Below are 230,686 nucleotides of genomic sequence, written 5' to 3' on the forward strand. Positions count from 1 at the left end.
ACGCGTAATTATTTCCTTTAATCAGAAATACGACGGTTTCTGAAATAGTTTGCCCGCTTGACGTAAAAAAGCCGTGTCGGCCACGGCAGCTGTCGCTGTATCGCTACGTCGCTTTAAGGACGGGCGCAGATTGTAACACCTCCACCCCTGCCCCACAAACGCACGCTGGTTAGCGTGCGGTTGGAAAACGCGACAAACAGGTTTTCGCCGTAGCGCGCGCGCGCCTGTCGATATCCAGTACCGCCTCCACGCTCTCCGGCTCGCGGCAGGAAAGCGTTTCCAGAACGCTCATATTCACTCGCGCAATATCGGTAAATCGGATTTGCGCATCCAGAAAAGCGGCAACGGCGATCTCATTAGCGGCGTTCAGCGCGGTAGTCGCGGCCTGCCCGGTTTTACAGGCGTCGATAGCCAGCTTAAGGCAGGGATAACGCGCGTAGTCCGGCTCGGCGAACGTCAGGGCGCTCATGCGGGCAAAATCCAACGGTTTTGCGCCGGACTGCACTCGCTGCGGCCAGGCCATTACGTGAGCGATAGGCGTACGCATATCCGGCGACCCCATTTGCGCCAGCACGCTGCCGTCACGGTAGCGCACCATGGAATGGATCACCGATTGCGGATGCAGCACCACTTCCATCTGCGCGTCGGTCGCGTTAAAAAGCCAGCGGGCTTCAATATATTCCAAACCTTTATTCATCATGGTGGCCGAATCAACGGAGATTTTTCGCCCCATCGTCCAGTTCGGATGCGCGCAGGCCTGATCCGGCGTCATCTGCGCCAGGTCCGCCAGCGGCGTTTCACGGAAAGGGCCACCCGACCCCGTAAGAATAATGCTGTCAATGCCATTATCTTGTAGAGAAGCGTATCCTAACTGGCGCTGGAGGGAAGCGGGCAAACTCTGAAAAATGGCATTATGCTCGCTATCGACCGGCAGCAGCTGCGCTTTAAATTCGCTTACCGCCTCCAGAAACAGCTGGCCGCAGGTGACCAGCGACTCTTTATTGGCCAACAGCACGGCCTTACCGGCGCGTATGGCCGCCAGCGTCGGCAGCAGGCCTGCCGCGCCAACGATCGCCGCCATAACCTGATCCACGTCGTCCAGCGCGGCCAGATCGCAGGCAGCCTGTTCGCCGCTCAGCACCTCGGTCGCCACGTTCAGCTCTTTCAACCGCAGCCGTAACGCGCTGGCGGACTTCTCGTCAGCCATGGCCGCATAAGCCGGCCGGAAAGCGAGACACTGTTCCGCCATCAGCCCGACGTTATGCCCGGCCACCAGCGCCTTAACGGCGAACAGCTCGGGATTCGCTTTAATGACGGCCAGCGTGCTGGTACCGATTGAACCGGTGGAACCGAGAATGGTCAGTTGCTTCATGAAGGTGCTCTGTGTAATGACCTGCGACGATAAGTCGCCAGCCAGGGGATTAAATGCAAAACGCCGTAAGACTACCCTCCGAAAAAGGCACCCTGTACGGCGTTAAGTCACGGCGCGGATCGACTCAGAAGTCCATCAGCTCCGCTTCTTTTTCTGCCAGCGCGGCATCGACTTTCTTGATGAACACGTCGGTCATTTTCTGGATATCATCCTGAGAACGACGCTCTTCATCTTCGCTGATTTCTTTATCTTTCAGCAGCGCTTTAACCTTATCGTTGGCGTCGCGACGCACGTTACGTACGGAAACGCGACCCTGCTCGGCTTCGCCGCGCACGATTTTAATCAGGTCTTTACGACGCTCTTCCGTCAGCGCCGGAAGCGGCACGCGAATGTCGCTGCCCGCTGAGCTTGGGTTCAGGCCCAGGTCAGAAGCCATGATCGCTTTTTCAACGGCCGCGCTGATCGAGCGGTCAAATACGTTGATTTTCAGCGTACGGGAATCCTCCACGGTTACGCTTGCCAGCTGACGCAGCGGCGTGGCGGAGCCGTAATAATCGACCATGATGCCGTCAAGAATGCTTGGCGACGCGCGGCCGGTGCGGATTTTGCTGATGTGGTTTTTAAATGCTTCCAGGCACTTGTCCATGCGCGTTTCAGCATCTTTTCTGATTTCGTTAATCACGTTGTAACCCTTGAATTCTGGTTAACCTGACAGGCTCAGAAGAGCCTGTTAGCTATCTGTTAGCGTGCGTAACGCACTACAAAGGCAGAATATACCTTATTTTATGTGCTAACGGACATTATTGCGTAATCAGGGTGCCTTCTTTTTCACCCATCACTACGCGGCGCAGCGCGCCCGGCTTGTTCATATTGAAGACGCGGATCGGCAGTTTATGGTCGCGGGCCAGCGTAAAGGCGGCCAGATCCATCACTTTCAATTCACGTTCCAACACTTCGGTGTAGCTCAGCTGATCGTACATCGTGGCGTCCGGATTTTTTACCGGATCGTCAGAGTAAACGCCGTCAACCTTGGTCGCTTTCAGCACGACGTCCGCTTCGATTTCGATACCGCGCAGGCAGGCCGCCGAATCCGTAGTAAAGAACGGGTTGCCGGTGCCGGCGGAGAAGATCACCACGCGGTTGTTGCGCAGCAGGCTGATCGCTTCTGCCCAGCTGTAGTTGTCACAAACGCCGTTCAGCGGAATAGCCGACATCAGACGAGCATTAACGTAGGCGCGGTGCAGCGCGTCACGCATCGCCAGACCGTTCATTACGGTTGCCAGCATACCCATGTGGTCGCCCACAACGCGATTCATGCCGGCCTGTGCCAGGCCCGCACCGCGGAACAGGTTGCCGCCACCGATAACCACACCTACCTGAATACCCAGCTCAACCAGTTCCTTCACTTCCTGAGCCATACGATCCAGCACGCTGGCGTCGATACCGAAGCCTTCCGCGCCTTGCAGAGCTTCGCCGCTCAGTTTCAGCAGGATACGTTGATAAACAGGTTTTGCATTGGTCGCCATGGTTTTTTTCCTGGAAGCAGTATTGAGGAGTTAAATCTGCGCTATCATCCCGCGAGTAGTGAGAAAATGCTATTGGGATGAGACTGAAAATTGCCGGATACGGCAGATAAAAAAGAACCGCCGGATGGCGGTTCTGGTCAAACGATTAAGACTGCTTAGACATCGCCGCAACTTCTGCTGCGAAATCGGTTTCAGCTTTCTCAATCCCTTCGCCCACTTCAAAGCGGATGAAGTTAACCACGTCAGCGTTCTGCTCTTTCAGCAGCTGGCCAACGGTTTTAGACGGGTCGATCACGAAAGGCTGACCGGTCAGAGAAACTTCGCCGGTGAATTTCTTCATGCGGCCTTCAACCATTTTCTCTGCGATTTCTTTCGGCTTACCGGACTGCATCGCGATATCCAGCTGAACCTGGTATTCTTTCTCTACCACGTCTGCAGACACGTCTTCTGGCTTAACGAATTCTGGCTTGCTTGCCGCAACGTGCATGGCCAGCTGCTTAACCAGCTCTTCGTCAGCGTTGGTTGCAGAGATCAGTACGCCGATACGTGCGCCGTGCAGGTAGCTGCCCAGCACGTCGCCTTCCAGGGTCGCGACGCGACGAATGTTGATGTTTTCGCCGATTTTAGCAACCAGCGCAACGCGCTCTTCTTCGAACTGCGCTTTCAGCACTTCAACATCGGTGATTTTGCCGGCAACAGCCGCATCCAGCACCTTGTCAGCGAACGCCTGGAAACCGCCGTCTTTAGCAACGAAGTCGGTCTGGCAGTTAACTTCCAGGATCACGCCGTAGTTGCCGTCGATTTTGGTTTTGATCACGCCGTCAGCAGCCACGTTGCCTGCTTTTTTCGCCGCTTTGATCGCGCCAGATTTACGCATGTTCTCGATCGCCAGCTCGATGTCGCCGCTAGCTTCGGTCAGCGCTTTTTTACAATCCATCATGCCAGCGCCAGTGCGCTCGCGCAGTTCTTTTACCAGAGCAGCAGTAATTTCAGCCATTCTCGAATCCTCGGTTAGCTCAGCACCTGCCCGGTTCGCCTGATGGCGCCACAACAGATGCCTGTTTCTCGGGAGAAATATTGCCCCGCCGATGGGTCACCAGCGGCAAAGCGAATTCAAAATAAAGGGGCCAATTAAGGCCCCTTACAGATTAACATCTGATTTTACCCTGACGGGTATAAGGGCTCTCTGTGGAGCAAACCTTATTACTCAGCTTCAGCGAAGCTTTCTTCTGCCTGCTGAGCCAGGTCCTGAGAGCGACCTTCACGTACGGTGGTAGCCACAGCGGTCAGGTACAGGCTTACAGCACGGATTGCATCGTCGTTGCCTGGGATGATGTAGTCAACGCCGTCTGGATCAGAGTTGGTATCAACGATAGCGAAAACCGGGATGCCCAGGTTGTTTGCTTCTTTGATAGCGATGTGTTCGTGGTCAGCATCGACAACGAACAGCGCGTCTGGCAGGCCGCCCATGTCTTTGATCCCGCCCAGGCTGTTTTCCAGCTTGGCCAGTTCACGAGCACGCATCAGCGCTTCTTTTTTGGTCAGTTTGTCAAAGGTGCCATCCTGAGACTGAGTTTCCAGATCTTTCAGACGCTTGATGGACTGACGAACGGTTTTCCAGTTGGTCAGCATACCGCCTAACCAGCGATGGTTTACGAAGAACTGGTCGCAGCTCAGCGCAGACTCTTTTACCGCTTCGCTTGCAGCGCGCTTGGTACCAACGATCAGAATCTTGCCTTTACGGGCAGCGATCTTGTTCAGTTCAGCCAGCGCTTCGTTGAACATTGGTACAGTTTTTTCAAGGTTGATGATGTGAACTTTGTTACGAGCGCCGAAAATGAATGGCTTCATTTTTGGGTTCCAGTAACGGGTCTGGTGACCGAAGTGTACACCAGCCTTGAGCATGTCGCGCATGGAAACAGTTGCCATGATTACCTCTGTAAATTGATTGGGGTTAAGCCTCCATGTATCCCATACGACCGACCTCTCGGGCCGCTTGCGCAGCGCTTTAAGGCACCCCGGCGTACGTGTCGATACATGTGTGTTATTTACACATAGTGAGAGTTATGCGTTTCTCTGCAATCTTGCCCACAGAGAATCGTCGGCGCGCTTTATACCATAAAGACGCAGGTGAAGCCAATGATTGTTCGCTTTACCTGCCGCGCCGTAAACGGGAATTGGCAGCGGCCAGGTGGGCTGCTAACATTGCTGCACTTCCTTTATTATTGTCGAAAATAGCGACAGCTGCGGACTAAATTAATGGCAATTACAATCAAAACCCCTGAAGAAATCGCGAAAATGCGCGTAGCCGGTCGCCTGGCGGCAGAAGTGCTGGAAATGATCGAAGAGCACGTCAAGCCCGGCGTCAGCACCGGCGAACTCGATCGCCTGTGCCATGACTATATCGTTAACACCCAGCAAGCCGTTTCGGCCAGCCTGGGCTATCACGGCTTCCCTAAATCCGTTTGCATCTCGGTCAACGAAGTGGTGTGCCACGGTATTCCAAGCGATGATAAAATCCTGAAGGATGGCGATATCGTCAATATCGACGTAACCGTCATTAAAGACGAATATCACGGCGATACCTCTAAAATGTATATCGTCGGCAAACCGACTATCCAGGGCGAACGCCTTTGCCGCGTAACTCAGGAGAGCCTCTATCTGGCGCTGCGTATGGTGAAGCCAGGGATTCGCCTGCGCACTATCGGTCGCGAAATCCAGAAATTTGTTGAAGCACAGGATTTTTCCGTAGTACGCGAATATTGCGGTCACGGCATCGGCAAAGGCTTTCATGAAGAACCGCAGGTGCTGCACTATGACGCGGACGACGGCGGCGTGGTGCTGCAGGCCGGTATGGCCTTTACCATCGAGCCGATGGTTAACGCAGGCGATTATCGCATTCGCAGCATGAAAGACGGCTGGACGGTGAAAACCAAAGACCGCAGTCTTTCCGCCCAGTATGAACACACCATCGTGGTGACGGAAACAGGCTGCGAGATTATGACGCTGCGTAAAGACGATACCATCCCGGCAATCCTGACCGCCGACGCGTAATCTTTGTCAAATAACCCGGCAGGCAGCTTTGCTGCCGGGTCAAAAGCATTGCTCTCTCACCCCGGATCTTTCTTTACCGCTCTCGCTGCCTTCCATCCAGCCTGACGGGCTTTCTATTCAGCCCAGGGTTTACGAACACTTTTTTTCATTGGACCTGATTAACCTTGTGGTTGTAAATTGCTCAAGGCATGAAAAGTGTAGGGGCATTACCCGTAGCCTTTCTGCAGGAAGCAGCTAATTTACACAGGGAGATCAAGCAAATGGAAAAGCCATTCCTTTTAGCGCAAACAATTAATAACGAGTTGGGACGCCGTGCCGATTGTGGAGGCCTGTGCCTCTGCTCTGTGGCCGCACGCTGGCCAGAGGAGGAAACGAATCAAGGAGGCAGCTATGGGTTACGCGCTCAGGGATGCACCTTTGAATGACGCCGATCATAAACCCGGACTGCCTGCGCTGCGCTCTTCAGGCGGCGATGGAGGAGGAGGCATGACAGAGAATATCGAACCGCGAGTAAGGAAGCTTGAAAACGATGTCGCCGTAATCAGCCACAATCTGGCTGTGCTTACCGTGCGCTCCGAGAGTTTCGCCACCCACGCCGATGTCGCGAATGTTCGCACTGAAACGGCGACAATGCGCGGCGAGCTTACAGAGCGAATGACATTTATGGGCGGCGAATTTAAAGGCGAATTCATTTCGTTACGAGGCGAGATGGCGCTTATGCGCGGCGAGCTCAAGGAGGAAATGGCCTCGTTAAGGGGCGAGCTGAAAGAGGATATGGCCTTGTTAAGAGGCGAGCTGAAAGAGGATATGGCCGCTTTAAAAGGCGAGCTGAAAGGCGACATTGTCTCCTTGCGGGGCGAAATTCATGAGACGTTACAGAAAGCTATCAACAAGCAAACCGTTCTGTTGCTGACGATTATTCCCGCCACGCTTGCCGCTATTGCCGCCGTCGCGGCCTGGTTTAAATAGCGCTCTGTTCGTTCTCTGACCGCCGACAGTGAGGCAGGCCACTCCCCCATTTAGCCCTCACTCTTTTTATTACCGCTCTGCCAGCCAGCACGGCGGTAAAAATCCCATCTGCTATCTGCCAGTTTCTTTTGATCTCTGGTGCCGGTAAACGCTATTGTCACTGCTTGTCTTTGTGCGGCAGAGAATGCGGGAGCGCTGGCGTGAACACGATAATTAGAGATTACGGGCAGGCATATTCTCCTGCTGAATGGACAGATGCGGAGCTGACGCGCGATACGCTGAAGCAGCACCTTGATGACTTCCAGCAGCGGCTGGGCCAGGCCTTTGACGCCGGAGAAGCCGTTGAGCAGCTTATCGCCGCCCGCACGCTGTTTATCGATCGCCTGCTGCGCCGCCTGTGGCGCTTTTACGGTTTCCCGGAGCAGGAGGATATTGCGCTGGTTGCCGTGGGCGGCTACGGGCGGGCCGAGCTGCATCCTCTATCCGATATTGATGTGTTGATTCTGAGCCGACGGCCGCTTTCCGAAGAGGATGCACAGCGTACCAGCGAGCTGCTGACGCTGATGTGGGATTTGAAGCTGGAAGTGGGCCACAGCGTGAGAACGCTGGAAGAGTGCCTGTTGGAAGGCCTGTCAGATCTTACCGTCGCGACCAACCTGATTGAATCACGCCTGCTGGTCGGCGACGTCGCGCTGTTTCTCGAACTGCAGAAAAACGTTTTCAGCGAAGGTTTCTGGCCTTCCGATCGCTTTTTCGCCGCCAAAATTGCCGAGCAGCAGGAGCGCCACCAGCGCTATCACGGTACCAGTTATAACCTGGAGCCGGATATCAAAAGCAGTCCCGGCGGCCTGCGCGATATCCATACGCTGCTGTGGGTGGCGCGCCGCCACTTTGGCGCCACGTCCCTGGATGAAATGGTCGGTTTTGGCTTTCTGACGCAGGCCGAGCGCAACGAGCTGAACGAGTGTCAGTCCCTGCTGTGGCGTATACGTTTCGCCCTGCATCTGACGCTCAGCCGCTACGATAACCGGCTGCTGTTCGATCGCCAGCTGAACGTGGCGCAGCGTCTGAACTATCAGGGCGAAGGCAACGAGCCGGTCGAGCGCATGATGAAAGATTTTTATCGCGTTACCGGCCGTATCGGCGAGCTGAACCAGATGCTGCTACAGCTGTTCGACGAGGCTATCCTGGCGCTGGGCGAGGATGAAAAACCGCGCGCCATTGACGATGAATTTCAGCTGCGCGGCACCTTAATCGATTTGATTGACGAAACGCTGTTCGCTCGCGACCCGGTTGCTATCATGCGCATGTTTTACACGATGGTGCGCACGCCGAATATTACCGGCATCTATTCCACCACGCTGCGCCAGCTGCGCTTTGCCCGTCGTCAGCTTCAGCAGCCGCTGTGCACGCTTCCCAAAGCGCGGGAGCTGTTTCTGTCCATCCTGCGGCATCCGGGCGCGGTAAGCCGGGCGCTGGTACCTATGCATCGTCACAGCGTGCTGTGGGCCTATATGCCGCAGTGGGGCAATATTGTCGGCCAGATGCAGTTTGACCTGTTTCACGCCTATACCGTGGATGAGCATACTATTCGCGTCCTGCAAAAGCTGGAAAGCTTCGCCAATGAAGCGACTCGTCCACGCCATCCGCTCTGCGTAGAGATTTGGCCGCGTCTGCCGCAGCCGGAGCTGCTGCTGATGGCCGGACTGTTTCACGATATCGCCAAAGGCCGCGGCGGCGATCACTCCGTGCTGGGCGCGCAGGACGCGCTGGAGTTTGCCGAGCTGCATGGGCTGAACTCGCGGGAAACGCAGCTGGTCGCCTGGCTGGTACGTCACCATCTGCTGATGTCGGTGACGGCGCAGCGGCGCGATATTCAGGATCCCACCGAGATCCAGCATTTCGCGGAGGTGATGCAGAACGAAAACCGGCTGCGCTATCTGGTTTGTCTGACCGTAGCGGATATCTGCGCCACCAACGAAACGCTGTGGAACAGTTGGAAGCAGAGCCTGCTGCGCGAGCTGTTTTTCGCTACCGAGAAACAGCTGCGGCGCGGAATGGAACACAGCCCTGATCTGCGAGAACGCGTCCGCCATCACCGTTTGCAGGCGTTGGCGCTGCTGCGTATGGACAATCTGGATGAGCAGGCGCTGCGCGATATCTGGGCGCGTTGCAGAGCGGACTATTTCCTGCGCCACACGCCGAACCAGCTGGCCTGGCACGCTCGTCATTTGATGGAACACGATCTGTCGAAGCCGCTGGTGCTGCTCAGCCCTCAGGCGACACGCGGCGGCACGGAAATTTTTATCTGGAGCCCGGACCGTCCTTATCTGTTCGCCACCGTGGCGGGCGAGCTGGACAGACGCAACCTTAGCGTGCACGACGCGCAGATCTTTACCAGCCGCGACGGCATGGCGATGGATACCTTTATCGTGCTGGAGCCGGACGGCAGCCCGCTGGCACCGGATCGACACGAGGCCATCCGCCAGGCGCTGGATCAGGCTATCGGGCAAACCAGCTTCCAGCCAGCGAGAGTCCGGCGCCAGTCGGCCAGGCTAAAACATTTTAGCGTGGATACCGAAGTGAAATTCTTACCGAGCCATACCGACAGACGCACCTATATGGAACTGATCGCCCTGGATCAGCCGGGTCTGCTGGCGCGCGTTGGGGAGATCTTCGCCGATCTGAACGTGTCGCTGCACGGCGCGCGCATCAGCACCATCGGCGAGCGCGTCGAGGATCTGTTTATCCTGGCCAACAGCGATCGCCGCGCGCTCAGCCGCGAATTACGCCACGAGTTGCGACAACGGTTGACAGAGGCCCTTAATCCAAACGATAAAGTGTGACCAGGATTTACTTTTACCCCGCTTTCGGGCGCGCGGCCGATTAGCTGCAGGCGCGTCCCGAAACATGATTTGACACAGGAAAGCTTAATTAATGCAACAGTTACAGAGTGTTATTGAGAGCGCCTTTGAGCGCCGCGCCGAGATTACCCCAGCCAATGCCGATACCGTTACGCGAGAAGCGGTTAACCAGGTTATCGCGCTACTGGACAGCGGCGCGCTGCGCGTAGCTGAGAAGATCGACGGCCAGTGGGTGACGCATCAGTGGCTGAAAAAGGCCGTGCTGCTCTCTTTCCGCATCAATGACAATCAGGTGATTGATGGCGCAGAAAGCCGTTATTACGACAAAGTTCCGATGAAATTTGCCGATTACGACGACGCTCGCTTTAAGAAAGAAGGTTTCCGCGTGGTGCCGCCGGCTGCCGTTCGTCAGGGCGCTTTTATCGCACGCAATACCGTGCTGATGCCTTCTTATGTCAATATTGGCGCTTATGTTGATGAAGGCTCAATGGTGGACACCTGGGCGACCGTTGGCTCCTGTGCGCAGATTGGTAAAAACGTGCACCTGTCCGGCGGCGTCGGTATCGGCGGCGTGCTGGAACCGCTGCAGGCTAACCCGACCATCATCGAAGACAATTGCTTTATCGGCGCGCGCTCTGAAATCGTGGAAGGCGTGATCGTTGAAGAAGGCGCGGTGATTTCTATGGGCGTCTACATTGGCCAGAGCACCAAAATCTACGACCGCGAAACCGGCGAAGTGCACTACGGCCGCGTGCCTGCCGGCTCCGTAGTGGTTTCCGGAAACCTGCCTTCCAAAGACGGCAGCTACAGCCTGTACTGCGCGGTTATCGTGAAAAAAGTAGATGCGAAAACCCGCGGCAAAGTCGGCATCAACGAACTGCTGCGTACCATCGACTAATTCTCCTTCGGGCCGCGCTTTGCGGCCCGTCAGTTTTTCTTTACACGCCCGCCTTAAAAAGATGTTTTCCATAAAAAAATAAGTAATGCTATTGCGCAATAACCAGGCGATAATCCGCGCTAACAAGCGTACAGGTTACCCGCCCCTTTTCAGATTTTCACATATACTCAGCTGAGCACGGGACGAGCAGGCCTGGCAAAAACAGGGAGCAACGTGCCGCCGCAGCGCGGCCGGTAAAAACCGCACCTTGCACCACAGAGTATTTGTAAAGCGCAGCCGAATGACTATTCTCCCGCACAGGAAAAAATCTTATGTATGACAATCTGAAAGGTTTAGGTATCGCCAATCCCGACGACATCGATCGCTACAGCCTGCGTCAGGAAGCCAGCAACGACATTCTGAAAATCTACTTTCGCAAAGACAAGGGTGAGTTTTTCGCTAAAAGCGTGAAGTTTAAATATCCGCGCCAGCGCAAAACCGTGGTGGCCGATAACGTCAGCCAGGGATTCAAAGAGATCCAGGAGATCAGCCCTAACCTGCGTTACGTGATTGACGAGCTGGATCAGATCTGCCAGCGCGATCAGGTGGAAGTCGATCTGAAACGCAAAATCCTGGACGATCTGCGTCATCTGGAAGGCGTGGTAACCAACAAGATCGCCGAAATTGAGGCCGATCTGGAAAAACTGACGCGCAATAGCCGCTAAGCGCGCCGTTACTCCCTGCTCTGTTTCCGTTCTTCAATGCGTCAGGGCCTGGCGCATTGGTCACTCTTTTCTAAGCTTCTGCGGCCAACGCTTTAAGGCTCATCATCCAGCTGCAACGCTACGTAAAGCAGCAGCCTGTCGTCAAAACTACTCAGATTCAGCCCTGTCAGCTCGGAAATGCGGTTAAGCCGGTATTCCAGCGTATTACGATGAATATAAAGCGCTTTCGCGGTAGCTGAAGGCTGCACGTTGTGGCTGAACCAGGCGATTAGCGTTCTTCTCAGCAGGCCATTATTGTCCATGGCCTTCAGCTTTGCCAGCGGTCGGGACAGCTCTCCGGCCTGCCAGCCGCCGCGCAGGCTGTCCAGCAGCACGGGCAACACCAGATCCTGATAGAAATAGCTGCGTTCTTCCGGCATGCGCTGTTTGCCTACCAGCATGGTAGTGCGCGCGGTGCGATAAGAGCGGGCGATGCTGCCCGGCCCGGTAAAAAAGTTGCCCAAGGCAATACGCATTCGCAGATGGCCGTTTTCTTTCATTCTGGACTGCAAAAGCGCCACCCGTTTACGGTGGTCTTCCGCGTCAAAGCGACCATGTGAGTTAAAAGCAGGTTTCAATACCACCATCTCGGTCAGCGACACGATGGCGATTAAATTATCCCGCTCCGGCGTGGTAAGCAGCGTTTGCAGCTGCTGCAGTTCCGACATGGCGCTGTCCACGCCAAGCTGGCCGCTGTCGACCTCGACCACTGCTACCACGCGCGGCTGGTTAAGATCGATGCGTAACCGCTGCGCCCATTCGTTCAGCGCCGGAGAAAGCGTGTCGCTGCGAATAAGATTCAGCACCAGCTCTTCGCGCAGACGGCTGTCCTGCGCCAGCATATGTAGCAGTCGCGCCTGTTCCAGCATCATTTCTGCCGTCATGCAAACCAGCTCGCCATAGTGCCGCAGCGATTCCGGCTCGCCGGTCAGGCCGATAACGCCGACGATCTCGCCATCGATACGCATAGGCAGATTGATGCCGGGCCGCACGCCGTGCAGATGTCTTGCTACCGCTTCATCAATATCCACGATCCGTGCCTGAGACAGCGCCAACAGCGCGCCTTCGTGCATTTCTCCAATACGTTCCCGGTCGCCGCTGCCGATGATCCGGCCACGTGCGTCCATCACGTTGACATTGCTGTCAATTATTTTCATGGTGCGGGCAACGATTTCCTGCGCAAGGCGGGCATCAAGATGATAGGTGGCCATCCGTCACTCCTGAAATGTCTCGTCAGGCCAGCATACCTGCAGGCTGGCGTCGCGACATCATGCAAATGCACCAGGCGTGATCCAGAGTGTAAAAATAAGCGGAAAGATGAAAAGGCGTTGTTAAGGGGGATGCTGGCCTTATGGGCCAGCATCCGGCAGGAAGTTACTGCATTAACAAATAAATAGAGGCGTCGCCGCGCAGAATGTTCAGCGCCAGCACGGAAGGTTTGCCGTCGAGGATTTTGCGCAGCTCGCCCAGGTTAGCGACCGCCTGCTGGTTAACGCCCAAAATCACGTCGTCTTTCTTCAGGCCAATACGCGCCGCGGCGGAGCCCGCCTTAACGTCATCGACCTTCACGCCCTTCATGCCTTTTGCATCGTAGTTGCTGAGATCGGCGCCCTCAATACCGACATAGATATTGCCGGAATCGACTTTCGCCTGCGAGCTTTGCTGCAGCTCAACGTTGACCGTCATCGGTTTGCCGTCGCGGATCAGCCCTAACGCCATTTTAGTGCCGACCGGCAGCGATCCGACCTGCGCGCGCAGCGCTGCAAAGCTGGAAATCTGCTTGCCGTTGATGGAAATCACCACGTCGCCCGCTTTTACGCCCGCCTTCGCCGCCGAAGAATTCGGCAGTACCTGGCTGACAAAAGCGCCGCGCTGCGCGTCCACCTTCATTGCTTTCGCCAGCTCGGAGTTCAGCTCGGTGCCCATGATCCCCAGCTCGCCGCGTTTCACCTGGCCATATTCCACCATTTGTGCCGTCAGGTTTTTCACCATATCGCTTGGGATGGCGAAGCCGATGCCGATATTGCCGCCGTCCGGTGCCAGAATGGCGGTGTTAATGCCGATCAGCTCGCCGTTGAGGTTCACCAGCGCGCCGCCGGAGTTGCCCCGGTTGATAGCCGCATCCGTCTGAATAAAGTTTTCATAGTTTTCCACGTTCAGGCCGCTGCGGCCCAGCGCGGAAACAATGCCGGAGGTAACCGTTTCGCCCAGCCCATAGGGGTTGCCAATCGCCACGGTGTAGTCGCCGACGCGAAGGTTATCGGAATCCGCAATCTTAATCGCCGTAAGGTTCTTCGCATCTTTAAGCTGGATCAGCGCAATATCGGAGCGCGGATCTTTGCCGATCACCTTAGCTTCGTATTTGCGGCCATCGCTCAGCTGCACCTGAATTTTCGTCGCGTTATCGACTACGTGATTATTGGTAACGACATAGCCTTTCTCTGCGTTGATGACTACGCCTGAACCCAGCGCGCGGAATTTCTCCTGTTGGGTATCGGCTCCGCCCTGCGGCCCGCCGCCCTGACACATTGGCGAGCCCTGGAAAGGCGAACCATCCTGACAGAAAGGCGAGTTGCCGCCGAAGAACTGCTGGAACTGCTGAGGTAAACGCGGCGTGCGTACCGTTGTGCTTCCTTCAACGTTGATACTCACTACTGAAGGCATCACTTTTTCTAACATTGGCGCCAGGCTTGGCAGCTGCTGGCTGGAAGAAGAAGCCGTTTCTGCGGCCGTAGCGGTCAGCGGGCCCATGGCCATTCCCAGGCTCAGGGCCAGCGCGCTGGCTAAAAGTGTTTTTTTCATGCGTCTGATTCTCTTCTGTTCTGATAGGCGAAACGTGCAGCGGACGTGCTGGTAAGAGTCATTTTTTAACGCTAAGTTCATGTATAAGTTTCAGCGAAAAGTAAAAAAATATTCTCTGCCTTTACAAACCCGCCGGAAAAAACGCTTATTCCACTGCCATCAAACGACGATATTCGTCCCAAGCATAAAGATCGGTCATGCCGCTGACATAATCCTGCAGCAAACGCGCCCGATAATAACGCTCCCAGAGCAGACGTTCAAATCGCTGTTCGATCTTCAGGTTTTTCATATGCACCGAATAAGCCTTCCGGTGCTTGCCGGATAATTTATGAAACAGACGTGTTTCAATTGGGTAGTCCGGATGGAAATCCTCATTTATCAGCATGTTAAAATCCTGATAAGAAAGCTGTAATAATGGCTTATAAATATCCAGCAGGCCTTTTATAACCCGATAACCCTGTAGCTCCAGCTGTTCGACTTCCGGATGATTAAATACGTGCTTTCTGGCGACTTTTTTAAACAGATTCAGCAGCTGGTTTTCATCGCCGTCATCTTCAAGCAGCGAATGATTAAAACTTCCCTGCCAGATTGGCCCGATATTATCGACAAAGCGTTTAACGGCGTGCTCGACCAATGCGGACTGTACTTTAACGCGAAGCTTCATAAAAAAGGTATCGCTCCGGCTGCGATAACGCTCTTTACTTTGCGCCTCGGTGTAAGCAAAGCCGACAATCTTTACAAAGAGTTCGTCAGAGGTGACCTTTTTGTTTTTTCGCAGCAGCGTCCACTCATCTTCTAAAAACTGATAAAGCTGGTCGACGCTGAAAATCGCTTTTTCTACGGCGTCGTCCAGGTCGGCAATACAATAAGAGATATCGTCGGCGGCTTCCATAATATAGGTCAGCGGAAAACGATGATATTGCTGTGTGTTGGTTGCCCTGAGCAGATCGGCCACGTACTTCTCTTCGGAAAGATAATAGCCTGGCTTTTTCATCAGCGTACTAAACTGCGGCGGTTTTTCGCCCTGAAACCAGGCCGGCGCCGTGTATTTTAAAATGCAGGCAACCTGTACATAGGAAAGATTAAGCTGAAGCAGCGTATGCACCAGGCGAATAGCCTGCGCGTTGCCCTCAAAATGGCAAAGATCCTGACGAAGACGGGCATTCATGGCGAGAAATTTTTCATTCTGCTCGCTGTCATCAACCCCGGCCTCCTGCGGCTCGGTCAGCAGCCCGGGCAAATTCACGCGGAACCAGTCGTTGATCGCCGCCTCGCCAAAATGGCCGAACGGCGGATTACCGACGTCATGCAGCAGGCAGGCCATTTCCACCAGGCTTTCAAAGGCGCCGGTTAAATCGGCCAGGCCGTACTTTTCCAGCCCGCCAGGCTGCTTTCGCAATGCCTGAAGCACCTCTTTCACGATATAGCGGCCGGTCTGTTGCACCTCCAGCGAATGCGTCAGCCGCGAGCGCACGGCGGCGTTTCGCTCCAGAGGAAAGACCTGCGTTTTTTGCTGAAGTCGCCGAATAGCCGCCGAATTAATAATACGTCCGCGATCGCTTTCAAAATGGCGGGTAATATAATATTCGCCTTCGGGCTTTTCGCGGTTATTAAAGGGCCGCTCGAAACTGAATTTCGTCCTGAAATCTGTCGCTGTCATACTAGCCCGCCCTGATGAGTTAAACCTGCTAATCATGATAAACTATGCACTACATTGAACAACTTCCACAACAATAGCGAGCATTCCTATGAAAGCAGGCATTATTGGCGCGATGGAGCAGGAAGTAACCCTGCTGCGCGATAAAATTGAAAACCGTCAGACTATCGCGCTGGCCGGTTGCGAGATCTATACCGGCACGCTGAACGGCGTTGAGGTTGCCCTGCTGAAATCGGGTATCGGCAAAGTTTCTGCGGCGATGGGCACCACGCTGCTGCTGGAGCTGTGCAAACCGGATTTTGTGATTAATACCGGTTCCGCAGGCGGTTTGGCCTCCACGCTGAAGGTCGGCGATATCGTGGTATCCGACGAGGTGCGCTATCACGATGCCGACGTCACCGCTTTCGGCTACGAGCCAGGCCAGATGGCAGGCTGTCCGGCAGCCTTTACGGCCGATGATAAACTGATTGCCGCGGCGGAAAGCTGCATCGCTAAGCTTGGCCTGAACGCCGTACGCGGCCTGGTCGTGAGCGGCGATGCCTTTATTAACGGTGCCGAACCGCTGGCGCGCATTCGTACGACTTTCCCGCAGGCCGTAGGCGTAGAGATGGAAGCGACCGCTATCGCTCACGTTTGCCACCAGTTCGGCACGCCGTTTGTAGTGGTGCGAGCCATTTCCGACGTGGCCGACCAGGAGTCGCATCTGAGCTTTGACGAGTTCCTGACCGTTGCCGCTAAGCAGTCCTCACTGCTGGTGGAAACGCTGCTGACCCACCTTCGTGGCTAAGCTTTTCGCCCTGTTGCTGCTGCTCTGTTACGGAGCGGCAGCCGCCACGCCCCGCGTTATCACCCTTGCGCCAAACCTGACCGAACTGGCTTTTGCCGCAGGCATCACGCCTGTCGCCGTCAGCGCTTATTCCGACTATCCCCCCGCTGCCGCCGCTATCGAACAGGTGGCGAACTGGCAGGGAATTAACGTTGAACGCATCATCAACCTGAAACCGGACGTGGTGCTTGCCTGGCGCGAGGGAAATCCGCAGCGACAGGTCGATCAGCTGGCAGCCTTCGGCATTAAGGTGGTGTGGCTGGCGCCAGCCACGATTGGCGAGATGATTGCCGCCGTGCGCGATCTTAAAGCCTTCAGTCCACACCCGGAACAGGCTGACAGGCAGGCGGCGGCGCTACAGCAGCAGTGGGATGATCTGCAGAGGCGCTATCAGCACGCACGCAAAGTGTCGGTGTTTTTACAGTTTGGTCAGCGGCCGCTTTTCACTGCCTCGCGTAATACGCTGCAAAACGAAATCGTACAGCTGTGCGGCGGCGAAAACATCTTTGCCGACAGCCGCGTCGCCTGGCCTCAGGTCAGCCGCGAGCAGGTTTTAATGCGGCATCCGCAGGCCATCGTGACGGGAGGTGACGCCGCCGCCGTCAGCGCCTTCTGGCGGCCACAGCTCAACGCGCAGGTAATTGTAATAAATGATGACTGGCTCAGCCGGCCCGGCCCGCGCATTCTTCAGGCAGCACGGGCATTGTGCAGTCAGTTGCAGCCCTGAGACGGCAGACACTGTACTAAAGTCGGTTAAAGTTTCAACGAAGATGGTCGTTAACCTAATTACGAGGCGGCAAGGCTGTTATAAGCGCCGCCCGGCATTTCAGGGCTTTTGCCCTTTTACACCAGGAAACTACAGCAATGAAAGCCGTTTATATGGCCTTAGGCCTGATGATGGCAGGTCAGGCGGCTGCTGCTTCCATTACCGGCAGCATTGGCGTCAGGCTGACCATTTACTCCCAATGTCACATTGACGGGCAGAGTACTATCACAGCAAGAACACCTGCAGTGGACTGCGGCCAACAAAGAGCCGCACAGCCGAAAGTCACGCAGACGGCGATTTCGTCTAACCGCGAAACGCGCCAGACGTCGAAACTGGTCACTGTAGAATGGTAAGCGAAAACCCCGGCGGCAACGTCGGGGTTTTTTATTCAGATACTGAAAGAAGAACCGCAGCCGCAGGTAGTTTTGGCGTTCGGGTTAGTCACGATAAAACGCGAGCCTTCCAGCCCTTCGGTATAGTCCACCGAGCCGCCAACCAGATATTGCAGGCTCATAGGATCCACCACCAGCGCCACGCCCGATTTTTCAATCGTCATATCGCCATCGTTGACCTTATCGTCAAAGGTGAAACCGTACTGGAAACCGCTGCAACCGCCGCCGGTAATATAGACACGCAGTTTCAGATCGGGATTCTCTTCATCTGAGATCAGGTTTTTAACTTTACTGGCCGCTGCTTCGGTAAACTGCAGGGGCAGAGCTACATCTTCACTCATTTCATACTCCATCAGGCACTCGGGCCGGTCAGAATTCGACCATTAATCGCACCATTATCTTACACACCAGTATAGCAATCAAGTATGCGCCTGTTTGTCGGTTGTGGTGTTAGCAGCCGCTGCTACCGCGTCATCGGCCTGCTGCTGTTTTTCCAGCGTGCGCGCCAGCAGCGAGGAGTAAAGCGGTTTGCCGCCGAGAAACTGCGCCAGTAAGGTTGCCCCAAGGCAGGTGATAATCATCGGCAGAATAAGCTGATAATTATCGGTCATTTCCAGTACCAGCACGATGCCGGTGAGCGGCGCCCTGACCGAAGCGGCGAACAGCGCGCCCATGCCCGCAATGGCAAAAGTACCGACTTCCAGCTGATAAGCAGGAAACAGCGAGGCGCTGGCCATGCCGAACGCGGTGCCCAGCAGCGTGCCCAGCGCCAGCATCGGCGCGAAAATACCGCCCGGCGCGCCGGAGCCAAAACAGAGCAGCGTTGTCGCCATGCGGGCGATAAAAATAAACAGCAGCGTGCCCACGGTATAATGACCGGCCGCCGCAATGGGGATCAGCTCAAAGCCGCCGCCTGCAGCCTCCGGCTCGATGACGCCCAGCACGCCGCAAACGCCCCCCAGCACGGCGCCGATAATCAGAATTTTTTTCAGGTTGCCGCCGTGGAGGCGCTGAAACATATCCTGCGTTTTAAAAATCAGCGCGTTAAACGCTACGCCAACGATGCCGAAAATCATGCCCAGCAGCAGATAGAGCCAGAGCGTGTTGACCGGCGAGTTGGAAAGTTTACCGACGGCGATCACCGCGTGTTCGCCGTTGAAAATGCGGAACACGATGCTGGACATAATGACGCCGATAAACACGGCCTTGATAGAGATAACGCTGTAGCGAAACTGCAAACGCATCTCTTCGATGATAAACAGAATGCCCGCCAGCGGCGCGTTAAACGCGGCTGAAAGCCCGGCAGCCGCACCGGTAGCCAGCAAAGAGTGGCGGGCCTCGGCGCTTTTCAGGCGGAAAATATCCAGCACCATGCGGCCAATGTTGCCGCCCAGCTGCACCGTCGGCCCTTCGCGTCCCAGCACCATGCCCGCGCCCAGCGTTCCCATGCCGCCGATAAATTTAACGGGGATTACCCGCCACCAGCGCACCGGCCGCAGCTCTTCCAGCGCGCCTTCGATTTCCGGAATACCGGAGCCTGAGGCTTCCGGCGCAAAGCGGCGCACCAGATAGTACCCCACGACGGCCAGCAGTGCGGAAAGGATAAACGCCAGCGGAAACAGCAGGATCCAGTGTTGTTCAACGTCTGCCAGCATTGCCAACCGCCAGTGGCTGACGCTATGCACCGCTTTTTCGAAGGCGACGCCTACCAGTCCGGCCAGCAGGCCGACAATGCCTGCCATAATTAACACCACGACCGGCGTTTTATCGCGTCTTAATAGCAGGCGGAGAAAGTCGCCGCGTCGGGCTGGCACCACGTGTAACTGGTCGGACGAAGAGGTTGTCTGCTGCATAGTCCATTCGTATCAGTTCAGGCGAAGCTGATATTTTACTCATCCCGTCGCGGCTGTCGCCAGGAAAAGCTGATCCTTTCGTGTCAAAAGCGCCAGCGGCCTTTCAACCCGACCGTCTGTTCCCTTAGAATGGCGGGGTTTTTCTTAATGCATCCTCAGGAGCGGAACCATGAGTAAGTCTGAAAATCTGTATGCTCAGGCACAGCAAGTTATTCCCGGCGGCGTCAACTCGCCGGTACGCGCCTTCACCGGCGTTGGCGGCGTACCGCTCTTTATTGAACGCGCTAACGGCGCTTATCTTTACGACGCCGACGGCAAAGCCTATATCGATTACGTCGGCTCCTGGGGACCGATGGTGTTGGGCCATAACCATCCTGCCATCCGTAACGCGGTTATCGAAGCCGTAGAGCGCGGCCTGAGCTTTGGCGCGCCGACCGAGATGGAAGTCAAAATGGCCGAGCTGGTGACCGAACTGGTACCGACGATGGACATGGTGCGGATGGTGAACTCCGGCACCGAAGCAACAATGAGCGCCATTCGCCTGGCTCGCGGTTTTACCCATCGCGACAAAATTATCAAATTTGAAGGCTGCTACCACGGCCACGCCGATCACCTGCTGGTGAAAGCCGGTTCAGGCGCGCTGACCCTCGGCCAGCCGAATTCACCGGGCGTTCCGGCCGATTTTGCTAAGCACACGCTGACCTGCACCTATAACGATCTGGATTCCGTGCGCGCCGCTTTTGAGCAGTATCCGCATGAAATCGCGTGCATCATCGTCGAGCCGGTCGCGGGCAATATGAACTGCATCCCGCCGCTGCCGGCGTTTTTGCCAGGCCTGCGCGCGCTCTGCGACGAATTTGGCGCGCTGCTGATTATCGATGAAGTGATGACCGGCTTCCGCGTGGCGCTGGCTGGCGCGCAGGCGCATTACGGCGTGGTGCCGGATTTAACCTGCCTGGGCAAAATCATCGGCGGTGGAATGCCGGTCGGCGCGTTTGGCGGCCGTCGCGAAGTAATGGAAGCGCTGGCGCCGACGGGGCCGGTTTATCAGGCGGGTACCCTTTCCGGCAACCCGATTGCGATGGCAGCCGGTTTTGCCTGCCTGAGCGAGATCGCGAAGCCCGGCACGCACGCCACGCTGACCGACCTCACCACCCGCCTGGCGGAAGGCCTGCTGCAGGCGGCAGAAGAAACCAACATTCCGCTGGTGGTTAACCACGTTGGCGGCATGTTCGGGCTGTTCTTTACCGCAGCCGACCAGGTCACCAGCTATCAGGACGTGACCCAGTGCGACGTGGAGCGCTTTAAGAAGTTCTTCCACCTGATGCTGGAAGAAGGCGTTTACCTCGCCCCTTCCGCTTTTGAAGCGGGCTTTATGTCGCTGGCGCACAGCCAGGAAGATATTCAGCGCACGGTGGACGCCGCACGCCGCAGCTTCGCTAAGCTGGCGTAACGGTAGTCGGGCAGCGCACCAGGCGCTGCCCTTTCCTTCACACCTTCCGCAGCAGATAAACGAAGTAAGGCGCGCCGATAAAGGTCGCCAGCAGTCCCGCCGGCACCTGCGCCGGAAAGGCCACCATCCGTCCGCACCAGTCCGCTATCATCATCAGACCGCCGCCAAGCAGACTGGCGATAAGCAGCTGCGGCAGCGCCCGCCGGAAACCCAGCATCCTTGCGATATGCGGCGCCATCAGCCCGACAAAGCTCAGCGGCCCGATGGTCAGCGTGGCCGCCGCCGTCAGCGCGGCCGCCAGCAGCAGCAGCGCCATCCGCGAGGTTTTCAGCGCCACGCCCAGCGAGCGGGCCGTTTCGCCGCCTAACGGCAACAGCGTCAGCCAGCGACGGCACAGCGGCGTCAGCGCCAGCAGCACGGCCGCCACGATTATCGTCCTGATCGCCTGCTCGCCGCTCACGCTATAGGTCGAGCCGGAGATCCACGTCATCAGCCCGGCCATACGCGGATCGCCGCTGGCCATCAGCAGCAGCAGCAGGGTGGCAAAGGCGGTACTCAGCGCCATGCCCGCCAGCAGCATACGTTCGGGCGAAAAGCCGCCGCGCCCGCCCACAAAGGTAATAATCAGCAGCGTGATTGCCGCGCCCAGGCTGCCCGCAGGCAGCAGCCAGCCGAAGGCGTCGCCGGGCACCAGAAACAACATAATCACCACGCCAAAGGCGGCGCCGGAGCTGATGCCCAGCACTTCCGGGCTGGCCATCGGATTGCCGGTCAGGCGCTGCACCAGGCAGCCAGCCGCGCCCAGCATCATGCCCGTCGCCAGCGCCGCCGCCAGTCTTGGCATTCGCCAGGGCAACAATTGCTGCCACAGTTCGCCGCTTGCCCACGTCCAGCCGTCAGCGCCGCGCCCGAAGCTGAGCGCCACGGCGCCCAGCGCCAACAGCAGCGCCACGCCGCCCAGACACCACAACAGCAGGCCGTGGCGCTCGACCGGCACGCGATCGCCCCGATCCAGCGCGGGCGGCGCGGAAGCGGTACGCAGGCGCGGCAGTAACCACAGCAGCAGCGGTGCGCCAATAATCGCGGTTGCCGTACCGGTCGAAATTTCCTGCCAGCGATCGGTCAGCCAGATCACGCTCTGATCGGCCAGCCACAGCAGCAACATGCCGATAAACGGCGCCAGCAGCATCCGGCTGAGCAGCCGTCTTGCACCCAGCATTTTTGCCAGCAGCGGCGCAAAAAGGCCGATAAAGCCGATCACGCCCGCCGCGTTTACCAGCTGCGCGCTGAGCACGATAGCCAGCGCCAGCACGCTTAAGCGGGCCAGCGACAGCCCCAGCCCCAGATTCTTCGCCACGCCGTCGTCCAGCCCCATCAGCGTCATCGGCCTGCGCAACAGCAGCGCCAGCACAAAGCCCGTCAGCAGCTTCGGCCACAGGAATTCGACGTTGCCCCAGTCCATCTGGTTCAGCGAGCCGGTTCCCCATAAAAAGATATTCTGCAGCCTGTCGTGATTAAACAGGCCGATAAGCTGATTGACCGCGCCACAATAGAGCGACATCACCAGGCCGGCCAGGATCAGCGTCACCGGAGAAAGCCGCTTCCCCCAGGCGATGCCAAACACAATCAGCCCGATGGCCAGCGCGCCGAGCATAGCGGCAAACTGCTGGCCAAATAGCGGCAGGCTCCAGAGCGCAGCAATGGTCAGGCCAAGCTGCGCGCCGGTGGCGACCCCAAGCGTGGTTGGCTCTGCTAATGGATTGCGCAGCACCTGCTGGAAGAGCAGGCCCACCAGCCCCAGCCCGGCGCCCACCAGCAGCGACAGCGCCAGCCTCGGCAGCAGGCTGTAGTGAAACACCATCTGGCTGACGCTTTCGGGACCGGCGGCTTTTATCGCGCTGAACCACAGCGACGGCGCAAGATGCTGGCTGAAGTTATAGCCGGTCAGGCCCAGCGCCAGCGCGAACAGCAGCGTTAATAAGAACACGGGAAAACGCACGGAATTTTTCATAGCGGCTCCAGCGCCCGATCCAGCGACTGGCAAAAACGCATCGCAGAAAGCGTTGCGCCATAGAACCAGACCTGCGGCACGCGGCGAAAGCGCTGCTGCCGGACAAAATCCATCGCCTGCCAGAGCGGCGTCGCGCTGACCTGCTGCATTAAATTATCGTCTCCGTGCGCAAAACAGATCGCCTCGACGTCTTTTAGCGTCGCCAGTCTTTCCAGCCCGATCACCGCGCTTCCCCAGAAATTGGTTTCGCCCTGCCAGGCGTTTTCCAGCCCCAGCTCGTTCATCACTTCCAGAAACAGGCTGCCCTTGCCAAAAACCAGCGCATGACGCGCATCCAGCAGCGACATCAGCAGCACCGGACGCCGCTTTCGACCGGCAACGCGCTTTCTGGCGGCGGCGATAAAGGTGTCGAACTGTGCCAGATGGCGCTGCGCCTGCGGCACGCGATCGAGACGGTCGGCCAGCTGCATCAACGACTGCCGCGCCACGGTCAGCGGTTTGCCGCTGGCGTCGTTGAAGGCGAAGCCCATCGCGGGCGCGATTTTCTCAAATTTGTCGTTGGATGGCCCATAGCCGGAAGAGTAAAGAATGAGCGAAGGCCGCATCTGCATCATCAGCTCAAGATTGGGTTCGGTGCGCAGGCCCAGATCCACCGTTGAGGCAGGCAGCTTTGGCTCGCCGACCCAAAGCTGGTAGTTATACATTTCGGCTACGCCCATCGGCGCGACGCCAAGCGCCAGCAGCAGTTCTGTCGGCAGCCACTCCAGCGACACAATGCGCGCTGCGTCAATGCCCGACGCGGCACGGCTGCCGAAGGCGGGCAGCAAAGGCGCAAGCGCCATCGCCATCAGCAGGCGGCGGCGATAAAAATCCGGCATGGAGATTCCTTTAGTAAACAAAACTTACCGGCGTGCCGCCGTCCGGGTGCGGCAGAATGCCCATTGGGATACCGTAAATGGCCTGGAGCACCTCCGGCTGCATGATCGCGCCGGCATCACCCTGCGCAATCATCCCGCCGTTGCGTAAGGCGACCAGGTGGTCACAGTAGCGGGCGGCCATATTGATATCGTGCAGCACGGCGATCACGGTCAGCCCCCGCTCATGGCTGAGCCGCTGGATAAGCGCCAGCACCTCGACCTGATGAGCGATATCCAGCGCGGAAGTCGGTTCATCCAGCAGCAGGCAGCGGCTGTTCTGCGCCACCAGCATCGCAATCCAGGCGCGCTGGCGCTCGCCGCCGGAGAGGCTGTCCACCAGACGCGAGGCGAAAGGTTTCAGGCCCACCAGCGCAATGGCTTCATCGACGCGATCGCGATCTTCGCTGCCGAAGCGGCCCAGCGCGCCGTGCCAGGGATAGCGCCCCATCGAGACCAGCTCCCGCACCGTCATGCCCTCGGCGGCGGGAAGCTGCTGCGGCAGATAGGCGACCTCACGGGCAAAGCGCTTAGCGGGCCACTGCGCCAGCGCTTTATCATTGAGCCGCACTTCGCCGCCGGTCGCGGCGTGATGGCGCCCCAACAGCTTTAACAGCGTGGATTTGCCGGAGCCATTATGCCCAATCAGCCCGCAGACTTTTCCGGCGGGAAAGGTCAGCGACAGCGGCTGGAGCAGGATGCGGCCCGGAACGGCAAATGAAGTTTGATGCAGCGAGAAGGTGCTGTCGGTCAGGTGCGGAGAATGCATAACAATTTTCTGCCTGACGGGCGCGGCGAACCGCGCCCGGTTTGGTTAGAAACGGAAAGTGGCGGTGCCGACGATCTGACGTTCGGCGCCCCAGTAGCAGGCGTAGTCGCGATAGCAGCTGGCGACATAATCCCGATCGAAGAGGTTGTTGACGTTGACGCCAATCGACGAGCCTGGCAGGCCAAAACGGCCTAGGTCGTACTTCACCACGGCATCGACGGTGGTGTACGCCGCCACGTTGAAGTTCTGATTAGTATCAGGGCCGGTGCTGTACAGGCCTTTGCTCTCACCGACATAGCGTACGCCGCTTCCCACGGTCAGGCCGGAAAGCGCCGTTTCGTGGAAGGTATAATCGGCCCACAGCGACGCCATATGTTTCGGCACCTGCACCGGCGTTCTGCCTTTCAGCTGCGTATCGTGCGTGTATTCCGCGTCGGTATAGGTGTAAGAGGCGATAACGTTAACGTTGGCATTGACCGCCGCCTTCGCTTCCAGCTCGACGCCGCGCGAACGGATTTCGCCGCTTTGCACGCTGAAATTGGCGAACTCAGAATCGGGATTCGCCGTCAGATTTTTCGTTTTAGTCAGCTGATAGAGCGCGCCGGTGATCACAATCGGGCGGTCTTTCGGCACGTATTTTACGCCAGCCTCGTACTGCTTAGCGCGTGACGGATCGAACGGCTGTCCTTCAGCGGAGGTTCCGGCAGTCGGAATAAAGGATTCGCTGTAGCTGAAATAAGGCGCCACGCCGTTATCAAACACGTAGTTCAGGCCGCCGCGCCAGGTAAAGGCCTGGTCGTGGTTTTTCGCCAGCGCATTAGCGTCGCGGTTAAACGCCGAGGTCATCGCGTAATCGTAGCGCGCGCCCAGCGTCATGACCCAGCGGTCCCACTCCATCTGATCCTGCGCGTACAGGCCGGTCTGCTCCTGCTTGTTCAGATAGTGATACGGGAAGGTGATCGTGGTGCTGTCGTTGCCGTACTGCGGATCCAGCGCGCTCAGCGGGGAAGCGGTACCGAATCCGGCGTTGATATCGTTGCGGGTACGTTGATAGTCGACGCCCAGCAGCAGCGTATGATCCAGCGCGCCCGTAGCGAATTTCGCCTGCGCCTGGCTATCGACGGCAAACTGGTTCAGCTCTTCTTCAGAACCGGCGTAAGCGCGGGTAATGGCACTGCTGGCGCTGTCGAAACCGTTGCCGTAAATGCTGCGATAGTCGGTGCGCAGATCGGCGTAGCGCAGGTTTTGCCGCACGGTCCAGGTATCGTTAAAGCTGTGCGAGAAGTTATAGCCCACCATTTTGGTGTTGCGGGAGATCTTGTTGCTCGCCTCGCCTTCGTCAAAATCGGTGCCCAACTTGTGCTGCCGGCCGTTGGCATCGACGATCGGCACCACGGTGCCCTGACGCGGCAGCCAGCCGTAGTAGCCCGTTTCCGGCTCGTTCTGGAAATAGGTTAACAGCGTGAAGTTGGTGTTGGCGTCGGGCTGCCAGCTGAAGGACGGCGCCACGGTATAGCGCTTCTCTTTCTGCATATCCTGCTGCGCGTCCTGACTGCGCGCCAGGCCGGTCAGGCGCCAGGAGTAAACGCCGCCGTCATCCAGCGCGCCGCCGAAATCAAAGCCGGTGGAAAACAGGTTATCCGAGCCCATCTGGAACTGCACTTCGCGCAGCGTTTCCGTGGTCGGACGCTTGCTGACCAGCGCCACTACGCCGCCCGGGTTGCTCTTGCCGTAAAGCACGGATGCCGGCCCGCGCAGCAGCTCCGCGCGCTCCAGAAAATAAGGATCGATAGCGAATTCGGAGTAGTTATCGCCCTGGAGCTTCAGGCCGTCCAGATACTGATTGGTGTTGGTTTCGCTGAAGCCGCGGATGGACAGCGCGTCGATAACCTGCGAGCTGCCGCGGTTGCCGGTCATTACGCCGGGCGCATAGTTAAAGGCTTCCTTAACCGTGCTGACGTTGCGCATCTCGATTTCGTCGCTGGTCACCACCGAAACGGACTGCGGATTTTTTTCAATCGGCGTATCGGTTTTGGTACCGGTGGCGCTGCGTTTAGCGGCGATGGTCGGTGCCGGGCCCCAGGCGTTTTCGCTGGCGGCATCGGCGTTGGCGCTGACGGTAATAGTCTGTTCGCTGGCGGCGAAAGCAGAGGAGGAAAGCGCGACGGCAACAAGGCAGGCCAGTCGGCTTACCGGCAAAGCGGATGATTTCAAAGATGAAATAGCCATTTAGCGTTCTCTGATGAAAAGTAGAATGTAAACGAGAATTATTATTATAACGACAGGATAATAGGCGAATTACCGGCGCTTTCGCAAGAAAAAATCGGGCGCTTTTAGCGCGAATCCGGCGGAGTTCAGGCCAGCATAAAGCAGGGAAAATAAAGCCGTTGTCATGCCGTCGCGCTGAAAAGCCTCTTTTTGCCGGTTTAGTTTTTCTGCTGCCGCCGCCAAAAAGGCAAAAAAAAGCCGGCTCGTTAAGAACCGGCTTTACACCTGTTTTCAGTTATTTACCGAACATATCCTTGATCCAACCCGCCACGCCATCCGCATCCTTCTGCTCGTTTTGCGGCTGTTGAGCAGGCTGCTGCTCCTGCTGCATTTGCTGCTGTTGCATTTGCTGCTGCTGGATTTGCTGCTGCTGCTGCTGACAGAGTGCGTCGGCATCGGTGGTCCAGACCGGCAGCGTCCGCCAGCTGCTGCTGCCCGTGCCGCAGACAAAGTTACCGGCTGAATCCACGTTCATCGGCGCGATATCTTCCGGCGGCGTCGGCATCAGCGGCATCGGCGCCTGGTTGTCCAGATAGCGACGGTAGATCTGCATCGCGCCGCTGGCACCGTACAGTTTGGTACTCTGGTTATTGTCGCGGCCAATCCAGGTGATCGCCACTTCTTTGCCGTCCACGCCCGCGAACCAGCTGTCGATCAGGTTGTTGGTGGTGCCGGTTTTCGCCGCCAGGTGCGCCTTCGGATAGCGCGAACCTAACGCACGGGCCGTACCCTCTTGCGCGACCTGCTGCATCGCGTAAAGCGTCAGGTAGGCGGCCTGGGCCGGAATGGTGCGCTCCGCCTGCGGGAAGCTCTGATAAAGCACGGTGCCGTCTTCGGCAATGACCGAACGCAGCGCGGAAAGCTGCGCGCGATCGCCGCCGCTGGCGATAGTCTGGAACGCCTGCGCCACTTCGACCGGCGTCAGGTTCAGCGCGCCCAGCAGCATAGCCGGCACCGGCTGGAGTTCAGCCTTCGGCACGCCGAGTTTGCTCCAGGTATCCACCACCTGCGGCAGGCCCAGCGTCATGCCCAGGTTCACCGTTGGCACGTTCATGGAGTGCGCCAGCGCATCTACCAGCATCACCTGACCGCTGAAGCGGCGGTCATCATTCTGCGGCTTCCAGACCTGACCGTTTGGTTGCTTCAGCGCGATCGGATTATCGGCAATCCAGGTATTCAGGCGATAGCTATCCGGCTGGCTCAGCGCGGTCAGATAGGTGGCTGGCTTAGCCAGAGAACCAATCGACCGGCGCGCCTGTAGCGCACGGTTATAGCCCGCAAACTGGGGATCGGCACCGCCAACCATGGCGCGAACTTCACCGCTGAAGCGATCGACGATCACCATCGCGGTTTCCAGATCCTTCAGGTTGCGCTGTTTACGCAGCGTCGGCATCCCTTCTTCCACGGCTTTTTCTGCCGCATCCTGCGAAACAGAATCCAGCGTGGTGAAAATTTTCACGCCGGAAAGATCTTTGATCTTATCGCCCAGCTTCGCCTGTAGCTCGTTGCGCACCATCTGCATAAACGCAGGCTGTGGCGTGATCACGCCGCCTTTCGGCTGTACGCCAAGCGGACGGGCGCTGAGCATGTCGTACAGCTCCTGGTCGATCACTTTCTGCTGCTGCAGCAGACGCAGCACCAGGTTGCGGCGCTCCAGCGCCAGCTTCGGATTGCGCCACGGGTTATAGAGCGACGCGCCCTTCACCATGCCCACCAGCAGCGCCTGCTGATCCAGGCTCAGCTCGTCCACCGGACGGCCAAAGTAGTAGAGGCTCGCCAGCGGGAAGCCGCGGATCTGATCGTTGCCCGCCTGGCCCAGATAAACCTCATTCAGGTAAAGCTCCAGAATGCGATCTTTGCTGTAGCGCGCGTCCATAATCAGCGCCATATAGGCTTCGTTAGCCTTGCGCCACAGCGAACGTTTGTTGGTCAGGAAAAGGTTTTTCACCAGCTGCTGGGTCAGCGTACTGCCGCCCTGCACCGCTTTTCCTGCCGTGATATTCGCCAGGAAGGCGCGGCCGATAGAGTACAGGCTGATGCCGTCGTGCTCGTAGAAATGGCGGTCTTCGGTAGCCACCAGCGTATCGACCAGCAGATCCGGGAAGCCCGCACGCGGCACAAACAGGCGCTGCTCGCCGTTTGGTGATTGCAGCATAGTGATCAAACGAGGGTCGAGACGGAAGAAGCCGAAGTCGCGGCCGCTGTCGAGGTTTTTGATCTCGGTCAGCGAGTCGTTGTCAAAGCTCAGCCGCGCGCGGATTTGCCCTTCCTTGCTGTCCGGGAAGTCAAACGGGCGGCGGATCATCTCAATGCTGTTGCCCTGCACGGTAAACTCGCCAGGCCGCGTCATGCGCGTCACCTCGCGGTACTGCGTGCCTTCGAGCAGCGCGATCATCTCTTTTTTATTGTAGGCCATGCCCGGCTCAAGATTGACCATGCGGCCATACACCGTGGCGGGCAGCTGCCAGACTTTGCCGTCGATACGGCTGCGGATCTGCGAATCCAGGTACACCCCGTAGACCGCCATCAGTACAATAAATACCAGCAGCAGCTTAATCATTAAGCTCAGCCAGCCTCTTTTACGCGGCGGCCGTCCTTTTCCTTTACGTGGCACGGGTACTTTCTCCTCGTTATTATGGTCATCATCCTGAAAATCAATATTATCGACTTCCCTGCGGCGACCCCGGCCCGCCTTTTTGCGCGGGGGGTTGGGCTGTTTACCTTTACGCCCAATAGGTTCGCGATCGTCTGACATTCGTTTCTTTTCTCCAGAGCCGCCGTCGGCGGGCCGACTATGCACTGACATCAACTACGGTGGAACGGGAACCTTCTGAAACCCGATCAGGAAGGTGCGGAATACTTTTTGGTGCGCCGCGTCGGCAGCGCGCTGGCCGGATCGTCGGGCCAGAGATGTTTGGGATAGCGCCCTTTCATCTCTTTTTGCACTTCACGCCAGGCTCCCTGCCAGAAGCCCGCCAGATCGCGCGTGATCTGCAGCGGCCTTTGCGCGGGCGAGAGCAGCTCCAGCACCAGCGGAATGCGCCCTTCGGCCACGCTGGGATTTTGCGCTTCGCCGAACATCTCCTGTAGCCGCACGGCCAGCGCGGGCGGCTTCTCTTCATCGTAGCGGATCGGCAGCCGGCTTCCGGTGGGCACAGTGTAATGAGTTGGCAGCACAGTATCCAGCTGCTGGCGCTGTGACCATGTGAGCAATTGTAATAGCGCGTTGACGCAGTCGATCTGTTTTAACCCTTTTGCATCGCGCACGCCGCTCATCATCGGCAGCAGCCACTTTTCCAGCGTGGCGAGCAGATCGGCCTCGCTGGCGGCGGGCCATGCCTGTTCCGGCAGCCACTGCGCGGCGCAGACCAGCCGCACACGCAGCTGCTCGGCGGCGGGCGTCCAGTTCAGCACCGACAGCCCTTTGCTGCGGATCCAGCGCAGCATCGCCGGGTGCAGCACCGCTTCGTCAGGCTTGCTCAGCGGCTGGGATTTCAGCACCAGCTCGCCAATCTGTTCGCGACGCCAGGCGGAAAGCGTGCCGCGCTCGTCGTGCCATTCAACCTCTACCCGCTGCCCGACAAGCTGCGGCCGCTCGGCGATCAGCGTTTCTATCGTCAGCGGCAGCGCCTGGAGAATGCGCGCGTCCGGCTGCGCGCTGCCCTGTAATAGCGCGGGCGCAAGCAGCCATTCATAGCGGATTAACGCCTCTTCGCGATCGAGCATCGCGCCCATGCCGTTAGCCAGCTGATAGCGCCCTTCCATGCCGCGACGGCGAGCGATACGATCGGGAAAAGCGCTCGCCAGCAGCGGCGCGGCCAACGCCGCATCGATCGCGCCGCCGGTCAGGCGCAGCCGCTGCTGCAGCTGTTTCGCTCGTTTCTGCCAGTGGGGCTGGGGACGATGCAGCGCGTCCCGCAGATCGACGCTGCCGCGCGGCGGCTCCTCCAGGATCGCCGCCAGCATCGCCGCCGTGGCGGCGCTGTCCGCATCGTTGCCCGCCTCGACCAGCATCGCGGCCAGGCGCGGCTCGCTGCCGAAGGCGGCCATACGTCGACCTTTGGCCGTCAGCTGTCCGGCATCGGTGGTGGCACCAAGCTGCGACAGCAGCCGCTGCGCCTGGGCCAGGCTGGCGGCGGGCGGTTTATCCAGCCAGGTGAGCTGCGCCGCGTCGTGGCAGCCCCACTGCAGCAGATCCAGCCACAGCGAGCTTAAATCGCTTTGCAGTATTTCCGCGTCGCTGTGGGCCGCCGCCCGTTCCGCCTGCTCTTTAGGGATCAGATGCAGGCATATCCCCGGTGCCAGACGACCCGCGCGTCCGGCGCGCTGGATCATCGAAGCCTGGCTGACGCGCTGCGTTTGCAGGCGAGTCAGGCCGGTGCGCGTATCGAACAGCGCCGTCCGCTCCAGCGCGCTGTCCACCACCAGCCGGATGCCTTCGATAGTCAGGCTGGTTTCCGCGATATTGGTCGCCAGCACCACTTTTCGGCGGCCGACAGGCGCAGGAAGGATAGCTTTACGCTGCTCCGCCAGCGGCAGCGCGCCATATAAAGGACAAAGATCGACATCGCTGGCGACCAGTGGCGCCAGCTGCGTCTGCACCCGCTGGATTTCGCCCACGCCGGGCAGAAACAGCAGCAGCGAGCCAGGCTCTTCGCGCAGCAGCTCGCTGACCTGCCGCGCCACCGCCTCTTCAAACCGCTGGCTGGTGGACAGGGATGCGTAGCGCCGCTCAACGGGAAAAGAGCGGCCTTCGGAGCGGACAGATGGCGCATCCGGCAGCAGCGCCTGCAGGCGAGCGTTGTCCAGCGTGGCCGACATCAGCAGAATTTTCAGATCTTCACGCAGCCCCTGCTGCACGTCCAGCAGCAGCGCCAGCGCCAGATCGGCCTGCAGGCTGCGCTCGTGAAACTCATCCAGGATCACCAGCGAAACGCCTTCCAGCATCGGATCCTGCTGTAGCATCCGCGTCAGGATGCCTTCCGTAATCACCTCCAGCCGCGTGGACGGCCCGCTGCGGCTTTCCGCCCGCATCCGGTAGCCCACGGTCTGTCCTGGCGCTTCGCCAAGCTGCTCCGCCAGCCGCTGCGCCACGTTGCGCGCCGCCAGCCTGCGCGGCTCCAGCAGCAAAATACGCCCGCTGACCTGCTGCAAAAGCTGCAGCGGCAGCCATGTCGATTTTCCCGCGCCGGTCGGCGCCGCCAGCAGCACCTGCGGCGCATCCCGCAGGGCCGCCAACAGCTCGGGTAATACAGCGCTGACTGGTAATGAACTCACGTCTCTGCTCCTGGCCTTAAGTTGCCGGGCATTGTAGCATTCCTGCTTCTGGAATACCGGAGGGCACCATGAACGAGCAAAAAAGACTGTTTTTCGGTATCGCGCTACCGGCCAGCAGCAGTCAGGAGGTTATTGCGTGGCGCGCCGCCACCTTTGCCGAAGAGACCGGCCGTCCGATAGCGGCGGCTAACCTGCATCTTACGCTGGCCTTTTTAGGCGATGTCGGCGCGGAAAAGCAGCGTGCGCTCCAACAAATGGCCGGACGTATCAGGCAGTCGCCGTTTACCCTGACGCTGGACGACGCCGGTCACTGGCCGCGTTCCGGCGTGGTCTGGCTGGGGCCGAAGCAGGCGCCGCGCGGACTGCTGCAGCTGGCCGGACTGTTACGCTCGCAGGCCGCGCGCAGCGGCTGTTATCAAAGTCCGCTGCCCTTTCATCCGCATGTCACATTATTCCGCAATGCTCTCCAGCCGGTCGCGCTGCCGCCGCGTAATTTCAGCTGGCAGTTTCGCGTGGAGCGTTTTGCGCTCTTCGAGTCGCTGTTCAGCCAGGGCCGCACGCGCTATCGGGAGCTGGCAAGCTGGGAACTGCAACAGGAAAGTTTATGAATTTTACGCCGCCGCTGCGCCAGGCCACGCTGGTCAAACGTTATAAGCGCTTTCTGGCCGATGTCATCACGCCAGACGGCACCGAACTGACGCTGCATTGCGCCAATACCGGCGCGATGACCGGCTGTGCGACGCCAGGTGATACGGTGTGGTACTCCACGTCGGACAGCCTGACCAGAAAGTATCCGCACAGCTGGGAACTGACACAAACCCAGCAGGGACACTGGATCTGCGTAAATACGCTGCGCGCCAATATGCTGGTAAAAGAAGCGCTGCTGGCCGGGCAGATTCCGGAATTATCCGGTTATGCGGATTTACAAAGTGAAGTGAAATATGGCGCTGAAAAAAGCCGTATTGATTTCCTGTTAAAGGCAGAGGATCGCGTCAACTGCTATATTGAAGTCAAATCCGTGACGCTCTTACAACAGGGTAAGGGTTACTTTCCGGATGCGGTTACCGAGCGTGGCCAGAAGCATCTGCGCGAACTGGCGAAGATTGCGGAAAACGGCGAGCGCGCGGTGCTTTTATTTGCCGTTCTGCATTCGGGGATTGAGGACGTCACCCCGGCGCGTCACATTGATGCACGCTACGCAGAACTCATGGTTCAGGCGCGCGCAAGCGGGGTCGAGGTGCTTGCCTGTAAAGCGAGCCTCTCGCCTGAAGGTCTGGTCGTAGAGAGGAAACTGATTGTGAATGCGTAATTCAGACGCAATTAACTGTTATATGAAGGGTCTTATGTCGCGTCAGATACGCTTTTCCTCACAGCCTTGTCAAGGGATGTTCAGGAATAATTGCCAACCTTGATCGCTTCTGCTATTTATAGCGACCTGTTTTTATCCCCTCTGGGGATCGATAGTGCGTGTTATCCAGGAGAAACAACATGCAAGAAGGGCAAACCCGTAAAACCTCGTCCCTGAGTATTCTCGCCATCGCTGGTGTGGAACCCTATCAGGAGAAGCCGGGCGAAGAGTACATGAATGAAGCCCAGCTGGCGCATTTCAAGAAGATCCTTGAAGCCTGGCGTAACCAGCTTCGGGATGAAGTTGATCGCACCGTCACGCATATGCAAGATGAAGCCGCCAACTTCCCCGATCCGGTTGACCGGGCAGCACAGGAAGAAGAATTCAGTCTTGAACTGCGTAACCGTGACCGCGAGCGCAAACTGATCAAAAAGATCGAGAAGACGCTGAAGAAAGTAGAAGATGACGATTTCGGCTACTGCGATTCCTGCGGCGTTGAAATCGGTATCCGTCGCCTTGAAGCACGTCCTACCGCCGATCTTTGCATCGACTGTAAAACGCTGGCGGAAATCCGCGAAAAACAAATGGCCGGTTAATGGCTAATGGATTGTGCAGTGAGGCATCTGCTTCACTGCCTGTCTCTTCTCCGATGTCATCCTGTATCGGGCGCTTCGCCCCATCCCCTTCCGGTGAACTCCACTTCGGCTCGCTGATAGCCGCGCTTGGCAGCTATTTGCAGGCACGCGCGCAGCAGGGCAAATGGCTGGTGCGCATTGAGGATATCGATCCGCCTCGTGAAGTGCCCGGCGCGGCGCGGCGCATTCTTCAGCAGCTGGAGCAGTATGGCCTGCACTGGGATGGCGAGGTGCTCTGGCAGTCGCAGCGCCATGAAGCTTATCGGGAAGCGCTGGCCTGGCTGAACCAGCAGGGCCACAGCTATTACTGTACCTGCACGCGCAGCCGCATTCGGCAAATCGGCGGCCTTTACGACGGCTACTGCCGCACGCGACAACGCGGCCCGGATAATGCGGCACTGCGTCTGCGCGTCGATCGCCCCGTAGCGCAGTTTACCGATACGCTGCGCGGCGAGGTGATGGCCGACGCCGCGCTGGCGCAGGAAGATTTTATTATTCACCGCCGCGACGGGCTGTTTGCCTATAATCTTGCGGTAGTGGTGGACGATCATTTTCAGGGCGTGACGGAAGTGGTCAGAGGCGCCGACCTGATCGAGCCGACGGTACGGCAGATAACGCTGTACCAGCGCTTCGGCTGGCCGGTGCCGGGCTACCTGCATTTGCCGCTGGCGGTTAACGCCGATGGCAACAAGCTTTCCAAGCAGAATCATGCGCCGCCGCTGCCGGCAGGCGATCCGCGGCCCGTGCTGGTGCAGGCGCTGCGTTTTTTAGGCCAGTCGGTCAGCGAAGGATGGCGCGACGAAATGCCGTCTGTTTTACTGGAAAAAGCGGTCGCCGCATGGGATCTGACCCGCGTGCCGCGCCAGAATATACTGTTGCAGAATGGTTAGTAGAAAGTGAATACGCGCGCCCGCTCTGGCCTGAAAACGAGAGCGAAGCGAGATGAGCATTCTCAAACGCGCCACACTGAGCTATGATTAGCCGCTGTTTTTTATCGCCCAGCTTTAACGTCACTATCGAGGTGTCCCATTTTTACCCGAGTTGCTAATTTTTGCCGAAAAGTTTTGAACCGCGAAGGCGAGGCGCCAGCCGAGGTGCAGGTTGCGCCTAAGATAACCGTGATCCCGCGTGACGGGCACGCTATCTCGCGTAAAGACATCAGTGAAAATGCCCTCAAGGTATTGTACCGACTGAATAAAGCGGGCTATGAGGCTTACCTTGTCGGTGGCGGCGTCCGCGATTTACTGCTGGGCAAAAAACCGAAAGATTTCGACGTGACTACCAACGCCACGCCGGAGCAGATGCGTAAGCTGTTCCGCAACTGCCGTCTGGTCGGCCGCCGTTTTCGCCTCGCTCACGTTATGTTCGGGCCGGAAATCATTGAGGTCGCCACCTTCCGTGGCCATCACGAAGCGGAACAGCCGGAGTCCGATCGCAACAGCTCGCAGCGCGGCCAGAACGGTATGCTGCTGCGCGACAACATTTTCGGCACCATTGAAGATGACGCTCAGCGCCGCGATCTGACTATCAACAGCCTGTATTACAGCGTGGCCGACTTCAGCGTACGCGACTATGTCGGCGGCCTGAACGACCTGCATCAGGGCATTATCCGCCTGATTGGCGATCCGGAAACGCGCTACCGTGAAGATCCCGTGCGAATGCTGCGCGTGATCCGCTTCGCCGCCAAACTGGATATGAGCATCGCCGCCGAAACGGCAGAGCCGATCCCTCGACTGGCAACGCTGCTGCACGATATTCCGCCCGCGCGCCTGTTTGAAGAGACGCTGAAGCTGTTGCAGGCCGGTTATGGCTACACGACCTATTTGCAGCTGCGTGAATATCAGCTGTTCCAGCCGCTTTTCCCGCTGATCACCCGCTACTTTACGGATCAGGGCGACAGCAATATGGAACGCATGGTGGTGCAGGTGCTGAAAAACACCGATAACCGCATTCATAACGATATGCGCGTTAACCCGGCGTTCCTGTTCTCGGCGATGTTCTGGTATCCGCAGCTGGAAGCGGCGCAGAAAATCGCGCAGGAAAGCGGCCTGGCCTACTATGACGCTTTCGCGCTGGCGATGAACGACGTGCTGGATGAAGCGTGCCGCTCGCTGGCTATTCCGAAACGCATTACCACGCTGGTGCGCGATATCTGGCAGCTGCAGCTGCGCCTTTCCCGCCGCCACGGCAAGCGCGCCTGGAAGCTGATGGAGCATCCTAAGTTCCGCGCCGCTTACGACCTGCTGGCGCTGCGCGCCGAAGTAGAGAATAACCAGGAGCTGCTGCGCCTCTCCGCCTGGTGGGGCGAGTTCCAGGTTGCCGCGCCGCCGCAGCAGAAAACGATGCTGAATACGCTTGGCGACGATCCGGTGCCGCGTCGCCGCACCCGCCGTCCGCGCAAGCGCGTGCCTGGCCCTCGTCGCGACGGTAACAGCAGCAACGTATGAGGGCGTATCTCGCCTTAGGCAGCAATCTGACCGATCCTTTGCATCAGGTGCAGTCCGCGCTTGATGCACTGGCCGGGCTGCCGCAAACCACCCTGCTGGCCACCTCCCCCTTCTACCGCACGCCGCCTTACGGCCCGCCGGATCAGCCAGACTATCTTAATGCCGCCGTGCTGCTGGAAACGGCGCTGCCGCCGGAAACGTTGCTTGATCATACCCAGCGTATTGAGCTGGAACAGGGACGCGTACGTAAGGATGAACGCTGGGGCCCGCGCACGCTGGATCTGGACATCATGCTGTTCGGCGATCTGACGATTAACACGCCGCGTCTGACCGTACCGCACTACGATATGCACAACCGCGCGTTTATGCTGGTGCCGCTGCTCGCCATCGCGCCGGAACTGATTTTGCCGGACGGTACACCGCTTAAAAAGCTGGTCGCCACGCTGGACTGCCGGGCCATTAAGTCCTGGTAGCCAGGCTACCGCCCTTCCATTAAGATACGCCCACCAGAACACTTTCTCAGAGGTTGTGATGAAACCGACAACGGTCTCCACCCTTCGCCAATGGAAAAAAAGCGGCCGCAAATTCGCTTCTGTTACCGCTTATGACTACAGCTTCGCTCGCCTGTTTGCCGACGAAGGCATCCAGGTCATGCTGGTCGGCGATTCGCTTGGTATGGTCGTTCAGGGCCATGATTCCACGCTGCCCGTCACGCTGGCGGATATCGCCTATCATACCCGTGCGGTGCGCCGCGGCGCGCCTGCCGCGCTGCTGATGGCCGATCTGCCTTTTATGACCTTCGCCACGCCGGAACAGGCTTTTGCCAGCTCGGCGGAGCTGATGCGCGCGGGCGCGAACATGGTGAAAATCGAAGGCGGCGCCTGGCTGAGCGACACCGTGCGCCAGCTGGCCGAACGCGCCGTGCCGGTCTGTGGGCATCTGGGCTTAACGCCGCAGTCGGTCAATATTTTCGGCGGTTATAAAGTGCAGGGTCGCGATAGCGAGGCGGCGGAGACGCTGCTGGCCGACGCGCTGGCGCTGGAAGCGGCCGGCGCGCAAATGCTGGTGCTGGAGTGCGTGCCCGTCGCGCTGGCGCAGCGCGTAACCGAGGCGCTGGCTATTCCGGTGATCGGCATCGGCGCGGGCAACGTGACCGACGGTCAGATCCTGGTGATGCACGACGCCTTCGGCATCACCGGCGGGCATATTCCTAAATTCGTCAAAAATTTCCTGTTGGAAACAGGCGAGATGCGCGCTGCCGTCAGGCAGTATGTAGCGGAAGTCGAAGCGGGAACGTATCCTGCTGAAGAACACAGTTTTTACTGAGACGGGAGCGGCAAGTGCTGATTATTGAAACCTTACCCATGCTGCGGCGTGAGATCCGCCGCTGGCGGCAAGAAGGCAAGCGTATCGCGCTGGTGCCCACGATGGGCAATCTGCACGACGGCCATATGACGCTGGTCGACGAAGCCCGCGCGCGCGCCGATATTGTGGTTACCACTATTTTCGTTAACCCGATGCAGTTTGAGCGCGCTGACGACCTGGCGCGCTATCCGCGCACGCTCCAGGAAGACTGTGAGAAGCTGAACCGCCGCAAGGTGGATCTGGTTTTTGCGCCCGCGCCCGATGATATCTATCCAAAAGGGCTTGGCGAGCAGACATTTGTCGAGGTGCCGGGCCTCTCTTCGCTGCTGGAAGGCGCCAGCCGTCCGGGGCATTTTCGCGGCGTATCGACCATCGTCAGCAAACTGTTTAACCTCGTGCAGCCCGATTTGGCCTGCTTTGGCGAGAAAGATTTCCAGCAGCTGGCGCTGATCCGCAAGATGGTCGCGGACATGGGCTACGATATCGAGATTGTCGGCGTGCCGACGGTGCGCGCGAAAGACGGCCTGGCGCTCAGCTCGCGTAACGGTTATCTGACGCCCGACGAGCGAAAAATCGCGCCCGCGCTGAGCCGCGTCATGAACAGCATGGCGGAAAGGTTGTCCAATGGAGAGCGTCATGTCGATGTGATTATTGCCGATGCGGACGCCGCGCTGGCCATCCACGGCCTGCGCGCCGACGGACTGGCGATAGTCGATGCTGAAACGCTGCTGCCGCTAACGGTAGAAAGCAAAAGCGCGGTCATCTTGATGGCGGCCTGGCTGGGCAAGGCGCGTCTGATTGATAATCAGCAGGTCGATTTAACGGCATAGCGTGCCGATTATTGCTTATTCACCAGAGGTAAATGATGAACCGTACCATGCTGCAGGGCAAACTCCACCGCGTCAAAGTCACGCAGGCAGATCTGAACTATGAAGGCTCCTGCGCCATTGACCAGGACTTTCTGGATGCTTCCGGCATCCTGCAATATGAAGCGATCGATATCTATAACGTGACTAACGGTCAGCGCTTCTCTACCTATGCTATCGCGGCCGAACGCGGCTCGAAAATCATCTCCGTCAACGGCGCGGCCGCCCGCTGCGCTTGCGAAGGCGATATTCTGATTATTTGCTCTTACGTGACGATGTCGGATGCCGAAGCCCGCGAATGGCAGCCGAAAGTCGCCTACTTTGAAGGCGATAATGTAATGAAGCGTTTGGCGAAAGCGGTGCCGGTGCAGGTCGCTTAATCTACTGGCGGGGGATGACTCCCCCGCTCTTCTTACCGCCATAGTTCAGACCCCGCCCTTTCCTTTTACTCCCGTTTTCCGGCCCGGCTCTGCTTACTGTTACCCGGCGGCTGCATCTCTGTCTCCCCGGCTGCGGGGCTAGAGGAGGCTGGCGCAGCTGGAGACACCGCCGTTTACCTGGCAGGGTTTGACGCTTCCAGCCCCAGGCCCCCCTCAGGCTACGCCTGCTTACTTTTGCCCAACGGCTGCATCTCAATTTCTTCGCTCGCTGGCTGCGCGGCGGGCCGGGATCCGCCAGGCGCGGCTGAAGGCGGCGTCGTCTGAGCGGCAGGCTTTGAGGTCGAAGCCTGTGGCGCCGTTTGCGCGGCAGGTCGGGTCGGTGCCGTAGTTTGTGACGTCGAGACCTGCGGTGCCGTCGGAGCGACAGGTCGTGCCGGTGGCGGCGCAGTTTGTGGCGCGGTGGTCTGTCCTGACGTCTGCGCGGCGGGCCGTGACGACGAAGCCTGAGGGGCTGACGACGGCATCGCCTGCGCGGCTGGCTGTGGCGGAGAAGCAAACTGCTTTTTGATTTGTTCGCCCGCCCACTGATGGGCATTGCTCATGGCGTCAGAAACGTTATTTTTCGCCGTTTTCAGACCGCTGCCAACCGCGTTGCCCGTTTTGACCGCTCCATCGGCTAATGAGATGGCGCCTTCCTTGACCGAGTTTTTGGTTTTCACCGCGGCATCGACGGTCATCTGTCCCACATCCCTTGCCCCTTGCTGTACCACCTCAATAGCCTTATCCCGCACTTCACCGGTTTTCTCCCCAATTACGCTGTTCACGACTTTATCCGCCAAAAAATCTACGGCTTCGTCATTGCGGGTTGGCGCCGGCCCGGCTAACGCGCCTGCGACGCCCTGAAAAGCATAGGCCAGCGCGGCGCCGACAAGGTTAATCGCCTGATCTTTAGCAATCTCTGATGGCGAGGTCAGCTGGCCTGCGCCGAGGCGTCCAAGCGCGTCATCAATCGCGGCGGAGGGGGCAGAACTCACGGCTTCGCTCACGCCTTTATTACGCACAACATTGCGTAAGGCATTGTTTCCGGCCAGCGCCACGGCTAAGGCGCCAATTTCCGACACCATATTTCCTGAAGTAATATTCAGCGTTCCCTTAGCATAATTACGGGGCGTTAGTAAGCTAAGCAGCAGCGTTTTCAGCCTTTCCGCGCCTCCGGACGCCATCTGCTGCTTGACGCTGGTAGACTTTAACGCGGTGTATTGCGCTTTCCAGTCGGTGCGTCCCAGCAGGAATTCAGGGCCGTGGGAAGCGCTGAACTTGTTGGTGAGGACGCCGCCCGCCGCGCCTGCTGCCAGACTCAGCACGTTGCTGGTATGCGACACCGCCTGAGGATTATTATGCGTCGCCGCGGCTACAGCGCCGACCACGGCATTACGGCCATTGAATCCCTGGCCGCCCAGCGGAGCCAGCTTCAGGCTTTCTCCCAGGCCCTGGCGCTTTTTCAGCACCTCCTGCATTTCCGGCTCCAGCTTTGCGGAATCGGCTGCCAGCCACAGCGTATCCTTTACCGTATCAGCAAATACCTTATCGCCTACGGATTTCATTACCATCGCCGTAGCCCCATCAATCGCCCCCGCCAGCGCTTCCGAACCCGGCGTGGAACCGGCCACGCCTGCGCCTAATTTGAGGGCGCCTGAGGCGTAGCCCGAGATGGCAAAAGGAAACGCTTTTACCGCGTTGCCTGCGGCCTCGCTGATGTAATCCATTTTCTGCGCTTTGGCCATATTTTCGGCAACGCTTTGAGGCGTCTCCCCCATATCATGAAGCTCAGCGGCACGATCCTGCACCAGCGTGTGCAATGCGGTACTGCCGGGAAAATAGTGATTAAGCTGGGTAACTATGTTGTTAATGGCCCGATCGCGCGCAGCGTCTGCCGGTGTGGTAACCGCCGTAGAAGGGCCTGCTCCCCCGGTGCCCCGGGCGCGAGCCTCCTGACTGGAGGTTGCCTGGCCTGAAGAGTGAGTGGCGGTAGTTAAGGTAGAAGGTAATGCATTTACGCCTGCCATAAGTTTGATCCAGAGTTGAGTCAAAGATAACAGGCTTGTGGCCTGCTGATTTATCGTGACAACACCGGCCATACTCAATACCAGTACAACGTGCTCGCGATAGGACTGAGTGGCAACAGGGAGGAAAAAGTTTGCAGCTAAATAAGGTTTTCTTATATTCAGTGATGGACGTCAAATAATGCGGGGATAGAGATCGTGCTATTTGCGGTTACGCTTTCTTTATGAGCCAGCTTCGTTCAGCAACCTTCTCCATGCAGAGAGAAGGCGGTTCAGCCTCCCTTCCCCTTGCGGGAAGAGAGGCTTTTAAGCGTTTAGGTACGCAGCCCTCTTCCGCGCTGGATCAGCCACCAGACCAGAATGTAAAACACCGCGATAAAGCCTACCAGCACCGCCAGCGTAAACACCAGCGGCACGTCGGAGATGCCCAAAAAGCCGAAGCGGAAACCGCTGATCATATAGACGATCGGGTTCAGCTTCGACACCATCTGCCAGAACGGCGGCAGCAGCGTCAGCGAATAGAACACGCCGCCCAGGTAGGTTAACGGCGTCAGCACAAAGGTCGGGATCAGGCTGATGTCATCAAAGGTTTTAGCGAAGACCGCGTTCAGCAGGCCCGCCAGCGAAAACAGGATCGCCGTCAGCAGCAGCGTTACCGCCACCATCAGCCAGGAGTGCACGTGAAACGGCACAAAGAACAGCGACACCGCGGTCACCAGGATCCCGACGCAGACGCCGCGCGCCACGCCGCCGCCGACATAGCCAGCGATAATGACGTGCGTCGGCACCGGCGCCACCAGCAGCTCTTCAATGTTGCGCTGGAATTTAGAGCTGAAAAAAGAGGACGCTACGTTGGCATAGGCATTGGTGATCACCGCCATCATAATCAGCCCCGGCACGATAAACTGCATATAGCTGAAGCCATGCATATCGCCAATGCGGGAGCCAATCAGGTTGCCGAAGATAATAAAATAGAGCGTCATGGTGATAACCGGCGGCACCAGCGTCTGGATCCAGATGCGGGCAAAACGGTTAATCTCTTTTCCCCAGAGACTTTTCAGGGCAACCCAGTACAGATGTGTCATGCTTTCTCTCCTTTGCGACCGTTTACCAGGTCTACAAACAGCTCCTCAAGGCGGTTAGCCTTGTTGCGCATACTCAATACCTTGACGCCCTGCTGGCTGAGCTGGCTGAAGACGCTGTTCAGCCCCTGCTCGCGCATGACTTCTACCTCCAGCGTTGAGGTATCCACCAGCCGGTACTGGAAGCCTTCCAGCGCCGGCAGCGGGCTTTTTGCCGCCAGATCGAAGATAAAGGTTTCCGATTTCAGCTTCGCCAGCAGCCCTTTCATGGTGGTGTTTTCCACCAGTCGGCCGTGCTGAATAATGCCGATATTGCGGCAAAGCATCTCGGCTTCTTCCAGATAGTGGGTGGTCAGGATGATGGTGGTGCCTTTGGCGTTCAGATCCTGCAAAAAGCTCCACATCGAGCGGCGCAGCTCAATATCCACGCCTGCGGTCGGCTCATCCAGGATCAGCAGCTTTGGCTCGTGCATCAGCGCGCGGGCGATCATCAAGCGGCGTTTCATGCCGCCGGAAAGCATCCGCGCCCGCTCGTTGCGCTTGTCCCACAGATCGAGCTGCTTTAAGTATTTTTCCGCCCTTTGCAGCGCTTCTTTTTTCTCTACGCCGTAAAGGCCCGCCTGGCTGACCACGATTTGCAGCACGGTTTCAAACTGGTTGAAGTTAAACTCCTGCGGCACCAGGCCCAGCTGGCGCTTGGCGTTGACCACATCCTGCTGCAGGTCATAGCCAAACACCCGCACCTTGCCGGCAGTTTTATTCACCAGCGAGCTGATAATACCGATAGTGGTGGATTTGCCCGCGCCGTTGGGGCCAAGCAGCGCATAAAAGTCGCCCGCTTCCACGTTAAGATCGATTCCTTTCAAGGCCTGAACGCCACCCGCATAGGTTTTGGTCAGCTTTTCGAGTTCCAGTGCATAAGTCATAGGTAAAGGATTGCCCTGTTTTGTATGGTTTTCTTGTTTAGCGTTTTCAATCACAGTTTGATGGCCTATATTACTGCCACGCATATCAAGTTATGGCGCTATAAAAATGAAAGATATTGATACTCTCATTAGTAACAACCGCGAGTGGTCTCGCCTGCTGAAAGAAGAGAACCCGGCTTTTTTTGAACGCCTGTCGCTGGCGCAGAAGCCTCGTTTTCTCTGGATTGGCTGTTCCGACAGCCGTGTACCAGCCGAACGTCTGACCGGCCTGGAGCCGGGCGAACTGTTCGTTCATCGCAACGTAGCTAACCTGGTTATTCACACCGATCTGAACTGCCTTTCCGTTGTGCAGTACGCGGTGGAGGTTCTGCAGGTGGAGCACATCATTATCTGCGGCCACTACGGCTGCGGCGGCGTGCAGGCGGCGGTCGAGAACCCGGAACTGGGTCTGATCAACAACTGGCTGCTGCACATCCGCGATCTGTGGTACAAGCATAGTTCGTCATTGAAACAGCTGCCGACGCCGGAGCAGCGTTTTAACAAACTTTGTGAAATCAACGTGATCGAGCAGGTTTATAACCTGGGCCACTCCACCATCATGCAGTCGGCATGGAAACGCGGTCAGAATGTCAAAATTCACGGCTGGGTTTACGGTATTCAGGATGGCCACCTGCACGACCTGGAAGTCGGCGCTTCCAGCATGGACGTGCTTGAAGAGCGTCACCATAAAGGTATCGCTAACGCGCTGAAAGGCTTGCAAAACCCGAGCTGATCTCCGGCCGGATCATATATCAGGCCGGGAAATCCGGCCTTAGTCGATCGTGCGGTGAGCGTTACTCTTCCAGCATTACCACGTGGCCTACGTAAGGCAGATGGCGATAGCGCTGGGCGTAGTCGATGCCGTAGCCCACCACGAATTTATCAGGAATAGTGAAGCCCACGTATTCCACCGGCACTTCCACTTCCCGCCGTTCAGGCTTATCCAGCAGCGTACAGATTGCCAGCGACTTTGGCTCGCGCAGGCGCAGGATTTCCCGCACTTTGCTCAGCGTATTGCCGGAGTCGATAATGTCTTCCACGATCAGCACATCCTTGCCACGGATATCTTCATCCAGATCCTTAAGGATTTTCACATCGCGCGTGGTGGACGTACCGCTGCCGTAGCTGGAAGCCGTCATAAAATCGACCTCGTGCGATACCTCAATCCTGCGGCAGAGATCCGCCATAAACATAAAGGAACCGCGCAGCAGGCCGACCAGCACCATTTCGCTACCGCTGTCGCGGTAGTTTTCGGTGATCTGCTGGCCCAGTTCAGCGATGCGTTTGGCGATCTCTTGCTCGGAGATCATGACTTCTACAGTGTGTTTCATAAATTAGCTTATCTCACTGATTTTATTCAGTTAAACATCATGTAAAGCGTGTATGAAAAGTCGATATTGACACACCGATTGCTGTACGGAGTACCACACAATCCAATACAACGGCGATAGCATGAGAACCTCTTAAGGAGGGGGATTATATCAGGGATGGTTGCCGGATGAACTGAAAGCATGCGAACAAATCGCCGCTTTTGGCCGGCGGCAAAAGCTCAGGGGTTAGATTACCCCTTGTCTTGCATTGCCGATCTCCGAAAAAGGGGGCAATAACTTCCCTGAAGGCCGGTGATGAATGTTTTTAGCTGTGTCCGTTATCAGCGTATCTCAGTACCCGGCTGAAACATGATAAGAAATCAGCAGGGGAAGGAAGATTTTCCCCTGGGCACTACGCAATAAATAAAGCTTTAATTATGGTCAATTTTTATTACTTCCCCATTTTCTTCCAGTCGGTAGTCATCGCCATCATACACAACGAAAATAGTCCCCTTATTCTTGCTCTTATCTATTGAAAACACTCTGTTTTTATCAATGCAGTTCTTATCAGTTTGCATATCCTTAAAACATAACCTGTCATACTTGCCCTCTTCTTTATAGCCATCACCAAATAACCAAAAGCTAATGGTGTAATTTCCATATAATGCTGGTTTAGGGATGCCGTAACGGTTTTTTAGCTTATCTTTATTTTTAAGCCACCAGGCTATTTTACCCCGTTCGGTAAACGGAACATTTTTTACTATGACATCACTGAAGTTCCCGTCCTCGTGAACGGCAACTATTACCACAGGGCGAAAAAACAACCAAAAAACATAGACCAGTGACGCGCTACCAACCAGTAACAACGTACTCAATAATTTTTTATTAGTTTTCATCACGTCTCCCGGTAATTTCCACAGTGGTTTCCATATCGGTCATAAAGGGTTTAAAGCCAAACAGGTTGTATCGTTGAAGCAAAAACCAGATGCGAAAAAAACGGAACTGATTAAATTTTAACGCTGAAATATCTTCACTATCCAGGCCAAAATGATCCTGTATTTTGTAATTCACAAGCGCGCGGTACCGCTCATTTTCAATATGCAGTGATTTTATAGCGATATGTGTAGCCCATACATCATGTACTGTAATCCCCATTCCGTTAAAACTATCCTGCAACCGATCAAACTTAGGTAACTTCCCTCTAAGGATCGCTTTTGTTAACTCTTTTTTTTGCGCTAAAGGAAAGTAACCCTTTCCCCAGTCTATGTTTTTACCAACGACTTTAGTTAACAAAAGACGCGTATTGTTTTTAGAATTATCATTTAGAATATGCTTTTTTAACGCACTATCCAAAGACGTATCCTGAAAAGGCATGCCGTTGCCTTTCTGCATATGGGTTATCATTTTTTCAATCAGATGGCTGTAAGGTCCGTAAATGGAAAATGTCCGCGAAAGGTGTCGGAATTCATCAAAGAGGATTTTGGCACATTCTTGCCGGGAAATTTTCTCACCTTCGCTACGGGAGCCATACAATCTCGATTGAGGTTGATTAAATGGGGTGATTTTGGTCAATGTGTAAGGATTGACTCTGGTGGATACATCGACCAGATGAAACGCTCTTTTCAGCTGGAATTCTGATAAATCGCCACAATGCATATCACTGGCGCTGTAATCTTCCATCTTTTTTTGTGTTTTGAAAATTGTACAGGGGAATTGTAATGCAGACATGGTATCGCTTCCTTGTGGGTTACTCCTGAAAATTTTCAGCTAGATGTAAATCTAGCGCCGCTCAAATCGCCTGTAAACGCCCGACATTTAAATGAAAAAAAATTAAGAATTTTGCCCGCTTGAGCGGAGTGTATCCGTTTCATACCTTTCCAGCCCGCAAAATCGGAAAAGCAAGATAGCCAAAGATCTGGGGAATATAGCGCTAATGGAAAGGTCAGCGGCATAGCCAACAGCGTTCCGTTAATTAAAACCAATGAATAGCTTTTCCATTGCTTAATGGACGCTGTCAAAAAAATTTTTTTTGTAAAACCTTTTGCTGGAAAAAATCCTGTCGTCGTTATATTTCATCCCGATCAATCCGTTCATCACGCCGCTTTTTTTGCTGCTTTTCCTTCAGCGAAGAATAACAGCAACTGAATTTCATGCTAACAGACATATAGCCTTCCGGAAGGCCTGAATATTTTCAGTAAAAGCTTAACGATAGTCCAATAAATTATTTAATAACGTTAAGGCGGTAAGGCTAAGATGCGATCGCTTATTTACCCTCGCTGGTCAGGAGAACCCATGGCGACGCAACACGCAAAAAAAACGCATCTCGGCAATCGTGAACTACAGCCTGAAACGCAAATGCTTAACTACGGTTACGATCCTGCGCTGTCCGAAGGCGCAGTGAAACCGCCCGTGTTCCTGACTTCGACCTTTATTTTTACCAGCGCCGAAGAAGGCCGTGACTTTTTCGATTACGTTTCCGGTCGTCGCGAGCCGCCGGAAGGCGAAGGCAACGGCCTGGTTTACTCACGCTTTAATCATCCCAACAGCGAAATCGTCGAGGATCGGCTGGCGATTTATGAGCGCACCGAAAGCGCGGCGCTGTTCTCTTCGGGCATGTCGGCTATTTCTACCGCCCTGCTGGCCTTTGTCGAGCCAGGCGACGCCATTCTGCATTCGCAGCCTTTATATGGCGGCACCGAAACGCTGCTGACCAAAACTTTTCGTCGGCTGGGCGTGGCGTCGGTCGGGTTTGCCGACGGCGTGGATGAGGCCTCCGTACGGGCAGCGGCAAAAGAGGCAATGAAACAGGGACGCGTATCAATGATCCTCATTGAATCGCCCGCTAACCCTACCAACAGCCTGGTGGATATCGCGCTGATTAAACGCGTGGCTGATGAAATAGCACAGCAGCAGCAGCATCGTCCGATTATTGCCTGTGATAACACGCTGCTCGGGCCGGTCTTTCAGCGTCCAACCGAACACGGCGCGGATCTGTCGCTGTATTCGCTGACTAAATATGTCGGCGGCCATTCCGATTTGATTGCCGGTGCGGTGATGGGCAGCAAGGCGCTGATTAAACAGATTAAAGCGCTGCGCAGCGCGATTGGTACCCAGCTCGATCCGCACTCCTGCTGGATGATCGGCCGCTCGCTGGAAACGCTGTCGCTGCGTATGGAGCGCGCCAATGACAATGCCGCCGCCGTCGCCGCGTTTCTGCAATCGCATCAAAAAATTGAAAAACTGCACTATCTGCCATTTCTGGAAGCCGGTTCGCCAGCCGCAGAGGTTTATCAACAACAGTGTAGCGGCGCGGGATCGACGTTCTCGTTCGACGTGGTCGGCGGCCAGGCGGCTGCCTTTAAGCTGCTGAATGCGCTCCAGCTGTTTAAGCTGGCGGTAAGTCTTGGCGGCACCGAATCACTCGCCAGCCATCCTGCCAGCACCACGCATTCCGGCGTCCCGGCGGAGGTGCGCACGCGTATCGGCATCAATGAGGCTACCGTTCGCGTCTCTATCGGCATCGAAAACAAAGACGATCTGATTGAGGATCTACGCCTGGCGCTGGAAAAGGTGTGACCGTTTTCTTGTAGCAGGTTGTACGCGGCCCCGGCAAAACCGTCAGCCGGGGCCATATATCAGACTGGACTCAGCACTTATGTGCGGCTTTCAGCAATGCGTTGCACGAGGCAGAACCCGCTGCCGTTGGCAGAGAAGAGCCATCCGTCGGAGAGCAAATAGCATCGCTGCTGATGCCAGCCGTAGAGTAATAGCACTGGAAGACTTTGCCCTGAGTAGAGGCATGGAATCTGACCGAGTCGATATCGCTGGTACGTTGCGTGATGATGACTTTATCCGCCGTAGTGCCCAGCGCGAAAGCTGCTTTTTCTTTAATGCTTTCGTCGGTGCGTACCGCATTATCAACCATGCCACAGCCGCTGAGCAGCAGGCTTCCCGCCAATACCGCGCCTAATAATGCTTTCATTTTCATCTTTTTATCCTGGCTTTTTTTAAGAGCGGGGATTGTAACAGGAAATGTTTTTACGTCCAGACCGGGCACCACGCCGTCCGCTCCAATAAAATTTTCTGAAGGAATAACGGACAAATCGCGAAGCAACGACATCTTCCGGCTGGTTTTACCTGCGGTCAGGAGTCCAGGAAAACGCCTACACTTATTGATTCCGCTATGAACCGATCCTGCTGGAGGAGAATCCGTGAAGGTTATTCATCTTAACTGTGGCTGTATGTGTCCCGTTGGCGGCGCGCTTTATGACGGTTTCAGCAAAGGCATCCGGGCGCATCTTGCCTGCCATTGCCTGCTTATCGAAACGGAAAACAGCGGGCTGGTGCTGGTTGATACCGGATTCGGTACGGAAGATATGCGCGCGCCCGGCAGCCGCTTAGCCACTTTTTTCCGCGTGATGAACAATATTCAGCGCAAACCCTCTCTGACAGCGCTGTCGCAAATCCTGGCGCTGGGCTACCAGGCCTCGGACGTTCGCCATATCGTGCTGACCCATCTGGACTTTGACCATGCCGGTGGGCTGACCGATTTTCCGCAGGCGCAAATTCATCTGATGCAGCGGGAAATCGATACTTCCCGGCAGCGCGACAGCTGGCTGGCCCGTTCCCGTTATCGGCCTGGCCAGTGGAGCGGCGTTTCAGGCTGGACGGGTTATCACGCATCCGGTGAAAAGTGGTTTGGCTTTGATGCCGTCACCGGTTTAAAAGGCCTGCCGCCGGAAATATTGCTGATCCCTTTGCCTGGTCATACGCAAGGCCATGCGGGAATAGCGGTGCAGACCGATAGCGGCTGGCTGCTGCACGGCGGCGATGCGTGGTTTTATCAGCGCGAGCTTGAGCATCCGCGCCACTGTACGCCGGGATTGCGGTTTTATCAGTGGTTTATGGCCGCCGATAATGACGTCAGGCGCGTTAATCAGCAGCGCCTGCGCGAGCTGGCCCGCCATCACTCTGCGGAAATCAGTTTGTTTTGCAGCCATGATTTCCGCGAGCTGGAGCGGATGATCGCCGGAGGCTCGCCGCCTGACCAAAACCGATAAGCTTTCCGGGCTTTCCCCTGCAAGGGGCTACCTTATGCACTTTTCACCAGGCCAGCGCTGATGGAAGCCGTTATTTTCCTGTAATCCCCATTTTTTTCATTCTGGAAAGCAAGGTAGTCCGTTTCAGCCCCAGACGAACCGCCGCACCGCGCGGCCCGGCGACGACGCCGTTGGTTTCTTTTAATACCTGAATAATGCGCTCGCGTTCATCCTCCCCGCTTAGCGGTGGGGCCGAGGCTTCCGCCGCCAGGCTGGGCACATCGGCGATCGGCAGCGGATAATTCAGCTCAGGAAGCTGTAAATCCAGCACGCTGCCGCGCGTCAGCAGCACCGCACGCTCAATCACGTTTTCCAGCTCACGCACGTTGCCCGGCCACGGCATACGGCTGAGCAACCTCAACGTTTCTGCCGGAATGCTGTCGATAGTCCGCTTCATACGGCGGGAAATTTTATAGGTCAGGAACTTCACCAGCTGCGGAATATCCTCCGGACGTTCGCGCAGCGGCGGGATCACAATGGGGAAGACGTTTAACCGATAATAGAGATCGCTACGGAAAGCCTTGTCGGCCACCATCTGGCTCAGATCGCGGTTAGTCGCCGCGATTATCCGCACGTTTACGGAAATTTGCTTGCTTCCGCCGACCCGTTCAAATTCCTGCTCCTGGAGGATCCGCAACAGCTTGGGCTGCAGTTCTAAAGGGATTTCACCCACCTCGTCCAGAAACAGCGTCCCCTGGTCGGCCAGCTCAAAACGGCCCATACGCTGAGCCGTCGCGCCGGTGAACGCGCCTTTCTCATGGCCAAACAGCTCGCTTTCCATCAGGCCGGCGGGCATTGCCGCACAGTTCATCTTTACCATGCGTTTATCACGCCGATCGCCCAGGTTATGTATCGCCCTGGCAATCAGCTCTTTGCCCGTGCCGGTTTCACCAAGGATCAATACCGAACAGTCACTTTTCGCCACAATTTCAACTTGTTTCAGCACTTTTGACATACTGGCGCTTCGCCCAACGATATCGCTGAAATCGGGATTGTGGCTGTTGATCTGCTCGGTCAGATAAAGATTTTCATGCTGTAGCTTCTCCTTCAGGCTCTTGATCTCCTGATAGGCCAGCGCGTTATCTACCGCGATGCCGATGCGCTCGGCAATCTGCTGCAACACCCTCAGGTTGGCGGGCGTAAAGTTGTCGGGCTGCGTCTTGGCCAGTTTCAGCACGCCCAGCGTTTTGTCTTTAAAACGCAGCGGCAGAATACATAACGTTTTGACCTGATTAGGCCACAGCTGCTGAAACAGGGCGTTTTGCACCTTCTCCTGCCCTTTGGCGGGCGGCACGTTGATCAGCAGGCTTTCACCGCTTTTCATCACCTGCTCTTCCAGCGTGCCGACCAGCGTGATGCGGGACTGTTCACGCTCCGCGACGTGCGCCTCTATATAGTGAGTGGTGTAAACATTTGCCTGCTCGCTCGTTTTATCCACGTCGCACAGTACGATGCTGATGGCGTTGATATGAAAAAAGTGGTGGATCGTTTTGGCAATTTCACCGGTCAGTTCATCCAGATCCAGGCGGGAAATGACTGCGTTAGTAATATCGACCAAAAGACGAAAATCATCCCGTTCATGACGCAACAGCGACTGCTGTAGCTGGGCATTCTCATGCAGCTGGATCTGTTCAACCGCCACGGCAGCCAGCAGGCACAGCTCATTCAGCGCCTTTTTATCTTCAACAGTAAACGCCTGGCCGTTCTGACGCATAAATTCGCAGCCGCCCAGCACGCCGGACGGCCCTGTTAGCGGCACCAGGCAGTAGTCGGTAAACGGCGGATAAAGATCCAGCGCGGCCAGCTGCGGATAATGCCGATGCAGCGCTTCACCACGCCAGACCTGCGTGCTTGCCGTTTTACGCAGTGAATGCACCGGGCCGCTTGCCAGCAGCGTCTCATCCTCATACACAATCGGCTGATGCATCGCATCGGTGCCGTAAAAATGGACGCGGGCATTGTTGCCGAACAGCAGCAGCGTGACGGCTTCTGCCATATTCACGCGCTGTACCACCTGCGTCAGGGCTTGCAACAGCGAGCTCATGGTTTGCTGCCGCAGCAGGGTTCGCGTCAGCGTCAACAATCCTTCTTGTTTGGTGTTGCTTAGAGTGGCAGTTTGCATAGCTTTACCCTGGATAACCTCTGATAAGAAAGAGAATTGCGCAAAGAAAGTCAGATCCGATACGCTTTTATTAAGGTCAACAAATGCGCGGCAAAGGCTCTGCATGGGGTAACATCAGCTGGCGCGAAACCCCCAGCGCGCCGCGTAAGCAGACCTGCGGATTTGCCGTCATCTCGCCGATAGTGACCGCATCCGCGCCCAGCGGATGATTGCGCAACACGCTTAACACCTGCTGCTCTGCCCGGGCGGAAACCGCCAGCACCAGCTTGCCTTCGTTAGCGAAATTCAGCGCCTCCAGCCCCAGCAGTTCACAAATCCCTCTTACCGCAGGCTTTACCGGCAGGGCATTTTCCTCTATTGAGATACCCAACCCGCTGGCCCCGGCGAACTCGTGCAGGACAGCATTGACGCCGCCGCGCGTGGCGTCGCGCAGCGCGTGCACGCCGGGCAGCAAACGCAGCGGCGCAATCAGGGGAGCTAACACCGCACAGTCGCTCTGCACGTCCAAATCCATTCCCAACTGCTCGCGCAGATTCAGAATAGTGGCGCCATGGTCGCCAAGCGTACCGCTCACCAGGATCTTGTCTCCTGGCTGAACGGTGCTGGCCGCCCATTTCACCGCCGTTGGGATCGCACCGATCCCTGCCGTGTTAATAAAGATCTTATCGGCTGCGCCACGCTGAACTACCTTGGTATCACCGGTAACGATAGCGATGCCAGCCTGCTGCGCGGTCTGCGCCATGGCACTGACGATGCTCTGCAAATCGTCAAGCGGCAGGCCCTCTTCCAGGATAAAACCACAGGAGAGGTAAGTGGGTATGGCGCCGCAGACCGCCAGATCGTTCGCTGTACCGCAGACCGCCAGCTTGCCGATATTGCCGCCAGGAAAGAAAATGGGATCGATAACATAGCTGTCGGTGGAAAAAGCCAGCCGGTCGCCCTGACGGGTAAAATCGGCCAGCGACAGCCGGGCGCCGTCTTCCCGCTCGTTAAGCCAGGGATTATCAAACGCCTGCAGAAACATCCGTTCAATCATCTGCTGCATGGCGCGGCCGCCGCTGCCGTGCGCCATCGTTACGGTTTGTGCCGTCATTCGGTTACCCTCGTAGCTGCCCCTGGCGGAACTTCCGCCGGGGTTTCCTGGTGCCGATACTGGTACCAGGCGGCGCAGGCGCCTTCGGAAGAAACCATCAGCGCACCAAAGGCGTTATGCGGCGTGCAGGCGGTACCGAACAGCGGGCACTGGTGCGGTTTACAACGTCCTGTGAGCACATCGCCACAGCGCGCCTGGGGATGATCGGCGACGGCGTATGTGCCCGGTGTAAAGCGCCGTTCGGCGTCAAAACCGGCATAGGCTTCGGTCAGCGAAATTGCGGATGCCTCAATCAGCCCCAGTCCGCGCCACTCGCTGCTGCCGGCAAGCTGAAAGACTTCCCGTATCGCCCGCTGCGCCAGCAGGTTCCCCTCTTCCGGCACCACGCGTCGATATTGGTTTTCTGTTTTACAGCCTGACTCGCACACCTGCTCCACCAGCATCAGGACGCTTTGCAGTATATCCAGCGGCTCAAACCCACTGACCACCAGCGGCTTGCCAAATTGCTGATGGATAAACCGGTATGGTGCGGTTCCGGTGATCATGGTGACGTGGCCGGGCGCCAGAAACGCGTCAATTCGAACATCGTCCTGCTGCAGCAGGCTGCGTAAGGTGGGCATCAGGCTGATATGCTGACAAAACACGCTGAAATTGCCGAGCCGCTGCCGCTTTGCCTGTTGCAGCGTAACGGCAGTAACCGGCATGGTGGTTTCAAAGCCCAGCGCAAAAAAGACCACCTGCCGCCGGGGATTTTCCCGCGCCAGCTTAAGCGCATCGAGCGGCGAGTAAACCACGCGGACGTCCGCGCCACGCTCGCGGGCCTGTAACAGCGAGCCTTGCTTGCCCGGCACGCGCAGCGCATCGCCAAAGGTACAAAAAATGACGTCTGGCCGGGCGGCAATCTCACAGCAGGCATCGATTCTGCCCATAGGCAGCACGCAGACCGGACAGCCCGGCCCGTGGATAAACTCCAGCGGTGGCGGCAGCAGCTTATCCAGGCCGAATTTAAAAATGGCATGGGTATGCCCGCCGCACACCTCCATTATCCGCATCGGTTTTTCTGCGGTAAAAGGCAGCCGCGTCGCCTGCTGGTTAAGCCGTTCAAGCAGCTTCTTCGCCAGCGCCGGATCGCGAAACTCATCAACAAAACGCATATTTTACCTCTCACCCGCCAGGAACAGCGCCACGTCGGCTTCCAGCTCTTCCATGGCATGAAGGGCGGCCAGCGTCTCCTGCGCTTCCTGCTCGTTCAGCCGGGCCAGCGCAAAACCCACGTGGATCAGCACCCAGCTTCCGAGCAAGGCCTCGCGGCTGTCGCCACGGACCAGAGCGATATTGACTTCGCGACGCAGGCCGCAGACCTCAGCCCAGGCATGATCGCTGTGCTGTTCATGCAGCGCGACAATCTGCCCCGGAATGCCTATGCACATTGCTGTTGCTCCAGCCATGCCAGCCAGCGCGCCATGCCTTCTCCGGTGGTGGCCGACAGCTGAATGACGTCAATCTGTGGATTGACCAGCCGCGCGTTAGCGATACAGGCTTCAACGTCAAAATTCAGGTAAGGCAGCAGGTCGATTTTATTCAGGATCATCAGGCGCGACGCCGCGAACATATGGGGATATTTCAGCGGCTTGTCTTCCCCTTCCGTGACCGACAGTACCGCCACTTTGCAATGCTCCCCAAGATCAAAACTGGCCGGGCACACCAGATTGCCGACGTTTTCGATAAACAGCAGGCTGTGGTTTTCAGGAGCCAGCTGATGTACCGCCTGATGCACCATTTGCGCATCCAGGTGACAGCCTTTGCCGGTGTTGACCTGAATCGCCGGGACGCCGGTCGCGCGGATGCGCTCGGCATCGTTAGCGGTTTGCTGATCGCCCTCGATAACGGCGCACGCTTGCCGCGGCGCAAGGCGCAGCAGAGTGTTCGTCAGCAGGGTTGTTTTACCCGAACCGGGGCTGGAAACCAGATTCAGCGCCAGAATGGACGCGGCGGCAAAATGCTCGCGATTATGCGCGGCGATGTGGTTATTTTTTGCCAGGACTTCGGTTTCTATATCGACCAGACGGCGCGGCGCATAAGGCAGCCCATGGGCGCGCTCCTGGTGGCTGTGAGCATGGCCGCCGTGGTGATGGCAATGGCCGCCGCCATCGTGAGAATGCAAGGCGTCGCCGCTCACGCCTTCAATACGAAGCTCGCCGCTGGCACAGCCGCAGGTACTGCACATAATTTTCTCCCCGGGCGCTGGCCCGCTATTCAATTTCGATACGTTTAATTTTCATGCCGTCATCCGCAATCACCCGCAGACGACGTCCGCCACAGTCCGGGCAGAGCAGCACGCCCGCCATCAATAAGGTGATATCGCGCTGGCAGTCGTGACACCAGCTGACCGCCGCTGGCGTATCAAGATGCAGATCGCAGCCTTCCGCCAGCGTTTGCCGACAGGCCAGGTCGAAACAGAAGCGCAGCGCTTCGGGCTCGACACAGGAAAACGCGCCGACTTCCAACCATACGGAGGTAATACGTCGGGCATGATGACGCAGGGCAAACTGCTGCATTATTTCTACGGCGTTTTGACACAAAGTAATTTCGTGCATTGCCTTTCTCCTCGGATGCTGAGGAGTAATTTGCAATATCAATGCCAGCTTTTTTCGACACGGCGTTTATGCCTTATCGATATGGCCAGAGCCGGAAAGAAACGCGTATTTAACTGACCGTCAGATATGACGAAATGGCATGTCTTTGACATCGACAGCGCTAAATAATCGGGCAAAGAGATTACCGCCAATCGCCTTTAAATTGATGAACTACAAAGTGTTTTAGAATATTTTCATGACCTGGCACACTTTATGCCAATAGGTTCTCAGCAATCCTGTTTCGTCGGCGTAATAGCAATGTCGAAACGGTATCCTGTTCACCTTAACCCGTGGTAATGCTTATGAGCTCCCTTAGCGAACTGGCCGACCAGGCTGAGTATATCGCCAGTAAAAACAACCAGTTGAAAGCGCACTGGCGTACCTATCAGAACGCGCTGACGCAGGCCGTAGCCCTTTCCAGTCACAACATTAATCATGAATTCACCTGCAGCAACGAGCGCGGCATCCATTTTGTCTTATTTAACCATTTTATTATCAGCATCCATTTGCAGGCTGACTTTTACAGTCAGCAAATCGTCTACAGCCTTAATATGGCGCAGCCAGGCGAGCCGGAAGATTTTCAGGCCTTTTCCCGGGCGACATTAACCGAAGACGGCCGTATTGATAACGCTGTTGATATTCACGACAGGCAGGCCGTGCTTGATCACTACCTGAATAAAATAGCCGCTATTTATCAGTGTATTTATGACGCTATTCATAGCAGCACCCCAATCCATCCGCAGTTGGAAAAGTTAATTAAAGCCTTTTAACAGGCCAGCCATTATCCCCTGGAATAGATCTGATGGCCTGCACAGGGGCAGTAATGACGACATAAATGACGAAATTCTGTTTTCAACGTCAATTTCGTCACTTTTGACGAAATCCCAAGGAGATTTCATGAGCCGCCCGACCGCCATGAATCATTATGTGATAGCCGATGCCAGACGCTGTATCGGTTGTAATACCTGTGTAGCCAGCTGCTCACAGGAACATCAGCGTTATGGTCTGCAGTCCGCGCCGCGCCTGGAGGTAATGCGCAACCTTCAGGATTCCGCGCCGGTCATGTGTCGCCAGTGCGAGGATGCGCCCTGCGCCAAAGTTTGTCCGGTTAACGCTATTACATTGCGGGATCGCGCTGTTCAGCTAAATGAGAATCTGTGCGTCAGCTGCAAGCTATGCGGCATCGCCTGCCCGTTTGGCGCCATCACTTTTTCCGGCAGCACGCCGGTAGCAACGCCCCGCGACTGCAATACGCCGAAAGCCTTGCCCGCCCCACTGCCGCCGCGTCCGCTCAGCCCTTTCCTTGATTGTGTGCCGGGCGTGCGGGCGGTGGCCGTGAAATGTGATTTGTGCAGTTTCAGCGAGGATGGCCCCGCCTGCATCAGAACCTGTCCGACCCAGGCCATCAAGCTGGTTACCGTCGATCTGTCCCTACACGCCAGTCAACGGAAGCGCATGAATGCGGCCAGCTCGCTCCCTGTCGATCTGTTTATCTCTGGCAAGGAGAACCCATCATGACCTCCCTTTTTTCGCCCGCGCCGCTGTTGACGTTTGCGCTGCTGCTCCTGCTGCTGAGCGGCGGCATCGGCTGGCTGCTCGCCGGGGCTGCCCGTGTCAGCGCGGCTGTTTTTAGCAGCGGCGGCCTGGTGGCTTCTCTGGCGACGATAGCGGCAGCGATGCAAATCCTGCCCGGTGACGCGCTGACCGTCGCCCTGCCGCCGTTCTCTTTTCAGGCAGGCTTCAGCCCGCTGAACGCGCTGCTGCTGCTGGCTATTTGGCTACCCGCGCTATTTTGCAACCTGTACGCCTGGGTCTGGCTGCGCAGCGTCGGTGGGCCTGTTCGCGCGCGGGCTGGCCTGCTGTGCCATTTGCTGATGGCGACGCTGACGACAGCCGTGCTGGCCGTCAACGCGGTGCAACTGATCCTGTCGATGGAGCTGGCCGCGCTCTGCGCCGGACTGCTGATTGTGCAGAATGACGACGTGAAAAGCCGTCGCGCCGGCTTAAATCAGTTTTTGTCCGCGCGGCTTGGCACGCTCTGCCTGGCGCTGGCTTTTGGCCTGCTTTATCACACCAGCGGCAGCCTGAACTTTGACGTGCTGCGGCACAGCGAGCTTTCTGCGGGCGTCAGGTCGACGGCCTTTCTGCTGTCGCTGACCGGCTTCGGGCTTTACGCCGGGATTATTCCTCTGCATGGCTGGGTGCCGCAGTCGCACACCAGCGCCCCCGCTCATGCCGCCGCGCTGTTCTCTTCGGCGTTAATGAAAGTCGGCATTTTAGGGGTAATCAAAGTCGGGCTGGATCTACTGGGCGCACCGCCGCTGTGGTGGGGCGTGCTGGTCATCCTGCTGGCGATGCTAACCGCCTTTATCGGTGGGCTTTACGCGCTAATGGAACATGATATCCGCCGCCTGCTGGCTTACCACACGCTGGAAAATGTCGGGATCGTTCTGCTGGGCGTGGGCGGCGCGATGATTGGCGTCACGCTGCGTTTGCCGCTGCTGGCAGCGCTGGCGCTGCTGGCCGGTCTGTTCCATCTCTTTAACCACGGCCTGTTTAAAACCACGCTGTTTTTAGGCGCGGGCGAAATAGAGAGGCAGACCGGAACGAAAGATATTGAGCGGCTCGGCGGGCTGGCGCGTCTGATGCCGTGGACGGCGGGCGCAATGCTGATTGCGCTGATGGCGATGGCCGCTCTGCCGCCGCTAAACGGCTTTGCCAGCGAATGGCTGCTTTACCAGTCTTTTTTCCAGCTTGGCAGCAGCCCGTTCTGGCTGACTCGCCTGCTCGGCCCGCTGCTTGCCGTCGGGCTGGCGCTGACTGGCGCGCTGGCGCTGATGTGTATCGCCAAAGTTTTTGGCGTTGCCTTTCTGGGCAGCCCACGCGGCGGCACCGCCGGGGCCAGGCCTGCTCCTCTGGCGGTCACGCTCAGCGTGGTTATCCCGGCGCTGCTGTGCGTGGTGTCTGGCGTCGCGTCTCCCTGGATCATTCCCCTGTTTTCCCTCGTTACCGCCGACGTGCTGCATATGACGCCGCCTGTCGTTACGCAGCATGGTGCCGTCTTCTCGGCTACGTCGGCGGTTTCCGCTCCGATGGTGGCGATTTTACTGCTGGCGATGCCGCTGCTGCCCTGGCTTATTGCCGTTGCGCTGCGCGGCAGCCGTCTGCCGAACCGGCAACGCGGCGATGCCTGGGCCTGTGGCTACGGTCATTCCGCCGGGATGGTGGTGACCGCCACCGGTTTCGCTCAGCCGCTGCGCGTGATGTTTGCGCCGCTGTATCGTCTGCGCCAGCGTCTGCTGCCTGCCGCTCTGGCGACGGCCCTGCATCAGGGCAGGCTGGCTGCGCTGTGCCGCCGCCTGGCGTTTATTGAACTGGCCGTGCTGCTGGTCGCGGCGCTGGCCTGAGGAACTGACGATGACTTTTCCCTTTGTTCTTACCGGTTCGCTGTGGCCGCTGGCGCTTATCCAGGCGGCAGGGCTGCTGGCCATCGCGCCGCTGTTTACCGGCATCAGCCGCGTGCTGCGCGCCCGTATGCATAATCGCCAGGGGCCTGGCGTACTCCAGGAGTATCGCGATATCGCCAAACTGTTACAGCGGCAGAGCGTGGCGCCGGCGGCTTCTGGCCCGGCTTTTCGCACTATGCCCTGGCTCCTCACCGGCATCTTGCTGGTCATTGCCAGCGCGCTGCCCGTGGTAACGCTTGCTTCGCCAGCGGCTGGCGCAGGCGATCTCATCACCCTTATTTATCTGTTCGCCCTGGCGCGCTTTGTCTTTGTTATCGCCGGGTTGGATACCGGCAGCCCTTTTACCGGCATCGGAGCCAGCCGGGAAGCCGTGCTGGGCGTGCTGGTCGAACCCATCCTGCTGCTGGGCCTGTGGATAGCCGCGCTGGTTGCCGGTTCGACCGCGCTTAGCGCCATTAGCGCGCAGGTGCTGCACTGGCCGCTTTCGTCCTCGCTGACCCTGCTGCTGGCCGGGCTGGCCTGCGCCTTCGCCACCTATATCGAAATGGGCAAGCTGCCGTTCGATATGGCCGAAGCCGAGCAGGAGCTGCAGGAAGGCCCGTTGACCGAATATTCCGGCGCGACGCTGGGCGTGCTGAAACTCGGCCTCAGCCTGAAGCAGCTGGTGGTGCTTCAGCTGTTTCTCGGCCTGTTTCTCCCCTTTGGCCTGGCGGCGGAGCCAACGCCGTTCGGCCTGCTGATCGCCACCGCGCTCTGTCTGGCAAAACTGCTGGTTGCCGTGCTGCTGGTGGCGCTCATTGAAAACAGCGTGGCGCGTTTGCGCTTTTTAAACACTTCCCGCACCACCTGGGCGGGATTCGGCCTGGCGTTTCTGGCGCTGGTTTCCTGGCTGATAGCGGGCTGACATTTTTCTTGTTCCGCCACGGCGGGAAGAGGTTTGGTAATGAGTGAAGTCACAACGGCATTAAATCAACATCCGGTCGGCCTGCACTACCTGGCGGCGCTGGAAAAACAGTTTCCTGCAGCGCTGCTCTACAGCGAATGGCAGACCGATACGCAGGCCACCGTCACCGTCAGGCTGAACGCGCTACCGGAGGTCGTGGAGTGGCTCTATTATCAGCAGGGCGGCTGGCTTTCCGTGCTGTTTGGCAATGATGAGCGCACGCTGTGCGGCAATTACGCGCTGTATTATGTGCTGTCAATGGAGCAAGGCGTAAAGTGCTGGATCACCGTGCGCACCGAAGTGGATCCCGTCTCGCTGGAGTTCCCGTCGGTCACGCCGCGCGTCCCGGCGGCCGTCTGGGGCGAGCGCGAAGTGCGGGATATGTATGGCCTGCGCCCGGTCGGCCTGCCGGATGAACGCCGCCTGGTGCTGCCGGATGACTGGCCAGACGATTTGTATCCTCTGCGTAAAGACGCGATGGATTACCGCCAACGCCCGGCCCCAACGACCGATAACGAAACCTATCCCTTTATCTCTGAAACAAAGGAAGCGAGCACGATTGTGCCAATCGGCCCGCTTCACGTCACTTCTGACGAACCCGGACACTTTCGCCTTTTCGTCGACGGCGAAGACATTATTGACGCCGACTACCGGCTGTTTTACGTGCATCGCGGCATGGAAAAACTGGCCGAAACCCGCATGGGCTACAACGAAGTCACCTTTCTTTCCGATCGCGTCTGCGGCATCTGTGGCTTTACCCACAGCGTGGCGTATACCACCTCGGTTGAAAACGCGATGGGCATTGTGGTGCCGGCGCGCGCCCAGACTATCCGTTCCATTTTGCTGGAGGTTGAACGTCTGCACAGCCATCTGCTGAATCTGGGCCTGGCCTGCCACTTCGTCGGCTTCGATTCCGGCTTTATGCAGTTTTTCCGCGTGCGCGAGCAGTCGATGAAAATGGCGGAAATCCTGACCGGCGCCCGTAAAACCTACGGGATGAACCTGATTGGCGGCCTGCGTCGCGACATTCTGAAAGAGGACATGATCCAGACTATCGCGCTGTCAGCAGGGATGCGCGGCGAGCTGAACGACCTGGTGGATATTCTGCTCAGTACGCCGAATACCGAACAACGCAGCGTCGGCGTCGGCCTGTTAGACCCGCAGATAGCGCGCGATTTCAGTAACGTCGGCCCGATGATACGCGGCAGCGGCCACCGCCGCGATATGCGGGCGGATCATCCCTATGCCGGCTATGCCAGCCTGCCGTTTACGCTTTACAGTGAAACCGGCAACGACGTCTATTCCCGCCTGAAGGTGCGCATCCACGAAGTGTTTAACTCGCTGAATATGATCGAGTTCGGCCTGCAAAATCTGCCGCAGGGGCCGCTGATGAGCGAAGGCTTTACCTATATTCCCCACCGTTTCGCGCTGGGCTTTGCCGAAGCGCCGCGCGGCGATGACGTGCACTGGAGCATGACCGGCGACAACCAGAAGCTGTTTCGCTGGCGCTGCCGCGCGGCGACCTACGCCAACTGGCCAACGCTGCGCTACATGCTGCGGGGCAATACCGTTTCGGACGCGCCGCTGATTATCGGCAGCCTTGACCCCTGCTATTCCTGCACCGACAGGATGACGGTGGTCGACGTACGTAAGAAAACCACCGTCGTCGTGCCTTACAAAGAGATCGAACGTTACGGCATTGAACGCAAAAACTCGCCGCTTTAGGGAGGGACAACATGTTAAAGCTGATTAAAAAAGTGCTGAAAACCGGTACCGCAACGGTGGCCTATCCGGCAAAACCGCTGGAGATGGCGGCCAACTTTCGCGGCAAACCTCAGTACAACGCGCAGCAGTGTATCGGCTGCGGTGCCTGCGCCAATGCCTGTCCGTCCAACGCGCTGACCATGACGCCGCCAGAAGAAGGCGAGGCGATCCGCTGGTCGCTGTTTTTGGGCCGCTGTATTTTCTGCGCGCGCTGCGAGGAAGTCTGCCCGACGGCCGCCATCAGGCTGTCGCAAGAATTTGAACTGGCGGTATGGCGTAAAGAGGATCTGTTTGAAACCGCTGATTTCCCGGTTTGCCGCTGCCGGGAATGCGGCCATCCCTATGCCGTGCAGAAAGAGATCGACTTCGCGCTTTCTCTGTTACAGGAAAGCGCAGCGCTGAGTGAACGGCAGATTGCTGAACGTCGCGAGCAGTATGAAACCTGTCCGTCCTGCAAGAAAAAGCATCAGCTGCCCGCATCCAGCCGGATAGATATTGGCCGCCATCTGACCCCCGAGGCACAGCTATGAGCCAGATCCTGCACGGGCCACGCGACGAAAACGGGTTGCCGGTGCCCGTTACGCTCGACGAGAGCATCGCCAGCCTGAAAAGCACGCTGTTGAACAACATTCGCCGTTCCGCCTACGTTTATCGGGTTGACTGCGGCGGCTGCAACGGCTGCGAAATAGAGATTTTTGCCGCCATTTCACCGCTGTTCGACGCCGAACGCTTTGGCATCAAGGTAGTTCCTTCCCCGCGTCATGCCGATATTCTGCTGTTTACCGGTGCCGTCACCCGCGCCATGCGCGTGCCTGCGCTGCGGGCCTGGGACGCGGCGCCAGACCCGAAAATCTGTATCTCTTATGGCGCCTGCGGCAACAGCGGCGGCATTTTTCACGACCTTTATTGCGTCTGGGGCGGCACGGACAAGATTGTGCCGGTGGATGTTTATATTCCCGGCTGCCCGCCCACGCCCGCCGCCACTATTTATGGTTTTGCCATGGCGCTTGGCCTGCTCGATCAAAAAATTAAAGGTCAGCAGCACCCTGAGGCGGCTGAACCGGCGGCGTTGCTGCACCCTACGCTGCCGCAGCCGCTGCGGGTATTGCTGGATCGCGAAGCGCGACGCATGGCCGGCTATCGCTATGGTCGCCAGATTGCCGATCGCTTTATGCAGGCGCTGGCCGCGCCCGGCGTGCAGTCCGTAGAACAGCGCGTGGCGGACTGGCTGGATGAGCAGGGCGATCTCCGCCTGGCGGAGATCGTGGGGCATTTACAGCAAATTTATCAGCAGGTTCTGCGCGGGGAGGTTCGCCTGTGAGCACCGAGGTTAACCAACAGCGTTACGCCCGGCATCAGCCGTCGGCCCGCGTCCTGCACGACAAAGTGGTGTTTTACGCTTTGGGCAGCAAATTCGTCGATGAAAAATGCGCGCAGCAGCGTAGCTCGAAGAAAGCCCAAGAGGTGGTTTACTACAGCCTGGCGATTGGTCACCACGTTGGCGTTATCGACTGTCTGCAACCGCAGCTCACCTGCCCGCTTCAAGGCTATCTGCAATGGATTGCCTGCCTGGCGGAAAACAGCGAAGCCCAGCGGAAAATGGCAGGCGTGCGCCGCTTTGGCGAAATCACTATCGACAGCAGTCACACCCATCTGCTGGCCCTGGCGCTGCGCGACGCCCGTGAGCGGATGAGTGCAGAGCAGCAAGCGTGGAGCGATCGCCTGATCGCCCTGCTCCAGCAAATTGAAAACGACCCCGCCATGTACCTGATGGTCAGGAGATACGATGCTTAATTCCTCTTCCCGCTACGCGCTGTTATGCGTGGGCAACAGCATGATGGGCGACGACGGCGCCGGGCCACGCCTGGCCGAACTTTGCGCCGCCGCCCCTTTGCCCGGCTGGACGGTGGTGGATGGCGGAGCCGCGCCGGAAAACGATATTGGCTACCTGCGCGAGCAGCGGCCCGATCGTTTGGTGATTGTGGACGCCACCGACATGGGGCTGGCTCCCGGCGAAATGCGCCTTATCGACGAAAGCGATATCGCCGAAATGTTCGTGATGACCACCCACACGCTGCCGCTCAGCTTTTTAATTCAGCAGCTACGGGAAGCTATTCCGCAGATTACCTTTGTCGGCATCCAGCCCGATGTGGTGGCTTTTTACTATCCCCTTAGCCCAGCGGTCGAGCGGGCGGTTGGCGAGCTTTATCAGCGGCTTCCTCTGCTGGAGACGGGCCTGGGCATCGCGCCTTTTCGCCCACGGCCGACATGACATAAGTGTCGGGAAAATGACGATACGGCCGACAGACCACAGTCACCCCCTACGAACCCTTATTAACCCATTGAAAATAAATAAGAAAAAATAAACCCTCTGGCTGGAACGCTTTATGCATTACCTCCGCCATAAGGCCGGGATCCGTCGGCCGCTTATTTAATGGAATCAGGAGATTCAGATGAACCGGTTCATCATTGCCGATCCCCAAAAATGTATCGGCTGCCGTACCTGTGAAATCGCCTGCGTGATGGCTCACAGCTTGTCGCAGGATATCTCGCAGCTCAATACCACCACCTTCACGCCGCGTTTGCATGTGATCAAAAGCGTCAACCTCAGTACGCCGGTGCTGTGCCGCCAGTGTGAAGATGCCCCCTGCGCCAACGTCTGTCCGAACGGCGCAATCGTGCGCAGCGGCGACGCAATCCAGGTTATGCAGGAGCACTGCATTGGCTGCAAAACCTGCGTCGTCGCCTGCCCTTATGGCGCGATGGAGGTCGTGGTCAAACCCCTTTTTCGTCAGAACGCGGCGGCGATGACCGCCGTCGCAGATAAAGCCGAAGCGCATAAATGCGATCTGTGTCAGGGCCGTGCAGAAGGCCCAGCCTGTCAGGAAGTCTGTCCGACCAAGGCCTTGCTGACCGTTGACCGCGATCGGCTCAAGGAAATGAACGTAGAAAAACGCCGCCGTGCGGCGCTTGCCAGCACTTCCGGCCTGCTGTTTTAACCCCGGAAAGAGGAAAAATAAGATGAAAAAAGTCACCACCGTCTGTCCTTACTGTGGGGCCGGATGCAAGCTGAACCTGGTCGTGGAAAACAATAAAATTCTTCGTGCCGAAGCCGCCGATGGCGTAACCAATCAGGGCGAGCTGTGCCTGAAAGGCTACTATGGCTGGGATTTTCTCAACGACACTAAACTGCTGACGCCGCGCCTGACGCAGCCGATGATCCGCCGCCAGAAGGGCGGAAAATTCGAAGTAGTCAGCTGGGATGAAGCTATCCGCTATACCGCTAAGCGCCTGAAAGAAATCAAAGAGAAGCACGGCCCGCGCGCGATTATGCATACCGGCTCTTCTCGCGGTACCGGCAACGAAACCAACTATGTCATGCAGAAGTTTGCCCGCGCGGTGATCGGCACCAATAATGTCGACTGCTGCGCCCGCGTTTGTCATGGCCCGTCGGTGGCCGGTTTACAGGCCACGCTCGGCAACGGCGCGATGAGCAATTCCATCAACGATATTGAAAATTCCAAATGCCTGCTGGTGATCGGCTATAACTGTGCGGATTCCCACCCTATCGTGGCTCGCCGCGTAATAAAAGCCAAAGAAAAAGGCGCGCAGATCATTGTCTGCGATCCCCGCCGCATCGAAACCGCCCGTATCGCCGACCAGCATCTGCAAATCAAAAACGGCTGCAATATGGCGCTGGTTAACGCCTTTGCCTACGTGCTGATCGAAGAAGATCTCTACGATCGTGACTACGTGGCGAAATATACGGAAGGATTTGACGAGTACCGTCGCCAGCTGGCCGACTATTCGCCGGAGGCGGTTGCCGAACAGACCGGCGTGTCCGCTCAGCAAATCCGTCAGGCTATGCGTACCTTTGCTGCTGCGCCCTCCGCGACCATTATGTGGGGAATGGGCGTGACGCAGTTTGGTCAGGCTGTCGACGTGGTGAAAGGCCTCGCTGGCCTGCCGCTGCTGACCGGCAATCTGGGCCGGCCTGGCGTCGGCGTCGGCCCGGTACGCGGGCAAAACAACGTGCAGGGCGCCTGCGATATGGGCGTGCTGCCGAATGAGTTCCCCGGCTATCAGTCGGTGACCGATCCGCAGGTTCGGGCAAAATTTGCCGCAGCCTGGGGTATTGACGCCGAGCGGATGGATGCGGAAATCGGCCATCGCATTACCGAAATCCCGCATCTGGCGCTGGAAGGGCAAGTCAAAGCCTACTACATCATGGGTGAAGATCCGCTGCAGACCGAAGCCGATTTAAGCCTGGTGCGCAAGGGGTTTGAGGCGCTGGATTTTGTGGTGGTGCAGGATATCTTTATGACCAAAACCGCCGAGCAGGCTGACGTCATTTTACCCGCCACCTCCTGGGGCGAACACGGCGGCGTATTCTCCTGTGCCGATCGCGGCTTTCAGCGCTTTGAAAAAGCTATCGAACCCAAAGATAATGTTAAGCGTGACTGGGAAATTATCAGCCTGCTGGCAACGGAACTCGGCTATCCGATGCATTACAACGATAATCAAGAAATCTGGGATGAAATGCGCGAACTCTGTCCGCTGTTCTACGGCGCTACCTATGAAAAAATGGGCACGCTGGGACACGTGCAGTGGCCCTGCACCACGCTGGACAGCCCTGGTACGCCTTATCTCTATCAGGACAATCGTTTCACCACGCCAACCGGCAAAGGCCAGCTTTTTGCCGCGCCATGGCGCGCGCCGGCCGAGGTGCCGGACGCAGATTATCCGCTGGTGCTCTGTACCGTGCGCGAGGTCGGCCACTACTCCTGCCGCTCAATGACCGGCAACTGTTCCGCGCTGCAAACGCTGGCGGATGAGCCGGGTTTTGTGCAGATCAATCCGCAGGATGCGCAGGCGCTGGGCATACGCGATGGGCAACTGGTTTGGGTCGCCTCGCGCCGCGGTAAAGTGATTTCACGCGCTAATCACAACGAGCGTATTAACGTTGGCGCAGTCTATATGACCTATCAATGGTGGATTGGCGCCTGCAACGAACTGACTCAGGAGAACCTTGACCCCATTTCTAAAACGCCGGAAACCAAATACTGTGCGGTGAAGGTGGAGCGGATTGCCGATCAGTCGTGGGCGGAGAACTATGCGCGTCAAACCTACAGCGAGATGAAAGCGCGCCTGCGCAGCGCCGTGGACGATGCGATCCCGATTGCCGTAACCGCTTAAGTTCTGCGCCAGTGCGGAACGGGAAGCCAGGTGGATATGACATCCCGCATTCCTTCCGCAAGGGTTCAGGCTAATCCGATCCAGGACCGGGCAGCCCGGTCCTTCAGGAGCTGACTATGTCCGATTCAGGAGTGTCCGTGCGCGTCAGCGGCAAAGTGCAGGGCGTCGGCTTTCGGCCTTTTGTCTGGCAGTTAGCCAGGCGGCTACGGCTACGCGGCGAAGTCTGCAACGACAGCGCGGGCGTGGAAATACGCCTGCTTCAGTCTGCCGCCATTCCGCTCTTTATCGAACGGCTACGGCACGAGCCGCCGCCGCTGGCGCGTATCGACAGCCTCAGCGTCCAGCCTTATGCCTGGCCGTCTCCGCCGCAGGATTTTATCATTGCGGAAACCCGTCAGGGCCGGATGATGACCCAGGTTGCCCCCGATGCGGCAACCTGCCCCGATTGTCTGGAGGAGGTGCTGCACGCGGGCAACCGTCGTTCAGGCTATGCCTTTACTAACTGTACCCACTGCGGCCCGCGCTTTACGCTCATCCGCACCATGCCCTATGACCGGTCAGGCACCAGCATGGCGGCATTTCGCCTTTGTCCCGCCTGTCGCCGGGAGTATCAGGATCCGGCCGACCGCCGCTTTCATGCCCAGCCAGTCGCCTGCCCGCACTGTGGGCCGCAGCTCTTTGCCACCGGGCAGGATGGCACCACGCTGGCACGTGAAAGCGCCGTGATTGACTATGCCGCAGCAGCGCTACTTGCGGGCAAAATTGTGGCGATCAAAGGGCTGGGCGGCTTTCATCTTGCCTGCGATGCTACCCAGCAGCAGGCCGTTATGCGTCTGCGCCAGCGCAAACGGCGACCGGCCAAACCGCTGGCGGTGATGCTGCCAGGCATCGGCTGGCTGGCGCGCTGCGGCAAGAGCGATCGGGCGCGACAGGCGCTGATGCTGTCTGCCGCCGCGCCCATTGTGCTCACGGAAAAAAACGCGACGTCGCCGCTGTGCGCAGCCGTTGCGCCGGGGCTGGATGAAACGGGGTTGATGCTGCCGTTTACGCCGCTGCACCATCTGCTGATGCAGGCCTGCCGGGTGCCGCTGGTGATGACTTCCGGCAACGGCGCCGACCGCGCGCCGGCGCTGACCAACGAAGAGGCGCTGAGCCAGCTTGCTGGCATTGCCGATATCTGGCTGCTGCACGACCGCGATATCATCCAGCGCGCCGATGACTCTCTGGTTCGTCTGGGGCCGCAGGGATTGGAAATACTGCGCCGCGCCCGAGGCTATGTGCCGGATGCCGTCACGCTTCCTCCCGGCCTGACGGCCCGCTCGCCGCTGCTGGCGATGGGCGGCGACCTGAAAAACACCTTCTGCCTGGTACAGGGCGATCGGGCTATGCTCAGCACGCATTTCGGATCGCTGGCAAACAGCGATATTGCGTGCCAGCGGCAGCAGGCCGTTATCCATTTTCAGCAGCTGTATAACTGCACGCCCGCAACGATCGTGCAGGATGCGCATCCTGCTTACGTCGGCAGCCAGCAGAGCGAACGGCCGGTGCTGGAGGTGCTTCATCATCATGCGCATATCGCCGCCTGCCTGGCGGAACATCGCTGGCCGCTGGCGCACGGCCCGGTCATCGGCCTGGCGCTGGACGGGCTGGGCTACGGCGAAAACGGCGCGCTCTGGGGCGGTGAATGCCTGCTGGCAGACTATCACCGCTGTCAGCATCTGGGAGGGTTGCCCGCCGTCGCGCTGCCGGGCGGCGACCGTGCCGCGCGGGAACCCTGGTGCAACCTGTTGGCGCACTGGCTGGCCTTTGTCCCGGACTGGCAGCAGCGGCCAGAGTCTAAGGCGCTGCTGGGCAAGCCCTGGCAGCCGCTTGCGCGCGCGGTGGCCGCTGGCGTTAACTCCCCTTTGGCTTCTTCCTGCGGCCGGTTGTTTGACGCGATAGCCGCCGTGCTCGGCTGCGCGCCTGCCGTGCTTAGTTGGGAAGGAGAAGCCGCCTGCCGCCTGGAGGTTCTGGCCAGGCAGGCAGCAGACATAGCGCATCCCGTTACGCTGCCGCTGCGCCATACGGCAACGGGCACGCGGCTGGACCTGGCGGTGTTCTGGCAGCAATGGCTGGACTGGCAGGCAGCCCCTGCGGCGCGCGCGTTTGCCTTCCATGACGCGCTGGCGCGGGGATTTGCCGCCCTCGCCCATTATCATGCCGGACAAACGGGTCTGGATACCGTCGCGGCTGGCGGCGGCGTCCTGCAATCGCGCCTGCTGCGCCAGCTTTTACAACGCTATTTATCGCCTCTTCATGTGCTGATGCCGCAGCATATTCCCGCTGGCGACGGCGGGCTGGCGCTGGGCCAGGCCGTTATTGCCTGCGCCCGCTTGCACAACGCGGCTCCTCATACTGTTACCAGGGATTGTTATGACTAACTCTGCTTTTTTTCGTACTCATCGCCGGGCTTTCTGGCTGTTAAGCGCCCTGCTGATGGCCAATCTGCTGGCCTGGGGGTGGGCGCTGGTGCTTTTCCGCCACCATGCCACGCTGATTGCGGCGGCCGTGCTTGCCTATGGTTACGGCCTGCGCCATGCGGTAGACGCTGACCACATCGCCGCCATTGATAACGTCACCCGTAAACTGATGCAGCAAAATCAGCGGCCTGTGGCGGTCGGCGCGTTTTTCTCTCTCGGCCATTCCAGCATCGTGGTGTTGGCGTGCGTGGCGATTGCCGCCGCCGCTCTGCTCTCCGGCAGCGAAATCAGCTGGCTGCATCACTATGGCAGCGTTATCGGCACGCTGGTTTCCGCGCTGTTTTTGTTGCTGATGGCGCTGCTGAATACGCTGATCCTGCGTGATGTTTATCACCGTTTTCAGCAGGCGAAACAGAGAAAAACCTTCAGCGATCGGCCTCCCCTGCCGGGCGCTGTAATGAGCAGGCTGTTTGGCCGCGCCTTTACCCTGGTTAATAAAAGCTGGCAGATGTATCTGGTGGGTTTTTTGTTCGGTCTGGGCTTTGATACGGCTACGGAGATCGGCCTGCTGGGCCTCTCTGCGGCAGGCGCTTCCAGCGGGATGTCGGTCTGGAGCATTCTGGTGTTCCCGGCGCTGTTCGCCAGCGGCATGGCGCTGGTGGATTCCCTGGACAATTTTATGATGGTGGGCGCCTATGGCTGGGCGTTTAAGCAGCCGGTACGCAAGCTCTACTACAACATGATGATTACGGCGACCAGCGTGCTGATTGCCTTGCTGATCGGCGGACTGGAAGCGCTGGGATTACTGGCGGATAAGCTCGATTTACACGGCGGGATATGGACGATCGTCAACAATCTGAACGGCAATATGGGCAGCGTTGGCTACCTCTGCGTGGCAATTTTCGTCGCTGCCTGGGGCTTCTCGGTGCTGAACTATCGCCGTAAAAATTATGATGCGCTAAATATTACCCAGCCGTAACCGGGAGCGGCATTGCCGACAGCGGTCGAAAGGCTCGCGCGGTCGGCAATGCTGTGAAAACAACGGCCTCCGCCTCGCCGCTACGCGCTGACCGTAAAGCCAGGCATCATGCCGGTATCTTCATGCTCCAGCAGATGACAGTGCGCCATACAGGCCCGGTCCCTGTCCGCAAGATTTTCTAAGCTGCCTGTACGGCAGTGAACCAAACGTCGACGATGGCCACGTCGTTCTTTTTTTTCTAAGCTGCCTGTACGGCAGTGAACTCGTCCGCGAATACCTCGCCGACCGGCCGCACTTTCTAAGCTGCCTGTACGGCAGTGAACTTGCTGAAATCCTTCGAGCCTTACCGCGCATGTTTCTAAGCTGCCTATACGGCAGTGAACCCTACCACGATTTTATGCGTCGGGCGTTTGTCTTTCTAAGCTGCCTGTACGGCAGTGAACGAGAACCTGGCTCCTGAGTACTTCCGCACCCTTTCTAAGCTGCCTGTACGGCAGTGAACTTTCAAAACATGCCAACTCTGATACTGCATCTTTTCTAAGCTGCCTGTACGGCAGTGAACTCTAAGCTGCCTGTGCGGCAGTGAACGAACCGTTTCTAAGCTGCCTGTACGGCAGTGAACAGTTGCCTCTTTAGCTTAACCCAATATTTTTTCAGCGAAATTGACCTTAGCCCTGTAAAAACCCTTTTTTCAGCCACGTGATTCAGTGCATTAAAAATCAATCACTTAAGCAAGCTACCAAAAAAAGGGTGCCGTCCGTCAGCCGCTACGCGCTGACCGTAAAGCCAAGCATCATGCCGGTATCTTCATGCTCCAGCAGATGACAGTGCGCCATATAGGCCCGCTCTTTGTCCGCCAGATGGTCAAAGCGCACCAGCACTTCGCTGCGCCAGCCTTCCACCCGAACCGTGTCTTTCCAGCCGCTGCGGTGCGGCGCGGGCGGCTTGCCGTTTTCAGAGATAATACGAAACTGCGTGCCGTGAATATGGAATGGATGCAGCATCTCGTCGCCCTCGCCGGAAATCGTCCACTTTTCCGTCACGCCCTGCTTTACATCGAAAGCGGGTTTGGTCATATCGAAAGCGACCCCGTTGATCTTATTGCCGTTATGAAAATCGTACTGCTCAGGCTGCTGATGCGCCATCGAGTGGTCTGCGCCGCCGTCCATAGCGTGGCCCTGCATTCCCGGCATTGCCGCGTGGTCTCCGCCCATGTCCTGCATTGATTCGCCGTCGTGCGCATCGCCGCTCATACCGGCCATCGCCGCGTGGCCGTATCTTTGCATCAATGCCACCATGCCGCGACGATCCAGCTCGGGATCCATCGACAGCTGTAGCCAGCGAGTTTTCAGGTCGGCCTGGGCGGGCAGCGGCGGCACGTCCACCAGCTTATCCGGCAGCGACCCGCTGGCCATCACCCGGAGTGGCTGAATGCTCAGCAGCGGCAGCGGCTGGTTGAACGGCGCCAGCGACATGCCCATCTGCCGCACCGGCAGCGTCTGCAAATCAAACGGCTTGCCGTCCAGCGTGTCGACCAGCACCTCAAAGCGCTCGCCCGGCATCATCGACAGCTCGGTCACTTTTACCGGCTCGCTCAGCAGGCCGCCGTCGCCGCCAATCACATAAAGCGGGCGCCGATCGCTGGCGGCAATATTCAGCGAGCGGGCGTTACAGCCGTTGAGCAGCCGCAGCCGCAGCCAGCCGCGCGGCACGGCGTGTTGTGGATAAATCGCGCCGTTGGTCAGCATCGTATTGCCAAACCAGCCTACGGCAGCGCTCATCACGTCCAGCTCGTAGTCAATTTTGCTGCCGTCCACCGACAGTTTTTTATCCTGGAGGATCACCGGAATATCGTCGATGCCCCAGATTTTCGGCAGCAGCAGTTTCTCCGTTGCGTCGTCTTTCAGGATAACCAGACCGGCCAGGCCCTGGGCGACCTGATAGCCGGAGCGGCCATGCTGATGAGGATGGAACCAGCAGGTCGCGCCGGGCTGATCGGGGGTAAAGCTGACGGTGCGCGTGGCGCCGGGGGCAATCTGCGCCTGCGGGCCGCCGTCTACGCCGCCCGGCAGCTCCAGCCCGTGCCAGTGAACCGTGGTGGCTTCCGGCAGCTGATTGCGCAGGTTGATGGTGACCGGCTTGCCGCGCTCCAGCTGGATCGCCGGGCCGAGCAGGCTGCCGTTATAGCCCCAGGTCGGCACCGCTTTATCCAGCCAGCGGGTGCTGCCCTGCTGCGCCGTTACGGTCATCTCGCCACGCGCATCCGGCGTTAATAAGGCCGGAATGGGCAGCGCGGGACGTGGCTGCGCGGCCATCAGCGATCGGCTCCACAGGGGTAGTGCGCTGGCCGCGCCCAGCGCGGTGCTCAGCTTTATAAAATCACGACGTTGCATCAGTCTTCCTCGACCCGGCTCTTATTTATTGCCTGCAGCATAAACCCTTCCCCCAAGGGAAGGTCAAGTTTCGCCGCGCCCTGCTGGAAAATTGCGTTTTACGGACATTTCTCTGCTGAAATTGACTGTCGACCGACGGTAACTGTGCTAACGTCAGAGTATTGACACCCTTTGAGTACAGTTATGAAGAAAAGCATCAAGGCTCTGTTGTTACTGGGCCTGTTTGGCTTCTCATCGACAAGTTTTGCGCTGAGCGAGTCGGAAGCGGAAGATCTGGCGGATCTGACCGCTGTTTTTGTTTACCTGAAAAATGACTGCGGCTATCAGGATCTTCCGGATGGACAGATCCGTCGCGCGCTGGTCTTTTTCGCCCGGCAGAACCGCTGGGATCTGAGCAACTACAGCAGCTTTAATATGAAATCGCTGGGCGCGGACAGCTATCGCGATTTAAGCGGCATCGCCGTGCCCAACGACACCAAATGCAAATCACTGGCCCGCGATTCGCTCAGCCTGCTTGCCTACGTGAAGTAACCCCCGCCGTTTTCCGCCGCCAGTTTGACCGTGCAAGCACGGTCAGAGTTGGCTATCATATCGCGCCCATTTTTCGTGGCTGCTACAACCAGGAGAGCCGTACCATGGCCGAAAAAGAGATGTGGTATGAAACGCTTCATACCGGTTTTGGGCAGTATTTTGCTGTCGATAAAATTTTATACCGCGAACAAACCGGACATCAGGATCTGGTTATCTTTGAAAACGCCGAGCTGGGTCGGGTGATGGCGCTGGACGGCGTGGTGCAAACCACCGAGCGCGATGAATTTATCTATCACGAGATGATGACCCACGTGCCGCTGCTGGCGCACGGCGCGGCGAAGCGCGTGCTGATTATCGGCGGCGGCGACGGCGCGATGCTGCGTGAAGTCAGCCGTCATCAAAACATTGAACAGATTACGATGGTGGAAATCGACGCGGGCGTGGTGACGTTCTGCAAAGCGTATCTGCCTAATCATAATGCGGGCGCTTATGAAGATCCGCGCTTCAGGCTGGTAATCGATGACGGCGTCAATTTCGTGCGCCAGTGCAATGAAAAATTCGACGTCATTATTTCTGACTGCACCGATCCGATTGGACCGGGCGAAAGTCTGTTTACCTCGGAATTTTATGAAGGATGCCGGCGCTGCCTCAATGAAAACGGCATTTTTGTGGCGCAGAATGGCGTCTGCTTCCTGCAGCAGGACGAAGCGGTCAACAGCCATCGCAAGCTGAGCCACTATTTCCGCGACGTCAGCTTTTACCAGGCGGCCGTACCGACCTATTACGGCGGCATCATGACCTTTGCCTGGGCAAGCGACAACCCGGCGCTGCGCCAGCTGGATACGGCCACGCTTGCGGCGCGTTATCAGCAGGCCGGCCTGACCTGTCGCTATTACAATCCGGCGATCCACACCGGCAGCTTTGCCCTGCCGCAATATCTGTTGAATGCGCTGGCTGACTAGCCGGGCATTTTAAGGGGGTGAACGAAATTGCAAAAGCTTAAACTACATGGCTTCAACAACCTGACGAAAAGCCTGAGTTTTTGTATCTACGATATCTGTTACGCGAATACCGATGCGGAGCGTGACGGCTACATTGCGTACATTGATGAGCAGTACAATGCCAACCGTCTGACGGAGATCCTTAGCGAAACCTGCTCGATTATCGGCGCTAACGTGCTGAATATTGCACGCCAGGACTATGAGCCACAGGGCGCCAGCGTCACCATTCTGGTGAGCGAAGAGCCGATCGATCCGAAAGATATCGATAAGTCGGAGCATCCTGGCCCGCTGCCGGGTTCGGTGGTCGCGCATCTGGATAAAAGCCATATCTGCGTGCATACCTACCCGGAAAGCCACCCGGAAGGCGGACTCTGCACCTTCCGCGCGGATATTGAGGTGTCGACCTGCGGCGTGATTTCGCCACTGAAAGCGCTGAACTATCTGATCCACCAGCTGGAGTCGGATATCGTCACCATCGACTATCGCGTGCGCGGCTTTACCCGCGACGTGAACGGCGTGAAGCACTTTATCGATCACGAGATCAACTCGATTCAGAATTTTATGTCGGAAGATATGAAGTCGATGTACGACATGATGGACGTCAACGTCTATCAGGAGAACATCTTCCATACCAAGATGCTGCTGAAAGAGTTTGATTTAAAACATTATCTTTTCAATACCCGCCCGGAAGATCTGACACCGCAGGAGCACAAGCGCATTACCGACCTGCTATGGAAAGAGATGCGGGAAATTTACTACGGCCGCAATATTCCTTCTGTAGGCTTTAAAACGCTGTAAGAAGCTGGTCTCTACCACGGGCGGCCTGCGGGCGGCCCGTTTTGCTCAGGGTTTCGCCAGCGTCAGCGTAAACGGCTGCCCGCTCAGCGCCTTCACTTCCTGCTCGCCCAGCAGCTCGTCGGTAATGATATCGGTCAGGCTTTGCAGCGGCGTGGCGCAGAACAGCGACCAGGAACCATATTTGCTGCTGTCCGCTAACAGCACCCTGCGTCGCGCGTTGATCAGCAAATCCTCTTTCAGCCCCGCTTTTTCTTCGGTCGGCGTGGTAATGCCCTTCTCCAGGCTCCACGAGTTACAGCTGACAAACGCGACGTCCGGGTAGATATTCCGCAGCAGCCTGCGCCCGTGCTCGCCAATGCAGGACTGGCTGGAGTCGTCGATGCGCCCGCCGATAATCGTCACCTCAATCTGCCTGAACTCCGACAGAAACAGCGCGATATGCAGGTCGGCGGTGATCACCCGCAGCGGCAGATGCGTCAGCTGACGCGCCAGTTCCAGCATGGTCGTCCCGGCATCCAGCACCACCGCGTCGTTGGCTTTCACCAGGCTGGCCGCCGCCAGGGCGATAGCCTGTTTTTCCGTGAGATGACGCTGCATTTTTTCCAGCGTGGTGGGCTGAGCGGGAATAAAGCGGTTAAGGGTAACGCCGCCGTGCGTGCGGCTGATTACCCCTTCCCGATCCAGTTTGATCAGATCCCGTCGGATCGTAGCCGGCGACGCGGAAATCGCCGCCACCAGCTGATCGACAGTCACCAGATTATGGCTTTTCAGATAGTCCATGATCTGGTCCAGGCGACTTTGTCCCTTCATAGGTCCTTATGCAAGCTGCATCGCTAGCTGAATGGAAATCGCCATGCTCTCAGACTTCGCTTTACCTGTCCAGGCAATATCAAACGCCGTGCCGTGGTCGGCCGAGGTGCGGATAAACGGCAGGCCAGCGGTAATATTTACGCCGTCGTAAAAGCCCAGCAGCTTAAGCGGAATATGCCCCTGATCGTGGTACATCGCCACCACGATGTCGTACTGGCCTTCATAGCACTGCAAAAACACCGTATCCGGCGGGCACGGGCCGAAGGCGTTGACGCCCTGCGCTTTCATGGCTTCTATGGCCGGGCCGACGATGGCGATCTCTTCGTCGCCGAACAGCCCGTTTTCGCCCGCGTGCGGATTAACGCCCGCCACCGCGATGCGCGGCTTATCATAGCCGACGCGCCTGAGGAAGGTTTCCGCCATGCCGATCACCGTCTCCACCCGCTCGCGGTTGAGCGTATCCAGGAACTTACGCAGCGCGATATGCGTGGTGACGTGGATCACCTTCAGGCGATCGGTATAAAGCACCATCGCGTAGTTTTTGCTGTCGGTCAGCTTCGCCAGCAGCTCGGTATGGCCGGGATAGAGATGGCCCGCCGAATGCAGCGCCTCTTTGTTCAGCGGCGCGGTGGCGATAGCCTGCACTTCGCCCGCCAGCGCCAGCTCGGTTGCGCGCTTCACGCAGCGGTAGGCCAAATCGCCTGCGGCTACCTGCACCACGCCGGGCTTTAACGCATCAGGATCGGCCAGCGGCTCGTCGATAACGTTAATAATGCCCGGCGCAAAATGCGCCTCGGCCACGCTGTTTACGATCCGCAGCTCCGCCTGCGGCGTAATGCCCATCGCCATAATTCGCCGCAGCGTGCTGGCGCAGCCCACTACCACCGCAGGCGCGCCGGAAAGCTCGCCCTCCGCCAGGGATTTGATGATTATTTCCGGGCCAATACCCGCCGGATCGCCCATGGTAACCGCAATAATTTTACTCACTCGCCTTCTCCTCAATAAAACGAAAAACTTCTACCAGGGTGTTTTCATCACCAAAACCGCCAGCCTTGGTAAGCACCAGCAGGTTGTCGTTACCTTGCAGCAGATGGCCGTAAGGCACGCAGCCCGCCACCTGCCCTGAAATTTGAAAGCTCTGCGCGCCCAGCCCGCGCGCCACCGCTATCGCCACGTCGCCGCCGGAGAGATAAAGCGCTGAAGGCGTAACGTTGCGCAGCACGTCGGCGGTCAGTTCCGCCAGATAAGCGCAAATCTGTTCGCCAAGCTGCTGGCGGCTGAGATCGAGCCGTTCGCACAGCGAGGCGATAGCCTGACGCTGCTCCGCCTGCTGGCAGGTGCGGATCACGCAGTGTCGGCCCTGCTGTAGCGCCTCCGTCACCGCCTGTCGCCAGCGCTGTCCCGGCGCGCCGCCGCTAAAAAGCTGACTGATATCCACATCGATCAGCCGGATTGCCTTTTGCTGCATCAGCTGCGTTATCTGCCGCTGCGCGACTTCACTCATCGATCCTATAACCGCCAGCCCGGCCTTTACCGGAGCGCGCGAGCCTGCCGTCCCGCCCGGCGCCAGCCTCGTCAGCCGCCTGCCCAGCGCGTCGCTCAGCCCGGCGGCGCCCACCAGCAAAGGGCGCTCGTCCAGCTCGTCCGCCGCCTGCATGATGCGTTGCAGATCGGCGTCCGTTTGCGCATCCAGCACGATCAGCCGCTTGCCGTCAGCAATAGCCGCTTCGATCCGCTCTCGCAGATCCGCCTGCGCCGACAGCGGGATCAGGCCAACCGGCAGCGTGGTTTGCTCGCCAAGGCGCGCCGCTATGCTGACACTGCTTACCGGCGTTTTAGGATCGCTGGCATATTCCGTTTCCGTCAGCAGGCGGCCATCGATATAGCAGCAGCCTTCTACGGTGGTACGGCCCAGCGCGGGCACCGCTGGCGCTATCAGCGCCACGCGTTTATCGCCTGCCAGCAAAGCCGCTTCGATTTCCGCGCCGGGATTGCCGCGCAGCGTCGAGTCGATTTTTTTAAACAGCCAGCCGTCGCGGGCCACATCCCTTCTGCCCGCTATTGCCGCAGCGGTACGCCGGGCGGCCTGTTCCGCGCTGGTCGCCCGGCTGTCGGTATTGACGACCCAGGCATCGGCCTGTTCCACGGTGGGTGTGGCCGCATCAAACAGCACATGAACCCGCGCGCCGACGTTGGCAAGCCCGACCCCGGCATCGTTCGCGCCGGTAAAGTCATCCGCAATCACCAGCACAGGCATCTTCCATTTTGTGCGCATCTTCATCACTCCCTAAGTTCGACAAGCCGGTTTTCATTGGGATTGATTATATTCAATCACAATTGATTATATGTGAGCAAGTTCAAATTAATCAAAATCAATTTGGCCTATAAATTCCTCCTGCCTGCCGCGAATGAGCAGGTTAATGACCAAATGTAATCAATTCACCCTCAGCCAGGACAGGACTTATGACCATTAACAGCACCGTGATTGCTGGTTACCAGGCGCTTAGCGACATCGGCTATCTGTTGCAAAACCATCGGCACGTGCTGCTGGTGACGGATAAAAACATTGTCGGCATTCCGGCGGTGCAAACGCTGATCCAACAGATTGGCAGCAGAGCGACACTGAGCATTGTGGACAGCGTGCCGCCGGAGCCGAGCCAGCATGACGTGGCGGCGATAGTGGCGTCGCTGCCGGGGAAAAAGGTGGATATGGTGGCTGGCGTCGGCGGCGGCAGCGTGCTGGACGTCGCCAAACTGCTTTCCGTGCTCTGCGTTGAGGACGCGCCTTCGCTGGAAGCGCTGCTGGCCGGTGAAAAACCGCTGCGCCGCACGGCCTCGCTGCTGATCCCAACGACCGCAGGCACGGGTTCCGAAGCCACGCCAAACGCGATCCTCGCTATCCCGGAGAAAGAAACCAAGGTCGGCATTATCTCGCCGGTGATGCTGCCGGATTACGTGGTGCTGGCGCCCGAACTGACCACCAGTATGCCCGCGCATATCGCCTCTTCCACCGGCATCGATGCGCTTTGCCATCTGATTGAGTGCTTCACCGCCACCGTCGCCAATCCGGTCAGCGACAACTACGCGCTGATCGGCATGAAAAAGCTGTTCGCCAGCCTGGAAAAGACGATTGCGGAGCCGGATAACCTGGCGGCGCGTCTGGATATGCTCTGGGCATCGTATTACGGCGGCGCGGCCATCGCCCATGCCGGTACGCACCTGGTGCACGCCATGTCCTATCCGCTGGGAGGCAAATATCACCTGCCGCACGGCGTGGCGAACGCCATTTTGCTGGCACCGTGTATGCGTTTTGTCCGTCCTGCGGCGGTCAGTAAGTTCGCCCAGGCTTACGACCTGCTGCCTGACGCCGACGCCTCGCTGAGCGAAGAAGCGAAGTCCGTGGCGCTGGTTGACTATTTCGCCGCGCTGGTGAAGCGCCTGAAGCTGCCTGCCAGCCTGGACGAGCTGGGCATCAACGCTGAGCATCTGCCTTATCTGGTCGAGGCCGCGCTGGACGTGCAGCGCCTGATGAAAAACGTGCCGTGTGCGGTCAGCGCCGACGACGTCCGCGAGGTCTATCTGACCCTGTTTCCGACCCTGAATCACTAACCGAATAATGAGGCCATGATGAACACAATCACCGGCGTACTGACCGCCATCGTCACCCCTTTTACCGCTGACGGCGACTACTGCGAGCACGCGATGCGCCAGCAGATCCAGCGCCAGCTTGCCGCTGGCAACGGTATTTTTTGCGGCGGCACCAACGGCGAGTTTTTTGTGCTGAACGAGCAGGAAAAGCTGGCGGTCACCGCCACCTGCGTGGAGGAAGTCGCGGGCAAAGCGCCGCTGGTGGCGCACGTGGGCGAAATCTCCACCCGCGAAACCATTCGCCTGGGCAAGCAGGTCGCCAGACTGGGCGTGGATGCCGTTTCGGTTATCACGCCTTACTTCGTGCCGCTAAAACAGGAGGAGCTGATCGCCCATTACGAGGCGGTCGCCGACGCGCTGGAGGTGCCGGTCTTTCTGTATAACATTCCGGCCCGCACCGGCAACACGCTCCAGCCGCAGACGGTGCGCAAACTGGCCGCGCATCCCAATATCGTTGGCATCAAAGACAGCGCGGGCAGTTATGAGAGCCTGAGCGGCTTTTTGCAGGCGGCGCAGGGCACGGAAAATTTCAGCGTGCTGAACGGCCCGGACTCGCTGATCCATCAGGGCTTTGTTGACGGCTGCGCCGCCTGCATCTCCGGGCTGGCCAACGTCGCGCCGAAAGAGATCAACGCCATCTGGGCGCGTTTTAACGACGGCGATATCGAGGGGTCGCGCCGCGCGCAGGAAAACGTGACCGGTCTGCGCACCGACCTTTACAGCGTCGCCTTCTCGCCAGCGGCGGTGAAAAAAGCCGTGGCGCTGATGGGCTATGACGTAGGCGAAAGCCGCTATGCCGTGCGCTTCAGCGCCGAAGAAGAGCAGCGTATTCGCCAGATTGTTAATCAGTACACCCGGTAACCCGACCGTGGCGACGCGGCAAAAATGACCGCGCCCCGCTTCGTCGACCCTTTATTTTGCGGCGCGCCCGCTCTTCGACCAGGACAAGCAAAATGAAAGTGATCTGTACCTCGCCCTCGTTTGCCAAATATGACGCGCAGCCCATCGCCACGCTGAAGGCGCAGGGCTTTGAGCTGATAACGCTGCCCGCCGACGCGTCGCTGGACGCGCTGATGCCGCATCTGGCCAAGACGGTGGCGATGATCGTGGCCTTTACCGAGGTCGACGACGCGCTGCTGGCGCTGGCGCCGCAGCTGAAAATTGTCTGCAAGCACGGCGTCGGCGTGGACAACATCGATCTCGATGCGGCTAAGGCGCGCGGCGTGACCGTTACCAACGTGCCGGACGCCAACAAGCATGCCGTGGCGGACTTCGCCTTTGCGCTGATCCTCAACGCTGCCCGTCAGGTGACGCAGGCGGTGACGGAAACGCGCGCCGGGAACTGGCCGCGTATTTTCGCCACCGACGTCTATGGCAAAACGCTGGGCATTGTCGGCCTGGGCAATATCGGCAAGCAGGTCGCGCTGCGCGCCAGCGGCTTTAATATGCGCGTGCTGGCTTTTGACTACTATCCCGACGAGAAATTTGCCGCCGAACATAATATCCGGTTCGTCTCTCTGGATGAGCTGACCGAACAAAGCGACTTTATTACGCTGCACACGCCGCTGACCGCAGAGACGCACAGCCTGTTTGATGCCACGCGCATCCGCAGCATGAAGCAGTCCGCTTTTTTAATTAACGTCTCACGCGGCGGCGTGGTGAACGAAAACGATCTGTACCACGCGCTGGCCGACAACCTGATTGCTGGTGCCGCCGCAGACGTATTCGACCACGAGCCGCTGGAGCGCCATCCGCTGTTTTCACTGCCTAATTTTATGCCCACCTCGCATATTGCTGGCTATACCGACGGCGCTATCAGCGCCATCGGCGAGCGCTGCGTTCAGCAAATTATTCAGTGCGTTAAACAACAGCAGCGGCCGGTAAATGCCCTGTAGTCAAACGCGGGACGCCGTTTCCGTCCCGACTTAAAAAGCCGACCGTCGAGTCGGCCACTAACCTCTGACCGAGCCAGGACGATGAAAACTGCAAACCCAACCCGTATCCGCTGGTGGATCGCTGGCCTGATGTGGCTGGCTATCGCCATTAACTATATCGACCGCACCGTGCTGTCGGCCGCCGCGCCGCACCTGATCGACGAGCTGAAGCTCAGCCCCGAACTGATGGGCTTTATTATGGCGGCGTTCTTCTGGTCCTATTCGCTGTTGCAGATCCCGGCGGGCTGGTTTGCCGACCGCTTCGGACAGAAAAAAGGGCTGGGGCTGGCCGTTGCCTGGTGGTCCATCGCTACCTCCATGATGGGGCTGGCGACCGGCTTTAAATCGCTACTGGCGCTGCGCCTGGCGTTAGGCGTCGGCGAAGCGGCCGCCTATCCCAGCAATGCGGGCATTACGGCGCGCTGGTTCCCGGATAAAGAGCGCGCCACCGTCTCTGGTCTGTTCGACAGCGCCTCTAAATTCGGCGGCGCCGTGGCGATGCCGCTGATCGTCTGGATGATCTATCTGTTCGACTGGCGCCTGACCTTTCTGATTATCGGCGCGGTCGGGCTGCTGTGGGTGATCGCCTGGTATTTTATCTATGCGGAGAACCCGGAAGAGCACAAAGCTATCAGCGCTCAGGAAATCAGCCTGATCCGCGACGGCCAGGCCCGTAAGCACGGCGATAAAAACGTTCGCCCGATGAAGTGGTACAAGCTGCTGCGCTACCGCAACATCTGGGCCATGTGCATCGGTTTTTTCACCATCAACTACACCTCCTATTTCTTTATCACCTGGCTGCCCACTTATCTGGTGAAAGAGAAAGGCATGGATTTTATCAAGATGGGGATGATCGCCGCCCTGCCGCTGCTGTGCGGCATGATTATCGAAGTGGCAGCAGGCTGGGCTTCCGATCGGCTGGTGCATAAGAAGGTGCTGTCTCTGACCGCCACCCGCAAGCTTTTCCTGACTGTCGGCCTGCTGATGGCGCTCTGCATCGGCTTTGCGCCCTTTACCGATTCCGTGTTTATGACCGTGTTTCTGCTCTGCGTGGCGAAGTCCGGCACCACGGTAGCCGCCTCGCAGGTTTGGGCGCTGCCCGGCGACGTCGCGCCGAAAAACAGCGTCTCTATCGTGGCCGGCTTGCAGAACACCGTTTCCAATATGGGCGGCGCTATCGGGCCAATTGTGACCGGCGCTATCGTCGCCGCGACCGGATCTTTTACCTGGGCGCTGGTGTTCTCCGCCGCGCTGGTGATGATTGGCATCATTAACTACCTGTTTTTGATGGGTAAAGTTGAACCAATTAACGAAGAAGAGCACGCCTCGTCGCCCCAGGCGGTAGCGAGTCGGACATAATTTTCAGCCCGTGCGGCAGTATGCAGGCCGTACGGGGATCTACCTCCAGCGCTTTCGGCGCTTAACCCTACAAAGGCGTGAAAAGAGCCGCAAGGCCGCCGCGTCTGCTCATAGTGAGGCATCACAATGAAAGCGTTTTCTACTGAAGGCACGTTGATTATTATCTGTATGGTGGTCGCCTATATTTTATTTACCACCTGGCTGACTTACCGCTTAAGAAGTAAAAGCTCCGGCGACTTTATGGAAGGGTCGCGCGCCATGCCCGCTTTTATCGTGGGTATTATGCTGATGTCGGAATATATCGGCGCCAAATCCACCATCGGCACGGCGCAGGCCGCCTTTGAGGATGGTTTTGCCGCTTCCTGGTCGGTCATCGGCGCGGCAATTGGCTTTCCCATTTTCGGGCTGCTGCTGGTCAAGCGTATCTATAATACCGGCAAGATTACTATTTCCGGCGCGATAGCGGAAAAGTACGGCAGCACCACCAAGAATATTATCTCTATTATTATGATTTATGCGCTGCTGCTGGTGAACGTAGGGAATTACGTCAGCGGCGCGGCGGCTATTTCCACCGTATTAAAAGTTAATCTGCCCGTTGCGGCCTTTATTACCGCTATCGTCAGCACCTTCTATTTCGCCTTTGGCGGCATGAAAGGTATGGCGTGGGTCACCATGCTGCACAGCGCGCTGAAATATGTCGGCATCCTGATTATTCTTGGCGTGGCGCTGAAAATGACCGGCGGCATCACGCCGATGGTCGAGAAAATGCCGTCCTTTTACTGGACGTGGGACGGCCATGTCGGCGCCAGCACCATCGTCGCCTGGCTGATTGGCACCATTGGCTCCATCTTCTGCACCCAGTTTGTGATTCAGGCGATCTCTTCCACTAAAAGCCCGGCGGCGGCCAGACGCGCCACCTGGGTCGCCTTTTTCTTCTGCCTGCCTATCGGTATCGCTATCGCCATGATCGGCGTGGCGGCGAAATATCTGCACCCCGAGATCAACAGCCTCTATGCGCTGCCGGTGTTTTTGCAGGATATGAGCCCGTGGCTGGCCGGTATCGTCACCACGTCGCTGGTCGCGTCGATCTTCGTCAGCGTCGGCACCGTGGCGCTGGCTATCGCGTCGCTGATTGTAAAAGATTTCTATGTGCCGTACCGCAACCCCACGCCGGAGCGCGAATTCAAAATGACGCGCTGGCTGTCGCTGGCAATCGGCTTTGCGCCGCTGGTCTTTGTGCTGTTCGTGCCGGAAGTGCTTAAGCTTTCGTTCTTTACCCGCGCCATTCGCCTGTCGATTTCCGTGGTGGCGATCATCGCCTTCTATCTGCCGATGTTTAAAAGCGCGCGCGGCGCAAACTGGGGGCTGATTGGCGCCTGCGTAATGACCTCCGTCTGGTTTGTGCTGGGCGATCCTTTCGGCATCAACAACATGTATATCGCGCTGATTACGCCAGCGGTGATTATGGCTATCGACTATATGATCCCAAGCCGTCAGAGCGTGAAGAAAACCGACAACCGTATGCAAAAAAGTGGAGCCTGAGATGAGTGAAACCCTGACCGTAGAACGCAGCGGCCTTGTGCAGCCCGCGGATAACGCCACGCGACTGCGCAGCGCCATGCTGCCCTCGCCCTGCCCGCAAAATCACGCGGCTAATCTGCTGCCTTTGCCGGATGGCGATCTGCTTTGCGTCTGGTTTGGCGGCACTCAGGAAGGCATTGCCGATATCTCCATCTGGTGCTCGCGGCTGGCGAAAAACAGCGAGCGCTGGAGCGAACCGCAGAAACTTTCCGACGACAGCAGCCGCTCCGAGCAAAATCCGGTGCTGTTTTTAGCGCCCGACAACGTGCTGTGGCTGCTGTGGACGGCGCAGAAATCCGGCAATCAGGACACCGCCATCGTGCGTTTTCGTCAGTCGCAGGATTTCGGCAAAAGCTGGGGGCCGATCGCCACGCTGCTGGACAAGCCCGGCACCTTTATTCGTCAGCCGATTGTGGTGTTAGCCAACGGCAACTGGCTGCTGCCGGTGTTCTACTGCACCACGCGGTCCGGCGAAAAATGGGTCGGCAACGAGGATACCAGCGCGGTGAAAATCTCCGCTGACCACGGTAAAACCTGGCGCGACGTGGCGGTGCCGGAAAGCACCGGCTGCGTGCATATGAATATTACCCTGCTGAAAGATGGCTCGCTGCTGGCGCTGTTTCGCAGCCGCTGGGCGGATAATATTTACGCCAGCCGTTCCGTTGATAACGGCGAAAGCTGGTCGGCGCCGCAACCGACGGAACTGCCGAATAATAACTCGTCAATCCAGGTCACGACGCTGACCAACGGCGATCTGGCGCTGGTATTTAACGCCATGAGCGCCGAGGGCGCCAGCGAGCGGCGTCTTTCCCTCTACGATGAAATTGAGGATGAGGAAGGCGATACTGCCGTTACGCCCGCGACGCACGCCGGAAAAACGGCGTTCTGGGGGGCGCCGCGCGCGCCGATGACGCTGGCGATTTCAGCCGACGGCGGCCGCAGCTGGCCGTGGCAACGCAACCTGGATGAAGGCGACGGTTACTGCATGACCAATAACTCGCAGCAGAAGCTGAACCGCGAGTTCTCCTATCCCAGCATCAAACAGGGCATCAATGGCGAACTGCATATTGCCTACACCTATTTCCGCCAGGCGATTAAATACGTCTGCGTGGACGAGGCCTGGGCTAAGGAGGCCCCATGATTACCGGTAATCTGTCGACGCTGAAAATGGCAACGCTGCCGCCCGTGCTTACCGCGCTGCTTGCCAGGCCGGAACATCATCTGGCGGCGCTACAGGCGCGGGATGACGGCCGCATCCAGCCGGAAGGGGAAAGCTGGTTCTGCACGCTGAGTCCGACGCGCACCGCACCGGCGGCAACGCGGCATACCGAATTTCACCGGCAGTATCTGGATATTCAGATCCTGCTGGCGGGCGAAGAGATCGTCCATTTTTCCTGTGCCGATGCCCGTAACCAGCAGGCGGAAGAGCGCAAGCCGGATTTGTTTATCGTTGAGCGCCCCTGGCTACCGCATTCGGTGCGTTTGCAGCCCGGCGATTTCGTGATTTTCTATCCTGGCGAAGCGCATCAGGCGCTTTGCGCGGTCGGCGAACCGGCAGCGGTACGCAAGGCGGTATTTAAGATCCCGCTGGCGATGCTGGAGGCGCGCGCATGAGCCGTCACGCGTTGATCACGGGCGTCAGCTCCGGCATTGGCGCCGCCACCGCCGATAAGCTGTTGGAAGAAGGCTGGCGCGTAACCGGGCTGAGCCGCACGCTGGTTAAGCGCGACAGCGACGCTTTCGTCTCGCTTTCGGTGGATCTGTTTGACACCGCCGCGCTGAAGCGGGCGCTGGTTAGCTTGCCGCCGGTCGATGCGGTTATTCACGCCGCTGGCATGATGAAGGCCGCGCCGCTGGGCGATCTGGATGAGGAGACAAGCGAAAAGCTCTGGCAACTGCATATTCGGGTAGCAGAGGTGCTGGCGAATCAGCTGGCGCCGCAGCTACCCACGGGCGGGCGCATTGTACTGATCGGCAGCCGCACCTCAACCGGCGCGGCGGGACGCAGCCAGTATGTCAGTACCAAATCGGCGATGAAAGGCATGGTAAGAAGCTGGGCGGCGGAGCTGGCGCCGCGCGGCATTACCGCCAATATTGTCGCGCCGGGCGCAACGGCGACGCCGATGTTAAGCCAGCCCGGACGGGAAAGCTCGCCGCCGAAAATGCCGCCGATCGGGCGTTATATCCAGCCGGAAGAGGTCGCCGCGCTGGTCGGCTATCTGCTCTCCCCCGCCGCCGATGCTATCACCGGCCAGGAGCTGGTGATCTGCGGCGGCGGATCGCTGTAGCCGAGGTTTTAAGGGCAAGCAGCTGCCACCAACGGCAGCTCCTTTGATCTCAGGAAATATGGCAACGGTCAGAAATGCTATAGTGCCTGCCTGTTTTTTATTCAGCATGGAAAGGAAAAAGCATGGCGATCCTGAATATTCTGGATTTCGGTGCGGTACCTGATGGAACAACCTTATCAACCGGCGCGATACAAAGCGCCATCAACCAGGCGGCGGCGGGCGACCGCGTCCTTATCCCTGCCGGACGCTATCTTACCGGCTCGCTGTTTTTAAAAAGCGAGATGACGCTGGAACTGGCTGAAGGCACGGTTTTGCTCGGCAGCCAGCGCCTGGAGGATTACCCTAAAATCGCCACCCGCGTTGCCGGTATTGATATGCTCTGGCCGGCGGGGATCGTTAATATCAACCGGTGTCAGGCGGTGAAAATCACGGGCGCGGGCACGATTGACGGCCAGGGCGCGGTCTGGTGGCATAAATTCTGGGGCGAGGATGAAAACGGCGGCATGCTGGCGGAATACAGTCGGCAGGGCTTGCGCTGGGTAGTGGATTACGAATGCGAGCGCCCGCGCAACGTGGTGGTTTACCAGAGCGAAGCGGTAGAGCTGAACGGTTTTCATTCACGCGAATCCGGCTTCTGGAATATTCATCTTTGCTATTCGCATCGGGTCTTTTTACAGGATCTGCGGGTGAGTAACGCGACCGGTCCCAGTACCGACGGCATTGATATCGATTCGTGCGAGCATGTTCGCGTGGAACGATGCGTGGTTTCCTGCAATGACGATAATATCTGCGTCAAATCGGGACGCGGCGCGGAAGCGCAGCGACTGGCAAAAACGACGAGCGATATTGTTATTCGCGACTGTGAACTGCATAAAGGCTCCGGCATTACGCTGGGCAGCGAAACGTCCGGCGGGATCGAAAATGTGCTGATTGAACATAACCGCTTTTTTGGCACCGGCGTCGGTTTTCGCATCAAATCTGCGCGTAATCGCGGCGGCTGGATCAGGAATATTACCGTGCGCCATCTGCTGCTGGAAGACGTCAGCTATCCCTTTATGATGCAGCTTAACTGGTTTCCGCAGTACAGCTACGGCCAGCAAGTGGGTGAGGATAGCCCTCCGCACTGGCGCAAACTCAGCGAAGGCGTGGAAGGGACAGACGGCCTGACGCGGGTTGAAAATATCACTATTTCTCACGTTACCGGCCGCTTAACCGCGCCGCACCATTTCTCTCGCGCATTTTTTATCGAAGGCGCAGAGGAACGTCCGATCGAACGGCTGCACTTCAGCCATATTACCTTGCAGGCGCAGGAGTTCGGCAAAATCGCTGGCGTGAATAAGCTGAGCTTTGAACAGGTTAGCGTGGATGCCCCCGCCGTCACGCTGGAAAAAAACGACGCTTACGAACGGTAAACCTGATGGGGATGCACATCATCCCCGTATCTTATCCGGCCTGCTGCAATAATTCTCGGGCGCACCGGATTTGCGTTGCTGCCGCAAAAACTTAACGGCAAAACGTGCGCCTGCCCTGCATCCCTCAGGCTGTCTATTGCTCGACCTTTTGGGCGGCAACGCTTTGCCGGACGTTGCGCCTGGCTATCCATGAGGTAAATAACGGGGTAAGGATGGCCGTGGTGATCACAGAAGCGGCAATCAGCGGCGTAGCGGCGGAAGCCACGTGCAGAAGAGAAGGATCGGCTTGCGCAATCGCCAGCGGGGTGGCAACCGCGTTCCCCGCCGTACTGGAGGCCGCGGCGCCTGCTATTCCCGTTCCGCCAACGAGGCGATCGATACGAACGTTAAAAAAGCCGCCGAAAAAGGTGGTCAGCAGGCCCAGCGCGACCCCAGCCAGGCCCCCTTCAATCAGCATCGCCAGATCGATCCCCGTGCCCAGCGCAAAAGCGAAGAAGGGGATCAGCAGCGGCCCGCCAGCGGTAAGAAACTGCCGCATATCGGCATCAAGATTCCCCAGCATCATGCCGACCAGTAGCGGCACGATCACGGCAACCAGCGCCATCAGCGGGACGGAAGCCATACTGGCCGCGCCCAACGCAATCAGCGTGAAAAAGGGACCATCGCTCAACGTCATCAGCGGGATCGCGCCGATATCGCTTTCGCTGCCGAATTCCCCGACCAGCGCCGCATAGAGACCGCCGTTGGCATTGCTCATCGCGGCAATAATCGCTACGCTGCTCAGCCCCCAAACGCCTTCCGCCCCCATGAACTTATCGACAGCAAACCCAAGCGCCACCGCGACGAGCAGCTTAACCAACGTAATGCTGCCGCCCTGAAGAATGGCGCGAGGTGCCGCGCCGAAACCGATGCCGGCCCCCATGCAGATTAAAAAAGCGCCAATAAGCGGCGCGGCGCCCTGTTTAAACAAGGCCGTGGTGAAGCCGCCGATTTCCAGCAGCTGTGGCGCGAAGGTATTGAGGGTGGTTCCGGCAACCAGCGGCACGACCATCATGCCGCCGGGAATTTTCTCAATCATCCTTTTCAGTTTCATCAGCATCCTGCCTCGTTTTAAGGTTATCCCCCCCGTTTGATTCTAATGAATCAAAAGTGAATAAAAACGATCACGATCGCAGATAAAAGCATCCAGATTGATTAAAAAATGTCAAAGAAGACGGTTCAACGCCCCTGAAGAAAACCGCGATAGGCGAAAATCACCGCCAGAAAATCCTCGACGCCGCAGAAGCACAGGCTCTCTTCATCGTAGTAGCTCATGCCCTCTTCCATCTCGTCGCCTTCAATACTGAGCAGATTGGCGCGCACGATCACCTCTTCTTCATCCAGCCAGATCGTATATTCGCGGCCCACGCGCTGCCACTGGCGCTCGCTGCCTTTCACTTCGGCGACGGCGGCCTCTACCTCATCCAGCAGCGCTAAATTGTCCGCTGCCTCTTCATTAAACCAGTGGCCGATAGCTTCATGCCCCATCGACATGCGTACTTTTACCGTGCCGGTAACGTCGCGTAAAAATTCATATTCCATACTGCTTTCCTCTGACCTTACCGGGCTGCGGCCTCAATCTGCCGCCTGCGCCGGCCCGCTCCTGTGAACGGGTTAACCTTTCTATTATCGCAGCATAAGGGCCAAAGAAAAGGAAAGAGAGAAGAAATGAAACAACGATCTCGCAAAAACGGCAGACGTATGATCAACCGCTCGGGCGGCTCTGTCCGGGAACGTAAGATAAACTCGCTATAATGCATATACACTAAACTTCGGGCCGTTCGGCATACAGAAAAGGGCTAAAAACATTGGATTAATTAGCTTCAGTAAAGTAGATCGAGCTGCGAAGGTGGAGAAAGCATCACCAGCTTGCCTGAATTTTCTTTTCGGAAAACGATTTCATATCTGGCATGGCCTATTCCCATAACGTCATTATCCAGATCGGTATAGGCCACTCTGACGGCTTTGTTTTTAGCCCATGCGGGTAAAGCGGTTATCTGGTAGGTAAAATCAACGGTCACCGTGCCATCGTTATGATGATTGAGATCGGTTATCTTACTAACCTTAAAATTACCGTAGCAAAAGTCACCGGACTGGTTGAAAGCTTTTTGGCCGTATGTGGTCAGCCGCCAGTCTATTTTTCCGCCTGTAGTTTTTTTAGTAATCAGACCGGCCTCTTTTAACGCCTCCATTTTTGCATTTATCCAGCTATAGCCCTGCGTATTTGTAACGGCTGGCCAGGTTTTCTCGCCAAGACAAAGTGGCGGCTGGTTATCTAATGCCTGCTGTATCGCCGCTTTATAGTTATTATCATTCACGCCAGCGTTACTGGCATGACAAGATACAGTAAATAACGCTGCCGCCAGCATGATAATTGCTTTCATTTAAACTCATCCATATTAATATTTTTAAGCGCTTCGTCCACGTCGTTGAATTTTTCTTTGGTGATGTAGCTTCCCGCCAGGCTCCATTGAAACGCAGGGACGCCCGGATCGTTTTCCCCTTCCGTTATAACATAGCGATTTATCCTGACCAGGCCTGAGTTCAATACGTCGCTGCCATCATTATCAGTAGCGAATTTTTCAGCGCTAACTACAGAATATCCGTTGTGGTAAACGAGCAATCTGTAATCATATATTTTAACGCCAGAGGCGGAAAGCCTGATATCGGCCCATGTAAAACCGCTGGCCTGCGGGCAGGGAACGCTGTTGTAACCACCCTGCTTATTTTTTATAAAAACATTCATCGTCTGGCTGGGATGAGACGTGTTATTGTCATAATCCGCGATAAACAAAATATCCTTCAGACCATCGGCATTAATATCAATAACGTTCTGCCCGCTGTGTAAAGAAACGTATTCAGCCTGAGCGCTGGCGAATCCTGAAAAAAGCAGACCCATCAGTAAAAATTTATTTTTCACTCACGGCATTCCTGACCAGGCGAAAACCGATATCAGACATGACGAATTTTGCACTATGCGAGTCACAGCTTGCCAGGGAAGCAGAATGGGCAATATAGCTTCCTCCGCAAAAATAGTGCATGGCAACGCCTGCCGTCTCACTTTTGTCGTTTATCCATTCATAGACGTTACCGCTCATATCATAAATATCCGCATCATTTGGTTTTAACGAACTTACTTTGGCCGTGCCAAATTGCTGACTGTTAAACGGTGGATACCAGGCAACGCTGTCGGCTCTGTCACTGCCAGAAAAACGATTGCCATAGCGACCTTTGGCTACTGCTTTTTCTCCGCCTCGCGCGGCTACCTGCCATTCATTAATATCAGGTAAGCGATAACCGTCTGCGTGGCTGTCCTCATGCAGGTTGTCAGTCTCTTCAACATTATAGACAATAGCTCCTTTGTTCGTCAGATAGACGGGCTGCAAATGCTGTAACACGCTTAACGCATTGGCAAAGACAACGGCATCGCCCCATTCGATATTAGTTACCGGATGCTTTCCCTGTTCGTAATCAGGCTCGCGACAATCTTCATAAATAGCGCCATTGCAGCCGGGGTTAAACAAATAGTTATTATTCTGCCCCCACGCATAGATCTGTTGATAAAGCGCGTAGCTAACCTCGGTTTGCATGATGTAAAAGCTTTTTATTTTTGCATTGGCATGCTGTGCATAGTCGTGTTTGCCAAAAACGTCGCCTACGTAATAATCACCGCCCTTTATTAAAACTTCAGAGATATCGGGTTGAGCAAAAACCTTATAAGAAAAGAAGCATAGAAAGATGATGAGATTTCTTGCCAGGATGTTCATTGAGCCTCGACATATCAGAAGATAGTTACAGGATGTTTTTAAAATCAGTATAGGGACATTCCCACAATAACCGAACTGGTCTTTAAAAGGAAGGTTATGCGCTTACCTGCCCTTCCTGAAAAATAATGAGACGCTGTATCATTTTTTTTGCGTAGTGATTTATTATGCGCTAATTTATAAACAGGCAATGCGTGGTTTGTCGGCATAAGTCAGCTTTAGTTTTCAGCCCACATCTATATTATCTTTTCTTGTTGGACTGCGCTTTTATCCGACGTTATTTTTCCTGAGCGTTTGCCGCTACACTATTTTCCTTTTTAAATGGACGGCAAGGTAGCGGCTTATCTGAAGGGGCACAGAAATGTCTCTTGGCGTTCACTTTTGCCATAGGAGGGTAAGAGTGGTGCTTAGGGATAAAAATGGCGGATGCGTATCATTCCCTGATTTTAAACTGCCTGTACGGCAGTGAACACTGAGCGCTTTAAAAGCTGCGTAACCGAAATTTTCTAAGCTGCCTGTGCGGCATTGAACTGCGGCATCGCGCTGCACGACTGGCGCTACGTTTTCTAAGCTGCCTGTGCGGCAGTGAACTGTAACGCTTTCAGTTTAACATCATGTATTGCAGGGAAAATTGACCTATCTCGGGTAAAAACCCTTTTTTTAGCCCTTCATTAAAACCACTTAAAATCAATAGATTAAATAACCACCCTAAAAAGGGTTTCAAAGAACCTGCCTGATTCCTTCATACGATCCTCTGATTTGCGCCCATAAAAAATCCGGGACTGAAAACAGCCCCGGACTTTTATTTACCGCGAAAGCGCTATTCGGCTCTGAATAACGCTTATTGAGGATTTAAACCGCAGTCTGGAAAATCACGCCGTCGGCTTTCTCCGTATACTGGCTCAGCTGATCGAAGTTCAGATAGCGATAAGTATCCACCGCCGTCTTATCAACCTGCGCCATAAACTGCTGATATTCGTCCGGCGTTGGCAGTTTGCCCAACAGCGAAGCGACCGCAGCCAGCTCTGCTGAAGCCAGATAAACGTTCGCGCCGGTGCCCAGGCGGTTCGGGAAGTTACGGGTTGAGGTGGAAACCACCGTCGCACCGTCCGCCACGCGTGCCTGGTTACCCATGCACAGTGAACAGCCAGGGATTTCGATACGCGCGCCGCTCTTGCCAAAGACGCTGTAGTAACCCTCTTCCGTCAGCTGCGCCGCATCCATCTTGGTTGGCGGAGCCACCCACAGGCGCGTTGGCAGCTGGCCTTTATGACTGTCCAGCAGCTTACCGGCGGCACGGAAGTGACCGATGTTGGTCATACAGGAACCGATAAAGACCTCGTCAATCTTCTCGCCCTGCACGTCCGACAGCAGACGAGCATCATCCGGATCGTTTGGCGCGCACAGGATTGGCTCTTTGATTTCAGCCAGATCGATTTCGATAACCGCCGCGTATTCCGCATCCGCATCGCCTTCCAGCAGCTGCGGATCCGCCAGCCATTTTTCCATTCCCTGAATACGACGTTCCAGCGTGCGGCGATCGCCGTAGCCTTCCGCAATCATCCACTTCAGCAGCACGATATTGGAGTTGAGGTATTCAATAATAGGATCTTTGCCCAGCTTGATCGTACAGCCAGCCGCAGAACGCTCGGCGGACGCATCGGACAGCTCAAACGCCTGTTCGACTTTCAGATCCGGCAGGCCTTCGATTTCCAGGATGCGGCCGGAGAAGATGTTTTTCTTGCCCTTCTTCTCAACGGTCAGCAGGCCCTGCTTGATGGCATACAGCGGAATGGCGTGAACCAAATCGCGCAGCGTAATGCCCGGCTCCATTTTGCCCTTGAAGCGCACCAGCACGGACTCTGGCATATCCAGAGGCATCACGCCGGTTGCCGCCGCAAACGCCACCAGCCCGGAACCGGCCGGGAAAGAGATGCCGATTGGGAAACGGGTGTGCGAATCGCCGCCTGTTCCTACGGTATCCGGCAGCAGCATACGGTTCAGCCAGCTGTGGATAATGCCGTCGCCCGGACGCAGCGATACGCCGCCACGGTTCATAATAAAGTCCGGCAGCGTGTGGTGCGTAGAGACGTCAACCGGCTTAGGATAGGCTGCCGTGTGGCAGAAAGACTGCATCACCAGATCGGCAGAGAAGCCCAGGCAGGCCAGGTCTTTCAGCTCGTCACGGGTCATTGGGCCGGTGGTGTCCTGCGAACCCACGGAAGTCATTTTTGGTTCACAGTATGCGCCCGGACGCACGCCTTCCGTACCACAGGCGCGGCCAACCATTTTCTGCGCCAGCGAGTAGCCGCGCGTGCTTGCCGCCACGTCTTTCGCCTGACGGAACACGTCGCTTTGCGGCAGGCCCAGCGCTTCACGAGCTTTAGTCGTCAGACCGCGACCGATGATCAGCGGGATACGACCACCCGCACGAACTTCATCGAGTAGAACGTCAGTTTTCAGCGCAAAGTTAGCTAACACTTCGCCCGTCTCGTGGTTACGGACTTCGCCTTTATAAGGATAGATGTCGATAACATCGCCCATATGCAGGTTTTGCACATCCACTTCAATTGGCAGCGCGCCAGCATCTTCCATCGTGTTGAAGAAGATTGGCGCAATGTTGTTACCCAGCACCACGCCGCCGCCTTTTTTGTTCGGCACGTAAGGGATGTCGTCGCCCATAAACCACAGCACCGAGTTGGTGGCGGATTTACGGGAAGAACCGGTGCCGACTACGTCGCCGACATAAGCCAGCGGGAAGCCTTTGGCCTGAAGCGCCTCGATCTGTTTGATCGGGCCAACGGCACCAGGCTGATCCGGCTCGATGCCTTCGCGGGCATTCTTCAACATCGCCAGCGCGTGCAGAGGGATATCCGGGCGTGACCAAGCATCAGGTGCAGGAGAAAGATCGTCGGTATTGGTTTCGCCGGTGACCTTAAACACGGTGACGGTGATTTTTTCCGCCAGCTCCGGACGGGAAAGATACCATTCGGCATCCGCCCATGATTGCAGGATCTGTTTTGCGTGTGGGTTGCCGGCTTTGGCTTTCTCTTCTACATCGTAGAAGCTGTCGAACATCAGCAGCGTGTGGGACAAGGCTTTAGCGGCAATCGGCGCCAGCTTTTCGTCATCCAGCGCGTCAATCAGCGGATGGATGTTGTAGCCGCCCTGCATGGTGCCCAGCAGTTCAATCGCTTTTTCAGGAGTAACCAGAGGAGAGGTCGCTTCGCCTTTGGCGACAGCAGCCAGGAATCCGGCTTTTACATAGGCCGCTTCGTCAACGCCCGGCGGAACTCGATTAATCAACAGATCGGACAGGAATTCTTCTTCACCCGCTGGCGGGTTTTTCAGCAGTTCAACCAGCGCGGCCATTTGGGAAGCATCTAATGGTTTAGGAACGATCCCTTCGGCAGCACGCTCGGCAACGTGCTTACGGTATTCTTCTAGCACGACGTTCTCCTCGCTCACAGTGTAATGACCGGGCGCCTTCAGGCTTATCGCAAATGCTTTGCGCTCTTTTCTGTAGGGTAAGGTGCCCGGTTTCGCGAGGGCCAGCATAGCAGGATTTTGATGCGGTGTTAATCTGTTTACAAAAAAGCAACATCATTAACAGAGTGGATCAGGCACGGATTACGCGACCGGAAAGGCCTTTTAAGCGGCTTGCGGGGACGGCAACTGCACCGTGTTGCCTGGTTATCCGCACTTTTTGTATTGCGAGCGTGGCGGTGGATTAACTAGCCGTTATAGGGATAGCAGGACGGGATATTAATTGGGACGGCCGAGCTGCCTATACGGCAGTGAATAATAAAGGGAACGCCTGCGGCCCCTTGAGCCTACATTTCTGAGCTGTCTGTGCGGCAGTGAACCTGTTCGCACTCTCTCCAGATCGAATTCCAGCTTTCTAAGCTGCCTGTACGGCAGTGAACCCTCCCTAAACGGTCTCAAACGGTTTGTAGCGTTTCTAAGCTGCCTGTACGGCAGTGAACGCCAGACGGTGTATTTATATCCGCATATATGCTTTCTAAGCTGCCTGTACGGCAGTGAACAGTTGGCGATACAACATAACGCACTTATGTTAAAAGAATTTTGACCAAAACCCGATAAAAACCCTCTTTTTCATCCATTACTTAATCTCCTTATAAAACAGTCCGTTGAAATACCCCTCAAAAAAAGGGTTTCAGCGCCCTGCTTTAAACTCATCCGCGGCCTGCTACCCACTTTCGTGGCAAAAAACGCAGTTATAATCGGATAACCCTGCACACTATAAGTCTTGCATTTTTCATCAAAGGAATGGCGCTGCGCTGTTTTATTGAGTATTTGCAGGCGTTTAATCAGAAAAATGACGCGGAAATGAGATAAAAAAACGGCCCCTTTCGGAGCCGCTTCGAATGCTTTTAGCGCTTACTTCTTCTTCGCTTTCGCATTTGGCAGATCGGTGATGCTGCCTTCAAAGATTTCCGCCGCCAGGCCTACCGACTCGTGCAGCGTCGGGTGAGCATGGATAGTCAGCGCGATATCTTCGGCGTCGCAGCCCATTTCGATAGCCAGACCGATTTCGCCCAGCAGCTCGCCGCCGTTGGTGCCGACAACGGCCCCGCCGATCACGCGATGCGTCTCTTTATCAAAAATCAGCTTGGTCATGCCGTCTGCGCAGTCGGAAGCGATAGCACGGCCTGATGCCGCCCACGGGAAGGTCGCCGTCTCGTAGCTGATGCCCTTCTCTTTTGCTTCTTTCTCGGTCAGGCCAACCCAGGCAACTTCCGGCTCGGTATAGGCGATAGATGGGATCACTTTTGGATCGAAGTAGTGCTTCTTGCCGGAGATCACTTCCGCCGCTACGTGGCCTTCGTGCACGCCTTTATGCGCCAGCATTGGCTGACCAACGATGTCGCCGATAGCGAAAATGTGCGGCACGTTGGTACGCATCTGCTTATCGACACGGATAAAGCCGCGATCGTCCACTTCCACGCCCGCTTTACCGGCATCCAGACCTTTACCGTTCGGCACGCGGCCAATCGCCACCAGCACCGCGTCGTAACGCTGTGGTTCAGCAGGCGCTTTTTTGCCTTCCATCGTGACGTAGATACCATCTTCTTTGGCTTCTACCGCGGTCACTTTGGTTTCCAGCATCAGGTTGAACTGCTTCTCGATGCGCCTGGTGAAGACTTTCACCACGTCTTTATCGGCCGCAGGGATCACCTGATCGAACATCTCAACCACGTCAATCTGAGAACCCAGCGCGTGATAAACGGTACCCATTTCCAGGCCGATGATGCCGCCGCCCATGACCAGCATACGCTCAGGCACTTCTTTCAGCTCCAGCGCGGCGGTGGAATCCCACACACGTGGATCTTCATGCGGAATAAACGGCAGCTGAATAGGACGAGAACCGGCAGCGATAATCGCGTTATCGAAGTTGATAGTGGTGCCGCCGTTTTCGCCGTCAACGAACATAGTGTTCGCGCCGGTGAACTTAGCTTCGCCGGTGACCACTTTCACTTTACGGCCTTTCGCCATACCGGCCAGACCGCCGGTCAGCTGATTAATGACCTTCTCTTTCCAGGTACGGATTTTGTTGATGTCGGTTTGCGGCTTGCCGAACACCACGCCGTGTTCTTCCAGCGCTTTGGCTTCTTCAATGACTTTCGCCACGTGCAGCAGCGCTTTGGAAGGAATACAGCCCACGTTCAGGCAAACGCCGCCCAGGGTGCTGTAACGCTCAACAATCACGGTCTCCAGACCTAAATCAGCAGCGCGAAATGCCGCAGAGTAACCTGCCGGACCTGCCCCAAGTACCACGACCTGAGTTTTAATTTCTGTACTCATCATGACCTCTTAGTTAACTGGCGGATATCCATCCACCGGTTCGTATTCAGGGCAAGAGTTTACAGAATTGTTAACAGAGTGCAAACAACCTGCCCCAAACCATCACAACTTGTCGACTAAAACAGCGAGAGTCGGCTATAAGAAGGCCGGCATAAGCCGGCCAGAGTACTTTTACATCACCAGTCGGCGAATATCGGCTAACAGATTGCCGACGATGGTGATAAAGCGGGCACCGTCAGCCCCGTCGATAACGCGGTGGTCGAAGGAAAGAGAGATTGGCATCATCAGACGCGGCACAAACTCTTTACCGTTCCAGACCGGCTCCATCGCGGATTTAGAGACGCCCAGGATAGCTACTTCCGGCGCGTTGACGATCGGCGCAAAGTGCGTGGTGCCAAGACCGCCAAGGCTGGAGATAGTGAAGCAGCCGCCCTGCATGTCGCTGGCCGTCAGCTTGCCGTCGCGCGCTTTTTTCGAGGTTGCCATCAGCTCGCGGGAAAGCTCGGTGATGCCTTTTTTATTCACGTCCTTAAAGACCGGAACCACCAGGCCGTTAGGCGTATCGACCGCCACGCCGATGTTGATATATTTTTTCAACGTCAGCTTCTGCGCGTCTTCAGAAAGCGAGCTGTTAAAGCGCGGCATCTGCTCCAGCGCGGCGGCAACGGCTTTCATAATGAACACAACCGGCGTGTATTTCACGTCCAGCTTGCGCTTCTCGGCTTCGGCGTTCTGCTGTTTACGGAACGCTTCCAGATCGGTGATATCGGTTTTGTCGAAGTGCGTAACGTGCGGGATCATCACCCAGTTACGGCTCAGGTTCGCGCCAGAGATTTTCTGGATGCGGCCCAGCTCGACTTCTTCGATTTCGCCGAACTTGCTGAAGTCCACTTTCGGCCACGGCAGCATGCCTGGCAGACCACCGCCGCTGGCGGCAGCCGCTGGCGCGGTCTCGGCGCGTTTCACCGCGTCTTTCACGTACGCCTGCACGTCTTCTTTCAGAATACGGCCTTTACGTCCCGTACCTTTTACCTTCGCCAGGTTAACGCCGAACTCGCGCGCCAGACGACGGATAACCGGCGTGGCGTGGACGTAGGCGTCGTTCTCGGAGAAGTCGCCTTTTGCTTCCGCTTTCGCTGGAGCCGGTGCCGCAGCAGGCGCCGCTTTGGCTTCCTGCGGAGCCGGAGCCGCTTCCTGTTTCGCTGCCGGAGCAGGCGCCGCGCCTTCCACTTCAAAGATCATAATCAGCGAGCCGGTGCTCACTTTGTCGCCGGTCGCGATTTTGATCTCTTTTACCGTGCCGGCAAACGGCGCAGGCACTTCCATCGAGGCCTTGTCGCCTTCGACGGTGATCAGCGACTGCTCGGCTTCGACTTTATCGCCAACCTTAACCATCACTTCGGTGACTTCAACTTCGTCGCCGCCGATGTCCGGCACCTGCACTTCTTTCGCGCCGCTGGTCGCCGCAGGCGCCGCTGCCGCTTCTTCTTTCATCGCTGGCTTCGGCGCTTCGGCCGGTGCTGCGCCTTCCGCTTCAAAGATCATAATCAGCGAGCCGGTGCTGACTTTGTCGCCGGTAGCGATTTTGATCTCTTTTACCGTGCCGGCAAACGGCGCAGGCACTTCCATTGAGGCCTTGTCGCCTTCGACGGTAATCAGCGACTGCTCGGCTTCGACTTTATCGCCAACCTTGACCAGGATCTCGGTGACTTCAACTTCATCACCGCCGATGTCCGGTACGTTGACCTCTTTGCTTTCCGCTTTGGCAGCCGGCGCCGCTTCTTTCTTCTCTTCTTTTGCTTCCGCTTTGGCTGGCGCTGGCGCAGCCGCGTCGGCAGATTCAAAGATCATAATCAGCGAGCCGGTTTCCACTTTGTCGCCGGTAGAAATTTTAATTTCTTTGACCACGCCCGCTTCTGGCGAAGGCACTTCCATTGAGGCTTTGTCGCCTTCAACGACGATCAACGACTGCTCTGCTTCCACTTTGTCGCCGACCTTGACCAGGATCTCGGTGACTTCCACTTCGTCGGAACCGATGTCCGGTACTTTAATTTCGATAGCCATTACTCTTTACCTCTTATGCCAGACGCGGGTTGACTTTATCGGCATCGATATTGAATTTGGTGATGGCTTCCGCCACCACTTTCTTATCGATCTCGCCGCGTTTAGCCAGTTCGCCCAGCGCTGCAACCACCACGTAAGACGCGTCCACTTCGAAGTGGTGACGCAGATTTTCGCGGCTGTCGGAACGACCGAAACCATCCGTGCCCAGCACGCGATAGTCGCTGGCTGGAATATAGGTACGGATCTGCTCGGCGAACAGTTTCATATAGTCGGTTGAAGCCACGGCCGGTGCGTCGTGCATGATCTGCGCAACGTAAGGCACGCGAGGCGCTTCAGTTGGGTGCAGCATGTTCCAGCGCTCGCAGTCCTGACCGTCACGAGCCAGTTCGGTGAAGGAGGTCACGCTGTAAACATCGGAGCCAACGCCGTAGTCTTTCGCCAGGATCTGTGCCGCTTCACGAACGTGACGCAGGATAGAGCCTGAACCCAACAGCTGGACTTTACCTTTGCTGCCTTCTACCGTTTCCAGCTTGTAGATACCTTTACGGATACCTTCTTCTGCGCCCTGCGGCATCGCCGGCATGTGGTAGTTTTCGTTCAGCGTGGTGATGTAGTAGTAGATGTTTTCCTGCGCTTCGCCGTACATACGCACCAGACCGTCATGCATGATAACGGCGACTTCGTAAGCGTAAGCCGGATCGTAAGAGATGCAGTTAGGGATAGTCAGCGACTGAATGTGGCTGTGACCATCTTCATGCTGCAAGCCTTCGCCGTTCAGCGTGGTACGACCGGAGGTGCCGCCAACCAGGAAGCCGCGCGCCTGCTGGTCGCCCGCCGCCCAGCACAGATCGCCGATACGCTGGAAGCCAAACATCGAGTAGTAGATGTAGAACGGGATCATCGGCAGGTTGTTGGTGCTGTAGGACGTTGCCGCCGCCAGCCAGGATGCGCCTGCGCCCAGTTCGTTGATGCCTTCCTGCAGGATCTGACCTTTCTCATCTTCTTTGTAGTAGGCAACCTGCTCACGGTCCTGCGGCGTGTACTGCTGGCCGTTCGGGCTGTAGATGCCGATCTGACGGAACAGGCCTTCCATACCAAAGGTACGCGCTTCGTCGGCGATGATCGGCACCAGACGATCTTTGATCGACTTGTTCTTCAGCATCACGTTCAGGGCACGCACAAAGGCGATCGTGGTGGAAATCTCTTTGTTCTGCTCATCCAGCAGCTGACGGAAGTCTTCCAGCGCAGGCATCTCCAGCTTCTCGCTGAAGTTAGGCTGACGCGTCGGCAGATAGCCGCCCAGCTTCTCGCGCTGGCCATGCAGATATTTGTACTCTTCCGACTCTTTGTCGAAGGTGACGTACGGCAGGCTTTCGATTTTGTCATCTTCTACCGGCACGTTGAAACGATCGCGGATGTAGCGTACGCCATCCATGTTCATTTTCTTCACCTGGTGAGCGATGTTCTTGCCTTCTGCCGTGTCGCCCATACCATAGCCTTTAATGGTATGCGCCAGGATCACCACAGGTTTGCCTTTGGTGTCCTGCGCTTTTTTCAGCGCCGCGTAGATTTTCTTCGGATCGTGGCCGCCACGGTTCAGCGCCCAAATCTCGTCGTCGGTCATATCTTTGACCAGCTCGGCGGTCTCCGGATATTTACCAAAGAAGTGCTCGCGCACGTAGGCGCCATCGCGGGATTTAAAGGTCTGATAGTCGCCGTCAACGGTTTCATTCATCAGCTGGATCAGCTTGCCGCTGGTATCTTTGCGCAGCAGCTCGTCCCAGCGTCCGCCCCAGATAACCTTGATCACTTCCCAGCCTGCGCCGCCAAAGATGCCGCTCAGCTCGTTGATGATTTTGCCGTTGCCGGTTACCGGGCCGTCCAGGCGCTGCAGGTTACAGTTGATGATGAACACCAGGTTGTCCAGCTTCTCGCGGGTGGCGATGGTGATCGCGCCTTTGGATTCCGGCTCGTCCATCTCGCCATCGCCCAGGAAGGCGTAAACGGTCTGCTGTGAGGTATCTTTCAGGCCACGGTGCTCAAGATACTTGAGGAATTTCGCCTGGTAGATCGCGCCGATTGGGCCAAGACCCATCGAAACGGTCGGGAACTGCCAGAAATCCGGCATCAGTTTTGGATGCGGATAAGAAGAGAGGCCTTTGCCGTGCACTTCCTGACGGAAGTTGTTCATCTGCTCTTCGGTCAGGCGGCCTTCCAGGAAAGCACGCGCGTAAACGCCCGGCGAAATGTGGCCCTGGAAGTACACCAGGTCGCCGCCGTCTTTTTCGCTGCGCGCGCGGAAGAAGTGGTTAAAGCACACTTCATAAATGGTCGCCGAGGACTGGAAGGAAGACATATGGCCGCCCAGCTCCAGATCTTTCTTCGATGCACGCAGAACGGTCATGATGGCGTTCCAGCGGATGGCGGAACGGATACGACGTTCCAGCGAGGTATTACCCGGATAGTCAGGTTCGTCCTCAACGGCGATAGAGTTAATGTAGCTGCCGGCCCCAGTGCCCGCCGCTACCTTTACGCCGCCTTTGCGTGCTTCGCTCAATACCTGATCGATCAGGAACTGCGCGCGCTCCACGCCCTCTTCACGGATGACCGATTCGATCGCCTGTAGCCAGTCGCGAGTTTCAATCGGATCCACGTCATTGTGTAAACGTTCTGACATGGGGGTATTCCTTATCTGTGTCTAATACGTTGAATTGTCTGGAGCCTGTCTCTCTGTCCTCTGGCTCAGTGCAAAACACAGAGAGACAGGCCCTTCGTGGTTGTCGCGTTATGATTACGCGTTAATCCTTACGCTGCTGTAATCGGCGCAGGGAGCGCTCTCTTCGGCTCTGTTCCCGGCTTCTGTCCAGCAATATTTCCTCGATAAACGCCAGATGGCGGTGTGAGGCCTCGCGTGCCTTTTCGGGTTCGCGCGCCACAATCGCCTCGAAAATACTGGCGCGGTGACCGCTCACTTTTGCCAGCATTTCGCGGCGCGAGTAGAGCAATTCAAAATTCTGTCGGACGTTCTGTTGCAGCATCGGCCCCATTGAGCGTAGCAAATGCAGCAGCACCACATTATGCGCCGCCTCTGTGACAGCTATCTGATACTGCATGACCGCGTTGGCTTCGGCATCAAGGTCGCCGCTCTCCTGCGCGGTCTGGATTTGCAGATGGCAATCCCGGATACGTGCCAGATCTTCTTCCGTTCCTCGTAGCGCCGCATAGTAGGCCGCTATCCCTTCCAGCGCGTGGCGCGTTTCCAGCAGATCGAACTGCGATTCAGGGTGATCGGCCAGCAGTTCCACCAGCGGATCGCTCAGGCTTTGCCAGAGGTTAGTCTTTACAAAAGTGCCACCGCCCTGACGGCGCAGCAGCAGGCCTTTTGCTTCCAGACGCTGGATAGCTTCACGCAAAGAGGGACGGGAGACGTCGAACTGTTTAGCCAGCTCGCGTTCAGGGAGGAGCTTTTCACCGGGACGCAGCGTCCCTTCCATAATCAAGGACTCAAGCTGCTGCTCGATAGCATCGGATAGCTTTGGTTGGCGGATTTTGCTGTAGGCCATCATCCCTTCTTCGTGCCGTTTGCCCGAGTAAATTGGTCATACCAATTGCAAAAAGGAGCCCGTAAAGTAACAAAGTATTCACCTGATGTCTATATGGCAACGGCGCAAAACCAGACGCATGTCTCGTTTTACGGGCGCGAATTAACGCCTTATAACAGGTTAAACGCGTCAGAAAGAATGTTAAAAAAATTAACTTTTCTGAAGGAGACCAGGCAGTTAATGGCGCCCGATTAACGGCGTCATAAGTAAAATCGATTCGTCTTCAGGCATCCTTTATGACAAAAACAAACGTTGCCGAAACCTGTTTTTTTTGCAGCCGTCCCGGCTTAAACAGAAAGCGAGTGCATTACCCGGCGCTTATCATTATTCTTATCGCGAAAGTAGAGGCAGCCCCGCTTTTGCGGGGTTTCTTATGTAAACATTTAAGTACATCTATCGTAATAAAATGATGACAAAGGCTCGCCCTTAGTACAATAACGAGACCAAGAGGATCACTATGGAACAACAGCAGGGCGATATGCTGAAGCGCGGCCTGAAAAACCGCCATATTCAGCTAATTGCATTAGGCGGCGCCGTCGGCACCGGCCTTTTTCTGGGGATCGCACAAACCATTAAAATGGCGGGCCCGTCCGTCTTACTGGGCTACGCCATCGGCGGCTTTATTGCCTTTTTAATTATGCGCCAGCTGGGCGAAATGATCGTGGAAGAGCCGGTTGCCGGTTCTTTCAGCCATTTTGCCTATAAATACTGGGGCAACTTTGCCGGTTTCGCTTCCGGCTGGAACTACTGGGTGCTCTATATCCTGGTCGCGATGGCGGAACTGACCGCCGTCGGCCAGTATATTCAGGTCTGGTGGCCCGCGTTTCCTTCCTGGGCCGCCGCCGCCATCTTCTTTGTGCTGATTAACGCTATCAACCTGACCAGCGTAAAAATCTTTGGCGAAATGGAGTTCTGGCTGGCGATTGTGAAAGTGGTCGCCGTGGTGGCGATGATTGTGTTCGGCTGCTGGCTGCTGTTCAGCGGTCATGGCGGCCCGGATGCGAAGATCAGCAATATCTGGGCGATCGGCGGCTTTTTCCCGCACGGCGTGGGCGGACTGGTGATGGCGATGGCGATCATTATGTTCTCTTTTGGCGGCCTGGAGCTGGTAGGCATCACGGCGGCCGAAGCGGATGACCCGCAAAAAAGCATTCCGCAGGCCACCAACCAGGTGATCTGGCGTATCCTGATCTTTTATGTCGGCTCGATTATCGTGCTGCTTTCGCTTTATCCCTGGACAAAAGTTACCGCCAACAGCAGCCCGTTTGTGATGATTTTCCACGACCTGGGTGAAAGCCTGGCGGCGAACGTGCTGAACCTGGTGTTTTTAACGGCGGCGCTCTCCGTTTATAACAGCTGCGTCTATTCCAACAGCCGGATGCTTTACGGCCTGGCCCGTCAGGGCAACGGCCCGAAGGCGCTGCTGAAGGTTGACCGTCGTGGCGTGCCTTACGTGGCACTGGCGCTCTCAGCCGCTACCACGGCGATTTGCGTGCTGGTGAACTATCTGATGCCGGGCGAGGCGCTGGGCCTGTTTATGGCGCTGGTGGTCTCCGCGCTGGTGATCAACTGGGCGATGATCAGCTACGCCCATCTGAAGTTCCGCCAGGCGAAAGCGCGCGAAGGCGTGCAGACTCGCTTCAAGGCGCTGCTCTATCCCGCCGGCAACTGGATTTGCCTGCTGTTTATGATCGGCATTCTGGTCATTATGGCGATGACGCCGGGCATGGCGATTTCCGTATGGCTTATTCCGCCGTGGATTATCGTGCTGGCCATTGGCTACGCGGTAAAAAACCGGCTGCAAAAAGCCTGATGACCCGGGGCGCTTCGGCGCCCTTTTTACTGCGCGCTAATCCTCCAGCCTGCCTTACCTTTTATGGCCCTCACCGCGCGAATTGCCAGCTTACTCACACTTTTCCGGTTACAGCCGTTTTGTCCATCTCTGCAACCTTTTGCGCCAGCGCAAGACGCTATTAAGCCAGTGATAATCTCTGCTTCATCCTGTGGGAGAGATTATCCATGAAGAGCGCGGCGCTTTCGGTAAAAGAGAAGATTGGCTATGGCATGGGAGACGCGGGCTGCAATATGATCGGCGGCGCGATCATGCTTTTCCTTAACTATTTTTATACGGATGTCTTTGGCCTTGCGCCCGCGCTGGTCGGCGTCCTGCTGCTTTCCGTGCGCGTGCTGGATGCGATTACCGACCCCATTATGGGCGCGCTGGCCGACAGAACGCAGAGCCGCTGGGGACGTTTTCGTCCCTGGCTGCTATGGATTTCCCTGCCCTATGTGCTGTTCAGCGTGCTGATGTTTACCACGCCGGACTGGAGCTATGACAATAAGGTTATCTACGCGTTTGCCACCTACTTTCTGATGTCGTTAACCTATACCGCTATCAATATTCCTTACTGCTCGCTTGGCGGCGTGATTACCAACGATCCCGGCGAACGCGTCTCCTGCCAGTCTTACCGCTTTGTAATGGTCGGCATCGCCACGCTGATCCTGTCGCTCTCCCTGCTGCCGATGGCGGAATGGTTCGGAGGCGACGACAAAGCGCGCGGCTACCAGATGGCGATGAGCGTGCTGGCCTTTATCGGCCTCTGCATGTTCCTTTTTTGCTTCGCCACGGTGCGTGAACGCATTCATCCTGCCGTACCGAGCAACAGCGATCTGAAATCCGATTTACGGGACGTGTGGAAAAACGACCAGTGGGTGCGCATCCTGCTGCTGACCTTTTGTAACGTCTGTCCCGGCTTTATCCGCATGGCGGCCACCATGTACTACGTCACCTGGGTCATGGGGCAAACGACCCATTTCGCCACGCTGTTTATCAGCCTGGGCGTAATAGGCATGATGCTGGGCAGCACGTTGGCCAAAGTGTTGACCGATCGCTGGTGCAAACTGAAAGTCTTCTTCTGGACCAATATCGTGCTGGCGCTGTTCTCCTGCGGCTTCTATTTCCTGGATCCGCACGCTACGGTACTGATTGTGGTGATGTACTTCCTGCTGAATATTCTGCATCAGATCCCTTCGCCGCTGCACTGGTCGCTAATGGCGGACGTGGACGATTACGGCGAGTGGAAAACCGGCAAGCGCATTACCGGCATCAGCTTTTCAGGCAATCTGTTTTTCCTCAAAGTTGGCCTGGCCGTAGCGGGCGCGATGGTTGGCTTCCTGCTCTCTTTTTACGGCTACGACGCGGGCGCGAAAGCCCAGTCGCCGCTGGCCGTCAACGGCATCACGCTGCTGTTTACCATTATTCCGGGCGTCGGTTATCTGATTACCGCTGGCGTGGTCAGGCTGCTGAAGGTTGACCGACCAACGATGCAAAAAATCCAGCTGGATTTGGAACAGCGTCGCCATAATTTCCGCGAACTCAACGATTATCATCACGGCAAAGCGCCGGTTAAACCAGAAGGAACAGGAGCATGAGCAGTCACTGGCCCGTCCCCCTTATTGCACAGCGCGCCGATCCCTTTATTCTGCGCCATCGGCAGCATTACTATTTTATCGCCTCCGTACCTGAATACGATCGGCTTGAGCTGCGCCGCGCCGCGACCTTAGCCGATCTGGCGGCAGCCGAAGCCGTCGTGGTCTGGAAAAAACACGCCAGCGGCGAAATGAGCGAGCTGATTTGGGCGCCTGAACTGCATCTTATTGATAACGTCTGGGTCATCTATTTTGCCGCCGCGCCGTCCAGAGAAATCAAAGATGGGCTGTTCCAGCACCGCATGTTCGCTATCGCCTGTCATGACGACGATCCGCTTACCGGCGCCTGGCATGAATGCGGTCAGGTCGTGACGCCCATCGACAGTTTTGCGCTGGACGCGACCCACTTCGTGCATCAGGACAGAAACTGGTATCTGTGGGCGCAAAAAGATCCGGCGATCCCCGGCAACTCCAATCTCTATCTGGCCGAACTGGAAACGCCGTGGTCGCTGAAAAGCGCGCCGGTGATGCTGAGTCGGCCTGAGTTCGACTGGGAATGCGTGGGCTTCAGCGTCAACGAAGGGCCTGCGGTTATTCGTCACGGCAACCGCCTGTTCGTCAGCTATTCGGCCAGCGCGACGGATGAAAACTACTGTATGGGCCTGCTGTGGATCGACGTTGCTGCCGATCCGATGAAAGCGGAAAACTGGCAAAAATCCCCTCAGCCGGTCTTTAAAACCAGTTGGGAAAACCGCCAGTTCGGGCCGGGGCATAACAGCTTTACGGTAACGGAACAGGGTGAGGACGTACTGGTTTATCATGCGAGAGACTACACGGAAATCGAAGGCGATCCGCTTTACGATCCCAACCGGCACACCTGCATTAAAACCTTTACCTGGGATAGCGACGGCATGCCGGTCTTTGGCGAACCGCCGGCGGCCGTGGATTAACAAAGCCGTTAATTTGATGCCGGGCAGGCGAGTTTATTGGCGCTGCGATCGGCAACCTGACGACTATCCCGGTTATTTCCACTTTGGTATCCAAAGCAACCGGCTATATTGGAAAACGGATCGGTAGCTGGATTGGCAGCAGCGTGGGTAATCTTATCGAGGGAGGGTTTGGCACCGACGACAGCGCGGCTGCCTGAGCAATAACCTGACAGCCAATAATCCGGCCTGCGGGCCGGATTATTCCTGCTATACCAGCGCGCCGTAAATAGTCAGCAGCGCCACCACTACCACGATCACCAGCGACACTTTCTTGGCCAGCGCAACGGCAATTCGCGGCGTTTGCACCTTGTCCGTATGCAGATCGCGCGCCAGCGAAAACTGCGCCAGTCGGGTCAGCACCTGATATTGCGAGGTATGCCGGTCGCCCAATGAAGCAAACCAGGCCGGCAGCGCGCGTTCGCCATGTCCCAATAAGGCATAGGCAACTCCCGCCAGTCTTACCGGGATCCAGTCAACGCAGTGCAGAATAGCATCCACGCCGGATTGCGACCGTTCCAGTGGCGTATAACGACGCGCCAGCCAGCTCTGCCACGCGCGCAGAAAAGCATATCCCACCAGCAGAACCGGTCCCCATGGGCCGCCCACGACAAACCAGAACAGCGGTGCCAGATAAAAGCGGTAGTTAATCCACAGCAGCGCATTTTGCAGTTCGCAGAGATATTCGCGCTCGTTACACTCCATCGGCAGGCCGTGGATCAGCGTCAGCTCTTCTGCCATGGCGCTGTGCGCGTCCGTATCGTTATGGCTGGCCGCTTTCAGATAGGCATGATAATGCAGCCTTACCGACCCCGCACCGATGCACAACAGCCCAACGGCAATCCAGAACAGCAGCTGTAAAACGCCGAAAAAAAGGCCCTTCAGCGCCAGTAAACAGAGTGCGACCACCGCCATCGCCGCCAGCGTCATCGCCAGCGTGCGCAGCAGCGAAAAGCGCCGCTGACGACGGAACAACCGGGCCAGATGGTGATCCAACTGCCAGTGCTCGCCCATTTTAAACAAGCGTTCCCAACCCAGAACCAATAACAAACTAAAAAGCGTCATGCCTGTTACTCCTGCTGTACAGCGGAGGGATCGTGCTCCAGCCCGCTCCGAAATCTTTCCCAGTCAAACGCCGGTCCGGGATCGGTTTTTCTTTCCGGCGCGATATCACTATGCCCGGTAATATTTTCGACTATTTGCGGATAGTGCTTTGCCAGTAAACGGGTCACCGCCTGCAAAGCCTGGTATTGCGCATCGGTGTAGGGCAGCACATCGGTGCCTTCCAGCTCAATGCCAACAGAAAAATCATTGCAGGCCTCCCGTCCCTGATAGCAGGAAACGCCCGCGTGCCAGGCGCGTAAATCAAAAGGCACGTACTGGATGATTTCGCCATCGCGACGGATCAGGCAATGCGCGGAAACCCGCAGATGCGCGATATCCGCAAAGTAAGGATGGGCCCCGGCATCCAGCTGGCCGGTAAATAGCGCATCGATCCACGGGCCGCCGAACTCGCCCGGCGGCAGGCTGATATTATGAATAACCAGAAGCGTGGGCGTTTCGTTTTGCGGGCGCTGATTAAAATGCGGCGACGGCACCCGCTTCACGCCGGTCAGCCAGCCTGACTGCAACTGCATGGCCTGCTCTCCTTTTCTATAGATAACATCAGAGTAACATGAATCCCTGACGCGGGAAGCCCCGCCGCCGCAGAAACAGCTCGGGGGAAGTTTCGTCGCTTTTTGCCCTGTCAGGCGGCAAAAAATCGGCTGCCCTGGCGCAGTAACCGACTCGCCAGCCGCAGGTAAAAAAGCTAGCATGGTTCTCTCTTCAATCCGCCCTTTTGGAGTTTGACCATGACAACCCGTCGCTACGATGCGGACAGCCGCCGTGCCGCGCTGTTGGAACGTATTAAGGATGATATTCCTCCTGCCGTCGCCCTGGCGCTGCGAGAAGACCTGGGCGGCGAGATCGACGCCAGCCGGGATATTACCGCCAGCCTGTTACCAGAAGATGCCCGCTCTCATGCCGTAGTGATTACCCGTGAACCGGGTATTTTCTGCGGGAAACGCTGGGTCGAAGAAGTTTTTATCCAGCTTGGTAATAAGACGCAGATGATTTGGCACGTGGAGGATGGTGACGCGATCGTCGCCAACCAGCCGCTGTTTGAAGTAACCGGCCCTTCCTCGCTGATACTGACAGCGGAACGCACCGCGCTGAATTTTGTCCAGACGTTATCCGGCGTGGCGACCGAGGTCAGCCGCTATGTGGCTATGCTTGAAGGCACCAAAACGCAGCTGCTGGATACGAGAAAAACGCTGCCGGGACTGCGCACCGCGCTGAAGTATGCCGTGCTGTGCGGCGGCGGCGCTAACCACCGACTGGGCCTTTCCGACGCTTTCCTGATCAAGGAAAACCATATTATCGCCACCGGTTCAGTACGCCAGGCCGTGGAAAAGGCGTTTTGGCTGCATCCGGACGTGCCGGTGGAAGTTGAGGTTGAATCGCTGGACGAGCTTAGTCAGGCGATCGAGGCCGGGGCGGATATCATCATGCTGGATAACTTCAGCGTTGAGCAGATGCGGGAAGCGGTGCGCCTGACCAACGGCCGCGCGCTGCTGGAGGTTTCCGGCAACGTCACCGACGAGACGTTACGGACTTTCGCCGAAACGGGCGTGGATTACATCTCGGTCGGCGCGCTAACCAAGCACGTGCGGGCGTTGGATCTCTCCATGCGCTTTCGCCCCGCTGCCGCCCATTAATTTTACCTGTCATTTTAACGCCGTCTCCGGATGGCGTTTTCGCTCCCATCACTGAATTTTGCGAGCCGTCTTCCCGCCTTTTTGTCTGCTGATGTAATAGCGAAAGAATTCCTGCTGCCCTTCTTCGGAAACGTTTTTTTGCCGCTGGCCTGCGTTTTTTTTCAGCGGTACGTTGCTGACTCCTTAAACACATGGAAGTCAACATCATGAAAAATCAGCAGGGATTTACCCTGGTCGAACTAATGATAGTTATCGCTATCATCGCCATTCTCAGCGCTATCGGCCTGCCGGCTTACCAGAACTATCTGCAAAAAGCCGCGCTGACCGATATGCTGCAAACGGCGATGCCTTTTAAAACCGCCGTGGAACTGTGTGCCATCGAGCACGGCGGCGCGGAAAGCTGTAGCGCAGGCAGCAACGGCGTGCCGTCCGGGAAAGGGTCGCGCTATGTTGCCACTGTGGCCGTGCAGGGCGGCGCGCTGACGCTGACGGGCCAGGAGAGCCTGAATGGCCTGACGGTAACAATGAAACCGCAGTGGGACGGTGCCGAAGGCCAAATCGGCTGGCAGCGCACCTGCGCCACCCAGCAAACGGGACTGAAAGAAGCCTGTGAAAATATCTTCCGCTTTGACGATGACAGCGAGGTGGCGGAATGACAGCGTCTTCCTCTCTGCAGGCCGTCGAGGCCCTTTGTCAACGTCATCACGCCGTGGTGCTTTCGCTTACGCCGCAGCGGCTGCACATCGCGATGGCGACGCCGCCCTCGGCCGATATGATGGCGGCGCTGCGTTTTACCGCTCAGGGCGCGATTGAGATTGAGTACTGGCCACCGGCGCGACTGGAACAGTATCGGCAGGATCGTCCGGCCGCATCGGAACCTGCGGCGGCACATAGCGAAACCACCATCCAGCGTATCGACAATCTGTTGGCGCTGGCGATACAGCAGCGCGCGTCCGATATCCACATCGAACCTCAGGCCGACGCGTTACGCATCCGTTTTCGGGTGGATGGCGTGCTGCAAAACGTGCCGACTTCGCCAGCCGACAACGCCGCGGCGCTGCTGGCAAGGCTGAAAATAGTCGCTAACCTGGATATCGCCGAACGCCGGATCCCGCAGGATGGCCAGTTCACGCTGGCACTGTTGGGAAAACCCGCTTCCTTTCGCCTCTCGACGCTGCCCACGCGCTGCGGTGAAAAAGCGGTTATCCGACTGCTGCAAACTGACACCCAGTCCGTGTCGCTGGAGAATCTCGGCATGTCGCCAGCGGCGCTGCGCTGCTTTCGCGAGGCGCTGGCGAGGCCGCAGGGGCTGATTCTGGTTACCGGCCCTACCGGCAGCGGGAAAACCTTTACCCTTTACAGCGGGCTGAGCTCGCTTAACACGCCGGGCCGCAACCTGTGCAGCGTGGAAGATCCCGTGGAAATCCCGCTGCCGGGCGTTAATCAAACCCAGGTACATCCTAAAACCGGACTTGATTTCAACCGCGTGCTACGCGCTCTTCTGCGTCAGGATCCCGACGTAATTATGATTGGCGAAATCCGCGATGCGGAAACGGCGGAAATCGCCATCAAGGCGGCGCAGACCGGCCATCTGGTTCTGTCGACTTTGCATACCAACTCCACGGCGGAAACGCTGACCCGGCTAAGGCAAATCGGCATTCCCGGCTACCAGCTTGCCTCCGCGCTAAAGCTGGTTATCGCCCAGCGTCTGGTACGCCGTCTCTGCCCGCACTGTCGCGAACCCGCCGAAGCGCTGGCCCATTTCCCTCAGGATCTCTGGCCGGGTACGGTGCAAAACTGGCGCGCCGTCGGCTGCGAACGCTGCTATTCCGGCTTTTATGGCAGGCTGGCGCTGTTCGAGCTGCTTCCCGTTAATGCGCGGCTGCAAAATGCTATCGCGACCGACAGCGCTCAGGAGGCGCTGCTGAAAATTACCCGGCAGCAAAATATAAACTCGCTGTTTGTAGAAGGACTACATAGCGTGAATAAAGGCGAAACCACGCTGGCAGAGCTGAATCGAATTGTCGGTAATGACGATGACTGATCCGCTGTTAGTGGAATGGCAGGCCATGGACAAAGAAGGCGCTTTTCATCAGGGAGCCTGTTTTTGCCGTGGCCGCCAGGAAGCAACAGAACGGCTCATGGCGCTCGACCTGCTGCCGCTAAAGGTTAGCAAAGGACGCCGCTATCGCGCCGGCGACTGGAAATGGCAGCACAAGATTACCTTTTTCCGCGAGCTGGCTACGCTTTTGCAGGCAGGCATGACGCTTTCTGCCAGCCTGCGGCTGACGGCTGAAGGCCATGCCGATCCCGGCTGGCAGGCTTTACTCACGCAAATAGAGCAAAGCGTGTCGGAAGGCATACCCTTTTCACAGGCGCTGGCCGACTGGCCTGTAGTTTTCCCACCGCTCTACCCTGCCCTGATCGCGGTTGGCGAACTGACCGGCAGAATGGACGAATGCTGTCTGCGGCTGGCCGGTCAGCAGGAAAGAGAACAACAGCTGCAAAAGAAAGTAATGAAAGCGCTGCGCTACCCGCTGTTTGTGGTCGCCGTCGCGCTGCTGGTCAGCATCGGAATGCTGATGTTCGTTTTGCCGGAGTTTGTAGCTATCTATCATTCCTTTAACGCGCCGCTACCGGCCTTTACCGCAGCCATAATCGCCCTTTCAGAGGGGCTACAGCGTTATGGCATGCTTATTTTGCCGCTGGCCTTCGGCGGCCTCGCTTACTGGCGCTGGCAAAGCCGCCGCCTGCCCGTCTGGCAGCGTAACGAGCAGCGATGTCTGTTACAGCTGCCGCTTATCGGCAGGCTTTATCGCGGCGGCCAGCTCAGCCGTATCTTTCTGACCCTGACGCTGACGCAGCAGGCTGGTCTGACGCTGTTGCAGGGGCTGCAGGCGGTAGAGAAAACGCTCGATCATCTGCTGTGGCGGGAGGCGATAGTCGCCCTGCAGCAGCATATCGCCGCCGGTAACCCGCTGTATCGGGCGCTGGCACAGCACGAGCTTTTCACGCCGCTGTGCTACCAGCTGATAAAAGTGGGCGAAGAGGCTGGCGCGCTGGACAGCCTGCTGCTGCGGCTGGGGGAATGGCATGAGGCCAGCACGCATGAGCTGGCGGATAATCTGGCCGCCGCGCTGGAACCGTTAATGATGATCGTTACCGGCGTGCTGGTCGGCACGCTGGTAGTCGCGATGTACTTGCCCATCTTTAACCTGGGCGATGCTTTGGGATAGTGACCGTTTTGACCAGGCGATGTATTCACACAGAGGACGTATTAAGACAGACAACGCTTTGAGACAGGAGACGCCTTGAGACAGACAATGCTTTAAGGCAGACAATGCTTTGAAGCAGGCAACATTTTGGGACAGGCGACGCTTTAAGGCAGGCAAAGTGATGCCGTTCTACCAAGCAGGGTGTGAAAGCGACAGCGTAAAAACCTGCCGCTCAGCGCAAGCGGCAGGCCAGTTGCCGACTTTAACGGTTGAACACCCGGTTTTCCTGCTCCGCCACGCGGATAAAGGTCGTGCGCTTGGTCAGCTCTTTCAGCCGCTCAGCGCCAACGTAGGTACAGGCAGAGCGCAGGCCGCCAAGAATGTCTCGCGCCGTGTTGTCTACCGGGCCGCGAACGGGAAGCTTAACGGTTTTGCCTTCTGCCGCCCGATAGCCCGCCACGCCGCCAACGTGCCGGTTCATCGCAGATTCAGAACTCATGCCGTAAAACAGCATAAACTGCTCGCCGTCCTCTTCCACCAGCGTGCCTTCGCATTCATCATGCGCGGCCAGCATCCCGCCGAGCATCACAAAATCGGCGCCGCCGCCGAAGGCTTTCGCCACGTCGCCCGGTACCGAACAGCCGCCGTCGCTGACAATTTGACCGCCCAGCCCATGCGCCGCATCCGCACATTCAATTACGGCGGAAAGCTGCGGATAGCCTACGCCAGTTTTCACCCTTGTAGTACAGACGGATCCGGGGCCGATGCCCACCTTCACGATATCGGCACCGGAAAGGATAAGCTCCTCCACCATTTCGCCCGTCACTACGTTACCCGCACAGATAGTTTTATCCGGGCAGGCCTCGCGAGCGCGCTGTAAAAACTCGACAAAGTGTTCGGAGTAGCCGTTAGCAACGTCAATACAAATGAAATTTAACGCGGGCGACAGTGCGAGGATCTGCTGCATTTTAACGAAATCGGCATCGGAAGTGCCGGTAGAAACCATCACGTATTGCAGTACGCTTTCAGGTACGCGATCGATAAAGGCCTGCCATTGTGCCACGCTATAATGCTTGTGAACGGCGGTAAGGACCTGGAATGAGGCCAGCGCTTCCGTCATGCTGAAGGTGCCGACAGTATCCATATTGGCGGCAATGATCGGCACGCCTGACCAGGCGACGCCGGAGTGTTTGAAGGTGAACTGACGGTTCAGGTCAACCTGTGAACGACTCTTCAACGTGGAACGCTTGGGGCGGATCAGGACATCTTTAAAACCTAGCTTAATATCTTCTTCAATACGCATAAATCACTTCCTGGTTGATGGCGCAATCTGATGATTGGGTGCTGCTGCCAGCTCCAGTAGCCTTATCATACGCGCTAAAAACGCACGGACAAGACTGCGAAAACAGGTTTATTTAGGCTACAATCCCATAAATTTATCTGTGATTCTCTTATGTGATCTGCACCCCACTTTTAGCGGCCGCGTCAATGCTGGCCTGAGCGGATGCGGTCACATCGGAGCCGTGAGAATCGGGACTATGAGCTATACTGTTGCGCTGACCGGTGGTATCGGCAGCGGGAAAACCACTATCGCTAACGCCTTCGCGGCCAGAGGCGTGGATATCGTTGACGCCGATATTATTGCCCGTCAGGTCGTGGAGCCCGGTCAACCCGCGCTGAAAGCGATACAAGAGCGGTTCGGTGCGGCGGTCATTCGCCCGGACGGCTCGTTAGATCGCGCCTCGCTGCGTCATCGGATTTTCAGTTCCGCGCAGGAAAAAGCCTGGCTGAACGCCCTTCTGCATCCGCTGATCCATAGTGAGACCCGTCGCCAGCTGGCGTTAACCCGCTCCGTCTGGTGCCTGTGGGTCGTTCCTTTGCTGGTTGAAAACAATCTGCAACAGCTGGCCGATCGGGTGCTGGTTGTGGATGTCGATCGCGAAACGCAGCTGGCGCGTACCATGAGCAGAGACCACATCAGCCGTGAACAGGCTGAACATATTTTGGCTGCGCAGGCCACGCGTGAAGCGCGACTTGCCGTAGCCGACGACATTATCGATAACGGCGGCACACCTGATGATGTGGCCGCCAAAGTTGCCCGGCTGGATCAGCGCTATCGCCAGCTTGCCGGAGCAACAGATCAGGATTAAAGCATGAGCACAACGGTTTTATTTGAGTACCCATTAAATGAAAAAATGCGGACCTGGCTGCGCATTGAATTTTTGATGAATCAGCTGGACAGCAGCCGTACCATCGTCGATTCAGTCAGCGCGCTAACTTTTTTCCGCAATGCGGCCGAGCTGCTGGATGTATTTGAACGCGGCGAACTGCGTACCGAAATTGTCAAAGAGCTGGATAAGCAGCAGCAGAAGCTGCGCTCCTGGGCGGAAGTGCCGGGCGTGGATATGGATCTGGTGCATAAGCTGCACGACAGTCTGAAAACGCGTTCGACTGCGCTAATGGCCGCTCCGCGTATGGGACAGATGATGCGGGAGGATCGGTTGATCGGACTGGTGCGTCAGCGTTTAAGTATTCCCGGCGGCTGCTGCAGTTTCGACCTGCCTACGCTGCATATCTGGCTGCATATTGAACAGGAGAAACGGGACAGTCAGGTTGCGCTGTGGATGAACTCGCTGGCGCCTATCCGCGACGCGCTGACGCTGATTTTGGACTTAATTCGCCAGTCGGGCGCTTTTCGCCATCAGACCAGCCTGAACGGATTTTATCAGGACAATGCGGAAGGCGCCGATCTGCTGCGCCTGCAGCTGATGCTGGAAGACTCGCTTTATCCGCAGGTTTCCGGCCATAAAAGCCGCTATGCTATCCGCTTTCTGCCGCTCGACAGCGAGCACGGCGAGGTGCCGGCGCGCCTCGATTTTCAACTTGCCTGCTGCTGAGGTAACGATCAATGAATGAAGTCATCACCGTAAACTGTCCAACCTGTGATAAAGAGGTTATCTGGGATGAGCTGAGCCCCTGGCGGCCCTTCTGCAGCAAGCGCTGCCAGCTGATCGATTTGGGCGAATGGGCTAACGAAGAGAAACGTATTCCCAGCGAGGGCGACCTTTCCGACAGCGATGAATGGAGCGAAGAACCGAAAGATCGCTACTGACAGCCTACTACCAGGAAGATGACCGCTGGCTGAATATGGCCCTTTTCAGCCAGCAGCGAGGCAATATCGTCTACGTTGACCCGCTCTGAAGACGAACAATATCGCCTGTATCAGCCCCGGCCTGCACACGAGAAATATCGCTCAAATTAGCCCGGTTTGCAGGCAACGATATCGTCTGAATCAGCACGGCCTGCGAGCGATATCGCCTGAATCCACCCAAGCCTACGGGCAACGATCGCGTCTAAATCAGTCCGGCCTGCAGGCGAGCGATCAGTTCTGCATTGGCGGGAGGAAATTCTTCCGCCACCAGCGCCTGCTGCGCGACCCAACGTTGCGGCTGCCCTTCACGTCCCCACGGTTCGCCCTGCCAGGCCTCTACCAGAAAGAAATGCAGCGTGACCTGTAGCTCGCTGTCCGTATGGCTGGCCATACCGCAGGCCGATGCGCTCAGCGGAGTGATGCCCGTTTCTTCCTGTAGCTCGCGCTTCAGCGCCTGTTCCGGCGTTTCGCCTGCTTCGATTTTCCCGCCGGGAAATTCCCATCGGTTAGCCATATGGGATTTAGCGGAGCGCTGGGTTAGAAATATTCTTTTCTGCCCGTCACGAATGATGCCTACTGCCACCTGCAAATGCTTCATAACTGTTCTCTGGATTGCCTGAAGTATGCCGCCACTATTCCAGCGTTGCGGCACAATCGCAAGCCCGATTGTAAACTGCGAGCCGTTACGAAAATCAGCTATATAACAGCATGAAAATGGCCGAAGGCCGGTACGGCAGTAAAAACAAAGCGTAGAATTTCGTTCCAGGGAAGCCCGTCTTAAGCAAAGCAGACAGGCACGGCGACGTCTGCCGACTCACGGATAAGAGGAGAGAAATATGCGCCGCATCTTTAGCCTTCAGGTAAACATGTTCATGCTGCCAGCGCTACTGGCAGTGACAACAATCGTTATAGCGCAGCTGCCTCTGAGGCTGTGGCTGCCGGCGCTGCTGCTAAGCTGGACGTTATTAGCACTGGCAGTCGTGGATTATCGCCTGTTTCTGCTGCCGGATATGCTGACGCTGCCGCTGCTCTGGCTTGGACTGCTTGCCAGCACGATCGGATTGCTGCCGGGCCTGACGCCGGAGCAGGCCGTTTATGGCGCAGCGGCGGGTTACAGCACGCTTTGGCTGCTCTCGCGCGGCTATTGGCTGCTGAGAAAAAAAGAGGGGCTGGGGCTGGGCGATGCCAAATTACTGGCGGCGCTGGGCGCCTGGACGGGCCTGGAGCGGCTGCCCTGGATCGTGCTGCTGGCGACGCTTATCACCTCAGCCGCGCTTTTTGCCGCGTGGCTGATGTTCAGGCATCCGCTTAATGCGCCTTTCCCTTTTGGGCCTGCGCTGGCCTTTGCAGGCTGGACGATATTTCTCTGGCTCTATGGATAACGGCCAGGAGGCCGGCCCTGACGTGGCAAAGACTATAACTGGCATAACACGGCCTCGCTTTGGCAAAGACTATAACTGACGCAAGGTGAGCTGGCTTTAGTAAAAATTATGTGGCTGTGGCTGTGGCTGTGGCTGTGGCTGTGGCTGTGGCTGTGGCTGTGGCTGTGGCTGTGGCTGTGGCTGTGGCTGTGGCTGTGGCTGTGGCTGTGGCTGTGGCTGTGGCTGTGGCTGTGGCTGTGCAAGAGCGTACTGGTTTGCCCTGTCTCTCCGCCATAAAAAAACCGGGGAATTCCCCGGTTTTTTAAAGCGTGGTCAGCAATACCCGTCAGGCCAGGCGGCCGTGACACTGCTTATATTTTTTTCCTGAGCCGCAAGGGCAAGGATCGTTACGTCCGACTTTGCGCTCGCCGGTCTGCTCAGCCAGCGCCATTGCCGCTTCCGTTTCGGTATCCACATGGCTCAGCTGCTGCTGCTGCGCCAGACGCTCGGCTTCTTCACGACGCTGCTCTTCCATCGCTTCGACTTCTTCCGGCATCCGGACCTGCACCTTGCTCAGCGTGCTGATCACTTCATACTTCAGCGACTCCAGCATTGCGGCGAACATGGCGAAAGACTCGCGCTTGTACTCCTGCTTAGGATCCTTCTGCGCATAGCCACGCAGATGGATGCCCTGACGCAGATAGTCCATTGCAGCCAGATGCTCTTTCCACAGCGAATCCAGCGTTTGCAGCATCACGCCTTTTTCAAAGTTGCGCATCATCTCAATGCCGACCACTTCTTCTTTACGCTGATACTGCTCTTTGGCCTGCGTCATAATACGTTCGCGCAGCGTCTCTTCATGCAGGTCAGGCTCTTTGTCCAGCCACTCTGCAATCGGCAGCTCCAGGTCGAAATCGTTTTTCAGACGTTCCTGCAGGCCTGGCACATCCCACATCTCTTCCAGCGACTGCGGTGGAATGTAGGTATCGATCGTGGTTTTAAACACGTCTTCACGGATGCTGGTGATAGTTTCCGATACGTCGGAAACGTCCAGCAGCTCGTTACGCTGGGTGTAGATAGCGCGACGCTGATCGTTAGCCACGTCATCATATTCCAGCAGCTGCTTACGGATATCAAAGTTGCGGCTTTCCACTTTGCGCTGTGCATTGGCAATAGCTTTGGTCACCCACGGATGCTCAATCGCTTCGCCCGGCTTCATGCCCAGTTTACGCATCATATTAGAGACGCGATCGGAGGCAAAAATGCGCATCAGCGCATCTTCCATCGACAGATAGAAGCGTGAGGAGCCGTTATCGCCCTGACGACCGGAGCGGCCGCGCAGCTGGTTATCGATACGGCGTGATTCATGACGCTCGGTGCCGATGATATGCAGACCGCCGGAAGCCAGTACCGCATCGTGACGCACTTTCCAGGCGCTCTTGATCGCTTCGATCTGCTCAGGGGTTGGATCGGTCAGCGCGGCGATTTCCGCCTGCCAGCTGCCGCCCAGCACGATATCCGTACCGCGACCCGCCATGTTGGTTGCGATGGTAACCGCGCCCGGCTGACCAGCCTGCGCCACGATATCCGCTTCACGGGCGTGGAACTTGGCGTTCAGCACCTCGTGTTTGATCCCGGCGCGAGTCAGCTCGGCTGACACCACTTCCGATTTCTCAATAGAGATCGTTCCCACCAGCACCGGCTGGCCGTTAGCGGTACGCTCGCGGATATCTTCAATGATCGCGTCGATCTTCTCTTTCTCGGTCATATAGACCAGATCCGGCAGATCTTTACGCACCATTGGGCGGTTGGTAGGTACGACAATCGTTTCCAGCTTGTAGATAGAGCTGAATTCAAAAGCCTCGGTATCTGCCGTACCGGTCATACCGGCCAGCTTGTCGTAAAGGCGGAAATAGTTCTGGAAGGTAATAGAAGCCAGCGTCTGGTTTTCGTTCTGGATCTCCACGCCTTCTTTCGCTTCTACCGCCTGATGCAGACCATCCGACCAGCGACGGCCCTGCATGGTACGACCAGTATGTTCATCGACGATAATCACTTCGCCGTCTTTCACGATATAGTCCACGTCGCGGGTAAAGAGCGCATGGGCGCGCAGCGCCGCCGTGACGTGGTGCATCATCATGATGTTGCCCGGCGAATAAAGCGACTCGCCCTCTTCCATGATGCCTTCGCTGACCAGCAGCTCTTCCACCTTCATCAGGCCACGCTCGGTCAGATGCACCTGACGCCCTTTTTCATCCACGGAGAAGTCGCCTTCGCCCTGGAAGGTGTCGGAGTCTTCTTTGTCCTGACGGATCAGGTGAGGGATGATTTTGTTAACTTTGATATAGAGTTCGGAGCTGTCTTCCGCCGGGCCGGAGATAATCAGCGGCGTACGCGCTTCATCGATCAGGATGGAGTCGACCTCATCCACCAGCGCATAGTTGAGCTTGCGCTGCACGCGATCCTCAGGGCTGAACGCCATGTTATCGCGCAGATAGTCAAAGCCATATTCGTTGTTGGTGCCGTAGGTAATATCGGCAGCGTAGGCTTCACGTTTGGCCGGAGCAGGCATTCCCGGCAGGTTGATGCCGATGCTCAGTCCCAGGAACTCGAACAGCGCGCGGTTGTTTTCCGCATCACGCTGCGCCAGATAGTCGTTGACCGTGACGACGTGCACGCCTTTGCCGCTAAGGGCGTTCAGGTAAGCAGGCAGCGTAGCGGTCAGGGTTTTACCTTCACCGGTACGCATTTCCGCGATGCAGCGATCGTTCAGTACCATGCCGCCCAGCAGCTGCACGTCAAAGTGACGCATGTTAAAGACGCGCTTGCTGGCCTCACGTACGGTCGCAAAGGCTTCCGGGATCAGGTTTTCCAGCACTTCGCCTTTTTCCAGACGCGCGCGGAACTCGGCGGTCTTCGCCTTCAGCTCATCATCGGACAGCTTCTCAAAGTCCGGTTCCATCTTGTTGATCTGCTCAACCACTTTGCGCATACGGCGCAGCGTACGGTCGTTACTGCTACCAAAAACCTTGGTTAATAATTTGATTAACATAAACAATATTCTCTCAGCCACTGCTTCTACAGCGCATCACTAAACTTTTAATGGGGGAACTATAGTCGATTTATGCGAGAGAGACAGGCCCGGCGCGAATGCCCTGCACGCTGGCCAGCCACAGGCCGGTCTGATAGCGAGGCGCGTCGGTTGTTTGCTGCGGCGTGGTCTGGCGAACAATCGCGGGCGGTCTGGCTTCATGCGTGAGTAGCGCATTCAGCGTGTCCAGCAGCGCCAGCCGATGCACCTCAAGCGGCGTGGCCTGCTCAATAACGGCAGCGGGCGTCAGCGTAAAAGAGAGATGGCGAATAACGGTGCGGATGGCGTGTTGATGCCAGTAATCCACATTAAAGCTGGCGCGACGCGCGTTCAATAACGCAAGGCTGTCGAAACGCACGCTATTATTGATATTCAGGCTTCTGGAAGCAGTTTCTGGTAAGGTATCACCTGAGGCGTGAGGCAGACCAAAGCTCGCCGCGACCATCCCCAACAGGAGATGCGGCCAGAAGTAACGTCTGCCAAATTGTCGCCAACAATTAAGAATACCCACTGTTTTCCGCCGGAGCCTGCTATGCGCGATAGTCGCCCGCAATCAATTGAAAGTTTTTTCGAAGCTGCCGAAGGCCAGAGTATGCTGCAATCCATTCAGCAACGCGCTATTGCGCTGAATAAGCTGAACCGTGCGTTGCAGGGTATTATCCCGGCTCAGCTGCATCCCTGGTGCCGCGTGGCGAATTTCCGCCAGGGCGTTCTGGTGCTTGAAACCGCTAACGCCAGCTGGATGATGCGCTTACGCTATGAACAATCCAGCCTGCTGTCAGCTTTACGAGCGCAAATATTACCATCATTGACGTCAATCGACATCAGGATAAATCCAACGATGGCGGCAAAAGCTCAGGAAAACGCGCAGGAAAACAGCGTTCGGCCAGCAAAAGAGAATAATCTGGGGCGTCAGCTTAGCGAAGAGAGTGCGGAAATTTTACGGGGAGTCGCGAGCCGTAGCCCGGAAAAACTAAAGAAAACATTAGAACGACTGGCCTTGCTGGCCGGAGAGAGTACCCGCTCAACCAGTCGTCATAAATAGTGCTTAAGCCAGCACCAGGTTTGGCGCACGGAAGGTCACCGGCAGCTCGGCTTCGTCTTCAAACGTTGCCCATTCCCAGGCTTCCTGCTTCGCCAGCACGGCCTGCAGCAGCTTGTTGTTCAGCGCGTGACCACCTTTGAACGCGGTAAACGCGCCAATGATGTTGTGTCCGCACATAAACAGGTCGCCGATCGCATCCAGCATTTTGTGACGCACGAACTCGTCCTCAAAACGCAGGCCGTCTTCGTTCAGCACGCGATAGTCGTCCACCACGATGGCGCAGTCGAAGCTGCCGCCCAGGCAAAGACCGCGAGACTGTAACGCCTCGATGTCGCGCATAAAGCCGAACGTACGGGCACGGCTGATTTGACGCGCAAAGGCTTCAGCGGAAAAATCCATGCTGTAGCGCTGTGAGCTGGCGTCGATAGCCGGGTGCTTAAAGTCGATGGTGAAATCGAGCTTAAAGCCGTTGTGCGGGACCAGTTCGGCCCATTTGTCGCCGTCTTCAACCCGGACAGGCTGTTTGATGCGTACAAATTTTTTCGCGCAGTTCAGCTCCTGAATACCCGCGTCCATCAGCAGATAAATAAAGGGCGCCGCGCTGCCATCCATAATAGGGATTTCAGGCGCGTTAACTTCCACCACGATATTATCAATGCCGAGGCCGGCAAGGGCCGCATTCAGGTGCTCGACCGTGGAAATACGCACGTCATGCTCGTTGACCAGACAGGTACAGAGCATGGTATCACGCACGGATTTGGCATCAGCCGGGAAATCAACCGGTGGATTCAAGTCAGTGCGACGATAGATGACCCCGGTGTTAGCCGGCGCAGGGCGTAGCGTCAGAGTGACTTTCTTGCCGGTATGCAAACCGACGCCAGTCGCCTGAACAATACGTTTTAATGTCCGTTGTTTGATCATCGCATTATCTCGCAAAATTACTCATCCGACCGCCAGTATAAATCACTGACGGGCGAACACTTTAACACAAAGAGCGGAGAACCCCAACCTTCAGGGAATTCTTAGTCCGCCTGCTTACGCAGGAAGGCCGGAATATCCAGATAGTCAGGCTCTTTGTTGGTTTGCGTGCCGGGCTCGTTGACCACCTTCGCCGCAGGCTTTTGTTCCTGAGGCAGCGGCGCCATACCGTGCTGCTGATAACGATGATCCATAACAGGCTGAGTCTGTGCCTGCTTGTTGGTCACCAGCGTGATTTCCGGACGTTTGTCCATGCCGATGCCGGTTGCGACCACGGTCACACGCAGCTCGTCGTTCATTTCCGGATCCAGCGAGGTACCGATAACCACGGTCGCATTGTCGGAAGCGAAGGCGCGGATAGTGTTACCCACGGTTTCAAATTCGTCCAGACGCAGGTCGAAACCAGCCGTGATGTTGACCAGTACGCCGCGCGCGCCGGAAAGGTCGATATCTTCCAGCAGCGGGCTGGAGATCGCCATTTCGGCCGCTTCTTCCGCACGGTCTTCGCCGCACGCCACGCCGGAGCCCATCATCGCATAGCCCATTTCGGACATCACGGTGCGCACGTCGGCAAAGTCGACGTTCATCAGACCCGGACGGGTAATCAGTTCGGCAATGCCCTGCACCGCGCCTTTCAGCACGTCGTTAGCCGCGCCGAACGCGTCCAGCAGAGAAATACCGCGACCCAGCACTTTCAGCAGCTTGTCGTTTGGAATAGTAATCAGAGAATCGACATGCTTGGAGAGCTCGGCAATACCCTGCTCCGCGAAAGCCATACGCTTCTTGCCTTCAAAATTGAAAGGCTTGGTCACGACGGCCACGGTCAGGATACCTAAATCTTTGGCTACTTCGGCCACGACCGGCGCCGCGCCGGTACCGGTGCCGCCGCCCATACCTGCGGCGATAAACACCATGTCCGCGCCTTCCAGCGCCTGACGTAATGCTTCACGATCTTCTTCCGCTGAATTGCGTCCTACTTCCGGGTTTGCCCCGGCACCCAGACCCTTGGTAATCCCGTTACCGATTTGGATGGTCTGGCCTACTGCCGTTTTGCGCAACGCCTGAGCGTCGGTGTTAACGGCAAAGAATTCTACGCCTTCGATGCGCTCACGCACCATATGCTCTACGGCGTTACCGCCGCCGCCGCCGACGCCGATGACTTTAATCACCGCGTCATTGGTTAATTCCATAGGTTCAAACATAATTTCTCTCCGTTATGTGCCTGTCGCCTGGAGATCATAAAATAAGCCTAGCATGATCTCCTTTTCTCTAAATTAAAACTCTTTTTTCAGCCAGCTGTTGATTCGCTTGAACCAGTTGCCCACTGACGCTCTTTTTTCCACATCCGCCTCACCGTTAAGATGAGACTCTTTTCCGTAGTGCAGCAGCCCGACAGCCGTCGAGTAGTAAGGCTCCTGCGCATAATCTGTTAAGCCGGTGATATTCAGCGGCTGGCCGATGCGTACCTGCGTATGAAACACGCGCTGCGCGCAGGCCGCCAGGCCTTCAATCTGCGCTGCACCGCCGGTCAGGACGATGCCTGCGGCCAGGTGATGCTTGACGCCCTGCTGACGCAGCTGCTCCTGCAGCTGTAAAATCTCGTCGTTGACCAGGTTCAGCAGCTCGGTATAGCGCGGCTCAATGACCTCTGCCAGCGTCTGGCGCTGCAGGCTGCGCGGCGGCCGACCGCCCACGCTGGGCACCTCGACGTTTTCGTCTTTGCCGACGATGGAGCCGAGCGCGCAGCCGTGACGCACTTTAATGGCTTCCGCATCGGTCGGCGGCGTGCCGAACGCATAGGCGATGTCGCTGGTGACCACGTTGCCCGCATACGGGATAACCTTGGTGTGGCGCAGCGCCCCGCCAGTATAGACCGCGATATCCATTGTGCCGCCGCCGACGTCCACAACGCAAACGCCCAGCTCGCGTTCATCTTCGGTCAGCACGGCGAAACTGGAGGCCAGACCGGCGAAAATCAGTTGGTCAACTTTCAGGCCGCATCGTTCAACCGCTTTAACGATGTTTTTCGCCATATCGTTATGGCAGGTGATCAAATGGACTTTCGCCTGCATACGCACGCCCGATAAGCCTACCGGATTTTTGATCCCTTCCTGATAATCGATCGCATATTCTTGCGGAATAACGTGCAAAATCCGGTGTTCGTCACGAACACGCACGGATTTCGCGGTGTGCACCACGTTTTCCACATCTTCCTGGGTCACTTCCTCTTCTGAAATAGGAACCATCCCTATTTCGTTCTGACAACTGATGTGTTTTCCGGACAGCGCCAGATAAACCGACGAAATCTGGCAGTCCGCCATCAGTTCGGCCTGGTCAATTGCACGCTGTACGCACTTGACGACCGACTCCAGGTCGTTGACGCCGCCTTTATCCATGCCGCGAGAAGGACAGCTACCCACCCCGATGATATTGACCATACCATCGGGCAAAACTTCCCCTACCAAAGCGGCGACCTTCGCGGTGCCGATTTCCAGTCCAACTACCAGTTTTCTGTCCGTCGCCTTGATCATTGTTGTTTAACCTGTGCCTGATTCTGTTGCTTATTACCGTCAGTGGCCTGAATAAGTGGCGGTGCCCAGCCTACTGCCGCGCCAGAGTCGTATCGCAGGTCCACATAACCGATCCGCTTATTTTCCGCTTGCGCCTGCTGCTGGAGCGTCGGCCAGAGCTGAATGAAGCGTTTCAGCCGCTTCATATCCTCGTTGCGTCCCAGTTCCAGACGCGTATCGTCATCCAGCACCAGCTGCCATGAACGCCGCGCCGTCATTGACGCCGCCTTCAGCTTAAATTTTCCGGCGGCCAGCATAGCGTCCATCTGATGGTAGCCTGCCAGCACTTCGGATTCGCTGCCTTCCGGCCCGTAAAGCATCACCATCTTCTCTTTGCCGAGGTGATTAGCCGGCACGCTGAACGATTTTCCCGTTGCATCAACCAGATGCAGGTCATTCCAGCGGGCAACGGGCACATATTCAACCAGATGAATCTTTAATTCGTCCGGCCACTGCTTACGCACGCTGACCTGTTGGATCCAGGGCAGCCGTTCGATCTGCTGCTGGATAACATCCACGTCCTGCGACATAAAAGTGCCAGGCTCGCCCAGCGACAGGATAGCCTGACGAATATCGTCGTTGGTGGTGTAGTGCATTTGCCCCGTCACCACCAGCCTGGACAGCGGCAGCCGGGACGCGTCGTTCATCCAGCGTACCACTACGTAACCGCCTGCCGACATCACGCCAAGCACTATCAACAGGAAAAGAATGCCGGCCAGCCGCGAGCCGTTGCTGCGGCCGGTGCGCGCTTTTTCCTGCGCCTCGCGATTGCGAACATTCAGAGCAGCCTGGGACATATCAGTCCGCCAGTTCCAGAATGCGGGCTACCAGCTGCGAAAAGCTCATGCCGGCCTGCTTAGCGGCCATCGGCACCAGGCTGTGGCTGGTCATGCCGGGCGAGGTATTCACCTCCAGCAGGTAAAACTGGCCGTCGCCGCCCATCATCAGATCGACGCGTCCCCAGCCGCTACAGCCCAGCGCGCGCCACGCTTTAATCACGATCTCGCTCAGTTCCGCTTCCCGCTCGGCCGATAAACCGCTTGGACAGAAGTACTGCGTTTCGTCAGAAAAGTATTTTGCTTCATAGTCATAGAACTCCGAAGCCACCTGAATACGAATGGAAGGCAGAATATCGTCGCCGATCACCGCTACGGTGTATTCCGGGCCGCTCAGAAACGCCTCTACCAGCACGTCGTCGTCGTGACGGAAAGCCTCGGTCAGCGCAGCCTGAAGCGAGTCAGCGTCGTTAACGCGGCTGATGCCGACGCTGGAGCCTTCGCTGCTGGGCTTAACGAAAACCGGCAGGCCCAGCGCTGCGATACGGGCGCGGATCTCGTCGTTAAGCCCGGCGTCCATCTCTTTACGGGTAATCGCCACGTAAGGCGATACCGGCAGGCCGCAGCCCTGCCACAGGCATTTGGTGCGCAGCTTGTCCATGGTAATGGCGGAAGCCATCACGCCGCTGCCGGTATAGGGAATAGCCAGAAACTCCAGCAGCCCCTGCAGGGTGCCGTCTTCGCCGCCGCGACCGTGCAGCGCGATAAAAGCTTTATCGAAGCCTTCTTCTTTCAGGCGCGTTACCGGAAAATCACGGATATCGACGGCATGCGCGTCGATGCCCGCCTCAAGCAGTCCGCTCACCACGGCGTTGCCCGACATCAGGGAAACGTCGCGTTCCGCAGAAGTGCCACCCAGCAATACCGCTACTTTCTCAGCCATGATGTTTACCTTCTTTCTGCGGTTGTAACTTATTTTCAGCAAGCGTGCGGGCAATACGGCCAACGTTGCCCGCGCCCTGCACCAGAATTAAATCGTTGCCGGACAGCTTCGGCGCCAGCATTTCCAGCACGGCGTCATGGTCCGACACCAGAATAGGATCGACTTTGCCGCGCCCACGGATGGTGCGGCACAGCGAGCGACTGTCGGCACCGGGGATCGGCGTTTCGCCAGCGGAGTAAACGTCCAGCATCAGCAGCACATCCACCTGAGACAGCACGTTCGCGAAATCGTCATAGAGATCGCGGGTGCGCGTATAGCGATGCGGCTGGAAGATCATTACCAGCTGCTTGTCCGGCCAGCCCGCGCGGGCCGCTTTGATCGTGGCGTCAACTTCCGTGGGATGATGACCATAATCGTCAACCAGCATCGCGGTGCCCTGCACGCCGTTCACTTCCTGTAGCGGATACTCGCCCAGGAAATCGAAGCGACGACCGGTGCCCTGGAAGCTTTCCAGCGCGCTCAGGATTTCTGCATCGTCAATGCCCTCTTCCGTCGCGACGGCTACCGCGGCGGCGGCGTTCAGCGCATTGTGGCGGCCAGGCGCGTTCAGCGTCACCTGCATCAGCGGCTTATCTTGGCGGGCCAGCGTGAAGTGGCCCTGCGCGCCGTGCTGCTCGTAGCTGGCGATACGCACGTCGGCATCTTCGCTAAAGCCGTAAGTGGTGATCTGGCGGCCTACGCGCGGGATCAGATCGCGGATCACCGCGTCATCCACGCAGAGCACCGCGCGGCCATAGAACGGCAGGTTGTGCAGGAAATTGATAAAGGTCTGCTTCAGGTTCTCAAAATCGCCCTGATAGGTATCCATGTGGTCAGCTTCGATATTAGTGACGATAGCCACCATCGGCTGAAGGTGCAGGAAGGACGCATCGCTTTCATCCGCTTCCGCAATCAGATAGCGGCTGCTGCCCAGACGCGCATGGGTGCCGGCCGCTTTGACCAGGCCACCGTTAACGAAGGTCGGATCCAGGCCGCCTTCCGCATAAATGCTGGATACCATGGCCGTGGTCGTGGTTTTTCCGTGCGTCCCGGCGACGGCGATGCCGTGACGGAAGCGCATCAGCTCGGCCAGCATTTCCGCCCGACGGATCACCGGAATGCGGGCTTCACGCGCCGCGATAAGTTCCGGGTTATCCTGCGACACCGCGGTGGATACCACCACCACGCTGGCATCGCTGACATTTTCAGGACGATGGTTAAAATAGATGGTCGCTCCCAGCGCGCTCAAATGCTGCGTGACCGCATTCGGCGCCAGATCGGAACCGCTGATTTCATAGCCTTCGTTGGCCAACACTTCGGCAATACCGCCCATGCCGGCACCACCGATGCCAACAAAGTGAATGTGCCGGACGCGACGCATCTCGGGCACGATAGAACGCAGTTTTGCCAGTTGTTGTGTATTCATCTCTTTCTGCCTGTCGGTACCTGCTGGCACCCTGTTCCGGGACAAGTCTCGTCCTGTGCTATAGCGCCGCTTTGCTGACTTCGGCTGCGACACGCTCGGTCGCATCCGGGATCGCCACGGCACGGGCCTTCGCCGCCATCGCCATCAGCGTTGGGCGATCCCATGCGGCCAGCGTCTGCGCCACGGTGTCAGCCGTAAACTGCGGCTGCTCGTAAATTTTTGCCGCGCCCGCTTTTTCCAGCGGCAGCGCGTTCCAGTACTGCTGACGATCTTTATGCTGAAACGGCACGAAGATCGCCGGTAAGCCTGCGGCGGCCACTTCGCTGACCGTCAGCGCGCCGGAGCGACAGACGATAACGTCCGCCCAGGCGTAGGCCGCTGCCATATCGTCAATAAATTCGGTGACTTTATGCTGCGTCTGTCCAACCTTACCGTAGGCGTCGTTGACTTCAGCCAGCGCGCCTTTGCCCGTCTGGTGCCACAGCGTAATGCTGTCGCCCAGCTTCGCGGCCACCTGAGGCAGCGTCTGGTTCAGCACGCGGGCGCCCTGGCTGCCGCCGATAACCAATACGCGAACCGGGCCGCTGCGATCGGCCATACGTTCAGCAGGCAACGGCAGAGCAAGCACGTCTGTCCGTACCGGGTTGCCGACCACATCCGCATCAGGGAACGCGCCGGGAAACGCCTGCATCACTTTTTTGGCGATTTTCGCCAGCAACTTATTGGTTAATCCGGCGATGCCGTTTTGTTCATGCAGCACCACCGGAATACCGCAGCTCCACGCCGCCAGGCCGCCCGGCCCGGAAACGTAGCCGCCCATGCCCAGCACCACGTCCGGCCTGTAGGCCTTCATGATTGCGCGGGCCTGACGTACGGCGTGGAAAATCCGCAGCGGCGCGGCCAGCTGCGCCTTCAGCCCTTTGCCGCGCAGGCCGCTGATGCGAATAAAATCGATGTCGATGCCGTGTTTCGGCACCAGATCGGCCTCCATACGGTCAGCCGTGCCGAGCCAGCGCACCTGCCAGCCCTGCGCCATCAGATGGTGCGCCACCGCCAGCCCCGGAAAAACGTGTCCTCCGGTGCCGCCGGCCATAACCATCAGTCGCTTCCCTTTCATCGACTACCTCGCGTAAACGCCTGGGCTTTTGCCAGACGCGTTTCATAATCTATGCGTAACAAAAATACGATGGCGGTTGACATAATTATCAGGCTGGAGCCGCCGTAACTGATCAGCGGCAGCGTCAGGCCTTTGGTCGGCAGCATACCTGCTGCGGCGCCAACGTTAACCAGCGCCTGGAAGCTGAACCAGACGCCGATAGAGCAGCCCAGAAAACCGGCGAAGCGCTGGTCAAGCTCCAGCGCGCGGCGCCCGATAGACATCGCGCGAAAAGCGACGAAGAATACCATTAACAGCGCTAAAACCACACCGATATAACCCAGCTCTTCACCGATAATCGAGAAGATAAAGTCGGTGTGCGCTTCCGGTAAATATTCCAGTTTTTGTACCGAGTTGCCCAGCCCCTGGCCCCAGAATTCGCCGCGGCCAAACGCCATCAGCGACTGGGTCAGCTGGTAGCCGCTGCCGAAGGGATCTTCCCACGGGTTCCAGAAAGAGGTGACGCGCCGCATACGGTAAGGTTCGGCAATAATCAGCAGGCAAACCGCAAAAATACCGGAGCCGATGATCGCCAGAAACTGCCATAATTTTGCGCCAGCCAGGAACAGCATCGCCAGCGTGGTGACAAACAGCACCACCACGGTACCCAGATCGGGCTGCGCCAGCAGCAGGACCGCCAGCACCACCATCACGCCCATCGGCTTGCAGAAACCCCAGAAATTGTTGCGCACTTCCTCTACCTTGCGCACCAGGTAGCTGGCGAGATAGCAGAACAGCGAAAGCTTGGAGAGCTCCGCAGGCTGGATACGCAGCGGGCCGAGCGCAATCCAGCGCGAGGCGCCGTTTACCGAACTGCCCACCACCAGCACAATCAGCAGCATCACCACCGTGACCAGCAGCATAATGTTGCTGTAGCGCTGCCAGAAAGCCATCGGCACGCGCAGCGTGACCAGCCCGATGCCGAACGCCAGCACGATGTAAAAGGCATCGCGCTTGGCGAAGTAAAAAGGATCGTCCGATAAACGCTGGCCCACCGGCATGGAGGCCGACGTCACCATCACGAAGCCGATAATCGCCAGCCCTATCGTCAGCCAGAGCAGCGTGCGGTCGTAAAGCACCATGGTGCTGGCATCGCTCTCGCGCGAGCCCATCACCCACTCTTTCAGGCGTTCTGACAGCCAGCTGGCAACGCTTAAACCCGGAACACGCATCAGCCCAGCTCCTTTGCCAGTCGAGTGAACACGTCGCCGCGCTGCTCGAAGTTTTTAAACTGATCGAGGCTGGCGCAGGCCGGCGACAGCAGCACCATATCGCCAGACTGCGCTTTGGCGGCAATCTGCTGCATGGATTCCTGCATCGTTGCGGTCTGCACTGCCCTTTCCGGGCGCAGCGCCGCCAGCGCGGCCGCATCCCGACCAAAGCAGTAAATTCTGATGTTATCGCCCTGTAAGTAGCGAGCCAGCGGAGTGAAGTCGGCGGATTTGCCGTCGCCGCCCAGCAGCAGCCAGAGCGTGCCCTGCACGGTCAGACCGTTCAGCGCCGCTTCGGTGCTGCCGACGTTGGTCGCTTTGGAGTCGTTGATCCAGCGAATGCCGTTACGCTCGTGCGCCAGCTGGAAGCGGTGCGCCAGGCCGGTAAAGGTAGTCAGCGCTTTCAGGCTGGAGGCGCGAGGCAAACCCACGGCATCGGCCAGCGCAAGGGCCGCCAGCGCGTTGGTATAGTTATGCTGGCCGACCAGGGGCATCTCGCTGGTGTTCAGCACTTTTTCGCCCTTAACGCGCAGCCAGGTGCTGCCCTGCTGGCGCGTCAGGTGATAGTCGCCGACATCGACGCCAAAGCTGATGCAGCGTTTATCCGCGCCGCGTACCGGCATGGTCATCGCATCGTCCGCATTCACAATGCACGCGTCTGCCTGTTCGTAAACGCGCAGCTTGGCCGCCCGATACTGCTGCATCCCGAACGGATAGCGATCCATATGATCTTCCGTCACGTTCAGGATGGTCGCCGCCGCCGCTTTCAGGCTGTGGGTCGTTTCCAGCTGGAAGCTGGAGAGTTCCAGCACGTAGAGCCGGGCGGGCTGAGCAAGCAGCATCAGCGCCGGCAGGCCAATATTGCCGCCCACGCCGACCTGCCAGCCTGCGGCTGTAGCCATCTCGCCCACCAGCGTGGTCACGGTGCTTTTGCCGTTAGAGCCGGTGATCGCCACAATCGGCGCCTGCGCCTCGCGGCAAAACAGCTCGATGTCGCCTACGATCTCCACGCCCGCTTTCGCCGCCGCCGTCAGGGACGGATGCGACAGCGCCAGCCCGGGGCTGGCGACAATCAGATCGGCGCTTTGCAGCCAGTCGTCGTTCAACGAACCCAGCCAGCGTTCCACTTCTGCTGGCAGCTTTTCCAGGCCCGGCGGAACAAGTCGGGTATCCATGACGCGCGGCGTGACGCCACGCGCTAAAAAGAAGTCAACGCACGACTGCCCGGTCAATCCCAGACCGATAATGACGACTTTTTTACCCTGGTAATCAGTCATTATTACCGCACCTTCAGCGTCGCCAGGCCAATCAGCACCAGCATCAGTGAAATGATCCAGAAACGTACGATAACGCGCGGTTCCGGCCAGCCTTTAAGTTCGTAATGATGATGAATAGGCGCCATGCGGAAAATTCGCTGGCCGCGCAGCTTGAACGACCCCACCTGTAGGATCACCGACAGGGTTTCCACCACAAAGACGCCGCCCATAATCACCAGCAAAAACTCCTGACGCAGCAGCACGGCGATGGTGCCCAGCGCGCCGCCCAGCGCCAGCGATCCGACGTCGCCCATAAAGACCTGCGCCGGATAGGTGTTAAACCATAAAAAGCCCAGCCCGGCACCGACGATTGCCGTACAGACAATCACCAGTTCGCCAGCGTGGCGCAGATAGGGAATATGCAGGTAGTTAGCGAAGTTCATATTACCGGTGGCCCAGGCAACCAACGCAAAACCGGCGGCCACAAAAACGGTAGGCATGATTGCCAGGCCGTCCAGCCCGTCGGTCAGGTTCACCGCATTACCGGTGCCGACGATAACGAAGTAGGCGAGCACCACGTAAAACAGGCCAAGCTGCGGCATGATGTCCTTGAAGAACGGCACCACCAGCTGCGTCGCCGGCGTGCCTTTTCCTGTCGCATAGAGCGTAAAGGCGACGCCCAGCGAAATCACCGACATCCAGAAATATTTCCAGCGCGCGATCAGCCCTTTCGTATCTTTACGCACCACCTTGCGGTAATCGTCCACAAACCCAATGATGCCAAAGCCCACCAGCACCACCAGCACGCACCAGACGTAAGGGTTGGACGGATAGGCCCACATCAGCACCGAGACGGTAATGGAGAACAGGATCATAATGCCGCCCATGGTCGGCGTGCCGCGCTTGCTGAAGTGCGATTCCGGGCCGTCGTTACGCACGACCTGACCGAAGGACATTTCCTGCAGGCGGGCGATCATGCGCGGCCCCATCCACAGCGAGATAAACAGCGCGGTCAGCAGGCTGACGATGGCGCGAAACGTCAGATAGGAAAAGACGTTAAAGCCTGAATAAAAAGCGACCAGATGTTCGGCCAGCCAGACTAGCATGTTCTTTTCTCCTGTAAGCTCTGTACTACCTGCTCCATGGCGGCACTACGTGAACCTTTAACTAAAATGGTGATCGTCGGCTGTTCCGCCAGCAGCGTCCGCAGACGCGCCGTGACGGCAGCCTTATCGGTAAAATGTTCGCCCACGCCGCTGGCCTCGCCGATAGCGCGGCTTAATGTGCCCACGCTGAGCACCTTATCAATACCGGCACGACGGGCCGCTTCGCCCACTTCGCGATGGCACGCTTCGGCCTCCTCGCCCAGCTCCGCCATATCGCCGGTGACCATCACGCGATAGCCCGGCATATCCGCCAGCACCTGAGCCGCTGCGGTCATCGAGCCGACGTTGGCGTTATAGCTGTCGTCCAGCAGCAGCTGATTTTCCGCCAGCAGAACCGGGAAAAGGCGGCCCGGCACGGCTTCAAGCTGGCCTAAGCCAAGCTGTACCGCTTCCAGGGAAGCGCCGACGGAGATAGCCAGCGCGGCGGCGGCCAGCGCATTCGCGATATTGTGACGCCCCGGCAGCGGCAGCTGAACGGCTACGCTGCCTACAGGCGTTTTCATCACAAAATGGGTGCCAGAGCTGGTGATTTGCACATCGCTGGCGGCGAACTCGCTTTCGGCCTGCGGTTGGGAAGAGAAGTGCCAGACCGTTTTGCCCTTCAGCATCGGCTGCCAGTTAGCCTCGTCGTTGCTGTCGGCGTTCAGAATGGCGGTGCCGTTGTCCGGCAGCCCCTGAAAAATTTCGCCTTTGGCTTTGGCCACGCCTGCCAGCGAGCCGAACCCTTCCAGGTGCGCGGCCGCCAGGTTGTTGACCAGCGCCGTTTCCGGTCGCGCCAGGCTGGTGGTCCAGGCGATTTCGCCCTGATGGTTAGCGCCCAGCTCAATCACCGCGTACTGGTGCTGCGCGCTCAGACGCAGCAGCGTCAGCGGGACGCCGATATCGTTATTCAGATTGCCTGCGGTATACAGCGTTTCGCCGCACTGGCGCAGAATGGCGGCGGTCATCTCTTTGACCGAGGTTTTGCCGGAAGAGCCGGTCAGCGCCACGACGCGCGCCGTCGACTGCTGGCGAACCCAGCCGGCCAGCTGGCCCAGCGCTATGCGCGTATCGCTGACCACCACCTGAGGAACCGCAACAGGTAAGTGCTTACTGACTAACAGAGCCGCCGAACCGGCCGCTATTGCGTCGCCGACCAGCTCGTGTGCGTCAAAACGCTCGCCCTTCAGCGCGATAAACAGACAGCCGGCGCTTATCTTGCGCGTATCGGTGGTCACTTCGCTAAAGGTAAGGTCGCTGCCGATTAGTTCACCGCCGGTGATCTCAGCCAGCTTTTGCAGAGAGAGTGCGATCATGCCATCACCCCCAGCAGACGCGCCACGGTTTCGCGGTCGGAATAGTCCAGCCGACGGTTGCCGACGATTTGATAATCTTCATGACCTTTACCGGCAACCAGCACGATATCTTCTTCTTTAGCCTGCATGATGGCGTTAGTGACCGCCTGTGCTCGCCCGGCTACCACGCGGGCGCGGCCCGGATCGAGCAGGCCGGTCAGAATGTCGGCCACGATAGCGGCAGGATCTTCGCTGCGCGGGTTATCGTCGGTGATCACCACCACGTCGGAGAACTGCTCGGCAATGGCGCCCATCAGCGGACGCTTGCCTTTGTCGCGATCGCCGCCGCAGCCGAAGACGCACCACAGCTTGCCTTTACAGTGCAGGCGAGCGGCCTCCAGCGCTTTTTCCAGCGCGTCCGGCGTGTGGGCATAATCCACCACTACCGTTGGCTTCGCGGGCGCGCTGAAGACTTCCATACGGCCGGTGACCGGCTGTAGTCGGTTGCCGGTCGCCACCAGCTCGTTGAGCGGATAACCCAGCGCCAACAGCGTTGCCAGCGCCACCAGCAGATTGCTGACGTTAAACGCGCCCATCAGACGGCTTTCCAGCTCGCCGCCGCCCCAGCTGGAGTCAAAACGGATAGCGGCGCCGTTGTCGTGATAGCGCACGTCCGTCGCCTTCAGCCAGCGGCCATGACAGCCCGGCTCCAGGTTATCTTCCAGCGTAACGGCAACGGCGTCCGGCAGGTTCGCCAGCCAGCGGCGTCCCGTCTCGTCATCGGCATTGATAATGGCCTGGCCGACCATGTGCTCGGAGAAAAGCAGCCATTTGGCGGACTCATAGCGCGTCATATCACCGTGGTAGTCCAGGTGATCGCGGCTGAGGTTGGTAAAGGCCGCAGCGGCAAAAGGCAGCGCCGCTACGCGATGCTGCACCAGACCGTGGGAGGAAACCTCCATCGCGGCCAGCGTCGCGCCCTGCTCCACCAGCGAAGCCAGCGTCTGCTGTACCTCAACCGCCGAGCCGGTCGTGTTTTCAACCGGCGCCAGATGCCCGTAAAGGCCGTTGCCGACGGTGCCCATCACCGCGCCGGTTTCGCCCAGCAGCTGCGCCCATTGCGCCAGCAGCTGAGTGGTGGTGGTTTTGCCATTGGTGCCGGTCACGCCAATCAGGCGCAGTTTTTCGCCCGGCTGCTGGTAAAAGCGCCCGGCCAGCGCGGAAAGCCGCTGGCTCAGCTGCGCCAGATAAATCACCGGCACGCCGTGCACGGTAGTGATGTCGCCATCTTCCGCTTCGCCTTCCGCTTCGGCGATAATCGCCGCCACGCCCTGCGCGATAGCCTGGGGAATAAAACGACGGCCGTCTGCCGTATGGCCTTTTACGGCGACAAAGAGATCGCCGGCAGCCGCTAAACGGCTGTCCAGGATCATTTCACGCAGCGGCAGCGCGGGCGCGCCAGGCACCCACGGCGCCAGTAAGTCGTGCAGATTACGATCTGTCACTTGATCCCTCACTTATTGTCTACCAGCTCGTTTTTTTCAACGACCGGTAGCGCATCAGGTTCGATATTCATGGTGCGCAATACACCGCCCATAATGGCGCCAAACACCGGAGCCGAAACCGCGCCGCCGTAATATTTACCGGCCTGGGGATCGTTGATCACCACCACCAGCGCAAAACGGGGACGGCTTGCCGGTGCAACGCCGGCGGTGTAGGCAATATATTTGTTAACGTAGCGCCCGTCCGGCCCGACTTTTTTCGCCGTACCGGTTTTAATGGCGATGCGGTAGCCTTTGATGGCCGCTTTTACGCCGCCGCCGCCGGGCAGCGCCACGCTCTCCATCATATGCATGACGGTGCGAACCACTTCTTCAGAAAATACGCGCTGTCCGCCCACGGGCGGATCGACTTTGGTAATCGACAGCGGGCGATAGAGACCATAGCTGCCGATTGTGGCGTAGACTCGCGCTAACTGTAACGGCGTTACCATCAGCCCGTAGCCGAAAGAGAAGGTGGCCCTCTCTATGTCAGACCACCGTTGTTTTTGGGGATATAAGCCACTACTTTCTCCGACCAGTCCCAGATTGGTCGCTTTACCCAGTCCAAAGTGCGAGTAGGTTTCTACCAGCGCCGAGGACGGCATCGCTAACGCCAGCCTGGAAACGCCGACGTTACTCGATTTTTGCAGAACGCCGGTCAGCGTCAGCTCGTTATAGCGGGCCACGTCTTTGATCTCATGGCCGTTAATGCGGTAAGGCACGGTGTTCAGCACGCTGTTTTCGCGCACCACGCCGCGCTGTAGCGCGGTCATGACCACCATTGGTTTGACGGTTGAACCCGGCTCGAAAATATCGGTGATGGCGCGGTTGCGCATTACGTCTTTGGTGACGCCGGTAAGGTTGTTCGGGTTATAGGCCGGGCTGTTGGCCATCGCCAGCACTTCGCCGGTGTTAACATCCACCAGCACGGCGGTGCCCGACTCCGCCTTGTTAAAGGCGACGGCGTTGTTCAGTTCGCGATAGACCAGCGCCTGCAGGCGTTCGTCAATGCTCAGCGCCAGGTTGTGCGCCGCCCGGCTGTCTACGGAAGAGACATCCTCAATCACGCGGCCATGGCGGTCTTTGCGCACGGTGCGCTCGCCCGGCTCGCCCGTCAGCCATTTATCAAAGCTCTTTTCGACGCCTTCAATGCCCTGACCATCAATGTTGGTAAAGCCGATCAGATGTGACGTGACCTGCCCTGCCGGATAGTAGCGACGCGACTCTTCCCGTAAAAAGATGCCGGGAAGCTTGAGTTTTTTAATGTAGTCGCCGATGGCCGGATTGACCTGGCGCGCCAGATAGACGAAGCGCCCTTTGGGGTTGGCGTTAACGCGCGCCGCCAGCTGATCCAGCGGAATGGAAAGCGCATCGGAAAGCGCCTGCCAGCGGCTGTCCAGCGTGATGCCGCCTTTGGCGTGCAGCTCTTTCGGATCGGCCCAGATAGCGTTGACCGGCACGCTGACGGCCAGCGGCCGCCCGGCGCGATCGGTGATCATGCCACGAGAGGTCGGAACGGCCTGGACGCGCAGCGAGCGCATATCGCCTTCCCGCACCAGCTTATCCGGGTTGATCACCTGCAGATAAGCCATGCGCGCCAGCAGTCCGCCCAGCGCGAGTAAAATACAGCCGCACAACAACGCAAAACGCCAGCTGACAAAGCTGGCCTGATCTTCCTGACGTTTTGTCTTAAGCGTCTTAACTGCGGCTTTCATTTATGCCCTTATGGCTGTACCACAATATTTTCCTGCGAAGGATCGACATGCTGCATTTGCAGTTTTTCCATCGCCGTTCTTTCCACGCGGCTGTGATCGCCCAGCGCATTCTCTTCCAGAATCAGGTTGCGCCATTCGATATCCAGCGCGTCGCGTTCCAGCACCAGCTGCTCGCGCTGCGCGGTGAGCAGGCGGGTTTTATGCGCCGTGGTCACCACCAGCACCGCAGACACCAGCACGGCAACAGCCAGGATCAGCGGGATTTTGCCGTGGCGTAAAAGATCGCCTGCAATCACGCCGGGTAAACTGTGTCGCTCGTTGCCGATCATGCGTCTGTTCTCTCAGCGATGCGTAATACGGAACTGCGCGCGCGCGGGTTTTCCGCCACTTCCGCTTCGCCCGGCATCATTTTGCCCAGCGCTTTAAGCTGACGGCCGCCGAGTTTGCTCAGCTGCGCTTCCGTCATCGGAATACCGGCCGGAACCTGCGGGCCACGGCTCTGTTCGCGCATAAAGCGTTTGACGATACGGTCTTCCAGCGAGTGGAAGCTGATCACCGACAGGCGGCCCTGCGGCGCCAGCGCGGAAAGCGCGCCTTTCAGCGCTTTTTCAATCTCTTCCAGCTCGCTGTTGACCCAAATACGGATAGCCTGGAAGCTACGCGTCGCCGGATGCTTGAATTTATCTTTTACCGGCGTAGCGGCATAAATCACGTCCGCCAGCTCTTTGGTGCGGGTCATTGGCTGCTCGCGGTTGCGCTCAACGATGGCGCGCGCGATGCGTTTTGCGAAGCGCTCTTCGCCAAAGGTTTTCAGCACAAAGGCGATATCGCTCTCCTCTGCCTGAAGCAGCCACTGCGCAGCAGATAAGCCTTTGGTCGGATCCATGCGCATATCCAGCGGGCCGTCGCGCATAAAAGAGAAGCCGCGTTCGGCATCATCCAGCTGCGGCGAAGAGACGCCCAAATCCAGTAAAATGCCGTCGATGCGGCCGGTCAGCCCGCGCGCGTCAACATACTCCGCCAGCGCGGAGAAAGGCCCATGTATAATGGTAAAGCGCGGATCGGTAATAGCGGCGGCGGCGGCAATAGCCTGCGGGTCGCGGTCGATGGCGTACAGACGCCCCTGTTCGCCCAGCGCGGAGAGGATCAGTCGGGAATGCCCGCCTCGTCCAAAGGTGCCATCAATATAGATGCCGTCTGGTTTGATATTGAGGCCGTTGACCGCCTCGTCCAGCAGCACCGTGGTATGTTTAAAATTTTCCTGCATAGCTATAATGACAAGTCCTGCAAGCGCTCAGATAGCGGTTCCTGAGACGACTGCTCCGCGTCAATATCCTCCCTGACTTGTTGATACCAGGTCTGTTCATCCCACAGCTCAAACTTGTTAAACTGTCCAACCAGCATCACTTCTTTGGTCAGATTCGCGTGCTGACGGAGCGTACCCGCAATCAGCAAACGGCCTGCATTATCCATCTGGCATTCGCTGGCATGACCAAGCAACAAGCGCTGAATACGGCGCTCTACCGGGTTCATGCTCGATAAGCGAGCCAGCTTACGTTCAATAATTTCCCATTCAGGCAGGGTGTAAAGCAGCAGGCATGGCTGATGGAGGTCAATAGTACACACCATTTGCCCCTGAGATTCCCCGATCAGCGTTTCGCGGTAGCGCATGGGCACAGCCAGTCGCCCTTTGCCGTCGAGATTGACTAACGTTGCTCCACGGAACATGCCAGTCTTCCCCTTTGGTTACCCTTAAGTCCCACTTTACACCACAAATTCCCACCCGGAGGAGTGTACGGAGCGGAGGAAATCATTGTCAAGCGACAGCGCAGGCCCTGAAGAATTATTTCTTTTCCAGAAAAAACAGCAAAGAGTTAAAAAAGAAGCGCCTTTAGCGCGCTATCGAAAATTAAACTAATGAATAGTGACGGGAAATTGATGAGAAAGTCTGAGTTGTTCAAAAATATACCAGCCGTTACCCGTAAAATTCCGGCCGCCAACTTTAGCCGTTGACCGGTATTTTAAGGAATTTCCTAAGAAAATGGCCTGATAGTGCCGTTCTGCCTGATGCGGCAGCGAAGGCGTGTCGCTAACGTTTTAATAAGCGTGCATTTTCGGAAAGTTAAAATCATTTGAAACTTTATCTTTACTTTTATTTACGCTAACGACAAACCAAAAACGCACCGGTCTTATTTGGGCATCCGGCACCGCGCGAAAAGTTGCGAAACCAGAAAAATAAAAGGTGCCAATAAAAGACACCCTTTTAGCAACTGATTAACTTCCTTTACGGCTCAGGCGTCCACGCCGGTAAAGATTGCGACGGATACGCGTCAGGCCGGGTTTTGGCTTACGCGGCTCGTCCAGGCTGGCCAGCACCAGTTCCAGCACCCGCTCGGCCACGTCGCGATGACGCTGACCTACCGCCAGTACCGGACAATCCAGAAAATCCAGCAGTTCATGATCGCCGAAAGTGGCTATTGATAAATCGGTCGGCATCCGCCCTTCCCGCTTCAGCGCCACGTCCATCACGCCCTGCAGCAGACCAAAAGAGGTGGTAAACAGCGCATCGGGCATGGCGTGCGTTTCCAGCCAGGTTTCAAACAGCGCCGCCGCCGCCGTGCGCTCAAAGCTGTTGGCATAGATATAGTCGATATGGCGCTCGTCGCCCTGCCACGCCTGGCGAAAGCCCATTTCACGCAGGAAGCTGACGGACAGCTCCGGCAGCGCGCCGAGGTAAAGAATGGATTCAGCCGGCTGCTTGCGCAGTTCGGCCGCCAGCATCTCGGCATCATCCTGATCGGCGCCGACGACGCTGGTGAAGTGTTCGCGATCCAGCGCGCGATCCAGCGCTACGATCGGCAGCGGATCGTTAATCCAGCGCTGGTAAAAAGGGTGTTCCGGCGGCAGGGAGGTCGAAACGATAATCGCGTCTACCTTGCGCTGTAACAGGTGTTCCACGCAGCGCATTTCGTTATCCGGCTGATCTTCGGAGCAGGCGATCAGCAGCTGATAGCCGCGCTGACGGGCCTGGCGCTCCAGATAATTCGCGATCCGCGTATAGCTGGTATTCTCTAAATCGGGAATAACCAGGCCTATCGAGCGGGTACGCCCTGCCCTTAAACCTGCGGCGACCGCATTAGGGTGATAATTATGCTCGCGAACCACCGCCATGACTTTTTCTACGGTCTTGTCGCTGACACGATACTGCCGGGCTTTTCCGTTTATAACGTAGCTGGCCGTCGTGCGCGATACACCAGCAAGACGCGCAATTTCATCCAGTTTCACAATAACTCCACGCTTCAGGCACCATGACGGCGCAGAAAAAATAGCCATGTCGCGGCTAAGGATAAGATAATCTTACATCTAACGGCTGCGCCAGCAACCTCTTTTAGCCCCAGTCGGGAGCTTTCTGGCAAAAATAAAAAAACCCGGCATTACGCCGGGTTAGAAGCTTTTCGCAATTATCACGCGGGGCAATCAGCGCATAATTCGCTCGCCGCGCGCAACGCCGACAACGCCTGAACGTGCAACCTCAACGATTTCCGCCACTTCACGAACGGTGCTTAAAAAAGCGTCCAGCTTGTCGCTGGTGCCCGCCAGCTGAACCGTATAAAGCGAAGGCGTCACGTCGACGATCTGCCCACGGAAGATTTCCGCGCTGCGCTTAACCTCTTCACGCCCGTAGCCGGTCGCCTGGATTTTCACCAGCATGATCTCGCGCTCGACAAACGCGCCCTGGCCCAGCTCCGTGACGCGCAGCACGTCCACCAGCTTGTGCAGCTGCTTTTCAATCTGCTCCAGCACCTTCTCGTCGCCCACGGTCTGAATAGTCATCCGCGACAGCGTCGGATCGTCAGTAGGCGCGACGGTCAGGCTTTCGATGTTGTAGCCGCGCTGAGAAAAAAGCCCCACTACCCGCGATAATGCGCCGGATTCGTTTTCCAGCAGTACCGATAAAACACGACGCATAATTATGTCCTCTCCGTTTTGCTCAGCCACATTTCGTCCATTCCGCCGCCGCGGATCTGCATCGGGTAAACGTGCTCGCTGCCGTCAACGTTAACGTCCACAAACACCAGGCGGCCTTTACGCAGCTCTACCAGCGCCTGGCTCAGTTTTTCTTCCAGCTCATGCGGATGATTAATGCCGATGCCGACATGGCCGTAAGCCTCCGCCAGCCTGATAAAATCGGGCAGCGACTCCATATAGGATTGCGAATGCCGTCCCGAATAGATCATATCCTGCCACTGCTTCACCATGCCCAGATAGCGATTGTTAAGGCTCAGCACCAGCACCGGCAGATTATATTGCAGCGCGGTCGACAGCTCCTGAATATTCATCTGAATACTGCCGTCGCCCGTGACGCAAACCACGGTTTCCTCCGGCAGCGCCAGCTTGACGCCCAGCGCGGCAGGCAGGCCGAAGCCCATCGTGCCCAGACCGCCCGAGTTGATCCAGCGGCGCGGCTTGTCAAAGGGGTAATAAAGCGCGGCGAACATCTGATGCTGCCCCACGTCGGAGGTCACGTAGGCGTCGCCGTTGGTCAGACGCCAGATCGTTTCGATTACCGCCTGCGGTTTGATTTTCTCGCTGCTGCGATCGAACGCCAGACACTGACGTGCTCGCCACTGTTCGATGCTCTGCCACCAGTCGCGCAGGCTGTCGCAATCCTGCTCGCTGTGCTGTTTTAGCATCTCCAGCATCTGCTTCAGCACATCGCGGGCATCGCCGACGATAGGCACGTCTGCCGGCACGGTTTTGGAGATAGTCGCGGGATCGATATCAATATGCAGCACCGTCGCGTTCGGACAATACTTCATTAAATTATTGGTGGTGCGGTCATCGAAACGCACGCCAACGGCGAAAATAACGTCGGCATTGTGCATCGTCATATTCGCTTCATAGGTGCCGTGCATCCCCAACATGCCTAAACACTGGCGATGGGTGCCGGGGAAAGCGCCCAGGCCCATCAGCGAGCAGGTCACCGGCAAATTGAGTTGTTCGGCGAACTCGCGCAGCTCGTTGGCGCAGTCGGCATTGATTACGCCGCCGCCCGCATAGAGAACGGGTTTTTTCGCCGCCAGCAGGCTTTGCAGCGCGCGCTTGATTTGGCCCCGATGCCCCTGCGTCGTGGGATTGTAAGAGCGCATACTGACCGATTCCGGCCACTGATACGGCAGCTTGTTCGCCGGATTCATCATATCTTTTGGCAGGTCGATCACCACCGGGCCGGGACGCCCGCTGGCCGCCAGCCAGAAGGCTTTTTTCACGACGGTGGGGATATCTTCAACCTGCCTCACCATAAAGCTGTGTTTGACGATCGGCCGCGAAATACCGACCATGTCGCACTCCTGGAAGGCGTCATAGCCAATAAGGGAGGAAGGAACCTGCCCGGAGAGCACGACCATAGGAATAGAATCCATATAGGCGGTGGCAATGCCGGTAATAGCGTTGGTGGCGCCCGGCCCGGACGTGACCAGCACCACGCCGGTTTCGCCGGTAGCGCGTGCGTAGCCATCGGCCATATGTACAGCGCCCTGCTCATGGCGCACCAGCACGTGGTCAATACCGCCCACGGTTTGCAATGCGTCATAGATATCCAGTACTGCCCCGCCGGGGTAGCCGAACACATGTTTTACGCCCTGATCGATTAACGATCGGACCACCATCTCGGCTCCTGACAACATCTCCATTTTTGCCTCCAGGCTTTAAGGTGCTGATTTACCGACGTGCTTAACGCGCTTATGCAGAAAATAACGCCTGCCTGCCGATAAGTTCAAAACCTGTGTTTATTCAACCGCTAAAAATATTTTCAGCGGCCAGGTACAGGGCGATGCCCGTTTTATTTTTGCTTTGAGTGAAGATTTACCATAACCGCAGAAAACCCGACAGGCAAACGTCCTGCACGTGACTGATGAATGAAAGCCCTCATTAAGGCACTACCTGTTTCGCTAACGCGTCGACGTTTACACTAACTATTCGCCAGGAAAAAAGCGGTTTATGCTGACTGCGCTTTATTTTCCAGTGTGATCGTTTCGTTATTAATGAGTGAACTTCTTTGAATAAAGTTTACCTGTTCAAACATCGCGGCGGATTTAGTTTTTTCTGCTGCTTCCCGATCTATCTGAAAAAGAATGCGCTAACTAACCGGGCATTATTGGTGAAAGTTGTTTATAAGAAAAACCTATGTAATATCCTGATAAAAAAGGCTATTTTTTGCTAAAAACCGCCAGCACTCCCTTTTGTTTTTCGATGGTTTTCTGCTGGGCGGCCTGCCGTACGCCTTTTTGTTCTGTCTGCCTTTGCTGAGCCAGAATAATTTCTCTGCGCTGATTTTACGTCGCTAATTATAACCTTGTGACTCGCCTTGACATCGCCCCCCGCTTTCAAGTATCAATAAAGGAACAGCAAATTTATGAGGCCTGACTCAATGATCCGTACCCTCCTCCTACCTGGTCTACTACTAAACGCATATTTATGCGCGGTAGACTTGTGGGCGGAATGAATCACTGATTCAGGCTTGCAAACTAAAAAACCCGCGCTACTGCGCGGGTTTTTTTATGCTCGTAGCATTAGCGATGCAAACATGAAAGGAATTATCTGATGAGCCAACAAGTTATTATTTTCGATACCACGCTGCGTGATGGCGAACAGGCATTGCAGGCCAGCCTGAGCGTGAAAGAGAAATTGCAGATAGCGCTGGCGCTGGAGCGTATGGGCGTTGACGTGATGGAGGTCGGTTTTCCGGTTTCTTCGCCAGGCGACTTCGAATCCGTGCAGACTATCGCTCGCCAGGTAAAAAACAGCCGTGTTTGCGCGCTGGCCCGCTGTGTGGAAAAAGATATCGATGCGGCTTACGAAGCGCTGCGCGTGGCCGAAGCCTACCGCATCCACACCTTTCTGGCGACGTCGCCCATGCATATCGCCACCAAGCTGCGCAGCACGCTGCCGGAAGTGATCGAGCGCGCCGTGCGTATGGTAAAACATGCGCGTAACTACACCGACGACGTCGAATTTTCCTGCGAAGACGGCGGTCGGACGCCAATCGACGATCTGTGCCGCGTCGTGGAAGCCGCCATCAACGCCGGCGCCACTACCATCAATATCCCTGACACCGTGGGCTACACCCTGCCGAGCGAGTACAGCAACATTTTCACCCAGCTGCGCAACCGCGTACCCAATATCGACAAAGCTATCCTGTCAGTGCATACCCATGACGATTTGGGCATGGCGGTCGGCAATTCTATCGCCGCCGTGCAGGCTGGCGCGCGCCAGATTGAGGGCACCATTAACGGTTTGGGCGAGCGTGCGGGCAACTGTGCGCTGGAAGAAGCCATCATGGCGATAAAAACCCGCAGCCAGCTGATGAACGTGCATACCCATATTCACCATCAGGAAATCTACCGCACCAGCCAGCTGGTCAGCCAGATCTGCAATATGCCAATCCCGGCCAATAAAGCCGTGGTGGGCAGCGGCGCTTTCGCCCACTCCTCCGGTATTCACCAGGACGGCGTGCTGAAAAACCGCGAAAACTACGAAATTATGACGCCGGAATCGATCGGCCTGCACCAAATCCAGCTGAACCTGACCTCTCGCTCCGGTCGTGCGGCCGTGAAACACCGCATGGAGGAGATGGGTTACAAAGAGCAGGATTACAATCTGGACAGCCTGTACGACGCCTTCCTGAAGCTGGCCGATAAAAAGGGCCAGGTGTTCGATTACGATCTGGAAGCGCTGGCCTTTATTAACAAGCAGAACGAAGAGCCGGAACATTTCCGTCTGGACTACTTCAGCGTGCAGTCCGGCTCCAGCGTGATGGCAACCGCTTCGGTCAAGCTGAACTGCGGAGAAGAATCCATCGCCGAAGCCGCGACGGGCAACGGGCCGGTGGATGCCGTTTACCAGGCGATCAACCGTATTACCGACTTTGATATCGAGCTGGTGAAATATCAGCTGACCGCCAAAGGCCACGGCAAAGACGCGCTGGGCCAGGTTGATATCGTGGTGAACTATAACGGCCGTAAATTCCACGGCGTGGGCCTGGCGACGGATATCGTGGAATCCTCCGCCAAAGCCATGATCAACGCCCTGAACAATATCTGGCGCGCGCGCCAGGTCGAGCAGGAACTGCAGCGCAAAGCCAACGAAAAGGAAGCCGTATAATGACAAGGACTTATCATATTGCCGTATTGCCGGGCGACGGCATCGGGCCGGAAGTCATGGCGCAGGCCGCGAAGGTGCTGGATGCGGTACGTCAGCGTTTCGATCTGCGCATCACCACCAGCGAGTATGACGTCGGCGGCATTGCCATCGACCGTCACGGCGAGCCGCTGCCGCCAGCCACCGTGGCGGGCTGCGAACAGGCGGATGCGATCCTGTTTGGCTCCGTCGGCGGCCCGAAATGGGAACACCTGCCGCCAGCGGAGCAGCCGGAGCGCGGCGCGCTGCTGCCGTTGCGTAAGCACTTCAGACTGTTCAGCAACCTGCGGCCGGCCAGCCTGCATCAGGGGCTGGAAGCGTTCTGCCCGCTACGCGCAGATATCGCCGCCAAAGGCTTCGATATTCTGGTGGTGCGCGAGCTGACCGGCGGCATCTATTTCGGCCAGCCGAAAGGCCGTGAAGGCAGCGGCCAGCACGAGCGCGCCTTTGATACCGAGGTTTATCACCGCTTCGAGATCGAACGCATCGCCCGCATCGCCTTTGAATCTGCCCGCAAGCGCCGTAAAAAAGTGACGTCGATTGATAAAGCAAACGTGCTGCAATCGTCCATTTTATGGCGGCAGATCGTAACGGAAGTGGCGCAGGATTACCCGGATGTCGAGCTGCATCATATGTATATTGATAACGCCACGATGCAGCTGATCAAAGAACCTTCACAGTTCGACGTTATGCTTTGCTCTAACCTGTTTGGCGATATTCTCTCCGACGAGTGCGCGATGATTACCGGCTCAATGGGGATGCTGCCTTCCGCCAGCCTTAACGAACAGGGTTTTGGCCTGTTTGAACCGGCAGGCGGCTCCGCGCCGGATATCGCCGGAAAAAATATTGCCAATCCTGTCGCTCAGATCCTGTCGCTGGCGCTGCTGCTGCGCTACAGCCTGCAAGCCGCCGACGCGGCCGATGCCATTGAGCAGGCCATCAGCCGCGCGCTGGCAGAAAATTACCGTACCGGCGACCTGGCTGGCGACGGCGACGCCGTCGGCACCGAGGAGATGGGTTCCGTTATCGCCCGATTTATCCGCGAAGCCTGATTATGAAAACATTATACGAGAAGCTGTTTGACGCCCATGTCGTGTATGAAGCGCCTGACGAGACGCCGCTGCTTTATATCGACAGGCACCTGGTGCATGAAGTGACCTCGGCGCAGGCTTTTGACGGTCTGCGCGCGCACGGCCGCCCGGTGCGTCAGCCGGGTAAAACTTTCGCCACGATGGATCACAACGTCTCTACGCAAACGCGGGATATCAACGCCAGCGGCGAGATGGCGCGCATTCAGATGTCGATGCTGATCAAAAACTGCGAAGAATTCGGCGTGCGGCTGTACGATCTGAAGCATCCTTTTCAGGGCATTGTGCACGTTATCGGGCCTGAACAGGGCATGTCGCTGCCCGGTATGACCATCGTCTGCGGCGATTCGCATACTTCTACCCACGGCGCTTTCGGCGCGCTGGCGTTTGGCATCGGCACGTCAGAAGTCGAACACGTGCTGGCAACGCAGACGCTGAAGCAGTCGCGCGCTAAAACCATGAAGATCGAAGTCGTGGGGCAGACGGCGCCGGGCATTACCGCCAAGGATATCGCGCTGGCGATCATCGGTAAAACCGGCAGCGGCGGCGGCAACGGGCACGTGGTGGAGTTCTGCGGCCCGGCCGTGGAGCAGCTCAGCATGGAAGGCCGCATGACGCTGTGCAATATGGCGATTGAGCTGGGCGCGAAAGCGGGCCTGGTCGCGCCGGATGAGACCACGTTTAATTATGTGAAGGGCCGCCAGTTTGCGCCCAAAGATCGGGCCTGGGAACAGGCAGTCGCCTACTGGCGCACGCTGAAATCCGACAGCGGTGCCCGCTTTGATAAAGTCGTGACGCTTAATGCCAGTGAGATCGCGCCGCAGGTCACCTGGGGCACCAATCCCGGCCAGGTGATCGCCGTCAACGACGTCATCCCCGATCCGGCCAGCTTCAGCGATCCCATTGAACGCGCCTCGGCGGAAAAAGCGCTGGCCTATATGGATCTCAAACCGGGCATCAGGCTGACTGACGTGCGGATTGATAAGGTATTTATCGGCTCCTGCACCAATTCCCGTATTGAGGATCTGCGCGCGGCGGCCTCCGTGGTCAAAGGGCATAAAATCGCCGCTGGCGTGCAGGCTTACGTCGTGCCCGGCTCCGGGCCGGTCAAAGCGCAGGCCGAAGCGGAAGGTCTGGATCAAATCTTTCTGGCTGCCGGTTTCGAATGGCGCCTGCCCGGCTGCTCGATGTGTCTGGCGATGAATAACGATCGCCTGAGTCCGGGCGAGCGCTGCGCCTCAACCAGCAACCGTAATTTCGAAGGCCGTCAGGGCCGTGGCGGACGTACGCATTTGCTCAGCCCGGCGATGGCCGCCGCTGCGGCGGTAGCCGGTCACTTTGCCGATATCCGCGAGCTGGATCAGGAGTAACTATGGCGAAAAAATTTACGCAGCATACGGGCGTGGTGGTGCCAATGGACGCCGCCAACGTCGACACCGACGCCATTATCCCGAAGCAGTTTTTACAGATGGTGACGCGCACCGGTTTTGGCCGCAACCTGTTTTACGACTGGCGCTACAAGGATGCGGAAGGTCAGATCCCTGACCCGGACTTTATCCTGAATAAACCGGCCTTTCGCGGCGCCAGCATTATGCTGACGCGGGAGAACTTCGGCTGTGGATCTTCGCGCGAACACGCGCCCTGGGCGCTGACCGACTACGGTATCCAGGCGATTATCGGCAGTGATTTCGCCGATATTTTTGCCAATAACGCGTTTAATAATCAGCTGCTGCTGGTGACGTTAAGCGAAGCCGAAATGGATGCGCTGTTTCAACGGGTCGCCGCCGAGCCGGGCGTCAGCTTTACCGTGGATTTGGACAGGCAGGAAGTGGTGGCAGGCGACAAGCGTTACGCTTTCAGCATCGATCCTTTCCGTCGTCACTGCCTGTTGAACGGGCTGGATAGCATTGGCCTGACGCTGCAGCACGAAGCCAGCATCAGCGAGTATGAACGGCGGCAGCCAGCGTTCTTGCGCTAGCTTCAGTCGGGTTAAAAGCGGCCCGAGCGGGCCGCTTCCCTCCACTCAAACATCCTTCACCTTAGCCGACATCGCCAAAGCCGCGACGGCGAGGATCAGCGCGCCCCAGTAAACCGAATAGTGGCCGAACGTTTCTGCCAGCGCGCCCTGCAACACGCCCGCCAGGATCACGCCGGTCGAAATGCTGTTGGTAAAAAGCGTGGTGGCCGCACCTGGTCTGCCGGGCATCAGATCCTGAAAATAGAGCATGCCAATCCCGGCGATGATGCCGATAAAAATAGCGTTGAAAATCTGTAGCGCCAGCAGCGCCGCACGCGAGTGAAACAGCACCAGCCCCAGATAAAACAGCACGCCCGCCGCCACGGCAAACAGCATCATGTTGCGCTTGCCGAAGCGCTTAACATAGTGCCCGGCCAGCAGCATCGCCGGGATCTCCAGACCCGCCGCCACGCCCATCAGCAGGCCCGCCAGCCTGTCCGGCAGGCCCAGCACGCTGCTGATATAAAGCGGCATATCAATGATATACATGGTGTTGCAGGTCCACATCAGCAGCGAGGCGATAAACAGCAGCCGCACGTCTCTGTTTTTCCACGCGCTGATTTGCGTGATAACCACCTCCGGCGACTGTTCCACTCGTGGTACGGAAGGCAGCGCAAACCAGATCAGCGCGATGCAGAGCACAAACAGCGCGGCGGCAACGGAAAACATGGTGGTAAAGCCGTAGTTCAACGCCAGCGCGAAAGAGAGCGGCGGGCCAATCACCCACGCCAGCGAAAGCTGGGCGCGCATTACCGAACTGAACATCACGACTTCACGCGCAGAGCTGTCCGCATACTCGCGCGCCAGCGCAAAAATTTGCGGCATGGCGACGCTGGCCAGCGCCGACAGCAGCACGCCAAAAGTGATTAGCGTCAGATAATCGCGGTTAAAAGCGAACAGCAGCGCGTTGCCTGTCGCCATCAGACAGCAAAAGAGGATCAGCATACGTCGATCGCCACGGTTGTCCGATCGTTTCGCCAGCAGCAGGCTTACCGCAATACCGGCAATTGCGTTCACGGTATAAAACAGCCCCACCCAGAATGGCCGCTCGCCCACTTCGCGCGTCAGAAACAGGCTCAGCGTTGGCGCCTGTAGCGCCCCCGCGATACCCACCATAAAAGAGACAGCCATAAAAGCGAGGTAAACCGGGTTAATACGACGTTGACGCGTAAGCAACGATTTCATACCACATCCCTTGCAAATAAAGAGGCCCGCACGCGGGCGCAAACAGCAAGCATAGAAGAAAACGGGAAATGAAAAAAGCCAGCGGGCAAGACGCCTGCTGGCTGGTGAAAGCACACCTTACTCAGATATAAAGTCTTGAAAGCGCGCCATTCAAAAGAATGCCTCCCGCACTTTCATCGCTAACCAGTATTGCCTTAATATAGGGCAAGAAAAACAGGCGACTTTTCAGCAAGAGTTCCCCTTTTATGCAATCAACGCGTTTACAGCAGCAGTTTATCCGGCTCTGGCAGAGCTGCGAGGGCCAGCCGCAGGAAACCACGCTCGACCAGCTGGCGCTCCAGCTTAGCTGTTCGCGTCGCCATATGCGTAACCTGCTTGGCGCCATGCAGCAGGCGGGCTGGCTAACCTGGCAGGCAGAAGCCGGGCGCGGCAAGCGCTCGAAGCTGACGTTTCACTATACGGGCCTGGCGCTTCAGCAGCAGCGCGCGGAAGACCTGCTGGAGCAGGATCGCATCGATCAGCTGGTGCAGCTGGTCGGCGATAAAAATACCGTGCGGCAGATGCTGCTCTCTCATCTCGGCCGCAGCTTTCGCCAGGGAAAACATATCCTGCGGGTGCTCTATTATCGCTCGCTGCTGAACCTGAATCCCGCCACCGCGTTGCGTCGTTCGGAAACGCATCTGGCCCGGCAGATCTTCAGCGGCCTGACGCGCATAAATGAGGAAAACGGGGAAATCGAGCCGGATATCGCCCACCACTGGCAGTCGGTTTCTTCGCTGCACTGGCGCTTCTATTTACGCCCTGCGGTGCATTTCCATCACGGACGCGAGCTGGAGATGGCGGATGTGATCGCCACGCTGGAACGCGCGCGGACGCAGCCGCTTTTCGCCAATATTGTCCGTATTCACTCTTCCACGTCCTGGACGCTGGATATTCATCTGCACCAGCCCGACCGCTGGCTGCCGTGGCTGCTGGCGGGCGTCGGCGCGCTGATCGTGCCGAAAGAGTGGCCTTTTCTGCCCGATTTCAGCCGTCAGCCCGTCGGCACCGGGCCCTATGCCGTGGTGCGTAATCAGCAGAGCCAGCTTAAGATCGAAGCCTTCGACGCCTATTTCGGCTACCGCGCGCTGCTTGATGAGGTCAACATCTGGGTATTACCGGAAATCAGCGAGGAGCTGGTCTATTCCGGCGTCAGGCTGGAAGGCGGCAGCCTGGATGAAAAATCGGAAGAGAGCCGCCTTGAAGAAGGCTGCTATTTTCTGCTGTTCGACCAGCGTTCGCCGCTGGGACGGGACGAGCAGATCCGTCGCTGGGTCAGCGCCATCGCCAACCCGATAGCGCTGCTGAACCGCGCCGGAGCAGGCTATCAGCGCTACTGGTTTCCGGCCTATGGGCTGCTGCCGCGCTGGCATCATCGACGCGATCTGGACGCGCCGGAAAAGCCGACGGGCCTGACCTCGCTTACGCTGACCTGGTATGGCGATCATCTTGAGCATCAGGCTATTGCTAATTTGCTCCATCCGCTGCTGGCTGCGCAAGGGGTGACGCTGGTTACGAAGCAGGTCGATTACGCCAGCTGGCATCAGGGCGAGGCGGAAAGCGACATCTGGCTGGGCAGCGCTAACTTTACCCTGCCGCTGGAGTTTTCGCTGTTTGCCCTGCTGTATGAGATCCCGCTGCTGCAACACTGCGTGCCGATTGACTGGCGGCAGGACGCGCAGCGCTGGCGCGAACAGCAGCTGCCGCTGGCCGACTGGAGCAGGCAGCTGACAGCCGACTGCTACTTTCATCCGCTTTTCCATCACTGGCTGCTGCTGGAAGGCGAACGCAGTATGCGCGGGGTGCGCATGAATACGCTGGGCTGGTTTGACTTCAAGTCCGCATGGTTTGCACCACCCGAATCATGATGCTTTCGCTACTCTGTAGAAATCATTAGAATAAGCCGTTCTCAACGGGGTGCGCGGCATTAGCCGACGCTGAGATAAACCCGTCGAACCTGACCCGGCTAATACCGGCGTAGGGATTTGAGAGTGCTTCACCTGCTCAGATCGCGCGTCGCCTGACCCTCAAGGAACTCCAGGTGCTAAAAAAAATCCTGCCTCTGCTGCTGCTCTGCTCGCTTTCCGCCGTTGCCGCCAAACCCGCGCTGACGGTCTATACCTATGACTCTTTCTCTTCCGAATGGGGACCCGGTCCGGCCATTAAAAAGGCTTTTGAGGCCGACTGCGGCTGCGAGCTGCGCTATGTCGCCCTGCCCGACGGCGTCGCGCTGCTGAACCGCCTGCGTATGGAAGGGAAAAACAGCCGCGCCGACGTGGTGCTGGGGCTGGATAACAACCTGCTGGACGCGGCGGAAAAAACCGGCCTGTTTGCCGCCAGCGGCGTCGATACGCGCAGCGTCACCGTGCCGGGCGGCTGGTCAAACAGCACTTTCGTTCCCTACGACTACGGCTGGTTCGCCTTTGTCTATGACAAAACTAAACTGCAAAACCCGCCCAAAAGCCTGAAAGAGCTGGTCGAGGGCAGTCAGCCGCTGAAAATTATCTACGAAGATCCGCGCACCAGCACGCCGGGACTGGGCCTGCTGCTGTGGATGCAGAAAGTCTATGGCGATAACGCGCCCGCCGCCTGGCAGAAGCTGGCGCAGAAAACCGTGACCGTGACCAAAGGCTGGAGCGAGGCTTACGGCCTGTTTCTGAAGGGCGAAGCCGACATGGTGCTGAGCTACACCACCTCACCCGCTTATCATTTGATTGCCGAGAAAAAAACGCAGTATGCCGCTGCCGACTTTAGTGAAGGTCATTACCTCCAGGTGGAAGTCGCCGGGCAGCTTAAAACCAGTAAACAGCCGCAGCTGGCGCAGAAGTTTATGCAGTTTATACTGGCTCAGCCTTTCCAGCAGACCATTCCGCAGGGCAACTGGATGTATCCCGCCGTGGCGGGCAAGCTGCCGGCAGGCTTTGACACGCTGACCCTGCCGAAAACCACGCTGCAATATTCGTCGCAGAACGTTGCCAGCCATCGCAGCCAATGGATCAGCGAATGGCAACGCGCCGTCAGCCGCTAGCCAGCTATCAGCCTTCAGGCAGCCTCGTTCCTGGCTGCCTGGCCGCCACGCTGCTGGTCGCCGTGGCGCTGCTCGCCTTTATCGCGCTGGGGCGCAACGCGCCGGTCAGCGCCCGCGCGCTTTGGGAAGACAGCTATCTGTGGCACGTCCTCCGCTTTTCCTTCTGGCAGGCGTTTCTCTCCGCTTTGCTGGCGCTGACGCCCGCCGTGCCGCTGGCGCGGGCGTTGTATCGCCGCCGCTTTCCGGGCAGGCAACTCGTGCTGCGCCTTTGCGCGATGACGCTGGTGCTGCCGGTGCTGGTGGCGGTATTCGGTATCCTCAGCGTTTACGGGCGTACGGGATGGCTGGCGTCGCTGTGCGCCTGGCTGGGCGTGGACTATCACTTTACGCCTTATGGTTTGCAGGGCATTTTGTTGGCGCACGTCTTTTTTAACCTGCCGCTGGCCGCCAGGCTGCTACTGCAAACGCTGGAGCAAATCCCCACCGAACAGCGCCAGCTGGCCGCGCAGCTGGGCGTCACGGGCTGGCATCAGTTTCGCCTGGTTGAGTGGCCCTGGCTGCGGCGCCAGCTGCTGCCGGTCGGCTCGCTGATCTTTATGCTCTGCTTCGCCAGCTTCGCCACCGTGCTGGCGCTGGGCGGCGGCCCTAAGGCCACCACTATCGAGCTGGCGATTTTTCAGGCGCTGAATTTTGATTACGATCCCGGCCGCGCCGCCTTACTGGCGCTGCTGCAAATGATCTGCTGCCTGAGCCTGGTGTTGCTGAGCCAGCGGCTGAGTAAAGCGCTGCCGTCAGGCACCACTCATCTGCAAGGCTGGCGGGATAAGCAGGAAGCGCCGGGCGCGAAGCTGCTGGACGGCGTACTGCTGTTGCTGCTGCTGCTGCTGATCGCGCCGCCGCTGTTGGCCGTGATTGCCAGCGGCCTGAACAGCAACCTGTTTAGCGTCCTGCAACAGCCCGCGCTCTGGCAGGCGACCTTTACCTCGCTACGCATCGCCCTGGGCGCCGGCGTGCTCTGCGTGCTGCTGACCACGATGCTGCTGTGGAGCAGCCGCGAGCTGCGCCTGCGCCAGCAGCCTTTCGCGGGCCAGCTGATGGAGCTGAGCGGAATGCTGATCCTGGCGATGCCGGAGATCGTGCTGGCGACCGGTTTTTTCCTGTTGCTGAACGATACCCTCGGTCTGCCGCAGTCTGCGGACGGCATTGTTATCTTTACCAATGCGCTGATGGCCGTGCCCTACGCGATGAAAGTGCTGGAAAATCCTTTGCGCGATATCGCCGAGCGCTACAGCCGCCTTTGTCTGGCGCTGGATATTCGCGGGCTGAACCGTCTGCGGCTGATCGAGCTGCGCGCGTTAAAACGGCCGCTGGCGCAGGCGCTGGCGTTTGCCAGCGTGCTGTCGGTCGGCGATTTCGGCGTGGTGGCGCTGTTCGGCAACGAAGATTTCCGCACCCTGCCGTTCTGGCTTTACCAGCAGATGGGCGCCTATCGCAGCGAGGATGGCGCGGTGACCGCGCTGCTGCTGCTGCTGCTCTGCTTTCTTTTGTTTACCCTGATTGAAAAACTGCCGGGACGCCATGCTGACGTTGACTAACCTTACCTGGATCTACCAGCATCTGCCGATGCGCTTTTCCCTGTCGATGCAGGCCGGGGAGCGCCTGGCGATACTTGGCCCCAGCGGCGCAGGTAAAAGCACCCTGCTGAGCCTGGTAGCGGGTTTTCTTACCGCCGACAGTGGCGAACTGCGGCTGAACGGCGAAGATCATCGCGCTACGCCGCCGGCCAGGCGGCCGGTTTCCATGCTGTTTCAGGAAAATAACCTGTTTCCCCATCTTACCGTGGCGCAAAATATCGGGTTGGGGCTGCATCCGGGGCTGCGGCTGACGGCGGAACAGCAGCGAAGCTTGCAGACGATTGCGGAGAGGGTCGGTCTGGAAGACTATCTGACCCGTCTGCCGGGCGAGCTTTCCGGCGGGCAGCGTCAGCGCGCCGCGCTGGCCCGTTGCCTGGTGCGCCAGCAGCCGATCCTGCTGCTGGACGAACCGTTCTCGGCGCTGGATCCGGCGCTGCGTAAAGAGATGCTGGCGTTGACGGATGAAGTTTGTCGGGAAAGAAAGATGACGCTGCTGATGGTGTCGCACAGTATTGAGGATGCGGCGCGCATCACGCCGCGCAGCGCCCTGGTGGTCGATGGCCGGATTTTCTGGGACGGCAGCACTTCCGCCTTGCTTAACGGTGAGGTCAAAGAGGCGGCCATATTAGGCATTAGCCTGCGGTAACGGCGGCGGCGCCTGGTTTACATACCGGGCCTCTCTGCCTTAAGCCGAGCCACGTCATAAGCATTCGCTGGCATAACTACAGTCCACATTAAACTGGCACTGCTAACTAAGTCATCTTTCCTGCAACGGCACAGATATATTGATATCAACAGGGCCAGACGGCTTTATTTACTTATTAAATAATTTCCTTTTTATTGCCATATATTAACGTACAGGAATAATCACCTTATTCATCTGTTAATTCAACTCAGAAACAAACTATTATCCTGCCATAAATAAAATGAATGATGAATGTCATGTAAGTTACATAAAGATATGTTACTAATGCGATATAGCAAGCATGACCAGAAATCTATTTTATTAAAGGAAAACAGGCAATGATTGATGCGCAAAAAAAGACGATATTAATCACCGGTGGGTCTAAAGGGCTTGGCCTGTCCTATGCCAGAGCGCTGGCGAAAGATCATCGGGTTATTATTACCGGCAGAGATGCGCAAAGACTGGCCGAACTTGAAGAGGAGTTTGGCGGTGCCGTTCACTGCCTCCAGTGCGACGTTACCGATCGGGTCGCGGTTGCCGCCTGCTTTGCCAGCATAGCCGACAAGTTTGGTCATATTGATGTTGTGATCAATAACGCCGGCGTCTGGGGGCCGGTAGATAAATTTGCCGATATCGAACTGGACGACTGGTTTGAGGCCATCAATATTAACCTGCTTGGCCTTTCTTATTGCACGCATGAGGCGCTAAAGCCAATGCGTGTGAAAAAGCGTGGGATTATTATTAATATCGTCAGTAATGCCGGGGTTTACCGCTGGCCTTATTGTACCTCTTATTCCGTAACCAAAGCGGCCGTGATTAAATTAACCGAAAATCTTGCGGTTGAAATGAAGCGTGAAAATATCTCTCTTTACGCCTATCACCCCGGCCTGGTTCATTCCACCGGCATGGTAACGAATCTGATTGATACCATCACCGACAGCAACAGCGCTCGTGGAAAAGCCTTGCAGTGGGTATATGATGAAAAAGATGCCGGGAATACCGTTGATGAAACGCAAAGCCTGATCAATATTGAAAAACTGTGCAGCGGGAAATACAGGTCGTTAAGCGGACTTTATCTTACCGTCAGAGACGATCTCGATTTGCTGCTGGAAAGAAAAAGGGAAATCCGGGAAGGCGACCTGTTTATGTTAAGGGTCAACGGGCTGGCTGTTTAGGCCCGCCGTTTCTTCGTCTGAAAACCGCCTCGTATCTTCAGTCTGCAAAGTATTCGCCTGGCCGCTTGCGTTTATGGCAAACGGCCGGGTTTTGTGTAAAACATCATGCCATCTTGTGCGTCATTCCCCGCTGTTTTATGTTTAATCCTCCCTGGCAATTAACCGGAGCAGCCTGATGGTCGAAAACCACACTGTCTGTACTATTTTTCAGGGGCGTGCCGGAGACCATAACGATCTTGCGATCCCAGCGGCCAAATCCTTTGGTAACGCGCTGGCATCCTGCCTCGGCCAGCGGCCGACTGTTATCGGTACGCCCAAACCGGCGCTGAACGCAGGCTGGCGCGAAGAGCTGGACGCGGCCATGCCCGATTTGCACGCGGTACAACAACATTTTGCCGCCGTGTTTGCCTCCGGGGCCGTTTCCGTAGCGGCCACCAGCCGCTGTGCCGTGTCGCTGGCGACGCTGCCCGCGCTGGCGCAACATTATCCCGATGCTTGTCTGGTGTGGTTCGACGCGCACGCCGATCTCAATACGCCGGCTTCTTCCACCAGTGGATTTCTGGGCGGACTGGCTCTGGCCGGGCCGCTGGGCCTTTGGGACACCGGCCTGGGCAGCGGTATCAGGATGGAACAGGTCGTGCTGGTCGGCCAGCGCGATCTCGATCCTTTTGAAGTGAACCTGATCGAGCAGCACAATATTTCCTCCCTTCCGCCCGGTGAAGATTTGCCGGATCGCCTGCGTAAGGCCGTTGCTGGCCGTGCGGTTTATGTGCATCTGGATTGCGACGTGCTGGCCCCGGGCACGGTGCCGACAGATTATCAGCCAGAGGGAGGATTAACGCTGGCGGAACTGACGGCCTGCTGCGAAGTGCTCGCCTGTTCGTCTTTAATCGGTATAGAGATAGCGGAATTGCAGAACGCCTGGCAGCCGGAAGGGCCGCCAGTTTCGCCTGAAAAATTGGTAGCCGCGCTGATGCCGCTGCTGAAATAGCCGCGGCCCGATGGGATCCTGCGGCATTGCGCCGCAGGAAAGCGATGATTATGCGAACTGTTTGAGAAGCAGCGCGGCTGTTGCCGCTGAGGAGCCAGGGTTCTGGCCGGTAATTAACAATCCATCCTGAACCACGTAAGAGCCCCAGTCGGCGCCCTTAGAGTAGATGCCGCCCTGCGCCACCAGCTCATCCTCTACCAGGAAAGGCACCACGTTGGTCAGGCCGACGCCTTCTTCTTCGCTGTTGGCGAAGCCCGTGACCTTTTTCCCTTCCACCAGCGGACGGCCCGCCGGCGTTTTCACATGGCGCAGCACGCCAGGCGCGTGACAAACCAGCGCTACCGGTTTTTCTGCGGCGAGGAAAGATTCAATCAGGGCGATGGAATGCTTGTCCTCAGCCAGATCCCACAGCGGGCCGTGGCCGCCCGGATAAAATACCGTGTCGTAATCGGCCTGGGAAATCGTGTCCAGACGCACGGTAGCGGCAAGCTGCGCAACAGCGTCGGCGTCAGCCTCAAAGCGATGCGTCATCTCCGTCTGAAAATCCGGCTCGTTGCTTTTCGGATCCAGCGGCGGATTGCCGCCGGCCGGCGAAGCCAGAGTTACTTCGGCGCCCGCATCTTTAAAGGCATAATAAGGCGCGGCCAGCTCTTCCAGCCAGAAACCGGTTTTACGGCCGGTGTCGCCCAGTCGATCGTGTGAGGTCAGAACCATTAAAACTTTCATCGTGTCTCTCCGCATGGTGGCATTAATATATAGTAGACCAGTCGTCTAATCTTGGGGTAAAAAAACAGGCCAGCCTGCTGGCCCTGTCGATCGTAAACCTGTAATAAAACTATCCGCCTGGCTTAGCGGCGCTTCAGCCAGCCAGGCCCAGCGTTTGCCAGGTCAGCAGCATTACTGAGGCAAACGGCGCTTCAGCCTGCCAGGCCCAGCGTATGCCGGGTTAACAGCATGGCTGAGGCAAACGGCCCTTTGTGGCGAACGATTTTCACCATCACGCTCGCGCCCAGCCAGAGCTGGTAAAGACTTTCTGCGACCCGGCCTGGCTCGTCGATAATCCGCAGTGACCCTTCCTTTGCGCCAGCCTCAATGGCTTCAGCCAGCCGCTCCACAATTTGCGAAGTGCCTTTTTCCAGCGCAAGTCGCATATTTTCCGACAGGTCGGCCACTTCCGCCCCCAGCTTTACCGCCAGGCATTTGCCCTGACAGTCCTGGAATGACTGTGTATCCTGCCACTGCTGCCAGTAGTGCATCAGCCGCTGCGCCATATTGGCACCGGGCTGGCTCATCGTGTGGTCAAGCCCGGCCAGGTAGTCGGCAAAATAGCTTTCCAGCATGGCGACAGCAAAGGCATCCTTGGAGCCGAAATAGTGATAGAAGGAGCCTTTAGGCACGCCCGCTTCGGTCAGGATTTCGTTCAGCCCGACGGCCGAATAGCCTCTGCCCGCCATGATGCGCTGTCCGGTGGCGAGGATATGCTCGCGGACATCGTCTTTGTGTTTATGCGTCGCTGTGTTCATGAACTAACCTTACACCTGATTAGACCGGTCGTCTAGAAATTAACGTATATTTTTTCGATCGCGCTTTTTTTGAAGCCGCGCCTGACCAGGACGGTAATAAAAATGAAGCGCCACATATAAAAAAATCCATACGATTCAATTAATTAACGAATAACCCCACCGATGCCTCCGCTTCTTACTCCTCTTCTTCCTCTCCCTTTTTCCCTGCCTCTTCTTCCTCTTCTCTTTCTTCTCTCTCTTCTCTCTTCTTCTGCTCAGGTAGCTTTATGAATACCATCACAAAAAAGAGAACCCGCTTTTACCCCTACGGCAGCCGATCAAAAATAAAACCGTAACAAATCCAATCGGTTTTATACGTATCGGCCTTATTCATGCCATCGACACATCAATCAATGCACTTTTTGCACTTATTTACTGCGATTTACTCAGCCAGTCTTCAAAGCAGGCGCGGCAAAAAGCGCCACTGACAAACTGGAGATCGCTATGCACCTTACTTCTGGCTTACCCCTGTCCCTGCGCGCCCGCATCGGCGCCATATTTCGCGTTACCTCAGGCAATTTTCTGGAGCAGTTTGATTTCTTTCTGTTCGGTTTTTACGCCACCTATATCGCGCACACTTTTTTTCCGGCAAGCAGCGAGTTCGCTTCGCTGATGATGACTTTCGCCGTCTTCGGCGCGGGCTTTCTGATGCGGCCTGTCGGCGCAATCGTGCTGGGTGCCTATATCGATAAGGTTGGCCGACGCAAAGGGTTGATTGTGACGCTTTCCATCATGGCGGCGGGGACTTTCCTGATTGTGCTTATCCCGTCTTATCAGGCCATCGGCCTTTGGGCGCCGCTGCTGGTGCTGACGGGGCGTTTACTTCAGGGTTTCTCTGCCGGCGCAGAGCTGGGCGGCGTATCGGTTTATCTGGCTGAAATCGCCACGCCGGGACGCAAGGGCTTCTATACCAGCTGGCAGTCAGCCAGTCAGCAGGTCGCCATCATGGTGGCGGCAGCGATGGGCTTTGCCCTTAACGCCCTCCTTGAGGAAACCGCCATCCGCGAATGGGGCTGGCGTCTGCCGTTTCTGTTTGGCTGCCTGATTGTGCCTTTCATCTTTGTTCTGCGCCGCAAGCTGGAAGAGACGCAGGAGTTTAACGCCCGTCGTACTCATCTGGCGATGAGGCAGGTTTTTGCCACGCTGCTGGCTAACTGGCAGGTGGTTATCGCCGGAATGCTGATGGTCGCAATGACCACCACGGCTTTTTATCTGATTACCGTTTACGCCCCGACCTTCGGCAAGAAAGTGCTGATGCTCAGCGCCTCCGACAGCCTGCTGGTTACGCTGCTGGTCGCTATCTCGAATTTTTGCTGGCTTCCTATAGGCGGCGCGCTGTCCGATCGCTTCGGCCGCAAACCGGTGCTGATTACCATGACGCTGCTGGCGCTCGCCACCGCCTGGCCTGCCCTTCGCCTGCTCGCTGGCGCGCCGGGCTTTTATATGATGCTGGGCGTGCTGCTGTGGCTGTCTTTTATTTATGGCCTTTATAATGGCGCGATGATCCCGGCACTGACAGAAATTATGCCGCCGGAAGTCAGAGTGGCCGGATTCTCGCTCGCCTATAGCCTGGCGACAGCGATCTTTGGCGGATTTACGCCCGTCGTCTCCACCGGCCTGATTGAGCTGACGGGCGATAAAGCCTCGCCGGGATACTGGATGAGCTTTGCCGCCGTATGCGCCCTGCTGGCCACGCTTTATCTCTATCGTCGCAGCGCGACGTCTGTTCAGCCGGTCGCCAGACCGCTCAGCTAAGGAAAAATCATGAATCAGACAGGAAGATTTCTTTGTGTATTGCCGCTTCTTTTTCTCCTCAGCTCGGGCGTGCAGGCCAAAGCGTTGACGGTCATGATATCCGGCGGCTTCAGCGCCGCCTGGGAAAAGCTCGCGCCGCGTTTTGCCGCGCAGGAGGGCTATAAAATCACCACGGTATCCGGCCCGTCGATGGGCCAGTCGCCGCAGGCCATTCCCGCCAGGCTGGCTCGCGGTGAACAGGCGGACGTGGTCATTATGGTTGGCGACGCGCTGGAAAAGCTGGATAAGGCGGGCTGGCTGGCTAAAAACTCCCGCGTGGAGCTGGCCGATTCGCCCGTGGGCGCGGTCGTTAAAAAAGGCACCACGCCCGTCAACATTAAAACGGAGCAGGCGCTGCGGGCGGCGCTGTTACAGGCGCAGTCCGTTGCCTATTCCGACAGCGCAAGCGGCAGATATGTCAGCGGGCAGTTGTTTGCAAAGCTGGGCATTGCGGAGCAAATGAAGAGCAAGGCGCAGATGATAGAGCGGATCCCGGTAGCGCGTGTTGTCGCTGAAGGGCAATACGCGCTGGGCTTTCAGCAGGTTAGCGAGCTGCTTCCCGTTGCCGGCGTCACCTTTATCGGCGAGCTGCCGGCCAGCGTGCAGTACACCACCCGCTTCGCCGGGGCCGTAACGAAAACCTCGGCCAATGCGCAGGAGGCGCAAAAGCTGCTGCGCTATCTTTCGTCGGCGGCGGTGCAGGAGAGCATTCGCGCCACCGGCCTGAAAACCGTGGCAACGCCCCAGGCGGCTACCGTTCAGTAATTAGCTTTTCAAGCTCGGCGGCGACGTGCGACAGCACCCTTCCGCTGCGCTTAAGTAAGCCAACCGTCCGCTGCACTACCGGTTCTGTCAGCGGCACGCTGGTGAGCACGGAATGGCCTGAATACGGCATCGACATAGCGGGTACGGCGGCAATGCCAAGGCCCGCTTCAACCATACCCAGCATGGTGGTGACATGGCGGGTTTCGCAAATACTGGGACGTTCCGGCACGATGTGCGCCAGCGCCTGATCGAGCAGGTTGCGGTTGCCGGAGGTCTTATCAAGGCCAATCCAGGCCTGCTGATAAAACGCCTTCCACGTAAGCGCTTTACTCCCCGCAAGCGGATGCTCATGCCGACAGGCAGCGACGTATCTGTCCGCCAGCAGCGGCAAAAATTCAATATCCGCCTGCGTACGGCCTGCAAAGCTGATGCCGAAATCCGCCTGGCCGCTGACAACGGAGTCGTACACATTGCTGGCGCTGCTGTCGATCAGCTTAACGCGCACTCTGGGATAGCGGCTCTGAAAGCGGCGGATAACATCCGGCATAAAATAATAGGCGGCGGAAGGGACGCTGGCGACAGTGACCAGCCCGGTACGGTTCTGGCTGACCTCGCTCAGATCCGCCATCACATCTTCGAAATCCGTCAGCAGCCGCCCCGATCGCTCGGCAAAGTTTTGTCCGGCCAGCGTCAGGCTGACGCGACGGGTCGTGCGTTCAAACAGCTTCAGGCCCAGCGCATTTTCCAGCTTGTCTATACGGCGGCTAAGGGCGGACTGAGACAAGCAGATCGACTCCGCCGCAAGGCGGAAGTTGCCGTATTCCACCAGCGCCCGAAAGGCGTAAAGATCGTTCAGGTCTACGTTTACCGGCATCTCTGTTTATCCCTTCAGCAGTCGCAGGCGCGGCCCCGGCCGGGCCGCTTTTGATGATCTAGCCGATAAACACCTGCCACAGCAGATGGCGGAAGATGGGCATCATCGGATGGAACTGGATCGCCACGAAGCTGGCGACGCCCGCCGCCATCATCAGCGGCGCGAGCCAGCGCAGGCGGCTCTCCGGCAAATAGGCCGTCGCCCAGTCATGTTGTTTTTTGGCGCGCAGCCAGCGCCAGCCCAGCCAGCCGCCCAGCCACACCAGCAGCGCTACCGCCAGCAGCAGCCATTTAAACAGGCTGCTGCTGGCGTCCTTCGGCACGTCAATCGCCACGCCAGCCAGGATGCCTGGCAGCAGGTACAGAGGCGGCCACAGCACGCAGCCGATTAAATTAGGCGGGATAAACTTCTTTACCGGCAGCTCCAGCATCCCCGCCACCAGCGGGATCAGCGGCCGCGTCGGGCCGATAAAGCGGCCGATAATAATGGTGAACATGCTGTGCTGATGCAGCGCGTGTTCGGTTTTATCCATCAGCGGCTGATGCTTTTTAATAAATGACCAGCGGTGCAGCGGCCCTTTGAACTGCCAGCCGATAAAGTAGGAGATCCAGTCGCCCAGCAGGCAGCCGATAATCCCCACGCCCCAGGCCGGATAGAGACTGATTTGTCCGCTGCCGACCAGTGCGCCCAGCGAGGCCATCAGCACGGTGCCCGGCAGCAGCAGCCCAACCAGCGCCAGCGACTCGAAAAAGGCGACCAGGCCTACTGCCAGTAAAGACCAGGCAACTGATTGAGTTATAAGGTGTTCCAGCCAGGCTTCCATAGATTTCACATTCTGTTTATTGGAAAGCCGGATTGTCCTGGCCCGTCCGGGATCCGTCAAGCGCTGTTTTGTATGGGAATGCGGATATTTCTTCTTTTCAGGTAAAGAAGAAAAGCGCTTGCCGGTGAGCGGCGCTGGCGAAGTAAGAACTGTATAAATAAACATGCTATTATAGGCCCGCATGGCGGTGAACAGCCCCGTATTCCATTCCCAGCCGCTCAGGAGGTTCAGGTGAACGACGCGCGCGCAGGCTTTCTGCTGACCCGACACTGGCGGGATACGCCCAGCGGCACGGAGATCGTGCTGTGGCTGGCCACGGACGACGGCCCGCAGCGGATCGTGCTGCCGCCGCAGGAGTCGGTCGCCTTTATTCCGCAGCAGCAGCTGGCGCAGGCGGAAACCCTGCTGCGTGCCGAAAAAGATATCAGGCTGACGCCGCTGACGCTGAAGGACTTCCGCCAGCGTCCGGTCGCCGGGCTTTACTGCAAACAGTATCGGCAGCTGCAAAAGCTGGAGAAGCTGCTGCGCGAAAACGGCGTGATGGTTTATGAAGCGGATATCCGCCCGCCCGATCGTTTCCTGATGGAGCGTTTTATCACCGCGCCGGTGTGGTTCAGCGGCCAGCAGGTCGGCGGCAGCCTGACGCAGGCGCGGCTTAAACCTAACCCGGACTATCGCCCGCCGCTGAAGTGGGTGTCGCTGGACATTGAAACCACGCGCCACGGCGAGCTTTACTGCATCGGGCTGGAAGGCTGCGGCCAGCGCGTGGTTTATATGTTAGGGCCGGAAAACGGCGACGCCAGCCGCCTGGACTTCAGGCTGGAATATGTCGCCAGCCGTCCTGCGCTGCTGGAAAAACTCAACGCCTGGTTTGCCGAACACGATCCGGACGTGCTGATCGGCTGGAACGTGGTGCAGTTTGATCTCAGGATGCTGCAAAAACATGCCGACCGCTATGGCATCCCGCTGCGGCTGGGCCGCAACAGCGAAGCGCTGGAGTGGCGCGAGCACGGCTTCAAGCCGGGGATCTACTTTGCGCAGGCGACCGGGCGGCTGATTATCGACGGCATCGAGGCGCTGAAATCCGCCTTCTGGGATTTCCCCTCCTTTAGCCTGGAATCGGTCTCGCGCGAGCTGCTGGGCGAAGGCAAAGCCATTAATAATCCGTGGGACAGGATGCAGGAGATCGACCAGCGCTTTGCGGAAGACAAACCGGCGCTGGCGCACTACAACCTGAAAGACTGCGAGCTGGTCACGCGCATTTTCCAGCGTACCGAGATCATGCCTTTTCTGCTGGAGCGCGCCACCGTCAACGGCCTGCCTGCGGATCGGCATGGCGGCTCGGTCGCCTCGTTCAGCCATCTTTATCTGCCGCGTATGCATCGCGCCGGCTACGTTGCGCCGAATATGGGCGAAGTCGCGCCGGAGGCGAGTCCGGGCGGCTACGTGATGGACTCGCGGCCAGGCCTTTATGACTCGGTGCTGGTGCTGGATTACAAAAGCCTTTATCCCTCGATTATCCGTACCTTTCTGATTGACCCGGTCGGGCTGGCCGAAGGCATGGCGCATCCCGACGACAGCGAGTCGGTCAGCGGCTTTCGCGGCGCGCGTTTCTCCCGCACCCTGCACTGCCTGCCGGAGATCGTCGGTCAGATCTGGCAGGGCCGCGAAACGGCCAAAAAGCACGGCAACAAGCCGCTGTCGCAGGCGCTGAAAATCATTATGAACGCGCTGTACGGCGTGCTGGGCACCAGCGCCTGTCGCTTTTTCGATCCGCGGCTGGCCTCCTCCATCACGCTGCGCGGCCATGAAATCATGCGCCAGACGCGGGAGCTGATAGAGGCGGAAGGCTATGACGTGATTTATGGCGATACCGACTCCACCTTCGTCTGGCTGAAAACGCCGCACGACGAGGCGTCGGCCGCCGCGATTGGCCGTCGGCTGGTGGAAAAAATCAACGCCTGGTGGCAGCAGCATCTGCAGGAAACGCTGGGGCTGACCAGCGCGCTGGAGCTGGAGTACGAAACCCACTTCAGTCGTTTTCTGATGCCGACCATTCGCGGCGCGGAACAGGGCAGCAAAAAACGCTACGCCGGTTTGATCCGCGAAGGCGACCAGGAGCGCATGGTGTTTAAAGGGCTGGAGACGGTGCGCACCGACTGGACGCCGCTGGCGAAAAATTTTCAGCAGGCGCTTTATCTGCGGATTTTCAAACGGCAGCCCTATCAGGATTACATCCGCGAAACCGTGCGGCAGCTGCTGGATGGCGAACTGGACGAGCAGCTGACCTACAGCAAAAAGCTGCGCCGCCCGCTGGAAGATTATCAGCGCAACGTGCCGCCGCACGTGCGCGCCGCGCGCCTTGCCGATGAGCAGAACCGCCAGCTGGGCCGCCCGTTGCAGTATCAAAAAGGCGGCCGGATCCGCTACGTTATCGCCACGTCAGGGCCGGAGCCGCTGGAGGCACGCCTGACGCCGCTGGACTACGATCACTACCTTTCCCGCCAGCTGCAGCCCGTTGCGGAAGGCATTTTGCCTTTCGTGCAGGATGACTTTGCTACACTGGTAACAGGTCAGTTGGGGCTTTTTTGACAGGTGACGAACGCGCCACCTTCCAGTACCATAGCGCCCTTCCTGCAAAACGAAATGAATCTGCCGGGCTTTATTGCCGGGCAGCCGTGCTATTGCCTGAAATAACCTCTACGAGAATCGAGCCGAATATCTATGCCTTTTACACTTGGTCAACGCTGGATCAGCGATACGGAAAGCGAACTGGGATTAGGAACTATTGTTGCGGTAGATGCGCGCATGGTCACACTGCTTTTCCCCGCCACCGGCGAGAACCGTCTTTACGCTAAAAATGATTCGCCTATTACTCGTGTGATCTTCAACCCGGGCGACACCGTTACCAGTCACGAAGGCTGGCAGCTGGAGGTGGCGGAAGTCGTGACCGAAAACGGTCTGGTCAGCTACATCGGCACCCGGCTTGATACCGAAGAGTCCGGCGTGATGCTGCGTGAAGTGATGCTCGACAGCAAGCTGGTGTTCAGCAAGCCGCAGGACCGCCTGTTTGCCGGCCAGCTGGATCGTATGGATCGCTTCGCGCTGCGTTTTCGCGCGCGTAAATACCAGAGCGAACAGTATCGCCTGCCGGTCAGCGGCCTGCGCGGCATGCGCACCAGCCTGATCCCGCACCAGCTGCATATCGCGCACGACGTAGGCCGTCGCCACGCGCCGCGCGTGCTGCTGGCTGATGAAGTGGGCCTTGGCAAAACCATCGAAGCGGGCATGATTATTCATCAGCAGCTGCTGGCCGGTCGCGCCGAGCGCGTGCTGATCGTCGTGCCGGAAACGCTACAGCACCAGTGGCTGGTGGAAATGCTCCGCCGCTTTAACCTGCGCTTTGCCCTGTTTGACGACGATCGCTACGCGCAGGCGCGCCTGGACAGCGACAACGCTTTCGATACCGAACAGCTGGTAATCTGCTCGCTCGACTTTGTGCGCCGCAACAAGCAGCGTCTGGAGATGCTGGCGGAAGCCGAGTGGGATCTGCTGATCGTGGACGAGGCGCATCACCTGGCCTGGGAAGAGGGTCAGCCAAGCCGCGAATATCAGGTAATTGAGCAGCTGGCCGAGCAGATCCCCGGTGTGCTGCTGCTGACCGCGACGCCGGAGCAGCTGGGCATGGAGAGCCACTTTGCCCGTCTGCGCCTGCTGGACCCGGATCGCTTCCACGACTTCGCCACTTTTGTTGAAGAACAGCAGCATTTTCAGCCGATTGCCGATGCGGTTTCCGGCCTGCTGGCCGATAAGGCGATCGATAACGACGCCCTGAATATGCTGAACGATCTGATGGGCGAGCAGGATATCGAGCCGCTGCTCCAGGTCGCCAACAGCGATCGCGAAGGCAAGCTGGAAGCGCGTCAGGAGCTGATCAGCATGTTGATGGATCGCCACGGCACCAGCCGCGTGCTGTTCCGCAACACCCGTAACGGCGTCAAAGGCTTTCCGAAACGCGAACTGCATCAGATCCGCCTGCCGCTGCCGACGCAGTATCAGACGGCGATCAAGGTGTCCGGCATCATGGGCGCGCGTAAGGCGGCCGATGAGCGCGCGCGCGACATGCTCTATCCGGAGCAGATTTATCAGGAATTTGAAGGCGACAGCGGCACCTGGTGGAACTTCGATCCGCGCGTCGAATGGCTGATGGGCTTTTTGACCAGCCATCGCGACAGCAAAGTGCTGGTTATCTGCGCCAAAGCCACCACCGCGCTCCAGCTGGAGCAGGTGCTGCGCGAGCGTGAAGGCATCCGCGCCGCCGTGTTCCATGAAGGGCTGTCGATTATTGAACGCGACCGCGCGGCGGCCTGGTTCGCCTCCGAAGAGGATGGCGCGCAGGTGCTGCTCTGCTCGGAAATCGGTTCCGAAGGCCGTAACTTCCAGTTCGCCAGCCAGATGGTGATGTTCGATCTGCCTGCCAACCCGGATCTGCTGGAGCAGCGTATTGGCCGTCTTGACCGTATCGGTCAGGCGCACGATATCCAGATCCACGTGCCTTATCTGGAAAAAACCGCCCAGTCGGTGCTGGTGCGCTGGTATCACGAGGGGCTGGACGCCTTTGAGCATACCTGCCCGACCGGCCGCGCTATTTACGATACGGTCAGCGACCAGCTGGTGAACTATCTGGCCTCGCCGGAAAACAGCGAGGGGCTGGACGACTTTATCCGCGACTGCCGCGAGCAGCATAACGCGCTGAAAAGCAAGCTGGAACAGGGCCGCGACCGCCTGCTGGAGCTGAACTCCAACGGCGGTGAAAAAGCGCAGGCGCTGGCGGAAACCATCAGCGAGCAGGATAACCATATCGAGCTGGTTAACTTTGCGCTCAACCTGTTTGATATCGTCGGTATTAATCAGGAAGATCGCAGCGACAACCTGATCGTGCTGACGCCGGGCGATCACATGTTGGTGCCGGACTTCCCTGGTCTGCCGGAAGATGGCTGCACCATTACTTTCGATCGCAATCAGGCACTGTCGCGCGAAGACGCACAGTATGTCACCTGGGAGCATCCGATCATTCGCAACGGCCTGGATCTGATCCTGTCCGGCGATACCGGCAGCTGCGCGCTCTCGCTGTTGAAAAACAAGGCGCTGCCGGTCGGCACGCTGCTGGTGGAGCTGATCTACGTGGTGGAAGCGCAGGCGCCGAAACAGCTTCAGCTGACGCGCTTCCTGCCGCCGACGCCGGTGCGGATGCTGGTTGATCGCAAGGGGACTAACCTGGCGGGTAAGGTCGAGTTCGAGAGCTTCAACCGTCAGCTGAACGCGGTCAATCGCCATACCGGCAGCAAGCTGGTTAACGCCGTACAGCAGGATGTGCACGAGATCCTGAAGCTGGCGGAAGGCCAGGCTGCCGAAGAAGCGCGCAAGCTGATCGAGATTGCCCGCACGGAAGCAAACGAGAACCTGAGCGCGGAGCTGTCGCGTTTGCAGGCGCTGAGCGCGGTTAATCCTAACATCCGTCAGGATGAGATCGACGCGCTGGAAAGCAATCGCGAGCAGGTGCTGGCGGCGCTTGATAGCGCGGGCTGGCGTCTTGACGCACTGCGCCTGATCGTTGTCACGCATCAGTAATTAGCACGGGGCGGCTGCGGTCGCCCCACACAGGCAAAAAGATGGAACCCTATAATCCTCCGCAAGATCCCTTAGCCGTTCTTTATCAGGACGAGCATATTATCGTGGTCAACAAACCGAGCGGTCTGCTGTCGGTGCCCGGTCGGCTGCCCGAGCATAAAGACAGCGTGATGACGCGTCTTCAGCGCGATTTTCCGCTGGCGGAATCCGTACACCGCCTGGATATGGCAACCAGCGGTATTATCCTGGTCGCACTGACCAAAGCGTCCGAGCGGGAGCTGAAACGCCAGTTCCGCGAGCGCGAGCCGAAAAAAACCTATCTGGCACGCGTCTGGGGTCATCCCGCGCAGGAAGAAGGGCTTATCGATCTGCCGCTGATCTGCGACTGGCCGCTGCGACCAAAGCAGAAAGTCTGCTTTGAAACCGGTAAACCGGCGCAGACCGAATATCAGGTGCTGGAGTATGCGGCGGATAACAGCGCACGCGTGCGGTTAAAGCCGATTACCGGCCGTTCTCATCAGCTTCGCGTGCATATGCTGGCGCTGGGGCATCCGATTCTGGGCGATAACTTTTACGCGCATGAAGAGGCCAGAGCGATGGCGCCGCGCCTGCTGCTGCACGCCGAGATGCTCACCATCACCCATCCCAAATACCAGACGCCGATGACTTTCCGTCAGCCGGCGGACTTCTGAGCAAAGGCCTCTGTCGCCAGAGGCCTTATTCAGCCGATGCAGTGGGACAGCGTTGTCGTGCTTAACCCATACCGCACGGCCATTTTCTCCAGCTCCGCCACCCGCGGCTTGCCGCGATCGGGGTGCATTTCCTCATAAAGACACCGCCTGTCCGTCAGCGCGTACTTGCGCAGGCCGAAATTGTGATAAGGCAGCAGATCGATGCCCTGAAAGCAGCGGCTGCCCTGCGTCATACTGGCGATGGCGCGCATCATCTTCTCCGCCTCTTTCCTGCTGTCGTTCACCTCAGGTATGACCGGAATGCGGATGCGCAGCGGGATCGTCTGCGCCAGCAGGCGCGTCAGGTTCTGCCAGATGCTGCGGTTGCTGACGCCGGTGTAGCGCTGGTGCAGGACGTCGTCGGCCAGCTTAACATCGTACAGGATCAGCTGGCTGGCTTCGCAGACCTGCCAGAGCGCGGGCCAGGTGGCGAAGCCGGAGGTTTCAACGGCGGTGTGGATCCCCTCCTGCCTGGCGCGGCGCAGTAAGGCACGGGAAAAATCAGGCTGCATGGCGGCCTCACCGCCGCTGAGCGTCATCCCGCCGCCTGAAGTACGGTAATAAAGCGCATCCGCCGCCACCGTGCGCATCACTTCGTCGACGCTAAGCGTTTTGCCCACCTTGCGCAGCGCCGCCGCCGGGCACTTCTGGTCATCCGGCCAGCTTTCATAGCCGACCGCCGCCATTTTAACGGCCGATCGGCCCGGACAGTGCTGCTCGCAAGGCGCTTTTGCACAGCGTTGCCGATCGAACAGGACTTCCGGCTGCGGCGCCAGGCTTTCCGGGTTGGCGCACCAGGCGCAGCGCATCTGGCACCCTTTCAGAAACACCACGGTGCGCACGCCGGGGCCGTCATGCAGAGAAAAGCGCTGAATATTGAATACGCTCCCGCTGGCGGCCTCAGAAAGACTGGAGCTGGGTACGGCTGATGATTTCATCCTGAACCTCGCGGCTGAGTTCAACGAAAAAGGCGCTGTAGCCCGCAACCCGGATCATCAGGTTGCGATACTGCCCGGGGTTTTCCTGCGCTTTTTTCAGCGTTTCGTTATCCACATAGCTGAACTGCATCTGTGCATTGCCCAGCAGGCTGGCGCTGCGCAGCAGGGTGATAATGCCCTGCTCGCCCTCTTCCGTATCCAGAATGCCGTGCAGCAGCTTAAAGTTATGCACCATGCCGATCTCCATCTCTTCGACATTGATCCGGCCAACGGAATTAATAATCGCCGTCGGGCCTGCATAGTCCGTCTGCTGGGAAGGGCTGATGCCGTCAGCGAGCGGCATACCGGCCAGTCGTCCGCTGGGCAGCGCGCCGGTGGTCAGGCCGAACGGCGTATTGTTAGAGATAGAAAGCGTCCCGTGGGTGAACGGCCCGTACAGCATCGAGTACCGGCGGTGCTCGCTTTCGATAAAGCGGATCAGATCGCGCGCGATCAGATCGACCTCTTCAATATCGTTGCCAAATTTGGCGACGTTCAGGCAGGCGTTGCGCAGCGTTTCGTGCCCGGAGAAATTATCACGCAGCGCCTGCGCCATCTGCGCTGGCGTCACCTGCTGCTGCTGATAAACCAGCTCGCGCATCACCATCATGGCGTTGGCGTAGTCCGCCATTCCCGTCCAGATCAGTCCTGGCCCGTTGTTAATTGCCGCGCCGCCGTGCATCACATCCTTGCCCTGCTCCAGACAGCCTTCGACCAGGCAGGAGATAAACGGCTTGGGCGCCAGCTCTTTATGCAGCTTTTGCATCATCAGCGTGGCTTCTGCGGCCTGCTTCACAATGTGGCACAGCTGCTGCCTGACTGCCTCCTCAAAGGCTTCCCAGCTTTTCAGCGTGGCGGCCTCGCCGGTCTGCGGCCCCATCTGGCTGCCGCTGGCGCTTCTGCCGTTATTTAGCGCCAGCTCAATGGCGCAGGTAAAGGTGGTATAGCCTACCGAGGTCCACTGATAGATGCGGCCAGAACGTTGCGGCTCTACGCAGCCCATCAGGCAGTAGTCGCGCGCATCGTCGTAATCGAAGCCTTTACGCAGCATCATTTTGATATGCGCGTCGTCAAAGTGACAGGCAGGGAAACCGATCCCGGCGCGGATCACCTCGACGATTTTGCGCATAAAAGGCTGCGGCGACTGGTTGTGGATCCGCACTGCCAGGCTTGGCTGATAAATTTTCAGCTTGCGCGAGCAGTCCATAATCAGCATGGAAAGCGGATTGGTGGCATCGCCGCCCTCGCGCTTCTGGCCGCCGACCACCAGATTGACAAAGGGCTGGTAGCCCGCGAAATACATGGCGGAACTGGCGCTGCAAATCCACATGCACTCGGACATTTTGATCATCCAGCAGCAAAGCAGCTCTTCCGCCTGTTCCTCCGTCAGCTCGCCGCTGGCAAGATCGGCCTCCAGCAGCGGCCACAGGTACTGATCGACACGGCCAAGCGAAATGCCGGTCTGGTTTTCTTCCAGAATAAACAGCGACTGCGCAAACCAGATGGCCTGTAGCGCTTCGTAAAAGGTGGCGGGCGGCTGTTCCGGCACGCGACGGCAAATAGCGGCCAGCTTTTCCAGCTCCGCTTTGCGCTGCGCGTCCGGCGTCTGCTCAGCCAGCGCCTGGGCGTAGTCGGCGTAGCGGTTGGCGTAATCCACCACGCCCTGACAGGTTTCCACGACCGCCTCATAGAAGTAGCGCTTGTCCTGATCCTCGGGGCAGGTTGGCGAAAGCTTATCCAGCGCCGCCTGTGCTTCCCGCTGCACGCCACCCATGCCTTTTTTCAGCAGGATGATGTCGTAGCCCGGACAGGTGTCGCCGCCGCCGTTCTGCGTTTTAATACTTAAATCACAAATTCCTTCAACGGTGCTCCATTCCCACAGCCCCGCGTGGCGCAGCCGGGTTTCCGCCACCTCATCCAGCGACCGCCCCTGCCAGAAAGGGAAAATCTCTTCACGCAGCTCGCGCTTTACCTCTTCGCTGATTTCATAGGGATCCTGCGCGCGCGTGGACATGGTATCCAGCTCGTCCGCCACCCAGCGCCAGGCGATTTCCGGCGACACTTCGCCACCGCGCGCCGCGCCTGCCGGATGACTGACAATCAGTTCATCTTCTGCAATCACCAGCGGCGCCGTGCGGCAGGCATGACGAAAGGCCATCGCGCGTAATAAAATTGCCGGCATCCCCGGATAGCGACGGTAAATTTCCGTGACCGCTCTGGCTCGCGCGGCCGAAATAAATGGCTTAGCCTGTAAATAACGCTCGCGCAGACGCTCAGCACGAGGTAAAAGCCGTGTGTTTATATCCTGCATTAAAATATCCCCATGGTAATACAGCCAATGCCGATAAGACCAATTCCCAGAACGGAATACTTATCGATCTTATTTCGATAAAAAATCACGCCAACCAGACTGATAATAACCACGCCCAACCCGGCCCACAGGGCATAAGAAAGGCCAACGGAAAGCACGACAATCGCTTTTGATAATGCGTAAAAACAGGTGCCGTAAATTGCCATGACACCCAGGGTCAGTCCCCAGCGTTTAAAATTATCGGTTTTAGGCAGCAGGCTGGTTGCCAGCACCTCCAGCAGGATGGCGATAAAAAGCCATAACAATCCCATCAGCGTACTGTGCATAATTAGTTTTCCTCCACGGTATCGTTACCGCGATCGCTTTTGGCCAGCAGATTAATCACCAGCACCCCGGCTATGATCATTAACAGGCCGACAATCGCGCCGCCGCTCAGGGAAACCTGGAACAGGAAGCGGTTGATCAGCGACGTCGCGACAATCCCCAGCCCGGCCCACAGGGCATAGGCCAGGCCCAGCGGAATTTTTTTAAGGGACAGCGATAAGAAATAATAGGAGAAACCATAAGCGGCCAGCGCCGTAAATGCCGGTAGCAGCACGGACATGCCTTTAGACAGCGCCAGCATCGTGGTAGCCGTTATTTCAGACGCGATAGCAACACAGAGAAAAAGAAAATATTTATCTTTATTCATATCTCATTAAGCCATTTTAATATTGTCAGGATTTTATTTCTCTATCATAGCGGCCCGCTGATAAACCCAGCATAAACATTTGCCGTTCGCTCAGACAGAACCTGTCTGTATATCATTCTGATTATTTATATTAACAATATAGCGCGCAGACGGGCTGCGGCGTGATTACAGCCAGGCGAGATTAACAAGAAAGGGGAATTAAAAGACAAGGCGTTAATAAAAAATCAGCGTGGTGTTAAAAATAATATTAATAATAAAGCTGGCATTAAAAAGGCCGACGAAAGCGCTCGTCGGCCGCTAACAAATTATTTAAACCCTTTTTCACGCTTGATCAGATCGTAAGCCGCCTGGATCTCCTGTGCTTTTTGCTTCGCCATCTCCATCATCTGCGGCGGTAGCCCTTTGGCCACCAGCTTATCGGGATGGTGTTCGCTCATCAGCTTGCGATAGGCGCGCTTGATGGTCGCCGCATCGTCGCTGCTTTTTACGCCCAGCACGCTACAGGCATCTTCCAGCGTTGGCCCGCGCTGCGCCTGCGCATAGCCTTGCGAACCGGCACCGTGCTGATAGCCCCCGCCGCCGAACTGCTGACCGCCCTGCATCATCCGTAAAAACTGATCGAATTGCGCATGCGAAATCCCCAGCTCTTCCGCGATGACATACAGCACCTGACGTTCGTTAGGATGGAGCGAGCCGTCGGCAAACGCGGCCTGGATCTGGATTTCCAGAAACATCCTAATCAGATCGAAGCGGCCGAAGCAGGCGCTGCGCAGCTCCCGCAGCTTGTCGCGCAGCGGGTAGTTGCCCTCTTTCCCCTGGCGAAAAGCCTGCTGCGCGGCCGTTCTCGCCTCGCCGTGCAGCTGCATACGATCCATCAACAATGACGCCATCTGGATGTCCGCATCAGTCACGCGGCCTTTTGACTTGGTCAGATGGCCCATAACCTGAAAGGTGGTGCTGAAAAAGAGCGCCTGACGGGTCTGCTGATTAGCAAAATAGCCCTGTCCCTGAACCGCTCGCGCTTTATCAACCAAATGCCCGAAGAGCAGGCCAATCGCCAGTCCCCAAAAGCCGGTGCCGCTTAACAAACCCAGCACAAGCCCGATTACTTTTCCCCAATAGCGCATATACTCCTCAATTCGCCATGCTGAAGGCTAAAAATTGCATTATCATACCCGTCATTTATCTCTGAGCCTAACGGCAACGCGGTCAAACAGCCTGGATAACACTAGCGCAACGCAGTTGAGTGCGTTAGTCTCTGACCGTTTGTCGGCATGATGCCAGCTATCACGGAATTTTCGATACCGCGTATGAAAAAACGACTACCTACTTTGCTGGCCACGCTTATCGGCTCAGCGCTCTACAGCCAGCAGGGTCTGGCAGATGACCTCGCCTCGCAGTGTATGCTGGGTGTACCGAGCTATAACCGGCCTCTGATTCAGGGTAAAAATACCAATGAACTGCCGGTTACTATCAACGCGGATCAAGCGAAAGGCAACTACCCTGACGACGCGGTGTTCAACGGCAACGTCGATATTCGCCAGGGCAACAGCCGTCTGCTTTCCGACGAGGTGCAGCTGCATCAGCGACAGCAGCCGGGCCAGACAACGCCGGTACGCACCGTTGACGCGCTGGGTAATGTGCAATATGACGACAATCAGGTCATCCTGAAAGGGCCGAAAGCCTGGTCGAATCTGAATACCAAAGACACCAACGTCTGGAACGGCACCTATCAAATGGTGGGCCGCCAGGGACGGGGTACCGGCGATCAGATGAAGCAGCGCGGTGAAAACCGCTATACCATCCTTGAAAACGGTACCTTCACCTCCTGTCTGCCCGGCGACAACAGCTGGAGCGTTGCAGGTACGCAGGTGATCCAGGATCGTGAAGAGCAGGTCGCGGAAATCTGGAACGCCCGCTTTAAGATCGGCGCGGTGCCGGTGCTGTACAGCCCTTATCTACAGCTACCGATTGGCGACCGCCGCCGTTCGGGCTTTTTGATCCCCAACGCGAAATTCGGCAGCTCCAACGGCTTTGAATTTATTCTGCCTTACTACTGGAACATTGCGCCGCAGGCTGATGCCACCATCACGCCGCACTATATGAGCAAGCGCGGCCTGCAGTGGCAGAACGAATTCCGCTACCTGACCAAGGCGGGCGCGGGCCTGGTTGAGTTTGATTATCTGCCGAGCGACGACCAGTACAATAAAGATGCCGCCACGCGCGGGATGACCGACGACAAAGATTCTAACCGCTGGCTCTTCTTCTGGCGGCACTCCGGCGTCTACGATCAGAACTGGCGCTTTAACGTTGATTACACCAAGGTCAGCGATCTTTACTACTTTACCGATCTGGATTCCACCTACGGCGACTCGACCGACGGCTACGTTACGCAGAAATTCAGCGTAGGCTACGCAGAGAAAAACTGGGATGCGACGCTGTCGACCAAGCAGTTCCAGATCTTCTCCACCCAGACCAATAACGACGTTTACCGCGCCGAGCCGCAGTTCGATTATAACTACTATCAGAACAACGTCGGCCCGTTCGATACGCATCTCTATGCGCAGGCGGTGAAGTTTACCAACGTTAACGATAATTACCCGGATGCAACGCGTTTGCACCTGGAACCGACTATCAACCTGCCGCTTTCCAACGGCTGGGGCAGCCTTAATACCGAAGCGAAACTGCTGGCGACGCACTATCAGCAGGATGACGTCGAGTATTACAACAACAACGTTGATACCAGCAAAGTCAACCAGCTGAAAAGCAGCGTAAACCGCGTTATGCCGCAGTTTAAGGTTGACGGCAAGATGGTATTTGACCGCGATATGGACTGGTCGGAAGGCTACACGCAGACGCTGGAACCGCGTATGCAGTACCTTTATCTTCCCTATCGCGATCAGAGCACGGTGCGCGCTTACGACTCAACGCTGCTGCAAAGCGACTATACCGGCCTGTTCCGCGACCGCACCTATAGCGGCCTGGATCGCATCGCTTCCGCTAATCAGCTGACCAGCGGCGTGACTACGCGAATATTTGATAACGATTTGGTTGAACGTTTTAACGCTTCCATTGGTCAAATCTACTCGTTTACCCCAGCTCGTACCGGACTGGAGAACGCAGACAGCGACGATCGCGGCAGCCTGGTCTGGGCTGGCGACACCTACTGGAAGATTAGCGATCGCTGGGGGGCGCGCGGCGGTGTGCAGTACGACACCCGCATCGATAACGTTTCCCAGGGGAACGCCGTTCTGGAATATCGTCGGGATGCCGATCGTCTGGTGCAGCTGAACTACCGTTACACCAGCCCCGAATATATTCAGCAGACGCTGAGCCAGATTAAGAACCCTGGCTACCAGCAGGGGATTTCGCAGGTAGGCGCCACGGCCAGCTGGCCAATCGCCGATGCCTGGTCGGTGGTCGGTGCCTGGTATTACGATACCAAGGCCAAACAGCCTGCCGATCAGCTGCTGGGCGTCCAGTACAGCTCTTGCTGCTACGCTATTCGTCTGGGTTATGAACGTAAAATCACCAATTGGGAAAACGACAGCAGCACGTACGACAACAAAATCTCGTTCAACATTGAGCTGCGCGGCCTGAGCTCATCCTATGGTCTGGGCACCGGGCAAATGCTGCGACAGGGCATCCTGCCTTATCAGCGCTCTTTCTGATGTTGTGATAATTAGTATGCCAACCCGCAGTGCGGATAGAAAAATGGAAAAAGTATGAAGAACTGGAGAATGCTGATCCTGGGGGCTGCGCTCACTGCCAGCACCGCGTTTGCAGCACCGCAAGTTGTTGATAAAGTAGCCGCCGTGGTCAATAACGGCGTTGTGTTAGAAAGCGATGTCGACGGCATGATGCGGTCGGTGAAAAGTCAGGCACAGCAGGCTGGTCAGCAGCTGCCGGATGATAAAACGCTGCGTCACCAGATTGTCGAACGCCTGGTGATGGACAATATTCTGCTGCAAATGGCGAAACAGGCGGGGATCCAGATCCAGGACGATCAGCTCGATCAGGCGATTGCCAATATCGCCGCTCAGAACAAGATGAGCGTGGATCAGCTGCGTAGCCGTCTGGCCTATGACGGTATGAACTACGCCACCTATCGCGAGCAGATCCGTAAAGAGATGACCATTGCCGAAGTCCGCAACAACGAAGTACGTCGTCGCGTGACTATTCTGCCGCAGGAAGTGGATTCGCTGGCGACGCAGGTTTCCTCGCAGAACAACGCGTCTACCGAGCTGAACCTCAGCCACATTCTGCTGCCGCTGCCGGAAAACCCGACGCAGCAGCAGGTGGACGAGCAGGAAGATCTGGCGAAACAGCTGGTCAGCCAGGCTAAAGGCGGCGCGGACTTCGGCAAGCTGGCGATCACCTACTCCGCCGATCCGCAGGCGCTGAAAGGCGGCAATATGGGCTGGGGCCGCATCCAGGAACTGCCTTCGCTGTTCGCGCAGTCGCTGGTTACGGCGAAGAAAGGCGATATCATCGGCCCAATCCGTTCCGGCGTAGGCTTCCATATCCTGAAAGTGAACGACGTTCGCGGCGACAAACAGAGCATCTCCGTGACGGAAGTGCACGCTCGTCATATTCTGCTCAAGCCGTCGCCGGTGATGACGGACGATCAGGCGCGCCAGAAGCTGACGCAGGTTGCGGCTGAAATCAACAGCGGCAAAACCACCTTCGCGCAGGCCGCTAAACAGCTTTCTCAGGATCCCGGCTCCGCCAACCAGGGCGGCGATCTTGGCTGGAGCTCGCCAGAGGTGTACGATCCCGCCTTCCGCGACGCGCTGCTGAAACTGAAAAAAGGCCAGATGAGCGCGCCGGTGCACTCCTCTTTCGGCTGGCACCTGATCCAGCTGATGGATACGCGCCAGGTTGATAAAACCGACGCGGCGCAGAAAGAGCGTGCTTACCGCCTGCTGTTTAACCGTAAATTTGCGGAAGAAGCGCAAACCTGGATGCAGGAGCAGCGCGCCTCTGCCTATGTGAAAATTCTGGATGCCAATGCTCAGTAATATGCGCGTGGCGATCACTCCCGGCGAACCCGCCGGGATTGGTCCCGATGTCACACTACAACTGGCCCAGCGCGACTGGCCAGTTGAACTGGTCGTCGTCGCCGATCCAGCTTTGCTGCGCGAGCGCGCGGCAAAGCTGGGCCTCCCTCTGACGCTGCGTGACTATCAGCCGGGCGTTGCTGCCCGGCCGCAGGCTGCCGGCACCCTGACCGTGCTGCCCGTTAGCGCGCCGCAGCCGGTAAAAGCTGGCGAGCTTTGCGTCGCCAACGGCCACTACGTGCTGGATACGCTGGCTCGCGCCTGCGACGGCTGCCTTAACGGCGAATTTGCGGCGCTGGTTACCGGGCCGGTACACAAGGGCGTGATCAACGACGCCGGTATCCCGTTCAGCGGCCATACCGAGTTTTTCGCCGAGCGCGCAGGCTGTGCCCGCGTGGTGATGATGCTGGCGACGGAAGCGCTGCGGGTCGCGCTGGCGACCACGCATCTGCCGTTAAAAGACGTCTCCGCCGCCATTACCCGCGACAGCCTGCATGAAGTGATCAACATCCTGCATGCCGATCTGCAAAGCAAGTTCGGTCTGGCGCAGCCGCATATTTTTGTCTGCGGCCTGAATCCGCACGCGGGCGAAGGCGGCCATATGGGACGTGAAGAAATTGACGTTATCATTCCGGCGCTTGACGAGCTGCGGCGCAGCGGCATCCAGCTGACCGGCCCGCTGCCGGCGGACACGCTGTTTCAGCCTAAATATCTTCAACATGCCGACGCGGTTCTGGCGATGTATCATGACCAGGGCCTGCCGGTACTGAAATACCAGGGCTTCGGGCGAGCGGTGAATATCACGCTCGGCCTGCCCTTTATCCGCACCTCCGTTGACCACGGCACCGCTTTAGAGCTGGCCGGCCAGGGCAACGCGGATGCGGGCAGCTTTATTACGGCGCTTAACCTCGCCATTACCATGATTAAGAGCAGTAATGAATAATCGCGTCCATCAGGGCCACTTCGCCCGCAAACGTTTTGGCCAGAACTTCCTTAACGATCAGTATATTATTGACAGCATCGTTTCCGCCATCCACCCTCAGCCCGGCGAGGCGGTAGTCGAAATCGGCCCCGGTCTGGGCGCGTTAACCGAACCGGTTGGCGACAGGCTGGAAGCGATGACGGTGATCGAACTCGACCGCGATCTGGCGGCTCGTTTGCAGACCCATCCGTTTTTAGGGCCAAAGCTGACGATTTTCCAGCAGGATGCCATGACCTTTGATTTCGCGGCCTACGCCCGTGAAAAAGGCCAGTCTCTGCGCGTCTTCGGCAACCTGCCCTATAACATCTCTACCCCGTTGATGTTCCACCTTTTCAGCTATACTGATGCGATCCGCGACATGCACTTTATGTTGCAGAAAGAGGTGGTCAACCGACTGGTTGCCGGGCCGGGCAGCAAAGCCTATGGTCGTCTGACGGTAATGGCGCAATATTACTGCCAGGTGATCCCGGTGCTGGAAGTGCCGCCGGAATCCTTTACGCCTGCGCCGAAAGTGGATTCCGCCGTGGTTCGTCTGGTTCCACACGCCACGATTATGAATCCGGTGCAGGATCTTAAAGTCCTCAGCAGGATCACCACCGAAGCGTTCGGCAAACGCCGTAAAACGTTGCGCAACAGCCTTGGCCATCTGTTTACGCTGGAAGCGCTGCAGGAGATGAATATCGATCCGACGCTGCGCGCGGAAAACATCTCCGTAGCCCAGTACTGCCAGCTGGCGAACTGGCTGTCTGCGCATCCTCAACAGACGCCGCAGGAGAGTTAAACATGGATACGCCCCGAGTTTGTGTGCATGTACAAAGCGCTTATATTGCGTCGCAGTCCGCGCCGGAAGAAAACCGCTACGTTTTTGCCTACACCATTACCATTCGTAATTTGGGGCGTCACGCCGTTCAACTGCTGGGCCGCTACTGGCTGATTACCAATGGCAACGGCCGCGAAACGGAAGTTCAGGGCGAAGGCGTTATCGGCGAACAGCCGCACATCGCACCCGCTGGCGAATTTCAGTACACCAGCGGCGCGGTACTGGAAACCCCTATGGGCACCATGCAGGGACACTATGAAATGATCGACAGCGAAGGCGAAGCTTTCCGCGTGGCGATCCCGGTGTTCCGGCTGGCCATCCCCAGCCACATACACTAATTCTGATTGCGATCCGGGCGCTGGTCCGGCGCTGAGGTTCGGATTGTTGATGAGCACTTACCTGATTGGCGATATTCACGGCTGCTACGATGAGCTTCGGTCACTGCTGGACCAGGTGGCTTTCGATCCTGCCCGGGACAGCCTGTGGCTGACGGGCGATCTGGTCGCGCGCGGCCCCGCTTCGCTGGAAGTCCTGCGCTACGTTCGTTCATTGGGCGATGCGGTGAAAGTGGTGCTGGGCAATCACGATCTGCATTTACTGGCCGTGTTTGCAGGTATCAGCCGCAACAAGCCAAAGGACAGGCTGACGCCGCTGCTGGAAGCGGAAGACGCCGACGATCTGATTAACTGGCTGCGCCGCCAGCCGCTGATCCAGGTCGATGAAGAGAAGAAGCTGGTGATGGCGCACGCGGGCATCACGCCACAGTGGGATTTGGCTACGGCGCAAAGCTGCGCCCGCGAGGTCGAGGCGGTGCTCTCCAGCGATACCTATCCGCTGTTTCTGGATGCGATGTATGGCGATATGCCCAACAACTGGACGCCGGAGCTGACCGGGCTGGCTCGTCTGCGCTTCAGCACCAATGCGCTAACCCGGATGCGCTTCTGCTTTCCTAACGGCCAGCTGGATATGATCTGCAAAGATACGCCCGATTCGGCGCCCGCGCCGCTAAAGCCTTGGTTTGCTATTCCGGGGCCGGTGTCGCGCGACTACACCATTGCGTTTGGTCACTGGGCTTCGCTGGAAGGAAAAGGCACGCCGGAAAATATCCTGGCGCTGGATACCGGCTGCTGCTGGGGCGGCACGCTGACGATGCTGCGCTGGGAAGATAAAACCTGGTTTACTCAGCCGTCAAAACGGTTGTCAAACGAACATGAGACCGCTATAACGGCGCCGTCTGCTGACTCATAAGCGTCAATTGCTTTCGCGACAGGCTTTTTGCTATCCGATAAAGAGTGAGCGCCACGCCCTTAAAGGCGTGGCTTTACTCAGCCGATAAACGTATCCGTCCGCTTTCAGGCACCCAATACGCCGCCATCCTTGCGCGTAATCATTATCACGGAAGAGCGGGGACGCGGGCTATTGTCAGGAAAGTGCGAGTCTTTCTCTTCTCCCGGATGTTGCACATTCACAAACATCGTTTTGTAGTCCGGTGTAAAAGTGATCCCGGTCAGCTCACAGGATTTGGGCCCCACCATAAAGCGACGAATTTCTCCGCTCTGCGGATCGCCCACCAGCATCTGATTGTTCCCCTGCCCTTCATAGTCGCCTTTATTACTGTATTTACCATCCGTCAGGATCCACAGGCGTCCGCCTTCATCAAAGCCCAGACCATCAGGGCTATTAAAGGTGTTCTGCTCGGTGATGTTCGGCGTACCGCGATATATGCCCTGCGGATGCGCAATTGGATTACCGCACAGCACAAAAATATCCCAGTCAAACGCTTGGGCCGTAGCGTCCCCTTTCTCATCCCAGCGAATAATCTGCCCATAAATGTTATCCGGCCGAGGATTAGCCGCGTTGATCGGCATTCCCTCATCGCCTCGCTTGCTGTTATTGGTCAGGGTGCAGTAGGCGCGGCCATCATGGGGATTAACGGCAATCCACTCAGGGCGATCCATACGTGTGGCTTTCACCACATCCGCCGCGCCGCGCGTGTTAATCAAAATATCTGCCTGGGTGCGGAAACCGTTGTCGGCGGTCAGGCCGTGCTGCCCCTGAACCAGCGCCACCCAGTGCCCGGTTCCCTTCAGCGGCGTACCGTTTCTGTCGCCGTCAAAGATGGCAACATAGAGCGTTCCCTCATCCAACAGCCTGGTATTTGCCGCCGGATTAGCGCGATCGACCTTGCCTTTGGAAACATATTTGTAGATATACTCGCCGCGTTCATCATCCCCCATATACACCACCAGCTCGCCGCTTTTCGCTACCGTAACGGCCGCGTTTTCATGCTTAAATCGGCCCAGCGCGGTGCGCTTGACCGGCACGGAATCGGGGGCGAAGGGATCGATCTCGACAATCCAGCCGTGACGATTAAATTCGTTAGGGTTTTTCGCCACATCAAAACGCGGATCGAAATCGGACCAGTTGCGCTCGGGATCGGCGGGACTCAGCGTGTAGCGCTTTTGCGCCGCCGTCAGGCTGAAATCCGCTTTTTTAGTGCCGAAATAGGTATCGAAATTTTCTTCACAGGTGAGATAAGTACCCCAGGGCGTTTTGCCGTTAGCGCAGTTGCCAAAGGTGCCGAGCACGTTCATTCCTTGCGGATCGGCTGCGGTATGCAGCGCCGCATCGCCAGCGGCAGGGCCGGAAAAACGCATTGGCGTATTGGCAGTGATGCGGCGGTTATAGCGTGAAGGACGGACAACTTCCCAGCGGTTTCCCTGGCCACGACGGACTTCCATCACCGATACGCCGTGCCCCGCCTGCGATTTTTTTACATCTTCAGCATCGTGCGCCTTGCTGTCGCCGTGAGCATAGAGATATTGCTCATTAACATATTCATTGTTAACCGCAATTAAGCCGCGATCCCGGCTTCCCTCCATGGCAAAAAAGCTCATGCCATCATTGTTATCGCCGAACTGTTTTTCCTGATCGGCTGCGCTGTTTTTTCCTTCCGCGTCAAACGCCGGGGCGCCATCGACCAGCGGATCGCCCCATGAAATCAGCACATCAGCCTGATAGCCGTCGGCAATGGCAATTTCATCCGCTGTGGAAGCCGGAATACCGTCAAAGCCCAGCAATTGACTGCCGCCCGACACGGGCTTCGCCAGCGCCAGAGAGGGAACAGAGAGACCGCCGCCAATAAAGCCTGCCAGACTCAATGCCCCGGTTCCTGCAAGGAATTTACGACGGCCAGGATTGGGCGTGACGGCTTCGTTCGGTAACGGCGATTGATTATTCATAGCGCATTGCTTCCTTTACGGTTTGTAAAATGAAGCAATGCTAGAGATATTTTGTTACACTTAGGTTACAAAATGTTCGAAAGGAATGTAAAGTTACTTACTGTCGACGGTCCAGAATTTCAAAGCAGTAGCTGTGCGTGTTTTTCTCGTCAGCGTCGTGAAATTCGCTAAAGGTCGACTGCCACTCATCCGGCTCATAGTCCGGGAAAATCGTGTCGCCTTCGACTTCCGCATCAATATGCGTCAGATACAGGCGATCCGCGCGCGGCAGCAGCTGTTCATAGACGCGCCCGCCGCCAATCACCATGATCTCTGCCACGTCGCCCGCCGCTTTCAGCGCTTCCTCAATGGAAGTGACCCAGCGCACGCCTTCCGCATCGCCCTGCTGGCTGCTGATCACAATATTCAGCCTGTCCGGCAGCGGACGGCCGATCGACTCAAAGGTGCGGCGTCCCATAATGACCGGTTTGTTCAGGGTGTGCTTTTTAAACCAGGCCAAATCGGCTGGCAGATGCCACGGCATGGCATTTTCCATCCCGATAACGCGGTCGGTCGCCATGGCTGCAATCAGGCTTATCATCTGAGAATACTCACAAGGTGTAAAATTGGCGCCATCATACGGAAAGGCGAAAGTTTCGTCGATAGCAAAACCTGGCGAATTAAGTAAAGGTTTAGCGGCGCCGTGTTATTTATTAGCGCTTCAGGCTAAAATAGCCACGGCAAACCCTTTGGGGTTTCTCTCTTCTGCTGAATTCTGAGAACACCATGTTAGAAACCAGTTTACTTATCGTCACTATTGCGACGCTGGGCATGCTTTCGCCCGGCCCCGATTTTTTTCTGATTATCAAAAATGCCGCGCGCTATCCACGCCGCGCCGCGCTGATGACGGCGCTTGGCGTTAACTGCGCCGTGGCAACGCATATGACCTATTGCGTCGCCGGGCTGGCGGTGGTGATCACCACCACGCCGTGGCTGTTTATGCTGCTGAAGTATGCCGGGGCGGCTTATCTGATCTACGTCGGCATCCAGGCGCTGCTTTCACGCGGCGGCAGCAAGATGGACCTCAGCAACGTCGCGGCGGAAAGCACCTCGTTAAAGAAAGCCTTTATGCAGGGCTACCTTTGCAATCTGCTGAATCCTAAGGCCACGCTGTTTTTCCTGTCGATGTTTACGCAGGTGCTGAACGTGCATTCCAGCCTGGGCGAGAAGATTTGGTATGCAGGCATTATTATCACGCTCTCTTCCATCTGGTGGCCGACGCTGGTGGTGCTGATCCAAAGCCCGCCCGTACGCCGTGGCCTGGCCCGCGCGCAGAAGCTGATCGACAGGCTGCTGGGCACCGTGCTGATCGCTTTCGGTATCAAAGTCGCGCTCTCCTGATTAGCGGGGGATAAGCGAAGGCCCGGTTGGCATTGTTGGCAACCGGGCCTTTTTACTTTGCGGCTTTAGCGACTATACGGCAGCAGCAATACCTACTTCCCACGCGCGGACGGGGTAAAACCACAGGGTTATTCTGCGGTGGGTTATCTGTCGAGGTTTCCGGCCAGCGTCGTCTGACGTTTAAACTCGTCCTTCGCTTTTTGTAGCTGTTGCATAAAACTTTCGTCAGCGTGCAGACGGGCCACGACAGCCCCGCCGACGATGCGGGCGGCGTTAACATCGCTCTGCCAGTGATAGCCGCAAATTACCCGGCTCTGGCCCATTTCATAGCCGCGCTTGAGGATTTCATTCTGTCTGGCGGGGTTTATTTCGGTCAGCACCAGCGCCGTAGCCCAGCCAATTGTTGTATGCCCGGAAGGATAAGCGCCGTTGGTAGACAGCTCCTGCTGCTGATCGGTGCGGCAGGTCGGTTCCTGATAAAAAGCAAAAGGACGAATGCGCATATAGCGAATTTTGGCGCTGCGGGTGGCCAAATCGCCGGCATCCTCACGCATTTTCATCACCAGCCGATAAAGCTCCGGCGTTTTACTCTTGCTGATTTCTCGTCCAAACGCGCCGGAAAAAGCCGCGGCCACGCCATCGCCTGCGACATGCGCATCTTGCCACGCCTGCTTGCCCCGGGGCGTATCGCGCAGGCTTTTGCCCAGCTCGTACTGCGCTTTGTCGTTAAGAAATTCGATGCTGTCCGTCGCGGGCGGCGGCGGCAACAGCGTCAGGCTGTCGGGGGATTGCGCCTCCTGCAGGAAATAAAAGTCAGGTTGCGTGGTAACGTCTTTCGCCGCAAAGGCCTGCGAAAAAAAGGCCATGCAGGCCAGAGCTATTAAGCGTTTTTTCATTGTTTCATCCCTGATGTTGAGTAAAAGCGCCGACGGTTCGGCAACGGGACAAGCCTATAGCATTTTTTGGCGCATCAATTTTAAAGGCGTCACAAAACGGGTTATTGGGGCGGGAACGCGGCGGAGATAAAAAAATCCCCGCCGTAGCGGGGATGGGCAGAGAAAACGCTTTAAGCCTGTTTGATCTGCGCGTGCATTTCCTGCACGGAGATCACCTGCTCAGTCGGATCGGCATTCAGCGACATAGCCGTCGCGAAACCGCCGTTCAGCGTGGTGTCATAGTGCACCTTGTACTGCAACGCGCTGCGGCGGATCAGTTTGGAATCCTCAATCGCCTGGCGTCCGGCCGTGGTGTTAACAATGTAGGCATATTCCCCGTTCTTCAGGCGATCCTGAATATGCGGGCGGCCTTCATGCACCTTGTTAACCAGACGCGGATTGATGCCCGCTTCGCCCAGCACTACCGCCGTTCCGTGGGTGGCGTCCAGCTCAAAGCCCAGCTTTTGCAGCTTAGCGGCCAGATCCACAATACGCTTTTTGTCGCCTTCGCGAACGGAGAGCAGCGCGCGGCCGCTTTTCTTCATATTGCTTTGCGCGCCCAGCATCGCTTTAGAGAAAGCTTCGGCAAAGGTGCGGCCAACGCCCATGACTTCGCCGGTGGAGCGCATTTCCGGGCCAAGGATAGGATCGACACCCTGGAATTTATTAAACGGCAGTACCACTTCCTTCACCGAATAATAAGGCGGGATCACCTCTTCCGTTACGCCCTGCTCTGCCAGCGTTTTGCCCGCCATCACGCGCGCGGCGACTTTCGCCAGCGGCACGCCGGTCGCTTTAGAGACAAACGGCACGGTACGCGCGGCGCGAGGGTTAACCTCAATCAGATAGACTTCGTTATCTTTTACCGCGAACTGCACGTTCATCAGCCCGCGCACGCAAAGCTCAAAGGCCAGTTTTTCGACCTGCTGACGCATTACGTTCTGGATCTCTTTGCTCAGCGTATAGGCCGGCAGTGAACAGGCCGAGTCGCCGGAGTGCACGCCAGCCTGCTCGATATGTTCCATGATGCCGCCTATCAGCACGCGCTCGCCGTCGCAGATGGCGTCAACGTCCACTTCAACCGCGTCGTCCAGGAAGCGATCCAGCAGCACCGGTGCATCGTTGGAAACGGAAACCGCCGTCTGGAAATAGCGCTTCAGGTCAATTTCGTCATAGACGATTTCCATTGCCCGGCCGCCCAGCACGTAAGAAGGACGCACCACCAGCGGATAGCCGATAGCCACCGCTTTTTCCACCGCCTGCTCCAGCGCCGTGACCGTTGCGTTGGCCGGCTGCTTCAGGCCCAGGCGGTCCACCGCCTGTTGAAAACGCTCGCGGTCTTCGGCACGGTCAATCGCATCCGGGCTGGTGCCGATAACCGGCACGCCTGCGGCTTCCAGCGCGCGCGCCAGCTTCAGCGGCGTCTGGCCGCCGTACTGCACGATCACGCCTTTTGGCTTCTCGATGCGCACAATTTCCAGCACGTCTTCCAGCGTGACCGGCTCAAAGTAGAGGCGGTCAGAGGTATCGTAATCGGTAGAGACGGTTTCCGGGTTGCAGTTAACCATAATGGTTTCATAGCCGTCTTCACGCAGCGCCAGCGCGGCGTGCACGCAGCAGTAGTCAAACTCAATGCCCTGACCGATACGGTTTGGCCCGCCGCCCAGCACCATGATCTTGTCGCGATCCTGGTTGGGATTGGCTTCGCACTCTTCTTCATAGGTGGAGTACATATAGGCGGTATCGGTAGAGAACTCCGCCGCACAGGTATCCACGCGCTTGTAAACCGGGTGCAGATTATACTGCTGACGCAGCTTGCGCACTTCTGATTCCGCCACACCAGCCAGCACGGCCAGGCGCGCGTCGGCAAAGCCTTTACGCTTCAGGGTACGCAGGAAATCGGCGGTCAGGCCGTTGATGCCTTCGCGGGCAACCTGCTCTTCCAGCCGCACCAGCTCTTCGATCTGCACCAGGAACCAGCGGTCAATATTGGTCAGATTGAAGACGCCGTCCACGGACATGCCCGCGCGGAACGCATCGGCCACATACCAGATACGGTCACAGCCGGCATCTTTCAGCTCGCGGCGAATGGTGGTCAGCGCTTCCGCATCGTTCAGGTCAACTTTCGGGTCGAAACCGTGCGCGCCTACTTCCAGGCCGCGCAGTGCTTTCTGCATTGATTCCTGCAAGGTGCGGCCAATCGCCATCACTTCGCCCACGGACTTCATCTGCGTGGTCAGACGATCGTTGGTGCCCGCAAACTTTTCAAAGTTGAAGCGAGGGATTTTGGTGACGACATAGTCGATGGAAGGCTCAAACGAGGCCGGCGTGCGGCCGCCGGTGATATCGTTCATCAGCTCGTCCAGCGTATAGCCGACGGCCAGCTTGGCGGCGATTTTCGCAATCGGGAAGCCGGTCGCTTTGGAAGCCAGCGCCGAAGAGCGGGAAACGCGCGGGTTCATTTCGATAATGATCAGACGACCGTTTTCCGGGTTCACCGAGAACTGCACGTTGGAGCCGCCGGTTTCCACGCCGATTTCACGCAGTACCGCCATCGAGGCGTTACGCATGATCTGGTACTCTTTGTCGGTCAGCGTCTGCGCAGGCGCTACGGTGATGGAGTCGCCGGTATGGATGCCCATCGCGTCAAAGTTTTCAATGGAGCAGACAATGATGCAGTTGTCGTTTTTGTCACGCACCACTTCCATTTCATACTCTTTCCAGCCGATCAGCGATTCATCAATCAGCAGCTCGTTGGTTGGCGACAGATCCAGGCCGCGCTCGCAAATCTCTTCAAATTCTTCGCGGTTGTAAGCGATACCGCCGCCGCTGCCGCCCATAGTAAAGGAGGGACGGATAATGCATGGGAAGCCAACATCTTCAGCAACTTTCAGCGCTTCTTCCATATTATGGGCGATACCGGAACGTGCGGTTTCAAGGCCGATTTTCTTCATCGCCTTATCGAAACGCTGGCGGTCTTCCGCTTTATCAATTGCATCCGCCGTCGCGCCAATCATGGTGACGTTGAACTCTTCCAGCACGCCCTGACGCTCCAGCTCCAGCGCGCAGTTCAGCGCGGTCTGGCCGCCCATGGTCGGCAGCACGGCATCCGGACGCTCTTTCTCAATAATTTTGCGCACCACTTCCCAGTGAATCGGTTCGATGTAGGTGGCATCGGCCATTTCCGGGTCGGTCATGATGGTCGCCGGGTTGGAGTTCACCAGGATAACGCGGTAGCCCTCTTCGCGCAGCGCTTTACAGGCCTGCGCGCCAGAGTAGTCAAATTCACAGGCCTGGCCGATAACGATCGGACCCGCGCCCAGGATCAGGATACTTTTTATGTCGGTACGTTTTGGCATGCTTTCGCTCCTGATTATTTATTTGAACGGTAGGCTTCGATCAGTTCGATAAAGTGATCGAACAGCGGTGCGGCGTCGTGTGGGCCAGGGCTGGCTTCGGGATGGCCCTGGAAACTGAACGCCGGCTTATCCGTGCGGTGAATGCCCTGCACCGTGTGGTCAAACAGCGAGGTATGGGTAATACGCAGGTTCGCTGGCAGGTTGTTGTTGTCTACGGCAAAACCGTGGTTTTGCGCGGTGATCATCACGGTATTGTTGTCGTGATCTTTCACCGGATGGTTGCCGCCGTGGTGGCCCAGCTTCATCTTCACCGTTTTCACATCGCTGGCCAGCGCCAGCAGCTGATGGCCCAGGCAGATGCCGAATACCGGGATCTCCGTTTCCAGGAAAGTCTTAATCGCGGCGATAGCGTAGTCGCAGGGTTCCGGATCGCCAGGGCCGTTAGAGAGGAAGATCCCGTCCGGGTTCATCTTCATTACCTCTTCCGCAGGCGTTTGCGCCGGGACAACCGTCAGGCGACAGCCGCGATCCACCAGCATCCGCAGGATATTTCGCTTCACGCCGTAATCGTAGGCCACCACGTGGAAAGGCAGCTCCTCTTCTTTCTTCGGTGCAGGCAGGCCATCCAGCGTCCAGCTGCCCTGTAGCCACTTGTAGGTTTCTTGCGTAGTGACTTCCTTCGCCAGATCCATGCCCTTCAGGCCTGGAAAAGCTTTTGCTTTTTGCAGCGCCAGCTCGGCATCCGGCGCGTCGCCTGCGATGATGCAGCCGTTCTGCGCGCCTTTTTCACGCAGCAGACGGGTCAGCTTACGCGTGTCGATATCGGCAATGGCGACAATATTCAGACGCTTCAGGTAAGCGGAAAGCCCCTCTTCATTACGGAAGTTGCTGGCGATCAACGGCAGGTCGCGGATAACCAGGCCTTCAGCATGAACCTGGGCGGATTCTTCATCGGCGATATTGGTGCCGACATTGCCGATATGAGGATAAGTGAGAGTAACAATCTGGCGGGAATAGGAAGGATCAGTGAGGATTTCTTGATAACCGGTCATTGAAGTGTTGAAAACAACTTCACCCACTGCCGTTCCTGTTGCCCCGATGGCCCGACCGTGGAATTGGGTTCCGTCTTCCAGAACCAATAGCGCTGACTTAATCAAAACATCCTCCAGAGAATAAACAGTCACATTATTTGCATATTAATTCAGGATACACCTTTAAATCAATGCAAAACCTGCCTGCCTGCTCGATTTTTGGCAAATTGCGCGCATTCTAATGATCGCCCCGGCTGATGTCTACCCTGAAGCGGAGTTTTTCATTGTTTTTTGTGCCACTGGCGTAAAAAGATGATGATAGCCACCAAAAACAGCAACTATCGTGGTGATAAAAACGGTTGCCTGACGAAATGAATGGGAAAAATCCAGATAGCCCGAAAAATAGTGGACCAAATGGTCAAAATTAACAAATCAACCCTGTAAAAATGCAGAAAAACACCTAAAAACAACTTTTTGTTAAAAATACCATCTAAATATTATTTATATGCACAAATAAAAAAAGGGCAGCAAAACTACCCAATTAAAACAGCAACTTAAAAAAATATCCAGACTCGTACTTATCAATTATTATCAATATTAAGCACATTCCTCATATCAAAAAGACCTTCTTTACTCGCAAAAACCCAGGATGCAGCACGAACAGCGCCTTTTGCAAAGGTCATACGACTTGAAGCCTTGTGCGTTATCTCTATACGCTCGCCAATATCCGCAAACATCGCGGTATGCTCGCCGACGATATCGCCTGCCCGCACGGTAGCAAAACCAATGGTTTGTGGCTTACGTTCGCCGGTGTGCCCTTCCCGACTATAGACCCCATGCTCTTTAAGATCCCAGTCCATGGCGTCCGCTATCGCTTCGCCCATCGCCAGCGCGGTGCCGGAAGGCGCATCAACCTTATGGCGATGGTGCGCTTCGATAATTTCGATGTCCGCATAATCGCCCATCACCTGCGCGGCCTGCTCCAGCAGCTTCAGCACCAGATTGACGCCCACGCTGAAGTTGGCGGCAAAAACGATGGCTATCTCTTGCGCAGCCGCGCCGATCGCCGCCTTACCGGCCTCGTCAAAGCCGGTGGTGCCGATGACCATCGCTTTTTTGTGCTGACGACAAAACGCCAGATATTCCAGCGTGCCTTCGGGACGGGTAAAGTCGATCAGGACATCAAACTCATCGGCAACCAGCCGATCGCTGACCTTCACGCCCAGCGTACCGGTTCCGGCCAGCTCGCCCGCGTCAATGCCGACCAAAGAAGAGCCGTTACGCACCAGCGCGGCCCCCACGCAAACGCCTTCCGCTTCGTGAGCGGCCTGAATTAACTGACGCCCCATGCGTCCCGCTGCGCCAACAATAGCCAGACGGACCTGTGCCTCATTCATAATGTTTCCCTTAAGTCTGTGCATACAAAACGAAGACAGGTTAACGACACCTTAAGCGCCGCGCCACTAAAAAACACAGGACAGCGCGCGTCTGGCAAAGCTTTCAGGCGGACGGAGAACCGGAAGTGCCGTGTAACAAACTGACGGAAGGCAAACTGGCCCGGACGCCGCGTTATAGCAGCGCCCGCAGGTTAAAATGACGGCATCATTTTATGGGACATGAAAGATCGTGACTACAGGGGGGGTTCTGGTGCTATTGTTGGTGCTGGTGTTGTTGGTGCTGGTGTTGGTGGTGTTGGTGCCCCTGAACACAGATAGTTCATCAATACCAGCCCGCCCAGCAAAAAGAAACCTACTTTGAACAGGTTGGCGGTTAACGCCAGGTTGGCCTGACTGAGATCGCATAAAAAGCTTCCGCCGCTGACGCGGGTGGCTTCTGTTCGGGTTATTTCTCTCATTTTAATTTCCTTTTAAAATTGAGCGGTGCCACACAGAAATAGCAGCGTGAGGCACGACTTATCACCTGAAAATAGTATATCCCCTTCTGACAGAGCAAAATCATACTACGTCTGATAAAACATTCCCGTCAAAATAAATATGCACCCTGCAGTAAAAAAAATAAAAAAAAGGCAAGATTCATTAATAATCAGAAAATAACCAATCAAAAGAGGCTTAAACATGGTAATTTCACGTCACTACATGAAAAATCGAGAAAGGAAGTGTTTAAAGCGCCCCATCAGAACGAATACAACTTTCAGCCCCGCTTAACTGCAAACCCTGACTGCAAACCCTGACTGCAAACCCTGACTGCAAACCCTGACCGCAAACCCTGACCGCAAACCCTGACCGCAAACCCTGACCGCAAACCCTGACCGCAAACCCTGACCGCAAACCCTGACCGCAAACCCTGACCGCAAACCCTGACTGCAAACCCTGACATTAAGCATTAAATTTTAAATATTAAAGATCAATATTTTAAGATGAAAACCAAAAATCTTTATTATCGCTTTATCTACCAGACTTCCCCGGCCATTAATTAGCATTATAATATTTCAGTTATATATTTAAATATTTAAAAGACCTTCCAAAACCACTGCATTAATTATTTCCAGCAGAAGCACATAAGAAACGAAAAGAACTACTTTTAAAGCACCATTGAAAACAGGTGGCCCAGTTGCTAATGAGTAACTGTCTTATTTTATTGGCGCTCCGGTTACCTGATTGAGATAAACCCGGGCGGCCAGTCTGTCCGCCCGTTTTGTAAAACGGCCATTTTCATCATGGCTCAGAGATTTGCTTACGGCAGTCGCGGATAGGCATCAGCAATCCTGTCGCCGGTAAAATTCGCAATCCAGCCTTCCTGATTGTCGAAAATACGGATAGCGGTAAAGTGCGGTGACGATCCCATATCAAACCAGTGCGGCGTTCCCGCAGGCACGGAGATCAGATCGTTCTTTTCACACAGGATTTGATAAATATGCCCGTCCAGATGCAGGCAGAACAGCCCCGCCCCCTCCACGAAGAACCGCACTTCGTCCTCGCCATGCGTATGTTCGGAAAGAAACTTTTCCCGCAGCGTCTCTTTCTGCGGATTGTCCGCGCGCATACTGATTACGTCCCAGCTCTGGTAGCCTTTTTCCGCGACCAGCCGATCGATAGCGTGCTGATAAGCGTTTATAACCGTTTCCGGCTGCGGATCCACGCCTAAATCGCGATCCGCCTGCCAGCGCTCAAAACGCACGTTTTTGCCACTCAGTTTCTGACGGATCGCTTCTTCATCGGTACTTTGCCAGATCGGCGTTTTCGCTTCGCTGTCGGTAAAAATGGTCAGTGCGCTCATACAAACGACTCCAGAGTAAGGTGATCGAACCGGTTGACCTGAGGATGACGGCTGACGTCATCCGCTTCATCGCGAATTAGCTGCACGGTATGCCAGCCCGCTTCCCGGGCGGCGTCCAGCTCCTGACGAATATCGGATAAAAACAGCAGCTCGCCCGGTGCCAGCCCGATATCTGCGGCAATATTGCGGTAAGAGTCCGTTTCGCGCTTGGCCCCGACGTGCGTATCGAAATAGCCGCTGAACAACGAGGTAATATCACCCTCGTCGCTGTAGCCAAATAACAATTTCTGCGCAGCTACCGAGCCGGATGAATAAACATACAGCCCAATGCCAGCCTGGTGCCAGGCTTTCAGCGCGGGCAGCACGTCCGGATAGAGATGGCCGGTAAAGCTGCCGTTAAGATAGCCGTCGCGCCAGATCATGCCCTGTAACGCTTTCAGCGCGGTGGATTTGCGGTCTTCATCCATAAAACCGAACAGCACGGTGATTAAATCCTCTACCGTGGCCTGCGGCTGCGCGATTTCATCACGCAGATCGCTCAGCGCCTGCGCCACCTCTTCCCGGTGCTGAAAAGCGGCAATAAAGGCCGCCAGATTTTCGCGCGCATACGGGAAAAGCACGTTGTGTACGAAGCGAATATCGCTGGTGGTGCCTTCAATATCGGTGACAATAGCGCGGATCATTGGGCCTCCAGAAGCCGACGTTGTAATTCACACTGGAAAAGGAACTCCAGCCCTTCAAGATGGCGACGCGCTTCGTTCACGTCTCTGCCCCAGCAGGTCAGGCCGTGGCCGCGCAGCAGGAAACCGTAGCGCAGCGGATGGCCTTCCGCGTACTGCTCAATACGTTTCGCCAGCGCCTCAATATCCTGATCGTTATCGAACAGCGCAATAGCCACCTCTTCCAGATGCGAGCTTTGTCCGGCCAGCGTTTTCTGCATTTCATAGCCTTGCAATACTAATGCGGCGCGTTTCTCAACTCTTGAGAGTACGGTCGCGTTCACCGTATGAACGTGCAGTACGGCACCCGCTTCGGGAAACAGACGATAGATTAGCGTATGCAGGCCCGTTTCTGCGGAAGGCCTGCGGCCGGAAGGCGCATGGTTAGTGGCGATGGCGACCTGAATAAAGTCCTCGCGGGTTAGCGAACCTTTGTCTTTGCCGGATTCGCTCAGCAGGCAAAACTCGCTGTCCTGCCGCACCGACATATTGCCGCCGGTGGCGGGCGCCCAGCCTTTGGCACCGATCCAGTGGCAGGCCGCCACCAGCCGATCTAATTGCGATGTTGTCATAACCTTCCTTTTCAACCGCTAAGCACGGCATATTCTTATCGTTTAGACGTCTAAGCGTCTTGATTGCCAAATATTAGCACTGACGTTATAGTGGCAGCAACGGGCTAAAACATATCCATAGCGTTCCGCAAGGGTGACTAATCATGAGCCAGACGCCGATTAAGCCTGAGAGCAAACTCCCCGCTCTGGGCACCACTATTTTTTCGCAAATGAGCGCGCTGGCGCAGCAGCATAACGCCATTAATCTTTCTCAGGGCTTCCCGGATTTCGACGGCCCGGACTATCTGAAAGCGCGCCTGGCGCATCACGTCAGCGCTGGCGCCAACCAGTATGCGCCGATGACCGGCGTGCAGCCGCTGCGGCAGGCGATTGCGGCTAAAACGGCGGAGCTTTACGGGCATAAACCCGACGTCGACAGCGAAATCACGGTGACGGCAGGCGCGACCGAAGCGCTGTATGCCGCCATTACCGCGCTGGTGCGGCCGGGCGATGAGGTGATCTGTTTCGATCCCAGCTACGACAGCTATGCGCCAGCGGTGACGCTGGCTGGCGGCGTGATGAAGCGCATCGCTTTGCAGCCGCCGGCTTTTCGCGTCGACTGGCAGGAATTTACCGCGCTGCTGTCGCCTCGTACCCGTCTGGTTATCCTCAATACGCCACACAATCCTTCCGCTACCGTCTGGCAAAAAAGCGATTTTGCCTCGCTGTGGCAGGCGGTGAAAGCACAGGAAATCTATGTGCTGAGCGACGAGGTTTACGAGCATATCTGCTTTGCCAAAGAGGGCCACGCCAGCGTGCTCGCCCATCCGCAGCTGCGTGAGCGCGCTATTGCCGTTTCCTCGTTTGGCAAAACCTTTCATATGACCGGCTGGAAGGTCGGTTACTGCGTGGCGCCGCCAGCCTTAACGGCGGAAGTGCGCAAGGTGCATCAGTATCTGACCTTTGCCGTCAACACCCCCGCACAGCTGGCATTGGCCGATATGCTGAACGCCGAACCAGAGCACTACCGCGAGCTGCCGGCGTTTTATCGTGCCCGCCGTGACCGTTTTGTACAGGCGCTGGCGAAAAGTCGCCTGAAAATCCTGCCGTGTGAAGGCACCTACTTTCTGCTGGCCGACTACAGCGCCGTTTCCGATTTGGATGACGTCGCCTTTTGCCAGTGGCTGACCAAAGAAGCGGGCGTGGCGGCGATCCCGCTGTCGGTTTTCTGCGCCGGGCCTTTCCCTCATAAACTCATCCGTCTGTGCTTTGCCAAACAGGAAGCCACGCTGGATGCGGCAGCGGAGCGGCTATGTCAGCTTTAAACCTGAGCGTGCTACAGCAGCCGCTGGTCTGGATGGACGGCGAGGCCAACATGCGTTTCTTTGACGCGCTGTTAGCCGGATTAACGGGCCGCGATCTGATTGTGCTGCCGGAAATGTTTACCACCGGCTTTGCGATGGAGGCGGCGAAAAGCTCGCTGCCGGAAGCGCGCGTGGTGAGCTGGCTACAGGAGAAAGCCCGCGCGGCTGATGCCATGATCGGCGGCAGCGTCGCCGTTCAGACGCCCGCGGGCGCGGTCAATCGCTTCCTGCTGGCGGAGCCGGACGGCACGGTACATCGCTATGACAAGCGTCATCTGTTCCGCATGGCTGGCGAGCACCAGCATTATCTGGCGGGCGAAAAGCGGGAAATCATAGCGTTTCGCGGCTGGCGCATTCTGCCGCAGATTTGCTATGACCTGCGCTTTCCGGTGTTTTCCCGCAGCCGCAACGATTACGATCTGGCGCTGTATGTCGCCAACTGGCCGGCAGCGCGTGCGGCGCACTGGCAGGCATTGCTGCTGGCGCGGGCGATTGAAAATCAGGCTTACGTAGCCGGTTGCAATCGCACCGGCCATGATGCCAACGGCCATAGCTACAGCGGCGACAGCCGGATTATCAGCCCGCAGGGCGAAATACTGGCGGCTGGCGAACCGCATCAGCCAGCGGTACTGAGCGCCGAGCTGTCGCTGGATTCGCTGCGTGAATACCGGGAGCGTTTTCCGGCCTGGCGCGATGCGGACGAGTTTAGTTTATAAGCCGTTGCTGCCCGGCATCGCATAGCCTGCTGGCTGAATGCTTCAGCCCGATCGGCTTTCCTGCACGCTTACCGTTCCTTTAACGCTGTTAAACATAATATTCAGCAGCACGGCTACAACACAGGCGGCGCTGATGCCGGAATGGAAAATCGTTCTGACCCAGTCAGGGAAGCGGTCGTAAAAGGTCGGCATCACGATGGGGATCATGCCAAACGCAATGGCCGTCGCCACCACCACCAGGTTCATATTCTCTTTGTAATCGACCTTTGCCAGCGTGCGGATACCGGATGCCGCGACGGTGCCGAACAATACCACGCCCGCGCCGCCCAGCACCGGAGCGGGAACGGCCGCGACTATCCGGCCCAGCACGGGCAGACAGCCAAGCAGCACCAGGATCGCGCCGCCCGCCGCCACTACATAGCGGCTTTTGATGCCGGTAATAGCGACCAGACCAATGTTCTGGGCGAAGGCGCTCTGCGGAAAGGAGTTAAACAGCGGCGCGAGCGCGCTGGTCAGCATATCGGCCCGCAGCCCGCTGGCGATGCGTTTACCGTCAACCTCCGTACCGACAATGTCGCCGATAGCGATCAGCCCGGCAGTGGTTTCGGTAAGCAGCACCAGCACGATCAGCGTCATCGACAGGATGGCCGCCACGTCGAAAACCGGCAGTCCAAAGCTGAGGATGCCGGGCAGCGCCACCACGTCGCCATGCAGCACGCCCGAAAACTGCGTTTTACCGCCTGCCACAGCAAACAGCGTGCCCAACACCATAGCCGCCAGCACGGCCAGCCTTTTTATCGCGGCGTTGCCTACGCGATGAAACAGCAGCACCATCCCCAGCGTCAGCGCGGCCAGCCCGATATTGCCCGGCGAGCCCCATTCCGGCGCATGTGGATTGCCGCCCATCGCCCAGCGGGCGGCGACCGGCATCAGCGACAGGCCGATCACCGTAATCACGGTGCCGGTCACCACCGGAGGAAAAAAGCGGATGATATGGGCAAACAAAGGAGCAATAAGCAGACCAATCAGCGAAGAGGCGATCACCGCGCCGAACACCACCGGCAAGCCGCCGCCGCTGGTCACTAACGTCACCATGGTCGCCACGCCCGCGAAAGAGACGCCCTGCACCAGCGGCAGACGTGAGCCGAAACCGGGCACGCCCAGCGCCTGGAGCAGCGTGGCGCAGCCGCTGACAAACAGCGCCGCCGTCACCAGCATCCCCAGTTCGGCGGCGTGCAGCCCGGCGGCCGAGCCGATAATCAACGGCGGCGCGATAATGCCGCCGTACATCGTCAAGACATGCTGCAATCCCCAGGCAAAAGATTTGCCTGCCGGGTAACGCGTATCTTCTGGCCTGGCGCTCATGTTTACCCCTCACTGCTGCACTCGCCGCAAAGGCGGTGCTGGTTATTAATCTCTCCCCAACATCATTCAGGCTGCGGCCCGAAGGATAAAAGGATCAGCTGCCGCGATAGGTAGACCACGACCACGGCGAAATCAGGAAAGGCAGGTGATAGTGGCTGCCCGCTTCCGGCAGCACGAAATCGATTTGGGCGCTGACGTAGAGCGCGTCGCGGCCGTCGGCGGCAAAATAGTCGCCGATCTCAGCAATTAAGCGGTAATGGCCCGGCGCCAGCGACTCGGGCGTTAAGTCTGTGATGCGGCCATCCGCATCGGTATCGCCCTGCGCCACCGGCAGCCAGCCCTGACTGCTGTTCTGCTCCAGCGAAACGGCGACGCCAATCGCCGGTTTGCCCAGCGCGGTATCCAGAATATGCGTGGTGATGGTGCTCATTGAACTCTCCTGTGCAAATGTAGCTGGGTTAGCGAAACGTCTCTTTTAAACGCAGCAGAGTGATTTCCCGTAGCTGATCCAGCGCTTCCTGCTGCTCCTGTTGCGGGTCGTTGGCGAGGCGTCGATGCAGTTCGGCCAGCATCTCTCCGGCGCTTCGCCCTTTAGCGCGGATTAAAAACACCCGGCCAAAGCGCTGTTCGTAAGCGGCGTTTCCTGCCCGTAGCGCCTCTTTCAGCGCGGCATCCGCCTCCTTAACGCTGCCCTGCTCGCCGCTGGAAAGCGCGGCCTCTTTGTCGCTGCCCTGCGCCTTTTCACCGATGCGTGGATGCGCGGAAAGCGCCTTGTCCAGCGCCTGACCGTCCCAGCCGCTCGCCAGCTGCTCGCCGGTTTGCAGCAGCTCGTCCAACGACGCGAAAGGGCGTGCGGATACCACTTCTTCCACCCAGCTTGCCAGCGCGACGCAGTGGGCGATGTGCTTTCTGGCCTCGGCGACCGGGGCCTGATTAAACTGTTCAGGCGACACGCTGACCTCCTGTGCTGTCTGCTGACAGCGCTATCTCGCTCACCGCTTTCGTCCAGGCGCGAACCGCCAGCGCCACGTCTTCCACCCTGACCGATTCCGCCGGATGGTGGCTGATGCCGCGATCGCAGCGGACAAACAACATGCCGACCGGCCAGCGCTCCGCCATGGCAATGGCGTCGTGGCCCGCGCCGCTGGGCAGCGAAAGCGAGCGGCCCTGCACCGCCGTTACCGCCTGGCTCAGCGCCGCCTGAAGCTTTTCGTCACAGCGCGTCGCCGGGATCTGGTAATACTCTTCGGCGCTGAAGCTTAAGCCGCGCCGCAGCGCTATCGCTTCCGCCTGGGTCAGCAGCGCCGACAGCAGTTCAGCCAGCGCCCGATCTTCCGGCCCCCGCACGTCCAGGCTCAGCGCCACCTCGCCGGGGATCACGTTGACCGCGCCGGGCTGGCACTGCAGCGTCCCCACCGTTGCCACCAGCTGCGGGCCGTGCTTTGCCGCAGCCTGTTCGATAAACACCATCCATTCCGCTGCCGCCGCCAGCGCGTCTTTACGATGCGTCATCGGCACCGTGCCCGCATGGCCCGCCTCACCGACAAACCGGCAGTTCAGGCGGCGTGCGCCGTTGATCGCCGTGACCACGCCCAGCGCCAGGTCTTCCTGCTCCAGGCACGGCCCCTGCTCTATGTGCAGCTCCAGATAGGCGACGATATCTTTTACCTCACGCGCCGCCTCGCCAATCGCCTGCGCATCCAGCCCGACGTCGGCCATCGCCTGCGCCACGGTGATGCTGTTGCCGTCGGGATGGCTGACCCAGCTTTCCGGCCAGCTTCCGGTCAGGCCGCGACTGCCCAGCAGCGTGATGCCGAAGCGCGTTCCCTCTTCGTCGCCAAAGCCGACGATTTCCACCGCCAGCGGCAGCCGCAGATTTTGCCGGTGCAGCGCCTGCACGGCTTCAATCGCGGTCAGCACGCCGAGCATCCCGTCGTAGCGGCCCGCGTTGCGCACGGTATCCAGATGCGATCCCAGCAGCACCGCAGGGGCATCGGGCTGCTGCCCTTCATAGCGTCCGCAGATATTGCCGACGCTGTCCTGCCAGACGCGCATTCCCGCCGCCGCCATCCATTCCCCTACCAGCCGGTTGGCCTGGAGGTGTTCAGGCGACAGATAGACGCGGGTGAGCGCGTCCGCCGTTTCGCTGATTTCCGCCAGGCGATCGCAGCGCGCCATCACCCTGGCCGCCGCCTGCTGCGCCTCTGCAAGATTGAGTGGCTCCATCAGCGGCTCCCGACGGCGTAACGATCCCAGGCCGCCTGCATCGCCGCGCCCTGAGGCGTTTTATAACCCAGCCAGGTCAGCACCGATTCCAGCGCGCTCAGCGTCTGCATCACGCAGTCTTTACGGGCGTTATAGCCCATGGTGCCGATGCGCCAGACCTTGCCGTGCAGCGGGCCGAACGAGGTGCCGATTTCAATGCCGAAGTCCTCAAGCATCAGCTTGCGCACCTGGTCACCGTTAATGCCCTGCGGGATGACCACGCCCAGCACGTTGTTCATTTTGTGTTGCAGGTCGCCGAAGGTTTCCAGCCCCATGCCCTGAATGCCTTTCAGCAGCGCGTCGCCGTGCAGCTCGTGGCGGGCGATGCCGTTATCCAGGCCCTCCTGCATAATCAGCCGCGCGCATTCACGCGCGCCGAACAGCGCCGACGTCGCTTCGGTGTGGTGGTTCAGCCGCTCCGGCCCCCAGTAATCCATGATCATCCCCAGATCGAAATAGTTGGAGTAGATCATCTCGTCGTCGCCATCCTGATGCGCCGCCGTGCGGATCCCTTCCTCTACGCATTTGCGTTTGCGGATCGCGGCTTCCATTTCCGGACTTAGCGTGATCGGCGAGGTGCCGGACGGGCCGCCGAGGCATTTCTGCATTCCGGCGGAGACCGCGTCCAGACCCCAGGCGTCGGTTTCCAGCGCGTTGCCGGCCAGCGAGGCCGTGGCGTCGGTATAGAACAGCACGCCATATTTTTTACAGATGCCGCCCAGATCGGCCAGCGGTTGCAGCATGGTGGTGGAGGTATCGCCCTGCACGGTCAGCAGCAGACGAGGGCGCACGGTTTTGATCGCGTCTTCGATGCGATCCGGCGTGAAGACTTCGCCCCACGGCACTTCGATGGTGTGCACTTCCGCGCGGCAGCGGCGGGCGATCTCGCACAGCAGATGGCCAAAGCGGCCAAAAACGGGCACCAGCACCTTATCGCCGGGGCGGATCGCCGACAGCAGAATAGCCTCGATGCCCGCGCGGGAGGTGCCGTCAACCAACAGCGTCCAGCGGTTCTGCGTGCGAAACACGCCGCGATACAGTTCCATCACCTCGTTCATATAGTGCGTCATGGCCGGATCGTACTGCCCGAGCAACTGGCTGGACATGGCGCGCAAGACGCGAGGATCGGCGTTAATTGGCCCAGGCCCCATCAACAGGCGCTGCGGCGGATTAATTTGCGGATAGCGGGTTACATCCATTTCGTTTCCTTCTCTTGCAGATCCGGTGCTCAGCTCAGGCCGCGCACCGATGAGATAAACTGTTTCAGCTCCGCCGTCTGCGGGCTGGCGAACACGCTTTTGCTGTCGCCCTGCTCCCAGACGCGGCCCTGATGCATAAACACCACGCGGTCGCCCACTTCCCGGGCAAAATTCATTTCGTGCGTGACTAAAATCAGCGTCATGCCTTCGCGGGCCAGCTGCTCAAGCACCTTCAGCACTTCACCCACCAGCTCCGGATCGAGCGCCGAGGTGATTTCATCGCACAGTAACACTTTGGGCGTCATCGCCAGCGCCCGCGCAATCGCCACGCGCTGCTGCTGGCCGCCGGAAAGGCTGGACGGGTAGTAATCCATGCGCTCACCGAGGCCGACCTTCTCCAGCATTTGCGCCGCCAGCGCCCGGCATTCCACCTCTTTCTTTTTCAGCACGCGCCTGGGCGCCAGCATGACGTTTTCCAGCGCCGTCATATGCGGAAACAGGTTGAAGTTCTGAAACACCATGCCGACGGAGCGGCTGATTTCCCGCGCCTGCGAATCGCGATCGGTAATGGTCATGCCGCCCAGCTTGATGCTGCCTTCCTGATAGCCTTCCAGCCCGTTGATGCAGCGCAGCAGCGTGCTTTTCCCCGAGCCGCTGCGGCCGATAATCGAGATGACCTCGCCCATATCAATGTCCAGATCCACGCCTTTCAGCACGTGGTTGGCGCCGTAATATTTCTGTACCTGATTAATGGTGATGAGCGGCATTGAATTTTTTCTCCAGGTACTGGCTGTAGCGCGACAGCGGATAGCAGATCAGGAAGTAGCCCAGCGCCACCAACCCGAAAACTTTAAAAGGTTGGTAGGTCACGTTATTCAGGATGGTGCCCGCCTTGGTCAGCTCGACAAAGCCGATAATCGACGCCAGCGCGGTGCCTTTGACCACCTGTACGGCAAAGCCCACGGTCGGCGCGATGCCGATACGCAGCGCCTGCGGCAGCACCACGCGATACAGCGTCTGGCCTTTGGCAAGCCCCAGGCAGCGCGACGCCTCCCACTGCCCTTTCGGCAACGCGTTGATGCTGCCCACCCAGATATCGATCAGAAAGGCGCTGGTATAGAGCGTCAGCGCCAGCGAGGCGGCCGTCCACGGCGAGACGTCGATGCCGAACAGCGCCACGCCGAAAAACGCCAGGAACAGCTGCATCAGCAGCGGCGTGCCCTGAAAAAGCTCGATATAGGCGCTGATAACCCGGTTAGGCCAGCGGCGGCGCGTCAGGCGCACCATCACCAGCGGCATCGCCACCAGCGTGCCGCCGAAGAACGCAGTCAGCGACAGCAGCAGCGTCCAGCGCGCCGCCAGCAGTAAATTGCGCAGAATGTCCCAGTCGGTAAATGTCGTCATCAGGCCGTTCCTCCCAGCCATTTACGTCCGGCCGCCAGCAGCAGCTGACGCATGGCGATCGACAGCGCCAGATAAATCAGTGTGGTGACCAGATAGACCTCAAAACTTAAAAAGGTGCGTGACTGGATCAGGTTGGCGGCAAAGGTCAGCTCTTCATACGAAACCTGCGAGACCACGGACGATCCCAGCATCACAATGATGCACTGGCTGACCAGCGCCGGATAAATGCGCTTTAAAGAAGGCGGCAAAACCACGCGCAGGAAAGTCTGCGACCGCGTCAGGCCCAGTACCCGGCCCGCTTCCCACTGGCCTTTCGGCGTGACCTGGATCCCGGCGCGGATAATTTCCGTGCTGTAGGCGCCCAGGTTGATCAGCATCGCCAGCAGCGCCGCTTCGCCAGCGGTCAGCTTCAGCCCCAGGTTCGGCAGGCCAAACACGATAAAGAACAGCTGCACCACAAACGGCGTGTTGCGGATCAGCTCAACGTAGCAGCCCCACAGGCGGCTGAGCGCCGAAGGCCGTCCGCTACGCAGCGCCGCGCCCAGAATACCGAGCGCCACGCCGCCCGCCGTCGCCATCACCGTCAGCTGAATAGTGATCCAGAGTCCGGCCAGCAGCTGCGGCCAGTAAGGCAGCAGCGCCGGAAAGTCGAGTTGCTCCGTCATCGGCCGGCCCTTACGCGCTGAAGTCGGCCGGCAACGGCGCTTTCAGCCACTGCTGCGACAGCCCGTTCAGCGTTTTATCTTTGATCGCCTGTTCGATAAGGCCATCCACCTTCGCCTTCAGCGCCGGTTCGCCTTTGCGCATCCCGATAAAACAGGGCGAATCTTTCAGCATAAACTTAGCCACCGGCGCTTTGTCTGCGTTCTGGCGCGCAATCGCCGCCACCACCAGGTTGCCGGTCGCCACATACTGTACCTGGCCCGACAGGTAGGCCGACAGCGTGGTGTTGTTATCCTCATAGCGTTTCAGCTGCGCGTCTTTGGGCGCAATATCGCTTAATGCCATATCCTCCACCGCGCCGCGAGTTACGCCAATCGACTTGCCGCTCAGCCCGGCTGCCGCTTTCAGTTCGGCCTCTTTCGGCCCGAAAACGCCCAGGAAGAAAGGCGCATAGGCGCGGCTGAAGGCGATAACTTTTTCCCGCTCGGGATTTTTACCCAGGCTGGAGATCACCAGATCCACTTTATCCGTCTGTAAATAAGGGACACGGTTGGCGCTGGTGACCGGCACCAGCTGTAACTTAAGTTTCATCTGGCTGGCCAGGTAGCGCGCCATATCGATATCGTAACCCTGCGGCTGTAGCTCGGTGCCGACCGAGCCAAACGGCGGAAAGTCCTGCGGCACGGCGACGCGAAGCACGCCGCGTTTCTCTATATCCTGCAACTGATCCGCTTGTGCGGCCTGGGTGAACAGCAATACTGCGCCCGCGATCGCCAGTAACGTTTTTTTCATTTTCTCTTCCCCGGTTAAGCCAATATGAAACGAAAGATTCCTGAAATAATCATTTGCAACTAATGTGCCAGCCACGGAAAAAGGGATCGCCAGCCGTGGAACAGCACGCAAACAAAGGAAAAAGCGGTTTCAAACCAGCCAGAAAGCAGGAGATAAGGCAGAAAAAGAAGCATGTCAGCAAGTTCAGAAAATGGTTTCCCGATGCCTGCGGCGCTGCCCTGAAATAAAGCAAAGCACCAAAATGGTGCCCTGTCAGCGTTGTTCCAGCTCGTCCAGCTGGCCGTACAGATTAGCGATATGATGGATGCGCTGACGACCTTTACTTAACAGCTCATGCAGCAGCGCATTGGTCAGCAGGTTGATGAGGCTGTTGGCGCAGGCATAGCTGTCGAAAGCGGACACGCTGTCCAGCGGCGCGCAAAGCTGCCATGTCGCCAGCGCCAGGATCGCCTGCGCCTGCGGCTCACAAATCACCAGCGTGGGCACGCCAGCCTGCTGAAGCTGTTGCAGCAGGGGCTTAATGATGCGCGGACGACGGCGAAAGGCAATCACCACCACTACATCGTCCGGCGTCATATCCGGCAGCTCTTCCGCCAGCGTCTGCCCCGGCTGCGGCACGACGGAGACCTCGCCGCGCGCCTGCAACAGCTGCTGCCGAAGGTGCAGCGCCACCGGCCAGGAGTTGCGCATACCGACAATAAAGATGCGCCTGCTGGCGGCCAGTCTTTGCACCACCTCGCCGAACTGCGCGGCGTCCAGCTGGCTTACCCACTGCGTCAGGTTTGCCATCTCTTGCTTGTAGTGGCGCGCCAGCAGCGTGTTGCCCTGCACCGCGTCGCGATTGTCGGTCAGCGGCATGCCGCTTTGGCGCAGCGTACGCAACTCGTCGCGCATATCGCGATATTTCTCATAGCCAAGACGTTTGAATAAGCGGCTGACGGTCGCTTTAGAAACGCCGCTGAGCCGCGCCAGCTCTGCGCTGTTATAGCTAATCAAATCGTCAAAATGATCGAAGATGAAATCCGCCGCGCGCTGCTCCTGCGGAGAAAGCTGGGGATAGTGATTTCTCAGGCGCTCATCAAGCTGCTTCATGATATGAACCTTGTAACTTTTGTTTCAGAGAAGATAACGTATACAAATAACGTGCCGGGCAGAAAAGTTCACCTTCATCTTGCAAGCCGGACGCGTTTTTTCACTGCCCTGCCGTTCCGGCTGCAACAAACTGGAACAGCTCTTGCTTCCCTTTCTGCTCCGTCCCTGAAAATGAGAACGTGATGATACAAAGTAATCTCGCTCCGCTTGGCATGGCCGTAACGCCTCATCATCTCGCCAGTGAAAGCGCGCTGGCCATTCTGCGCGAAGGCGGCAACGCTATTGAGGCGATGGTCGCGGCGGCGGCCACGATCGCTGTGGTTTATCCCCATATGAACGGGCTGGGCGGCGACGGCTTCTGGCTGATTATGCCGCCGCAGGGCGATCCTGTCGCCATCGACGCCAGCGGCGCGGCCGGATCGCTGGCCGATTTCGCTTTTTATGACGGCGCGGCGGCTATCCCCCATCGCGGGCCAAAATCGGCGCTGACGGTAGCCGGAACGGTCAGCGGCTGGTCAGAAGCGCTGACGATAGCCAACGAGCTTAGCGGTGCCGTGATGCCCGTTTCACGCCTGCTGGCCGATGCGATCCGCTATGCGGCGGACGGCATTCCCGTCACCCAATCGCAGTCGACCGCAACCGCCGGCAAATATCACGAGCTGGCGGCGCAGCCGGGCTTCGCGGCCGCTTTCCTGCCGGATGGCGAGGTGCCGCGCGCCGGCAGCCGCTTTACTCAACCGGCGCTGGCAAACACACTGGGCATCCTGACGGAACAGGGGCTGGACAGCTTTTATCGCGGCTCGCTGGCTAATCGCCTGGCGGCAGAAATGTCGGCGCTTGGCATGCCGATTACGCTGGAAGATCTTAATAAGCATCGGGCGAAGCGCCGTAAGCCATTAAGCATCCGCCACGAGTACGGCGAGGTCTTTAATATGACGCCGCCGACCCAGGGCCTGGTGTCGCTGGCGATTTTGGGCATCACCAATCATCTGAATATGGCGGAAGCAGACGAGGTGCAGACCGTGCACCGCATCGTGGAGGCGACCAAGCTGGCTTTCGGCCTGCGCGACCGCTATATCACCGATCCGCTGCATATGCGCGAAGAGATGCAGGCGCTGCTTGATTCCGACCAGCTCGAAACGCTGGCGGGGCAAATCAGCGACAGCCGCGCAGCCGGCTGGGGAACCGGCAAAGGGCCGGGCGATACCGTGTGGATGGGCGTGATGGACAGCAGCGGCCTTGCCGTCTCTTTTATTCAGAGCATCTATCACGAATTCGGCAGCGGCGTGGTGCTGGCCGGCACCGGCATCACCTGGCAAAACCGCGGCGCGGCGTTCAGCCTGGATCCCGAACACCTGCTGGCTTTAGCGCCGGGCAAACAGCCTTTTCATACGCTTAATCCCGCCGCCGCTCGGCTGAACGATGGCCGCACCATGGTCTACGGCTCGATGGGCGGCGACGGCCAGCCGCAGACTCAGGCCGCCATTTTTACCCGTCACGTGGTGCAGGGAATGCCGCTACAGCAGTGCGTCAGCGCGCCGCGCTGGCTGCTCGGCCGCACCTGGGGCCAGGCTTCCGATTCGCTGAAGCTGGAGGGCCGTTTTTCCGCCACCACCTTTACCCGCCTGCGCGAGCTGGGGCATGAAGTCGAAGCGCTGGAGGATTTCAGCGAGGCGGTCGGCCACGCAGGCGCGATTGTCCGCCATACCAACGGCATGCTGGAAGGCGCCAGCGATCCCCGCAGCAACGGCAGCGCGGCCGGTTTTTAACAGGAGAACATTATGAACACCGAAATTGACTGGACGGCTTATCTGGCCCACATGGAGCAGGTGCTGGGCGTACCGATGGACGATCGTCGTCGCGCCGAGCTGCTGGTGCAGTTTTCACGTATTGCCGAGATGGCCGGGCCGCTGATGGCGTTCCCGCTGGATGAACGTCAGGAAATCGCAGGAGTATATAAAGCATGACGCTCAGCTCCCTTTCCATTGCCGAACTAAAAAGCGCGCTGCTTAAAGGCGAGCTGAGCGCCAGAGAAATCGCGCAGCAAACGCTGGACGGGATCGAGCGGCTGGATCCGACGATCAATGCCTGGACGAGCGTAACGCGGGATCGCATGTTGAGCGAGGCCGATCGCCTCGATCGTCAGCGCAAAGAGGATCGTCCGTTACCCGCGCTGGCGGCCATTCCCTGCGCGGTAAAAAATCTTTTTGACGTTGCAGGCCATACCACGCTGGCGGGTGCCAGCCTGCTCAGCGATCGCCCGGCGGCCAAAAAAGACAGCTGGGCAGTGAGCAAGCTCAGCGAGGCGGGCGCGCTGCTGTCCGGCATGGTGAATATGGACGCCTATGCCTACGGTTTTACCACGGAAAACAGCCATTACGGCGCCACGCGTAACCCTCACGATAGCCAACGTATCGCCGGGGGATCCTCTGGCGGCTCGGCGGCGGCCGTCGCCGCTGGCCTGGTGCATTTTTCACTGGGCTCGGATACCAACGGCTCGATCCGCGTACCGGCTTCGCTGTGCGGCATTTTTGGCCTGAAGCCGACGTTTGGCCGCCTGTCGCGCAGCGGCAGCCAGCCCTTTGTCGCCAGCCTCGATCATATCGGGCCTTTCGCCCGCAGCACCGAAGATCTGGCGTTGGTTTATGATGCGTTACAGGGCCGCGATCCGCAGGATAGCTTTCAGGCGGAAAAAGCGATCCAGCCTGTTCATCGCCTGTTGGAGCAAGGCGCACAGGGCCTGCGGTGCGCCGTGCTGGGCGGCTATTTTCAAACCTGGTGTGATGACGATGCCCGCGCAGCCGTCGCGCAGGCCGCAAAAGCGCTTGATGCGCAGGAAGAGGTGCTGATGCCGGAGGCCGTGCTGGCCCGTACCGCCGCGTTTATCCTGACCGCTGCCGAAGGCGGTAACGCCTGGCTGCCCGCGTTGCGCGCGCAGCCGGAGCGTTTTGAGCCGCTGTCGCGCGAGCGCCTGCTGGCCGGTGCGATGACGCCTTCCGCCTGGTACGTGCAGGCGCAGCGCTTCCGCCACTACTTTCGTGAGCGGGTGCTGCCCCTGTTCGGGCAGTTTGACGTGCTGATTGCGCCCGCCACGCCCACCAGCGCCACGCTGATTGGACAGGAAACGATGCATATCAACGGCAGCGATTTGCCCATCCGCGCCAGCATGGGCATGTTGACGCAGCCCATCTCCTTTCTGGGGCTGCCCGTGACGACCGTGCCGCTGCAAACGCCGGGCGGCATGCCGATCGGCCTACAGCTTATCGCCGCGCCGTTTAAAGAAGAAGCCTGCCTGCGCGTGGCATGGACGCTGGAGAAAATGGGCATCGCTAAAGCACCTGTAGCAGGAGGATTGACAGCATGACGGATAAAATTAATCGCCCTTCGGTGCTGGCAGAGGTTACCGACGCTTTTTATCGCTACGAGCAGGCGCTGACCGGCAACGATATCGACGTGCTCGACGAGCTGTTCTGGCATGACGAGCGCACCGTGCGGCTGGGCGCAGGAGAAAATTTATACGGGATTGAGGCGATCCGCGCTTTCCGCGCCGCGCGTCCTGCACAGGGCCTGGCTCGTCAGCTGCGTAATACGGTAATCACCACGTTTGGCGATGATTACGCGGTATGCAGCACGGAGTTTACCCGTGAGGGAACGGATAAGATTGGTCGTCAGCAGCAGACATGGGTGAAGCTGCCGCAAGGCTGGCGGATTGTCGCCGCGCAGGTCAGCCTGATAACGTGCGGCGAATAATGCCGTTTCACCAGGAGTGAATCCGCAGACCCGGCAGAAGTCCGATCGGCTATTTTTTAGCCTGAAAATGCTTTTACCAGGGCCAGGCTCTTTTCTGTCACCTGTTTGCGGGAGAGAGCCAGGCCTTAAGGTCGTTTAATCCGTAACCGGATAGCGCATTAAAAAATGGACCGCATCAGTTTATTTAAGCGCTTAAGCATCAACCAGTCTCTATTGGTTTACCGTCGTCCTTAAAAACCCTGTTTAATTTCTGTGCGCAGAATAAAGCAGCGTGACCAAGCCCCAAAAAAAGCAGGACCGATAAAATATAGGGCATAAATTACGATAAACATATTATTAGCTACGATGCATATTTGCAGTACCCTCTGTACGTCATGAGCAAGGTTATTTTTTGTTCAATACTTGATGGCGCACCTCCGTGCATTGATTGAAAATTACACACAACCTTTCCTTATTTTCCCTTCCTGTCAGCACCACATTTTATAAAAAAAAGATCGTTTTAGCTTACCAACAGCATATGTCAGCTGTTTAAAATAGATGCAAAGTATAAATAGATATTACCAGATAGACTCTACCAACCAAGATTAAAGATAAAAAAGACTGAAGTATAGTTATGTTAATAAGTGTTAATAAAGAACTAACAATGAAACAAATAACAATTAAAACAACAAGTTATAGATAACCTCAAAACCATTGATATTAACAATGATCCAATTTAGATTATGTGACTGCAAATTAAACATAAAGCAGTACGAATGCATTAACCGGCTACGACTAATGCTTAATGGGGATAACAATCCCAGCATACGGCCAATGCAACCAATTTATATACAGGCTGAAATGTATAAAAAATCTACAGCCTGTAAAACAAATCGTATAGGGAGAATCATCATGTCTAAGCCGAACCTTTCCTACCAGGAAACCTATGCCTGGAGCGGACGCGTTTTAAATGGCCTGAGAAAATCAGCGGCAGAAAACAACTTTACCGAAATCCTGCCCAGCATTGTTTCTTCCAGCTTTGAACCCGGAGCCAGACATTCAATTGCAGTGCTGGGCGATAAAGATCTGCCAGAAATCGTTGCCGATCGGCCTGGAAACGTACAGGTAAAAGGGAAAGAAAAATATTACCTTCCTGTAAGCCACGTCGTTGAAAAACAAATGTCATTAGAATTTTTGGATAAAGTGTACTGTGTTGCGCCTTGCCTCAGATTAGTGATGGAAGGTGAAGAAAACTCAGGGAAGCACCTTTATAACTTTTTCCAGTTTGAAATCGAGTGGCGTACCAGCAGTATGAGTGACGTATTCAAACAGGGTGAAACAATACTGACCTCAATGGCAAAATCGATTTTGGAAGACCCTACGCTGCAGCATTCAGAAACGGGTTTACGCAATATCAAGGCATTAGCAAAATCAGGTTACCCCACTATTACTTTTGCGGAAGGTCACCGGTTGATTGGCAATTCTCCCGATCTCAAAAGAGATTTCACCGCAGAAGAAGATGAAAAATTAACGCAGCTTTTTGATATTCCATTCTGGATTTATGACTATCCGGAAGGTGTCCGCGACTCTATTTACCATCAAAATGAAAAAGGAAGCTATGACACTTACGATCTTATGCTGCCTTTCGGTTATGGTGAATTAACAACGGGTGGTATCCGGCCTAAAACCGCACAGGATATTCATCAGCAATCACAAAAACTCGGTAAGTCATACAGTAATGAATACGCGGCATGGAAAGATAAGTCGCAAATTCAGACCGCAGGTTTTGGTATCGGACTGGAACGTATTATCAGGTTTATGAGCGGTTGCGAATCCATTCTCGATATCGTGCAGTATCACGATTTAGGGCCGAACCGCACTATTAACGAAACTTTCTTTAAAGAAAAAGAATCGGTTTAACCATTTTCCCGAGGGCTATATGATTACGGAAAAGCTCAAGAGAGATGAGTCCTTATATGCTGTCCCAACCAGGGATAGCGCGGCGATCGCAATGCCAACAGCATGTCGGGAACGATTCAGGCAAGAGTATGCTGATAAAAATCTGACAACCAACGATGCTATTATTACGCTTCACAGAGAAATTAAAAGCATCATCGATCCGAAAGATGAAATATCGAGTCAAATACGTGAGTGCGTAGCCCGTCAGGGCTACGCTATAGTCTCGGGGTTTCCAACAGACGACAGCAAACCAGACACGCCGCTGAAAAAAGTAGTAGATATTCCAACCGGGAATTCGATTACAGAAAAAACGCTGGTATATTTATCCTCCTTGTTGGGTATGCCTCACGCTTACGAACAGGAAAACAGCGGTCGTTATATACACAATCTTTATCCTGTAAAAGGTGACGAAACGGTCGCTTCAGGTACAGGTTCGGAAGTGGATCTTGAATTTCATACGGAAATAGCTTTCGACGATAATAAACCAGATTATCTGCTGTTAACGGCAGTCAGAAGCCGCACTGAGCAAAACGTTCCCACGACGTTAGTCAACGTGCCGGAGGTGCTCGCACAATTATCTGAAGAAGAGATAAATCTGCTTCAGCAGAAAATATACTTTGTAAGAGCGCCTTATTCTTTTTCAGGTGGCGATGATATTTATTACCGTAGATCCTTAGCCGATTTCAGCAAAGGCGGAAGTTTCTGCTTCAATTTTAATCGCGGCGTGGTTCATTGCGGCACGCCGGAAGCCAAATCGCTGTTTGAGAAACTAAGAGCCCTGTTTAATGAATATGCTTTTGAAGCTCTGCTTTCACCCGGTTCCGCATTAATTATTGATAATAACCAAATGCTACACGGCCGTTCGCTGTTTAAACCGGTATTTGATGGTAAAGATCGCTGGCTACAAAGACTTTACGTAAAGAAAATTCAGGAAGCCGTATGAAAAAACATATCATGGTTGTAGAAGCGTCTTTTCTGGGCGTTTCCTATATCGCTCGTGCGATCAGAAATCTGGGCTATGAGCCAATTTTCCTGACTAATTACTGGAACCAGGAAGGCGATGCCTTGATCCAGCTGGCGCAGGAAAGGGCTATTTTCTGCGAAACCACAGAGATCGAAGATATTAAACGCGTGGTGAACGCGTTCGGCAGAGAGAAAATTGCGGGCCTGACCACGCTTCTGGACAGCCGCCTGGCCATTATCGCCACGGCAAACAAAGAGCTTGGTCTTCCTGGGGTTTCAGCCAGCGTGCTTAATCTGAAGGATAAAGCCTGGGTTAATGAAATTATTCCTGAATATATTCCCGCCTCCCTGGGCATCGAGTGGCAGGTCACGCCTGAAAAAACCATCGAAGACTTTATTGCTGCTTCAGGAGCAGCAAAATACATTGCTAAACCCGGCCTGACGGCGGGCGCAATAGGCACCTTTACCTTCCAAAGCTTTGATGAATTCAAGGAAAAAATCTCTCTCGCTATTGAGAAGATCCCGGATTACCTCAATCCTAATCAATATATTATTCAGGAATTTTTTGACGGTGAACTGGTCAGTATAGAGGGTTATGCCTGTCAGAATAAGGTCGATTTTATCGGCGCTACAAAGCGTTTTAAGTATGGAAATACAGAAGTACAGCATAAATTCCCCTACCAGAACGACATGGGTAATACGGCTTACAACAAATGTAAAAACGTTGTCAGTACGCTAATCGACCGCGCCGATTTTAACTATGGCTTTTTCCATATTGAGTTTATGGTCAACGGCGATGAAGTCAGGCTTATCGATGCCAATATGGGCAGGCCCGGCGGCACGAATGTGATGGAGCTGATTGCATTTGCCTATGATGTCAGTCCGGTAAAAATCTTTGAGCATGCTATCAGCGTTGCTGTCTTGCAAAAGCCTGTTATTGAGAACAGCTTTTTTGACAGCCCGGTTCGCGAGGACGTTACGGGGATCCTTTATGGCCTGGCGGAAAGCGCAAGACTGTTGCGATTTGATCTTCCTGACCCCGCTTCTTCGCATCATCTGGCTGTCAATATGGGCACGGTCATTCCCGCGTTAGGGGAAAGCAACTGGTCAGCTATAGGGACGCTGACAGGAAAATCTGAAGATGTTTTTGATGATTTAGCAAAAATAAAGATGATTACTGACAAAGGTGAATATGGTGCCGTCATTACCAAATAAGCAGTCGGGCAGCCTTTCAGTTGGAATAATTATCGTTTTACTGGTCGCTATGGGCCAGTTTAACAACACGCTATTTATTCCTTCCTTACCCCATATGCGTTCTCCACTGGGCACTACCGATGCCCTTTTACAACTTTCAGTGACGTTAACGCTGGTGTCTTTTGGTCTGTCGCAGCTTTTTTATGGCCCGCTCTCGGACTATTATGGCCGCCGCCCTGTTGCCCTGATCGGCTTATCGATTTTTTTTCTTGGTAATCTTGCCTGTTTTCTGGCCACGTCCGGCCCTGCTTTCCTGGCCGGCAAGATCGTGACTGGTCTGGGAGTAGGCTGTGTCGGCCCGGTCGCTCGCGCCATCGCTCGGGATATGTCACACGGTAAAAAATTACTGAAACTTATGGGCATATTGGTCATGTTTATGTCCGTAACGCCCGCGATTTCACCTATGGCAGGTGGAGCCATTCAGGGTTTTTTAGGCTGGCGGATTAATTTCGCCACGCTGTGTGTGATGGCCTTCTGCTTTATTGTTTACCTCTACTTTTCGCTTCCTGAAACCAACGAAAATGTCGGAGACGAAGCAAACAAGTTTACGCTGGTCCGACTGGGGAAAAACTACCGTGATATTTTTAGCCACGGTGAGTTTATGAGAATGGCATTGTTTAATATGTTGGGTTATGCCGCAGAGCTGGTTTTCCTGCTTTCTGCTTCTTATATCCTTCAGGATAACTTCCATCTTTCTCCACAGGAGTTTGGTTTGGTTCCGCTGGCTATTGTGCCCTGTGTAATGGCCGGAAACTTTATCGTCTCGAAACTCTCTGCCCGTTTTGAGGTGACGACGATTTGCACTGTCGGCGTGTTACTCATCCTTACCGGCTCTGCATCCATGCTGATCCTCAGTAAGATGTTACCCAACGCTATTATTTCCTTCATTATTCCTATGACCATCGTCGCGCTTGGCGAAGGCATCGTGACGCCCAGCTCGACGGCCAGATGCATGGATCTGTATGGCAAGAAAGCAGGTTATGCGGGCGCAGCCGTAGGCGCTATTGCGATGACGGGCGCAGGATGCGTGATTGCCCTTTCTACGCTGAATCCTCTTCGCAGCGCGCTTGATATCTCTGTTGAGCTGTTAATAATTTCTTTTTTACTGCTGGCGCTATGTATGATGAATTTTGTCCGTTATCAAAGGGAGAGAGCGTAATGCCTTACAGTATTGGGGTGCTGGCCGGTATGGGGCCGCGCTCCACCGCGCCTTTTATCGATATGTTGGTGGATGAGTGCCAAAAGCAATACGGGGCCAGGTTCGATATCGACTATCCCAAGATGCATATTATTTCCTTGCCGACGCCTTTTTTCCCTGACCGGGCGGTTGAAGATGCCGCAATGTCAGCGGCACTGCGCGATGGCATTAGCGATCTGGTAAAAGTCGGGGTCAATTTGATCGTGGTGCCCTGCAATGTAGCCCATTGCTACTTTGCTGAAATGCAGGAGGCCAGCGCTGGCATTCCTGTCCTGCATATTGCCGACTGCGCGCTTGAACGCCTTGCCGCAGCGGAGAACATCGCCGTGATTGCTACTGAGGCTACGCTTGATGCGGGTTTTTATCAGCAGCGTCTGCATCTGACAGGAAAGCGCTGTGTCTCTTCTGAGCCATTACGTGCGAGCACAACGCGTTTGATAGCGCTGATTAAACAAAACGGATTTACCGATCCTGAAGTGATAACGCAGTGGCGGGCGCTGATTTCTCTGGCGCAGGAAGCTGGCGCCCAGGCGCTGCTTATTGCCTGTACGGACATCAGTCCCTTACTTAAAAGCCATCCTCAGCAGTTGCTGCCGATTGTTGATACGGCAGCAAGCCTGGCTGAAGCTGCTATTCGTGGTTTTGCCAGCTCCAGGTCGATCCGCTAGCTAATTTTTCCTCTGCTGGCGATCCTGTCAGGATGGCACATCATGCCTTCCTGACAGGTTTACTTACGCCTCCGGCGCCGGGTGCGTCTTTATCCAGTGGTCGGCAATCTGCTGGCGCGTGCAGATCCAGACCTTATCATGCTGCTGTACATGATCCAGAAAGCGCTGTAATGCGCGGAAGCGGCCAGGCCTGCCCAGCAAACGGCAGTGCATGCCGATGGAAAGCATTTTCGGCGCGGTTTCACCCTCTTCATACAGCACGTCAAAGCTGTCTTTCAGATAGGTGTAAAACTGCTCCGCCGTGTTAAAGCCCTGCGGCGTGGCGAAACGCATGTCGTTGGTTTCCAGCGTATAAGGTACGATCAGGTGCGGCTTGACCGTCCCGTCCTGACAGGTCACCTTTGTCCAGAAAGGCAGATCGTCGCCGTAATAGTCGCTGTCGTAGGTAAAGCCGCCCTGCTCCACCACCAGCCTGCGCGTATTCGGGCTGTCGCGTCCCGTATACCAGCCGGTTGGCGCTTTGCCGAAAAGATCGGTCAGCGTATCCACCGCCTGTTGCATATGCTGCCGCTCGGTTTTTGCATCCATTCCCTGATAGTGGATCCAGCGCCAGCCGTGGCTGACCACGTCGTAATCGGCGTTTTTAATCGCCTCGACGATTTCCGGATGACGTGCCAGCGCCATCGCCACGCCAAAAACGCTTAGCGGCAGGCCGCGCTTCTGGAACTCGTTGTGGATGCGCCAGAAACCGGCGCGCGAGCCGTATTCATACAGCGATTCCATCGACATATGGCGCTCGGGATAGCTGGCCGCACCGATAATATCCGATAAAAACTGCTCGGAGCCGGTATCGCCATGCAGCACGCTGTTTTCCGCGCCCTCTTCATAGTTCAGAACAAACTGCACGGCGATACGTGCATTATCCGGCCAGGCCGCATGGGGCGGCTTTCCGGCGTAGCCGATCAGATCGCGGGGATAGTTTTTATTGAAGCTGTACTCTTTCTTTTCATCAGCATCGGTCATGATCGTAGTCCTGTTCCAGAGCAAGATAACTTAGTTTAGGCGCTTAAACTGACCCGACAGGTTTTTTCGCAGCGGATAGTCCAGATCGCCATGCTTACTGGTCGACAGCCCCAGCGCCACCAGCGATTCCACCATTTTTACCGCCGCGCCCACGCCGTCAATAACCGGCATATTCAGCTCCTGCGTCAGTTCCCGCGCCAGCCGGGCCATGCCGCCGCAGCCCAGTACAATGGCGCCGCTGCCGTCCTCTTTTTTTGCGCGGATGCAGCGCTCACGCACTTTTTCCTGCGCCAGCCCTGTGCCATCCTCCAGCGCCAGTACCGGCAGATCGATAGCATGCAGCGCGGCGCAATGCGGTTCAAAACCATACTGCTGTAAAAGATGACGCGCGATAATAACGGTGCGCGGCAGCGTGGTGACGATGGAAAAGCGCGTGGCAACCATCGTAGCCATATGCATAGCGGCTTCCGCAATGCCGATAACCGGCCCCGAAGCCAGTTCGCGCGCCGCCAGCAGCCCCGGATCGCCAAAGCAGGCGATAACGTGCCCGCAGACGCCCTGCTCGCGTCCGGCTTTTATTTGCTCCAGCACGCCGATAGCGGCGACGGCCTCGTCAAAATGCCCTTCGATTGAGGGAACCCCTTCCGAGGGACAAACCGCCAGGATTTCCGTCGTCGGCGATGCTACGGCGCGCGCCGCTTCGCCAATGGTTTCGGTCATCGCCAGGCTGGTATTGGGATTGATAACCTGAATAAGCTGTTTAACGGTCATTCGCGCCTCCAAAACCGGTGAACAGGCTGGCAAAATCCGGCAGCGTTTCGCCGCCGCGCTCGAAATGCAGGCTCGCTACTATATGCGCAAAATGTTGCCGCATTGCTTCAGTAAGCGGCACCAGCGCTTTTTGTCTGAGCAGGCCGATCAGCCTGTCGTGGTCGTCACAGCGGCAGCCCTGCTGCCACGGCGCGCCCCAGGCCGCAATCACCAGCGACGAACGCTGGGTCAGTCGGGTCACCATCTCGGTCAGCACCTGGTTACCGGAGATCGCCTGAAGCTGAATATGGAACGCGGCGGAAAGCCGGATCGCCGCCGGGCCGTCACGCTCGTCATGCGCCTGCTGTTCCTGCTGGATTAGGTTTTCCAGCGCGACCAGATGGGTAGACTGACAGTGCGCCAGCACGGTGGGAAGATTGGCGCATTCGATAAGTTCACGCGTACGGAAGATGTCCTGCGCTTCTTCTGTCGAAGGCGTGGCAACTTGTGCACCACGCTTGGGCGTTAACACCACCATCTGCACCGCAGCGAGGCGAGTCAGCACTTTACGGATGCCGGTTCGGCTAACGCCGAAGACGTCGGCAAGCGCTTCTTCCGGCAGTTTGCTGCCCGGCGGCAGCTGACGCTCCACCATCGCCTTCATCAGCGCCTGAAAGATAGCTTCGTCTTTGTCATTCAGGTCGGTAGCCCTTTTCAGGCCGCTTTCACTTTTCATTTCCTGGTCCGCTCAGGTTTATCTTGCCTAAAATCGTACACACGATTGGCTTATTTTGTATACATGAATTCAACTTCTGGCCTGGATCCTGCAATACCTCTCTCAACCGTTTGCTATTTCGTTGAATTGTTGAGGAGCAGGTTTCATGCCAAAGAGTCTACATGTTACTCCGGCGTCCGCAGAGGAAGCGCACGCCAGCTACAGCCCGCGGCTGTGCAACGAGGATCTGGCCCCGACGCGCGAGCAGAACTGGAGCTGGTACAACATCTTTTCTTTCTGGATGTCGGACGTGCACAGCATGGGCGGTTATGTGGTGGCGGCCAGCTTTTTTACGCTGGGTCTGGCGAGCTGGCAGGTGCTGATTTGTCTGCTGGCGGGCATTTGCATCGTGCAGCTGTGCGCTAATCTGATCGCTAAGCCCAGCCAGATGACCGGCGTGCCTTATGCGGTCGTTTGCCGCCAGGCCTTTGGCGTATTCGGCGCCAATATTCCGGCGGTGATCCGGGGTCTGATCGCGTTCGCCTGGTACGGTATCCAGACCTGGCTGGCCGCTAACGCGCTGATGCTGGTAACGCTGAAGTTTTGGCCTTCACTGGCGCCGATGACGCAGGTTTCCTGGCTGGGCCTGTCGCAGCTTGGCTGGCTCTGCTTTGGTTTTATGTGGCTTGCTCAGGCGCTGGTGTTCTGGCACGGCATGAAGGCGATTAAGCGTTTTATCGATGTGGCCGGCCCGGCGGTCTATGTGGTGATGGTGCTGCTGGCGGTCTGGATTGTATACAGAACGGGTTTTGAAAGTATTTCCTTTACGCTCTCCACGAAACAGCTCAGCGGCAGCCAGCAGCTCTGGCAGATGGTGACCGCGACGGCGCTGGTCGTCTCTTATTTCTCCGGGCCGCTGCTTAATTTTGGCGACTTCGCGCGCTATGGCAAAAGCATGAAGGCGATCCGCCGCGGCAATCGCTGGGGGCTGCCGTTTAACTTTTTGCTTTTTTCCGTGGTGACGGTGGTGATTGTTTCCGGTACGCAGTCGCTGTTCGGCCATATGATTACCGACCCCATTGAAACGGTCAGTCGCGTGGGCAGCGATTTGGCGGTGGCCGTTGGCCTGCTGACGATGATCACCGCGACGATCGGCATCAACATCGTCGCCAACTTCGTTTCGCCCGCGTTCGATTTTTCTAACTGCTCGCCGCAGAAGATTAGCTTCCGCACCGGCGGCATGATTGCTGCCGTAGGATCGGTGCTGCTGACGCCGTGGAACCTGTTTCAGTCGCCCGAGCTTATCCACTATACGCTGGACGTGCTGGGCGCCTTTATCGGCCCGCTGTTTGGCATCCTGTTGTGCGATTTTTACCTGGTCAAACGCGGACAGATTTCAACGGACGATCTTTTTAACGCTACGCCGCAGGGAAAATACTGGTATCGCGGCGGATTCAATCCTAAGGCGATTGCCGCGCTGCTGCCCTCGGTACTGATTGGGCTGGCGATTAGCTTTTCGCCTTCGCTGCACGAGGTGGCTAACTTCAGCTGGTTTATCGGCGTTGCTTTGGCGGCAGGCTGCTATCGCTGGATGGCACGCGAAGAGTGCGTAAGCGCTGTGCCGCGTTACGCGAGCCGCGTAGCGGTGGAGAAAAGACGCGCTTAAATGATAAGGGCAGAAAGCCTGCTACCGGCAGGCTTCCGCTTAAAAAAACGTTCAGCTCTGCGCGCCTGCCTCTGATTTGATAGCTTCAATTTTTAGCGCTGCTTCAATTAATTCAAGCTTGTATACGTAGTAACCTGCCATTTTTTTAAGCATCAAAGCCCCTAAAGAAACCCCTAATAGTAAAGCCAACACCTGAATAACAATGCCCTCTACCGAATAGAATCCTTTACTAAACATGGCCAGTAAATTGTTGGGCCCGCCCAGTCCTTTGATGGCGCCATAAGCCAGCCCAATTAGCGCCATTAAAGCTGTTTTATCGCCAAAAACATTGCTGACTCTGACGAGTAAACGGTTTATTTTCAGCTGTACCCAGTGTTTGGCATAGTCTAATTCTAACTTTGAATAATAGCTTAGCTTTTTGGCATTAGCTTCATCGTGGTCGATTTCAAGAAGTAGCTCAGTTATAGCCTCTTTTTTCCACCCAAATATTTTTATTAATCCGTAGAGCGAAGGTATAAACATGGCTACGAGCGCACTTAAAGTACAAAGTAAATATAGCGCTGTCGCCAGCCAGATGACTTTAAGGCCTGGCGTATTATACTGGCACCAGAGTGCGAGCATTAACAATAATAGAAAGCAGATACCACTAAAGGCAAGCCCCCAGGCGCTGATAATATTTATGATTCGCTCACGCCGGGTAATGAATCTGAAGGGCTTATAGGGTTCACACCCCTCCAGCTCACGGATAATTTGGTTTAGCCTGTACATAAAAAAGCCCTCATAGCAGTATATAAATACAGGCTTTTATTTTCATTCAACGACCAAAAATATTCCACCTCTTTAATAAAAAAGACGACGCATATTTTCAGCTTAAATTATTTAAAAGCTTTCATTTTTATTGGATAAAAGAGTACAGGTCGGCTCACAATCAAGCCTGGCCTGTACTCTGCGATGCCCCGTCAAAGGCTATGTTCGGTGCGGGCAATAATATCGTCCTGCGCGTCGGGAGAAAGCGCGGTAAAGAAGGCGGAATATCCCGCTACGCGCACCACCAGATCGCGATAATTATCGGGCTGCGCCTTTGCGGCCAGCAGCGTTTCCCGCGAGACGATGTTGTACTGAATATGCCAGCCTTTATGCGCTTCAAAGAAAGTGCGCAGCAGCAGCATCAGCTTTTGCCTGTCGCCCGGATTATCCAGCGCGGCGGGATTCAGCTTCTGGTTCAGCAAAACGCCGCCCAGAATCGATCCGGTAGGCAGCTTGCTGACTGAACCCATCACCGCCGTCGGCCCCAGGCGATCGGTGCCTGACGCCGGACTGGCCCCTTCCGCCAGCGGCGTTCGCGCTTTACGCCCGTCCGGCGTCGCCATCGTCTGCGCGCCAAAAGGCACGTTGGCAGAGATAGACGAGGTGCCCGCATAGTAACCGCCACCGATCGGGCCGCGGCCATGGCGTGGATTAACGTAGCTTTTCAGCTCCTCAATATAGGTTTGATAAGCGCGCGTCAGCAGCTCATCGACATAATCATCGTCGTTGCCGTATTTTGGCGCGCCGTTAACTAGACGCTGGCGCAGCTGCTCGCCGCTCAGACCGTCAAAATCGGTGGCCAGCGCTTCGCTTAATGCCTGCTGCGCCACCACTTCTTGTTCAAACACCAGTTTTTTCACCGCCGCCAGGCTGTTGCCCAGATTGGCGATGCCCACCTGCAATCCCGATACCCAGTCATATTTTGCGCCGCCCTGCTTGATGCTTTTTGCCCGCTCAATACAGTCATCCACCAGCGCCGAACAGAGAATATCGTGCGCGTTCTCTTCCAGCACCGTATCCACCACGTACTCTATTTCTATCGATTTGCGGGTGTAATAGCGGATCTGCTCATCCCAGGCGCTCATAACCCGATCGAAACTGTCGAAATTGCCTGCGGAAAGCGCTTTGTCCTGCGGCAGAAACGTTTTGCCGCTGGTGGCGTCGCGTCCGCCTTCCAGCGACGCCAGCATCACGCGGGCGAAATTAATAAAGCTCATCCCGGTGCAGCGATAGCCCCACTTGCCGCCCACGGCCGTTTCGATACAGCCGATAGCCGCATACTGATAAGCGTCGGCCGCTGAGACGCCCAGCCGGATAAATTGCGGAATGACGATTTCATCGTTGTTAAAGGCCGGCATCCCAAAGCCGCAGCGGATAACCTCCACGCAGGCATTCAGGAAATCGTCGCTCATTCCGGCATGGTAGCGCACGCTCAGGTTTGGCTGCGTCGAACGCAAACGGCCGCAGGATTCCAGAATCGCGTAAGAGAGCGGGTTGACGGCATCCACCGCCTTGTCCACCAGCAGATTCTGTCCGCCGATAGTGACGTTTTGATAGAGCGGACTGCCGGCCGAAGCTTTGGAGTGGGAGCCGGATCGGATCTTATTGACCTCCAGCAGCTTCAGCCAGCAGCTTTGCAGCAGCTCGATCGCCTGCTCGCGATCCGTATGCTGTTCCAGCTCCACGTCGCGGCGATACCAGGGATAAAGGTATTGATCCATGCGGCCAAAAGAGACCGAATGACCGTTAGACTCAATTTGCAGGATCAGCTGAATAAAATAGCAAAGCTGGAGCGCCTGCCAGAAGGTCTGTGGCGGCCGATGGGCGATCACGTCACAATTTTCCGCGATGGTCAGCAGTTCCGCACGGCGCGCGACGCTCTTCTCTGCCTGCGCCATTTCGCGGGCCAGAGTGGCGTAGCGCTTGATATGCTCAGTTACGGCCTGAAGAACGATATCGATGGCTTTCAAAAACTGCTCGCCATGCAGATCGTTCAGATGCGTCAGATCGATGCGGCTGCGGCGTTCCGCCACTTTCTCACGCAGGCCATCCAGCCCTTTCTCCAGCAGCAGCGGAAAGTTGACGGCCAGATGGGCGTCGCCGGAGGTCATATTCCCTTCCGCTTTGATGATGCCGGTTGCCAGCAGCGCCTTCTGCTCCCCGGTAAACATGCCGTAGCAGCGATCCTGCACCGTCTGGCCGCGCCACCATGGGCAGATTTCATGCAGTACCCGCTTGTCCTCTTCAGAAACAGAAAAGCCCGCGCCGGGACGATCCGCCAGATCGTCGATCTCTTTTTCGATCCATGTCACGGTATATTCCGGGAAAATGGGCGCGGCGCGCACCTTGCTGGCCTGGTTGCCTACAATCAGCTCATCATGCTTAATCCAGATAGTCCGTTCCGCCAGATGGTGTGCCAGCGCCAGCGCGCGGCGAACCGGTACGGGTTTATCCTGATGCTGCTGATAGATTTCGCTATAGTGCCGCGCGCGCTCGGTACAAATCGGGGGCTTGCTGATAGCGATCAGGGCTTCTTTATGCGTTTTGATACGGCTGCTTAAAACATCAAGGTTGAGTCTGGTCATCATTTTATCCTCTTAGCGTGGTTATCAGGCCTTTTTGCCGCGCGTACGACTGCGCAAAGGCAAGGATTTCCGGATTATCGAGCGGCCTGGCTGGCGCAAGGTAAGGCTGATTAAGCAAGGCATATTTGCTTTTACCCAGCGTGTGATAGGGAAGGAAATGGATCTCTTTGGCCCGTAATCGATCGGCGGTGAAATCCACTATGCTGCGGATCGACTGCCGATCGGCATTAAAACCCGGAACGAGCGGTACACGGATGACGATCTCCTTGCCCGTTTCCGCCAGCTTGCACAAATTAGCCAGCACCCGCTTCGCCGAACCGTTCGTCCATGCCTGAAAACGCGCTTCGTCGGTGTGTTTAAGGTCGGCCAGGAACAGGTCGATCCAGGGCAGCGAAGGCTGGATATAACGCCACGGCACATGCAGGCAGGTTTCCACGGCCGTATGGATCCCTTCCTGATGGCTGAGCCGTAAGAGCGTTTCGGTGAGGTTTGGCGTCATAAAAGGCTCGCCGCCGGAAAGCGTCACGCCGCCCGCGCTGCGCTGATAAAAAGGCTTATCCCGCCTGACTACGGCCATAATTTCCGCTGCGCTTTTCTCTTCGCCGCAGATCGTCAGCGCCTGGGTGGGGCAACAGTTTTCCAACGCGGAGAAATGGTTGGGACGCATCTTCTCCCGGAAAATGACGAGTTGTTGTTGTTGACGAACGATGGCGTCCGGCACGGCCAGCTGGCATAACTCGCAGCCCGACAGGCAGGCTCTTTTATCAAACAGGATTTCCCGCTCGTGCGAGCAGCTTTCCGGATTCTGGCACCAGCGACATTTCAACGAACAGCCTTTTAAAAACACCACGGTGCGGATACCAGGCCCGTCGTGTGTGGAATAGCGCTGAATATTGAAAATCATGAACCGCCTCCGTCATATTACGTACGAAGATTTAAGTACTTTCAAATGAAAGTAACTTTGATCCCGGGCAATAAACAAGTTCACGCAGCGGGTAATATTTCGGAATTGCGATCGTCAACAGGCTTAAGGAGCTATATGGAACTCTATCTTGATACTGCGGATGTAGCGGTGGTAAAACGTTTAGCGAGGATACTGCCGCTGGCGGGCGTGACCACCAATCCGGCTATTGTCGCCGGCGGGAAAACGCCGTTATCCATTCTGTTACCTGAGTTGCAGGCGGCGCTGGGCGGCCAGGGCAAAATTTTTGCTCAGGTTATTGCCGCCCGGGCGGAAGAGATGGTGGAGGAAGCGTTACAGCTGCGCGCGATCCTTCCTGATGTGGTCGTAAAAATTCCGGCTACGACAGAAGGCCTGGCGGCAATCAGGCAGCTGAAAAAAGAGGCTATTCCAACGTTGGGCACCGCCGTTTATGGCGCAGCGCAGGGATTGTTCTCGGCGCTGGCTGGCGCGGAGTATGTCGCGCCTTACGTTAACCGTATTGACGCCCAGGGCGGAAATGGCATTCAGACAGTAGAAGCACTTCAACAGCTGCTTGCTCTGCATGCGCCGGGGGCTAAAGTGCTGGCGGCCAGCTTCAAAACGCCTCGCCAGGCGCTGGAGTGTATGCTGGCTGGCTGCGAAGCAATAACGTTGCCGCTGGATGTGGCCGAACAGATCCTCTCTGCGCCAGCGGTTACCGCCGCGGTCAATCAGTTTGAACAGCAGTGGATAAAGGCTTTTGGAACCGCGAGGCTGATTCAGGAAGAGAAAAGCGGAAAGGAATAAAAATCACGGGCTGTATGCCGAAATGACGAAAGCCCGATGCATTGCTGCATCGGGCTTTCCGGATACTTGGCGGAACGGACGGGGCTCGAACCCGCGACCCCCTGCGTGACAGGCAGGTATTCTAACCAACTGAACTACCGCTCCGCGCTTTGTTCCCCGTCGGGAACGGGGCGAATATTACGGTGCGGCCTGCATCCCGTCAATGCTTTTTCTTAAGCTTGCTGATCGACTGCCTGTTTTTTCGACTCTTACGACATTTCAACGTCTTCAGGCACGCCAGAGGCAGCTTCCGCCCTTCTTCATCACCAGATCGAGGCGGGATTCGTGTTCGGCAATCTCTTCGTCCGTCGCCGCTATCACGCACAGGCCAGAAGCCGGACGCGTGATGCGATAGATGGTTTCGTCGTTGCTCTGCTCCTGCCTGTCGCCCTCCATCGAAAACTTCAGCGACGTCTGCCCACCGGTCATGGTCAGGAAGACCTCGGCCAGAATTTCGGAGTCAAGCAGAGCGCCGTGCAGCGTTCGCTTACTGTTATCTATTTCATAACGCGAGCAGAGCGCATCCAGGCTGTTGCGCTTGCCGGGAAACAGCCTGCGCGCCATCGCCAGGCTATCGGTTATCTGGCAGAAGGTTTCGGTTTTGGGGATATTGCGGCCAAGCTTGCCGAATTCGTAGTCCATAAAGCCGATATCAAACGAGGCGTTATGGATCACCAGCTCGGCACCTTCTATATAGGCCAGGAAATCGTCGGCAATGTCGGCGAAGGTCGGCTTATCCGCCAGAAATTCGTCGGCAATACCGTGTACGCCGAACGCTTCCGGATCGACCAGGCGATCGGGCTTGAGATAAACATGGAAGTTGTTGCCGGTGAGACGACGGTTTACCACCTCAACGGCGCCGATTTCAATAATGCGGTGCCCTTCATAGTGCACCCCGATCATATTCATACCGGTGGTTTCAGTATCGAGGACGATCTGACGCGTTGTATTTACTGTGCTCATAGGACCCGTTTATGTCAGACTTGGCTTTTTTTCACAGGGAGTCTACCAGAGATGCCTAAACAGGTAGAAATTTTCACCGACGGTTCTTGTCTTGGCAATCCTGGCCCGGGCGGATACGGCGCAATTTTACGTTACGGCCAGCACGAGAAAACGTTCAGCGCCGGCTATCAGCTGACCACCAATAATCGAATGGAGCTGATGGCGGCTATCGTCGCGCTGGAAGCGCTGACTAAACCCTGCGACGTCGTGCTGAGTACCGACAGCCAATACGTGCGTCAGGGCATTACCAGCTGGATCCATAACTGGAAAAAGCGCGGCTGGAAAACGGCGGACAAAAAGCCGGTTAAAAACGTCGATCTCTGGAAACGGCTGGATACAGCACTGGGCCAGCATCAAATTACCTGGGAATGGGTAAAAGGCCATGCCGGCCATCCTGAAAACGAACGCTGTGACGAACTGGCGCGCGCGGCCGCCGGCAATCCATCCTTTGAAGACATCGGCTATCAGTCAGCATCCTGATGGCGTCGACGCATCCGGCTGGTTGCGCCAACGGCGGGTGCAAGCCTTCTTTGGGCCGCTGCCTTTTTGGCCGGATTCATCGTTAACGGGAAAGTCCGCTTGCGCGCGACGATAATGCTCAGGCAGCCCAGCGCCGGAAGATGCGTGCTGATGACCTTACCGCCCTGACGATTCCACGGCAGCACCTGAAAGCGCGAGCGCTGCACCACCTCGTAGTTTAACAGGCTGAGCCAGTCCATCAGCCTGGTCTGGGTAAACATCCGACTGTTCCACGGCACGCGTTGGCGCAGGCCGGGCACCAGTTTGCCCGTCCCCAGCACGCTGAACAGATTGAAGCCGCTGATAATCATCCAGCCGTCATCGATCAAAACGCGATCTACCTCGCGCAGAATACGGTGCGGATCGCTGCTCCAGGCCAGGCTGTGCGCCAGTAAACAGGCATCAACCGATTTTGATTCAAAAGGCAGGCTGCCGGCATCGGCCAGAACCTGCAAATTGTCGCCCTGTAAGCCAACGTTGACCTGATGCGAAATGGCGCAGCTTGCCGTGTCGATTTCCGCGCTCAGCGAGCCGATTTTCAGCAAATGAAAACCGTATAGCCTGTCCAGACAGGGTTGCAGATGCCGGGTCAGCGCGTCACGATAGTAGTCTCCCCAGGGGATGTCCGCCCAGGAATACGGCACGTGACGAATATGGCGTGTTTTAGCGGGCTTCATGCTTTACCATCTTCTTTCCATTGCGGCCAGTCAACGAGGCGATAATGAATCTTACCAGCATTCCGGCTTTTCAGGATAACTACATCTGGACATTAAATAACGATCGGGGCGACTGCCTGATTGTCGATCCGGGCGAAGCGGCACCGGTACTGACGGCCATGGAAAAAAACCAGTGGCGGCCAGCGGCGATCCTGCTGACGCATCATCATCACGATCACGTTGGCGGCGTGAAAGAACTGCTGCAACATTTTCCCGATCTGGTGGTGTACGGCCCGCAAGAGACACAAGATAAGGGAAGCAATCGGCTTGTCGCTGAGGGTGATAAGGTCGCTATTTTGGGCCTCGAATTTAGTGTGATTGCTACGCCGGGGCATACTTTAGGACATATCTCATACTATAGCGCACCTTACCTTTTCTGTGGTGATACGCTGTTTTCCGGCGGCTGTGGACGTCTGTTTGAAGGTACCCCTCAACAGATGTTCAATTCTTTTCAAAAGCTTAATCAGCTTCCGGGAGAAACGCTGGTGTGCTGCGCGCACGAATATACGTTATCGAATATGAAGTTTGCCTGCTCGCTGCTGCCACAGGATACGAAAATAGCGGGCTATTATCGCGAAATTAAGGAGTTACGTGCAAAAAACGCGGTTTCCTTGCCCGTAACGCTCGCTTTTGAGCGGCAAATAAATGTTTTTCTGCGTACGCAAGATGCTGATTTACAGAAAGTTATTGGCTTCGAAACACCTCCGCAACAAGAATGGCAAGTTTTTGCAACTCTACGCGAGAAGAAAGACCATTTTTGATTTTTCGGGTTGTGTTGAGCAGCCCGAGCACGTATAGTTGCTCGTCTTTTAAGCGAACAATGACACACACATGAAGGCTAAAGCGATATTACTACTCGCCTCGGTCCTGCTGGTGGGGTGCCAGGCGCCTAAGCACGACGCCCCCGAACAGCATGCACAGAGTTTGTCTTCAGCACAGAGCAGTCAGAACGCAGATCGGTTGTTATCGCCACGCTGGCAGGACGATGGGACCAGCCTGACGAAAGATCAGGATCTGTGGAATTTCATTAGCGATGAGCTGAAGATGAAGGTTCCGGAAAACCCCCGGATACGCGAACAAAAACAAAAGTATTTAAGAAACAAGAGCTATCTCCACGATGTAACGTTACGGGCTGAGCCGTATATGTACTGGATTGTCGAGCAGATTAAGCAACGTAAGATGCCGATGGAACTGGTACTATTACCCATAGTGGAGAGCGCTTTTGATCCTCATGCGACCTCTTCTGCCAATGCCGCAGGCATCTGGCAGATCGTGCCGCAGACGGGGCGTAATTATGGTCTTAAGCAGAACCAGTGGTATGACGGTCGTCGCGATATTGTCGCCTCTACCAAAGTCGCACTGGATATGATGCAGCGGCTGAACGGGATGTTCGGCGGTGACTGGCTGCTGACCGTGGCCGCGTACAACAGCGGCGAAGGCCGCGTGCTGAAAGCGATAAAAAGCAACAAGGCTCGCGGTAAGGCTACGGATTTCTGGTCGCTGTCGCTTCCGCATGAAACCACGGTTTATGTGCCGAAGATGCTGGCGTTAAGCGAGCTGTTGAAAAACAACAAGCGTTACGGCATCCGTCTTCCGGAACCTAACGAAACCCGTGCGCTGGCGCGTGTTGAAGTGGGTCAGCAGATTGAGCTGACGCAGGCGGCGGAAATGGCCGGCATGTCGCTGAACAAGCTGAAGAGCTTTAATACAGGCTACAAGCGCGGGATGACGGCGCCTAACGGCCCGCACTATATCATGGTGCCGAAGTCGCACGTGGCGCAGCTGCGCAACTCCCTGGCAACAGGCGATATCGCGGCGGTGCAGCCAACGGCGCTGGCCAGTACCAGCACCTCTTACAAGGTGCGTAATGGTGATACCCTGTCAGGCATTGCAAAACGCCTGAACGTGTCGGTGAAGACGCTTCAGCAGGCTAATAACCTGCGCGGCGTGAACATCAAACCGGGGCAGACGCTCAGCCTGGGCGGCGGCGAAAGCGCAGCCAGACTGGCCGATAATGGCAACAGCATCACCTATAAGGTTCGTAAGGGTGATTCTCTGGCCAGCATCGCAAAACGTCACGGCGTGAACACGAAAGATCTGCTGCGCTGGAACAGCGGCGGTTCGGCGAATATTCAGCCCGGCGACAGGCTGACGCTATTTGTCACCAACAACGCCACGCCTGACAGCTAAAGCTCAGTTTAAAAACCAGTCTTCGGA

At 57.2% G+C, this 230,686-nt stretch carries 202 protein-coding genes, 1 tRNA gene, 2 pseudogenes, 1 CRISPR repeat array and 1 riboswitch; of the genes and pseudogenes, 97 read left to right on the plus strand and 108 right to left on the minus strand.

The genetic code is table 11. From position 1 onward, the window contains the following. Positions 1-169: 169 nt before the first annotated feature. From ispC to rpsB, 5 genes are all read right to left on the minus strand, one after another. A complete protein-coding gene (ispC, locus tag QZH36_RS16450) occupies positions 170-1,372 on the minus strand; it encodes a 1-deoxy-D-xylulose-5-phosphate reductoisomerase (protein ID WP_301730677.1) in 1,203 nt (400 codons plus the stop codon). A 124-nt stretch (positions 1,373-1,496) separates the two neighbouring features. Then, the gene (gene frr, locus QZH36_RS16455; protein WP_125289093.1) at positions 1,497-2,054 is read right to left on the minus strand and encodes a ribosome recycling factor; all 558 of its coding nucleotides are present in this window, start codon (positions 2,052-2,054) and stop codon (positions 1,497-1,499) included. A gap of 118 nt (positions 2,055-2,172) precedes the next feature. Then, a complete protein-coding gene (gene pyrH / locus QZH36_RS16460; protein WP_253455191.1) occupies positions 2,173-2,898 on the minus strand; it encodes a UMP kinase in 726 nt (241 codons plus the stop codon). A gap of 145 nt (positions 2,899-3,043) precedes the next feature. After that, on the minus strand, positions 3,044-3,895 hold the full coding sequence (gene tsf / locus QZH36_RS16465; RefSeq protein ID WP_253455192.1) for a translation elongation factor Ts: 852 nt from the start codon (positions 3,893-3,895) through the stop codon (positions 3,044-3,046). A gap of 206 nt (positions 3,896-4,101) precedes the next feature. Continuing rightward, the gene (gene rpsB / locus QZH36_RS16470) at positions 4,102-4,827 is read right to left on the minus strand and encodes a 30S ribosomal protein S2 (protein ID WP_253455193.1); all 726 of its coding nucleotides are present in this window, start codon (positions 4,825-4,827) and stop codon (positions 4,102-4,104) included. A gap of 330 nt (positions 4,828-5,157) precedes the next feature. Between rpsB and map the strand changes: the two genes are divergently transcribed. The 5 genes from map (at position 5,158) to QZH36_RS16495 (ending at position 11,387) form a co-directional block, all read left to right on the plus strand. Then, positions 5,158-5,952: a type I methionyl aminopeptidase gene (gene map / locus QZH36_RS16475; RefSeq protein WP_253455194.1), complete on the plus strand. Its 795-nt coding sequence runs from the start codon at positions 5,158-5,160 to the stop codon at positions 5,950-5,952. Between the two features lie 390 nt (positions 5,953-6,342). Continuing rightward, positions 6,343-6,921 (plus strand): CCDC90 family protein, encoded by a 579-nt coding sequence (locus tag QZH36_RS16480; RefSeq protein WP_301730678.1) that lies wholly within the window; start codon positions 6,343-6,345, stop codon positions 6,919-6,921. Between the two features lie 200 nt (positions 6,922-7,121). Then, on the plus strand, positions 7,122-9,767 hold the full coding sequence (gene glnD, locus QZH36_RS16485) for a bifunctional uridylyltransferase/uridylyl-removing protein GlnD (RefSeq protein WP_253455196.1): 2,646 nt from the start codon (positions 7,122-7,124) through the stop codon (positions 9,765-9,767). 91 nt (positions 9,768-9,858) lie between these two features. Continuing rightward, complete coding sequence (dapD, locus tag QZH36_RS16490) at positions 9,859-10,683, plus strand: 2,3,4,5-tetrahydropyridine-2,6-dicarboxylate N-succinyltransferase (RefSeq protein WP_125289086.1); 825 nt, start codon at positions 9,859-9,861, stop codon at positions 10,681-10,683. A 311-nt stretch (positions 10,684-10,994) separates the two neighbouring features. After that, positions 10,995-11,387, plus strand: a complete 393-nt coding sequence (locus QZH36_RS16495) for a DUF3461 family protein (protein WP_253455197.1) — start codon at positions 10,995-10,997, stop codon at positions 11,385-11,387. A 92-nt stretch (positions 11,388-11,479) separates the two neighbouring features. On the opposite strand, the gene QZH36_RS16500 is transcribed toward QZH36_RS16495, so the two are convergent. From QZH36_RS16500 to dgt, 3 genes are all read right to left on the minus strand, one after another. Further along, the gene (locus tag QZH36_RS16500; RefSeq protein WP_125289084.1) at positions 11,480-12,637 is read right to left on the minus strand and encodes a CdaR family transcriptional regulator; all 1,158 of its coding nucleotides are present in this window, start codon (positions 12,635-12,637) and stop codon (positions 11,480-11,482) included. Between the two features lie 163 nt (positions 12,638-12,800). Next, complete coding sequence (degP, locus tag QZH36_RS16505) at positions 12,801-14,228, minus strand: serine endoprotease DegP (RefSeq protein WP_253455198.1); 1,428 nt, start codon at positions 14,226-14,228, stop codon at positions 12,801-12,803. A 145-nt stretch (positions 14,229-14,373) separates the two neighbouring features. After that, a complete protein-coding gene (dgt, locus tag QZH36_RS16510; protein ID WP_125289082.1) occupies positions 14,374-15,888 on the minus strand; it encodes a dGTPase in 1,515 nt (504 codons plus the stop codon). Positions 15,889-15,976: 88 nt separating this feature from the next. On the opposite strand from dgt, the gene mtnN reads away from it, so the two are divergent. From mtnN to QZH36_RS16525, 3 genes are all read left to right on the plus strand, one after another. Next, complete coding sequence (mtnN, locus tag QZH36_RS16515; RefSeq protein WP_253455199.1) at positions 15,977-16,672, plus strand: 5'-methylthioadenosine/S-adenosylhomocysteine nucleosidase; 696 nt, start codon at positions 15,977-15,979, stop codon at positions 16,670-16,672. After that, complete coding sequence (gene btuF / locus QZH36_RS16520; protein ID WP_253455200.1) at positions 16,665-17,438, plus strand: vitamin B12 ABC transporter substrate-binding protein BtuF; 774 nt, start codon at positions 16,665-16,667, stop codon at positions 17,436-17,438. The genes mtnN and btuF overlap by 8 nt, the downstream gene beginning before the upstream one ends. A 137-nt stretch (positions 17,439-17,575) precedes the next feature. Next, positions 17,576-17,830 (plus strand): hypothetical protein, encoded by a 255-nt coding sequence (locus QZH36_RS16525; RefSeq protein WP_253455201.1) that lies wholly within the window; start codon positions 17,576-17,578, stop codon positions 17,828-17,830. A 35-nt stretch (positions 17,831-17,865) separates the two neighbouring features. On the opposite strand, the gene erpA is transcribed toward QZH36_RS16525, so the two are convergent. Together erpA and clcA are read right to left on the minus strand one after the other, a co-directional pair. Then, on the minus strand, positions 17,866-18,210 hold the full coding sequence (erpA, locus tag QZH36_RS16530; RefSeq protein ID WP_125289078.1) for an iron-sulfur cluster insertion protein ErpA: 345 nt from the start codon (positions 18,208-18,210) through the stop codon (positions 17,866-17,868). A 78-nt stretch (positions 18,211-18,288) separates the two neighbouring features. Continuing rightward, positions 18,289-19,722: a H(+)/Cl(-) exchange transporter ClcA gene (gene clcA / locus QZH36_RS16535; RefSeq protein WP_301251374.1), complete on the minus strand. Its 1,434-nt coding sequence runs from the start codon at positions 19,720-19,722 to the stop codon at positions 18,289-18,291. Positions 19,723-19,891: 169 nt separating this feature from the next. On the opposite strand from clcA, the gene hemL reads away from it, so the two are divergent. Beyond that, positions 19,892-21,175 carry a glutamate-1-semialdehyde 2,1-aminomutase gene (gene hemL, locus QZH36_RS16540; protein WP_301730679.1) on the plus strand — a complete coding sequence of 428 codons (1,284 nt, stop codon included), beginning with the start codon at positions 19,892-19,894 and terminating at the stop codon, positions 21,173-21,175. Positions 21,176-21,212: 37 nt separating this feature from the next. Here hemL and fhuB read toward each other — a convergent pair whose 3' ends face one another. From fhuB to hrpB, 6 genes are all read right to left on the minus strand, one after another. Beyond that, positions 21,213-23,186 (minus strand): Fe(3+)-hydroxamate ABC transporter permease FhuB, encoded by a 1,974-nt coding sequence (gene fhuB, locus QZH36_RS16545; RefSeq protein ID WP_301730680.1) that lies wholly within the window; start codon positions 23,184-23,186, stop codon positions 21,213-21,215. Then, the gene (gene fhuD, locus QZH36_RS16550) at positions 23,183-24,064 is read right to left on the minus strand and encodes a Fe(3+)-hydroxamate ABC transporter substrate-binding protein FhuD (RefSeq protein WP_301730681.1); all 882 of its coding nucleotides are present in this window, start codon (positions 24,062-24,064) and stop codon (positions 23,183-23,185) included. Before fhuD ends, fhuB begins: the two co-directional genes overlap by 4 nt. A 10-nt stretch (positions 24,065-24,074) precedes the next feature. Beyond that, positions 24,075-24,869 carry a Fe3+-hydroxamate ABC transporter ATP-binding protein FhuC gene (fhuC, locus tag QZH36_RS16555; protein WP_253455206.1) on the minus strand — a complete coding sequence of 265 codons (795 nt, stop codon included), beginning with the start codon at positions 24,867-24,869 and terminating at the stop codon, positions 24,075-24,077. Between the two features lie 45 nt (positions 24,870-24,914). Beyond that, positions 24,915-27,098: a ferrichrome porin FhuA gene (gene fhuA / locus QZH36_RS16560; protein WP_301730682.1), complete on the minus strand. Its 2,184-nt coding sequence runs from the start codon at positions 27,096-27,098 to the stop codon at positions 24,915-24,917. A 274-nt stretch (positions 27,099-27,372) separates the two neighbouring features. Then, positions 27,373-29,892 carry a bifunctional glycosyl transferase/transpeptidase gene (mrcB, locus tag QZH36_RS16565; protein WP_301251380.1) on the minus strand — a complete coding sequence of 840 codons (2,520 nt, stop codon included), beginning with the start codon at positions 29,890-29,892 and terminating at the stop codon, positions 27,373-27,375. Positions 29,893-29,978: 86 nt separating this feature from the next. After that, positions 29,979-32,414: an ATP-dependent helicase HrpB gene (hrpB, locus tag QZH36_RS16570; protein WP_301730683.1), complete on the minus strand. Its 2,436-nt coding sequence runs from the start codon at positions 32,412-32,414 to the stop codon at positions 29,979-29,981. Positions 32,415-32,482: 68 nt separating this feature from the next. On the opposite strand from hrpB, the gene thpR reads away from it, so the two are divergent. From thpR to panD, 9 genes are all read left to right on the plus strand, one after another. Further along, positions 32,483-33,022, plus strand: a complete 540-nt coding sequence (gene thpR / locus QZH36_RS16575) for an RNA 2',3'-cyclic phosphodiesterase (RefSeq protein ID WP_301251382.1) — start codon at positions 32,483-32,485, stop codon at positions 33,020-33,022. Further along, positions 33,019-33,723 carry a DNA/RNA nuclease SfsA gene (sfsA, locus tag QZH36_RS16580; protein ID WP_253455211.1) on the plus strand — a complete coding sequence of 235 codons (705 nt, stop codon included), beginning with the start codon at positions 33,019-33,021 and terminating at the stop codon, positions 33,721-33,723. The genes thpR and sfsA overlap by 4 nt, the downstream gene beginning before the upstream one ends. Positions 33,724-33,902: 179 nt before the next feature. After that, the gene (dksA, locus tag QZH36_RS16585; protein WP_125289067.1) at positions 33,903-34,358 is read left to right on the plus strand and encodes an RNA polymerase-binding protein DksA; all 456 of its coding nucleotides are present in this window, start codon (positions 33,903-33,905) and stop codon (positions 34,356-34,358) included. Between the two features lie 53 nt (positions 34,359-34,411). Continuing rightward, positions 34,412-35,287 (plus strand): tRNA glutamyl-Q(34) synthetase GluQRS, encoded by an 876-nt coding sequence (gene gluQRS / locus QZH36_RS16590; RefSeq protein ID WP_301730756.1) that lies wholly within the window; start codon positions 34,412-34,414, stop codon positions 35,285-35,287. A gap of 138 nt (positions 35,288-35,425) precedes the next feature. After that, positions 35,426-36,844 carry a polynucleotide adenylyltransferase PcnB gene (pcnB, locus tag QZH36_RS16595; RefSeq protein WP_253461107.1) on the plus strand — a complete coding sequence of 473 codons (1,419 nt, stop codon included), beginning with the start codon at positions 35,426-35,428 and terminating at the stop codon, positions 36,842-36,844. Next, complete coding sequence (folK, locus tag QZH36_RS16600; protein WP_301730684.1) at positions 36,841-37,317, plus strand: 2-amino-4-hydroxy-6-hydroxymethyldihydropteridine diphosphokinase; 477 nt, start codon at positions 36,841-36,843, stop codon at positions 37,315-37,317. The genes pcnB and folK overlap by 4 nt, the downstream gene beginning before the upstream one ends. Before the next feature lie 58 nt (positions 37,318-37,375). Further along, positions 37,376-38,170, plus strand: a complete 795-nt coding sequence (panB, locus tag QZH36_RS16605; RefSeq protein WP_253455213.1) for a 3-methyl-2-oxobutanoate hydroxymethyltransferase — start codon at positions 37,376-37,378, stop codon at positions 38,168-38,170. A 14-nt stretch (positions 38,171-38,184) separates the two neighbouring features. Further along, positions 38,185-39,039, plus strand: a complete 855-nt coding sequence (gene panC, locus QZH36_RS16610; RefSeq protein WP_253455214.1) for a pantoate--beta-alanine ligase — start codon at positions 38,185-38,187, stop codon at positions 39,037-39,039. A gap of 35 nt (positions 39,040-39,074) precedes the next feature. Then, positions 39,075-39,455 (plus strand): aspartate 1-decarboxylase, encoded by a 381-nt coding sequence (panD, locus tag QZH36_RS16615; RefSeq protein ID WP_253461109.1) that lies wholly within the window; start codon positions 39,075-39,077, stop codon positions 39,453-39,455. 218 nt (positions 39,456-39,673) lie between these two features. On the opposite strand, the gene QZH36_RS16620 is transcribed toward panD, so the two are convergent. From QZH36_RS16620 to QZH36_RS16630, 3 genes are all read right to left on the minus strand, one after another. Then, a complete protein-coding gene (locus QZH36_RS16620; protein WP_301730685.1) occupies positions 39,674-41,521 on the minus strand; it encodes a hypothetical protein in 1,848 nt (615 codons plus the stop codon). 311 nt (positions 41,522-41,832) lie between these two features. Next, positions 41,833-42,603 (minus strand): ABC transporter permease, encoded by a 771-nt coding sequence (locus QZH36_RS16625; protein ID WP_125289061.1) that lies wholly within the window; start codon positions 42,601-42,603, stop codon positions 41,833-41,835. Then, positions 42,600-43,526, minus strand: coding sequence for an ABC transporter ATP-binding protein (locus QZH36_RS16630; protein WP_253455216.1), 927 nt, complete (start codon positions 43,524-43,526; stop codon positions 42,600-42,602). The genes QZH36_RS16625 and QZH36_RS16630 overlap by 4 nt, the downstream gene beginning before the upstream one ends. Positions 43,527-43,632: 106 nt before the next feature. On the opposite strand from QZH36_RS16630, the gene can reads away from it, so the two are divergent. Further along, positions 43,633-44,298, plus strand: a complete 666-nt coding sequence (can, locus tag QZH36_RS16635) for a carbonate dehydratase (protein WP_253455217.1) — start codon at positions 43,633-43,635, stop codon at positions 44,296-44,298. A 61-nt stretch (positions 44,299-44,359) separates the two neighbouring features. On the opposite strand, the gene hpt is transcribed toward can, so the two are convergent. The 3 genes from hpt to QZH36_RS16650 all read right to left on the minus strand — a co-directional run bounded on the left by hpt (position 44,360) and on the right by QZH36_RS16650 (position 46,603). Next, positions 44,360-44,896, minus strand: coding sequence for a hypoxanthine phosphoribosyltransferase (hpt, locus tag QZH36_RS16640; protein WP_301251385.1), 537 nt, complete (start codon positions 44,894-44,896; stop codon positions 44,360-44,362). A gap of 410 nt (positions 44,897-45,306) precedes the next feature. After that, positions 45,307-45,771, minus strand: a complete 465-nt coding sequence (locus QZH36_RS16645; RefSeq protein WP_253455218.1) for a DUF943 family protein — start codon at positions 45,769-45,771, stop codon at positions 45,307-45,309. Continuing rightward, entirely contained in the window at positions 45,761-46,603 is an 843-nt protein-coding gene (locus QZH36_RS16650) for a YPO3983 family protein (protein WP_301730686.1), read from the minus strand. The genes QZH36_RS16645 and QZH36_RS16650 overlap by 11 nt, the downstream gene beginning before the upstream one ends. A gap of 564 nt (positions 46,604-47,167) precedes the next feature. On the opposite strand from QZH36_RS16650, the gene QZH36_RS16655 reads away from it, so the two are divergent. Next, positions 47,168-48,451 carry a cystathionine gamma-synthase family protein gene (locus tag QZH36_RS16655; protein ID WP_253455219.1) on the plus strand — a complete coding sequence of 428 codons (1,284 nt, stop codon included), beginning with the start codon at positions 47,168-47,170 and terminating at the stop codon, positions 48,449-48,451. 70 nt (positions 48,452-48,521) lie between these two features. Here QZH36_RS16655 and QZH36_RS16660 read toward each other — a convergent pair whose 3' ends face one another. Then, entirely contained in the window at positions 48,522-48,863 is a 342-nt protein-coding gene (locus QZH36_RS16660) for a hypothetical protein (RefSeq protein WP_253455220.1), read from the minus strand. 223 nt (positions 48,864-49,086) lie between these two features. Between QZH36_RS16660 and QZH36_RS16665 the strand changes: the two genes are divergently transcribed. Continuing rightward, positions 49,087-49,935 carry an MBL fold metallo-hydrolase gene (locus tag QZH36_RS16665; protein WP_301730687.1) on the plus strand — a complete coding sequence of 283 codons (849 nt, stop codon included), beginning with the start codon at positions 49,087-49,089 and terminating at the stop codon, positions 49,933-49,935. Between the two features lie 70 nt (positions 49,936-50,005). Here QZH36_RS16665 and flhA read toward each other — a convergent pair whose 3' ends face one another. The 6 genes from flhA to hypA form a co-directional block, all read right to left on the minus strand. Further along, positions 50,006-52,096, minus strand: coding sequence for a formate hydrogenlyase transcriptional activator FlhA (gene flhA, locus QZH36_RS16670; protein WP_301730688.1), 2,091 nt, complete (start codon positions 52,094-52,096; stop codon positions 50,006-50,008). A gap of 76 nt (positions 52,097-52,172) precedes the next feature. Beyond that, the gene (gene hypE, locus QZH36_RS16675) at positions 52,173-53,189 is read right to left on the minus strand and encodes a hydrogenase expression/formation protein HypE (protein ID WP_301251393.1); all 1,017 of its coding nucleotides are present in this window, start codon (positions 53,187-53,189) and stop codon (positions 52,173-52,175) included. After that, complete coding sequence (gene hypD, locus QZH36_RS16680) at positions 53,186-54,343, minus strand: hydrogenase formation protein HypD (protein ID WP_301251395.1); 1,158 nt, start codon at positions 54,341-54,343, stop codon at positions 53,186-53,188. Before hypD ends, hypE begins: the two co-directional genes overlap by 4 nt. Positions 54,344-54,346: 3 nt before the next feature. Then, positions 54,347-54,619, minus strand: coding sequence for a HypC/HybG/HupF family hydrogenase formation chaperone (locus QZH36_RS16685; RefSeq protein WP_301730689.1), 273 nt, complete (start codon positions 54,617-54,619; stop codon positions 54,347-54,349). Beyond that, positions 54,610-55,416 carry a hydrogenase nickel incorporation protein HypB gene (hypB, locus tag QZH36_RS16690; protein ID WP_301730690.1) on the minus strand — a complete coding sequence of 269 codons (807 nt, stop codon included), beginning with the start codon at positions 55,414-55,416 and terminating at the stop codon, positions 54,610-54,612. The genes QZH36_RS16685 and hypB overlap by 10 nt, the downstream gene beginning before the upstream one ends. Before the next feature lie 25 nt (positions 55,417-55,441). Continuing rightward, a complete protein-coding gene (gene hypA / locus QZH36_RS16695; RefSeq protein ID WP_253455227.1) occupies positions 55,442-55,786 on the minus strand; it encodes a hydrogenase maturation nickel metallochaperone HypA in 345 nt (114 codons plus the stop codon). A 341-nt stretch (positions 55,787-56,127) separates the two neighbouring features. Here hypA and QZH36_RS16700 point away from each other — a divergent pair, with 341 nt between their 5' ends. From QZH36_RS16700 to QZH36_RS16760, 13 genes are all read left to right on the plus strand, one after another. Beyond that, positions 56,128-56,595, plus strand: a complete 468-nt coding sequence (locus QZH36_RS16700; protein WP_253455228.1) for a formate hydrogenlyase regulator HycA — start codon at positions 56,128-56,130, stop codon at positions 56,593-56,595. 145 nt (positions 56,596-56,740) lie between these two features. Next, positions 56,741-57,343, plus strand: coding sequence for a 4Fe-4S dicluster domain-containing protein (locus QZH36_RS16705; RefSeq protein WP_301730757.1), 603 nt, complete (start codon positions 56,741-56,743; stop codon positions 57,341-57,343). Continuing rightward, positions 57,340-59,232 (plus strand): proton-conducting transporter transmembrane domain-containing protein, encoded by a 1,893-nt coding sequence (locus QZH36_RS16710; RefSeq protein WP_301730691.1) that lies wholly within the window; start codon positions 57,340-57,342, stop codon positions 59,230-59,232. The genes QZH36_RS16705 and QZH36_RS16710 overlap by 4 nt, the downstream gene beginning before the upstream one ends. A 10-nt stretch (positions 59,233-59,242) precedes the next feature. Then, positions 59,243-60,196 carry a respiratory chain complex I subunit 1 family protein gene (locus QZH36_RS16715; RefSeq protein WP_253455230.1) on the plus strand — a complete coding sequence of 318 codons (954 nt, stop codon included), beginning with the start codon at positions 59,243-59,245 and terminating at the stop codon, positions 60,194-60,196. Between the two features lie 39 nt (positions 60,197-60,235). Beyond that, a complete protein-coding gene (locus QZH36_RS16720) occupies positions 60,236-61,960 on the plus strand; it encodes a hydrogenase large subunit (RefSeq protein ID WP_301730692.1) in 1,725 nt (574 codons plus the stop codon). Positions 61,961-61,971: 11 nt separating this feature from the next. Further along, a complete protein-coding gene (locus tag QZH36_RS16725) occupies positions 61,972-62,529 on the plus strand; it encodes a formate hydrogenlyase complex iron-sulfur subunit (RefSeq protein WP_253455232.1) in 558 nt (185 codons plus the stop codon). Further along, positions 62,526-63,320 carry an NADH-quinone oxidoreductase subunit B family protein gene (locus QZH36_RS16730; RefSeq protein ID WP_253455233.1) on the plus strand — a complete coding sequence of 265 codons (795 nt, stop codon included), beginning with the start codon at positions 62,526-62,528 and terminating at the stop codon, positions 63,318-63,320. Before QZH36_RS16725 ends, QZH36_RS16730 begins: the two co-directional genes overlap by 4 nt. 53 nt (positions 63,321-63,373) lie before the next feature. After that, positions 63,374-63,793, plus strand: coding sequence for a formate hydrogenlyase maturation HycH family protein (locus QZH36_RS16735; protein ID WP_253461112.1), 420 nt, complete (start codon positions 63,374-63,376; stop codon positions 63,791-63,793). After that, complete coding sequence (hycI, locus tag QZH36_RS16740; protein WP_253455234.1) at positions 63,786-64,271, plus strand: hydrogenase maturation peptidase HycI; 486 nt, start codon at positions 63,786-63,788, stop codon at positions 64,269-64,271. Before QZH36_RS16735 ends, hycI begins: the two co-directional genes overlap by 8 nt. A gap of 181 nt (positions 64,272-64,452) precedes the next feature. Next, positions 64,453-64,998, plus strand: a complete 546-nt coding sequence (gene hydN, locus QZH36_RS16745; protein ID WP_253455235.1) for an electron transport protein HydN — start codon at positions 64,453-64,455, stop codon at positions 64,996-64,998. Positions 64,999-65,020: 22 nt separating this feature from the next. Further along, positions 65,021-67,195: a formate dehydrogenase subunit alpha gene (gene fdhF, locus QZH36_RS16750; RefSeq protein ID WP_301730693.1), complete on the plus strand. Its 2,175-nt coding sequence runs from the start codon at positions 65,021-65,023 to the stop codon at positions 67,193-67,195. A gap of 116 nt (positions 67,196-67,311) precedes the next feature. Further along, a complete protein-coding gene (gene hypF / locus QZH36_RS16755; RefSeq protein ID WP_301730694.1) occupies positions 67,312-69,615 on the plus strand; it encodes a carbamoyltransferase HypF in 2,304 nt (767 codons plus the stop codon). Next, positions 69,608-70,633, plus strand: a complete 1,026-nt coding sequence (locus tag QZH36_RS16760; protein ID WP_301251406.1) for a HoxN/HupN/NixA family nickel/cobalt transporter — start codon at positions 69,608-69,610, stop codon at positions 70,631-70,633. Before hypF ends, QZH36_RS16760 begins: the two co-directional genes overlap by 8 nt. Positions 70,634-70,713: 80 nt before the next feature. On the opposite strand, the pseudogene QZH36_RS21430 reads toward QZH36_RS16760, so the two are convergent. Continuing rightward, positions 70,714-70,788: pseudogene (locus QZH36_RS21430) on the minus strand (multicopper oxidase domain-containing protein); the annotation flags it as partial. A 20-nt stretch (positions 70,789-70,808) separates the two neighbouring features. Continuing rightward, a CRISPR array of direct repeats spans positions 70,809-71,255; the repeat unit is 28 nt; unit sequence TTTCTAAGCTGCCTGTACGGCAGTGAAC. A 145-nt stretch (positions 71,256-71,400) separates the two neighbouring features. Further along, on the minus strand, positions 71,401-73,026 hold the full coding sequence (gene cueO, locus QZH36_RS16765; RefSeq protein WP_301730695.1) for a multicopper oxidase CueO: 1,626 nt from the start codon (positions 73,024-73,026) through the stop codon (positions 71,401-71,403). Positions 73,027-73,209: 183 nt separating this feature from the next. Between cueO and QZH36_RS16770 the strand changes: the two genes are divergently transcribed. The 3 genes from QZH36_RS16770 (at position 73,210) to speD (ending at position 75,356) form a co-directional block, all read left to right on the plus strand. Further along, positions 73,210-73,557 carry a YacC family pilotin-like protein gene (locus tag QZH36_RS16770; protein ID WP_125289041.1) on the plus strand — a complete coding sequence of 116 codons (348 nt, stop codon included), beginning with the start codon at positions 73,210-73,212 and terminating at the stop codon, positions 73,555-73,557. Between the two features lie 104 nt (positions 73,558-73,661). Next, positions 73,662-74,519 carry a polyamine aminopropyltransferase gene (gene speE, locus QZH36_RS16775; protein ID WP_301730696.1) on the plus strand — a complete coding sequence of 286 codons (858 nt, stop codon included), beginning with the start codon at positions 73,662-73,664 and terminating at the stop codon, positions 74,517-74,519. Positions 74,520-74,546: 27 nt separating this feature from the next. Next, the gene (gene speD / locus QZH36_RS16780; RefSeq protein WP_125289039.1) at positions 74,547-75,356 is read left to right on the plus strand and encodes an adenosylmethionine decarboxylase; all 810 of its coding nucleotides are present in this window, start codon (positions 74,547-74,549) and stop codon (positions 75,354-75,356) included. A gap of 45 nt (positions 75,357-75,401) precedes the next feature. On the opposite strand, the gene QZH36_RS16785 is transcribed toward speD, so the two are convergent. From QZH36_RS16785 to dtnK, 3 genes are read right to left on the minus strand one after another with little or no spacing between them, the layout of a single operon-like run. Beyond that, entirely contained in the window at positions 75,402-76,166 is a 765-nt protein-coding gene (locus QZH36_RS16785; protein ID WP_125289038.1) for a DeoR/GlpR family DNA-binding transcription regulator, read from the minus strand. A 6-nt stretch (positions 76,167-76,172) separates the two neighbouring features. Beyond that, positions 76,173-77,153: a D-threonate 4-phosphate dehydrogenase gene (locus QZH36_RS16790; RefSeq protein ID WP_301730697.1), complete on the minus strand. Its 981-nt coding sequence runs from the start codon at positions 77,151-77,153 to the stop codon at positions 76,173-76,175. Further along, positions 77,146-78,441, minus strand: coding sequence for a D-threonate kinase (dtnK, locus tag QZH36_RS16795; protein ID WP_301730698.1), 1,296 nt, complete (start codon positions 78,439-78,441; stop codon positions 77,146-77,148). Before dtnK ends, QZH36_RS16790 begins: the two co-directional genes overlap by 8 nt. 188 nt (positions 78,442-78,629) lie before the next feature. On the opposite strand from dtnK, the gene QZH36_RS16800 reads away from it, so the two are divergent. The 9 genes from QZH36_RS16800 to QZH36_RS16840 all read left to right on the plus strand — a co-directional run bounded on the left by QZH36_RS16800 (position 78,630) and on the right by QZH36_RS16840 (position 88,388). After that, positions 78,630-79,775, plus strand: a complete 1,146-nt coding sequence (locus QZH36_RS16800; protein WP_301251414.1) for an iron-containing alcohol dehydrogenase — start codon at positions 78,630-78,632, stop codon at positions 79,773-79,775. Between the two features lie 15 nt (positions 79,776-79,790). Then, the gene (locus QZH36_RS16805) at positions 79,791-80,675 is read left to right on the plus strand and encodes a dihydrodipicolinate synthase family protein (RefSeq protein ID WP_301730699.1); all 885 of its coding nucleotides are present in this window, start codon (positions 79,791-79,793) and stop codon (positions 80,673-80,675) included. A gap of 92 nt (positions 80,676-80,767) precedes the next feature. Next, the gene (locus QZH36_RS16810) at positions 80,768-81,709 is read left to right on the plus strand and encodes a phosphoglycerate dehydrogenase (protein WP_253455244.1); all 942 of its coding nucleotides are present in this window, start codon (positions 80,768-80,770) and stop codon (positions 81,707-81,709) included. Positions 81,710-81,790: 81 nt separating this feature from the next. Next, positions 81,791-83,107 carry an MFS transporter gene (locus QZH36_RS16815; RefSeq protein WP_253455245.1) on the plus strand — a complete coding sequence of 439 codons (1,317 nt, stop codon included), beginning with the start codon at positions 81,791-81,793 and terminating at the stop codon, positions 83,105-83,107. A gap of 126 nt (positions 83,108-83,233) precedes the next feature. After that, the gene (locus QZH36_RS16820) at positions 83,234-84,649 is read left to right on the plus strand and encodes a sodium:solute symporter family protein (RefSeq protein ID WP_253455246.1); all 1,416 of its coding nucleotides are present in this window, start codon (positions 83,234-83,236) and stop codon (positions 84,647-84,649) included. Position 84,650: 1 nt separating this feature from the next. After that, positions 84,651-85,829: a sialidase family protein gene (locus QZH36_RS16825; RefSeq protein ID WP_301730700.1), complete on the plus strand. Its 1,179-nt coding sequence runs from the start codon at positions 84,651-84,653 to the stop codon at positions 85,827-85,829. Beyond that, positions 85,826-86,302 (plus strand): NanQ anomerase/TabA/YiaL family protein, encoded by a 477-nt coding sequence (locus tag QZH36_RS16830; protein WP_301730701.1) that lies wholly within the window; start codon positions 85,826-85,828, stop codon positions 86,300-86,302. The genes QZH36_RS16825 and QZH36_RS16830 overlap by 4 nt, the downstream gene beginning before the upstream one ends. Continuing rightward, a complete protein-coding gene (locus QZH36_RS16835; protein ID WP_253455249.1) occupies positions 86,299-86,976 on the plus strand; it encodes an SDR family NAD(P)-dependent oxidoreductase in 678 nt (225 codons plus the stop codon). Before QZH36_RS16830 ends, QZH36_RS16835 begins: the two co-directional genes overlap by 4 nt. A gap of 122 nt (positions 86,977-87,098) precedes the next feature. Beyond that, complete coding sequence (locus QZH36_RS16840; protein ID WP_301730702.1) at positions 87,099-88,388, plus strand: glycoside hydrolase family 28 protein; 1,290 nt, start codon at positions 87,099-87,101, stop codon at positions 88,386-88,388. A 133-nt stretch (positions 88,389-88,521) separates the two neighbouring features. Here QZH36_RS16840 and QZH36_RS16845 read toward each other — a convergent pair whose 3' ends face one another. From QZH36_RS16845 to pdhR, 10 genes are all read right to left on the minus strand, one after another. Further along, a complete protein-coding gene (locus QZH36_RS16845; protein WP_301730703.1) occupies positions 88,522-89,481 on the minus strand; it encodes a 2-keto-3-deoxygluconate permease in 960 nt (319 codons plus the stop codon). Between the two features lie 125 nt (positions 89,482-89,606). Then, positions 89,607-89,969: a protein YacL gene (yacL, locus tag QZH36_RS16850; protein ID WP_301730704.1), complete on the minus strand. Its 363-nt coding sequence runs from the start codon at positions 89,967-89,969 to the stop codon at positions 89,607-89,609. A gap of 281 nt (positions 89,970-90,250) precedes the next feature. Beyond that, positions 90,251-90,811, minus strand: coding sequence for an SEN1982 family lipoprotein (locus QZH36_RS16855; protein WP_301730705.1), 561 nt, complete (start codon positions 90,809-90,811; stop codon positions 90,251-90,253). After that, positions 90,808-91,347 (minus strand): carbapenem self-resistance protein CarG family protein, encoded by a 540-nt coding sequence (locus QZH36_RS16860; protein WP_253455254.1) that lies wholly within the window; start codon positions 91,345-91,347, stop codon positions 90,808-90,810. The genes QZH36_RS16855 and QZH36_RS16860 overlap by 4 nt, the downstream gene beginning before the upstream one ends. Beyond that, positions 91,337-92,194, minus strand: a complete 858-nt coding sequence (locus QZH36_RS16865; RefSeq protein ID WP_301251425.1) for an SUMF1/EgtB/PvdO family nonheme iron enzyme — start codon at positions 92,192-92,194, stop codon at positions 91,337-91,339. The genes QZH36_RS16860 and QZH36_RS16865 overlap by 11 nt, the downstream gene beginning before the upstream one ends. 849 nt (positions 92,195-93,043) lie before the next feature. Next, on the minus strand, positions 93,044-95,641 hold the full coding sequence (gene acnB / locus QZH36_RS16870) for a bifunctional aconitate hydratase 2/2-methylisocitrate dehydratase (protein ID WP_253455256.1): 2,598 nt from the start codon (positions 95,639-95,641) through the stop codon (positions 93,044-93,046). Positions 95,642-96,592: 951 nt separating this feature from the next. Beyond that, positions 96,593-98,017: a dihydrolipoyl dehydrogenase gene (gene lpdA, locus QZH36_RS16875; RefSeq protein ID WP_125289022.1), complete on the minus strand. Its 1,425-nt coding sequence runs from the start codon at positions 98,015-98,017 to the stop codon at positions 96,593-96,595. Between the two features lie 171 nt (positions 98,018-98,188). After that, positions 98,189-100,081, minus strand: coding sequence for a pyruvate dehydrogenase complex dihydrolipoyllysine-residue acetyltransferase (gene aceF, locus QZH36_RS16880; RefSeq protein WP_253455257.1), 1,893 nt, complete (start codon positions 100,079-100,081; stop codon positions 98,189-98,191). Between the two features lie 13 nt (positions 100,082-100,094). Further along, positions 100,095-102,758, minus strand: coding sequence for a pyruvate dehydrogenase (acetyl-transferring), homodimeric type (aceE, locus tag QZH36_RS16885; protein WP_253455258.1), 2,664 nt, complete (start codon positions 102,756-102,758; stop codon positions 100,095-100,097). Positions 102,759-102,879: 121 nt separating this feature from the next. Next, on the minus strand, positions 102,880-103,644 hold the full coding sequence (pdhR, locus tag QZH36_RS16890) for a pyruvate dehydrogenase complex transcriptional repressor PdhR (RefSeq protein WP_253455259.1): 765 nt from the start codon (positions 103,642-103,644) through the stop codon (positions 102,880-102,882). A 496-nt stretch (positions 103,645-104,140) separates the two neighbouring features. Here pdhR and QZH36_RS16895 point away from each other — a divergent pair, with 496 nt between their 5' ends. The 3 genes from QZH36_RS16895 to QZH36_RS16905 all read left to right on the plus strand — a co-directional run bounded on the left by QZH36_RS16895 (position 104,141) and on the right by QZH36_RS16905 (position 108,062). Then, positions 104,141-105,496: an amino acid permease gene (locus QZH36_RS16895; RefSeq protein WP_253455260.1), complete on the plus strand. Its 1,356-nt coding sequence runs from the start codon at positions 104,141-104,143 to the stop codon at positions 105,494-105,496. Positions 105,497-105,702: 206 nt separating this feature from the next. Further along, positions 105,703-107,115 carry a glycoside-pentoside-hexuronide (GPH):cation symporter gene (locus tag QZH36_RS16900; protein ID WP_253455261.1) on the plus strand — a complete coding sequence of 471 codons (1,413 nt, stop codon included), beginning with the start codon at positions 105,703-105,705 and terminating at the stop codon, positions 107,113-107,115. After that, entirely contained in the window at positions 107,112-108,062 is a 951-nt protein-coding gene (locus tag QZH36_RS16905) for a glycoside hydrolase family 43 protein (RefSeq protein ID WP_301730706.1), read from the plus strand. Before QZH36_RS16900 ends, QZH36_RS16905 begins: the two co-directional genes overlap by 4 nt. Positions 108,063-108,308: 246 nt before the next feature. On the opposite strand, the gene ampE is transcribed toward QZH36_RS16905, so the two are convergent. Both ampE and ampD read right to left on the minus strand, forming a co-directional pair. Then, positions 108,309-109,163: a beta-lactamase regulator AmpE gene (gene ampE / locus QZH36_RS16910; RefSeq protein WP_253455263.1), complete on the minus strand. Its 855-nt coding sequence runs from the start codon at positions 109,161-109,163 to the stop codon at positions 108,309-108,311. 5 nt (positions 109,164-109,168) lie between these two features. Beyond that, positions 109,169-109,735, minus strand: a complete 567-nt coding sequence (ampD, locus tag QZH36_RS16915; protein ID WP_253455264.1) for a 1,6-anhydro-N-acetylmuramyl-L-alanine amidase AmpD — start codon at positions 109,733-109,735, stop codon at positions 109,169-109,171. A gap of 216 nt (positions 109,736-109,951) precedes the next feature. On the opposite strand from ampD, the gene nadC reads away from it, so the two are divergent. The 4 genes from nadC (at position 109,952) to hofC (ending at position 114,093) form a co-directional block, all read left to right on the plus strand. Further along, positions 109,952-110,857, plus strand: coding sequence for a carboxylating nicotinate-nucleotide diphosphorylase (gene nadC / locus QZH36_RS16920; protein WP_301730707.1), 906 nt, complete (start codon positions 109,952-109,954; stop codon positions 110,855-110,857). 206 nt (positions 110,858-111,063) lie between these two features. Then, positions 111,064-111,513: a prepilin peptidase-dependent pilin gene (gene ppdD / locus QZH36_RS16925; RefSeq protein ID WP_253455266.1), complete on the plus strand. Its 450-nt coding sequence runs from the start codon at positions 111,064-111,066 to the stop codon at positions 111,511-111,513. After that, positions 111,510-112,901, plus strand: coding sequence for a type II secretion system protein GspE (gene gspE, locus QZH36_RS16930; protein ID WP_301251444.1), 1,392 nt, complete (start codon positions 111,510-111,512; stop codon positions 112,899-112,901). The genes ppdD and gspE overlap by 4 nt, the downstream gene beginning before the upstream one ends. Next, positions 112,894-114,093 (plus strand): protein transport protein HofC, encoded by a 1,200-nt coding sequence (gene hofC, locus QZH36_RS16935; protein ID WP_301730758.1) that lies wholly within the window; start codon positions 112,894-112,896, stop codon positions 114,091-114,093. The genes gspE and hofC overlap by 8 nt, the downstream gene beginning before the upstream one ends. A gap of 241 nt (positions 114,094-114,334) precedes the next feature. Here the strand turns inward: hofC and QZH36_RS16940 are convergent, their stop codons facing one another. Next, positions 114,335-115,375, minus strand: coding sequence for a GMP reductase (locus QZH36_RS16940; protein ID WP_301730708.1), 1,041 nt, complete (start codon positions 115,373-115,375; stop codon positions 114,335-114,337). Positions 115,376-115,610: 235 nt separating this feature from the next. On the opposite strand from QZH36_RS16940, the gene coaE reads away from it, so the two are divergent. From coaE to yacG, 3 genes are read left to right on the plus strand one after another with little or no spacing between them, the layout of a single operon-like run. Beyond that, positions 115,611-116,222 carry a dephospho-CoA kinase gene (coaE, locus tag QZH36_RS16945; RefSeq protein WP_253455269.1) on the plus strand — a complete coding sequence of 204 codons (612 nt, stop codon included), beginning with the start codon at positions 115,611-115,613 and terminating at the stop codon, positions 116,220-116,222. A gap of 3 nt (positions 116,223-116,225) precedes the next feature. Next, the gene (gene zapD / locus QZH36_RS16950; protein ID WP_125289008.1) at positions 116,226-116,969 is read left to right on the plus strand and encodes a cell division protein ZapD; all 744 of its coding nucleotides are present in this window, start codon (positions 116,226-116,228) and stop codon (positions 116,967-116,969) included. Between the two features lie 11 nt (positions 116,970-116,980). After that, a complete protein-coding gene (gene yacG / locus QZH36_RS16955) occupies positions 116,981-117,184 on the plus strand; it encodes a DNA gyrase inhibitor YacG (RefSeq protein ID WP_253455270.1) in 204 nt (67 codons plus the stop codon). Positions 117,185-117,425: 241 nt separating this feature from the next. Here the strand turns inward: yacG and mutT are convergent, their stop codons facing one another. Continuing rightward, positions 117,426-117,821, minus strand: coding sequence for an 8-oxo-dGTP diphosphatase MutT (gene mutT / locus QZH36_RS16960; protein ID WP_301251449.1), 396 nt, complete (start codon positions 117,819-117,821; stop codon positions 117,426-117,428). A 238-nt stretch (positions 117,822-118,059) separates the two neighbouring features. Between mutT and QZH36_RS16965 the strand changes: the two genes are divergently transcribed. Both QZH36_RS16965 and QZH36_RS16970 read left to right on the plus strand, forming a co-directional pair. Further along, a complete protein-coding gene (locus QZH36_RS16965) occupies positions 118,060-118,605 on the plus strand; it encodes a prepilin peptidase (RefSeq protein ID WP_301730709.1) in 546 nt (181 codons plus the stop codon). Between the two features lie 108 nt (positions 118,606-118,713). Continuing rightward, a complete protein-coding gene (locus tag QZH36_RS16970; protein ID WP_301730710.1) occupies positions 118,714-118,881 on the plus strand; it encodes a hypothetical protein in 168 nt (55 codons plus the stop codon). Between the two features lie 49 nt (positions 118,882-118,930). Here the strand turns inward: QZH36_RS16970 and secA are convergent, their stop codons facing one another. After that, complete coding sequence (secA, locus tag QZH36_RS16975) at positions 118,931-121,636, minus strand: preprotein translocase subunit SecA (protein WP_253455274.1); 2,706 nt, start codon at positions 121,634-121,636, stop codon at positions 118,931-118,933. Between the two features lie 70 nt (positions 121,637-121,706). Beyond that, positions 121,707-122,186 carry a secA translation cis-regulator SecM gene (secM, locus tag QZH36_RS16980; protein ID WP_253455275.1) on the minus strand — a complete coding sequence of 160 codons (480 nt, stop codon included), beginning with the start codon at positions 122,184-122,186 and terminating at the stop codon, positions 121,707-121,709. Between the two features lie 21 nt (positions 122,187-122,207). On the opposite strand from secM, the gene QZH36_RS16985 reads away from it, so the two are divergent. Beyond that, positions 122,208-122,720 (plus strand): DUF721 domain-containing protein, encoded by a 513-nt coding sequence (locus QZH36_RS16985; RefSeq protein ID WP_125289002.1) that lies wholly within the window; start codon positions 122,208-122,210, stop codon positions 122,718-122,720. 3 nt (positions 122,721-122,723) lie between these two features. Here the strand turns inward: QZH36_RS16985 and lpxC are convergent, their stop codons facing one another. The 19 genes and pseudogenes from lpxC to ilvI form a co-directional block, all read right to left on the minus strand. Further along, complete coding sequence (gene lpxC, locus QZH36_RS16990; RefSeq protein ID WP_125289001.1) at positions 122,724-123,641, minus strand: UDP-3-O-acyl-N-acetylglucosamine deacetylase; 918 nt, start codon at positions 123,639-123,641, stop codon at positions 122,724-122,726. Positions 123,642-123,742: 101 nt separating this feature from the next. Then, positions 123,743-124,900, minus strand: a complete 1,158-nt coding sequence (gene ftsZ, locus QZH36_RS16995) for a cell division protein FtsZ (RefSeq protein ID WP_125289000.1) — start codon at positions 124,898-124,900, stop codon at positions 123,743-123,745. A 72-nt stretch (positions 124,901-124,972) separates the two neighbouring features. Continuing rightward, positions 124,973-126,229, minus strand: coding sequence for a cell division protein FtsA (ftsA, locus tag QZH36_RS17000; protein WP_125288999.1), 1,257 nt, complete (start codon positions 126,227-126,229; stop codon positions 124,973-124,975). Beyond that, positions 126,226-127,065, minus strand: coding sequence for a cell division protein FtsQ (gene ftsQ, locus QZH36_RS17005; RefSeq protein WP_301730711.1), 840 nt, complete (start codon positions 127,063-127,065; stop codon positions 126,226-126,228). The genes ftsA and ftsQ overlap by 4 nt, the downstream gene beginning before the upstream one ends. Position 127,066: 1 nt before the next feature. Beyond that, positions 127,067-127,987, minus strand: a complete 921-nt coding sequence (locus QZH36_RS17010; RefSeq protein ID WP_253455277.1) for a D-alanine--D-alanine ligase — start codon at positions 127,985-127,987, stop codon at positions 127,067-127,069. After that, on the minus strand, positions 127,980-129,452 hold the full coding sequence (murC, locus tag QZH36_RS17015) for a UDP-N-acetylmuramate--L-alanine ligase (protein ID WP_301730712.1): 1,473 nt from the start codon (positions 129,450-129,452) through the stop codon (positions 127,980-127,982). Before murC ends, QZH36_RS17010 begins: the two co-directional genes overlap by 8 nt. Positions 129,453-129,510: 58 nt before the next feature. Then, on the minus strand, positions 129,511-130,569 hold the full coding sequence (gene murG, locus QZH36_RS17020; protein WP_301730713.1) for an undecaprenyldiphospho-muramoylpentapeptide beta-N-acetylglucosaminyltransferase: 1,059 nt from the start codon (positions 130,567-130,569) through the stop codon (positions 129,511-129,513). Then, positions 130,566-131,780 carry a cell division protein FtsW gene (ftsW, locus tag QZH36_RS17025; protein WP_253455280.1) on the minus strand — a complete coding sequence of 405 codons (1,215 nt, stop codon included), beginning with the start codon at positions 131,778-131,780 and terminating at the stop codon, positions 130,566-130,568. Before ftsW ends, murG begins: the two co-directional genes overlap by 4 nt. Beyond that, positions 131,780-133,096, minus strand: a complete 1,317-nt coding sequence (murD, locus tag QZH36_RS17030; protein ID WP_301730714.1) for a UDP-N-acetylmuramoyl-L-alanine--D-glutamate ligase — start codon at positions 133,094-133,096, stop codon at positions 131,780-131,782. Before murD ends, ftsW begins: the two co-directional genes overlap by 1 nt. Positions 133,097-133,098: 2 nt before the next feature. Beyond that, on the minus strand, positions 133,099-134,181 hold the full coding sequence (mraY, locus tag QZH36_RS17035; protein ID WP_253455282.1) for a phospho-N-acetylmuramoyl-pentapeptide-transferase: 1,083 nt from the start codon (positions 134,179-134,181) through the stop codon (positions 133,099-133,101). Next, a complete protein-coding gene (murF, locus tag QZH36_RS17040) occupies positions 134,175-135,536 on the minus strand; it encodes a UDP-N-acetylmuramoyl-tripeptide--D-alanyl-D-alanine ligase (protein WP_253455283.1) in 1,362 nt (453 codons plus the stop codon). Before murF ends, mraY begins: the two co-directional genes overlap by 7 nt. Continuing rightward, positions 135,533-137,020, minus strand: a complete 1,488-nt coding sequence (murE, locus tag QZH36_RS17045; RefSeq protein WP_301730715.1) for a UDP-N-acetylmuramoyl-L-alanyl-D-glutamate--2,6-diaminopimelate ligase — start codon at positions 137,018-137,020, stop codon at positions 135,533-135,535. The genes murF and murE overlap by 4 nt, the downstream gene beginning before the upstream one ends. After that, positions 137,007-138,771, minus strand: a pseudogene (gene ftsI, locus QZH36_RS17050) (peptidoglycan DD-transpeptidase PBP3). Before ftsI ends, murE begins: the two are co-directional and overlap by 14 nt. Before the next feature lie 8 nt (positions 138,772-138,779). Next, a complete protein-coding gene (gene ftsL / locus QZH36_RS17055; RefSeq protein WP_253455285.1) occupies positions 138,780-139,100 on the minus strand; it encodes a cell division protein FtsL in 321 nt (106 codons plus the stop codon). Then, a complete protein-coding gene (rsmH, locus tag QZH36_RS17060; RefSeq protein ID WP_253455286.1) occupies positions 139,097-140,038 on the minus strand; it encodes a 16S rRNA (cytosine(1402)-N(4))-methyltransferase RsmH in 942 nt (313 codons plus the stop codon). Before rsmH ends, ftsL begins: the two co-directional genes overlap by 4 nt. A gap of 2 nt (positions 140,039-140,040) precedes the next feature. Then, the gene (gene mraZ, locus QZH36_RS17065) at positions 140,041-140,499 is read right to left on the minus strand and encodes a division/cell wall cluster transcriptional repressor MraZ (RefSeq protein ID WP_125288986.1); all 459 of its coding nucleotides are present in this window, start codon (positions 140,497-140,499) and stop codon (positions 140,041-140,043) included. Positions 140,500-141,045: 546 nt separating this feature from the next. After that, positions 141,046-142,056 carry a catabolite repressor/activator gene (gene cra / locus QZH36_RS17070; RefSeq protein ID WP_253455287.1) on the minus strand — a complete coding sequence of 337 codons (1,011 nt, stop codon included), beginning with the start codon at positions 142,054-142,056 and terminating at the stop codon, positions 141,046-141,048. A gap of 192 nt (positions 142,057-142,248) precedes the next feature. Then, positions 142,249-142,740, minus strand: coding sequence for an acetolactate synthase small subunit (gene ilvN / locus QZH36_RS17075; RefSeq protein WP_125288984.1), 492 nt, complete (start codon positions 142,738-142,740; stop codon positions 142,249-142,251). A gap of 2 nt (positions 142,741-142,742) precedes the next feature. Then, positions 142,743-144,464: an acetolactate synthase 3 large subunit gene (gene ilvI, locus QZH36_RS17080; protein WP_253455288.1), complete on the minus strand. Its 1,722-nt coding sequence runs from the start codon at positions 144,462-144,464 to the stop codon at positions 142,743-142,745. A gap of 910 nt (positions 144,465-145,374) precedes the next feature. Here ilvI and leuA point away from each other — a divergent pair. From leuA to leuD, 4 genes are read left to right on the plus strand one after another with little or no spacing between them, the layout of a single operon-like run. Further along, positions 145,375-146,934: a 2-isopropylmalate synthase gene (leuA, locus tag QZH36_RS17085; protein ID WP_253455290.1), complete on the plus strand. Its 1,560-nt coding sequence runs from the start codon at positions 145,375-145,377 to the stop codon at positions 146,932-146,934. Further along, a complete protein-coding gene (leuB, locus tag QZH36_RS17090) occupies positions 146,934-148,022 on the plus strand; it encodes a 3-isopropylmalate dehydrogenase (protein WP_253455291.1) in 1,089 nt (362 codons plus the stop codon). Before leuA ends, leuB begins: the two co-directional genes overlap by 1 nt. 2 nt (positions 148,023-148,024) lie before the next feature. Then, positions 148,025-149,428, plus strand: a complete 1,404-nt coding sequence (gene leuC / locus QZH36_RS17095; protein WP_301730716.1) for a 3-isopropylmalate dehydratase large subunit — start codon at positions 148,025-148,027, stop codon at positions 149,426-149,428. Between the two features lie 2 nt (positions 149,429-149,430). Next, a complete protein-coding gene (gene leuD, locus QZH36_RS17100) occupies positions 149,431-150,036 on the plus strand; it encodes a 3-isopropylmalate dehydratase small subunit (RefSeq protein ID WP_253455293.1) in 606 nt (201 codons plus the stop codon). A 45-nt stretch (positions 150,037-150,081) separates the two neighbouring features. Here the strand turns inward: leuD and QZH36_RS17105 are convergent, their stop codons facing one another. Further along, a complete protein-coding gene (locus QZH36_RS17105; RefSeq protein ID WP_253455294.1) occupies positions 150,082-151,260 on the minus strand; it encodes a sugar efflux transporter in 1,179 nt (392 codons plus the stop codon). 245 nt (positions 151,261-151,505) lie between these two features. Between QZH36_RS17105 and sgrR the strand changes: the two genes are divergently transcribed. The 6 genes from sgrR (at position 151,506) to QZH36_RS17135 (ending at position 158,812) form a co-directional block, all read left to right on the plus strand. Then, complete coding sequence (sgrR, locus tag QZH36_RS17110; RefSeq protein ID WP_301730717.1) at positions 151,506-153,167, plus strand: HTH-type transcriptional regulator SgrR; 1,662 nt, start codon at positions 151,506-151,508, stop codon at positions 153,165-153,167. Between the two features lie 35 nt (positions 153,168-153,202). Continuing rightward, a riboswitch (TPP riboswitch) is annotated at positions 153,203-153,301 on the plus strand. 39 nt (positions 153,302-153,340) lie between these two features. After that, the gene (gene thiB / locus QZH36_RS17115) at positions 153,341-154,327 is read left to right on the plus strand and encodes a thiamine ABC transporter substrate binding subunit (RefSeq protein WP_301251463.1); all 987 of its coding nucleotides are present in this window, start codon (positions 153,341-153,343) and stop codon (positions 154,325-154,327) included. Beyond that, positions 154,303-155,922 carry a thiamine/thiamine pyrophosphate ABC transporter permease ThiP gene (gene thiP / locus QZH36_RS17120; RefSeq protein ID WP_301730718.1) on the plus strand — a complete coding sequence of 540 codons (1,620 nt, stop codon included), beginning with the start codon at positions 154,303-154,305 and terminating at the stop codon, positions 155,920-155,922. Before thiB ends, thiP begins: the two co-directional genes overlap by 25 nt. Beyond that, positions 155,906-156,607 carry a thiamine ABC transporter ATP-binding protein ThiQ gene (gene thiQ, locus QZH36_RS17125; protein ID WP_301251466.1) on the plus strand — a complete coding sequence of 234 codons (702 nt, stop codon included), beginning with the start codon at positions 155,906-155,908 and terminating at the stop codon, positions 156,605-156,607. Before thiP ends, thiQ begins: the two co-directional genes overlap by 17 nt. Positions 156,608-156,984: 377 nt before the next feature. Continuing rightward, positions 156,985-157,821 carry an SDR family oxidoreductase gene (locus QZH36_RS17130; RefSeq protein WP_253455299.1) on the plus strand — a complete coding sequence of 279 codons (837 nt, stop codon included), beginning with the start codon at positions 156,985-156,987 and terminating at the stop codon, positions 157,819-157,821. A 175-nt stretch (positions 157,822-157,996) separates the two neighbouring features. Further along, on the plus strand, positions 157,997-158,812 hold the full coding sequence (locus QZH36_RS17135) for an arginase family protein (protein WP_301730719.1): 816 nt from the start codon (positions 157,997-157,999) through the stop codon (positions 158,810-158,812). Between the two features lie 48 nt (positions 158,813-158,860). Here the strand turns inward: QZH36_RS17135 and QZH36_RS17140 are convergent, their stop codons facing one another. Further along, a complete protein-coding gene (locus QZH36_RS17140; protein WP_253455301.1) occupies positions 158,861-159,538 on the minus strand; it encodes a type 1 glutamine amidotransferase domain-containing protein in 678 nt (225 codons plus the stop codon). A gap of 191 nt (positions 159,539-159,729) precedes the next feature. Further along, entirely contained in the window at positions 159,730-160,335 is a 606-nt protein-coding gene (locus QZH36_RS17145; RefSeq protein ID WP_301730720.1) for a TetR/AcrR family transcriptional regulator, read from the minus strand. A gap of 483 nt (positions 160,336-160,818) precedes the next feature. On the opposite strand from QZH36_RS17145, the gene QZH36_RS17150 reads away from it, so the two are divergent. Both QZH36_RS17150 and QZH36_RS17155 read left to right on the plus strand, forming a co-directional pair. Next, a complete protein-coding gene (locus QZH36_RS17150; protein ID WP_301730721.1) occupies positions 160,819-162,129 on the plus strand; it encodes an MFS transporter in 1,311 nt (436 codons plus the stop codon). Positions 162,130-162,138: 9 nt separating this feature from the next. Next, complete coding sequence (locus tag QZH36_RS17155) at positions 162,139-162,933, plus strand: substrate-binding domain-containing protein (protein ID WP_301730722.1); 795 nt, start codon at positions 162,139-162,141, stop codon at positions 162,931-162,933. Here QZH36_RS17155 and psrA read toward each other — a convergent pair. Then, positions 162,920-163,807, minus strand: coding sequence for an L-proline-binding transcription factor PsrA (psrA, locus tag QZH36_RS17160; RefSeq protein ID WP_301730723.1), 888 nt, complete (start codon positions 163,805-163,807; stop codon positions 162,920-162,922). The two genes, QZH36_RS17155 and psrA, sit on opposite strands and share 14 nt — an antisense overlap. Positions 163,808-163,865: 58 nt before the next feature. Continuing rightward, positions 163,866-164,630, minus strand: coding sequence for a DedA family protein (locus QZH36_RS17165; protein ID WP_253455306.1), 765 nt, complete (start codon positions 164,628-164,630; stop codon positions 163,866-163,868). 231 nt (positions 164,631-164,861) lie between these two features. Between QZH36_RS17165 and polB the strand changes: the two genes are divergently transcribed. From polB to rluA, 3 genes are all read left to right on the plus strand, one after another. Next, entirely contained in the window at positions 164,862-167,222 is a 2,361-nt protein-coding gene (polB, locus tag QZH36_RS17170; protein ID WP_301251476.1) for a DNA polymerase II, read from the plus strand. 132 nt (positions 167,223-167,354) lie between these two features. Next, positions 167,355-170,261 carry an RNA polymerase-associated protein RapA gene (gene rapA / locus QZH36_RS17175; protein ID WP_301730724.1) on the plus strand — a complete coding sequence of 969 codons (2,907 nt, stop codon included), beginning with the start codon at positions 167,355-167,357 and terminating at the stop codon, positions 170,259-170,261. A 41-nt stretch (positions 170,262-170,302) separates the two neighbouring features. Continuing rightward, entirely contained in the window at positions 170,303-170,953 is a 651-nt protein-coding gene (gene rluA, locus QZH36_RS17180) for a bifunctional tRNA pseudouridine(32) synthase/23S rRNA pseudouridine(746) synthase RluA (protein ID WP_253455309.1), read from the plus strand. Between the two features lie 29 nt (positions 170,954-170,982). Here rluA and QZH36_RS17185 read toward each other — a convergent pair whose 3' ends face one another. The 5 genes from QZH36_RS17185 to djlA form a co-directional block, all read right to left on the minus strand. Then, the gene (locus QZH36_RS17185) at positions 170,983-171,930 is read right to left on the minus strand and encodes a glycyl-radical enzyme activating protein (protein ID WP_301730725.1); all 948 of its coding nucleotides are present in this window, start codon (positions 171,928-171,930) and stop codon (positions 170,983-170,985) included. Beyond that, positions 171,893-174,280 (minus strand): choline trimethylamine-lyase, encoded by a 2,388-nt coding sequence (cutC, locus tag QZH36_RS17190; protein ID WP_301289607.1) that lies wholly within the window; start codon positions 174,278-174,280, stop codon positions 171,893-171,895. The genes QZH36_RS17185 and cutC overlap by 38 nt, the downstream gene beginning before the upstream one ends. After that, the gene (locus QZH36_RS17195; protein ID WP_253455311.1) at positions 174,280-174,606 is read right to left on the minus strand and encodes a DMT family transporter; all 327 of its coding nucleotides are present in this window, start codon (positions 174,604-174,606) and stop codon (positions 174,280-174,282) included. The genes cutC and QZH36_RS17195 overlap by 1 nt, the downstream gene beginning before the upstream one ends. Before the next feature lie 2 nt (positions 174,607-174,608). Then, positions 174,609-174,971: a DMT family transporter gene (locus QZH36_RS17200; protein ID WP_253455312.1), complete on the minus strand. Its 363-nt coding sequence runs from the start codon at positions 174,969-174,971 to the stop codon at positions 174,609-174,611. A gap of 305 nt (positions 174,972-175,276) precedes the next feature. Beyond that, complete coding sequence (djlA, locus tag QZH36_RS17205) at positions 175,277-176,098, minus strand: co-chaperone DjlA (RefSeq protein ID WP_253455313.1); 822 nt, start codon at positions 176,096-176,098, stop codon at positions 175,277-175,279. A 147-nt stretch (positions 176,099-176,245) separates the two neighbouring features. On the opposite strand from djlA, the gene lptD reads away from it, so the two are divergent. From lptD to apaH, 6 genes are read left to right on the plus strand one after another with little or no spacing between them, the layout of a single operon-like run. Continuing rightward, entirely contained in the window at positions 176,246-178,642 is a 2,397-nt protein-coding gene (lptD, locus tag QZH36_RS17210) for an LPS assembly protein LptD (RefSeq protein WP_253455314.1), read from the plus strand. 54 nt (positions 178,643-178,696) lie between these two features. Next, positions 178,697-179,992: a peptidylprolyl isomerase SurA gene (gene surA / locus QZH36_RS17215; protein WP_253455315.1), complete on the plus strand. Its 1,296-nt coding sequence runs from the start codon at positions 178,697-178,699 to the stop codon at positions 179,990-179,992. Then, positions 179,982-180,974, plus strand: a complete 993-nt coding sequence (gene pdxA / locus QZH36_RS17220; protein ID WP_253455316.1) for a 4-hydroxythreonine-4-phosphate dehydrogenase PdxA — start codon at positions 179,982-179,984, stop codon at positions 180,972-180,974. The genes surA and pdxA overlap by 11 nt, the downstream gene beginning before the upstream one ends. After that, entirely contained in the window at positions 180,967-181,794 is an 828-nt protein-coding gene (rsmA, locus tag QZH36_RS17225; protein WP_253455317.1) for a 16S rRNA (adenine(1518)-N(6)/adenine(1519)-N(6))-dimethyltransferase RsmA, read from the plus strand. Before pdxA ends, rsmA begins: the two co-directional genes overlap by 8 nt. A gap of 2 nt (positions 181,795-181,796) precedes the next feature. Continuing rightward, positions 181,797-182,171, plus strand: coding sequence for a Co2+/Mg2+ efflux facilitator ApaG/CorD (gene apaG, locus QZH36_RS17230; protein WP_125288956.1), 375 nt, complete (start codon positions 181,797-181,799; stop codon positions 182,169-182,171). A gap of 49 nt (positions 182,172-182,220) precedes the next feature. Then, positions 182,221-183,081 carry a bis(5'-nucleosyl)-tetraphosphatase (symmetrical) ApaH gene (gene apaH, locus QZH36_RS17235; RefSeq protein ID WP_301730727.1) on the plus strand — a complete coding sequence of 287 codons (861 nt, stop codon included), beginning with the start codon at positions 182,221-182,223 and terminating at the stop codon, positions 183,079-183,081. A gap of 104 nt (positions 183,082-183,185) precedes the next feature. On the opposite strand, the gene QZH36_RS17240 is transcribed toward apaH, so the two are convergent. Together QZH36_RS17240 and folA are read right to left on the minus strand one after the other, a co-directional pair. Continuing rightward, positions 183,186-185,075: a PhoX family protein gene (locus tag QZH36_RS17240; RefSeq protein WP_301730728.1), complete on the minus strand. Its 1,890-nt coding sequence runs from the start codon at positions 185,073-185,075 to the stop codon at positions 183,186-183,188. Between the two features lie 97 nt (positions 185,076-185,172). Continuing rightward, on the minus strand, positions 185,173-185,655 hold the full coding sequence (folA, locus tag QZH36_RS17245; RefSeq protein WP_253455320.1) for a type 3 dihydrofolate reductase: 483 nt from the start codon (positions 185,653-185,655) through the stop codon (positions 185,173-185,175). Between the two features lie 185 nt (positions 185,656-185,840). On the opposite strand from folA, the gene QZH36_RS17250 reads away from it, so the two are divergent. After that, positions 185,841-186,455 (plus strand): LysE family transporter, encoded by a 615-nt coding sequence (locus QZH36_RS17250; protein WP_253455321.1) that lies wholly within the window; start codon positions 185,841-185,843, stop codon positions 186,453-186,455. A 143-nt stretch (positions 186,456-186,598) separates the two neighbouring features. Here the strand turns inward: QZH36_RS17250 and QZH36_RS17255 are convergent, their stop codons facing one another. The 8 genes from QZH36_RS17255 to QZH36_RS17290 form a co-directional block, all read right to left on the minus strand. Continuing rightward, positions 186,599-187,351, minus strand: a complete 753-nt coding sequence (locus QZH36_RS17255; protein WP_301730729.1) for an acid phosphatase — start codon at positions 187,349-187,351, stop codon at positions 186,599-186,601. A gap of 170 nt (positions 187,352-187,521) precedes the next feature. Next, positions 187,522-190,749, minus strand: coding sequence for a carbamoyl-phosphate synthase large subunit (gene carB / locus QZH36_RS17260; RefSeq protein WP_253455323.1), 3,228 nt, complete (start codon positions 190,747-190,749; stop codon positions 187,522-187,524). A gap of 14 nt (positions 190,750-190,763) precedes the next feature. Next, positions 190,764-191,906: a glutamine-hydrolyzing carbamoyl-phosphate synthase small subunit gene (gene carA, locus QZH36_RS17265; RefSeq protein ID WP_301251485.1), complete on the minus strand. Its 1,143-nt coding sequence runs from the start codon at positions 191,904-191,906 to the stop codon at positions 190,764-190,766. A gap of 455 nt (positions 191,907-192,361) precedes the next feature. Then, a complete protein-coding gene (dapB, locus tag QZH36_RS17270; RefSeq protein WP_301730730.1) occupies positions 192,362-193,177 on the minus strand; it encodes a 4-hydroxy-tetrahydrodipicolinate reductase in 816 nt (271 codons plus the stop codon). Between the two features lie 233 nt (positions 193,178-193,410). Further along, on the minus strand, positions 193,411-193,635 hold the full coding sequence (locus QZH36_RS17275) for a hypothetical protein (protein ID WP_301730731.1): 225 nt from the start codon (positions 193,633-193,635) through the stop codon (positions 193,411-193,413). An 839-nt stretch (positions 193,636-194,474) separates the two neighbouring features. Then, positions 194,475-195,017, minus strand: a complete 543-nt coding sequence (locus tag QZH36_RS17280) for a 1,2-dihydroxy-3-keto-5-methylthiopentene dioxygenase (RefSeq protein ID WP_253455327.1) — start codon at positions 195,015-195,017, stop codon at positions 194,475-194,477. Further along, positions 195,014-195,700 (minus strand): acireductone synthase, encoded by a 687-nt coding sequence (gene mtnC / locus QZH36_RS17285; protein WP_301253352.1) that lies wholly within the window; start codon positions 195,698-195,700, stop codon positions 195,014-195,016. Before mtnC ends, QZH36_RS17280 begins: the two co-directional genes overlap by 4 nt. After that, complete coding sequence (locus QZH36_RS17290; protein WP_301730733.1) at positions 195,697-196,308, minus strand: methylthioribulose 1-phosphate dehydratase; 612 nt, start codon at positions 196,306-196,308, stop codon at positions 195,697-195,699. The genes mtnC and QZH36_RS17290 overlap by 4 nt, the downstream gene beginning before the upstream one ends. Positions 196,309-196,451: 143 nt before the next feature. Here QZH36_RS17290 and QZH36_RS17295 point away from each other — a divergent pair, with 143 nt between their 5' ends. Continuing rightward, on the plus strand, positions 196,452-197,612 hold the full coding sequence (locus QZH36_RS17295; protein WP_301730734.1) for a pyridoxal phosphate-dependent aminotransferase: 1,161 nt from the start codon (positions 196,452-196,454) through the stop codon (positions 197,610-197,612). Then, positions 197,600-198,367 (plus strand): amidohydrolase, encoded by a 768-nt coding sequence (locus QZH36_RS17300; RefSeq protein ID WP_301730735.1) that lies wholly within the window; start codon positions 197,600-197,602, stop codon positions 198,365-198,367. The genes QZH36_RS17295 and QZH36_RS17300 overlap by 13 nt, the downstream gene beginning before the upstream one ends. Positions 198,368-198,409: 42 nt before the next feature. On the opposite strand, the gene QZH36_RS17305 is transcribed toward QZH36_RS17300, so the two are convergent. The 10 genes from QZH36_RS17305 to hpxU form a co-directional block, all read right to left on the minus strand. After that, on the minus strand, positions 198,410-199,732 hold the full coding sequence (locus tag QZH36_RS17305; protein WP_301730736.1) for a nucleobase:cation symporter-2 family protein: 1,323 nt from the start codon (positions 199,730-199,732) through the stop codon (positions 198,410-198,412). A 94-nt stretch (positions 199,733-199,826) separates the two neighbouring features. Next, positions 199,827-200,162: a hydroxyisourate hydrolase gene (gene uraH, locus QZH36_RS17310; protein WP_301730737.1), complete on the minus strand. Its 336-nt coding sequence runs from the start codon at positions 200,160-200,162 to the stop codon at positions 199,827-199,829. Between the two features lie 28 nt (positions 200,163-200,190). Continuing rightward, positions 200,191-200,685 carry a 2-oxo-4-hydroxy-4-carboxy-5-ureidoimidazoline decarboxylase gene (gene uraD / locus QZH36_RS17315; protein ID WP_301730738.1) on the minus strand — a complete coding sequence of 165 codons (495 nt, stop codon included), beginning with the start codon at positions 200,683-200,685 and terminating at the stop codon, positions 200,191-200,193. Continuing rightward, entirely contained in the window at positions 200,675-201,958 is a 1,284-nt protein-coding gene (hpxK, locus tag QZH36_RS17320; RefSeq protein ID WP_301730739.1) for an allantoate amidohydrolase, read from the minus strand. Before hpxK ends, uraD begins: the two co-directional genes overlap by 11 nt. Beyond that, positions 201,958-203,196, minus strand: a complete 1,239-nt coding sequence (pucG, locus tag QZH36_RS17325; protein ID WP_301730740.1) for a (S)-ureidoglycine--glyoxylate transaminase — start codon at positions 203,194-203,196, stop codon at positions 201,958-201,960. The genes hpxK and pucG overlap by 1 nt, the downstream gene beginning before the upstream one ends. Positions 203,197-203,225: 29 nt before the next feature. Continuing rightward, positions 203,226-203,963, minus strand: a complete 738-nt coding sequence (locus QZH36_RS17330) for an amino acid ABC transporter ATP-binding protein (protein WP_253455337.1) — start codon at positions 203,961-203,963, stop codon at positions 203,226-203,228. Next, positions 203,944-204,600, minus strand: a complete 657-nt coding sequence (locus QZH36_RS17335; protein WP_301730741.1) for an amino acid ABC transporter permease — start codon at positions 204,598-204,600, stop codon at positions 203,944-203,946. Before QZH36_RS17335 ends, QZH36_RS17330 begins: the two co-directional genes overlap by 20 nt. Continuing rightward, complete coding sequence (locus QZH36_RS17340; RefSeq protein ID WP_253455339.1) at positions 204,600-205,265, minus strand: amino acid ABC transporter permease; 666 nt, start codon at positions 205,263-205,265, stop codon at positions 204,600-204,602. The genes QZH36_RS17335 and QZH36_RS17340 overlap by 1 nt, the downstream gene beginning before the upstream one ends. A gap of 10 nt (positions 205,266-205,275) precedes the next feature. Further along, the gene (locus tag QZH36_RS17345) at positions 205,276-206,055 is read right to left on the minus strand and encodes a transporter substrate-binding domain-containing protein (RefSeq protein ID WP_253455340.1); all 780 of its coding nucleotides are present in this window, start codon (positions 206,053-206,055) and stop codon (positions 205,276-205,278) included. A gap of 252 nt (positions 206,056-206,307) precedes the next feature. Then, entirely contained in the window at positions 206,308-207,147 is an 840-nt protein-coding gene (gene hpxU, locus QZH36_RS17350) for a MurR/RpiR family transcriptional regulator HpxU (protein WP_253455341.1), read from the minus strand. A 182-nt stretch (positions 207,148-207,329) separates the two neighbouring features. Between hpxU and QZH36_RS17355 the strand changes: the two genes are divergently transcribed. From QZH36_RS17355 to QZH36_RS17395, 9 genes are all read left to right on the plus strand, one after another. Next, positions 207,330-208,916: a gamma-glutamyltransferase family protein gene (locus QZH36_RS17355; protein ID WP_301730742.1), complete on the plus strand. Its 1,587-nt coding sequence runs from the start codon at positions 207,330-207,332 to the stop codon at positions 208,914-208,916. Positions 208,917-208,928: 12 nt separating this feature from the next. Then, entirely contained in the window at positions 208,929-209,114 is a 186-nt protein-coding gene (gene hpxX / locus QZH36_RS17360) for an oxalurate catabolism protein HpxX (protein WP_301730743.1), read from the plus strand. Continuing rightward, complete coding sequence (locus tag QZH36_RS17365; protein WP_301730745.1) at positions 209,111-210,511, plus strand: AtzE family amidohydrolase; 1,401 nt, start codon at positions 209,111-209,113, stop codon at positions 210,509-210,511. The genes hpxX and QZH36_RS17365 overlap by 4 nt, the downstream gene beginning before the upstream one ends. Beyond that, positions 210,508-210,897 (plus strand): oxalurate catabolism protein HpxZ, encoded by a 390-nt coding sequence (hpxZ, locus tag QZH36_RS17370; RefSeq protein ID WP_301730746.1) that lies wholly within the window; start codon positions 210,508-210,510, stop codon positions 210,895-210,897. Before QZH36_RS17365 ends, hpxZ begins: the two co-directional genes overlap by 4 nt. Positions 210,898-211,788: 891 nt before the next feature. Next, positions 211,789-212,796, plus strand: coding sequence for an amino acid--tRNA ligase-related protein (locus tag QZH36_RS17375; protein WP_301253362.1), 1,008 nt, complete (start codon positions 211,789-211,791; stop codon positions 212,794-212,796). 19 nt (positions 212,797-212,815) lie between these two features. Further along, a complete protein-coding gene (locus tag QZH36_RS17380) occupies positions 212,816-213,778 on the plus strand; it encodes a TauD/TfdA family dioxygenase (RefSeq protein WP_301253363.1) in 963 nt (320 codons plus the stop codon). Further along, positions 213,775-215,013 carry an ATP-grasp domain-containing protein gene (locus QZH36_RS17385; protein ID WP_301730747.1) on the plus strand — a complete coding sequence of 413 codons (1,239 nt, stop codon included), beginning with the start codon at positions 213,775-213,777 and terminating at the stop codon, positions 215,011-215,013. Before QZH36_RS17380 ends, QZH36_RS17385 begins: the two co-directional genes overlap by 4 nt. Beyond that, on the plus strand, positions 214,991-216,211 hold the full coding sequence (locus tag QZH36_RS17390; RefSeq protein WP_301253365.1) for a multidrug effflux MFS transporter: 1,221 nt from the start codon (positions 214,991-214,993) through the stop codon (positions 216,209-216,211). Before QZH36_RS17385 ends, QZH36_RS17390 begins: the two co-directional genes overlap by 23 nt. Then, a complete protein-coding gene (locus QZH36_RS17395; RefSeq protein ID WP_301730748.1) occupies positions 216,211-216,918 on the plus strand; it encodes an aspartate/glutamate racemase family protein in 708 nt (235 codons plus the stop codon). Before QZH36_RS17390 ends, QZH36_RS17395 begins: the two co-directional genes overlap by 1 nt. Before the next feature lie 63 nt (positions 216,919-216,981). On the opposite strand, the gene puuE is transcribed toward QZH36_RS17395, so the two are convergent. Genes puuE through QZH36_RS17410 form a run of 3 tightly spaced genes read right to left on the minus strand, consistent with a single transcriptional unit; the run spans position 216,982 to position 219,427 of the window. Continuing rightward, a complete protein-coding gene (puuE, locus tag QZH36_RS17400) occupies positions 216,982-217,941 on the minus strand; it encodes an allantoinase PuuE (RefSeq protein ID WP_253455347.1) in 960 nt (319 codons plus the stop codon). Positions 217,942-217,971: 30 nt separating this feature from the next. Continuing rightward, on the minus strand, positions 217,972-218,712 hold the full coding sequence (gene hpxA, locus QZH36_RS17405) for an allantoin racemase (protein ID WP_253455348.1): 741 nt from the start codon (positions 218,710-218,712) through the stop codon (positions 217,972-217,974). Beyond that, the gene (locus tag QZH36_RS17410; RefSeq protein WP_253455349.1) at positions 218,702-219,427 is read right to left on the minus strand and encodes a GntR family transcriptional regulator; all 726 of its coding nucleotides are present in this window, start codon (positions 219,425-219,427) and stop codon (positions 218,702-218,704) included. The genes hpxA and QZH36_RS17410 overlap by 11 nt, the downstream gene beginning before the upstream one ends. A 145-nt stretch (positions 219,428-219,572) precedes the next feature. Between QZH36_RS17410 and QZH36_RS17415 the strand changes: the two genes are divergently transcribed. Continuing rightward, positions 219,573-221,072 carry an NCS1 family nucleobase:cation symporter-1 gene (locus QZH36_RS17415; protein ID WP_301730749.1) on the plus strand — a complete coding sequence of 500 codons (1,500 nt, stop codon included), beginning with the start codon at positions 219,573-219,575 and terminating at the stop codon, positions 221,070-221,072. Between the two features lie 51 nt (positions 221,073-221,123). Here QZH36_RS17415 and QZH36_RS17420 read toward each other — a convergent pair whose 3' ends face one another. From QZH36_RS17420 to QZH36_RS17430, 3 genes are all read right to left on the minus strand, one after another. Next, complete coding sequence (locus QZH36_RS17420) at positions 221,124-221,840, minus strand: YuaM family protein (RefSeq protein WP_301730750.1); 717 nt, start codon at positions 221,838-221,840, stop codon at positions 221,124-221,126. Between the two features lie 191 nt (positions 221,841-222,031). Further along, positions 222,032-224,464, minus strand: a complete 2,433-nt coding sequence (locus tag QZH36_RS17425) for a formate C-acetyltransferase/glycerol dehydratase family glycyl radical enzyme (RefSeq protein ID WP_301730751.1) — start codon at positions 224,462-224,464, stop codon at positions 222,032-222,034. 4 nt (positions 224,465-224,468) lie between these two features. Beyond that, on the minus strand, positions 224,469-225,368 hold the full coding sequence (locus tag QZH36_RS17430; RefSeq protein WP_253455352.1) for a glycyl-radical enzyme activating protein: 900 nt from the start codon (positions 225,366-225,368) through the stop codon (positions 224,469-224,471). A gap of 135 nt (positions 225,369-225,503) precedes the next feature. Between QZH36_RS17430 and fsa the strand changes: the two genes are divergently transcribed. Next, positions 225,504-226,193: a fructose-6-phosphate aldolase gene (gene fsa, locus QZH36_RS17435; RefSeq protein ID WP_301730753.1), complete on the plus strand. Its 690-nt coding sequence runs from the start codon at positions 225,504-225,506 to the stop codon at positions 226,191-226,193. Between the two features lie 67 nt (positions 226,194-226,260). Here fsa and QZH36_RS17440 read toward each other — a convergent pair. Together QZH36_RS17440 and dnaQ are read right to left on the minus strand one after the other, a co-directional pair. Next, positions 226,261-226,337 (minus strand) — tRNA-Asp (locus QZH36_RS17440). Positions 226,338-226,460: 123 nt separating this feature from the next. Beyond that, on the minus strand, positions 226,461-227,195 hold the full coding sequence (dnaQ, locus tag QZH36_RS17445; protein ID WP_125288912.1) for a DNA polymerase III subunit epsilon: 735 nt from the start codon (positions 227,193-227,195) through the stop codon (positions 226,461-226,463). Between the two features lie 51 nt (positions 227,196-227,246). Between dnaQ and rnhA the strand changes: the two genes are divergently transcribed. Next, the gene (rnhA, locus tag QZH36_RS17450) at positions 227,247-227,714 is read left to right on the plus strand and encodes a ribonuclease HI (RefSeq protein ID WP_253455354.1); all 468 of its coding nucleotides are present in this window, start codon (positions 227,247-227,249) and stop codon (positions 227,712-227,714) included. On the opposite strand, the gene QZH36_RS17455 is transcribed toward rnhA, so the two are convergent. Next, positions 227,699-228,430 carry a class I SAM-dependent methyltransferase gene (locus QZH36_RS17455; protein WP_253455355.1) on the minus strand — a complete coding sequence of 244 codons (732 nt, stop codon included), beginning with the start codon at positions 228,428-228,430 and terminating at the stop codon, positions 227,699-227,701. The genes rnhA and QZH36_RS17455 overlap by 16 nt on opposite strands. Before the next feature lie 44 nt (positions 228,431-228,474). Between QZH36_RS17455 and gloB the strand changes: the two genes are divergently transcribed. Together gloB and mltD are read left to right on the plus strand one after the other, a co-directional pair. Further along, a complete protein-coding gene (gene gloB, locus QZH36_RS17460; RefSeq protein ID WP_253455356.1) occupies positions 228,475-229,230 on the plus strand; it encodes a hydroxyacylglutathione hydrolase in 756 nt (251 codons plus the stop codon). Between the two features lie 70 nt (positions 229,231-229,300). Next, positions 229,301-230,659 carry a murein transglycosylase D gene (mltD, locus tag QZH36_RS17465; RefSeq protein ID WP_125288908.1) on the plus strand — a complete coding sequence of 453 codons (1,359 nt, stop codon included), beginning with the start codon at positions 229,301-229,303 and terminating at the stop codon, positions 230,657-230,659. The last annotated feature ends 27 nt before the right edge of the window (positions 230,660-230,686 follow it).

The organism is Erwinia wuhanensis (assembly GCF_030484085.1).
GTDB classification, from domain to species: domain Bacteria; phylum Pseudomonadota; class Gammaproteobacteria; order Enterobacterales; family Enterobacteriaceae; genus Erwinia; species Erwinia aeris.

Bases quoted from the DNA above. Each gene is read 5' to 3' on its own strand.
- dapD (WP_125289086.1), top strand. From the start codon at position 9,859: ATGCAACAGTTACAGAGTGTTATTGAGAGCGCCTTTGAGCGCCGCGCC.
- fsa (WP_301730753.1), top strand. From the start codon at position 225,504: ATGGAACTCTATCTTGATACTGCGGATGTAGCGGTGGTAAAACGTTTA.
- yacL (WP_301730704.1), bottom strand. From the start codon at position 89,969: ATGGAATATGAATTTTTACGCGACGTTACCGGCACGGTAAAAGTACGC.
- QZH36_RS16900 (WP_253455261.1), top strand. From the start codon at position 105,703: ATGAAGAGCGCGGCGCTTTCGGTAAAAGAGAAGATTGGCTATGGCATG.
- QZH36_RS17280 (WP_253455327.1), bottom strand. From the start codon at position 195,017: ATGAGCGCACTGACCATTTTTACCGACAGCGAAGCGAAAACGCCGATC.
- QZH36_RS16815 (WP_253455245.1), top strand. From the start codon at position 81,791: ATGAAAACTGCAAACCCAACCCGTATCCGCTGGTGGATCGCTGGCCTG.
- fhuB (WP_301730680.1), bottom strand. From the start codon at position 23,186: ATGAAAAATTCCGTGCGTTTTCCCGTGTTCTTATTAACGCTGCTGTTC.
- degP (WP_253455198.1), bottom strand. From the start codon at position 14,228: ATGAAAAAAACACTTTTAGCCAGCGCGCTGGCCCTGAGCCTGGGAATG.
- mutT (WP_301251449.1), bottom strand. From the start codon at position 117,821: ATGAAGCATTTGCAGGTGGCAGTAGGCATCATTCGTGACGGGCAGAAA.
- carB (WP_253455323.1), bottom strand. From the start codon at position 190,749: ATGCCAAAACGTACCGACATAAAAAGTATCCTGATCCTGGGCGCGGGT.
- dnaQ (WP_125288912.1), bottom strand. From the start codon at position 227,195: ATGAGCACAGTAAATACAACGCGTCAGATCGTCCTCGATACTGAAACC.
- QZH36_RS16480 (WP_301730678.1), top strand. From the start codon at position 6,343: ATGGGTTACGCGCTCAGGGATGCACCTTTGAATGACGCCGATCATAAA.
- hpxX (WP_301730743.1), top strand. From the start codon at position 208,929: ATGAACACCGAAATTGACTGGACGGCTTATCTGGCCCACATGGAGCAG.
- murF (WP_253455283.1), bottom strand. From the start codon at position 135,536: ATGATCGCACTCTCTCTGCAAAAGCTGGCTGAGATCACCGGCGGTGAA.
- ampD (WP_253455264.1), bottom strand. From the start codon at position 109,735: ATGCAGTTGCAGTCAGGCTGGCTGACCGGCGTGAAGCGGGTGCCGTCG.
- erpA (WP_125289078.1), bottom strand. From the start codon at position 18,210: ATGAGTGAAGATGTAGCTCTGCCCCTGCAGTTTACCGAAGCAGCGGCC.
- lpdA (WP_125289022.1), bottom strand. From the start codon at position 98,017: ATGAGTACAGAAATTAAAACTCAGGTCGTGGTACTTGGGGCAGGTCCG.
- QZH36_RS17200 (WP_253455312.1), bottom strand. From the start codon at position 174,971: ATGAATAAAGATAAATATTTTCTTTTTCTCTGTGTTGCTATCGCGTCT.
- QZH36_RS17430 (WP_253455352.1), bottom strand. From the start codon at position 225,368: ATGATTTTCAATATTCAGCGCTATTCCACACACGACGGGCCTGGTATC.
- QZH36_RS16730 (WP_253455233.1), top strand. From the start codon at position 62,526: ATGAGCCAGATCCTGCACGGGCCACGCGACGAAAACGGGTTGCCGGTG.
- gspE (WP_301251444.1), top strand. From the start codon at position 111,510: ATGACAGCGTCTTCCTCTCTGCAGGCCGTCGAGGCCCTTTGTCAACGT.
- map (WP_253455194.1), top strand. From the start codon at position 5,158: ATGGCAATTACAATCAAAACCCCTGAAGAAATCGCGAAAATGCGCGTA.
- ispC (WP_301730677.1), bottom strand. From the start codon at position 1,372: ATGAAGCAACTGACCATTCTCGGTTCCACCGGTTCAATCGGTACCAGC.
- QZH36_RS16655 (WP_253455219.1), top strand. From the start codon at position 47,168: ATGGCGACGCAACACGCAAAAAAAACGCATCTCGGCAATCGTGAACTA.
- QZH36_RS16500 (WP_125289084.1), bottom strand. From the start codon at position 12,637: ATGGCCACCTATCATCTTGATGCCCGCCTTGCGCAGGAAATCGTTGCC.
- dgt (WP_125289082.1), bottom strand. From the start codon at position 15,888: ATGACAGCGACAGATTTCAGGACGAAATTCAGTTTCGAGCGGCCCTTT.
- QZH36_RS16940 (WP_301730708.1), bottom strand. From the start codon at position 115,375: ATGCGTATTGAAGAAGATATTAAGCTAGGTTTTAAAGATGTCCTGATC.
- QZH36_RS16725 (WP_253455232.1), top strand. From the start codon at position 61,972: ATGTTAAAGCTGATTAAAAAAGTGCTGAAAACCGGTACCGCAACGGTG.
- apaG (WP_125288956.1), top strand. From the start codon at position 181,797: ATGGATACGCCCCGAGTTTGTGTGCATGTACAAAGCGCTTATATTGCG.
- hpxU (WP_253455341.1), bottom strand. From the start codon at position 207,147: ATGAAGCAGCTTGATGAGCGCCTGAGAAATCACTATCCCCAGCTTTCT.
- QZH36_RS17185 (WP_301730725.1), bottom strand. From the start codon at position 171,930: ATGAAATCATCAGCCGTACCCAGCTCCAGTCTTTCTGAGGCCGCCAGC.
- cutC (WP_301289607.1), bottom strand. From the start codon at position 174,280: ATGCAGGATATAAACACACGGCTTTTACCTCGTGCTGAGCGTCTGCGC.
- hydN (WP_253455235.1), top strand. From the start codon at position 64,453: ATGAACCGGTTCATCATTGCCGATCCCCAAAAATGTATCGGCTGCCGT.
- fdhF (WP_301730693.1), top strand. From the start codon at position 65,021: ATGAAAAAAGTCACCACCGTCTGTCCTTACTGTGGGGCCGGATGCAAG.
- fhuA (WP_301730682.1), bottom strand. From the start codon at position 27,098: ATGGCTATTTCATCTTTGAAATCATCCGCTTTGCCGGTAAGCCGACTG.
- hypB (WP_301730690.1), bottom strand. From the start codon at position 55,416: ATGTGCAGTACCTGCGGCTGTGCCAGCGGCGAGCTTCGTATTGAAGGC.
- QZH36_RS16840 (WP_301730702.1), top strand. From the start codon at position 87,099: ATGGCGATCCTGAATATTCTGGATTTCGGTGCGGTACCTGATGGAACA.
- QZH36_RS17335 (WP_301730741.1), bottom strand. From the start codon at position 204,600: ATGACGACATTTACCGACTGGGACATTCTGCGCAATTTACTGCTGGCG.
- dapB (WP_301730730.1), bottom strand. From the start codon at position 193,177: ATGAATGAGGCACAGGTCCGTCTGGCTATTGTTGGCGCAGCGGGACGC.
- QZH36_RS16700 (WP_253455228.1), top strand. From the start codon at position 56,128: ATGAGCTCCCTTAGCGAACTGGCCGACCAGGCTGAGTATATCGCCAGT.
- QZH36_RS17410 (WP_253455349.1), bottom strand. From the start codon at position 219,427: ATGAAAAGTGAAAGCGGCCTGAAAAGGGCTACCGACCTGAATGACAAA.
- apaH (WP_301730727.1), top strand. From the start codon at position 182,221: ATGAGCACTTACCTGATTGGCGATATTCACGGCTGCTACGATGAGCTT.
- folA (WP_253455320.1), bottom strand. From the start codon at position 185,655: ATGATAAGCCTGATTGCAGCCATGGCGACCGACCGCGTTATCGGGATG.
- QZH36_RS17365 (WP_301730745.1), top strand. From the start codon at position 209,111: ATGACGCTCAGCTCCCTTTCCATTGCCGAACTAAAAAGCGCGCTGCTT.
- pdhR (WP_253455259.1), bottom strand. From the start codon at position 103,644: ATGGCCTACAGCAAAATCCGCCAACCAAAGCTATCCGATGCTATCGAG.
- QZH36_RS16705 (WP_301730757.1), top strand. From the start codon at position 56,741: ATGAATCATTATGTGATAGCCGATGCCAGACGCTGTATCGGTTGTAAT.
- QZH36_RS16720 (WP_301730692.1), top strand. From the start codon at position 60,236: ATGAGTGAAGTCACAACGGCATTAAATCAACATCCGGTCGGCCTGCAC.
- QZH36_RS16985 (WP_125289002.1), top strand. From the start codon at position 122,208: ATGCGCGATAGTCGCCCGCAATCAATTGAAAGTTTTTTCGAAGCTGCC.
- hpxZ (WP_301730746.1), top strand. From the start codon at position 210,508: ATGACGGATAAAATTAATCGCCCTTCGGTGCTGGCAGAGGTTACCGAC.
- leuC (WP_301730716.1), top strand. From the start codon at position 148,025: ATGAAAACATTATACGAGAAGCTGTTTGACGCCCATGTCGTGTATGAA.
- uraH (WP_301730737.1), bottom strand. From the start codon at position 200,162: ATGAGCACCATCACCACGCATATTCTGGATACCGCGCTGGGCAAACCG.
- murC (WP_301730712.1), bottom strand. From the start codon at position 129,452: ATGAATACACAACAACTGGCAAAACTGCGTTCTATCGTGCCCGAGATG.
- QZH36_RS16865 (WP_301251425.1), bottom strand. From the start codon at position 92,194: ATGAACATCCTGGCAAGAAATCTCATCATCTTTCTATGCTTCTTTTCT.
- QZH36_RS17195 (WP_253455311.1), bottom strand. From the start codon at position 174,606: ATGCACAGTACGCTGATGGGATTGTTATGGCTTTTTATCGCCATCCTG.
- rluA (WP_253455309.1), top strand. From the start codon at position 170,303: ATGGAACCCTATAATCCTCCGCAAGATCCCTTAGCCGTTCTTTATCAG.
- QZH36_RS16620 (WP_301730685.1), bottom strand. From the start codon at position 41,521: ATGGCAGGCGTAAATGCATTACCTTCTACCTTAACTACCGCCACTCAC.
- hpt (WP_301251385.1), bottom strand. From the start codon at position 44,896: ATGAAACACACTGTAGAAGTCATGATCTCCGAGCAAGAGATCGCCAAA.
- QZH36_RS17330 (WP_253455337.1), bottom strand. From the start codon at position 203,963: ATGCCGCTCATCACCATTAATCAGGTACAGAAATATTACGGCGCCAAC.
- pyrH (WP_253455191.1), bottom strand. From the start codon at position 2,898: ATGGCGACCAATGCAAAACCTGTTTATCAACGTATCCTGCTGAAACTG.
- QZH36_RS16525 (WP_253455201.1), top strand. From the start codon at position 17,576: ATGAAAGCCGTTTATATGGCCTTAGGCCTGATGATGGCAGGTCAGGCG.
- QZH36_RS17010 (WP_253455277.1), bottom strand. From the start codon at position 127,987: ATGGCTGAGAAAGTAGCGGTATTGCTGGGTGGCACTTCTGCGGAACGC.
- QZH36_RS16825 (WP_301730700.1), top strand. From the start codon at position 84,651: ATGAGTGAAACCCTGACCGTAGAACGCAGCGGCCTTGTGCAGCCCGCG.
- folK (WP_301730684.1), top strand. From the start codon at position 36,841: ATGAGGGCGTATCTCGCCTTAGGCAGCAATCTGACCGATCCTTTGCAT.
- QZH36_RS16800 (WP_301251414.1), top strand. From the start codon at position 78,630: ATGACCATTAACAGCACCGTGATTGCTGGTTACCAGGCGCTTAGCGAC.
- thiP (WP_301730718.1), top strand. From the start codon at position 154,303: ATGGCAACGCGCCGTCAGCCGCTAGCCAGCTATCAGCCTTCAGGCAGC.
- ilvN (WP_125288984.1), bottom strand. From the start codon at position 142,740: ATGCGTCGTGTTTTATCGGTACTGCTGGAAAACGAATCCGGCGCATTA.
- murD (WP_301730714.1), bottom strand. From the start codon at position 133,096: ATGACTGATTACCAGGGTAAAAAAGTCGTCATTATCGGTCTGGGATTG.
- QZH36_RS17240 (WP_301730728.1), bottom strand. From the start codon at position 185,075: ATGAATAATCAATCGCCGTTACCGAACGAAGCCGTCACGCCCAATCCT.
- secA (WP_253455274.1), bottom strand. From the start codon at position 121,636: ATGTTAATCAAATTATTAACCAAGGTTTTTGGTAGCAGTAACGACCGT.
- ftsZ (WP_125289000.1), bottom strand. From the start codon at position 124,900: ATGTTTGAACCTATGGAATTAACCAATGACGCGGTGATTAAAGTCATC.
- mraY (WP_253455282.1), bottom strand. From the start codon at position 134,181: ATGCTAGTCTGGCTGGCCGAACATCTGGTCGCTTTTTATTCAGGCTTT.
- QZH36_RS17345 (WP_253455340.1), bottom strand. From the start codon at position 206,055: ATGAAAAAAACGTTACTGGCGATCGCGGGCGCAGTATTGCTGTTCACC.
- gluQRS (WP_301730756.1), top strand. From the start codon at position 34,412: ATGTCATCCTGTATCGGGCGCTTCGCCCCATCCCCTTCCGGTGAACTC.
- hypD (WP_301251395.1), bottom strand. From the start codon at position 54,343: ATGCGTTTTGTTGATGAGTTTCGCGATCCGGCGCTGGCGAAGAAGCTG.
- QZH36_RS17150 (WP_301730721.1), top strand. From the start codon at position 160,819: ATGCACCTTACTTCTGGCTTACCCCTGTCCCTGCGCGCCCGCATCGGC.
- hypA (WP_253455227.1), bottom strand. From the start codon at position 55,786: ATGCACGAAATTACTTTGTGTCAAAACGCCGTAGAAATAATGCAGCAG.
- QZH36_RS17300 (WP_301730735.1), top strand. From the start codon at position 197,600: ATGTCAGCTTTAAACCTGAGCGTGCTACAGCAGCCGCTGGTCTGGATG.
- QZH36_RS16965 (WP_301730709.1), top strand. From the start codon at position 118,060: ATGCGCCGCATCTTTAGCCTTCAGGTAAACATGTTCATGCTGCCAGCG.
- QZH36_RS17385 (WP_301730747.1), top strand. From the start codon at position 213,775: ATGAAAAAACATATCATGGTTGTAGAAGCGTCTTTTCTGGGCGTTTCC.
- QZH36_RS17295 (WP_301730734.1), top strand. From the start codon at position 196,452: ATGAGCCAGACGCCGATTAAGCCTGAGAGCAAACTCCCCGCTCTGGGC.
- QZH36_RS16630 (WP_253455216.1), bottom strand. From the start codon at position 43,526: ATGACTTATGCACTGGAACTCGAAAAGCTGACCAAAACCTATGCGGGT.
- ilvI (WP_253455288.1), bottom strand. From the start codon at position 144,464: ATGGAGATGTTGTCAGGAGCCGAGATGGTGGTCCGATCGTTAATCGAT.
- leuD (WP_253455293.1), top strand. From the start codon at position 149,431: ATGGCGAAAAAATTTACGCAGCATACGGGCGTGGTGGTGCCAATGGAC.
- rsmA (WP_253455317.1), top strand. From the start codon at position 180,967: ATGAATAATCGCGTCCATCAGGGCCACTTCGCCCGCAAACGTTTTGGC.
- QZH36_RS16685 (WP_301730689.1), bottom strand. From the start codon at position 54,619: ATGTGCATAGGCATTCCGGGGCAGATTGTCGCGCTGCATGAACAGCAC.
- mrcB (WP_301251380.1), bottom strand. From the start codon at position 29,892: ATGTCAGACGATCGCGAACCTATTGGGCGTAAAGGTAAACAGCCCAAC.
- sfsA (WP_253455211.1), top strand. From the start codon at position 33,019: ATGAATTTTACGCCGCCGCTGCGCCAGGCCACGCTGGTCAAACGTTAT.
- lpxC (WP_125289001.1), bottom strand. From the start codon at position 123,641: ATGATCAAACAACGGACATTAAAACGTATTGTTCAGGCGACTGGCGTC.
- clcA (WP_301251374.1), bottom strand. From the start codon at position 19,722: ATGCAGCAGACAACCTCTTCGTCCGACCAGTTACACGTGGTGCCAGCC.
- mtnC (WP_301253352.1), bottom strand. From the start codon at position 195,700: ATGATCCGCGCTATTGTCACCGATATTGAAGGCACCACCAGCGATATT.
- QZH36_RS16770 (WP_125289041.1), top strand. From the start codon at position 73,210: ATGAAGAAAAGCATCAAGGCTCTGTTGTTACTGGGCCTGTTTGGCTTC.
- surA (WP_253455315.1), top strand. From the start codon at position 178,697: ATGAAGAACTGGAGAATGCTGATCCTGGGGGCTGCGCTCACTGCCAGC.
- QZH36_RS16715 (WP_253455230.1), top strand. From the start codon at position 59,243: ATGACTTTTCCCTTTGTTCTTACCGGTTCGCTGTGGCCGCTGGCGCTT.
- QZH36_RS17395 (WP_301730748.1), top strand. From the start codon at position 216,211: ATGCCTTACAGTATTGGGGTGCTGGCCGGTATGGGGCCGCGCTCCACC.
- hofC (WP_301730758.1), top strand. From the start codon at position 112,894: ATGACTGATCCGCTGTTAGTGGAATGGCAGGCCATGGACAAAGAAGGC.
- QZH36_RS17105 (WP_253455294.1), bottom strand. From the start codon at position 151,260: ATGAAATCGTTGCTTACGCGTCAACGTCGTATTAACCCGGTTTACCTC.
- djlA (WP_253455313.1), bottom strand. From the start codon at position 176,098: ATGCGCTATTGGGGAAAAGTAATCGGGCTTGTGCTGGGTTTGTTAAGC.
- yacG (WP_253455270.1), top strand. From the start codon at position 116,981: ATGAATGAAGTCATCACCGTAAACTGTCCAACCTGTGATAAAGAGGTT.
- QZH36_RS17145 (WP_301730720.1), bottom strand. From the start codon at position 160,335: ATGAACACAGCGACGCATAAACACAAAGACGATGTCCGCGAGCATATC.
- puuE (WP_253455347.1), bottom strand. From the start codon at position 217,941: ATGACCGATGCTGATGAAAAGAAAGAGTACAGCTTCAATAAAAACTAT.
- QZH36_RS16820 (WP_253455246.1), top strand. From the start codon at position 83,234: ATGAAAGCGTTTTCTACTGAAGGCACGTTGATTATTATCTGTATGGTG.
- flhA (WP_301730688.1), bottom strand. From the start codon at position 52,096: ATGCAAACTGCCACTCTAAGCAACACCAAACAAGAAGGATTGTTGACG.
- QZH36_RS16970 (WP_301730710.1), top strand. From the start codon at position 118,714: ATGTGGCTGTGGCTGTGGCTGTGGCTGTGGCTGTGGCTGTGGCTGTGG.
- QZH36_RS17455 (WP_253455355.1), bottom strand. From the start codon at position 228,430: ATGAAGCCCGCTAAAACACGCCATATTCGTCACGTGCCGTATTCCTGG.
- QZH36_RS17165 (WP_253455306.1), bottom strand. From the start codon at position 164,630: ATGGAAGCCTGGCTGGAACACCTTATAACTCAATCAGTTGCCTGGTCT.
- speE (WP_301730696.1), top strand. From the start codon at position 73,662: ATGGCCGAAAAAGAGATGTGGTATGAAACGCTTCATACCGGTTTTGGG.
- ftsW (WP_253455280.1), bottom strand. From the start codon at position 131,780: ATGCGTGTTCCGGGTTTAAGCGTTGCCAGCTGGCTGTCAGAACGCCTG.
- hypF (WP_301730694.1), top strand. From the start codon at position 67,312: ATGTCCGATTCAGGAGTGTCCGTGCGCGTCAGCGGCAAAGTGCAGGGC.
- QZH36_RS17255 (WP_301730729.1), bottom strand. From the start codon at position 187,351: ATGAAAAAACGCTTAATAGCTCTGGCCTGCATGGCCTTTTTTTCGCAG.
- mraZ (WP_125288986.1), bottom strand. From the start codon at position 140,499: ATGTTCCGTGGAGCAACGTTAGTCAATCTCGACGGCAAAGGGCGACTG.
- QZH36_RS16660 (WP_253455220.1), bottom strand. From the start codon at position 48,863: ATGAAAATGAAAGCATTATTAGGCGCGGTATTGGCGGGAAGCCTGCTG.
- QZH36_RS16845 (WP_301730703.1), bottom strand. From the start codon at position 89,481: ATGAAACTGAAAAGGATGATTGAGAAAATTCCCGGCGGCATGATGGTC.
- QZH36_RS17390 (WP_301253365.1), top strand. From the start codon at position 214,991: ATGGTGCCGTCATTACCAAATAAGCAGTCGGGCAGCCTTTCAGTTGGA.
- QZH36_RS16760 (WP_301251406.1), top strand. From the start codon at position 69,608: ATGACTAACTCTGCTTTTTTTCGTACTCATCGCCGGGCTTTCTGGCTG.
- rpsB (WP_253455193.1), bottom strand. From the start codon at position 4,827: ATGGCAACTGTTTCCATGCGCGACATGCTCAAGGCTGGTGTACACTTC.
- leuA (WP_253455290.1), top strand. From the start codon at position 145,375: ATGAGCCAACAAGTTATTATTTTCGATACCACGCTGCGTGATGGCGAA.
- QZH36_RS16855 (WP_301730705.1), bottom strand. From the start codon at position 90,811: ATGAAAGCAATTATCATGCTGGCGGCAGCGTTATTTACTGTATCTTGT.
- QZH36_RS17355 (WP_301730742.1), top strand. From the start codon at position 207,330: ATGATACAAAGTAATCTCGCTCCGCTTGGCATGGCCGTAACGCCTCAT.
- QZH36_RS17135 (WP_301730719.1), top strand. From the start codon at position 157,997: ATGGTCGAAAACCACACTGTCTGTACTATTTTTCAGGGGCGTGCCGGA.
- QZH36_RS17415 (WP_301730749.1), top strand. From the start codon at position 219,573: ATGCCAAAGAGTCTACATGTTACTCCGGCGTCCGCAGAGGAAGCGCAC.
- QZH36_RS17250 (WP_253455321.1), top strand. From the start codon at position 185,841: ATGTTAGAAACCAGTTTACTTATCGTCACTATTGCGACGCTGGGCATG.
- QZH36_RS17340 (WP_253455339.1), bottom strand. From the start codon at position 205,265: ATGACGGAGCAACTCGACTTTCCGGCGCTGCTGCCTTACTGGCCGCAG.
- panB (WP_253455213.1), top strand. From the start codon at position 37,376: ATGAAACCGACAACGGTCTCCACCCTTCGCCAATGGAAAAAAAGCGGC.
- mtnN (WP_253455199.1), top strand. From the start codon at position 15,977: ATGAAAGCAGGCATTATTGGCGCGATGGAGCAGGAAGTAACCCTGCTG.
- hpxA (WP_253455348.1), bottom strand. From the start codon at position 218,712: ATGACCGTTAAACAGCTTATTCAGGTTATCAATCCCAATACCAGCCTG.
- rnhA (WP_253455354.1), top strand. From the start codon at position 227,247: ATGCCTAAACAGGTAGAAATTTTCACCGACGGTTCTTGTCTTGGCAAT.
- QZH36_RS17130 (WP_253455299.1), top strand. From the start codon at position 156,985: ATGATTGATGCGCAAAAAAAGACGATATTAATCACCGGTGGGTCTAAA.
- psrA (WP_301730723.1), bottom strand. From the start codon at position 163,807: ATGCCGGTAAACGTAGACCTGAACGATCTTTACGCCTTTCGGGCGCTG.
- QZH36_RS16785 (WP_125289038.1), bottom strand. From the start codon at position 76,166: ATGAAGGGACAAAGTCGCCTGGACCAGATCATGGACTATCTGAAAAGC.
- dtnK (WP_301730698.1), bottom strand. From the start codon at position 78,441: ATGCGCACAAAATGGAAGATGCCTGTGCTGGTGATTGCGGATGACTTT.
- QZH36_RS16805 (WP_301730699.1), top strand. From the start codon at position 79,791: ATGATGAACACAATCACCGGCGTACTGACCGCCATCGTCACCCCTTTT.
- QZH36_RS17155 (WP_301730722.1), top strand. From the start codon at position 162,139: ATGAATCAGACAGGAAGATTTCTTTGTGTATTGCCGCTTCTTTTTCTC.
- QZH36_RS16710 (WP_301730691.1), top strand. From the start codon at position 57,340: ATGACCTCCCTTTTTTCGCCCGCGCCGCTGTTGACGTTTGCGCTGCTG.
- aceF (WP_253455257.1), bottom strand. From the start codon at position 100,081: ATGGCTATCGAAATTAAAGTACCGGACATCGGTTCCGACGAAGTGGAA.
- ftsL (WP_253455285.1), bottom strand. From the start codon at position 139,100: ATGATCGGCAACGAGCGACACAGTTTACCCGGCGTGATTGCAGGCGAT.
- QZH36_RS16905 (WP_301730706.1), top strand. From the start codon at position 107,112: ATGAGCAGTCACTGGCCCGTCCCCCTTATTGCACAGCGCGCCGATCCC.
- rapA (WP_301730724.1), top strand. From the start codon at position 167,355: ATGCCTTTTACACTTGGTCAACGCTGGATCAGCGATACGGAAAGCGAA.
- QZH36_RS16895 (WP_253455260.1), top strand. From the start codon at position 104,141: ATGGAACAACAGCAGGGCGATATGCTGAAGCGCGGCCTGAAAAACCGC.
- tsf (WP_253455192.1), bottom strand. From the start codon at position 3,895: ATGGCTGAAATTACTGCTGCTCTGGTAAAAGAACTGCGCGAGCGCACT.
- QZH36_RS16830 (WP_301730701.1), top strand. From the start codon at position 85,826: ATGATTACCGGTAATCTGTCGACGCTGAAAATGGCAACGCTGCCGCCC.
- dksA (WP_125289067.1), top strand. From the start codon at position 33,903: ATGCAAGAAGGGCAAACCCGTAAAACCTCGTCCCTGAGTATTCTCGCC.
- QZH36_RS17275 (WP_301730731.1), bottom strand. From the start codon at position 193,635: ATGAGAGAAATAACCCGAACAGAAGCCACCCGCGTCAGCGGCGGAAGC.
- thpR (WP_301251382.1), top strand. From the start codon at position 32,483: ATGAACGAGCAAAAAAGACTGTTTTTCGGTATCGCGCTACCGGCCAGC.
- ppdD (WP_253455266.1), top strand. From the start codon at position 111,064: ATGAAAAATCAGCAGGGATTTACCCTGGTCGAACTAATGATAGTTATC.
- panD (WP_253461109.1), top strand. From the start codon at position 39,075: ATGAACCGTACCATGCTGCAGGGCAAACTCCACCGCGTCAAAGTCACG.
- pdxA (WP_253455316.1), top strand. From the start codon at position 179,982: ATGCTCAGTAATATGCGCGTGGCGATCACTCCCGGCGAACCCGCCGGG.
- rsmH (WP_253455286.1), bottom strand. From the start codon at position 140,038: ATGCAGGAAAATTTTAAACATACCACGGTGCTGCTGGACGAGGCGGTC.
- QZH36_RS16835 (WP_253455249.1), top strand. From the start codon at position 86,299: ATGAGCCGTCACGCGTTGATCACGGGCGTCAGCTCCGGCATTGGCGCC.
- QZH36_RS16495 (WP_253455197.1), top strand. From the start codon at position 10,995: ATGTATGACAATCTGAAAGGTTTAGGTATCGCCAATCCCGACGACATC.
- sgrR (WP_301730717.1), top strand. From the start codon at position 151,506: ATGCAATCAACGCGTTTACAGCAGCAGTTTATCCGGCTCTGGCAGAGC.
- QZH36_RS17420 (WP_301730750.1), bottom strand. From the start codon at position 221,840: ATGTACAGGCTAAACCAAATTATCCGTGAGCTGGAGGGGTGTGAACCC.
- aceE (WP_253455258.1), bottom strand. From the start codon at position 102,758: ATGTCAGAACGTTTACACAATGACGTGGATCCGATTGAAACTCGCGAC.
- zapD (WP_125289008.1), top strand. From the start codon at position 116,226: ATGAGCACAACGGTTTTATTTGAGTACCCATTAAATGAAAAAATGCGG.
- fhuD (WP_301730681.1), bottom strand. From the start codon at position 24,064: ATGCCGGATTTTTATCGCCGCCGCCTGCTGATGGCGATGGCGCTTGCG.
- QZH36_RS16625 (WP_125289061.1), bottom strand. From the start codon at position 42,603: ATGACACATCTGTACTGGGTTGCCCTGAAAAGTCTCTGGGGAAAAGAG.
- QZH36_RS16645 (WP_253455218.1), bottom strand. From the start codon at position 45,771: ATGAAAACTAATAAAAAATTATTGAGTACGTTGTTACTGGTTGGTAGC.
- ampE (WP_253455263.1), bottom strand. From the start codon at position 109,163: ATGACGCTTTTTAGTTTGTTATTGGTTCTGGGTTGGGAACGCTTGTTT.
- murG (WP_301730713.1), bottom strand. From the start codon at position 130,569: ATGAAAGGGAAGCGACTGATGGTTATGGCCGGCGGCACCGGAGGACAC.
- fhuC (WP_253455206.1), bottom strand. From the start codon at position 24,869: ATGCATTCTCCGCACCTGACCGACAGCACCTTCTCGCTGCATCAAACT.
- pucG (WP_301730740.1), bottom strand. From the start codon at position 203,196: ATGGATGTAACCCGCTATCCGCAAATTAATCCGCCGCAGCGCCTGTTG.
- can (WP_253455217.1), top strand. From the start codon at position 43,633: ATGAAAGATATTGATACTCTCATTAGTAACAACCGCGAGTGGTCTCGC.
- gloB (WP_253455356.1), top strand. From the start codon at position 228,475: ATGAATCTTACCAGCATTCCGGCTTTTCAGGATAACTACATCTGGACA.
- nadC (WP_301730707.1), top strand. From the start codon at position 109,952: ATGACAACCCGTCGCTACGATGCGGACAGCCGCCGTGCCGCGCTGTTG.
- QZH36_RS17380 (WP_301253363.1), top strand. From the start codon at position 212,816: ATGATTACGGAAAAGCTCAAGAGAGATGAGTCCTTATATGCTGTCCCA.
- leuB (WP_253455291.1), top strand. From the start codon at position 146,934: ATGACAAGGACTTATCATATTGCCGTATTGCCGGGCGACGGCATCGGG.
- QZH36_RS17290 (WP_301730733.1), bottom strand. From the start codon at position 196,308: ATGACAACATCGCAATTAGATCGGCTGGTGGCGGCCTGCCACTGGATC.
- QZH36_RS17305 (WP_301730736.1), bottom strand. From the start codon at position 199,732: ATGAGCGCCAGGCCAGAAGATACGCGTTACCCGGCAGGCAAATCTTTT.
- ftsA (WP_125288999.1), bottom strand. From the start codon at position 126,229: ATGATCAAGGCGACGGACAGAAAACTGGTAGTTGGACTGGAAATCGGC.
- QZH36_RS16810 (WP_253455244.1), top strand. From the start codon at position 80,768: ATGAAAGTGATCTGTACCTCGCCCTCGTTTGCCAAATATGACGCGCAG.
- QZH36_RS17375 (WP_301253362.1), top strand. From the start codon at position 211,789: ATGTCTAAGCCGAACCTTTCCTACCAGGAAACCTATGCCTGGAGCGGA.
- QZH36_RS17425 (WP_301730751.1), bottom strand. From the start codon at position 224,464: ATGACCAGACTCAACCTTGATGTTTTAAGCAGCCGTATCAAAACGCAT.
- cueO (WP_301730695.1), bottom strand. From the start codon at position 73,026: ATGCAACGTCGTGATTTTATAAAGCTGAGCACCGCGCTGGGCGCGGCC.
- QZH36_RS17140 (WP_253455301.1), bottom strand. From the start codon at position 159,538: ATGAAAGTTTTAATGGTTCTGACCTCACACGATCGACTGGGCGACACC.
- thiQ (WP_301251466.1), top strand. From the start codon at position 155,906: ATGCTGACGTTGACTAACCTTACCTGGATCTACCAGCATCTGCCGATG.
- hycI (WP_253455234.1), top strand. From the start codon at position 63,786: ATGCTTAATTCCTCTTCCCGCTACGCGCTGTTATGCGTGGGCAACAGC.
- lptD (WP_253455314.1), top strand. From the start codon at position 176,246: ATGATGCCAGCTATCACGGAATTTTCGATACCGCGTATGAAAAAACGA.
- hypE (WP_301251393.1), bottom strand. From the start codon at position 53,189: ATGACGGCACAAACCGTAACGATGGCGCACGGCAGCGGCGGCCGCGCC.
- hpxK (WP_301730739.1), bottom strand. From the start codon at position 201,958: ATGGAGCCACTCAATCTTGCAGAGGCGCAGCAGGCGGCGGCCAGGGTG.
- QZH36_RS16650 (WP_301730686.1), bottom strand. From the start codon at position 46,603: ATGTCTGCATTACAATTCCCCTGTACAATTTTCAAAACACAAAAAAAG.
- ftsQ (WP_301730711.1), bottom strand. From the start codon at position 127,065: ATGTCCCAGGCTGCTCTGAATGTTCGCAATCGCGAGGCGCAGGAAAAA.
- hemL (WP_301730679.1), top strand. From the start codon at position 19,892: ATGAGTAAGTCTGAAAATCTGTATGCTCAGGCACAGCAAGTTATTCCC.
- coaE (WP_253455269.1), top strand. From the start codon at position 115,611: ATGAGCTATACTGTTGCGCTGACCGGTGGTATCGGCAGCGGGAAAACC.
- mltD (WP_125288908.1), top strand. From the start codon at position 229,301: ATGAAGGCTAAAGCGATATTACTACTCGCCTCGGTCCTGCTGGTGGGG.